The 219,446-nt window shown below is 69.4% G+C and carries 217 protein-coding genes, 4 tRNA genes and 1 pseudogene (2 of these 222 cut by a window edge); 93 read left to right on the top strand and 129 right to left on the bottom strand.

Features of this window, described 5'->3' with window-relative positions; translation table 11 throughout:
* Positions 1 to 955, bottom strand: the 5' end (the start) of a protein-coding gene (hrpB, locus tag ACXJKQ_RS01365; protein ID WP_457103963.1) for an ATP-dependent helicase HrpB. It extends 1,505 nt beyond the left edge of the window; 955 of the gene's 2,460 nt are visible here — the first part of the coding sequence; it begins with the start codon at positions 953 to 955; its stop codon lies beyond the left edge, outside the window.
* A 163-nt stretch (positions 956 to 1,118) separates the two neighbouring features.
* Here hrpB and ACXJKQ_RS01360 point away from each other — a divergent pair, with 163 nt between their 5' ends.
* From ACXJKQ_RS01360 to ACXJKQ_RS01345, 4 genes are all read left to right on the top strand, one after another.
* A complete protein-coding gene (locus ACXJKQ_RS01360; RefSeq protein ID WP_457103962.1) occupies positions 1,119 to 1,748 on the top strand; it encodes a carboxymuconolactone decarboxylase family protein in 630 nt (209 codons plus the stop codon).
* 150 nt (positions 1,749 to 1,898) lie between these two features.
* Positions 1,899 to 2,132 carry a hypothetical protein gene (locus tag ACXJKQ_RS01355; protein WP_457103961.1) on the top strand — a complete coding sequence of 78 codons (234 nt, stop codon included), beginning with the start codon at positions 1,899 to 1,901 and terminating at the stop codon, positions 2,130 to 2,132.
* Positions 2,133 to 2,239: 107 nt separating this feature from the next.
* Positions 2,240 to 2,611 carry a hypothetical protein gene (locus tag ACXJKQ_RS01350; RefSeq protein WP_457103960.1) on the top strand — a complete coding sequence of 124 codons (372 nt, stop codon included), beginning with the start codon at positions 2,240 to 2,242 and terminating at the stop codon, positions 2,609 to 2,611.
* A 99-nt stretch (positions 2,612 to 2,710) separates the two neighbouring features.
* A complete protein-coding gene (locus ACXJKQ_RS01345) occupies positions 2,711 to 3,409 on the top strand; it encodes a YoaK family protein (protein ID WP_457103959.1) in 699 nt (232 codons plus the stop codon).
* On the opposite strand, the gene ACXJKQ_RS01340 is transcribed toward ACXJKQ_RS01345, so the two are convergent.
* From ACXJKQ_RS01340 to ACXJKQ_RS01315, 6 genes are all read right to left on the bottom strand, one after another.
* Positions 3,399 to 3,647, bottom strand: a complete 249-nt coding sequence (locus tag ACXJKQ_RS01340; RefSeq protein ID WP_457103958.1) for a flagellar protein — start codon at positions 3,645 to 3,647, stop codon at positions 3,399 to 3,401. The genes ACXJKQ_RS01345 and ACXJKQ_RS01340 overlap by 11 nt on opposite strands.
* Positions 3,648 to 3,749: 102 nt before the next feature.
* Positions 3,750 to 3,914, bottom strand: coding sequence for a hypothetical protein (locus ACXJKQ_RS01335; RefSeq protein ID WP_457103957.1), 165 nt, complete (start codon positions 3,912 to 3,914; stop codon positions 3,750 to 3,752).
* A 207-nt stretch (positions 3,915 to 4,121) separates the two neighbouring features.
* Entirely contained in the window at positions 4,122 to 5,174 is a 1,053-nt protein-coding gene (locus tag ACXJKQ_RS01330; protein WP_457103956.1) for an FAD:protein FMN transferase, read from the bottom strand.
* Positions 5,171 to 7,273 carry a 4Fe-4S binding protein gene (locus tag ACXJKQ_RS01325; protein WP_457103955.1) on the bottom strand — a complete coding sequence of 701 codons (2,103 nt, stop codon included), beginning with the start codon at positions 7,271 to 7,273 and terminating at the stop codon, positions 5,171 to 5,173. Before ACXJKQ_RS01325 ends, ACXJKQ_RS01330 begins: the two co-directional genes overlap by 4 nt.
* A 284-nt stretch (positions 7,274 to 7,557) precedes the next feature.
* Complete coding sequence (locus ACXJKQ_RS01320; RefSeq protein WP_457103954.1) at positions 7,558 to 8,565, bottom strand: PQQ-dependent catabolism-associated beta-propeller protein; 1,008 nt, start codon at positions 8,563 to 8,565, stop codon at positions 7,558 to 7,560.
* On the bottom strand, positions 8,562 to 9,797 hold the full coding sequence (locus ACXJKQ_RS01315; RefSeq protein ID WP_457103953.1) for an ABC transporter substrate-binding protein: 1,236 nt from the start codon (positions 9,795 to 9,797) through the stop codon (positions 8,562 to 8,564). The genes ACXJKQ_RS01320 and ACXJKQ_RS01315 overlap by 4 nt, the downstream gene beginning before the upstream one ends.
* A 218-nt stretch (positions 9,798 to 10,015) precedes the next feature.
* Between ACXJKQ_RS01315 and pedF the strand changes: the two genes are divergently transcribed.
* The 9 genes from pedF to ACXJKQ_RS01270 all read left to right on the top strand — a co-directional run bounded on the left by pedF (position 10,016) and on the right by ACXJKQ_RS01270 (position 18,872).
* The gene (gene pedF / locus ACXJKQ_RS01310) at positions 10,016 to 10,444 is read left to right on the top strand and encodes a cytochrome c-550 PedF (protein ID WP_457103952.1); all 429 of its coding nucleotides are present in this window, start codon (positions 10,016 to 10,018) and stop codon (positions 10,442 to 10,444) included.
* Positions 10,434 to 11,297, top strand: coding sequence for a substrate-binding periplasmic protein (locus ACXJKQ_RS01305; RefSeq protein WP_457103951.1), 864 nt, complete (start codon positions 10,434 to 10,436; stop codon positions 11,295 to 11,297). The genes pedF and ACXJKQ_RS01305 overlap by 11 nt, the downstream gene beginning before the upstream one ends.
* A 347-nt stretch (positions 11,298 to 11,644) precedes the next feature.
* On the top strand, positions 11,645 to 13,414 hold the full coding sequence (locus ACXJKQ_RS01300) for a PQQ-dependent methanol/ethanol family dehydrogenase (RefSeq protein ID WP_457103950.1): 1,770 nt from the start codon (positions 11,645 to 11,647) through the stop codon (positions 13,412 to 13,414).
* 176 nt (positions 13,415 to 13,590) lie between these two features.
* Positions 13,591 to 14,250, top strand: coding sequence for a response regulator (locus tag ACXJKQ_RS01295; RefSeq protein ID WP_457103949.1), 660 nt, complete (start codon positions 13,591 to 13,593; stop codon positions 14,248 to 14,250).
* A 600-nt stretch (positions 14,251 to 14,850) separates the two neighbouring features.
* The gene (locus tag ACXJKQ_RS01290; RefSeq protein WP_457103948.1) at positions 14,851 to 15,336 is read left to right on the top strand and encodes a MarR family winged helix-turn-helix transcriptional regulator; all 486 of its coding nucleotides are present in this window, start codon (positions 14,851 to 14,853) and stop codon (positions 15,334 to 15,336) included.
* Positions 15,333 to 17,387, top strand: coding sequence for an FUSC family protein (locus tag ACXJKQ_RS01285; protein ID WP_457103947.1), 2,055 nt, complete (start codon positions 15,333 to 15,335; stop codon positions 17,385 to 17,387). Before ACXJKQ_RS01290 ends, ACXJKQ_RS01285 begins: the two co-directional genes overlap by 4 nt.
* Positions 17,384 to 17,593: a DUF1656 domain-containing protein gene (locus tag ACXJKQ_RS01280; protein WP_457103946.1), complete on the top strand. Its 210-nt coding sequence runs from the start codon at positions 17,384 to 17,386 to the stop codon at positions 17,591 to 17,593. The genes ACXJKQ_RS01285 and ACXJKQ_RS01280 overlap by 4 nt, the downstream gene beginning before the upstream one ends.
* The gene (locus ACXJKQ_RS01275) at positions 17,590 to 18,516 is read left to right on the top strand and encodes an efflux RND transporter periplasmic adaptor subunit (protein WP_457103945.1); all 927 of its coding nucleotides are present in this window, start codon (positions 17,590 to 17,592) and stop codon (positions 18,514 to 18,516) included. Before ACXJKQ_RS01280 ends, ACXJKQ_RS01275 begins: the two co-directional genes overlap by 4 nt.
* 68 nt (positions 18,517 to 18,584) lie before the next feature.
* Positions 18,585 to 18,872: a hypothetical protein gene (locus ACXJKQ_RS01270; RefSeq protein WP_457103944.1), complete on the top strand. Its 288-nt coding sequence runs from the start codon at positions 18,585 to 18,587 to the stop codon at positions 18,870 to 18,872.
* Positions 18,873 to 19,539: 667 nt separating this feature from the next.
* Here ACXJKQ_RS01270 and glmS read toward each other — a convergent pair.
* The 9 genes from glmS to ACXJKQ_RS01225 form a co-directional block, all read right to left on the bottom strand.
* Positions 19,540 to 21,366 carry a glutamine--fructose-6-phosphate transaminase (isomerizing) gene (gene glmS, locus ACXJKQ_RS01265; RefSeq protein ID WP_457103943.1) on the bottom strand — a complete coding sequence of 609 codons (1,827 nt, stop codon included), beginning with the start codon at positions 21,364 to 21,366 and terminating at the stop codon, positions 19,540 to 19,542.
* Positions 21,367 to 21,521: 155 nt separating this feature from the next.
* A complete protein-coding gene (gene glmU, locus ACXJKQ_RS01260) occupies positions 21,522 to 22,901 on the bottom strand; it encodes a bifunctional UDP-N-acetylglucosamine diphosphorylase/glucosamine-1-phosphate N-acetyltransferase GlmU (protein WP_457103942.1) in 1,380 nt (459 codons plus the stop codon).
* A gap of 73 nt (positions 22,902 to 22,974) precedes the next feature.
* Positions 22,975 to 24,552: an RNA polymerase factor sigma-54 gene (gene rpoN / locus ACXJKQ_RS01255; RefSeq protein WP_457103941.1), complete on the bottom strand. Its 1,578-nt coding sequence runs from the start codon at positions 24,550 to 24,552 to the stop codon at positions 22,975 to 22,977.
* 318 nt (positions 24,553 to 24,870) lie between these two features.
* A complete protein-coding gene (locus ACXJKQ_RS01250) occupies positions 24,871 to 25,242 on the bottom strand; it encodes a hypothetical protein (RefSeq protein ID WP_457103940.1) in 372 nt (123 codons plus the stop codon).
* A 4-nt stretch (positions 25,243 to 25,246) separates the two neighbouring features.
* On the bottom strand, positions 25,247 to 25,477 hold the full coding sequence (locus ACXJKQ_RS01245) for a hypothetical protein (RefSeq protein WP_457103939.1): 231 nt from the start codon (positions 25,475 to 25,477) through the stop codon (positions 25,247 to 25,249).
* 93 nt (positions 25,478 to 25,570) lie between these two features.
* Positions 25,571 to 27,160 (bottom strand): glucan biosynthesis protein, encoded by a 1,590-nt coding sequence (locus tag ACXJKQ_RS01240; protein WP_457103938.1) that lies wholly within the window; start codon positions 27,158 to 27,160, stop codon positions 25,571 to 25,573.
* A 90-nt stretch (positions 27,161 to 27,250) separates the two neighbouring features.
* Entirely contained in the window at positions 27,251 to 27,916 is a 666-nt protein-coding gene (locus ACXJKQ_RS01235; RefSeq protein WP_457103937.1) for an SCO family protein, read from the bottom strand.
* Between the two features lie 148 nt (positions 27,917 to 28,064).
* Positions 28,065 to 29,651, bottom strand: coding sequence for a putative bifunctional diguanylate cyclase/phosphodiesterase (locus ACXJKQ_RS01230; protein ID WP_457103936.1), 1,587 nt, complete (start codon positions 29,649 to 29,651; stop codon positions 28,065 to 28,067).
* A gap of 202 nt (positions 29,652 to 29,853) precedes the next feature.
* Positions 29,854 to 30,285 (bottom strand): helix-turn-helix domain-containing protein, encoded by a 432-nt coding sequence (locus ACXJKQ_RS01225; protein WP_457103935.1) that lies wholly within the window; start codon positions 30,283 to 30,285, stop codon positions 29,854 to 29,856.
* 555 nt (positions 30,286 to 30,840) lie between these two features.
* Here ACXJKQ_RS01225 and ACXJKQ_RS01220 point away from each other — a divergent pair.
* Entirely contained in the window at positions 30,841 to 30,987 is a 147-nt protein-coding gene (locus ACXJKQ_RS01220; RefSeq protein ID WP_457103934.1) for a hypothetical protein, read from the top strand.
* A 697-nt stretch (positions 30,988 to 31,684) separates the two neighbouring features.
* Here ACXJKQ_RS01220 and ACXJKQ_RS01215 read toward each other — a convergent pair.
* Positions 31,685 to 31,762, bottom strand: a tRNA-Pro gene (locus ACXJKQ_RS01215).
* Between the two features lie 141 nt (positions 31,763 to 31,903).
* Here ACXJKQ_RS01215 and ACXJKQ_RS01210 point away from each other — a divergent pair.
* From ACXJKQ_RS01210 to ACXJKQ_RS01170, 9 genes are all read left to right on the top strand, one after another.
* Positions 31,904 to 33,187, top strand: a complete 1,284-nt coding sequence (locus tag ACXJKQ_RS01210; protein WP_457103933.1) for a glycosyltransferase family 4 protein — start codon at positions 31,904 to 31,906, stop codon at positions 33,185 to 33,187.
* A 142-nt stretch (positions 33,188 to 33,329) separates the two neighbouring features.
* Positions 33,330 to 33,650 carry a rhodanese-like domain-containing protein gene (locus tag ACXJKQ_RS01205; protein ID WP_457103932.1) on the top strand — a complete coding sequence of 107 codons (321 nt, stop codon included), beginning with the start codon at positions 33,330 to 33,332 and terminating at the stop codon, positions 33,648 to 33,650.
* A gap of 145 nt (positions 33,651 to 33,795) precedes the next feature.
* A complete protein-coding gene (locus ACXJKQ_RS01200) occupies positions 33,796 to 34,950 on the top strand; it encodes an efflux RND transporter periplasmic adaptor subunit (RefSeq protein WP_457103931.1) in 1,155 nt (384 codons plus the stop codon).
* A gap of 107 nt (positions 34,951 to 35,057) precedes the next feature.
* On the top strand, positions 35,058 to 38,255 hold the full coding sequence (locus tag ACXJKQ_RS01195) for an efflux RND transporter permease subunit (RefSeq protein ID WP_457103930.1): 3,198 nt from the start codon (positions 35,058 to 35,060) through the stop codon (positions 38,253 to 38,255).
* A 100-nt stretch (positions 38,256 to 38,355) separates the two neighbouring features.
* Positions 38,356 to 38,874: a hypothetical protein gene (locus tag ACXJKQ_RS01190; protein ID WP_457103929.1), complete on the top strand. Its 519-nt coding sequence runs from the start codon at positions 38,356 to 38,358 to the stop codon at positions 38,872 to 38,874.
* 75 nt (positions 38,875 to 38,949) lie between these two features.
* Positions 38,950 to 39,729 carry a lysophospholipid acyltransferase family protein gene (locus tag ACXJKQ_RS01185; protein WP_457103928.1) on the top strand — a complete coding sequence of 260 codons (780 nt, stop codon included), beginning with the start codon at positions 38,950 to 38,952 and terminating at the stop codon, positions 39,727 to 39,729.
* Positions 39,730 to 39,861: 132 nt separating this feature from the next.
* Entirely contained in the window at positions 39,862 to 40,308 is a 447-nt protein-coding gene (locus ACXJKQ_RS01180; protein WP_457103927.1) for a hypothetical protein, read from the top strand.
* A 141-nt stretch (positions 40,309 to 40,449) separates the two neighbouring features.
* On the top strand, positions 40,450 to 41,556 hold the full coding sequence (locus ACXJKQ_RS01175; protein WP_457103926.1) for a DUF2125 domain-containing protein: 1,107 nt from the start codon (positions 40,450 to 40,452) through the stop codon (positions 41,554 to 41,556).
* Between the two features lie 211 nt (positions 41,557 to 41,767).
* Positions 41,768 to 42,430: a phosphoribosylanthranilate isomerase gene (locus ACXJKQ_RS01170; protein WP_457103925.1), complete on the top strand. Its 663-nt coding sequence runs from the start codon at positions 41,768 to 41,770 to the stop codon at positions 42,428 to 42,430.
* Between the two features lie 143 nt (positions 42,431 to 42,573).
* Here the strand turns inward: ACXJKQ_RS01170 and ACXJKQ_RS01165 are convergent, their stop codons facing one another.
* The 4 genes from ACXJKQ_RS01165 to rpsA all read right to left on the bottom strand — a co-directional run bounded on the left by ACXJKQ_RS01165 (position 42,574) and on the right by rpsA (position 46,340).
* Positions 42,574 to 42,942, bottom strand: coding sequence for a LapA family protein (locus tag ACXJKQ_RS01165; RefSeq protein WP_457104066.1), 369 nt, complete (start codon positions 42,940 to 42,942; stop codon positions 42,574 to 42,576).
* Between the two features lie 18 nt (positions 42,943 to 42,960).
* A complete protein-coding gene (locus tag ACXJKQ_RS01160) occupies positions 42,961 to 43,272 on the bottom strand; it encodes an integration host factor subunit beta (protein WP_457103924.1) in 312 nt (103 codons plus the stop codon).
* Positions 43,273 to 43,320: 48 nt separating this feature from the next.
* Positions 43,321 to 44,283 carry a signal peptide peptidase SppA gene (sppA, locus tag ACXJKQ_RS01155; RefSeq protein WP_457103923.1) on the bottom strand — a complete coding sequence of 321 codons (963 nt, stop codon included), beginning with the start codon at positions 44,281 to 44,283 and terminating at the stop codon, positions 43,321 to 43,323.
* A 344-nt stretch (positions 44,284 to 44,627) separates the two neighbouring features.
* Entirely contained in the window at positions 44,628 to 46,340 is a 1,713-nt protein-coding gene (gene rpsA, locus ACXJKQ_RS01150) for a 30S ribosomal protein S1 (RefSeq protein ID WP_457103922.1), read from the bottom strand.
* A gap of 515 nt (positions 46,341 to 46,855) precedes the next feature.
* On the opposite strand from rpsA, the gene ACXJKQ_RS01145 reads away from it, so the two are divergent.
* On the top strand, positions 46,856 to 47,623 hold the full coding sequence (locus ACXJKQ_RS01145) for a Crp/Fnr family transcriptional regulator (protein ID WP_457103921.1): 768 nt from the start codon (positions 46,856 to 46,858) through the stop codon (positions 47,621 to 47,623).
* A gap of 13 nt (positions 47,624 to 47,636) precedes the next feature.
* Here the strand turns inward: ACXJKQ_RS01145 and ACXJKQ_RS01140 are convergent, their stop codons facing one another.
* Entirely contained in the window at positions 47,637 to 48,479 is an 843-nt protein-coding gene (locus ACXJKQ_RS01140) for a transglutaminase-like domain-containing protein (RefSeq protein WP_457104065.1), read from the bottom strand.
* Positions 48,480 to 48,805: 326 nt separating this feature from the next.
* Here ACXJKQ_RS01140 and serA point away from each other — a divergent pair, with 326 nt between their 5' ends.
* From serA to ACXJKQ_RS01125, 3 genes are read left to right on the top strand one after another with little or no spacing between them, the layout of a single operon-like run.
* The gene (gene serA, locus ACXJKQ_RS01135; RefSeq protein WP_457103920.1) at positions 48,806 to 50,056 is read left to right on the top strand and encodes a phosphoglycerate dehydrogenase; all 1,251 of its coding nucleotides are present in this window, start codon (positions 48,806 to 48,808) and stop codon (positions 50,054 to 50,056) included.
* A gap of 2 nt (positions 50,057 to 50,058) precedes the next feature.
* Complete coding sequence (locus ACXJKQ_RS01130; RefSeq protein ID WP_457103919.1) at positions 50,059 to 50,232, top strand: hypothetical protein; 174 nt, start codon at positions 50,059 to 50,061, stop codon at positions 50,230 to 50,232.
* Positions 50,229 to 50,702 (top strand): hypothetical protein, encoded by a 474-nt coding sequence (locus ACXJKQ_RS01125; protein WP_457103918.1) that lies wholly within the window; start codon positions 50,229 to 50,231, stop codon positions 50,700 to 50,702. Before ACXJKQ_RS01130 ends, ACXJKQ_RS01125 begins: the two co-directional genes overlap by 4 nt.
* Positions 50,703 to 50,713: 11 nt before the next feature.
* Here ACXJKQ_RS01125 and ACXJKQ_RS01120 read toward each other — a convergent pair whose 3' ends face one another.
* Entirely contained in the window at positions 50,714 to 50,866 is a 153-nt protein-coding gene (locus tag ACXJKQ_RS01120) for a hypothetical protein (protein WP_457103917.1), read from the bottom strand.
* A 303-nt stretch (positions 50,867 to 51,169) separates the two neighbouring features.
* On the opposite strand from ACXJKQ_RS01120, the gene ACXJKQ_RS01115 reads away from it, so the two are divergent.
* A complete protein-coding gene (locus ACXJKQ_RS01115; protein ID WP_457103916.1) occupies positions 51,170 to 51,385 on the top strand; it encodes a hypothetical protein in 216 nt (71 codons plus the stop codon).
* A gap of 266 nt (positions 51,386 to 51,651) precedes the next feature.
* Entirely contained in the window at positions 51,652 to 52,203 is a 552-nt protein-coding gene (locus ACXJKQ_RS01110) for a hypothetical protein (protein WP_457103915.1), read from the top strand.
* 47 nt (positions 52,204 to 52,250) lie between these two features.
* Here the strand turns inward: ACXJKQ_RS01110 and ACXJKQ_RS01105 are convergent, their stop codons facing one another.
* The 4 genes from ACXJKQ_RS01105 to ACXJKQ_RS01090 all read right to left on the bottom strand — a co-directional run bounded on the left by ACXJKQ_RS01105 (position 52,251) and on the right by ACXJKQ_RS01090 (position 54,622).
* Positions 52,251 to 52,583 (bottom strand): hypothetical protein, encoded by a 333-nt coding sequence (locus tag ACXJKQ_RS01105; RefSeq protein WP_457103914.1) that lies wholly within the window; start codon positions 52,581 to 52,583, stop codon positions 52,251 to 52,253.
* 334 nt (positions 52,584 to 52,917) lie between these two features.
* Entirely contained in the window at positions 52,918 to 53,496 is a 579-nt protein-coding gene (locus ACXJKQ_RS01100) for an NADPH-dependent FMN reductase (RefSeq protein WP_457103913.1), read from the bottom strand.
* 72 nt (positions 53,497 to 53,568) lie between these two features.
* Positions 53,569 to 54,186 (bottom strand): cell wall anchor protein, encoded by a 618-nt coding sequence (locus ACXJKQ_RS01095; RefSeq protein WP_457103912.1) that lies wholly within the window; start codon positions 54,184 to 54,186, stop codon positions 53,569 to 53,571.
* A 360-nt stretch (positions 54,187 to 54,546) separates the two neighbouring features.
* Positions 54,547 to 54,622: transfer RNA gene (locus ACXJKQ_RS01090), tRNA-Asn, on the bottom strand.
* Positions 54,623 to 54,856: 234 nt separating this feature from the next.
* Here ACXJKQ_RS01090 and ACXJKQ_RS01085 point away from each other — a divergent pair.
* Both ACXJKQ_RS01085 and ACXJKQ_RS01080 read left to right on the top strand, forming a co-directional pair.
* On the top strand, positions 54,857 to 55,006 hold the full coding sequence (locus tag ACXJKQ_RS01085) for a hypothetical protein (RefSeq protein ID WP_457103911.1): 150 nt from the start codon (positions 54,857 to 54,859) through the stop codon (positions 55,004 to 55,006).
* Between the two features lie 392 nt (positions 55,007 to 55,398).
* Positions 55,399 to 57,078, top strand: coding sequence for a methyl-accepting chemotaxis protein (locus tag ACXJKQ_RS01080; RefSeq protein WP_457103910.1), 1,680 nt, complete (start codon positions 55,399 to 55,401; stop codon positions 57,076 to 57,078).
* 53 nt (positions 57,079 to 57,131) lie between these two features.
* On the opposite strand, the gene ACXJKQ_RS01075 is transcribed toward ACXJKQ_RS01080, so the two are convergent.
* The 3 genes from ACXJKQ_RS01075 to rocF all read right to left on the bottom strand — a co-directional run bounded on the left by ACXJKQ_RS01075 (position 57,132) and on the right by rocF (position 59,159).
* Positions 57,132 to 57,205, bottom strand: a tRNA-Cys gene (locus ACXJKQ_RS01075).
* 116 nt (positions 57,206 to 57,321) lie between these two features.
* Positions 57,322 to 58,191 carry an urease accessory protein UreD gene (locus tag ACXJKQ_RS01070; RefSeq protein ID WP_457103909.1) on the bottom strand — a complete coding sequence of 290 codons (870 nt, stop codon included), beginning with the start codon at positions 58,189 to 58,191 and terminating at the stop codon, positions 57,322 to 57,324.
* Positions 58,191 to 59,159 carry an arginase gene (gene rocF / locus ACXJKQ_RS01065; protein WP_457103908.1) on the bottom strand — a complete coding sequence of 323 codons (969 nt, stop codon included), beginning with the start codon at positions 59,157 to 59,159 and terminating at the stop codon, positions 58,191 to 58,193. Before rocF ends, ACXJKQ_RS01070 begins: the two co-directional genes overlap by 1 nt.
* A gap of 334 nt (positions 59,160 to 59,493) precedes the next feature.
* On the opposite strand from rocF, the gene ACXJKQ_RS01060 reads away from it, so the two are divergent.
* Positions 59,494 to 61,650: a methyl-accepting chemotaxis protein gene (locus ACXJKQ_RS01060; RefSeq protein WP_457103907.1), complete on the top strand. Its 2,157-nt coding sequence runs from the start codon at positions 59,494 to 59,496 to the stop codon at positions 61,648 to 61,650.
* A gap of 21 nt (positions 61,651 to 61,671) precedes the next feature.
* On the opposite strand, the gene ACXJKQ_RS01055 is transcribed toward ACXJKQ_RS01060, so the two are convergent.
* Both ACXJKQ_RS01055 and ACXJKQ_RS01050 read right to left on the bottom strand, forming a co-directional pair.
* Entirely contained in the window at positions 61,672 to 63,081 is a 1,410-nt protein-coding gene (locus ACXJKQ_RS01055) for an ATP-binding protein (protein ID WP_457103906.1), read from the bottom strand.
* Complete coding sequence (locus ACXJKQ_RS01050) at positions 63,078 to 63,833, bottom strand: response regulator (RefSeq protein ID WP_457103905.1); 756 nt, start codon at positions 63,831 to 63,833, stop codon at positions 63,078 to 63,080. Before ACXJKQ_RS01050 ends, ACXJKQ_RS01055 begins: the two co-directional genes overlap by 4 nt.
* A gap of 126 nt (positions 63,834 to 63,959) precedes the next feature.
* Here ACXJKQ_RS01050 and ACXJKQ_RS01045 point away from each other — a divergent pair, with 126 nt between their 5' ends.
* Complete coding sequence (locus ACXJKQ_RS01045) at positions 63,960 to 65,204, top strand: acyl-CoA dehydrogenase family protein (protein WP_457104064.1); 1,245 nt, start codon at positions 63,960 to 63,962, stop codon at positions 65,202 to 65,204.
* Positions 65,205 to 65,310: 106 nt separating this feature from the next.
* Positions 65,311 to 67,176, top strand: coding sequence for a glycoside hydrolase family 15 protein (locus tag ACXJKQ_RS01040; RefSeq protein ID WP_457103904.1), 1,866 nt, complete (start codon positions 65,311 to 65,313; stop codon positions 67,174 to 67,176).
* Positions 67,177 to 67,300: 124 nt separating this feature from the next.
* Here the strand turns inward: ACXJKQ_RS01040 and ACXJKQ_RS01035 are convergent, their stop codons facing one another.
* The 5 genes from ACXJKQ_RS01035 to ACXJKQ_RS01015 form a co-directional block, all read right to left on the bottom strand.
* Complete coding sequence (locus ACXJKQ_RS01035) at positions 67,301 to 67,822, bottom strand: cache domain-containing protein (RefSeq protein ID WP_457103903.1); 522 nt, start codon at positions 67,820 to 67,822, stop codon at positions 67,301 to 67,303.
* Positions 67,823 to 68,220: 398 nt separating this feature from the next.
* Positions 68,221 to 69,735, bottom strand: coding sequence for a DUF2336 domain-containing protein (locus tag ACXJKQ_RS01030; protein ID WP_457103902.1), 1,515 nt, complete (start codon positions 69,733 to 69,735; stop codon positions 68,221 to 68,223).
* Positions 69,732 to 70,817, bottom strand: coding sequence for a lytic transglycosylase domain-containing protein (locus ACXJKQ_RS01025; RefSeq protein WP_457103901.1), 1,086 nt, complete (start codon positions 70,815 to 70,817; stop codon positions 69,732 to 69,734). Before ACXJKQ_RS01025 ends, ACXJKQ_RS01030 begins: the two co-directional genes overlap by 4 nt.
* Before the next feature lie 89 nt (positions 70,818 to 70,906).
* Positions 70,907 to 71,536 (bottom strand): flavin reductase family protein, encoded by a 630-nt coding sequence (locus ACXJKQ_RS01020; protein ID WP_457103900.1) that lies wholly within the window; start codon positions 71,534 to 71,536, stop codon positions 70,907 to 70,909.
* Between the two features lie 11 nt (positions 71,537 to 71,547).
* On the bottom strand, positions 71,548 to 72,111 hold the full coding sequence (locus tag ACXJKQ_RS01015; protein ID WP_457103899.1) for a nitroreductase family protein: 564 nt from the start codon (positions 72,109 to 72,111) through the stop codon (positions 71,548 to 71,550).
* A 152-nt stretch (positions 72,112 to 72,263) separates the two neighbouring features.
* Here ACXJKQ_RS01015 and ACXJKQ_RS01010 point away from each other — a divergent pair, with 152 nt between their 5' ends.
* Entirely contained in the window at positions 72,264 to 73,181 is a 918-nt protein-coding gene (locus tag ACXJKQ_RS01010; RefSeq protein ID WP_457103898.1) for a hypothetical protein, read from the top strand.
* A 16-nt stretch (positions 73,182 to 73,197) separates the two neighbouring features.
* On the opposite strand, the gene ACXJKQ_RS01005 is transcribed toward ACXJKQ_RS01010, so the two are convergent.
* Positions 73,198 to 74,085 carry a DMT family transporter gene (locus ACXJKQ_RS01005; protein ID WP_457103897.1) on the bottom strand — a complete coding sequence of 296 codons (888 nt, stop codon included), beginning with the start codon at positions 74,083 to 74,085 and terminating at the stop codon, positions 73,198 to 73,200.
* Positions 74,086 to 74,368: 283 nt separating this feature from the next.
* On the opposite strand from ACXJKQ_RS01005, the gene ACXJKQ_RS01000 reads away from it, so the two are divergent.
* The gene (locus ACXJKQ_RS01000) at positions 74,369 to 74,767 is read left to right on the top strand and encodes a PRC-barrel domain-containing protein (protein WP_457103896.1); all 399 of its coding nucleotides are present in this window, start codon (positions 74,369 to 74,371) and stop codon (positions 74,765 to 74,767) included.
* Between the two features lie 244 nt (positions 74,768 to 75,011).
* On the opposite strand, the gene ACXJKQ_RS00995 is transcribed toward ACXJKQ_RS01000, so the two are convergent.
* Positions 75,012 to 75,254, bottom strand: a complete 243-nt coding sequence (locus ACXJKQ_RS00995) for a hypothetical protein (RefSeq protein WP_457103895.1) — start codon at positions 75,252 to 75,254, stop codon at positions 75,012 to 75,014.
* A gap of 289 nt (positions 75,255 to 75,543) precedes the next feature.
* Here ACXJKQ_RS00995 and ACXJKQ_RS00990 point away from each other — a divergent pair, with 289 nt between their 5' ends.
* The 3 genes from ACXJKQ_RS00990 to ACXJKQ_RS00980 all read left to right on the top strand — a co-directional run bounded on the left by ACXJKQ_RS00990 (position 75,544) and on the right by ACXJKQ_RS00980 (position 76,929).
* The gene (locus tag ACXJKQ_RS00990) at positions 75,544 to 76,038 is read left to right on the top strand and encodes an HD domain-containing protein (RefSeq protein ID WP_457103894.1); all 495 of its coding nucleotides are present in this window, start codon (positions 75,544 to 75,546) and stop codon (positions 76,036 to 76,038) included.
* Between the two features lie 259 nt (positions 76,039 to 76,297).
* Positions 76,298 to 76,555, top strand: a complete 258-nt coding sequence (locus ACXJKQ_RS00985) for a hypothetical protein (RefSeq protein ID WP_457103893.1) — start codon at positions 76,298 to 76,300, stop codon at positions 76,553 to 76,555.
* A gap of 218 nt (positions 76,556 to 76,773) precedes the next feature.
* Complete coding sequence (locus ACXJKQ_RS00980; protein ID WP_457103892.1) at positions 76,774 to 76,929, top strand: hypothetical protein; 156 nt, start codon at positions 76,774 to 76,776, stop codon at positions 76,927 to 76,929.
* Positions 76,930 to 76,982: 53 nt separating this feature from the next.
* On the opposite strand, the gene ACXJKQ_RS00975 is transcribed toward ACXJKQ_RS00980, so the two are convergent.
* The 6 genes from ACXJKQ_RS00975 to ACXJKQ_RS00950 all read right to left on the bottom strand — a co-directional run bounded on the left by ACXJKQ_RS00975 (position 76,983) and on the right by ACXJKQ_RS00950 (position 82,938).
* On the bottom strand, positions 76,983 to 77,168 hold the full coding sequence (locus ACXJKQ_RS00975; protein WP_457103891.1) for a hypothetical protein: 186 nt from the start codon (positions 77,166 to 77,168) through the stop codon (positions 76,983 to 76,985).
* Positions 77,169 to 77,595: 427 nt separating this feature from the next.
* Complete coding sequence (locus ACXJKQ_RS00970) at positions 77,596 to 79,284, bottom strand: methyl-accepting chemotaxis protein (protein ID WP_457103890.1); 1,689 nt, start codon at positions 79,282 to 79,284, stop codon at positions 77,596 to 77,598.
* Positions 79,285 to 79,534: 250 nt separating this feature from the next.
* On the bottom strand, positions 79,535 to 79,753 hold the full coding sequence (locus tag ACXJKQ_RS00965; protein ID WP_457103889.1) for a hypothetical protein: 219 nt from the start codon (positions 79,751 to 79,753) through the stop codon (positions 79,535 to 79,537).
* A gap of 342 nt (positions 79,754 to 80,095) precedes the next feature.
* Positions 80,096 to 80,171 (bottom strand) — tRNA-Lys (locus ACXJKQ_RS00960).
* Positions 80,172 to 80,271: 100 nt separating this feature from the next.
* The gene (locus ACXJKQ_RS00955; RefSeq protein WP_457103888.1) at positions 80,272 to 81,837 is read right to left on the bottom strand and encodes a 2-isopropylmalate synthase; all 1,566 of its coding nucleotides are present in this window, start codon (positions 81,835 to 81,837) and stop codon (positions 80,272 to 80,274) included.
* A 345-nt stretch (positions 81,838 to 82,182) separates the two neighbouring features.
* On the bottom strand, positions 82,183 to 82,938 hold the full coding sequence (locus ACXJKQ_RS00950) for a hypothetical protein (protein WP_457103887.1): 756 nt from the start codon (positions 82,936 to 82,938) through the stop codon (positions 82,183 to 82,185).
* Between the two features lie 319 nt (positions 82,939 to 83,257).
* On the opposite strand from ACXJKQ_RS00950, the gene ACXJKQ_RS00945 reads away from it, so the two are divergent.
* The 4 genes from ACXJKQ_RS00945 (at position 83,258) to ubiB (ending at position 87,894) form a co-directional block, all read left to right on the top strand.
* Positions 83,258 to 83,974: a carbonic anhydrase gene (locus ACXJKQ_RS00945; RefSeq protein WP_457103886.1), complete on the top strand. Its 717-nt coding sequence runs from the start codon at positions 83,258 to 83,260 to the stop codon at positions 83,972 to 83,974.
* Positions 83,975 to 84,117: 143 nt separating this feature from the next.
* Positions 84,118 to 85,227, top strand: coding sequence for a 3-isopropylmalate dehydrogenase (gene leuB / locus ACXJKQ_RS00940; protein WP_457103885.1), 1,110 nt, complete (start codon positions 84,118 to 84,120; stop codon positions 85,225 to 85,227).
* 113 nt (positions 85,228 to 85,340) lie between these two features.
* Positions 85,341 to 86,126, top strand: a complete 786-nt coding sequence (gene ubiE / locus ACXJKQ_RS00935; protein ID WP_457103884.1) for a bifunctional demethylmenaquinone methyltransferase/2-methoxy-6-polyprenyl-1,4-benzoquinol methylase UbiE — start codon at positions 85,341 to 85,343, stop codon at positions 86,124 to 86,126.
* Between the two features lie 205 nt (positions 86,127 to 86,331).
* Positions 86,332 to 87,894 carry a 2-polyprenylphenol 6-hydroxylase gene (ubiB, locus tag ACXJKQ_RS00930; protein WP_457103883.1) on the top strand — a complete coding sequence of 521 codons (1,563 nt, stop codon included), beginning with the start codon at positions 86,332 to 86,334 and terminating at the stop codon, positions 87,892 to 87,894.
* Positions 87,895 to 87,933: 39 nt separating this feature from the next.
* Here ubiB and ACXJKQ_RS00925 read toward each other — a convergent pair whose 3' ends face one another.
* Complete coding sequence (locus ACXJKQ_RS00925) at positions 87,934 to 90,888, bottom strand: response regulator (RefSeq protein ID WP_457103882.1); 2,955 nt, start codon at positions 90,886 to 90,888, stop codon at positions 87,934 to 87,936.
* Positions 90,885 to 92,117: a cell division protein ZapE gene (zapE, locus tag ACXJKQ_RS00920; protein ID WP_457103881.1), complete on the bottom strand. Its 1,233-nt coding sequence runs from the start codon at positions 92,115 to 92,117 to the stop codon at positions 90,885 to 90,887. Before zapE ends, ACXJKQ_RS00925 begins: the two co-directional genes overlap by 4 nt.
* A gap of 283 nt (positions 92,118 to 92,400) precedes the next feature.
* Here zapE and ACXJKQ_RS00915 point away from each other — a divergent pair, with 283 nt between their 5' ends.
* On the top strand, positions 92,401 to 92,994 hold the full coding sequence (locus tag ACXJKQ_RS00915; protein WP_457103880.1) for an N-acetyltransferase family protein: 594 nt from the start codon (positions 92,401 to 92,403) through the stop codon (positions 92,992 to 92,994).
* 9 nt (positions 92,995 to 93,003) lie between these two features.
* Here ACXJKQ_RS00915 and ACXJKQ_RS00910 read toward each other — a convergent pair whose 3' ends face one another.
* On the bottom strand, positions 93,004 to 93,765 hold the full coding sequence (locus ACXJKQ_RS00910; RefSeq protein WP_457103879.1) for a ComF family protein: 762 nt from the start codon (positions 93,763 to 93,765) through the stop codon (positions 93,004 to 93,006).
* Positions 93,766 to 93,796: 31 nt separating this feature from the next.
* Positions 93,797 to 94,042, bottom strand: coding sequence for a hypothetical protein (locus ACXJKQ_RS00905; protein ID WP_457103878.1), 246 nt, complete (start codon positions 94,040 to 94,042; stop codon positions 93,797 to 93,799).
* Between the two features lie 168 nt (positions 94,043 to 94,210).
* Here ACXJKQ_RS00905 and ACXJKQ_RS00900 point away from each other — a divergent pair, with 168 nt between their 5' ends.
* Entirely contained in the window at positions 94,211 to 95,101 is an 891-nt protein-coding gene (locus ACXJKQ_RS00900; protein WP_457103877.1) for a methyltransferase domain-containing protein, read from the top strand.
* Entirely contained in the window at positions 95,098 to 95,460 is a 363-nt protein-coding gene (locus tag ACXJKQ_RS00895) for a DUF427 domain-containing protein (protein WP_457103876.1), read from the top strand. Before ACXJKQ_RS00900 ends, ACXJKQ_RS00895 begins: the two co-directional genes overlap by 4 nt.
* Positions 95,461 to 95,480: 20 nt before the next feature.
* Here ACXJKQ_RS00895 and ACXJKQ_RS00890 read toward each other — a convergent pair whose 3' ends face one another.
* Together ACXJKQ_RS00890 and ACXJKQ_RS00885 are read right to left on the bottom strand one after the other, a co-directional pair.
* Positions 95,481 to 96,983: a DUF6880 family protein gene (locus ACXJKQ_RS00890; protein WP_457103875.1), complete on the bottom strand. Its 1,503-nt coding sequence runs from the start codon at positions 96,981 to 96,983 to the stop codon at positions 95,481 to 95,483.
* Positions 96,984 to 97,035: 52 nt separating this feature from the next.
* On the bottom strand, positions 97,036 to 97,275 hold the full coding sequence (locus ACXJKQ_RS00885; RefSeq protein WP_457103874.1) for a hypothetical protein: 240 nt from the start codon (positions 97,273 to 97,275) through the stop codon (positions 97,036 to 97,038).
* Between the two features lie 133 nt (positions 97,276 to 97,408).
* Here ACXJKQ_RS00885 and ACXJKQ_RS00880 point away from each other — a divergent pair, with 133 nt between their 5' ends.
* Positions 97,409 to 97,660, top strand: coding sequence for a hypothetical protein (locus ACXJKQ_RS00880; RefSeq protein WP_457103873.1), 252 nt, complete (start codon positions 97,409 to 97,411; stop codon positions 97,658 to 97,660).
* A 7-nt stretch (positions 97,661 to 97,667) separates the two neighbouring features.
* Here ACXJKQ_RS00880 and fabI read toward each other — a convergent pair whose 3' ends face one another.
* From fabI to fabA, 4 genes are all read right to left on the bottom strand, one after another.
* Positions 97,668 to 98,498, bottom strand: coding sequence for an enoyl-ACP reductase FabI (fabI, locus tag ACXJKQ_RS00875; protein WP_457103872.1), 831 nt, complete (start codon positions 98,496 to 98,498; stop codon positions 97,668 to 97,670).
* Positions 98,499 to 98,678: 180 nt separating this feature from the next.
* Positions 98,679 to 98,801 carry a hypothetical protein gene (locus ACXJKQ_RS00870; RefSeq protein WP_457103871.1) on the bottom strand — a complete coding sequence of 41 codons (123 nt, stop codon included), beginning with the start codon at positions 98,799 to 98,801 and terminating at the stop codon, positions 98,679 to 98,681.
* A gap of 57 nt (positions 98,802 to 98,858) precedes the next feature.
* Positions 98,859 to 100,085 carry a beta-ketoacyl-ACP synthase I gene (fabB, locus tag ACXJKQ_RS00865; protein WP_457103870.1) on the bottom strand — a complete coding sequence of 409 codons (1,227 nt, stop codon included), beginning with the start codon at positions 100,083 to 100,085 and terminating at the stop codon, positions 98,859 to 98,861.
* Between the two features lie 141 nt (positions 100,086 to 100,226).
* Positions 100,227 to 100,763 (bottom strand): 3-hydroxyacyl-[acyl-carrier-protein] dehydratase FabA, encoded by a 537-nt coding sequence (gene fabA / locus ACXJKQ_RS00860; protein WP_457103869.1) that lies wholly within the window; start codon positions 100,761 to 100,763, stop codon positions 100,227 to 100,229.
* Between the two features lie 221 nt (positions 100,764 to 100,984).
* Here fabA and irr point away from each other — a divergent pair, with 221 nt between their 5' ends.
* Positions 100,985 to 101,500: a Fur family transcriptional regulator Irr gene (gene irr / locus ACXJKQ_RS00855; protein WP_457103868.1), complete on the top strand. Its 516-nt coding sequence runs from the start codon at positions 100,985 to 100,987 to the stop codon at positions 101,498 to 101,500.
* 80 nt (positions 101,501 to 101,580) lie between these two features.
* Here the strand turns inward: irr and ACXJKQ_RS00850 are convergent, their stop codons facing one another.
* Positions 101,581 to 102,144 (bottom strand): SH3 domain-containing protein, encoded by a 564-nt coding sequence (locus tag ACXJKQ_RS00850; RefSeq protein WP_457103867.1) that lies wholly within the window; start codon positions 102,142 to 102,144, stop codon positions 101,581 to 101,583.
* A gap of 266 nt (positions 102,145 to 102,410) precedes the next feature.
* Here ACXJKQ_RS00850 and ACXJKQ_RS00845 point away from each other — a divergent pair, with 266 nt between their 5' ends.
* The gene (locus tag ACXJKQ_RS00845) at positions 102,411 to 103,409 is read left to right on the top strand and encodes a 2-hydroxyacid dehydrogenase (protein ID WP_457103866.1); all 999 of its coding nucleotides are present in this window, start codon (positions 102,411 to 102,413) and stop codon (positions 103,407 to 103,409) included.
* Positions 103,410 to 103,429: 20 nt separating this feature from the next.
* Here ACXJKQ_RS00845 and ACXJKQ_RS00840 read toward each other — a convergent pair whose 3' ends face one another.
* Together ACXJKQ_RS00840 and ACXJKQ_RS00835 are read right to left on the bottom strand one after the other, a co-directional pair.
* Positions 103,430 to 104,053 carry a Crp/Fnr family transcriptional regulator gene (locus tag ACXJKQ_RS00840; RefSeq protein ID WP_457103865.1) on the bottom strand — a complete coding sequence of 208 codons (624 nt, stop codon included), beginning with the start codon at positions 104,051 to 104,053 and terminating at the stop codon, positions 103,430 to 103,432.
* Positions 104,054 to 104,140: 87 nt separating this feature from the next.
* Complete coding sequence (locus tag ACXJKQ_RS00835; protein WP_457104063.1) at positions 104,141 to 105,490, bottom strand: flavin monoamine oxidase family protein; 1,350 nt, start codon at positions 105,488 to 105,490, stop codon at positions 104,141 to 104,143.
* A 139-nt stretch (positions 105,491 to 105,629) separates the two neighbouring features.
* Between ACXJKQ_RS00835 and ACXJKQ_RS00830 the strand changes: the two genes are divergently transcribed.
* A complete protein-coding gene (locus ACXJKQ_RS00830) occupies positions 105,630 to 106,331 on the top strand; it encodes a sulfate transporter family protein (RefSeq protein ID WP_457103864.1) in 702 nt (233 codons plus the stop codon).
* A 162-nt stretch (positions 106,332 to 106,493) separates the two neighbouring features.
* Positions 106,494 to 107,768: an efflux RND transporter periplasmic adaptor subunit gene (locus ACXJKQ_RS00825; protein WP_457103863.1), complete on the top strand. Its 1,275-nt coding sequence runs from the start codon at positions 106,494 to 106,496 to the stop codon at positions 107,766 to 107,768.
* A gap of 378 nt (positions 107,769 to 108,146) precedes the next feature.
* Here ACXJKQ_RS00825 and ACXJKQ_RS00820 read toward each other — a convergent pair whose 3' ends face one another.
* The 7 genes from ACXJKQ_RS00820 to ACXJKQ_RS00790 all read right to left on the bottom strand — a co-directional run bounded on the left by ACXJKQ_RS00820 (position 108,147) and on the right by ACXJKQ_RS00790 (position 114,600).
* Positions 108,147 to 109,529: a class II 3-deoxy-7-phosphoheptulonate synthase gene (locus ACXJKQ_RS00820; protein WP_457103862.1), complete on the bottom strand. Its 1,383-nt coding sequence runs from the start codon at positions 109,527 to 109,529 to the stop codon at positions 108,147 to 108,149.
* A gap of 115 nt (positions 109,530 to 109,644) precedes the next feature.
* Positions 109,645 to 109,962 carry an RNA polymerase sigma factor region1.1 domain-containing protein gene (locus tag ACXJKQ_RS00815; RefSeq protein WP_457103861.1) on the bottom strand — a complete coding sequence of 106 codons (318 nt, stop codon included), beginning with the start codon at positions 109,960 to 109,962 and terminating at the stop codon, positions 109,645 to 109,647.
* A 57-nt stretch (positions 109,963 to 110,019) separates the two neighbouring features.
* Positions 110,020 to 111,402, bottom strand: a complete 1,383-nt coding sequence (gene gor, locus ACXJKQ_RS00810) for a glutathione-disulfide reductase (protein ID WP_457103860.1) — start codon at positions 111,400 to 111,402, stop codon at positions 110,020 to 110,022.
* Entirely contained in the window at positions 111,399 to 112,571 is a 1,173-nt protein-coding gene (locus tag ACXJKQ_RS00805) for an O-antigen ligase family protein (protein WP_457104062.1), read from the bottom strand. The genes gor and ACXJKQ_RS00805 overlap by 4 nt, the downstream gene beginning before the upstream one ends.
* Positions 112,572 to 112,662: 91 nt before the next feature.
* Positions 112,663 to 113,244 carry a DUF2059 domain-containing protein gene (locus ACXJKQ_RS00800; protein ID WP_457103859.1) on the bottom strand — a complete coding sequence of 194 codons (582 nt, stop codon included), beginning with the start codon at positions 113,242 to 113,244 and terminating at the stop codon, positions 112,663 to 112,665.
* A gap of 44 nt (positions 113,245 to 113,288) precedes the next feature.
* Positions 113,289 to 114,002 carry a ribose-5-phosphate isomerase RpiA gene (gene rpiA, locus ACXJKQ_RS00795; protein ID WP_457103858.1) on the bottom strand — a complete coding sequence of 238 codons (714 nt, stop codon included), beginning with the start codon at positions 114,000 to 114,002 and terminating at the stop codon, positions 113,289 to 113,291.
* A 133-nt stretch (positions 114,003 to 114,135) separates the two neighbouring features.
* Entirely contained in the window at positions 114,136 to 114,600 is a 465-nt protein-coding gene (locus ACXJKQ_RS00790) for a hypothetical protein (RefSeq protein WP_457103857.1), read from the bottom strand.
* Between the two features lie 177 nt (positions 114,601 to 114,777).
* Here ACXJKQ_RS00790 and ACXJKQ_RS00785 point away from each other — a divergent pair, with 177 nt between their 5' ends.
* Positions 114,778 to 115,476, top strand: a complete 699-nt coding sequence (locus ACXJKQ_RS00785; RefSeq protein ID WP_457103856.1) for a phosphoglycolate phosphatase — start codon at positions 114,778 to 114,780, stop codon at positions 115,474 to 115,476.
* Positions 115,477 to 115,480: 4 nt separating this feature from the next.
* Here the strand turns inward: ACXJKQ_RS00785 and ACXJKQ_RS00780 are convergent, their stop codons facing one another.
* Complete coding sequence (locus ACXJKQ_RS00780; RefSeq protein ID WP_457103855.1) at positions 115,481 to 116,635, bottom strand: pyridoxal phosphate-dependent aminotransferase; 1,155 nt, start codon at positions 116,633 to 116,635, stop codon at positions 115,481 to 115,483.
* A 228-nt stretch (positions 116,636 to 116,863) separates the two neighbouring features.
* Here ACXJKQ_RS00780 and ACXJKQ_RS00775 point away from each other — a divergent pair, with 228 nt between their 5' ends.
* The 4 genes from ACXJKQ_RS00775 to aat all read left to right on the top strand — a co-directional run bounded on the left by ACXJKQ_RS00775 (position 116,864) and on the right by aat (position 120,495).
* Positions 116,864 to 117,646: a DsbA family protein gene (locus ACXJKQ_RS00775; protein WP_457103854.1), complete on the top strand. Its 783-nt coding sequence runs from the start codon at positions 116,864 to 116,866 to the stop codon at positions 117,644 to 117,646.
* Between the two features lie 156 nt (positions 117,647 to 117,802).
* On the top strand, positions 117,803 to 118,273 hold the full coding sequence (gene accB / locus ACXJKQ_RS00770; protein WP_457103853.1) for an acetyl-CoA carboxylase biotin carboxyl carrier protein: 471 nt from the start codon (positions 117,803 to 117,805) through the stop codon (positions 118,271 to 118,273).
* A gap of 105 nt (positions 118,274 to 118,378) precedes the next feature.
* Complete coding sequence (accC, locus tag ACXJKQ_RS00765) at positions 118,379 to 119,731, top strand: acetyl-CoA carboxylase biotin carboxylase subunit (RefSeq protein ID WP_457103852.1); 1,353 nt, start codon at positions 118,379 to 118,381, stop codon at positions 119,729 to 119,731.
* Between the two features lie 80 nt (positions 119,732 to 119,811).
* Positions 119,812 to 120,495: a leucyl/phenylalanyl-tRNA--protein transferase gene (gene aat / locus ACXJKQ_RS00760; RefSeq protein ID WP_457103851.1), complete on the top strand. Its 684-nt coding sequence runs from the start codon at positions 119,812 to 119,814 to the stop codon at positions 120,493 to 120,495.
* 36 nt (positions 120,496 to 120,531) lie between these two features.
* Here the strand turns inward: aat and ACXJKQ_RS00755 are convergent, their stop codons facing one another.
* Entirely contained in the window at positions 120,532 to 120,882 is a 351-nt protein-coding gene (locus tag ACXJKQ_RS00755; RefSeq protein ID WP_457104061.1) for a hypothetical protein, read from the bottom strand.
* A gap of 83 nt (positions 120,883 to 120,965) precedes the next feature.
* On the bottom strand, positions 120,966 to 121,172 hold the full coding sequence (locus tag ACXJKQ_RS00750) for a DUF2842 domain-containing protein (RefSeq protein WP_457103850.1): 207 nt from the start codon (positions 121,170 to 121,172) through the stop codon (positions 120,966 to 120,968).
* Positions 121,173 to 121,347: 175 nt separating this feature from the next.
* Here ACXJKQ_RS00750 and ACXJKQ_RS00745 point away from each other — a divergent pair, with 175 nt between their 5' ends.
* From ACXJKQ_RS00745 to ACXJKQ_RS00730, 4 genes are all read left to right on the top strand, one after another.
* Positions 121,348 to 122,451 (top strand): COX15/CtaA family protein, encoded by a 1,104-nt coding sequence (locus ACXJKQ_RS00745; RefSeq protein ID WP_457103849.1) that lies wholly within the window; start codon positions 121,348 to 121,350, stop codon positions 122,449 to 122,451.
* A 151-nt stretch (positions 122,452 to 122,602) separates the two neighbouring features.
* Entirely contained in the window at positions 122,603 to 123,286 is a 684-nt protein-coding gene (gene trhA, locus ACXJKQ_RS00740) for a PAQR family membrane homeostasis protein TrhA (protein WP_457103848.1), read from the top strand.
* 140 nt (positions 123,287 to 123,426) lie between these two features.
* Positions 123,427 to 124,626, top strand: coding sequence for a glycosyltransferase family 4 protein (locus ACXJKQ_RS00735; RefSeq protein ID WP_457103847.1), 1,200 nt, complete (start codon positions 123,427 to 123,429; stop codon positions 124,624 to 124,626).
* A 145-nt stretch (positions 124,627 to 124,771) separates the two neighbouring features.
* Positions 124,772 to 126,289 carry an undecaprenyl-phosphate glucose phosphotransferase gene (locus ACXJKQ_RS00730; protein WP_457103846.1) on the top strand — a complete coding sequence of 506 codons (1,518 nt, stop codon included), beginning with the start codon at positions 124,772 to 124,774 and terminating at the stop codon, positions 126,287 to 126,289.
* Between the two features lie 42 nt (positions 126,290 to 126,331).
* Here ACXJKQ_RS00730 and ACXJKQ_RS00725 read toward each other — a convergent pair whose 3' ends face one another.
* From ACXJKQ_RS00725 to ACXJKQ_RS00685, 9 genes are all read right to left on the bottom strand, one after another.
* The gene (locus ACXJKQ_RS00725) at positions 126,332 to 126,685 is read right to left on the bottom strand and encodes a hypothetical protein (RefSeq protein ID WP_457103845.1); all 354 of its coding nucleotides are present in this window, start codon (positions 126,683 to 126,685) and stop codon (positions 126,332 to 126,334) included.
* 136 nt (positions 126,686 to 126,821) lie between these two features.
* Positions 126,822 to 129,392 carry a TonB-dependent receptor gene (locus ACXJKQ_RS00720; protein ID WP_457103844.1) on the bottom strand — a complete coding sequence of 857 codons (2,571 nt, stop codon included), beginning with the start codon at positions 129,390 to 129,392 and terminating at the stop codon, positions 126,822 to 126,824.
* A 245-nt stretch (positions 129,393 to 129,637) separates the two neighbouring features.
* On the bottom strand, positions 129,638 to 130,276 hold the full coding sequence (locus ACXJKQ_RS00715; RefSeq protein ID WP_457103843.1) for a hypothetical protein: 639 nt from the start codon (positions 130,274 to 130,276) through the stop codon (positions 129,638 to 129,640).
* Between the two features lie 13 nt (positions 130,277 to 130,289).
* Positions 130,290 to 131,183 carry an ABC transporter permease gene (locus ACXJKQ_RS00710; protein WP_457103842.1) on the bottom strand — a complete coding sequence of 298 codons (894 nt, stop codon included), beginning with the start codon at positions 131,181 to 131,183 and terminating at the stop codon, positions 130,290 to 130,292.
* A complete protein-coding gene (locus tag ACXJKQ_RS00705; RefSeq protein WP_457103841.1) occupies positions 131,180 to 131,929 on the bottom strand; it encodes an ABC transporter ATP-binding protein in 750 nt (249 codons plus the stop codon). Before ACXJKQ_RS00705 ends, ACXJKQ_RS00710 begins: the two co-directional genes overlap by 4 nt.
* Complete coding sequence (locus ACXJKQ_RS00700) at positions 131,926 to 132,168, bottom strand: hypothetical protein (RefSeq protein WP_457103840.1); 243 nt, start codon at positions 132,166 to 132,168, stop codon at positions 131,926 to 131,928. Before ACXJKQ_RS00700 ends, ACXJKQ_RS00705 begins: the two co-directional genes overlap by 4 nt.
* Entirely contained in the window at positions 132,168 to 132,602 is a 435-nt protein-coding gene (locus tag ACXJKQ_RS00695) for a hypothetical protein (protein ID WP_457103839.1), read from the bottom strand. Before ACXJKQ_RS00695 ends, ACXJKQ_RS00700 begins: the two co-directional genes overlap by 1 nt.
* A gap of 68 nt (positions 132,603 to 132,670) precedes the next feature.
* A complete protein-coding gene (locus ACXJKQ_RS00690) occupies positions 132,671 to 133,654 on the bottom strand; it encodes a YVTN family beta-propeller repeat protein (protein ID WP_457103838.1) in 984 nt (327 codons plus the stop codon).
* A 121-nt stretch (positions 133,655 to 133,775) separates the two neighbouring features.
* The gene (locus ACXJKQ_RS00685; RefSeq protein WP_457103837.1) at positions 133,776 to 135,044 is read right to left on the bottom strand and encodes an ABC transporter substrate-binding protein; all 1,269 of its coding nucleotides are present in this window, start codon (positions 135,042 to 135,044) and stop codon (positions 133,776 to 133,778) included.
* A 186-nt stretch (positions 135,045 to 135,230) separates the two neighbouring features.
* On the opposite strand from ACXJKQ_RS00685, the gene ACXJKQ_RS00680 reads away from it, so the two are divergent.
* The 7 genes from ACXJKQ_RS00680 to ACXJKQ_RS00650 are packed head-to-tail and all read left to right on the top strand — an operon-like array spanning position 135,231 to position 140,721.
* Positions 135,231 to 135,758: a DUF3280 domain-containing protein gene (locus ACXJKQ_RS00680; RefSeq protein WP_457103836.1), complete on the top strand. Its 528-nt coding sequence runs from the start codon at positions 135,231 to 135,233 to the stop codon at positions 135,756 to 135,758.
* Positions 135,759 to 135,785: 27 nt separating this feature from the next.
* Positions 135,786 to 136,487 (top strand): (5-formylfuran-3-yl)methyl phosphate synthase, encoded by a 702-nt coding sequence (locus ACXJKQ_RS00675; RefSeq protein ID WP_457103835.1) that lies wholly within the window; start codon positions 135,786 to 135,788, stop codon positions 136,485 to 136,487.
* On the top strand, positions 136,484 to 137,059 hold the full coding sequence (locus tag ACXJKQ_RS00670) for an amino acid kinase family protein (RefSeq protein WP_457103834.1): 576 nt from the start codon (positions 136,484 to 136,486) through the stop codon (positions 137,057 to 137,059). The genes ACXJKQ_RS00675 and ACXJKQ_RS00670 overlap by 4 nt, the downstream gene beginning before the upstream one ends.
* Positions 137,056 to 138,618, top strand: coding sequence for a DUF6513 domain-containing protein (locus ACXJKQ_RS00665; protein ID WP_457103833.1), 1,563 nt, complete (start codon positions 137,056 to 137,058; stop codon positions 138,616 to 138,618). The genes ACXJKQ_RS00670 and ACXJKQ_RS00665 overlap by 4 nt, the downstream gene beginning before the upstream one ends.
* A 4-nt stretch (positions 138,619 to 138,622) precedes the next feature.
* Positions 138,623 to 139,213, top strand: a complete 591-nt coding sequence (locus ACXJKQ_RS00660; RefSeq protein WP_457103832.1) for a DUF447 domain-containing protein — start codon at positions 138,623 to 138,625, stop codon at positions 139,211 to 139,213.
* A 21-nt stretch (positions 139,214 to 139,234) separates the two neighbouring features.
* On the top strand, positions 139,235 to 139,768 hold the full coding sequence (locus ACXJKQ_RS00655) for an SRPBCC family protein (RefSeq protein ID WP_457103831.1): 534 nt from the start codon (positions 139,235 to 139,237) through the stop codon (positions 139,766 to 139,768).
* Positions 139,765 to 140,721, top strand: coding sequence for a beta-propeller fold lactonase family protein (locus ACXJKQ_RS00650; protein ID WP_457103830.1), 957 nt, complete (start codon positions 139,765 to 139,767; stop codon positions 140,719 to 140,721). Before ACXJKQ_RS00655 ends, ACXJKQ_RS00650 begins: the two co-directional genes overlap by 4 nt.
* Positions 140,722 to 140,724: 3 nt before the next feature.
* On the opposite strand, the gene ACXJKQ_RS00645 is transcribed toward ACXJKQ_RS00650, so the two are convergent.
* The 8 genes from ACXJKQ_RS00645 to ACXJKQ_RS00610 all read right to left on the bottom strand — a co-directional run bounded on the left by ACXJKQ_RS00645 (position 140,725) and on the right by ACXJKQ_RS00610 (position 145,878).
* Positions 140,725 to 140,925: a hypothetical protein gene (locus ACXJKQ_RS00645; RefSeq protein ID WP_457103829.1), complete on the bottom strand. Its 201-nt coding sequence runs from the start codon at positions 140,923 to 140,925 to the stop codon at positions 140,725 to 140,727.
* A gap of 74 nt (positions 140,926 to 140,999) precedes the next feature.
* Entirely contained in the window at positions 141,000 to 142,169 is a 1,170-nt protein-coding gene (locus ACXJKQ_RS00640) for an alpha/beta hydrolase (protein WP_457103828.1), read from the bottom strand.
* 114 nt (positions 142,170 to 142,283) lie between these two features.
* Positions 142,284 to 142,484, bottom strand: coding sequence for a hypothetical protein (locus tag ACXJKQ_RS00635; protein ID WP_457103827.1), 201 nt, complete (start codon positions 142,482 to 142,484; stop codon positions 142,284 to 142,286).
* A gap of 78 nt (positions 142,485 to 142,562) precedes the next feature.
* Positions 142,563 to 143,018, bottom strand: coding sequence for a response regulator (locus tag ACXJKQ_RS00630; protein WP_457103826.1), 456 nt, complete (start codon positions 143,016 to 143,018; stop codon positions 142,563 to 142,565).
* Positions 143,019 to 143,207: 189 nt separating this feature from the next.
* The gene (locus ACXJKQ_RS00625) at positions 143,208 to 144,080 is read right to left on the bottom strand and encodes a dienelactone hydrolase family protein (protein WP_457103825.1); all 873 of its coding nucleotides are present in this window, start codon (positions 144,078 to 144,080) and stop codon (positions 143,208 to 143,210) included.
* An 81-nt stretch (positions 144,081 to 144,161) separates the two neighbouring features.
* On the bottom strand, positions 144,162 to 144,569 hold the full coding sequence (locus ACXJKQ_RS00620) for a hypothetical protein (RefSeq protein ID WP_457103824.1): 408 nt from the start codon (positions 144,567 to 144,569) through the stop codon (positions 144,162 to 144,164).
* A 119-nt stretch (positions 144,570 to 144,688) separates the two neighbouring features.
* Positions 144,689 to 145,183, bottom strand: coding sequence for a DUF192 domain-containing protein (locus ACXJKQ_RS00615; protein ID WP_457103823.1), 495 nt, complete (start codon positions 145,181 to 145,183; stop codon positions 144,689 to 144,691).
* A gap of 134 nt (positions 145,184 to 145,317) precedes the next feature.
* Positions 145,318 to 145,878 carry a cold-shock protein gene (locus ACXJKQ_RS00610; RefSeq protein ID WP_457104060.1) on the bottom strand — a complete coding sequence of 187 codons (561 nt, stop codon included), beginning with the start codon at positions 145,876 to 145,878 and terminating at the stop codon, positions 145,318 to 145,320.
* A 387-nt stretch (positions 145,879 to 146,265) separates the two neighbouring features.
* Here ACXJKQ_RS00610 and ACXJKQ_RS00605 point away from each other — a divergent pair, with 387 nt between their 5' ends.
* Positions 146,266 to 147,273 carry a heparan-alpha-glucosaminide N-acetyltransferase gene (locus ACXJKQ_RS00605; protein ID WP_457103822.1) on the top strand — a complete coding sequence of 336 codons (1,008 nt, stop codon included), beginning with the start codon at positions 146,266 to 146,268 and terminating at the stop codon, positions 147,271 to 147,273.
* A gap of 45 nt (positions 147,274 to 147,318) precedes the next feature.
* Here the strand turns inward: ACXJKQ_RS00605 and efp are convergent, their stop codons facing one another.
* On the bottom strand, positions 147,319 to 147,942 hold the full coding sequence (gene efp, locus ACXJKQ_RS00600; protein ID WP_457104059.1) for an elongation factor P: 624 nt from the start codon (positions 147,940 to 147,942) through the stop codon (positions 147,319 to 147,321).
* A 120-nt stretch (positions 147,943 to 148,062) separates the two neighbouring features.
* Here efp and epmA point away from each other — a divergent pair, with 120 nt between their 5' ends.
* From epmA to ACXJKQ_RS00575, 5 genes are all read left to right on the top strand, one after another.
* Entirely contained in the window at positions 148,063 to 149,163 is a 1,101-nt protein-coding gene (epmA, locus tag ACXJKQ_RS00595; protein ID WP_457103821.1) for an EF-P lysine aminoacylase EpmA, read from the top strand.
* Complete coding sequence (locus ACXJKQ_RS00590; RefSeq protein ID WP_457103820.1) at positions 149,160 to 150,203, top strand: lysine-2,3-aminomutase-like protein; 1,044 nt, start codon at positions 149,160 to 149,162, stop codon at positions 150,201 to 150,203. Before epmA ends, ACXJKQ_RS00590 begins: the two co-directional genes overlap by 4 nt.
* A 16-nt stretch (positions 150,204 to 150,219) precedes the next feature.
* A complete protein-coding gene (locus ACXJKQ_RS00585; RefSeq protein ID WP_457103819.1) occupies positions 150,220 to 150,831 on the top strand; it encodes a glutathione S-transferase family protein in 612 nt (203 codons plus the stop codon).
* Between the two features lie 100 nt (positions 150,832 to 150,931).
* Positions 150,932 to 151,582: an RraA family protein gene (locus tag ACXJKQ_RS00580; protein ID WP_457103818.1), complete on the top strand. Its 651-nt coding sequence runs from the start codon at positions 150,932 to 150,934 to the stop codon at positions 151,580 to 151,582.
* 5 nt (positions 151,583 to 151,587) lie between these two features.
* Positions 151,588 to 152,406 carry a YdcF family protein gene (locus tag ACXJKQ_RS00575; protein WP_457103817.1) on the top strand — a complete coding sequence of 273 codons (819 nt, stop codon included), beginning with the start codon at positions 151,588 to 151,590 and terminating at the stop codon, positions 152,404 to 152,406.
* Here the strand turns inward: ACXJKQ_RS00575 and ACXJKQ_RS00570 are convergent.
* The 10 genes from ACXJKQ_RS00570 to ACXJKQ_RS00525 form a co-directional block, all read right to left on the bottom strand.
* Entirely contained in the window at positions 152,349 to 152,651 is a 303-nt protein-coding gene (locus tag ACXJKQ_RS00570) for a DUF3253 domain-containing protein (RefSeq protein WP_457103816.1), read from the bottom strand. The genes ACXJKQ_RS00575 and ACXJKQ_RS00570 overlap by 58 nt on opposite strands.
* Positions 152,648 to 153,421, bottom strand: a complete 774-nt coding sequence (locus ACXJKQ_RS00565; RefSeq protein WP_457103815.1) for a DUF599 domain-containing protein — start codon at positions 153,419 to 153,421, stop codon at positions 152,648 to 152,650. The genes ACXJKQ_RS00570 and ACXJKQ_RS00565 overlap by 4 nt, the downstream gene beginning before the upstream one ends.
* A 90-nt stretch (positions 153,422 to 153,511) precedes the next feature.
* The gene (locus ACXJKQ_RS00560) at positions 153,512 to 153,796 is read right to left on the bottom strand and encodes an acylphosphatase (RefSeq protein WP_457103814.1); all 285 of its coding nucleotides are present in this window, start codon (positions 153,794 to 153,796) and stop codon (positions 153,512 to 153,514) included.
* Positions 153,797 to 153,851: 55 nt separating this feature from the next.
* Complete coding sequence (locus ACXJKQ_RS00555) at positions 153,852 to 154,700, bottom strand: formate/nitrite transporter family protein (protein WP_457103813.1); 849 nt, start codon at positions 154,698 to 154,700, stop codon at positions 153,852 to 153,854.
* A gap of 146 nt (positions 154,701 to 154,846) precedes the next feature.
* A complete protein-coding gene (locus tag ACXJKQ_RS00550; protein ID WP_457103812.1) occupies positions 154,847 to 155,278 on the bottom strand; it encodes a gamma-glutamylcyclotransferase family protein in 432 nt (143 codons plus the stop codon).
* A 33-nt stretch (positions 155,279 to 155,311) separates the two neighbouring features.
* Positions 155,312 to 155,434 carry a hypothetical protein gene (locus ACXJKQ_RS00545; protein ID WP_457103811.1) on the bottom strand — a complete coding sequence of 41 codons (123 nt, stop codon included), beginning with the start codon at positions 155,432 to 155,434 and terminating at the stop codon, positions 155,312 to 155,314.
* A 59-nt stretch (positions 155,435 to 155,493) separates the two neighbouring features.
* Entirely contained in the window at positions 155,494 to 155,661 is a 168-nt protein-coding gene (locus ACXJKQ_RS00540) for a hypothetical protein (RefSeq protein ID WP_457103810.1), read from the bottom strand.
* A gap of 21 nt (positions 155,662 to 155,682) precedes the next feature.
* Positions 155,683 to 157,686: an acetyl-CoA carboxylase biotin carboxylase subunit gene (locus ACXJKQ_RS00535; RefSeq protein ID WP_457103809.1), complete on the bottom strand. Its 2,004-nt coding sequence runs from the start codon at positions 157,684 to 157,686 to the stop codon at positions 155,683 to 155,685.
* Between the two features lie 100 nt (positions 157,687 to 157,786).
* A complete protein-coding gene (locus ACXJKQ_RS00530; RefSeq protein ID WP_457103808.1) occupies positions 157,787 to 158,227 on the bottom strand; it encodes a hypothetical protein in 441 nt (146 codons plus the stop codon).
* Between the two features lie 162 nt (positions 158,228 to 158,389).
* Positions 158,390 to 158,968, bottom strand: coding sequence for a L,D-transpeptidase (locus ACXJKQ_RS00525; protein WP_457103807.1), 579 nt, complete (start codon positions 158,966 to 158,968; stop codon positions 158,390 to 158,392).
* 192 nt (positions 158,969 to 159,160) lie between these two features.
* On the opposite strand from ACXJKQ_RS00525, the gene ACXJKQ_RS00520 reads away from it, so the two are divergent.
* A complete protein-coding gene (locus tag ACXJKQ_RS00520) occupies positions 159,161 to 160,090 on the top strand; it encodes a histone deacetylase family protein (protein ID WP_457103806.1) in 930 nt (309 codons plus the stop codon).
* 143 nt (positions 160,091 to 160,233) lie between these two features.
* Positions 160,234 to 160,850: pseudogene (locus tag ACXJKQ_RS00515) on the top strand (LysE family translocator).
* Positions 160,851 to 160,859: 9 nt separating this feature from the next.
* Here the strand turns inward: ACXJKQ_RS00515 and ribB are convergent.
* From ribB to ACXJKQ_RS00495, 4 genes are all read right to left on the bottom strand, one after another.
* Complete coding sequence (ribB, locus tag ACXJKQ_RS00510) at positions 160,860 to 161,936, bottom strand: 3,4-dihydroxy-2-butanone-4-phosphate synthase (RefSeq protein WP_457104058.1); 1,077 nt, start codon at positions 161,934 to 161,936, stop codon at positions 160,860 to 160,862.
* Positions 161,937 to 161,970: 34 nt separating this feature from the next.
* Positions 161,971 to 163,071, bottom strand: a complete 1,101-nt coding sequence (aroC, locus tag ACXJKQ_RS00505; RefSeq protein WP_457103805.1) for a chorismate synthase — start codon at positions 163,069 to 163,071, stop codon at positions 161,971 to 161,973.
* A gap of 92 nt (positions 163,072 to 163,163) precedes the next feature.
* Positions 163,164 to 163,766 carry a DUF3578 domain-containing protein gene (locus ACXJKQ_RS00500; RefSeq protein ID WP_457103804.1) on the bottom strand — a complete coding sequence of 201 codons (603 nt, stop codon included), beginning with the start codon at positions 163,764 to 163,766 and terminating at the stop codon, positions 163,164 to 163,166.
* Entirely contained in the window at positions 163,763 to 164,896 is a 1,134-nt protein-coding gene (locus tag ACXJKQ_RS00495) for an anhydro-N-acetylmuramic acid kinase (RefSeq protein WP_457103803.1), read from the bottom strand. Before ACXJKQ_RS00495 ends, ACXJKQ_RS00500 begins: the two co-directional genes overlap by 4 nt.
* Positions 164,897 to 165,019: 123 nt before the next feature.
* Between ACXJKQ_RS00495 and tyrS the strand changes: the two genes are divergently transcribed.
* On the top strand, positions 165,020 to 166,291 hold the full coding sequence (gene tyrS / locus ACXJKQ_RS00490) for a tyrosine--tRNA ligase (RefSeq protein ID WP_457103802.1): 1,272 nt from the start codon (positions 165,020 to 165,022) through the stop codon (positions 166,289 to 166,291).
* A gap of 37 nt (positions 166,292 to 166,328) precedes the next feature.
* Positions 166,329 to 167,012, top strand: a complete 684-nt coding sequence (locus tag ACXJKQ_RS00485; RefSeq protein WP_457103801.1) for a response regulator — start codon at positions 166,329 to 166,331, stop codon at positions 167,010 to 167,012.
* 15 nt (positions 167,013 to 167,027) lie between these two features.
* On the opposite strand, the gene tatC is transcribed toward ACXJKQ_RS00485, so the two are convergent.
* The 6 genes from tatC to argS form a co-directional block, all read right to left on the bottom strand.
* The gene (gene tatC, locus ACXJKQ_RS00480) at positions 167,028 to 167,828 is read right to left on the bottom strand and encodes a twin-arginine translocase subunit TatC (protein WP_457103800.1); all 801 of its coding nucleotides are present in this window, start codon (positions 167,826 to 167,828) and stop codon (positions 167,028 to 167,030) included.
* On the bottom strand, positions 167,825 to 168,442 hold the full coding sequence (gene tatB, locus ACXJKQ_RS00475) for a Sec-independent protein translocase protein TatB (RefSeq protein WP_457103799.1): 618 nt from the start codon (positions 168,440 to 168,442) through the stop codon (positions 167,825 to 167,827). Before tatB ends, tatC begins: the two co-directional genes overlap by 4 nt.
* A 103-nt stretch (positions 168,443 to 168,545) precedes the next feature.
* Positions 168,546 to 168,818, bottom strand: a complete 273-nt coding sequence (locus tag ACXJKQ_RS00470) for a twin-arginine translocase TatA/TatE family subunit (RefSeq protein WP_457103798.1) — start codon at positions 168,816 to 168,818, stop codon at positions 168,546 to 168,548.
* Between the two features lie 134 nt (positions 168,819 to 168,952).
* Complete coding sequence (nagZ, locus tag ACXJKQ_RS00465; RefSeq protein WP_457103797.1) at positions 168,953 to 169,957, bottom strand: beta-N-acetylhexosaminidase; 1,005 nt, start codon at positions 169,955 to 169,957, stop codon at positions 168,953 to 168,955.
* A 207-nt stretch (positions 169,958 to 170,164) separates the two neighbouring features.
* Positions 170,165 to 171,532 (bottom strand): SPOR domain-containing protein, encoded by a 1,368-nt coding sequence (locus ACXJKQ_RS00460; protein ID WP_457103796.1) that lies wholly within the window; start codon positions 171,530 to 171,532, stop codon positions 170,165 to 170,167.
* Between the two features lie 48 nt (positions 171,533 to 171,580).
* On the bottom strand, positions 171,581 to 173,332 hold the full coding sequence (gene argS, locus ACXJKQ_RS00455) for an arginine--tRNA ligase (protein ID WP_457103795.1): 1,752 nt from the start codon (positions 173,330 to 173,332) through the stop codon (positions 171,581 to 171,583).
* A 263-nt stretch (positions 173,333 to 173,595) separates the two neighbouring features.
* Here argS and ACXJKQ_RS00450 point away from each other — a divergent pair, with 263 nt between their 5' ends.
* The gene (locus ACXJKQ_RS00450) at positions 173,596 to 174,018 is read left to right on the top strand and encodes a hypothetical protein (protein ID WP_457103794.1); all 423 of its coding nucleotides are present in this window, start codon (positions 173,596 to 173,598) and stop codon (positions 174,016 to 174,018) included.
* Between the two features lie 24 nt (positions 174,019 to 174,042).
* Here the strand turns inward: ACXJKQ_RS00450 and ACXJKQ_RS00445 are convergent, their stop codons facing one another.
* On the bottom strand, positions 174,043 to 175,290 hold the full coding sequence (locus ACXJKQ_RS00445; protein ID WP_457103793.1) for a deoxyguanosinetriphosphate triphosphohydrolase: 1,248 nt from the start codon (positions 175,288 to 175,290) through the stop codon (positions 174,043 to 174,045).
* A 153-nt stretch (positions 175,291 to 175,443) separates the two neighbouring features.
* Here ACXJKQ_RS00445 and ACXJKQ_RS00440 point away from each other — a divergent pair, with 153 nt between their 5' ends.
* From ACXJKQ_RS00440 to ACXJKQ_RS00430, 3 genes are all read left to right on the top strand, one after another.
* Positions 175,444 to 175,770 carry a HesB/IscA family protein gene (locus tag ACXJKQ_RS00440; RefSeq protein ID WP_457103792.1) on the top strand — a complete coding sequence of 109 codons (327 nt, stop codon included), beginning with the start codon at positions 175,444 to 175,446 and terminating at the stop codon, positions 175,768 to 175,770.
* Positions 175,771 to 175,913: 143 nt separating this feature from the next.
* Positions 175,914 to 177,827 (top strand): hypothetical protein, encoded by a 1,914-nt coding sequence (locus ACXJKQ_RS00435; RefSeq protein ID WP_457103791.1) that lies wholly within the window; start codon positions 175,914 to 175,916, stop codon positions 177,825 to 177,827.
* 348 nt (positions 177,828 to 178,175) lie between these two features.
* Positions 178,176 to 179,591: a TadE/TadG family type IV pilus assembly protein gene (locus ACXJKQ_RS00430; RefSeq protein WP_457104057.1), complete on the top strand. Its 1,416-nt coding sequence runs from the start codon at positions 178,176 to 178,178 to the stop codon at positions 179,589 to 179,591.
* A 187-nt stretch (positions 179,592 to 179,778) separates the two neighbouring features.
* Here ACXJKQ_RS00430 and ACXJKQ_RS00425 read toward each other — a convergent pair whose 3' ends face one another.
* From ACXJKQ_RS00425 to ACXJKQ_RS00415, 3 genes are read right to left on the bottom strand one after another with little or no spacing between them, the layout of a single operon-like run.
* Entirely contained in the window at positions 179,779 to 180,513 is a 735-nt protein-coding gene (locus tag ACXJKQ_RS00425) for an ABC transporter ATP-binding protein (protein WP_457103790.1), read from the bottom strand.
* Positions 180,494 to 181,231 (bottom strand): ABC transporter permease, encoded by a 738-nt coding sequence (locus tag ACXJKQ_RS00420; RefSeq protein WP_457103789.1) that lies wholly within the window; start codon positions 181,229 to 181,231, stop codon positions 180,494 to 180,496. The genes ACXJKQ_RS00425 and ACXJKQ_RS00420 overlap by 20 nt, the downstream gene beginning before the upstream one ends.
* A gap of 51 nt (positions 181,232 to 181,282) precedes the next feature.
* Positions 181,283 to 182,263, bottom strand: a complete 981-nt coding sequence (locus tag ACXJKQ_RS00415) for an ABC transporter substrate-binding protein (RefSeq protein ID WP_457103788.1) — start codon at positions 182,261 to 182,263, stop codon at positions 181,283 to 181,285.
* Positions 182,264 to 182,448: 185 nt separating this feature from the next.
* Here ACXJKQ_RS00415 and ACXJKQ_RS00410 point away from each other — a divergent pair, with 185 nt between their 5' ends.
* Positions 182,449 to 182,826: a 4a-hydroxytetrahydrobiopterin dehydratase gene (locus tag ACXJKQ_RS00410; protein ID WP_457103787.1), complete on the top strand. Its 378-nt coding sequence runs from the start codon at positions 182,449 to 182,451 to the stop codon at positions 182,824 to 182,826.
* A 16-nt stretch (positions 182,827 to 182,842) separates the two neighbouring features.
* Here the strand turns inward: ACXJKQ_RS00410 and ACXJKQ_RS00405 are convergent, their stop codons facing one another.
* The 4 genes from ACXJKQ_RS00405 to ACXJKQ_RS00390 all read right to left on the bottom strand — a co-directional run bounded on the left by ACXJKQ_RS00405 (position 182,843) and on the right by ACXJKQ_RS00390 (position 188,529).
* Positions 182,843 to 183,064, bottom strand: a complete 222-nt coding sequence (locus ACXJKQ_RS00405) for a hypothetical protein (protein WP_457103786.1) — start codon at positions 183,062 to 183,064, stop codon at positions 182,843 to 182,845.
* A 173-nt stretch (positions 183,065 to 183,237) separates the two neighbouring features.
* Positions 183,238 to 186,303: an efflux RND transporter permease subunit gene (locus ACXJKQ_RS00400; protein WP_457103785.1), complete on the bottom strand. Its 3,066-nt coding sequence runs from the start codon at positions 186,301 to 186,303 to the stop codon at positions 183,238 to 183,240.
* 22 nt (positions 186,304 to 186,325) lie between these two features.
* Positions 186,326 to 187,429, bottom strand: coding sequence for an efflux RND transporter periplasmic adaptor subunit (locus ACXJKQ_RS00395; RefSeq protein ID WP_457103784.1), 1,104 nt, complete (start codon positions 187,427 to 187,429; stop codon positions 186,326 to 186,328).
* Entirely contained in the window at positions 187,426 to 188,529 is a 1,104-nt protein-coding gene (locus tag ACXJKQ_RS00390; protein WP_457103783.1) for an efflux RND transporter periplasmic adaptor subunit, read from the bottom strand. Before ACXJKQ_RS00390 ends, ACXJKQ_RS00395 begins: the two co-directional genes overlap by 4 nt.
* A 97-nt stretch (positions 188,530 to 188,626) precedes the next feature.
* On the opposite strand from ACXJKQ_RS00390, the gene ACXJKQ_RS00385 reads away from it, so the two are divergent.
* Complete coding sequence (locus ACXJKQ_RS00385; protein ID WP_457103782.1) at positions 188,627 to 189,190, top strand: TetR/AcrR family transcriptional regulator; 564 nt, start codon at positions 188,627 to 188,629, stop codon at positions 189,188 to 189,190.
* Between the two features lie 10 nt (positions 189,191 to 189,200).
* Here ACXJKQ_RS00385 and ACXJKQ_RS00380 read toward each other — a convergent pair whose 3' ends face one another.
* From ACXJKQ_RS00380 to ACXJKQ_RS00370, 3 genes are read right to left on the bottom strand one after another with little or no spacing between them, the layout of a single operon-like run.
* Positions 189,201 to 190,265 (bottom strand): sensor histidine kinase, encoded by a 1,065-nt coding sequence (locus ACXJKQ_RS00380; RefSeq protein ID WP_457103781.1) that lies wholly within the window; start codon positions 190,263 to 190,265, stop codon positions 189,201 to 189,203.
* Positions 190,262 to 190,714 carry a response regulator gene (locus ACXJKQ_RS00375; protein ID WP_457103780.1) on the bottom strand — a complete coding sequence of 151 codons (453 nt, stop codon included), beginning with the start codon at positions 190,712 to 190,714 and terminating at the stop codon, positions 190,262 to 190,264. The genes ACXJKQ_RS00380 and ACXJKQ_RS00375 overlap by 4 nt, the downstream gene beginning before the upstream one ends.
* Positions 190,711 to 192,594, bottom strand: a complete 1,884-nt coding sequence (locus tag ACXJKQ_RS00370) for an MHYT domain-containing protein (protein WP_457103779.1) — start codon at positions 192,592 to 192,594, stop codon at positions 190,711 to 190,713. The genes ACXJKQ_RS00375 and ACXJKQ_RS00370 overlap by 4 nt, the downstream gene beginning before the upstream one ends.
* A 479-nt stretch (positions 192,595 to 193,073) precedes the next feature.
* Here ACXJKQ_RS00370 and ACXJKQ_RS00365 point away from each other — a divergent pair, with 479 nt between their 5' ends.
* A complete protein-coding gene (locus tag ACXJKQ_RS00365) occupies positions 193,074 to 193,766 on the top strand; it encodes a hypothetical protein (RefSeq protein ID WP_457103778.1) in 693 nt (230 codons plus the stop codon).
* A gap of 5 nt (positions 193,767 to 193,771) precedes the next feature.
* Here ACXJKQ_RS00365 and ACXJKQ_RS00360 read toward each other — a convergent pair whose 3' ends face one another.
* Positions 193,772 to 194,056 (bottom strand): hypothetical protein, encoded by a 285-nt coding sequence (locus ACXJKQ_RS00360; RefSeq protein ID WP_457103777.1) that lies wholly within the window; start codon positions 194,054 to 194,056, stop codon positions 193,772 to 193,774.
* A 444-nt stretch (positions 194,057 to 194,500) separates the two neighbouring features.
* Between ACXJKQ_RS00360 and frc the strand changes: the two genes are divergently transcribed.
* Both frc and ACXJKQ_RS00350 read left to right on the top strand, forming a co-directional pair.
* Positions 194,501 to 195,778 (top strand): formyl-CoA transferase, encoded by a 1,278-nt coding sequence (frc, locus tag ACXJKQ_RS00355; RefSeq protein ID WP_457103776.1) that lies wholly within the window; start codon positions 194,501 to 194,503, stop codon positions 195,776 to 195,778.
* A 105-nt stretch (positions 195,779 to 195,883) separates the two neighbouring features.
* Complete coding sequence (locus ACXJKQ_RS00350; protein WP_457103775.1) at positions 195,884 to 196,816, top strand: methionyl-tRNA formyltransferase; 933 nt, start codon at positions 195,884 to 195,886, stop codon at positions 196,814 to 196,816.
* A 94-nt stretch (positions 196,817 to 196,910) separates the two neighbouring features.
* Here the strand turns inward: ACXJKQ_RS00350 and ACXJKQ_RS00345 are convergent, their stop codons facing one another.
* Together ACXJKQ_RS00345 and oxlT are read right to left on the bottom strand one after the other, a co-directional pair.
* Positions 196,911 to 197,582 carry a class II aldolase/adducin family protein gene (locus ACXJKQ_RS00345; RefSeq protein WP_457103774.1) on the bottom strand — a complete coding sequence of 224 codons (672 nt, stop codon included), beginning with the start codon at positions 197,580 to 197,582 and terminating at the stop codon, positions 196,911 to 196,913.
* 99 nt (positions 197,583 to 197,681) lie between these two features.
* Positions 197,682 to 198,959, bottom strand: a complete 1,278-nt coding sequence (gene oxlT, locus ACXJKQ_RS00340; RefSeq protein WP_457103773.1) for an oxalate/formate MFS antiporter — start codon at positions 198,957 to 198,959, stop codon at positions 197,682 to 197,684.
* 479 nt (positions 198,960 to 199,438) lie between these two features.
* On the opposite strand from oxlT, the gene ACXJKQ_RS00335 reads away from it, so the two are divergent.
* From ACXJKQ_RS00335 to ACXJKQ_RS00320, 4 genes are all read left to right on the top strand, one after another.
* Positions 199,439 to 200,131: a GntR family transcriptional regulator gene (locus ACXJKQ_RS00335; protein ID WP_457103772.1), complete on the top strand. Its 693-nt coding sequence runs from the start codon at positions 199,439 to 199,441 to the stop codon at positions 200,129 to 200,131.
* Between the two features lie 404 nt (positions 200,132 to 200,535).
* Positions 200,536 to 200,688: a hypothetical protein gene (locus ACXJKQ_RS00330; protein WP_457103771.1), complete on the top strand. Its 153-nt coding sequence runs from the start codon at positions 200,536 to 200,538 to the stop codon at positions 200,686 to 200,688.
* A 107-nt stretch (positions 200,689 to 200,795) separates the two neighbouring features.
* Positions 200,796 to 201,869 (top strand): HD-GYP domain-containing protein, encoded by a 1,074-nt coding sequence (locus ACXJKQ_RS00325; protein ID WP_457103770.1) that lies wholly within the window; start codon positions 200,796 to 200,798, stop codon positions 201,867 to 201,869.
* 131 nt (positions 201,870 to 202,000) lie between these two features.
* Complete coding sequence (locus ACXJKQ_RS00320; RefSeq protein WP_457103769.1) at positions 202,001 to 202,495, top strand: CAP domain-containing protein; 495 nt, start codon at positions 202,001 to 202,003, stop codon at positions 202,493 to 202,495.
* Between the two features lie 14 nt (positions 202,496 to 202,509).
* On the opposite strand, the gene recJ is transcribed toward ACXJKQ_RS00320, so the two are convergent.
* The 7 genes from recJ to ACXJKQ_RS00285 all read right to left on the bottom strand — a co-directional run bounded on the left by recJ (position 202,510) and on the right by ACXJKQ_RS00285 (position 211,530).
* Complete coding sequence (recJ, locus tag ACXJKQ_RS00315; RefSeq protein ID WP_457103768.1) at positions 202,510 to 204,336, bottom strand: single-stranded-DNA-specific exonuclease RecJ; 1,827 nt, start codon at positions 204,334 to 204,336, stop codon at positions 202,510 to 202,512.
* Positions 204,337 to 204,463: 127 nt separating this feature from the next.
* The gene (locus ACXJKQ_RS00310; protein WP_457103767.1) at positions 204,464 to 205,861 is read right to left on the bottom strand and encodes an NAD(P)(+) transhydrogenase (Re/Si-specific) subunit beta; all 1,398 of its coding nucleotides are present in this window, start codon (positions 205,859 to 205,861) and stop codon (positions 204,464 to 204,466) included.
* Positions 205,862 to 205,865: 4 nt separating this feature from the next.
* Entirely contained in the window at positions 205,866 to 206,321 is a 456-nt protein-coding gene (locus ACXJKQ_RS00305) for a proton-translocating transhydrogenase family protein (protein ID WP_457103766.1), read from the bottom strand.
* Between the two features lie 24 nt (positions 206,322 to 206,345).
* Positions 206,346 to 207,563, bottom strand: a complete 1,218-nt coding sequence (locus ACXJKQ_RS00300) for a Re/Si-specific NAD(P)(+) transhydrogenase subunit alpha (RefSeq protein WP_457103765.1) — start codon at positions 207,561 to 207,563, stop codon at positions 206,346 to 206,348.
* A 205-nt stretch (positions 207,564 to 207,768) separates the two neighbouring features.
* Entirely contained in the window at positions 207,769 to 208,062 is a 294-nt protein-coding gene (locus ACXJKQ_RS00295; protein WP_457103764.1) for an aa3-type cytochrome c oxidase subunit IV, read from the bottom strand.
* Positions 208,063 to 208,184: 122 nt separating this feature from the next.
* Positions 208,185 to 209,546, bottom strand: a complete 1,362-nt coding sequence (locus tag ACXJKQ_RS00290; protein WP_457103763.1) for an ABC1 kinase family protein — start codon at positions 209,544 to 209,546, stop codon at positions 208,185 to 208,187.
* Between the two features lie 112 nt (positions 209,547 to 209,658).
* Positions 209,659 to 211,530 carry a M3 family oligoendopeptidase gene (locus ACXJKQ_RS00285; protein WP_457103762.1) on the bottom strand — a complete coding sequence of 624 codons (1,872 nt, stop codon included), beginning with the start codon at positions 211,528 to 211,530 and terminating at the stop codon, positions 209,659 to 209,661.
* Between the two features lie 248 nt (positions 211,531 to 211,778).
* Here ACXJKQ_RS00285 and ACXJKQ_RS00280 point away from each other — a divergent pair, with 248 nt between their 5' ends.
* The 3 genes from ACXJKQ_RS00280 to ACXJKQ_RS00270 all read left to right on the top strand — a co-directional run bounded on the left by ACXJKQ_RS00280 (position 211,779) and on the right by ACXJKQ_RS00270 (position 217,146).
* Positions 211,779 to 213,263 carry a sigma-54-dependent transcriptional regulator gene (locus tag ACXJKQ_RS00280; protein WP_457103761.1) on the top strand — a complete coding sequence of 495 codons (1,485 nt, stop codon included), beginning with the start codon at positions 211,779 to 211,781 and terminating at the stop codon, positions 213,261 to 213,263.
* 245 nt (positions 213,264 to 213,508) lie between these two features.
* On the top strand, positions 213,509 to 215,515 hold the full coding sequence (locus ACXJKQ_RS00275) for a L,D-transpeptidase family protein (RefSeq protein WP_457103760.1): 2,007 nt from the start codon (positions 213,509 to 213,511) through the stop codon (positions 215,513 to 215,515).
* Between the two features lie 143 nt (positions 215,516 to 215,658).
* Positions 215,659 to 217,146, top strand: a complete 1,488-nt coding sequence (locus ACXJKQ_RS00270; RefSeq protein WP_457103759.1) for a DUF882 domain-containing protein — start codon at positions 215,659 to 215,661, stop codon at positions 217,144 to 217,146.
* Between the two features lie 78 nt (positions 217,147 to 217,224).
* On the opposite strand, the gene ACXJKQ_RS00265 is transcribed toward ACXJKQ_RS00270, so the two are convergent.
* Together ACXJKQ_RS00265 and ppdK are read right to left on the bottom strand one after the other, a co-directional pair.
* On the bottom strand, positions 217,225 to 217,479 hold the full coding sequence (locus tag ACXJKQ_RS00265; RefSeq protein ID WP_457103758.1) for a hypothetical protein: 255 nt from the start codon (positions 217,477 to 217,479) through the stop codon (positions 217,225 to 217,227).
* Between the two features lie 188 nt (positions 217,480 to 217,667).
* Positions 217,668 to 219,446, bottom strand: partial view of a pyruvate, phosphate dikinase gene (ppdK, locus tag ACXJKQ_RS00260; RefSeq protein WP_457103757.1) — the 3' portion only. The gene runs 912 nt beyond the window's last position; 1,779 of the gene's 2,691 nt are visible here — the last part of the coding sequence; its start codon lies beyond the right edge, outside the window — the gene reads right to left on this strand; its stop codon occupies positions 217,668 to 217,670.

Raw genomic sequence — 219,446 nt, 5'->3', positions numbered from 1 at the left:
GGGAGGCGCGGGCCGTGACCAGCCGGGTCAGGCCGAGGCCCGGCTCGTAGACCGGGATCCGGGCGAGGCCGGAATCCACGACGATCCGAACGCCCTCGATCGTCAGGGAGGTCTCGGCGATGCTCGTGGCGAGCACGACCTTGCGGGTGCCGGCCGGCGCCGGGGAGACGGCGCGGTCCTGCTCGGCCGGCGTCAGCGCTCCGTAGAGGGGTGCCAGCTGCACCGCGGCATCGACCTTCTCGGCGAGGAGGTCGGCGGTCCTGCGGATCTCCGCCTGTCCGGGCAGAAACACCAGGACCGAGCCCGGATCCGCGCGCAGAGCCCGCAGCGTGACCTCGGCCACCGAGTCCTCGATCCGGCGGTTCGGGTCGCGATCCACGTACCGGGTCTCCACCGGGAAGGCGCGGCCCTCGGAGGTCACAACCGGGCAATCGTCCATCAGCCGCGCGACCCGGGCACCGTCGAGCGTCGCCGACATGACAAGGATCCGCAGGTCCTCGCGCAGGCCGCTTTGCGCGTCGAGCGCCAGTGCGAGGCCGAGATCGGCGTCGAGGGAGCGCTCGTGGAACTCGTCGAACAGGACCGCACCGATTCCGGCGAGTTCCGGGTCGTCCAGGATCATGCGAGTGAACACGCCCTCGGTGACCACCTCGATCCGCGTCCGCGCGGAGATCTTCGAGCCGAGCCGGACCCGCAGGCCGACCGTCCCGCCGACGGGCTCGCCCAGCGTCTGCGCCATCCGGGCGGCAGCGGCCCTGGCGGCGAGGCGACGGGGCTCCAGGAGGATGATCTTCCGCCCGTCGAGCCAGGGCGCGTCCAGCAGGTCCAGGGGCACACGCGTCGTCTTGCCGGCGCCGGGCGGCGCCACCAGCACGGCGCCGCTGCGCGCGGCGAGCGCGCGGCGCAGATCGGGAAGCGCTGCCTCGATCGGCAGCACGGGTGCGGGGCCGGCCATCGCGGCCGCTGATGGCGCGGCGCGGCCCCGAAGGCAACCGGTCCGCCCGCCCCGTGACGGCGCGCGGGTTTCGACACGTCATCGGCAACCAAGACCCTGGCGGCCGGGCGGCGCTGCCGCGATCGTGCCGCGGGACTCAAACGATCCCCTCGGGAGTGAAACGATGAACACCTTCCACCGCGCGCTGGCGCTTGCCGCCCTCGCCCTGCCGCTGGCGACGGCCGTCGCGCGGGCGCAGGACCGCCTGCCGACGATCCCGCCGCAGGACTACACCCCCGAGCAGAAGCAGGCGGCCGACGCCTTCACCCAGGCGCGGGGCAAGCCGCCGTTCGGGCCGTTCGAGCCCCTCATGCACTCGCCCGAGGTCATGACCCTCGCCCGGTCGATGGGCGACTACCTGCGCTTCAAGCCGAAGATCGGCACCACGCTGTCGGAACTGGTGATCCTGATGACCGCCCGCCGCTGGACGCAAGATTACGAGTGGTACGTCCACGCGCCGATCGCCGAGAAGGCCGGGATCGCGCCCGAGATCGTCGCCGCCATCCGCGACGGCCGCCGCCCGGCCAAGATGAGCGACGACGAGACCATCGTGTACGATTTCACGTCCGAGCTTCAGGATAACAAGCGCGTCTCGGATGCGACCTACGCGCGGGCCGAGTCCCGGTTCGGCAAGGCGGCGATCGTCGATCTCGCGGCGATCTCCGGCTACTACACCTTCCTCGCCATGGAGCTGAACGCCGCGCGCTATCCGATTCCCGCGGACGGTAAGCTGCTGCCGCGGATGCCCGAATGAGCCGGCTTATCCACAGCCGCGTCTAGGCGAAATCCGAGTTCTCCACAGGGTTCGGGCCGGGTGATGCGGGCATCCGGCCCTGTCTTGACGAAACATTAACCCTTCTGGCTTGTTCTCTTTTCGTTCCCGTACCCAACGATGGAGAACCCGATGCCGATCCAGGCCCTGGCCGCGCGCGACGAGCATGCCTGTCCCGTCGAGGCGATCAGCACCGCGTATCTCGGCTTCGCCGGCGGCGATGCCGGGATCGCGTTGCGCTGCGCGATCGCCGACGCCCTGTCGGACCTGATGGAGGCGGAGCGGCGCACCCGGGAGCGCAGCCGCCTGATCTCCCGCGGCTACATCCGGGCCGTGCCGCATCCGGAGGCCGAGCCCGCAAGCTGAACAGTGGCTGCAGGGCGGCTTCAGCGTCGGTGCAGGGCGGGGGTGGCACTGTGTCCTCCGTGATCCGGGGCGCCGCAGGCGTTCCGCACTGCTTCCGGAGACAGGTCATGACACGCATCGCTCTGCTCTCGGCCGCCGCGCTGATCGGCGCGGGCAGCCTGGCCTCCACGACCGCCGAAGCCCGCGGCGGCGGTGCCATCGCGGCCGGCATCCTCGGTGGCTTGGCGGCCGGTGCGCTGATCGGCGCCGCGACCCAGGCACACGGGGCGCCGGGCTACGGTTACGGCGAGCCCGATTATGGCTACGCTCCGGCCCCCGTGGTGGTGCGTCGGGCTCCCGCCTACCGCGTCTACGAGGAGGACGCCCCGGTCTACGCCACGCGGCGGACCGTGACCTACGAGCGCGTCCCCGTCGGCTACGGCCCCGCCCGCCGCTGGGGCCGCGACTGGGACGGGGATTACGGTTATCGCGGCTGGTGAGCGGCGGCGCGCCGCATGGGTGCCCAGCCGCCTGCGTGACTTGAAGGCGGTTGCAGGACCGGGCTGAATCCGGAACCCCGCACCTGAGACGACGATTCCATGCTGGTCCAAGAAGGAGAGACGCGCACCCCCGAGGCCGACCGGGCTCTGGCCCTGTCCCTCGCCGCCGTGGCGGGCGCATTGAACACCGCGGGCTTCTACGCGGTCGGCCTCTACGCATCGAACATGACCGGGAACGTCTCGACGATCTCCGACCGGACGGGCACCGGCGATCTCGTTCTGGCTGTGCAGGCCGGGCTTCTCGTCATCCTGTTCGTGCTCGGCGCCGCGACCGCGACGCTCCTGATCCGCCGGCGTCGGCGCGCCGCCGGTCCCGACGCCTACGCGTACAGTGTCTGCGTGGAGGCGATCCTCCTCGTCGCCGTTGGCGTGCTGGTGCTCGCGCTCCAGGAGCCGGCGCGCAGCCATGTTCTGGTCATGGGCCTGAGCTTCATCCTGGGCCTGCAGAACGCCGCCGTGACGAAGATCTCCGAGGCGCGGGTGCGGACCACGCACGTGACCGGCATGATTACCGATATCGGCATCGAACTCGCCCGCTGGTTGGATCGCGGACCGCCCGGACCCGGGCCGCTCAAGCCCCACGATCCGATGCGGCTGCGGCTCCACCTGCTGACCGTCGGCGCCTTCCTGGCGGGCGGCGTGGTGGGCGTCATGGCCTACCGGCTGACCGGCGTGGCGCTGCTGTTCGCCGCGGCCGCGATCCTCGCCGGCCTGGCGGTCCCCGCCCTCAGGCGCTGACGTCCAGGAGTTGTCCCATCATGCGGTCGGCGGTCCGCGCCACCGCGGCGTTCAGCGCGAAGGCCGATTTCGATCCGATCAGGTCGGCGGCGGCCCCCGACAGGTCCACCTGGGCGGCGGGCGGCAGGGCGGTGTCGCCGAGCGGGGCTCCGCTCGCCGCGATGGTCTGCGCGGCCGTCCCGAGCCGGTCGGTGGCCCGGGTCATGCCGGTCGTAGCGGTCCGAAGGGCGTCGATCATGCCGGAATCTCCCCGGGACGATCCTGGCAGGAAGGCGACAAGAACCGGTTGCGGCGATCGCTCGAATGCGCGGGATCCCGGGCGAAAAGCGTTTCCCGCATCTCACCCCTTGGGGGCGCACACGGTGATCGCCGAGGCCCCGCCATAGGGACGATCCGCATGGGCGATCATCTGCGCCGCGACCTCGCAGGCCGGCTTGCTGTTGAACTCGACGGATCCGACAGCGGAGCCCGAGCCGGCGAGCATGATGATGAGCACGTAGACCACGCCAGTCTCCTCCGACGCCCTGCCCCGACGGCGGCGCATGAGAGCATTTCTACCGGGCGCGATGCGGATTGCGTGGACGAACGTAGCGGCTTTCCGTGCCTGGGAAAGCGGGTCGGGGTGAAAGCCGAGACCGGACGGCCCTCTTCACGCCGCGGAGGCGGGATCCGCTCGCCTCGGAACGCTCCCCACCCTCGACTTGCCTCTCCCTCACCGTCCCGGTGCGTGCGGCTCGCCCGGCAGGTCCGCCGCGTCGACGGATAGCGTTGAGGCGTCCCGGGGCTTGTCGGTGAAGCGCACCGCGCAGCCCGGATGGGCTGCGACCAGCCGCGCACCGCACTCCCGACCGAGAACCATGCAAGCGGTCGACAGGCCGTCGGCGAGGAGTCCCGTCGGCGCGGTGACGGTCACGGACGCAAGGCCAACGGGGGAATGCCCGGTCGCGGGATCGAAGATGTGGTGATCGGCCCGATCCTCCGAGAAGCTCATGTTGTAGTCGCCCGACGTTGCGGCAAAGCCCGTGAAGGGGGCGATCACGGCGGCGAGGGAGCCGGGGTCGCGCGGATCGGCCAGGCCGAGGCGCCAGGGGGTTCCATCGGGATGGGCGCCGCGGGCACCGAACTCGCCGGTATCCACGAAGGCGTCCGCGATGCCGCGCTTCCGGAGCGCGCCCATCACCTGATCGGCGGCGTAGCCCTGGATCAGGGCGTTCAGGGTCAGGGTTGTCCCGGGCTGCAGGGCGATGCGGTCGGGTCCGACCTGCACGCGCCGCCAGCCGATCCGCGCCAGGGCGGCAGCGAGGGCGCCCGCGTCAGGCCGTGCGCCCCGGGCGGCCGCGCCGGACCAGACGGGCCAGAGCGGCTGGACGGTCGGGTCGAAGGCGCCGTCGGTCCCGGCCGCGAGGGCGAGGGCGAAACGCAGCAGCGTGACGAGGTGCGGGTCGGGCGCGTCCAGGACGCCGGCGCGGTTGAGTTCGGAGAGGGCGCTGTCGGCCCGGAACAGGCTGGCGGCGGCCTCCACCGCGCGCATGGCCGCGAAGCCGTCGCCCAGGGCGGCCTCGACGACGGATGTGTCCGGCCCCGCGGCGGTGAGGGCGACCGTGGTGCCGAAGGCGAGGCCGGCGCGCGTGCGCAGGCGCAGGCCCCGCGCCTCCGCAGATCTGCGGAATGCCGAAATTCCGGCGAGCCCGGCGGCGCCGGCCAGGCCGGCGGCCCCGACGAGGACGCGGCGGCGCGCGGGGCCGAAGCGGTTCGGCGCCCTCATCCGACGGTCGCCGGGCGGTTTGCGGCGCGCCGCCTGCGCTTGCGCGCCACCACCTGCGGCACGCATTGCGCGGGATCGTGGATGATCGTCACGCACTCCATGCACTGGAAACACTCGGCGTAGTCGATCCGGCCGGAGGGTGCGATGGCATCGTAGCGGCAGCGGACCCTGCAGAGCTGGCAGGGCGAGCCGCACTCGGAGCGACGGGGAATCCAGTCGAGGATCCGCAGGCGCCCGAGCACGGCCAAGCTCGCCCCGAGGGGGCAGAGATAGCGGCAGAACCCCTTGTAGACGAAGAGATTCAGCACGAGGAGGCCGAGCGCGTAGACGACGAACGGCCACGCGCGGACGAAATACAGCGTGATGGCGGTCTTGAACGGCTCGATCTCGGATACGGTATCGGCGAGCGGCGACCCGACGGCGGCGGCCCCGAGGATCCCGGCGAGGGCGATGTACTTCCCCTGCCGGAGCGCCCGATCCAGCGCGGCCGGGACCGTGATCTGCCGGATCCGGAGGGGCCGCGCCAGGACCGCGACGAATTCCTGCAGGGCGCCGAAGGGGCAGAGCCAGCCGCAGAAGGTCCCGCGTCCCCAGACCAGGAGGGCCGCGAGGGCGAAGGCCCAGAGCACCAGCGAGGGCGGGTCGTAGAGCAGGAAGGCGAGGTCGTGGGTCACGCAGGCGGCGCGCACGAGGCCCACGAGGGTCACGATCGACAGCTGCGCCTGTGCGGACCAGCCGAGGAACCCGAGGGTAAGGGCCAGGAAGCCGTAGCGGAACGCCGCGAAGCCGCGGGCCTGGGCCACCAGCCCGCGCTGGCGCGCCAGGACCGGGACCAGCACCGCGAGCATCAGCCCGATCAGCCCGAGTTCGCCGGCCCGCGCCCGCCACGGATCCGTCCAGCTCGGTCCGTCATCCGGATGGCTCAGGGTGAACAGGTCGGCGGGCAATGCGGATTCCACCGGGAAGGTCCGGGCGATCTTCTCCGACAGGATCTGCCCGCGCTCACGGACGATCGTCTCGGTCAGCACCCAGGGGGCGGAGGGATCGAAGCCGGCCGCCTCGTCGATCCGCAGGATGGTCCAGGACCCGGGGGGCAGGCCCTCGGCCGAGCCGGCGTCGCGGCGCTCCACCGCCATGTCGCGGGCGTTGACGATCAGGCCGCCCTGGCTGAGGGCCAGCCGGTCGGGCACGGCGCCCAGGACGAAGCGGTCGCCGATCGGATTCTCCGGTGCCTCCGGCGGCCCGGCGCTCAGCACCATCACGGCGTGATTGCCGGTGCCGCGTTCGGCCATCAGCGCCTCGTACCGCGCCTGCCCGAGCAGGTTGCGGCCGATCGACGGCACGTCGAGGCAGGCGACGTACAGGTCGGTCAGGACCGCTTCGGGCGGCCCGTCGGCCGGGTCTTCGACGCCGGTCCCCTTGAAGGCCGCGGCGGCGGCAGCGTTCGTCACCGTCAGCCGCTTCACCCAGCCCCGGGCGAGGAGCTCGGCCAGGGGCAGGGGTTCGTAGAGACCGGGCTTGGCCTCGACCCGGAGGCCGAGATTGGCGGCCCCGAAGCCGAGCTTGCGACGCGCCACCGTGAGGGCCGAGGTCAGGATCGATTGGTTGATCACCCGGGTCGAGGCGGTGGCCATCGCGATGCCGTCGACCGTGGTCTGCGGCGCCGCACCGGCGGCGCGGGCGTTCGGCCGGCCGACCCGGACTGCCTGCCGCGCCGACAGCCCGGCATATTGCTCCACGAAGGCGAAGAGCGGTTCGGAGCCGAGACCCTCCAGGAAGACCGGCTCGTGGTGGGACACGACCTTCACGTCCCGGAAGGTGCCGTCGGGCGCCAGCGCGATCAGCAGGTCGGGGGGGGTGCCGCCGAAGCCGGGGATGGGGGCGAGATCGACGGATTCGAAGGCGTAGGCGAACACCTCGTAGGCGCCGGCCTGCTGCTTGAGGATCGGCCAGACCGGAACCGCGTCGTCCTTCTCGCCGACGATGAGCGGCGGCGGGAAGTAGGTTTCGAGGGCGGCGCGGTCGAGCTGGCCGCCGACGGCGGGCCACGTCGCCAGAAGGCCCAGGAGGATGAGCGCCGCGCGCAGAAAGGCATCCAAAGCCGCGCTGCGCCTCTCGGGCGCCGAGCGGGATGCGGCCGGCCTCGGGGACTGCCTGACCGGCACACGCGGCGCGGCCGCCGTCTCCCGCGGAATGGCCAGGAGGGGGCGCGTCGCGCTCTGCCGCCAGTGCCCGTCTCCGACCCGGATGTGTGACCATCGTAACCCGTGCGGGACAGGGAGGACCCGCGCCCGGGTCCACACCGCCGTCGCCACGCCGGATGCGTCGTTCTGGAGGCCTCCGCGGAGGCCGGCGGGTGTTGCGGTCCGCGACCGGTCGAGCCTCACGGCGCCGCACCGGCGGCGCGTCCGTCCGGTGTCTTGGCCGCCGTCATGGGGCGGGCCGCCGCGCCCCAGGGGAAGCGGCCGACCTTCACGGTCTTGATAGGCCTGAACGTCGCGGCGTCGATCACCGTCACGTCGCCCGAGACACCGTTGGTGGTGTAGAGCCGGGTCCCCGCCGCGTTCAGTGCGAGCTGCCAGACCCGGCGGCCGACCAGGATGTAGCTCTCGACCGCGTGGGTCACGGTATCCACCACCGCCACCCGGTCGGACGGGCCGAGCGCCACGAAGGCGTGGCGCCCGTCCTTCGCGAACTGGATGCCCACCGGCTGGATCCGGTCGGCCGCGACCCCCTTCACGGCGAAGGCGATCGTGCCGGTCACCCTGCGGGTCGCGACGTCGATCACCGAGACGGTCCCGCCGATCTCCGAGGAGGCCCAGAGCCTGGACCCGTCCGCCGAGAAGGCCGCGAAGCGCGGCCTCTGCCCGACCGGCGTGGCGTCCACCGCCTCCAGGCTGCGCGTATCGATCCAGTGGACCATGTTGGTGGTCTCGGAGGTCGTCACGGCGGTGCGGCCGTCCGGGCTCACGGCGACGCCTTCGGGTTCGATCCCGACATCGATCTGCGCCAGGACCTTGCGCGTCTGGGCGTCGACCACGGTGGTGGTGGCGTTCTCCTCGTTGGCGATAAAGAGCGTGCGCCCGTCCGGCGCCAGGGCGAACTGCTCCGGATCCTCCCCCGAGGGCAGGTTGTGCCGGACCTCACCGGTATCCGGATCGATCACCTGCACGGCGTCGGAATCGCTAGCGCAGACGTAGAGGGACCGTCCGTCCTTCGAGAAGGTCAGCCCCCTTGGCCGCCGGCCGACGGGGAAGGTACGCAACACCTCCAGGCTGTCGCCGTCGATCACCGAGACGGTGTTGTCGCGCTCGTTCGAGACGAAGATCTCCTCGGCCCGCGCCGGCGCGGCGAGGCAGAGCACTAGGGCGAGGGCGGCGAGGCGGCTCATCCCGACATCCCCGGAAAGGCGCGGCAGGCACTCTCGGGCGCGTCGAGGCCGAGGGTGTCGAGTTCCGTCCGGTGGTGCAAGTAGCCTTCGATCGGCGCCGTCGCGGTCACGGCGCCGGGCCAGAGCAGGAAGACCGGCTGGCGCAGCTGCCCGTCCCAGGTGCGGAAGCTCAGGGGCCTCCCCTTGAACCCGCCGACCTCGAAACCGGGTGCCGTCAGGGCGGCGCGGACCGCACCGGCATCGGTGCTGCGCACCTTCACGGCCGCCTCGCCGACCGCGTGAACCGCCATCCAGCCGGCCCAGTCGACGGGCCGCATGGGCCGCCCGGCCAGCTTCCGGAACCGGCCCTGGAGCTGGACGGCCGCCCAGGCCTCGACCGATCGTCCCCAGGCCGCCGGCGACAGGCCCTGGGTCCCGACTACCGGCCGGGGCGAGGCGGTGTTGTAGTTCAGGCTCGCGCCGAACGCGCCCGCTTCATCGGCCACCGCCACGACGTCGTGCTCCGGCCCGCGGGTCGGCAGGGCGAATTCCCGCAGGGCGGTGTCGCGGACGTCGCCGCCCTGGGGATCGTAGCGCGACTCGGCGACGATCCGCGCCCCGAACTTCTTGGCGCTGCGCTTCAGCGCCTCGGCGTAGAGCGCGTCCCCCGGCGCCGGCCCGGTCAGCAGCAGGATCCGGGACCAGCGCTTGAACGCCAGGAACTGGACCAGCGCGTCGGCCAGCATGGCGCGGGAGGGCAGGACGTGGAGCAGGTTCTTCCGGCAGTCGGCGTCGCGCAGCCGCGTGTCCGGAGCGCCGATATTGAGGAGCACGCTGTCGTGCGCCTCCGGCAGATCGACGACGGCGAGCACGTCCGCGGCCGGGGCGTTGAGCACTACGATGCGGGGATCGGCGAGACCCCGGAACGCCTGGCGGATGTCGTCGCCCGGCTCGACGACCTTCGCGTCCAGGTCGAAGCGCAGCCCGAGGAACCGGCCGGTGGCGTTCGAATCCCTCAGACCGAGTTCGGCGCCCTTCGCGCCCTCGTCGTCGGGGATCGCATCCTCGTTGTTCAGGGGGACCGGGCGCTCGATCCGCCGCTCCAGGTAATGGATCCGCAGGGGCGATCCCGGCTCCGGGGTCGCGGCGGCGGCCGTCGGCATCGGCCCAAGACCGAAAAGGGCTCCGGCGAGCAGGAGGGCGGCCACGGGCCGTCCGCAGATCCAGGCCCGCTGCGCGCCGGGGGACATCATCCTCGCCCGCTTCCTCCGTCCCCGAGGACGTTATCGTTGTGCTCGACTCTAAAGGCGGACAACGGCCCGCCGATATTGGACCAAGGTGCACCAGCCAATCCTGATGCAGTGCAGCATCAGTCGTATATCTGCGGGATCAGACGAGACCGTACCAAAGCATAATGGGTCGGGCACCCGGTACTTGCTAAGCGTCGTCCAACAACGATGGGAGGCGGCGGATGCGCTTGATCAACACGGCGGCGGGCGGTGCGCTAGCGGCGCTGGGGCTGGCCCTGGCCGCCGGCAGCGCCTTCGGCCACGGCGACGTCCAGCCGCAGCCGGTGAAGACCGACGGCCTCAAGCCGCTGGGCGCCGAGTGGGTCACCGAGAATCCCTACAAGGGCGACGCGTACGCCATCTCGATCGGCGCCTCGGGCTTCAACCAGAATTGTGCCCGGTGCCACGGCCTGGAGATGATCTCCGGCGGCCTCGCCCCGGACCTGCGCTACCTGCCGCAGGGCAAGGAGGGTGACGAATACTTCGTCGAGCGCATGAAGCACGGCGCCGTGATCAACGGCGTGACCAAGATGCCGGCCTTCGACGGGGTGATCTCGCAGGAAGGTTTGTGGGCGATCCGCAGCTACATCGAGTCGAAGCATGAAGAATAGCGCGCGGCTCCTCGTCGCCTGCGGGCTCCTTCTGGCCCTCCGGTTCCAGCCGGAGCTGGCCGCCGCGCGCCCGCTCGATCAGGTCGTCGCCGACGGGACGCTGCGGGTGGCGGTCTACGGCGACAACGCGCCGTTCTCCGACACGGTCAACGGCAAGGCCCGGGGCATCGACGCGGATCTCGCGCAGGCCATCGCCGACGCGCTCAAGGTGAAGCTCGACCTGCGCGTGGTCGATGCCGGCGAGAACGTCGACGGCGACCTGCGCCTGAACCTGTGGAAGGGCGATCTCGCCGGCACGCCCCTCGCCGACCTGATGCTGCACGTCCCCACCGACCGGCAGCTCGCCCTGCGCAACGATCAGGTTGTCTTCACCGCACCGTATTTCGAGCAGGAGATCGCCTTCGCGTACCGGAAGGACGCGCTGGAGGGCTTGGACCGGCTCGACGACATCGGCGACAAGAGCGTCGCCCTGGAGGGCACGAGCGCCGCCGACCTGATGCTGCTCACCGCGCAGGGCGGCCGGTTCCGCCCGAACCTGAAGCACTACAAGAGCTTCGAGGAGGCCGCGCAGGCCTATCGCGCCGGCGAGGCCCCGATCCTGGCCGGCACCCGGGCTGCGATCGAGGCGGCCCTGGCCGCCGCCAAGGCGCCGAAGGACGACAACCCGATCGTGACGGTCCCCTCGACGGGGCTGGTCAAGACGCGCTGGGAGATCGGCGGCGCGGTGCGCACCGATTCCCGCGACCTCGCCTACGCGGTCGGGGACGCGATCACGGCGCTGAACGCGGACGGCCGCCTCAAGGCGCTCTGCGAGACCTACGGCGTCACCTACACGCCGCCGAAGGGATACTGAACGCAACCGTCTTTGCGAGCGAAGCGAAGTAATCCAGACAGCGCCGCATCTTGGTAGGATGGGGTGCCCTGGGTCGCTTCGCTGCGCTCGCCATGACGGCGTTGCCGAACATCAGATTTCCCGCCCACGGCAACCTGCAGCGCGGTGCAATTTCGAGCCACAACCATGATGAATACATGGTTTCCAGCGCCATGCCGCGCCGAGTCATTCGACCAATGGCCAATAAGACTTTCCTGAGAACCTCGATAGCCTCGGTTCCCAAGGGGGCGCCCCGCGACTCGTGCGGCCCGCGTCGAAACCCGGATGCCACGGCCATGCGGACCGGGGCCGACAACGGAGGATACGTCATGAGAATGCGGACCCGGTTCCTCGCCGCGGTGGGCGTCGCCGCCCTCGTGGCAGGGGGCGCCCTTCCGGCCATGGCCGAAGGCGTCACCGAGCAGGACATCATCAACGATGCCAAGACGCCGGGCGACGTAGTCACCTACGGCCTCGGTCCGCAGGCCCAGCGCTTCAGCCCGCTGAAGACCCTCAACCGCGACAACATCAAGGGCCTCGTCCCGGCGTGGTCGTTCTCCTTCGGCGGCGAGAAGCAGCGCGGCCAGGAGAGCCAGGCGCTGGTGAAGGACGGCATCATCTACGTCACGGGCTCGTATTCGCGCATGTACGCGATCGATTCCCGCACCGGCGACAAGAAGTGGGAATACGACGCCCGGCTGCCGGAAGGCATCCTGCCGTGCTGCGACGTGGTGAACCGCGGCGCCGCCCTCTACAAGGACAACGTCTACTTCGGCACGCTCGACGCCAAGCTCGTCGCCCTCAACACCAAGACCGGCAAGGTGGTCTGGCGCAAGGACATCGACGACTTCAAGGCCGGCTACAGCTACACGGCCGCCCCGATCATCGTGAAGGGCAAGATCATCACCGGCGTGTCCGGCGGCGAGTTCGGTGTGATCGGGCGCATCGAGGCCCGCGACGCCGAGACCGGCGAGGTCGTGTGGAAGCGCCCCGTGATCGAGGGCCACATGGGCGAGCTCAACGGCAAGCCCTCGACCATGACGGGCAAGACCAACGAGTCCTGGCCCGGCGACATGTGGAAGTTCGGCGGCGGCGCCACGTGGCTCGGCGGCACCTACGATCCCGAGACCAACCTGATCTACTTCGGCACCGGCAACCCGGGTCCGTGGAATTCCTGGCTGCGGCCGGGCGACAACAAGTGGACCTCCTCGCGCCTCGCCCTCAACCCCGACAACGGCGAGATCGTGTGGGGCTTCCAGACCACCCCGCACGACGGCTGGGACTTCGACGGCGTCAACGAGTTCGTGCCGTTCGAGCTGAACAAGGGCGGCAAGACCATCAAGGCCGGCGCCACCGCCGACCGCAACGGCTTCTTCTACGTCCTCGATCGGACCAACGGGAAGTTCATCTCGGCGACGCCGTTCGTCGAGAAGATCAACTGGGCCAAGGGCATCGATGAGAACGGCCGCCCGATCTACAACGAGGAGAACCGGCCCGGCGACCCGAGCAAGGCGACCGGCGACGACAAGAAGGGCAAGTCGGTCTTCGCGGTGCCGAGCTTCCTCGGCGGCAAGAACTGGATGCCGATCGGCTACAGCCCCGACACCAAGCTGTTCTACGTGCCCTCCAACGAGTGGGGCATGGATATCTGGAACGAGCCGGTGAACTACAAGAAGGGCGCGGCCTATCTCGGCGCCGGCTTCACCATCAAGCCGGTCTTCGACGACCATATCGGCTCGCTCAAGGCGATCGACCCGGCCTCCGGCAAGGTCGTGTGGGAGTACAAGAACAAGGCGCCGCTCTGGGCCGGCGTGCTCACCACCGCGGGCAACCTTGTCTTCACCGGCACGCCCGAGGGCTTCCTGAAGGCCTTCGACGCCAAGACCGGCGAGGAGGTCTGGAAGTTCCAGGTCGGCACCGGCGTGGTCTCGTCGCCGATCACCTGGGAGCAGGACGGCGAGCAGTGGATCGGCGTCGCGGCCGGCTGGGGCGGCGCGGTTCCGCTCTGGGGCGGCGAGGTGGCCAAGTCCACCGCCGGCATCAACCAGGGCGGCAGCTTCTGGGCGTTCAAGCTGCCGAAGACGGTCGCGTCGCGCTGAGGCGCATCACCGAAAGCGAGCCGGCCCCAACACGGGTCGGCTCGCCCAGGTCCCGTGGTGGGGCGTTCGTCTCAACACCCGCTTGCGTCCCGGGGCCGCTTCCATCACCTTTCAGGCGTTCCGCCCAGGTATTCGGCGGATCCCGTAGGGATCTCGAGCGAAGGACCGAGTTGTCCGTGCATCTCCTGATCGTCGACGATCACCCGCTGTTCCGGGACGCCCTGGCGGCCACGATCCGCCTCGCGCATCCGGACGCAGTGCTGCACGAGGCCGACGGCATCGAGGCCGCCTGCGCCGTGCTCGCGGCGAACCGCGGCATCGACCTGACGCTCCTCGACCTGTCGATGCGCGGCGTCACCGGCTTCGACGGCCTGATCACCATCCGGGCGAGCTTCCCGCGGATCCCGATCCTGATCGTCTCCGGCCACGAGGATCCCCGCATCGTCCGCGAGGCCCTGCAGCACGGGGCAGCCGGCTTCGTCCCCAAGGCCATGGACAAGGCGACGCTCACCCGGGCGATCACCGAGGTGATGAGCGGCGCGCTGTTCCTGCCGCCGGGCCTCGCCGAGGCGAGCACGCCGGCGCCGCGGTCCAAGAAGGCGCCGCTCGCCGAGCGCCTCGCCCGGCTGACCCCGCAGCAGCTGCGGGTGCTGATGATGATCCGGCAGGGCAAGCTCAACAAGCAGATCGCCCACGAGCTTCAGGTCGGCGATTCCACCGTGAAGGCCCATGTCTCCGAGATCCTGCGCAAGCTCGAGGTGATCAGCCGGACGCAGATCGTGATCGATACGGCCTCCCTCGACTTCGACCAGATCCACAACGCCCATCCGGCGTGACGAACTGAGCAGAGGCGCGAGTCCGCTGCGAACGCGCAGGCTCAGGACGCGCCGCGACGTGACTCAGGTCAGCGCGACGTCCGGAGACGTGGCGCAAATGGATTGCTTCGCTCCACTCGCAAAGACGGCCGGAGGCGTCATCACCTCTGGCATAAGCCGAACGCCTGTAACGCAGTCGAAGGTGCTCCGGGATCCAGCACTGGAAGCGCCGCGTCAGCGGCACAGGTTGGTCCGAACCTTTCCTGATCGATCAGAGCGGCGCCGCTGTCTTTGCGAGCGGAGCGAAGCAATCCAGTCGGCGCCACGCTGACACGTGTTGCGCAGCTCTGGGTCGCTTCGCTGCGCTCGCGATGACGAGGCAGGCTGCACCGACCGGAACGCTCAAGCGAAACCGGACGCTTCGCGACGTCTCGGGCCGGATTCCGGGCCGCATTCCGCCGGTGCTGCATGCGACCGGGAGAAGCGGGAGCCCATTCGTATCCCGCAACCCTGCTCCCCCCGAGAAGCCACCTTTGCAAAATAGATATGATGCTATCTATCAGCATGCGAGCTGATAGATCGGACCGACCGGCCAGATCCTCGCAGCGATGGATTAGGCCCTTGCCCGGCATCAACGATCCGAAGACGCGGGAGCGCCTGCAGCAGGCCTGCACCCACGCGCTGCTGACCACCGGCCGCCACTGGCGCCGCGCGGCCAACATGGTCGCGGAGGCGCATGGCCTGTCCGACGCCACCGCACACCCGCTGATCATCATCGGCCGCATGAACGAGGAGCCGCGCCAGAATGCCCTGGCGGAAGCCGTCGGCATCGAAGGCCCTTCGCTGGTCCGCCTCCTCGACCAGCTCGCCGCCGCCGGGCTGGTGGTCCGGCGGGAGGATCCGTCCGACCGCAGGGCCAAGGTGCTAGGCCTGACCCCGCGCGGCCGGCAGGTCTTCGAGCAGATCGAGGCCGAGCTCTCGACCCTCCGCGCACGCGTCTTCGCGGAGGTCGCCGATGCCGACCTGGAGGCGAGCCTCCGGGTTTTCGCGGCCCTTCAGAACGCCGGTCGCGCGGCCGCCGAGCCCGAGCTGGAGCCGGTCTCGTGACCCTTCCCGGATGGCGCGACTGGGCCTTCGCGCTGAAGACCTACGCGGCGGCGATGCTCGCCCTGTACCTGGCCCTCTGGATCGACCTGCCGCGGCCCTACTGGGCGCTGGGCACCGTGTACATCACCAGCCAGGTTCTCTCCGGCGCGACGCGGGCGAAGGCCGTCTACCGGGTCTGCGGCACCGTGCTCGGCGCGGCCGTGAGCGTCGTGCTGGTGCCGAACCTCGTCAACGCGCCGATCCTGCTGAGCCTCGCGGTGGCGCTCTGGGTGGCGCTCTGCCTCTACGTGTCTCTCCTCGACCGGACGCCGGCAAGCTACCTGCCGATGCTGGCCGGCTATACGGCGGCCTTGATCGGCTTCCCTGCCGTGGACGATCCCGGGGCGATCTTCGACACGGCCGTGGCGCGCGCCGAGGAGATCTCCCTGGGGATCGTCTGTGCCGGCCTCGCCGCCACGCTGGTGCTGCCGCAATCGGCCGCCCCGGTCATCGTCGCCCGGCTGAACCTGTGGCTGGCCGAGGCCCGGGCCTGGACGCAGACCGCCCTCTCGGCGGCCCGCGCACCGAACGTCGGGGGGGCGGCGCCGGGCAAGGGTGTTCGCCTGCGCCTCGCCTCGGACGCGATCGGCCTCGACGCCCTCGGGCTCGCCCTGCGCAACGAGAACACGGGCGCGGAGCGCGCCGCGGAGGCCTTCGCGCCGCTCCGCCAGCACATGCTGATGGTCCTGCCGATCGTCGCCGCCGTGTCGTCCCGCGTCGCCACCCTGGAGCGGGCGGGCGCGCTGCCGCCGCGGGTCCGGGCCTTCCTGTCGGACCTCGCAGTCTGGCTCGCCGAGGCGGACGACGACCCGGCGGGCGCCGCGCGGCTGCGCAGCCGCATCGACGGGTTCGCGCCGGTCCTCGGCCGGAACCCGGACTGGCCGACGCTGCTGCTGGCGAGCCTCGCGGAGCGCCTGCGCGACGTCGTCGACCTGCGGCAGGATCTGCGCGCGCTCCGCGATCACGTCGCCGCCGGCACGGCGCCGCGGGCGCCGCTCGCCTTCGCCTACACGGCCCGGGTCCGGTCCATCCGCCACCGGGATCACGGGCTGGCGGCGTTCTCGGCCTTCGGGGTGTTCGTCGGCCTGCTGGTCTGCTGCGCCATCTGGATCGCCACCGGCTGGCCGGACGGCTCCGCGGCACCGATGATGGGCGCGGTCGCCTGCTGCCTGTTCGCCGCGCAGGACGACCCGGTGCCGCAGATCCTGAGCTTCGCCAACTCGGCGATCGTCGGCGCCCTCGGCGCGGGATTCTACCTGTTCGCCGTGCTGCCGCTCGCCACGTCCTTCGAGATGGTGGCGCTCGCGCTCGCGCCGGCCCTGATCCTGTGCGGCCTGATGATGACGCAGCCGCGCTTCGCCGCGATGGGCATGGGTGCGGCCCTCAACGGCGCCACGCTTCTGGCGCTCCAGAACGGCTACAACGGCGAGTTCGCGCCCTTCGCCAACGGCGTGGTCGCCTCGGTGGTGGGGATGTGGAGCGCCGCCGTGGTGACCCGGCTGATCCGCTCGGTCGGCGCGGGCTGGAGTGCCCGGCGCCTGGTGCGGATCAACCGGCGCAGCCTCGCGGCGGCCGCGGACGGCCGCGGCACCGGACACGGCCTCGAACTCGCGGCGCTGATGCTCGACCGCGTCGGCCTGATCGCCCCCCGCCTCGCGACGCTGCCGGCAGAGACGTCGGCGGGCCTGGGCGACCTCCTCGCCGACGTGCGGGTGGGCATCAACCTCGTGGCGGTGCGGCGGGTGCGGCGGAGCCTGACGGGCGCGGCACGCACCGCCGTCGATCACGTCCTGGCACTGGCGGCACGCGCGTTCCGTGGACGGACCGGCCGATTGGAAGCGGGACTCCTGGTGGCGCTGGACGACGCCCTCGACGCCGTCGCCGCGGCCGTAGCCTCGCCGGAGCGTCGGGCCGCCCTGATCGGCCTCACCGGCCTGCGCCACGGGCTGTACCCCGATGCGCCGGCCTACCGGGCGGCGACCGCGCCGCATCTGCGGGAGATGGCGGCATGATGGGCGAGATCGACCTCTACGGCGTGTTCGTGCCGGGCCTCGCCCTCTGGATGGTGATCGCCTTCGCGCTCGGCCTGCCCCTGCGCCGCCTTCTCGCGGCGACCGGCTTTTACCGCCTCGTCTGGCACCGGCCGCTCTTCGACCTCGCGCTCTACGTCGTCCTGCTCGGCGGCGTCGTGTCCCTCGCCCATCGGACCCTGCCATGACCGCCCTGTTCTCCGCCCTCGGCCGCCTCTTGGTCACCGTCGGCATGGTCGCCGCAGCGCTGATCGTCGGCCTCGGCCTGTGGGACTACTACATGGACGCGCCCTGGACCCGGGACGGGCGCGTGCGCGCCGACGTGGTGGCGGTGGCCCCCGACGTGTCCGGCCTCGTCACCGAGGTGCTGGTGGAGGACAATCAGGTCGTCCGGAAGGGCGACGTCCTGTTTCGCATCGATCCGGACCGGTTCCGGCTCGGGCTGCGGCAGGCGGAGGCGACGGTCGAGGGCCGCAGGGCCACCGCCGAGCAGACGGCCGCCGATTACGCCCGCTACAGCAAGCTGTCCGACGCGGCGGTCTCGCAGCAGAAGGTCGAGGCCGCCAAGGCCGCCGACCTGTCCGCGGAGGCCGCCTACGAGCAGGCCCTGGCCGACCGCGACCTCGCCAAGCTCAACCTGGACCGCTCGGCGGTGCGGGCCTCGGTCAACGGCCGGATCACCAACATGGAGCTGCGCCCGGGCGCGTACGTCACCACGGGCCACGGGGTGATGGCGCTGATCGATCGCGACACGGTGCGGATCGAGGGCTATTTCGAGGAGACCAAGCTGCCGCGGATCCGCGTCGGGGCGCCGGTGACCGTCCAGCTGATGGGCGATGCCGGGGTGCTCGGCGGCCATGTCGCCAGCATCGCGGGCGGCATCGGCGAGAGCGGCCGGAGCGACGCCACCAACCTGCTCGCGAACGTGAATCCGACCTTCTCGTGGGTCCGCCTCGCGCAGCGCATCCCGGTGCGGATCACCCTCGACGGCAGCACGGCGGATCCCCGTCTGGTGAGCGGCCGGACCGCGACGGTCTCGATCGCCCCCGCGTCGGGCGCGGCGGCGATGCGCTGGCCCTGGACGGGGTGGCGCGAGGCGCTCGCCCGCTGAGGGCCGCAGCGAACCATCCCGGCGCCCCGGGGTTGGCCTGACACGACTCAGCCCTGTCAGGAGGCCCCATGAAGACGATCCTCGCCCTCGCCACGTCCCTCGTGCTCGCCCCCTCCGGCGCGGCACTGGCTCAGGCCCCCCAGACCGGCGGGGCCAATCAGGGCAACGTCAACAAGTCCGGCGCGGTGGGCGGCACCGGGACGGGAGCCGGGTCCATGGAGCGCACCGGCTCCACCGGAGCCGGCCTGCCGCCCGGGACCAGCGGTGGTCCGCGCGTCAGCACCCCCGGTGCGCCCGCCGGCAGCAGCTCGGGCAACGGCGCGACCGGCAGCGGCGCCGCGCCGAGCGGGCGATAGGACGCGCAGCGCCTCTTCCTCCCCCACAGAGGGGGGAAGGGAGAGGCGGGGGCGAGACGCTGTTATGGATTGCGGCGGAGTCGGCAGCCTTGCGGAGAAGCAGAGCACCGAAGGCTCCTCGGCGCGACCCGAGACCAGGCACAACACGGCGCGCAAGATTGGACGGTCAGGGGCGCCTGGGCTGCATCGCGGAGAAAATGGGACACTCCCCCAGAGTCTGTAGCTGCAACCAAACCCCCCGACTCGCAAATATAATTTTTATACTTTGTATCTAATTAGGTCGTATAAGTTCGCAATTGGCTATTGATATTTGCAACGTTACTGAAACGAAGTGTCGTATATTGCGTGATAATCAAATCGATGGCTTCAAACGGTCTCGTTTTGTCGGTCTTACGCGCATTGCCAATGTGCGCGCCCCGGATGACCTGAGCAAGGGACTGTGATCGTGGACCGGGTGGGAGTATCGATCGTGATCTGGCTAAGAGCTGACCCTCACGCTGAAAAATCGACGATGGGTTGGCATGTATAAGTAGCCATCCCCGCAGTCACGGCATTGGCGTGCGGTATCCGACAGGCGACATTGCCGGTCCCCACGGGGGCTTGCTGCTAAGATTGTGATGTCGCCTGACTTTATTGTTCGTGGAAACCGAAATCTGACCGCGCGCACCTACTCCACGGTGACCGACTTGGCGAGGTTGCGGGGCTGGTCGACGTCTTTCCCCATGAAGACTGCTGTGTGATAGGCGAGCAGCTGGATCGGGACCGCGTACACGATCGGCGCCACGGTGGCGTTGACCGCCGGCATGGTGAAGGTCGCCAGCGTGTCGAGCCCGTGCTCGGCCGCGCCCTTGGCGTCGCCGATGAGCACGATGCGCCCGCCGCGGGCGGCCACCTCCTGCATGTTCGAGACCGTCTTCTCGAACACCGCGTCGTGCGGCGCGATGACGATCACCGGCACGCTCTCGTCGATCAGGGCGATCGGGCCGTGCTTCAGCTCGCCCGCCGCGTAGCCCTCCGCGTGGATGTAGCTGATCTCCTTGAGCTTCAGCGCGCCCTCCAGCGCCATCGGGTAGCTGGTGCCGCGGCCGAGATAGAGTACGTCCCGCGCCTTCGCGACCTCCCGGGCCAGAACCTCGATCTCCGGTTCGTGGGTCAGCGCCTCCGCCATCAGGCCGGGGGCCTTGATCAGCGAGTCGACCAGCTGACGTTCGCCGGCCGCGTCGAGGGTGCCCCGCGCGCGGCCCGCCGCGATGGCCAGGCACAGCAGGACGGTGAGCTGGCAGGAGAACGCCTTGGTTGAGGCGACGCCGATCTCCGGCCCGGCCAGCGTCGGCATCACCACCGAGGATTCCCGCGCGATGGTCGAGGTCGGCACATTGACCACGCTCAGGGTGTGCTGGCCCTGGGACTTCGCGTAGCGCAGGGAGGCCAGCGTGTCGGCGGTCTCGCCCGATTGCGAGATCACCAGCGTCAGCCCGTCCTTCTCCAGGGGCGCCTCGCGGTAGCGGGCCTCGGAGGCGACGTCGATCTCCACCGGCAGGCGCGCCACCTGCTCGAACCAGTACCGGGCGACGAGGCCCGCGTAGTAGGCCGTGCCGCAGGCGGTGATGTAGACGCGGCTGAGCTTGGCGAAGTCGAAGGGCAGCGCCTCGGGCAGCATCACCCGGCCGTTGGCCATATCGACGTAATGGGCGAGCGTGCGGCCCACGACCTCGGGCTGCTCATGGATCTCCTTCGCCATGAAGTGGCGGTACTCGCCCTTGTCGATCCGGTAGGCCTGCGTGGCGATCTTTTGCCGCGGGCGCTCCACCGCGGCCCCCGAGGCGTCCCGGATCTCGGCGCCGCTCCGTGTCAGGATCGCCCAGTCGCCCTCGTCGAGATAGGTGATCGCGTCCGTGAACGGGGCGAGCGCCAGGGCGTCGGAGCCCAGATAGGTCTCCCCCTCGCCGAAGCCGACGGCCAGAGGCGCGCCGTGGCGGGCGCCGATCAGCAGGTTCTCCTCGCCGGAGAAGATGAAGCCCAGCGCGAAGGCTCCGCGCAGCCGCGGCAGGGCGGCGGCGACCGCCTCCACCGGACCCATCTTCCGGTCCATGTTGCGGCTGACGAGCTGGGCGACGACCTCGGTGTCGGTCTCGGTCTCGAAGACCACGCCGTCGGCCTCGAGCTCCTGCTTCAATTCGCGGAAATTCTCGATGATGCCGTTGTGGACGACGGCCAGCCGCGCGGTGGCGTGCGGGTGGGCGTTGGTCTCGTTGGGCCGGCCGTGGGTCGCCCAGCGGGTGTGGCCGATGCCGATCGTGCCGGTGAGCGGCTCGCGCTCCAGGCGGGCCTCGAGGTTGACGAGCTTGCCCGAGGCGCGCCGCCGCTCCAGCCGGCCGTGCTCCAGGGTGGCGATGCCGGCGGAATCGTAGCCGCGGTATTCGAGACGCCGCAGGGCCTCGATCACCTGCCCCGCCACCGCGTCGCGCCCGACGATGCCGACGATGCCGCACATGGAACTGTCTCTCGTTTCGATGGCCGGATCTTTGCGCGAACGGAGTGCGCGCCGGATCCGGGCCGCCCCGCTCAGCGCGGGCTCAGGCGTGACTTGTACCGGATCGCAGCGGCGCAGGACCAGCCCCGGCCGCGCTGGGCTTGCCAGCCCCGCGGTCAGGACCCTTTGGTGCGCCGCGCCTTCTCGGCCTGGAGGGCGGCGCGCTTCTCCCCCGCCCAGCCGGGCTTGACTGCCTGCCGGCCCCGCGCCACCGCCATGGCGTCCGCCGGAACGTCGTCGGTGATCACCGAACCCGAAGCCACGTAAGCGCCCGCCCCCACGGTGACGGGCGCCACCAGCGCCGAATTCGAGCCGATGAAGGCGCCCGCCCCGATCGTGGTCCGGTGCTTGAGCACGCCGTCGTAATTGCAGGTGATCGTTCCGGCGCCGATATTGGCCTTCGCACCGACCTCCGCGTCGCCGAGATAGGTGAGATGGGCGGCCTTCGCCCCGGCGCCCATCCGGGCATTCTTCAGCTCGACGAAGTTGCCGAGTTCGGCGCCGGCTTCCAGCACGGCATGGCCCCGCAGACGCACGAACGGGCCGATCCGGACGCCCGCCTCCAGGCTGGTCTCCGTCAGATGCGCGAAGGACCGCACGGTGCAGCCGTCCGCGATCCGRACACCCGGTCCGAACACCACGTTGGGTTCGACCACCACGTCGCGCCCGAGCAGGGTGTCGTGGCTGAGGAACACCGTCTCCGGGGCGATCAGGGTCGCGCCGCCGAGCATGGCGCTGCGACGGAGCCGCGCCTGGATCGCGGCTTCCGCGACGCTGAGCTGCACCCGGTCGTTGACGCCCTGCGCCTCGGCCTCGTCCACCGGCACGACCGTGACCGACAGGCCGTCCGCAACCGCGAGCGCCACGGCATCCGGCAGGTAGTACTCGCCGGCGGCGTTGGCGTTGCCGATGCGGGCGAGCAGCGAGAGGGCGTGGCGCCCGGAGAGCGCCATCAGCCCGGCATTGCACAGGGTCACGGCCCGCTCGGCCGCGCTCGCGTCCTTCTCCTCGCGGATCGCCAGGACGCGGTCGCCCTCGGTCAGCACCCGTCCGTAGCCGGCGGGCGTCGCCGTCTCGAAGGCCAGCACGGCCACCGCCGCGCCGTCGGCCAGGGGCGCCCGCAGGCGCAGGAAGGTTTCGGCCGAGACGAGGGGCGTGTCGCCGAAAGCGATCACGACGTCGTCATCCGCCTCGGCCAGGATCTCCCGGGCGGCGAGAACCGCGTGGGCGGTGCCCAGGCGCTCGGCCTGCGGGAAGACCCGGGCGCCGGGGGCCGCCTTGGCGATCTCGGCGGCGACGTCGTCGCGGCCGGGCTCGGCCACCACGGCGATGCGGCCTGCGCCCGCCGCCTGCACGGCGTCCAGGACGTGGCCGAGCATGCTGCGCCCGGCAATCCGATGGAGCACCTTCGGCAGGTCCGAGCGCATCCGCGTGCCCTTTCCGGCCGCGAGCACGATGGCGGTGAGGCTGCGCGGGGGCGTTCCGGTCGGGGTCATCGCAGGTCCAGGCATCGATCAGCGGCACGACGGATGGGCCGGACGGGCGCCCGGCGCAAGTCCGTCCCGGCCGTCAGCGCAGCGCCATCGCGGCGTGATGGCCCCCGCCATGGGCGAAGTGCTCCCGGCGGCGTTCGATCGAACTCGGGATCCGCAGCGATTCCCGGTACTTGGCCACCGTGCGACGGGCGATGTCGACGCCCTCCCCGCGCAGCTTCTGCACCAGCGCATCGTCGGAGAGCACGTCATTCGGCGTCTCGCCGTCGACGAGTTGCTTGATGCGATGGCGGACGGCTTCGGAGGAATGGGCCGCCATGCCGGCCGCGCCGGGGATCGCCGCGGTGAAGAAGTACTTCATCTCCAGCGTGCCGCGACTGGTGCCGATCGCCTTGTTGGAGGTGACGCGCGAGACGGTCGATTCGTGCATGCCGATCGCCTCGGCGACCGTCTTGAGGTTCAGCGGGCGCAGATGCGTGACGCCGTGGACGAAGAACCCGTCCTGCTGGCGGACGATCTCGGTGGCGACCTTGAGGATGGTGCGGGCACGCTGCTCCAGCGAACGCGTCAGCCAGTTGGCGTTCTGGAGCGCCTCCGACAGGAAAGCCTTGTCGCCCTCCGCGCAAGCATTGCGCGAGACCCGGGCATAGTAGCTCTGGTTGACCAGAACCCGCGGCAGGGCCTCGCTGTTCAGTTCGATCAGCCAGGAGCCGTCCGGCGCGGCGCGCACGAAGACGTCGGGGACCAGAACCTCGACCGCGCTCGATCCGAAGGCCCGGCCCGGCTTCGGGTCGAGGCGGCGGATCTCGCCCAGCATGTCGACGAGGTCTTCGTCGTCGACGCCGCACAGGCGGCGCAGGGCGGCGAAATCGCGCTTGGCCACCAAGTCCAGGCGCGCGACCAGCGCCTGCATCGCCGGGTCGAACCGGTCACGCTCGCGCAACTGGATCGCGAGACACTCGGCGAGATCGCGGGCGGCGATGCCCGGCGGATCGAAGGTCTGGACCAGCGCCAGCATCCTCGCGACGACGGCCGGATCGGCGCCGAGCCGTTCCGCTACGTCGTCGACGCTCTCGCGCAGATAGCCGGCCTCGTCGACCGCATCGATCAGGAAGCCGGCGATCAGCCGCTCGGCGGGATCGCGGGTCGCGAGGTCGAGCTGGCCCGCGAGGTGCTCGCGCAGCGAGGTCTCGGCCGTGAGGGTGGCCTCGAAATCCGGGGCCTCGGCATCGAAGCTGCCGCCGGTGCTGCCATAAGGCGGCGGCGTCAGCGAGAGCATGTCGCCGCCGCTGGCCTCCCGTGCCTGGATCGGCGCGTCGTCCGGGAAGACGTTGTCGAGCCGCGTGTCGAAATCGGTCTCGATCTCTCCCCGGCTCGGATTGAGCTCCGTGGCCAGCCACGATTCGGGTTCACCGGAGTCGAACCCGTCGGATCCCGCCTCGTCTTGAGCAGGGCTGCCTGATTCGGGTGCCTCGCCCGCCCCGGGGAGTTCCGGCTCGGCGCGTTCCAGCAGCGGATTCCGCTCCAGCTCGGCCTCGACATAGGCCGCGAGATCGAGCTGCGACAGTTGCAGGAGCTTGATCGCTTGCAGGAGCTGCGGCGTCATCACCAGGGCTTGGCCCTGACGCACTTCCAGCCGTTGCACCAAACTCATGCGAGGCCCCGATGCCCTTCCGGCGTGGTTCGCCAGCCGGAGCCACGCTGCTCACGGCATGGTTCTTGCTTGTTCCGTTAGGACTTCTCTAGCCCCAATGGGCGCGCGCGTCAAAGCGGGTCCCGCGACGCCGGTGTTGGCAACGTCCCTACCGACAGACGCGCGTGGCGAACGGGCCACAGCGCTCGGGTGCCGCCGGCAATCTGAGGGCCGTCCTTTAAGGAAGCTTTGCACGTCCGCCCGGGTTCGACGAGTTGGGTCCCGATCGACGCGCCACGCGCGCCCCGGCGTGCAGACCGCTCGTCGGCCCATTGCGGTCTACCAACCGCAATTCGGGACCGGCGGCTGGGATTTGGCCATCGCGGCCTTCTCGATCTTCACCATCGCCCCCCAGGCGTATTTCTGGGCGTAGGGCGTGACGTTGGTGAACAGGCACCCGAGCTGGAAGTGGGTTGCGCCCATCTCGCCCGCGAAGCTCATGCAGTCGAGGAAGGTCCAGGTCTTGGGGACCGGGGTCATGGAGCGCCAGCGCGGCATCGCCACGGGCGAGCAGACCTTGACCGCCCCGGTGCCGTCATCCGCGTTCAGCGCGTCTCCGGGATTCTGCGCCGCGCCGGCATCCGCGGCCATGCCGAGCAGGACAAGGGTCGCGAGGGCCGTGCGGCGCGCGAGCGAATCGTATCGGTTCATCGGGTCAGCGCATCGTCCACCACAGGGCCGCGAGGATCGCGAAGCCGATGAGATTGTAGAGGATCGCCCAGATCCAGACACCCAGGATGGCGCGGCTCGGCTGACGGGACCGCGGGGTACCGAGGCGCAGGCGGTTCCGGTCCTCGGGCGTCGGCCAGATGGCGGTCTTGGGAGCCCGGAGAAGGCGCGTGAGCGCGTCCGGAAGCTGTGGGCCGGGCGGTCCTTCACCGGTCATGACGGCCTCGGCTGCGACTGTGGATCGGCCGCGGGGGCGCGTCCCGAGCAGGCCCCGGTCGCGGCCGGTGCGATCCGAGCGCCAGCCGGTCGGTCACAGCACCGTGCCGGGTGCTTCCGGATAGTATTGGTAGGCCCAGGTCTCGGACAGGAGCCGGTCGCCCGATTTGAGCTGCAGGCGCATCTCGAGCGGTTCGGGTCCCTCGGCATAGACCTTGAAAAAGACCCGCCAGGGGCTCGGCTTGCCGTAGGGCGCCCAGGTCGCGGCGACCTCCTCGGCGCTGCCGCGCGCGAGGCTGAGCGCCACCGTGGTCTTCTCGGGGTCGAGTCCGGAAAGGGCGGCCCCTGCAAATTCCAGCACGAACTGCCGCACCAGATTGGCGCGGCCCGGGCGTCGATCCGCTTCCGGGAGCCACGCGGCCTTCGTGGCCCGCGTCGCCACGCAGCGAGCGAGATCCGTGGCGACGGGCTCCGCCACGGTCCAGCAGAGCCGGTAGGCGAAGCTGCGGTCGGATCCCGCCTTCGGCGGGTCGTCCGGGACCCAGAGGGCGACGATGTTGTCGTCGGTCTCCTGATGAGTCGGGATCTCGACCAGCTGGACGCTGCCCCGGCCCCAGTCGCCCTGCGGCTCCACCCAAATGTCGGGCCGGTTCTCCTCGAACCCGTCGTCGATATAGGAATCATACGCGCGGTCGCGCTGAAGCAGGCCGAAGCCCTTGGGCGAACGGTCCGCGAAGGCGCTGACGCTGAGGCGCGGCGGGTTGTTCAGGGGCCGCCAGATGAACTCGCCGGCGCCGGTCTGCATCAGCAGGCCGTCGGAATCGTGGACCTCGGGCCGCCAGTCGCTGGCGAGGAACCGGCTCATGCCCTCGGAGTACCAGAGCATCGAGGTCAGCGGCGCCATCCCGAACCGCTCGACGGACCGGCGCATGTAGAGCGTGCAGGCGACGTCGATCACGACGTGCGGCTTCTTCCGCGCGACGAACCGGTAGGCGCCGGTGAGGCTCGGGCCTTCCAGAAGCGCCAGCACGGTAACGGCGCCGTCCGACGACGGGGTGACGTAGAACCGCGTGAAGACCGGGAATTCCTCGCTCTTGCCCGGGCCGGGCGCGGTGTCGATCGCGATGCCCCGGGCCGAGGCGCCGTACTGCTCGCCGTCGCCGGCAGCGCGGAAGTAGGACGCACCCAGGAAGGCGAGCCAGTCGCCGTCGTCGCCCGGTTGGCCGGCGGGGACCTTCTGGAACCGGAACCCCGCGAAACCCGCCCCGTCCGGGACGTCCTTGGCCGGGTTGCCCGCCGGATAGGTGAACAGGTCGTGGCCGTAGAGCACCTCGCGGGCCTGCCCGCCCTCCAGGGCGTAGATCTTCACGGGGTGGCGGAAGAAGTTGCCGAGGTGGAAGAACGTCACCGGATACGGGCTGTCGGCGAACAGGGCGTGGCCTGGCGGGTAGCGGATCTCCTGAAGCGGTCCGTAGGTCAGGGCATCGAGGGCCGTCGAGGCCGGCGCCTCGGCCGGCGGCGCGTAGGGTCGGTCCCGCAGGGCGCGGGCGAGATCCTTCAGCCGGTCGAGATCCATGGGCTCCGGCGGCGCCAAGCGCGGCCCGGCGGAGGCGGCCCGGGCGAGTCCGGGAAACGGCGCGAGGGCGAGCAGCCCGATGGCGGTCAGGACGCGGCGCGTGATCAAGCTGGAACCCCCGGGGATGCGGCCGGGCCTCGCGACCCGCGCCGCCCTCTAGCCAGACCGGGCCGGGGACGCAATTTGCGGCGCCGCAGCTCAGCTCCGCGGTCCGCAGCTGCCGGTGCTGCCGTCGGTCGCCCAGAGATTGGCGGCGCCCCCGGGCGGACACTGGCCCGGCAGCGCCAGGGTGATCAGCTTGGCGAAGGCGCTGGCCTCATCCTCGCCGTAGCCGATCTCGCCGACCATGCGGCCGGTCCTGTCGAACAGCGCCACGGTGGCGGAATGCTCCATCGTGTAGTCGCCGTCCTTGGTCGGTACGCGCTTGTAGGCGACGTGATAGGCATCGGCCATGCGGGCGACCTGCCGGGGTGAGCCGACGAAGCCGCGGATCCGTGGATCGAACGAGGCCAGGTAGTCCCGCAGGGCGTCGGGCGTGTCCCGCTCCGGGTCGAGGGTGACGAAGACGACGTTGAGGCGGTCGGCGTCCCGGCCCATCCGGCCGAGGGCGGAGGCCAGTGTGGCGAGCGTCGTCGGGCAGACATCCGGGCAATGGGTGAAGCCGAAGAACAGGACGGCGGGCTTGCCCAGCAGGTCGGCCTGCGTGACCGGATGTCCGTCGAGATCCAACATCGCGAAGGCGCCGCCGACCCGGCGGGGGTGGCTGAACGAAGAGCCCTGCTGCAGGACGATCGCGCCGGTCCCGGTGACGACCACGGCGACGAGGGCTGCGGAGACGAGGAGGGCGAGGGGGCTCGGTGCCATGCTGTGACCTATGACGGCGCGTCGATGCGCCGAAACGAGGTCCGTGTCGACCGGCGTGATGCCGCGGCGGGGCGCCGAGAGCTCCCGCCACGACGCCGATCCGGTCTACGCTTTCCGAGGGCCGCCGAACGGTCCGGCATTCCCCGCCCTACGAGGCCCTGGCGAGATCCAGGGTTGCGGAACGCTGCGTGACGGTGTCCGCGGCCGCGAGGATGTCGTCCATCTCGCCCTTCGGCATGGCGCGACCGAACAGGTAGCCCTGGCCGAAATTGCAGCCCTGGTCGGACAGCCAGTCGAGGCTCGCGTTGGTCTCGATCCCCTCGGCCGTGGTGGATAGGCCGAGGCTCGTCCCGAGCTTGATGATGGCGTCGACCAGCTTGGCGCGCTCGTCGCTCATCGTGATCGCGTCGACATAGCTCCGGTCGATCTTCAGCTTGTCGAACTTGAGTTCGCGCAGGTGGTACAGGCTCGAATAGCCCGTGCCGAAATCGTCCAGCGCGATGCGCACGCCGAGTTCGCGCAGCGACAGCAGGGTGGCCCGGGTCGCCTCCAGATCCTGGATGAGGGCGGTCTCGGTGATCTCCACTTCGAGGCGCTGCGGCGGGAATCCGGTCTCGGTCAGGATCGCCAGGATCCGCTGGGCCAGCCACGCATCCTGGAACTGCTGGGGGGCGATGTTCACCGCGAGGATCAGATGCGGCGGCCAGGACCGGGCATCCAGGCAGGCGCGGCGGATCAGGGTGTAGCTGAGATCGGCGATCATCCCGGTCTCCTCGGCCACCGGGATGAACTCGGCGGGTTCGACCAGCCCGCGCGTCGGATGGCGCCAGCGCGCCAGCACCTCCACGCCGACGATCTCCTTCTCGGGCAGGGAGACCACCGGCTGGTAGAAGGGCTCGATCGCGCCCTGCTCGATGGCGGTGCGCAGCTCCGTCTCCATGCGGGCGCGGGCGCGCAGCTCCGCATCCATGGTGCTGCGGAAAAACCGGAAGTTGCCGCGTCCGTCCTTTTTGCCCTGGTACATCGCGAGATCGGCCGCGTGCAGGACCGCATCGGCGTCCGCGTGATCCGCCGACACGGCAGCGACGCCGACCGTCGCACCGACCTTGAGGTCGTTCTGGTTCCACGTCACCGGCTCGGCGATGCGAGCGATGACGGCCTGGGCGAGGCGCTTCAGGCCTTCGCTCTCGTAACGCAGCGGGACCAGCATGGCGAACTCGTCGCCGCCGAGCCGGGCCGCCATCCCGCCCGGCGGTACGAGCTGCTGGAGACGCTCGGACACCGCGCACAGGACGGCGTTGCCGGCCGCGTGACTGTAGAGATCGTTGACCGGCTTGAACCGGTCGAGATCGATCAGCAGCACGGAAGCGGTCGAGTCCTCGGCCGCCGATCCGTGCGCCCGCTCGACGGCGTCGATGAAGCGGCGGCGGTTGGCGAGTCCGGTCAGGCCGTCATGCCGCGCGATGGCCTCGGCCTGCGCGGCGGCAGCGTCGCGCTCGAGCATCAGCCGCCGGAGGATGATCGACTTGCGGACGCTGGCGCCGAACAGCGCCACCCCCATGCAGGCCGCCAGCATCAGAAGGTCGTTGAGGTTGTAGGCGGTGACGAAGTCCTTGACGAAGTCGAAGGTCCCGAGGGTGACCCCGACGAACCAGATCCCGACACCGATGATCAGCAGGCACAGGGTCTCGTAAAGCTCGCCGCGGCCCCACGCGGTCGACGTTTCACTCGGCATGCTCTGGACCCGGTCTGCGTTGCTCGTTTGAACCATGCTGTCTGCTAAAGTGTAGTAAATTCATCGATGAACGGGGTGGATCGTCTCCAGATTTCCGCAATGGTGTCGTGGTTTAATTTGCGCGCCTTGGTTTAATTTGAATGAATTCGAATTCTGTGGCGGCACGCGGCGGCAGTGGGATCCGGCCGCCTCACGTGCCTTGTCAGGCTTCGGCTCCCTGATCCGGAATCCGCACGGCCGAGCGCTTCTCGTGGTGGGCGGCCGCCGCCTCCACGATCGACAGGATGCCGCTGCGGGTCGTCTCGTCGGTGATGGCCGTGAACGCCACAACCAATTCCATGACCTTCGGATCGTCGAGAAAGCTCGTGGGTGCGATCCGTCCRCCGCTGCCCTCCGGCGGCCCGGCGAAAAAGGTGTCGACCGGAACCCGCAGCAGGTCGGCGATGGCCTGCAGCCGGCCTGCGCCGATGCGGTTGCGGCCCTTTTCGTACTTCTGGACCTGCTGAAAGCTCACGCCGATCGCCTGACCGAGATCGGTCTGGCTCAGGCCCTGTGCCACGCGCAGCGTCGCGATGCGGTTGCCGATCGTGCGATCGGCCTCGGTGGCGGACTTGGGCTTCGGAGGGGACGACATCGAAGGACAGCCTTGTAGGGGGCAGGAATGGTCGCCTTACCGGCAACCGCTCGGAAAGACGCAACCGCAAACTGCTTAGTGCACCAATAAGTTGCGCAAGCGCTAGTTGCGCCAGGCGCATGGCTCCGCGGTCGATTGTCCTTCCCGCCAAGCCGCAGCGTGCGAGCCCACCGGACGGGGTCCGTAGACTTCTCCTTCGGCCGTATGGCGCAGGGCTTGCCTGGTCTGCAATCGTCTCCGGACACCGGTCCTGCATTTCTCCGGGACGACGAAGACTACCGAGACGGGCGGATCCGTCCCGAAAGTGTTCGGAACCGCGACACTGGAGCCATGCCGGCACGCGGGCGCCGAACTGCTCTCGCGAAGGGATCCAGGATGGCAAGGAAGCGCGAAACCGATCCGACCGCGAAAGCCGCGGTATCTGATTTCGTCCAGAGACCATCCGTGCCAAGCCGGCAAAAACTGGCGTTTTTCAGTCGTCAGTATCTATGAAATGATGTATTCGCTCACTGCAACCAGCAGTAAGGTTGAAGTCCTTTCACAGTGCCGGCATCGATGACCGATTTCCTGACCGCCCTCCCGGAGACCGTCGATGCGGCGGACCCTGCCGAGCCGGTGACCGAGACATCGGCGCTGCGTGCGCATATCGAGCGGGTCCTGCGGAAACTGACCGCCATCACGTCGACGCGCCGAGACCGCTGAACCCCGCATCCGGGCCGGAGATCCGCCGCCAGCTCTCGCTGACGGCCAATCCCGTGATGTCGGCGCCTTCCGCCGGCGCCTCATCCAACGCGTCGGATCGGCCACCCCATGTCCCGACACGGGTCTAGACTATACCACCGATGCTGCCCTTGAGCGCGCTGAAGTCGTTGCCGGACCCGCGCCGTGCCGCGTCGCGGGCCTCGTAGAGCCCGGATCGAACCCGTCTTTAACCGGGCATTCACCATACCGCGCGAGGTATCCGCATGGAGTCGGAGCGTCGTGACCAGCCATGCTTGATGTCGTGTTCTGGTGGTGCGTCATCGTTGCGCTGACCGGATCGGTAGCCCTGTTCGGCATAGCCGTCTTTGCCGGACGCACGTCCCGTTCGCAGCCCCGGGGGATCCAGCTACCCCGCGACGAGCCCCTCGTGCTCCGGCATTTCGGCCGCGCGTAGGCCCCTCGGCGCGCAGCCCTGAGGGGGAAGCCTGCGTGCCGTACCCATCCGGGCACCGGTGCCGCCTGAACCCTGGCGATCCGCACCACCCCCGTAAGCCCTTATCGGAACAGCCGCGCGAGCGTCGCGGCAGGACCATCGTCACGACGCCGCACCATGGGCCGCTCTCGGCCACAGACATTCGGGTTCGTGGGCGAGCCCCTCCGGTCCAGAGGCTCAGTCATTGCGCTCACAACGGAATAATGGTCGGAGTGGCGGGATTCGAACCCACGACCCCTAGTCCCCCAGACTAGTGCGCTAACCGGGCTGCGCTACACTCCGACGCCGCTAGGGCTCGGCGCTCTTAGCCTCCGCGCCGCGCCCGCGCAACCCCTTCGGTGGCGGCCTCCGGCGCGGATGAGCTGGCTCTCGCGGGCCATGATCGCTACGGGGAGCCCCCGCCCAGTCGATTGCCAGAGGATCATGTCGGAACGACCGATCGCCTTCGATCTCACCCGCCTCGTCACGCGTCTGCGCCACGCGAGCCCGTCGGGGATCGACCGCGTCGATCTCGCCTACGCCCGCGCCTATCTCGGCCGGTCGGATACGGGCGTCGGCGTCGTCGCGACGGCGTTCGGACCGCGCATCCTCAACCGTGAACGGGCTCTGGCGATCGTCGAAGCCGTGGCGGCCGGCTGGGTCGAGGATCGGGAGGCCGCATCGGACCCGGTCTATCTCCGGCTGGCGACCCTCTGCGGAGATCCGGCCGCCGCGCCGCCCGCACCGGTTTCGTCTGCGTCGGCGCGGTCCGCGGACCGACGCCGGATCCAGATGCGGAAAGCCGCCGAGATCGCGGTCCGCGGCCGGCCGGTCGCCGCCCTGCCCAGGGACGCGCTCTACCTGCATACCTCGCATCTGCGCCTCGACGACCCGCGCCGGTTCGACTGGCTATACACGCGGCCGGACGTGCGCGCGGCCTTCTTCGTCCACGACATCATCCCGATCACCCACCCGGAATACGGCCGGTCCGGTGAGGCCGACCGCCACCGGGCGCGCCTGCGCACCATCGGGCGGCACGCCGCCGCGATCCTGGTGAATTCCGCCGATACCGGTCGGCTCACCCTGGCGCATCTCGCCGCTGAAGGGTTCGGGCGGCCGCCGCTGGCGGTGGGGCACCTCGGAGTCGAGCCCGCCTTCGGGCCGAACGGGCCGCGGTTCCGGCCGGACCGGCCGACCTTTTTGGTCTGCGGCACCATCGAGTCGCGCAAGAACCACCTGCTGCTGTTCCAGATCTGGCGGCTCCTGGCCGAGCGCCATGGTGCCGCCGCTCCGCGGCTCATCGTGGTCGGCCGCCGGGGCTGGGAGGCCGAGAGCGCGATCGATATGCTGGAGCGCTGCCCCGGTGTGCGGGACCACGTCGTCGAGGCCTCGGGGCTGTCCACGCATGGGCTCGCCGCCCTGATGCGCAGCTGCACCGCCTTGCTGATGCCGTCCTTCACCGAAGGCTACGGGATTCCCGTGGTCGAAGCGGCTGCCTCCGGGCTGCCGGTGATCGCCTCCGACATCCCCGTCCACCGGGAGATCGCCGAGACCTTCGCGTCGTTCCGCGATCCGCTGGACGGTCCGGGTTGGATCGCGGCGATCGAGGCGCTCGCACGCCCCGACGGGAGCGCGCACGCCGAACTGGCCGGACGCTTGGTCGGATACCGGCCGCCCGACTGGGAGACGCATTTTGCCGCCGTGAACCCGGTTCTCACGGCGCTCTGAGGTGTCGGCGCGGCCTCGACCGGGCCGGAGGTCGGCCGCTGCGCGCGGACGGGCTCAAGTTGCGCCGCCGGGGCCTGACGAATAAGGAAAAGCGTCAGTCAGCCAGGCTGAGCCCCAAACGGGTTGAACGGAGATCCTGCCGATGCGGGTGGTCGACCTCGATCGCGAGACAGTCAAGCGCGGGCTCAGCGATGGTTCGATGCTGGTCATCGACGTGCGGGAATCGCATGAATACGAGGCCGGGCACATCCCGGGCGCCGTCTCGCATCCGCTGTCCGATTTCGATCCGCAGGCCGTGGCGGCCCTCTTGGCCGAGGATGGCCGGCGTCCGGTCTTCTCGTGCGCCTCGGGCGTGCGGTCGGTCCACGCGCTGATGGCCGCGCAGAATGCCGGGCTCGAGATCACGGAGCACTACAAGGGCGGCTTCAAGGACTGGTACGGCGCCGGCGAAACCATCGCCTGACCCGTCGTTTCAATTTGGCTCACGAGGCCGTGATGTGCGCTCGCGCACAAGCTGCGGCGGGGTACGCGGGTTACGGCCCACTCGCGGCGGAACAATCGTCAAGCTCGGCGCGACCGGACGGTCGGCCAACGGACAGCAGGACCCGATGCGCAGCCGGCTTCCCAGCCTTCTCACCGTCTTGTCAGGCCTGATCGCGGGGCTCGCCGCAGGCCCCCTCGCGACGCCGGCCCGCGCGCAGGCGCCCGGCGGCCCGCCGCCCAAGGTCACCGTGGCCAAGCCCGTGGTGCGTGAGATCGTCGAACAGGATCAGTATACCGGCCGCTTCGACGCGATTGATTATGTCGAGGTCCGCGCCCGCGTCACCGGATACCTCGAGAAGATCAACTTCACCGACGGCCAGACCGTGAAGAAGGGCGACGTGTTGTTCGTCATCGACCGGCGCCCCTACAAGGCGGCCCTCGAGCAGGCCCAGGCGGCGCTGACCTCCGCGAAGGCGCGCCAGTCCTTCTCGCAGACGGATCTCGAGCGCGCCCAGACCCTGTCCCGGAGCGGCAACATCTCCGAGCAGGTCACCGACCAGCGCCGGCAGGCTTCGCAGACCGCCCAGGCCGACGTCGACAGCGCCCAGGCCGCCCTTAACAACGCCCAGCTGAATTACGACTTCAGTGAGGTGAAGGCGCCGATCAACGGTCGGATCAGCCGGCGGCTCGTCACCGAGGGGAACATCGTCAGCGCCGATCAGACGATGCTAACGACGATCGTCTCGTTGGATCCGATCTATTTCAGCTACACGGTCGATGAGAAGGCGTTTCTGAAATACCAGAGCAGCCTCGGCATCGGCATGGGCCAGACCCAGCAGGGCAAGGGCGTGCCGATCCTGATCGCCCTGTCCGGCGAGCCGAAGCCGACCCGCAAGGGCACCCTCGACTTCGTCGACAACCGGGTCGACAACGCCACCGGCACGATCCTGCTCCGCGCCACGGTCCCGAACGGCGACCTGTTCATCAAGCCGGGCCTGTTCGGCATCGTCTCGATGCCGGCGACCAAGCCGTTTCAGGGCATCCTGATCCCCGACGAGGCGGTCGCCGCCAATCAGGACAAGCGCATCGTCTACCTGGTCGGCCCCGACAACGTCATCCAGCAGAAGGACGTGGTGCTGGGTCCGAAGGTCGACGGCTACCGGGTGATCCAGTCCGGGCTGAAGGGCGACGAGACGGTGGTGGTCAACGGTCTCTCGCGGGTCCGGCCCGGCGCCAAGGTGACCCCCGAGACCATCGAGTTGCCTCCGAGCAAGACGTGAGCCCGGGCGGCTCACCGCAACCGCGTTCGAGCGCGCCCTGCAGCGCCCCCCGCACCGACGACGCAGGGCCCCGTCCGGGAGACCGGCGGGCCTCAGAGGTTTGACCGATGCGTTTCGCCCATTTCTTCGTCGATAGGCCGATCTTCGCGTCCGTCACGTCGATCGTGTTCCTGATCCTCGGCTTCGTGGCCTACGAGAGCCTGCCGGTCTCGCAATATCCCGAGATCGTGCCGCCGACCGTGACCGTGCGCGCCTCCTATCCGGGCGCCAATGCCGAGACCGTGGCCGCCACGATCGCGACGCCGATCGAGCAGGAGGTCAACGGCGTCGACAACATGCTGTACATGACGTCGTTGTCGACCAACGACGGCAACATGCTGCTGACCGTGACCTTCAAGGTCGGCACCAACCTCGATATCGCCAACGTGCTGGTGCAGAACCGGCTGTCGGTGGCGCAGCCGCGCCTGCCGCCGGACGTGCGCAACCTCGGCGTGACCGTGCGCAAGGCCTCGCCCGACCTGATGCTGGTCGTGCACCTGCTCTCGCCGAACAAGACCTACGACCAGAACTATCTCGCCAACTACATCTACCTGAACATCCGCGACGAGCTGCTGCGCCTCGACGGCGTCGGCGACATCACGATCTTCGGCGGCAACGAGTATGCCGAGCGGATCTGGGTCGATCCCAACAAGCTCGCCGCCTACGGTCTCTCCGTCACCGACGTCACCACCGCGCTGCAGGAGCAGAACGTGCAGGTGGCGGCCGGCCAGCTGAACGGACCGCCCGCGGCCAAGAGCGAGGCGTTCCAGCTCGTCGTGCAGTCGCAGGCGCGCTTCAAGACGCCGGAGCAATTCGCCGAGGTGATCATCAAGGCCCAGGACGGGCGCCTCGTCCGGGTGAAGGACATCGCCCGCGTCGAGATGGGCCAGAAGGACTACACGACGAACTCCTACCTCAACGACACGCCCGCGGTGGGAATCGGCGCGTTCCAGCGCCCGGGCACCAACGCCCTCGACGCAGCCGCGTCGGTCAAGAAGGTGATGGAGGTCGTCAAGAAGAACTTCCCGCCGGACGTCGAGTACCGCATCGCCTACAACCCGACGGAGTTCATCGAGGAATCCATCCACGAGGTCTACAAGACCCTGTTCGAGGCGGTCGGCCTCGTCGTCATCGTGGTGCTGGTCTTCCTGCAGAGCTGGCGGACCGCGCTGATCCCGGTGATAGCGATTCCCGTCTCGCTGATCGGCACCTTCGCGGCGATGGCGGCCTTCGGCTTCTCGCTCAACAACCTGACCCTGTTCGGGCTCGTGCTCGCCATCGGAATCGTGGTCGACGACGCGATCGTGGTGGTGGAAAACGTCGAGCGCAACATGGCCGAGGGCCTGTCCCCGGGCGACGCCGCCCACAAGACCATGGACGAGGTCGGCGGCGCGGTCATCGCCATCGCGCTGGTGCTCGCCGCGGTGTTCGTGCCCACCGCGTTCATCCCGGGCATCTCGGGCCAGTTCTACAAGCAGTTCGCGCTGACCATCGCGGCCTCGACGCTGATCTCGGCCTTCAACTCGCTGACCCTGTCGCCCGCGCTCTGCAAGCTGCTGCTGGTGCCGCATCACGCCCGCAAGGAGCCGAAGTTCTTTCTGACCCGGTTCGTGAACTGGCTGGCCAACGGCTTCAACCGCGCCTTCGACGCGACGTCGAACGCCTACGGCCGGACGATCCGCGTCCTGACCGGCGGCATCGTCGGCCTCGGCGTGATGCTGCTGGTCTATGCCGCGGTGATCGCCGGCACCCTGCACCTCGCGCAGACGACGCCCACGGGCTTCATCCCGGACCAAGACCAGGGCTACCTGATCGGCGTGGTCCAGCTGCCCTCCGGCGCCTCCCTCGACCGCACGACGGACGTGATCCTGCGCGCCGCCAAGCAGGCCCGGACGGTCGACGGCGTCGCCAACGCGGTGATCATCGCCGGCTTCGACGGCGCGACCTTCACCAACACGACGAATGCCGGCGTGATGTTCCTGACCCTCAAGGGCGCCAAGGAGCGCGCGGTGACCGGCCGGAGCGCGGCCGTGATCACAGGCGACGTGCTCAAGGCGACCTCCGACATCCAGGAGGCCCGGGTCATCGTGATCCCGCCGCCGCCCGTCCGCGGCCTCGGCAGCGGCGGCGGCTTCAAGATGCAGATCGAGAGCCGCCAATCGTCGGATATCGGCCCGCTGATGGCCGCGGCCGGCGAAGTGCTGGGTCAGGCCAATCAGAGTTCGGACGTGCAGCGGGTCTTCACGACCTTCGACAACTCGACGCCGCAGCTCTTCCTCGACATCGACCGCACCATCGCGCGGATGCTGAACGTGCCGCTGGCCAACGTGTTCTCGTCGGTCCAGGCGGATCTCGGCGGCACCTACGTGAACGACTTCAACACCCTCGGCCGCATCTACCAGGTGCGCCTGCAGGGCGATGCGGCGTTCCGCACGTCGATCCAGGACATCTCGCAGATCAAGGTGCGATCCTCCACGGGCGCGCTGGTGCCGATGGGGACGCTCGCCTCGGTGCGGGACGTGACCGGTCCGCAGATCGTCCAGCGCTTCAACCTGTACTACTCGGTGCCGGTGCAGGGCGTGGCCAAGCCCGGCGTCTCCACCGGTCAGGCGCTGACCGCCATGGAGGAGATCGCCAAGAAGGCCCTGCCCGACGGCTATTCCTACGACTGGACTGAGATCGCCTACCAGCAGAAGGCCGCGAGCGGGACGGCCGGCGCCGTCTTCGCGCTGGGCGTGCTGCTGGTCTTCCTGGTCCTGGCCGCGCAGTACGAGTCCTGGGCGCTGCCGCTGGCGATCCTGCTGGTGGTGCCCACCGGCGTGCTCGCCGCCCTCGCGGGCGTGCAGTTCCGCGGGCAGGACAACAACATCCTCACCCAGATCGGCCTGATCGTGCTCATCGGCCTCGCGGCCAAGAACGCGATCCTGATCGTCGAGTTCGCCCACGACATCGAGCAGCGGGAGCATCGCGGCCCGGTCGAGGCGGCGGTGGAAGCCTGCCGTCTCCGCCTGCGCCCGATCCTGATGACCGCCTTCGCGTTCATCCTCGGCACCCTGCCGCTGGTCATCGCGACCGGTCCCGGCGCCGAGATGCGCCAGGCCCTCGGCACCGCGGTGTTCTTCGGGATGATCGGTGCGACCTTCTTCGGCCTGTTCCTGACGCCGGTCTTCTACGTGGTGATCCGCCACTTCTCGCTCTGGCTCGGCCGGTTCCGGAAGACGCACACGCACGGCGATCCCGGCGACGCCGCCCCCGCCCACGGCTGACCCGCCGCGGGGCCGCATCATGGAAGCCGCATCCGGTCCGTGGGGATCGGGTGCGGCTTTCGCGCGACGAACCGGGGCGCCCGGTGTAGAGGCTTGCGGAATGCATGCCCTCGGCCGCCTGATCCTCGGGGCCTTCGCCCTCCTTCTCGCCGTCCCGACGGGGTTTGCCGTCCTCGTTCTGGCCCTGTTCGTCGATCCGGCCGCGCAGGCGTGGCTGACCGGCGGGGCGCTCGCCGGCCTCGACATGGCCCTGTCCGACCTGTCGGCCGGCCTGCCCCCCGAGGGCCTCGCCCTGTTCATCGTCGGCCTCGCGAAGGCCCTCTTCGTTCTGCTGTTCGTCCCCCCGGCCCTGATCGGTCTCAGCGGCGAGATCCTCGGCCGGCGCGGCCTTCTGTGGTACGGCGCCGGCGGCGGCCTTCTGACCGCCGCTCTCCCCTGGCTGACCCGTGGCGCGGTCCGGTCGGCAGGGGGCGCACGCGATCCCGGCCTCCTCGCCGCCGAGGCGCGCCTGACGCTGATCCTCTTCGTCGTCGGCGCCAGTGCCGGCTTGGTCTATTGGCTCGTTGCCGGGCGTGGCGCCGGGCTGGCCCGGGACGGCCGCATCGCCGCGGACGCCTGATCGACCCCCGCGACGTCGCCCTTGGCCGCGGGCGGGCGGGCGCGCTACAGGGAGGCCGCCACGTCACGGTTTCCGATGATCGCCCTTCGCTCCCTCACCTTCAACGTCTGCTTCTACGCGACCACGGCCATCCTGGCGGTCGCCGGCCTGCCCATGCTGATCTCCGGTCGGTCGGTGCTGCGGCTGGCCCGGATCTGGGGACGGATCACCCTGTGGCTGCTGCGCGTCGTCGCGGGGACGCGGGTCGAGTTCCACGGCCTCGAGAACATCCCGCCGGGGCCGCTGCTCGTGGCCGCCAAGCACCAGTCAGCCCTGGAGACCCTGGCCCTGTGCACCGTGCTGCCGGACTTCGCCTACATCCTGAAGCGGGAATTGCTGCTGATCCCGCTGATCGGTTGGTACCTCTCGCGCAGTGGCATGGTGGCGATCGACCGGTCCAAGGGCACCCGGGCCATGAGCCTGATGAACGGCGCCGCGGCCGAGGCGATCCGGCAGGGGCGCCAGCTCATCATCTTCCCCGAGGGGACCCGCCGCCCGGTCGGCGCGCCCCCCGCCTACAAGCAGGGCCTGTCCCACCTGTACACGGCGCTGAATGTTCCCTGCCTGCCCGTGGCCCTCAACACCGGCCTGTTCTGGTCCCGCAACAGCCTCGTGCGCAGGCCCGGCACGGCGGTCATCGCGTTCCTGCCGCCGATCCCCCCGGGGCTGACGCGGCAGGCGTTCCAGACCCTGGCGCAGGAGCGCCTCGAGACGGCCTCCAACGCCCTCGTCGACAGGGGCCTTGAAGGGCTCGCCGCCGTAGGACAGGCCGTCCCGGAAGCCGAGACTTCGGCGGCTGCAGAACCTCGCCGCTGATCGGTCGGTCGATGCCCCGGAAAGCCGCGATGCCGGCCGCTCCGGCTTGTGGATAACGGGCGCAATTCCCACATCCTCCCTCAGGAACGTCGTGCTTGACGGCTGTGGATATCGCGCGCTAGGTTGGAACAAATGGCGAACAAAAGAGCCCTGTCCTGGTCGGCCGCGCTCCGCGACCTGAAGGACGATCGCACGCGGAGACAGGATGTGCGTGAAGAACGTCTCAAGACGACGGCAGGCCTGCGCGGTTCCCCCGCGCTTCCGCTCTCGGCCTGGCGCGGCCGCTCTGGCCGGCGCTACGTGGTGGGCGTCCATCCGGCCGGTGGCTTCGACCTCGACGAGATGGCCGAGGCGGTGGTGATCGCCGTGCGCCGGGACGGCGCGGGCATCGCCGAGATGGTCTCGGTCGCCAGTTCCCGCGAGAGCCCCCGCGATCATCTGCGGCGGACCTGGCTCGACCGGGTGCGCCGTCGGGGCGCCACCGAGATGCACGTTCATCGTCTCGCCGAGAACGAGGCCGAGCGGGTGGCGATCGTCGAGGACCTGCAGGTCGACCGCGTCGAGCCGGCGCAGGTCTGATCGAGAAATCCGCACCGGATCGTCGCGCGCCTTTTCGCGCGGCGTCGACGGAGCGCGGCGCTGCCCCAGTTTCGCCCCTTGCGTGGCCTCATGCCGGGGGGCGCGATGGTCCCAAGGGACCCGGGACGGGGAGCGGAGTGCATGGTGCAGGATCGGACGCGGCCGGAAGCGGCCGCCCAGGCTCGACCGGCAGGCGTGGCGCGGCGCTCACGCCTCGGTCTGTTCCTGCCCTACATTCTGCTCGCCGTCGTGGTGGTCGGATGGTCGGCCGGCTGGTTCTGGATCCGGGGACGCGCGGCCGGTGAGATCGACGGCTGGATCGCCCGCGAGGCGGCGGCGGGTCGTACCTGGACCTGTGCGGACCGTTCCCTCGGCGGTTTCCCGTTCCGCATCGAGCTGCGGTGCAGCGCCGTGACCCTGGAGCGTGCCGACGGGCGGTTCCGGCTCGGGCCGAGCACCGCCGTGGCGCAGATCTACCAGCCCCGCCTCGTGGTTTTCGAGAGCGCCGGACCCTTCCATGTCGAGCAGGGCGCGCTGACCGGGGACGCGACCTGGAGCGGGCTCCAGGGCAGCTTCCACGGGGCCGCCGAGGGCTTTACCCGGGCCTCACTGGTGGTCGACACGCCCAACATCACCGTCAAGGGCGCCGAACCGGGGCCGATTGCGGTTGCCGGCCGGCACATGGAGCTGCATGCCCGCCCGACACCGGGCCGCTACGAATCCGACGGTGCCGTCGACATGAGCCTGCGCCTGAACCAGGCGGCCGTGCCGCAGCTCGACGCCCTCACCGGTACGCCCGACCCGGCCGATCTCGTCCTGGACGCCACCCTCACGCAGGCCGCCGTGCTGCGGACCGGAACTGTGGCCCGCGAGCTGGAGCGCTGGCGTCAGGCCGGCGGCACCCTGGATCTCGCGGCCCTGTCGCTCGCCAAGGGCGCACAGCGGGTCCAGGCCAAGGGGACGCTGGTTCTCGACGCCCTGCATCGTCCGGCGGGTCAGATCGATCTGCGGGCCGCCGGGATCGATGCGCTGGTGGGCGGCATCGTGGGCCAGCGCTTCGGCTCCGACAGGGGCGCGCTGGTGGGACAGTTGGTCGGCGGCCTCCTCGGCCTGAGCCGTCGCCCGGATGCGGAGACGCCGGGCGATGCCGCGCCCTTGAAGGCGCTGCCGCCCCTGCGCCTCGTCGACGGGAAGGTCGTCTTCAGCGGCTTTCCAATCCCGAACGTCTCGGTGCCGGCGCTGTACTAGACCCGCCGTCGATCGCGCTGCGGCGCTGTCCAGACCGATGTCCGACGTGCGGGCGATCCTGCGCCGGCCACTTCCCTGAGGCAGCGTCACGGCGCCGTGGGGCATGGTGCACAATCGGGATCGTCATGGCCGCCGCCGCCGGCCGGCGCCGGGGTGTGCAAGACCGCCACGGGGGCCTGATCCGCACGGCACCATCCGCTATAGGAGGCGCATGGCCTCGACGACCGTCCCCCCGACCCGCATCAAGATCTGCGGGCTCAGCACCGAACCGACCCTAACCGCCGCGCTGGAGGCCGGGGTCGACTGGATCGGGCTGGTGCATTTTCCCCGCAGCCCGCGCCACGTCGCGCTCGCGCGGGCCGCTGTGTTGTCGGCCCGCGCCCGCGGGCGCGCCGAGCGCGTGGTCCTGCTCGTCGATCCCGACGACGCCTTGGTCGCAGCCGTCCTGGAGGCGGTGGATCCGGATCTCATCCAGCTGCACGGGCGCGAGAGCCCGGTGCGCGTCGCGGCCATCCGCGCGCTCACCGGCCGGCCGGTCATGAAGGCGCTCGGCCTCGCCGCCCGCGAGGATCTCGCGATCCTGCCGGCCTACACCGCCGTGGCCGATCGAATCCTCCTGGACGCCAAGGCGCCGCCGGACGCGGTCCTGCCGGGCGGCAACGGTCGCGCGTTCGACTGGGGGATCCTGGCCGGATGCGATCTTCCTCCCGGCACGATGCTCTCGGGCGGCCTCGACGCGGTCAACGTCGCGGAGGCGGTCACCCGCACCGGAATCACCGCTGTCGACGTCTCATCGGGGGTCGAGTCGGCGCCCGGGGTCAAGGACCCGGACAGGATCGCGGCCTTCGTGGCGGCCGCGCGAGGAGCGCGATAGGCCCGCAGGCCTATGCCGCCCGTTCCGCCTCGTCCTGGAGATCGTGACCGGACACCCCGGTCCTGGCGCCACCGGTGCGCGCCGCCATCCTCGGTCGGGACCGCCTCTGGCCGAGCACCGGCGTCGCAGGACCGGCTGTCGCGTCAGCGCGGCGCCGGCAGGGCCGTCCGGCCCGAGTTCGGAACCGTGTAGGCGCTCGGCACCTCGGTCTCCGGTGCGTAGGCCCGCAGCCGGGTCGCCTCGCGCTCGTAGCGGACCGCCTCGCGGCGATGATAACGCGCCCGGGCGCGGGTCTTGCCTTGGCCAAGCCACGTGAAGATGCCGCCGACCACGATGCCGAGCGCCACGGCGCCGAACAGGATCGCGTAGAGCGGCAGATCAACGCTGAAGACCGGGGCGTCCACGTTGAACGGATCGAAGGACAGCCGCACCGGCGCGCGGTTGGCCACCGCCAGCAGGATCACCAAGGCCGCGATCGGCAGCAGCACGAGGCTCTTCAGGAAACGGATCATCGCGCTCACAGGTCCTTCCTACTCGGCGGCCGAGGCACTCTCGCCGATGCCGGCGGCGTTGAGGCGCTGGCGCATCTCCTTGCCGGTCTTGAACACGGGGATCGCCTTCTCGGACACGGCAACGGCGGCACCCGTGCGCGGGTTGCGTCCCCGGCGCGCGTCCCGGCGTTTCACCGAGAAGGCGCCGAAGCCGCGCAGCTCCACCCGGTCGCCACGGGCCAGCGCGTCGGAAATGGTGTCGAGGATCGCGTTGACCAGGATCTCCACGTCGCGCTGGTAGAGATGCGGGTTCTGCTCGGCGATCTTGATGACGAGCTCCGACTTGATCATGGCGTCTGGTCTTCTCGCGGGATCGGGGCGGGCTGCGCGGCGGCGCGTTCAGGGTTCCGGACGCCAGAGGGCAAGCATCCCGCCTCGGGCGGCCTGCGCTTCCGCGCCGACGGTCCGGAGCCGCGCCGCGAGGCCGTCGAGGCCCAGCAGATCGGCGCCGATGCCGGCAGCCGACCACAGGGAGAAATTGCTCTGCGACGACGGCTTCCAGTCCTTGACCGGCAGGTCCTTCGGCACGCTGCGGGCGCTCTCGAGCCAAGCCACGGCCTGTCGCTCGCTGCCGAGTTCGTCCACGAGCTTCAGCGGCACGCTCTGGCGACCGCTGAACACACGCCCGTCCGAGACCGTGTTGAGCTGGCCGGCATCCATGCCGCGCCGTTCGGCCACGAGGTTCTTGAACCACGCGTAGGTATCGCCGACGACGGCGGCCAGCGCCGCCCGCGCCTCCGGTGAGGTCGGCGTGAAGCCCGACGGCTCGGCCTTGAGCGGCGACGACTTCACCGACTCCACCTTGACCCCGACCTTGTCGAGCAGGCCCGAGAAGTCGGGATACTGGAACAGCACGCCGATGGACCCGACGAGGCTGGTCTCGCGCGCGACGATGTGGTCGGCTGCGATGGCGGTGATGTAGGCGCCGGAGGCGGCGGTGCCGTCCACGAAGGCGACGATCGGCTTCTTGGCGGCGAGCGCCCGCAGGTTGCGGAAGATCTCCTCCGATCCGGTGGTCGTGCCGCCGGGCGAATTGATCGAGACGATCACGCCCTTCACGGCGTCAGCGTCGCCGACCCGCTGCATCAGCTTGGCGGTGGCCTCGCTTCCGGCGATGAAGCCCGAGACGGAAATCCGGGCGATCTGCGGCTGCACGGCGAAACCGCCCTCCCCGCCCGCGCGGACCCGGTAGCCGACGGCGCCGACCGCCACGATCAGGCCGCCGATCCCCAGGACGCGCCAGAGGGACAACCTGCGGCGCAGGCGCCGCCGGTCGATCAGCAGTTCGGCGTCGGCTGCCATGCTGTGCCTTCCCCTGAAGCCCCCGGTCCGCCCCTCTGACGGGGTGCGGGCGCAACGTCCCGCGCCGGGCAAGTCCTTGGTTTCCTTCGGCTCGCCCGGTTCGAGCCGCGCGAGGCCGGTGTTCTAGAGCATTTACCGCGGGCGTGGATACGGCCTGCGTGAAGAAAATGACCGGCTGGCCCGTCGCTGTCGCGGCGGGGGGGGGAGAGCGCCCCGCCGACGCGACAGCGGCAACCTTGAATTGTCCGATCCCAAAAGAAAACCCGCGCCGGACCGAGGTCCTGCGCGGGTCTCTGAGCCGTGGATCCGCCGCCCGGACGGGCCGGGCGGCGGACGGCTGCGTCTTACTCGTCGTCGGTGCGCTTCTTGTTGAAGGCGGCACCCAGGATGTCGCCGAGCGAGGCACCCGAATCGGCGGAGCCGAACTGAGCCATCGCCTCCTTCTCCTCGGCCATTTCGAGGGCCTTGATCGAGACCTGCACGCGGCGGGCCTTCCGGTCGAACTGAACGACGCGGGCGTCGAACTTCTCGCCGGCGGCGAAGCGCTCGGGGCGCTGGTCGCCGCGGTCGCGGGCGAGCTCCGCCCGGCGGATGAAGGTCTGCATGTCGGTGTCGACGATCTTCGCCTCGACGCCGGCATCCTTCACCTCGATGACCTCGCAGGTGACGATCTGACCCTTCTTGATCTCGCCGGCTTCGGCGAAGGGGTCACCGCCGAGCTGCTTCACGCCCAGCGAGATCCGCTCCTTCTCGACGTCGACGTCGAGAACCTGGGCGCGGACCATGTCGCCCTTCTTGAACTCCTCGATGACCTGCTCGCCGGGACGGTTCCAGTCGAGATCCGACAGGTGGACCATGCCGTCGACGTCGCCCTCAAGGCCGATGAACAGGCCGAACTCGGTCTTGTTCTTGACCTCGCCCTCGACCTCTGAGCCGACCGGGTGCTTCTCGGCGAAGCCCTCCCAGGGGTTCTGCAAAGTCTGCTTGAGGCCCAGCGAGATGCGGCGCTTGACCGGATCGACCTCTAGGATCTGGACCTCGACCTCCTGGGAGGTGGAGACGATCTTGCCCGGATGGACGTTCTTCTTGGTCCAGCTCATCTCGGAGACGTGGATCAGGCCCTCGATCCCCGGCTCCAGCTCCACGAAGGCGCCGTAATCGGTGATGTTGGTCACGCGGCCCTTGAGCTTGGCGCCCTCCGGGTAGCGGGCGGCGATGCCCTCCCACGGATCAGCGAGCAGCTGCTTGATGCCGAGCGAGATGCGGTGCGTCTCGTGGTTGATCTTGATGATCTTGACCTTGACCGTCTGGCCGATGGTCACGACCTCGGACGGGTGGTTCACGCGGCGCCACGCCATGTCGGTGACGTGCAGCAGGCCGTCGATCCCCCCGAGATCGACGAACGCGCCGTACTCGGTGATGTTCTTGACGACGCCGTCGATGACCTGACCTTCCTCGAGGTTGGCCACCAGCTCCGAGCGCTGCTCGGCGCGGCTCTCCTCGAGCACGGTCCGGCGCGACACGACGATGTTGCCGCGACGGCGATCCATCTTGAGGATCTGGAACGGCTGCGGGGTGCCGAGCAGCGGGGTAACGTCGCGGACCGGACGGATGTCGACCTGCGAGCGCGGCAGGAACGCCACGGCGCCGTCGAGGTCGACGGTGTAGCCGCCCTTGACCTGGTTGAAGATCGTGCCGGTGACGCGGTCGTTGTTCTCGAACGACTTCTCGAGCTTGACCCAGCTCTCCTCGCGGCGCGCCTTGTCGCGCGAGATGACGGCTTCGCCGAGCGCGTTCTCGATCCGGTCGACGTAGACCTCGACCTCGTCGCCGACCTTCAGCTCGCCTTCCCGGCCGGGGCCGGTGAATTCCTTGAGCGCGACACGGCCTTCCGTCTTGGCACCGATGTCGATGACGGCCACGTCCTTCTCGATCGCGACGACGCGACCCTTGACGACGGAGCCTTCGGTGATCTCGTGTTCGAGGAAGCTCTCCTCGAGGAGGGCGGCGAAATCGTCGCGGCTCGGGCTGTGCCCCAGAGCGGTACCTGCGGTCATTCCATCTCCTGAACGGCCTCCAGCGGAGGCCCGTTGCGTCGGCGGCTCGCGTTGCAGGCGCCCCCGTTCGCCGCGGCCTCCCCGGAGTCTTTCGGGAGAGGCGACCGGTCCCGCGGGAGCCGGTTTGCCGACGCGTCGATACGGATGACGAGGGCGGTCCATCCGGCGGCCCGGCGGGCGCGCCAGAAGACGAGCGCGCGAGGGCGGATCCGGGAGGACGCGCGTCCCATACAACATCGTCCTTGCGACTTCAACCGATTGGGGTTTTAGGCTCGGTGGACCGCCAGGCGCCGTCGCGCCGTACGGTCTTGCCGATGGAAGCGGATGCGGCAACTCTGTCGGCGGTGTGGCGAACCCGGTGCGAAAGGCGCAGCGGGACCGGCGCTCGGGCGGGTCCGGCCGATCCGGAGCGGTTTTGGGGGGCAGAGGGTGCGGAACCTCGATCACGACGCACACGCTGCGGAGCCCCGGTCCGGCGCCGCCCCACCATCCATGCGATCCGGAGGGTGACGCGCATGCCGAACGGCTACAACGCCCCGATGGAGATGCTGGCGCGCAAGCTCGACAGCATCGCGCCTCTCGCGGAGTCGGACCGTGCCGCGCTCCTCGGCCTTCCCCATACGGTCCGCAACCTTCCGGCCCGCCACGACATCGTCCAGTTCGGCGACCGGCCGGGCCATAGCTGCCTCGTCCTGCAGGGCTGGATCTATCGTTACGCCGCGCTCGCGGAGGGCGGTCGCCAGATCCTGTCGTTCTACATCGCCGGCGACGTTCCTGACCTGCAGAGCCTCCACCTGCATCGGATGGACCACAACCTTGCCACGCTGAGCGCCTGCGCGGTCGCGTTCATCGCGCATGACGATTTGCGCGCGGTCCTCCTCCGGAACCCGGGCCTCGCCGGTATCCTCTGGCGCGACAGCCTGATCGATGCCGCCCATTATCGCGAGCGGATCACGAGCCTGGGGCGGCGGCAGGCCCTCGGGCGCGTCGCCCACATGTTCTGCGAGCTGTATCTCCGCCAGAGAGCCGTCGGGCTCGCCCGGGGCCTGAGCTGCCCCCTCGCCCCCAAGCAGGCGGAAATGGCCGACGCCCTCGGCCTGACCAGTGTCCACCTCAACCGCGTCCTGCGCACCCTCAGGGGGCGCGGGCTCGTGACCCTCAGCGGAGGCACGCTGACGATCGAGGACTGGGCGACGCTGGTCAAGGTGGCCGAGTTCGATCCGACCTTCCTGCATCTGGCGAACGACACGGCGATCGTCCCGGAACCCGTCGAGACCGTCTAGTCCGGGGAGCGCGTCAGGCCGCCAGGGCGTCCGGCGGCGCGACGGCCTCGTCGGTATGGACGTCGAACCGGACGAGCAGCGCGGTGCCGAAGCTCGTGGTCAGGGCGCAGTCGGTGGCGTCGCGGCCGCGGGCCATGACGATGCGGCCGATGCGGCGGCAGTTGTGCCGCGCGTCGAACGTGTACCAGCGTGGGCCGTCCGGCCCTTCGAGGAAGACCTCGAACCAGGCGGAGAAGTCCATCGGCGCCGGGTCCTGCGGCACGCCGATGTCGCCGAGATAGCCGGTGGCGTAGCGGGCCGGGATGTTCATGCACCGGCACAGGGCGATCGCCAGATGGGCGAAGTCCCGACAGACACCGACCCGTTGCGTGTACCCGTCGAAGGCGGTGCGCGTGGCGTCGGCCAACTGGTAATCGAAGCGCAAGTGATTGTGGGCGAAGTCGACGATCGCCTGGACCCGCGCCCAGCCCTCGGGCGTGCCGCCGAACAGCGACCACGCGATGCCGGACAGCTTGTCGGTGTCACAGTAGCGCGAACCGAGCAGGTACATCAGGACGTCGTCGGGCAGATCCTGGACGGCGATCTGGCGCGCGCCGGGTGCCTGATCGTCCGGCAGGCCGCTGTCGGCGACCGTGAAATCGGCCGCCATGGTGATCCGGCCGCCCGGCGCGACGATGCGCGTGCTGACGTTGCCGAAGGCATCGACATGCCGGCGGGCTGCAACCGGAGGGTCGAAGGTGATCGCCTCCGGAGTCACGAGATCCCCGTGGCGCTCCGGGCGCACGTTGAGGAGCAGGTTCATCGGCGTCGGGCCGAACGTATCGAAGGCAATCGAGAAGCCCGAGCGGATGTGCATCGTCAAAGACCGTGTAAGAATCCGCCGCCCGGGTCGGCCGGACGACGGGTCGTGACTGGACAGGGCTCTAGAAGCCGCGAGGCGAGGCGAAGTTCCTTCAGGTTGTTCGTCTATCCGCCGACGGGCTGCACGAATATTCCGGACGGACCGGGCGCGCGTGCTTCGGCGTCGCGTGCGTCGGGCACGCTTCAGGTGTCGCAGCCGAGCGGGGCTGCCCGGCGCCGCGCCATGTTGCAACGCACAGGGCGCCCTCGTATCCCTGGCCGCCCGAATCCAGGGTCGGCCGGACGCCGCCGCGTAGACCCGCTGCCAGACGATCGATGCTCATGACGCCCGACAAGTTTTCCCTGTCGAAGGACAAGATCCGGGTCCTTCTGCTCGAGGGCATCAACGACAGCGCCGTGGCGCTGATGCAGGCGGCGGGCTACGCCAACCTGACTCGGCTGCCCAAGGCGCTCGACCGGGAGGCCCTGCACGAAGCGCTCCAGGGCGTGCACATGGTGGGCATCCGCTCGCGCACGCAGCTCGACGCGGCGGCCTTCGCGGCCGCGGACCGGCTGCTGGCGGTGGGCTGCTTCTCCGTGGGCACCAACCAGGTTGACCTCGAGGCGGCGCGCCACCGGGGGATCCCGGTCTTCAACGCCCCGTTCTCGAACACGCGCTCGGTGGCGGAGCTGACGATCGGGGAGATCGTGATGCTCCTGCGCCGGATCGTGCCGCGCTCGGTGGGCGCCCATGCCGGGCGCTGGGACAAGTCGGCGGCGGGCGCGCTGGAGGTCCGCGGCAAGACCCTCGGGATCGTGGGCTATGGCAATATCGGTACGCAGCTCTCGACGCTCGCAGAGGCCATGGGCATGCGGGTGCTGTTCTACGATCACACCGACAAGTTACGGCACGGCAATACCGAGCCGACCGAGTCCCTTCGGCAACTCCTGGCGCAGAGCGACGTGGTCTCGCTGCACGTGCCCGAGACCGAAGCCACCGCCAACATGATCGGCGAGGGAGAGATTCGGGCGATGAAGCCCGGCGCGTTCCTGATCAACAATGCCCGCGGCACCGTGGTCGATCTCGACGCCCTGGCCGGGGCTCTCCGCGACGGCCATCTCAAGGGCGCGGCCGTCGACGTCTTCCCCGTGGAACCCGGCTCCAACGCCGAATCCTTCGTCAGCCCGCTCCAGGGCCTGGAGAACGTCATCCTCACCCCGCATATCGGCGGTTCCACCGAGGAGGCCCAGGAGCGCATTGGGTCCGAGGTGGCGCGCAAGCTGGTGGATTACTCCGACATCGGCTCGACGGTCGGCGCCGTGAACTTCCCGCAGGTGCAGCTCCCGGCGCGGCCGACCGGAACGCGCTTCATCCACGTCCAGCGGAACTTGCCGGGCATGCTCGGACGGCTGAACGACGTCTTCTCCCGCGGCCACGTCAACATCGCCGCCCAGTTCTACCAGACCGACGGCGAGGTCGGGTACGTGGTGCTGGAGACCGACGCCACCGACGCGGATGCGGAGGCGCTGCTCACCGAGATCCGCGCGATCCCCGGTACGATCCGCGCCCGGCTGCTGTACGAGCGCCGCTGAGCATGCGCGCCGGCGTGCGGCGCATTCCGCCGACCGGAATTTACGATGCCGGCGTGAACACCACCGCTCTTGCCGCGTTCGCCTTGCGCGGCCAAGCTGGCCGCTGTTCAAGTCTTGGACGGCACATCGACGGCGTCGACCGATCGATTGCCAGGCCGGCGGAGGAATTGCGGTGACGAAGCGTGTTGGATGCGCGTGGGCCGGACTGGTGCTCGGCATCGCCGGGTCGGTCTCGGTCGTCTCCGGCGCGTCGGCGGATTGCCTGCGCCGGGTCTACAACCGGTCGAACCTCGTCATGGTCGCGCGCCAGGACGGCGGCCCGCCCGCCACGCTTCTGCCGGGCCAGTCCCTGCCGTTGCGGCTGTCCCATCCGGGCCGGATCGATATCGCGGCGTATTGCGGCGTGCCCGCCGCGGGGGGCGCCCCGGTGACCCAGCGCACCTTCGACTACGAAGCGGTTCTCGATCGCTGCTTCGTCCGGTTCGGCGGAGATCTGTTCGTGCCGCAGCTCGGGCGCGGATTCATCGGCCTGCAGGAGACAGCGCCGTTCACCGTGAACAACCCGCGCCAGGGCGACATCGTTCTGGGACCGGCGGCCGGGGCCGCCTGCGCGATCCCAGGCGCCGTGCTCAGACGGCGGGGCTGAGCGCCAACCCGTCAGAGATAGTGGCGGAACACGACGCCCCCGTTTTCGGACGCGCCGGGCGGCGGCGGAGCCACCGGCCCGATGAGCGGGCTCGCGAGGCGCAGGGCCACCAAGCCAAGGGCGGCGAGCGCCGGAGCGATCAGGCGAAACGGGCGAGCGAGCATGGACGCCTCCGTCGCGCGGTCGGTTCCGGATACGTCCTGCATGCAGACCCGTTGCGCATGTGAAGCATCGCACCTTACGGCCGAGCTGGACGTGCCGAAGCGCACATCGGTGACGTTGGGCGTCGCCCCGGCGCGGGGCGGCGCTGCCGCAGTGACGGTCGTTCGAATGCGTCCGCCATGTCGCTGGCATGTGCGCCGATGCGCTCCTATGCTGCCCGGCGTCGGGTGTTGCCTGGGGTCGCGCTGCACGGGCCGCGATGGCGCTCTCCGGGTGGAACCGACTGCGTGAACGAGGACGCGCGTATGCTGACCCAGACAGGCAACCCGATTCTCCGAGGTGATCTCGGCGTCGAGGAGACGATCGAGTCCGACAACATCGTCCGCTGGGACGGGGAGCGGCTCTACGTGGAGCAGGACGTCTATCACAACGGGCAGCTGGTTCACCGCAAGTATCGCCGGACGGTCACCGAGCCCGTCGCCCGCGTGCTCTGGACGATCCTCAACCGCGCCAAGCAGTAAGCCTCGGGCTTCCCGAACGACCGTCCTGACGCCGGGTCGTCGACGGCGGCGCGGAATCGGCCCGACGGGGCGATGGGTGATCCGGGGGTGTGAAGCGCGCCGCCGGCGGCGCTGGGCCGTGTATTCGGCCTCGCTCGGGATGATCCGTCTCAGATTGCGGCCCCTGCGTCCCAGACGAACGCCGTCCTTGACGAGGCGAGATAGGGGCGCTTTTCCTGCTCCGGACTGGGGCTGATGACCTCGAGTCTTGCCCGAGTCCTGCGTTCATGCGCGTTCAGACTGTCGTCCGGTCGATGCTGGCAAGCCTACTTCTCAATCGCTGGTCGATCATCGTGTTCAACACGGTGATCGCTCTCCCGCTGATCCTTGCACTGGTCGAGATCACGTCGCTGCTCTGGGGCGCAGGCTTGCAGACCCACCCGACGATCCATGAGGCCGGACACCTGGTCGAGGGTATGGGTGTGATCCTGATCGGCTGGGGCGTCGTGCTGGAGGAACGACACGGCGTTAGCCATCTCCTTGGAGGCCTGCCGACCGAGGACCCCGATTACGAGGCAGCCATCGATGCGCTCTGTCACCGCGGCGGTCTCGCCCTGCTGGTGCTGGGGCTCGTCGCCGAGATCCTCGTGCAGTGCGTCGAGGTGCCCGACCACGTCATCAACACCGACCGGATCGAGCGGGTCGTCCTGAGTGGTGGGGCGATCTTCCTCGCCCTCGGCCTGACGATGCTCGTTCGCCTGTCGGCCGGTCTCGCGACATTTCGGCGGCCGGGAACCGTTTCGGCCGGCACGCCCGTGCCCGAGGCGCGGCCGCACTGAGACACCGTCGGCGGGATCGCCCGGGCACCTGTACCCCGATGCGGCCGCTACGCGGCGACGGCAGCCGTCGGTTCGACCAGGGTGAGGTGAGCCGGTTTCAGTGCGTCCAGGCGCTCATGCGCGTGATCGAAGGCCGCCCGGATCGTCGTGCTCGCATCCTCGACCGCGACCAGGACCGCCAATTTCTGAGCGCTGGCGCGATCCGCGAGGCTGCGCGCGGCCGAGACCAGTGACTGCTCCAGATTGAGGAGGTCGGCCTCGGCATCCTTCCCCGCCTCCCGCGCCACCGTCGTGAGCCGGTCCAAAACAGTTTCCAGGGCATGGCGCAGGACAAGCGTCCGCACGCGCTCCTGAAGGAGCGCCCTCTCGTCGATCTTCATCGGAATCGGTCCGGGTTCGGGAACACGATCAAGCTCTCATACTTCGGCGCAGTGTGCAGCCACCTTTTTGCAACAGCGCAATACTGTCTCGCGACCTGGGTCTTCCGCGCGTTCAACATCGTGTCGGTGCGCAGGCGCCAAGTTGCTCTGCAATCGTGTGTCGAGTATTTGCCCAATTTGGGAATCGAATGCCCTGTCTCACGAGGTGCAGGACGAAAAATTGCGCACTCCGAGGTGCGCGCAATGGGTCGAATACCGGTGGTTGCCTGGGATTCGCTGCATCACGCGCGGCGCGCCGAACGGGACCGGGAGCGGGTGGCCGCTGCGTCGTGTCTCAGTACGGCGTGCCGCGCTGGCGCCGATCCCGCAGGGCCTCGGCGTGCCATTCCAGCTCGTCGAGGAAGCGGGCGGCCGCCGGTATGAGCCAAGGCTCGGCGGGGATGCCCTGCCCGTCGATGGCCGTCTGAAGGCGCGGGATCGGCAGGAGCGAGGGGATGCTGGACATGCCCATCTCCGCGAGCATCGCCCGGAGCGGCATCGCCGCCCGGACGCCGCCGAACTGGCCGGCGGAGTAGCAGCAGATCGCCGAGGGCCGCCAGAAATACTCTTCCAGGAAATGGTCGAGGGTGTTGGACAACGCCGGTGGGACACCGTGATTGTACTCCCCCGTGACAATCATGAAGGCGTCGGATCGGCGGAAAAGATCGGCGAGACGTTGCAGGGGCTCCGGCGCGGCGCCGGCCGGGTATTCCTTGAACATCCGGTCAAGGAGGGGCAGCCTCAGCTCAGCCGGATCGACCAGCGGTGCCGCGTGGCCGCGCGCCTCGAGCTGCGCAATCAGGAAGCGTGCGGCGCGGATGCCGATGCGGTCGGTCCGGACGCTGCCAAGGATCACGGGGATGGTCAGGGGCATGGTGAGCTCCGGTTCGCCCGATTATGCCAGAGGCGGTCGCGCCGCTCCAGGCGTGGGGCGATCCCGGGGGCGTCAGGCCTTGGCGCTGCTGGTGAGCGCGGCCGCGATGCCGATCGGACCGCCGGTCGCATAGGCGGTGATCGCCTTCGTGACCTGCTGCAGGAAGGAATCCAGGTCGCTCCCGCTCGCGGTCGGCAACGCGGCGGAGGCGGTCGAGGTCGCGCCCGTCGACGTGGTCGACGCCGTGGACGCGCTTGTCGCGTCCGTCGCGGCGCCGGTCTGCCCGGTCTCCGAGGAGTCCGGCAGGGGCGGACGGGCGTGGTGGCCGTGGTGGCGGTGCACCGGCGTGGCGTCGGTCGCGGCCTGGCCCGACGCCGCGCCGGTCGTGGATGCATCCTCGGCATTGGCCGCCGCATCGGCTGGCGTCGTGACGCCGCTCTGGAGGCCCATCTGGCTGAAGTCGGATTGCAACTGCAGGAGTGACGCCATCAGGTCGCTCGACAGGGTCGGCGCCGTGGCTGCGCTGGTCCCCTGCGGCGTGGCCGCCGTTTCGGGCGCAGTGCCGGAATTCTGGCCGGCGCTCGACAGGGCGCTGGCATCGAGCTGGATGGCGCTCGCTGCGCGTGCCTGCCTCAGGGCGCTGACGAGATCCCGTTGGAGAGAACTGCCCGTAACCGCATTCACCGACATCGTACGCCCTCGCGACCGCGTTCGATGTGGGCAGGCATGGCACGTTCCAGAATTAGCGCAATGATTTCAAGCGCCCTTGCAGGACGTCCTTCGGCAGGAACGGCCGAGCGGCAGAATTTGCCGATCCGTCCCGACCGAGCGCGATCGATTGGATCGGGATGAGGCCGGTCGCTCGGGGGATGCTGAGGGCAGTGCCGTGGATCGCGGCTTCTTCTGGTTTGCTGCGCCGCGCTCGATCAGGGCCGCCGCCACGGGTGTCGTGGGACGAGGGCACGGTGCCCGGCCCGGATCCATCGTCTGCGGACCGCCGCAGGCGCGACGGACGAACGGTCAGACTGAATTGTGCTGGAGCTGGGCTTTTGGCTCCCCGAGCAGGACTCGAACCTGCGACAAGGCGATTAACAGTCGCCTGCTCTACCAACTGAGCTATCGGGGATCACGAGGGGGTCTCTACACATCGGGATCGCAGCACGCAAGGGCCTTGATGTGCGCTCCGCTCCGGGGGGCGCCGGGCGGCCGTGACGTGATCGATCGGCAACACCCGCGGACGGCACCCAGGCTGATGGCACGCCGACGACTCGCCAACGCACGCCCCGCGTCATCGGACGGTCGTGACCCGATCCTATGGCGATCACCCCGCCGCACGCGCCGGCACGTTCTCACCGCGACCATGCTGTTCCATCGTTGTCTCAACCCGCAGGACCCTTTCGCCGAGAGCGAACTGTCCGTCGCCTTCGAATGGGTGAGCGACCGGCCCCGCCTGATCGCCGCCTTGGACGAGCATCGGGCCGACATCCTCCCCGAACTGGTCGACGTCTAGCGCGATGACCTGCGCCGCGAGATCGTCGCCGCCCTCCCGAGGCAGCCCGCTTCGCGACATGCGCCAGAGGGCGGCCGGTTCGCCGCGTGCGTGGATCGATGATTGGAGCCCGGCCCGGGTCGGCGCCATGATGAAATCTGTTCCGGCCGGGCCCGTGAACCGCGGCGGCGAGGCGAACAAGTCATGACGGTGGTTCGTGCCGACATGAACTGACAGCAACGATCGGAATTGAACTTAAAACCTTGCAAGCATCAGGAAACTTCGCTGGCTATCAGCGCGAAAAACCTCAGCGTTTGATAAGTAATTTTGCCAGCTATAGTTGTCTGTTCAAATTATTGTCCTTCGGTATAGATTGAGCAATCAGGCATTCCTGCCAGGGCGGCGCTGCTCTCATGCGAATCTCACTCGGCTTCAAGCTCTCGGCGGTCGTCGGGCTGCTGGCCCTGGTGGCGATCGCCATCGCGGTGTTCGCCGTACGGCAATCCAACTGGGAGCAGGAGCGCGCCGCCGCTACGGACAGGATCTGGAACGCCGGGCTTCAGGCCGGCGCTCTGGGTCAGGCGATCGAGCACGCGGTGGTGCAGGCCATCGCCCTCTACACCGCGGAGGACACGACCGAGGCGCGTTCGCGGCTGTCGGCGCTGCACGACGCCCTGGCGACGGTGGAGCAGGTGCGGGGGCCGTTCCTCGACGCGATGCAGGATCAGCTTCCCGAGGACCGCCGCCGGCGGTTCGATCTGTTCGTCAAGGAATTCATCGCCTACCAGACCGACACGGCCGAGCTGGGGCTCACGGTCTCGCCCAAGGCCGCTCTGATCCAGGCGACCGACGAGGCGACCGTGAAGAACCGCGAGCGCATGATCGCCGAGATCGGCCTTCTCGGGCGGGAGGTGCTGACCCGTCTCAACGCCCGCCGCGCCGAGGATGCGGCCGAGCGCCGTCAGATGCGGATCACCCTCGTGGTCGTGCCGGCCCTGGCGCTGGCGCTGGGTCTGTTCGCGGCGATCTGGATCATCGTCACCCAGGTCCGGCAGCCCCTGCATCGGCTCAAGGACGGGATGACGGCCCTCGCCACCAACGATCTCGGCCGCACGATCCCGTTCACGCACCGCCGCGACGAGATCGGCGAGATGGCCTCCGCCATCGCGGCTTTTCAGACAGCCCTGATCGAGAAGCGCGACCTCGACGCGCAGGCGCAGGGGCGCCGCGACCGTGACCGCCACCGGGCCGAGACGCTGGCCGTCGCGACGCGCACCTTCGAGACGGAGACGCATCGCGCGGTCGCCGATCTCGCGGGCTCGGCGGAGGCGATGCAGGTGGCGGCCGACACCCTCTCGGGGAATGCCGGCGCGATGACGGCCGAGGCCGCCGTCGTGACCGGGGCGTCAAGCCAGAGCGCCGGCATCGTCGACAGCATCGCCAGCGCCGCCGAGGAACTCTCGGCCTCGGCCCGGGAGATCGAGGCCCGAGTCCGATACACCAGCGAGATCGCATCCTCCGCCCTCACCGATACCCGCGGCCTGGAGGAGACGGTGATGAGCCTCTCGCAGGCGGCGGAGGAGATCGGCGCCGTCGTCACCCTCATCCGTGCGGTGGCCGAGCAGACCAACCTGCTGGCGCTCAACGCCACGATCGAGGCCGCCCGCGCCGGCGCCGCCGGGCGCGGCTTCGCCGTGGTCGCCGCAGAAGTTAAGGCGTTGGCCTGCCAGACGTCCCTCGCCACCGACCGCATCACCGGGCAGGTCGGGGCGATCCAGGGGGCCGCGGATCGCACGGTCGGCGCCATCGGGACGATCGGCGAGACCATCGCCCGGATGAGCCTGATCGCTTCCGAAGTGGCCCTCGCCACCGACCAGCAGGGTCACGCCAGCCAGGACATCGCCCGGGCAATCTTCAGCGCGGCGGCGGATGCCCGGAAGATCTCGGAGAGCGTGGCCGGCGTTGAGGCCGCCGCCGCATCGAACGAGGTGCAGGCCGGGCAGGTGCGCGGCAGCGCTGCGCGGGTCAAAGCCGGAACTTACACCCTGCAGCAGGCGATCGAGACATTTCTGATGCAGGTCCACGGCGCGTGACGCCGCGCCCGCACGCCATGGCGAGACTTGCCGATCGACCGGAATGGAAAGGATGGAGGCCTCGCCCGGAATCGAACCGGGGTGCAAGGATTTGCAGTCCTCTGCGTAACCACTCCGCCACGAGGCCTTCCTGGACGACGCTGCCGTCCCGCGGAGCTTGGCGGACAGCTCCGAGAGCGCGTCTCTAGCAGAGGTCGGCCGTCCCAGGCAACGGCCCCGAGCCCACCGCGTGTGCAGAGCCTGTCAGCTCTGCCAGACCCGGGGCATCGGCAGCCCGCGATAGCCCGTTAGGAACCGGGCGACGAGGCCGCGCAGGGGGCCGACGGCGTCCCCGAGAGCGCGGACCGCCAGATGGCCGTTCCAGGCGCTCGCCGCCGCCGTGATGCCCGGCGCAGCAGTCTCGGCCAGCCGGCTGCGCGCCTCATCGAGCCGCCCCTCGGCGCCGTCGGAGACGTCCAGGACGGTGGCGAAGGCGCGTGCCCCGCCGCCGATGGCCGGGCGGGCGAGCTGGTCGCTGATCGGTCCTTCCAGCAGGAGCGTGTCGGCATAGGCGAGCCGTCCGCCGCGGCGGATCCGCCAGGAATCCGAGAACAGGCCGTCCAGGATCCGCTCGCCCCGGGCCGCGCGACCGAACGCGACGACCTCCACGACGATCAGGGCGGCGCGTTCGGCGAGGTCGGCCTCGAAGTGCCGCCGGACCCGGGCACGGTCGAACAGGATCGTCTCCTGCGGCAGCCAGGCGAGGCGGGCGCCCGCCCCCAGGGTCACGGCGTTCTCGATCCGGCTCACGGGGCCGTCCGATCGGTAGATCTTCTCGGCCGCCGTCGTGGTCAGCACCAGATCGGCCGCCGGTTCGAGGGCGAGGTCGAGGGCGAAGGTGTCGCCGCAGGCCACCCCGCCCGCGGTGTTGACGAGGACCGTCTCGAGGGCACCCGTCCCCCGTGGGAAGCGTAGCCGCGATGGCCCGGATTCCGCGAGGTCGAGGACGCGCGTCTCGGCGCCCGGACGCGCCGGTCCCGCCCGCAGCCGGACACACCCATTCGAGCGCTGACGCGAGGGCGCGCCGTGGTCCGAAGCGGGTGACGAGGGCTGGCGCGGGAGGTGGCCGTCCATCAGGCGCGTCCGGTCGGTTCGTCGGTGACGGCGCCGAACGAGAGGGTCGGCCGGTCGAGGATGCGCCGGCCGAACAGGCTCGCCACAAGTTCCACCAGAACCCGCGCGCTGCGTCCACGCTCGTCGAGGAAGGGATTGAGTTCGACGACGTCGAGGGAGCGCACCAACCCGGAATCGTGAAGCATCTCCATGATCAGATGCGCCTCCCGGAACGTCGCACCGCCCGGGACGGTGGTGCCCACACCCGGTGCGATCGACGGGTCGAGGAAATCGATGTCGAGGCTGACATGGAGATGGGCGCCTTGAGCGGCGACGCGGTCAAGCACCCGTCGGAGGGGCGCCACGACCCCGAATTCGTCGATCGTCCGCATGTCGGTGACGCCGACCCGCCGCGCCGTCACCAGGGCGCGCTCGCCGCCGTCGATCGACCGCAGGCCGAACAGATGGACGTTGCCGGGGGGCAGCGGCGGCGGAGCCGGCTCGGCGAACAGGCGCGGAAAGCCCGGCTCGCCGCAAAGGGCGGCGAGCGGCATGCCGTGCACGTTTCCGGATGGTGAGGTCTCCGGCGTGTTGAAATCGGCATGGGCGTCCAGCCAGAGCACGAAGACGGATTGGCCGCGTCGCCCGCAATGCCGCATCACCCCGTCGACGGAGCCCAGCGACAGGCTGTGGTCGCCCCCCGCCGTCAGCGGCAGCGCCCCCGTGTCGAGGGCGTCCTCGACGACCCTGGACAGGGCGCGCGTCCAGGCGGCGACCGCGTGGAGCCCCCGGTCGCGCGCGGTGCCTTCCGGGCTGACGTCGCCGCGGTCCGTCACCGCGTGTCCGAGATCGGAGAGGGTGCGGGCGAGCCCGGCGGTTCGCAGGGCCGCCGGACCCATCAGCGCGCCGGGCTCGCTGGTTCCGACCTCGATGGGTGCTCCGATCAGCGCGATGCTGCGCGTCGCGTCCAGTCTGGCTTCGCTGCTCATACCGTCTCCATCGCGGTCTCGACGCCACGGCGCTCCGCAGCCGCTCTAGCAGGGGCCGGGCCGTCATTCGATGACGCGCCGCCGATCGCCCTTGGCGGGCCAGCCGACGCCGGTGCATCCGTCGATCGATCCGGCTGGATTTTGAAAGCCGCCGGACTGTCGAAACCGGCCTGCTGATCTACCCATGACTTGAACGGAAAGATGTTCCCTCCCTCCATGGTTGTGTTCCGAAGCTGATCGGCAAGAATCTCGCTGAATTGGCGTTTACGAGTTTTTTAGTGGAATTGGTTAGTCCGACAGGCTGTTCGCATCGCTTCAATATACCAGGGCCATCATGAAAACGTTTTCGCGGCTGAGCGCGCGCCTTCCCGCGACCACTGTCGGTCTGGCGCTCCTGAGTGCCACCGCGATGGGTGGATTCAGCTGGTACTCGGCGCGTTCGGGCCTGATGACCGCCGCCCACGAACGGCTCGAACTGGCAGCGGCGGCCCGGCGGGACGGGATCGAGCTGGTGGCGGACCGGATGCAGGCCGACTTCCAGGCGGTCGCGTCCCATCCGCAGATCGTCTCGAACTTTCCCGACCTGATCGATACGCTCGATCCGGCGAAGCCCGACACCGCCGGCGTCGTCGCGGCGTTCCGCGCTCCGCAGACCGCCGAGGCCCGGATCGCCCAGGATGGCAGCGGCATGACCTCGATGTATGCGCGCCGGCACGTCAAGGTCCAGGAGGTGGCGCGCAAGCTCGTCGCTCAGCCCGGCTACGCCGACCTGTTGTTCCTCGATGACAACGGCCGGATCGTCTACACGACGACCAAGGGGGACGACTTCGCCAAGGCGGTGTCGGACGAAGGTCTGTCGGGCACAGCGCTCGCCCGGCTGGTCGAGCGCCTCAAATCCGCCGATGCGGGCGCGGTTCTGTTCGAGGATTTTTCCGTCTATCCGGTCGACGGGATGCCAGCCGCTTTCATCGGCCGCGCCATGACCAAGCGCGCGAACGTCGCCATGGGCACGGCGCAGGCGGCCGAGCGGATCGGCTTCATCGCCATGCGGGTGACACCGACCCTGTTCGATCAGACCCTGGCCAAGCGGACCGGCCTCGGCGAGACCGGACAGATCGTTGCGGCCGGCGCGGACGGCCTCCTGCGCAGCAATCCGCCGCTGAATCCCGGCGTGAAGGCCGGAACGGCGCTCTCCGGAATCGGCCTGGCCGGCGACCGGATCAAGGCCGGTGGCGCGGTCGATTTCACTGCCGCGGACGGCATACACATGGCGGCGGCCTCGCCGGTATCCGTGCTCGGTGCGCCCTGGACGGTGGTGGCGGAGCAGTCCCAGGCCGAGGCGATCAGTGCGGTCCAGGCCCTGTCGCGCACACTTGTTCTCACGGGGCTCCTCGTCCTGGCCGCGACGGCGGTCCTCGGCCTGTTGCTCGCCCGCTCCATCGTGGCGCCGCTCGGAGCCCTCACCCGCGCGCTGAAGGCCCTCGCCGATCGCCAGGCCCTCACCGACGTGCCCGGCAGCGGGCGTCGGGACGAGATCGGGGACATCGCCCGCGCGGTGGTCACCATCCGCGACATGTCCCTCGAGGATGCCGCCCAGCAGTTGCAGACGACGGAGGCCGCCCGGCTGCGCGAGGAGCAGAGCCGCCGCGCGATGCTGAAGGAACTCGCCGACGGCTTCGAACGGTCGGTCGGCGGCATCGTCGAGGGCCTGACGGGGGCCGTCATCGAGCTTCAGGGCGCTTCTGGCACCATGCGGGCCGCGGTCGCGGGGACGTCCGAACGCTCGACCAGCGTCGCCAGTGCCGCCCAGCAGACCTCCGAGAACGTCAACACCGTTGCGGCGGCGGCCGAGGAACTCGGCGCCACCGTCCAGGAGATCGGCCGCCAGGTCGAGCAGGCGGCCGGGATGTCGGCGACGGCCGTCGGCGAGGCGCGCCGGGCCGAGCAGACCATGACCGAGCTGGCCGCCGCGGCGACGCGGATCGGCGACGTCGTCGGCATGGTCTCGACGATTGCCGGTCAGACCAATCTGCTGGCCCTGAACGCCACGATCGAGGCGGCCCGGGCCGGCGAGGCCGGGCGCGGCTTCGCGGTGGTCGCCTCCGAGGTCAAGGAACTCGCCGCCCAGACCAGCCGGGCTACCGAGGAGATCAGCCGACAGGTCGCCGCGATCCAGAACGTCACGGGCGATGCGGCGGGTGCGATCCAGGGAGTCACGGCTCAGATCGAGGCGATGAACCACGTGTCGACCAGCATCGCGGCCGCCGTGGATCAGCAGGGCGCCACCACGCAGGACATCGTCCGCAGCATGGGCCAGGCCTCCGTCGGCACCGGCACGATGACCGTCGAGATCGCCGCGGTCGCCCGTGTCGCGGGCGATGCCGGTGAGGCCGCGGCTTCGGTCGCTCAGGCTTCCGATGCCCTGGCGACGCGCTCGGAGCAGCTCCGCGCCGAAGTCGCGCAGTTCCTGCGCAACGTCAGGGCGGCCTAAGGCACGACCACCGCGGTGGCCTCAGGCCGCCGCGGCCGGCAGCGGCGCGGGCTTCTGCGCGGCGCGGCCCGCGAAGGCCTGGGCCGCAAGGGGAAGCTCGATCGCGGCGCAGAGACCGCCTTCGGGACGGTTCTCCAGGCACAGCCGCCCGTTATGGGCCTCGACGATGGCCTGGACGATGGAGAGGCCGAGACCGAAGCCGCTCGCCGCGTTAAGATTGCGGGCCCGGTCGCCGCGCACGAACGGCTGGAGCATCGCCTCGCGCTCCGCGTCCGGGATCCCGGGGCCGGAATCGAGGATGCAGACCCGGACGCCGCGCTCGGAGGATTCCATCTGGACCTCCGCGCGACCCCCGTATTTCACGGCGTTGTCGACCAGATTGGTCACCGCTCGCTGCAACTCCTCGGGACGGCCCTGGACCAGCACGTGCCGACTGCGGCCGACGCTCACCGGCGCCCCGAAATCCGAGAAATCGTCGCAGACCGTCTGGATCACCGACGCGAGGTCCACGAGGCTGTGGCTGTTCGTGTCCCGAACCTGGCCGTCGCGCACGAAGGAGAGCGCCGCTTCCACGAGGCCGTTCATCTGGTCGAGATCGCGCAGGGTGGAGGCCCGCGCGTTCTCGTCCTCGATGAATTCGGCCCGCAGCCGCAGGCGGGTGATCGGCGTGCGCAGGTCGTGGCTGATCGCGGCGAGCATCTGCGTGCGGTCGTCGATCAGCCGCCGCACCCGGGACCGCATCCGGTCCAGCGCCCGGGACACGGCGAGAACCTCGCGCGGGCCTGCTTCCGGCAGCGATACGTGGTCGTCGCGGGCGCCGAAAGCCTCCGCCGCCCCGGCGAGTCGCTTCAGCGGCGCCGTGAGAGCCCGGGTCGCCCACACGCAGAGGAGCGCCAGGGTCAGCGCCAGGAACACGACGGTGAAGATCAGGGCACCCTGGCGGGGACCCCGCAGCGGATCGTTCGGCAGCGTCGCCTGGAGGCGCGCCCCTGCCGGCGTGACGATGCCGACATGCAGCTGGCCGTCCGACCGGGCCTCGTCCGGATCGTTCGCCGAGAGATCGGTGATCGTCACCGGGCGGCCTGCGCCATTGCGCAGCCGTCGGATCACCGGCAGGTCGGGCGGCGTTGCCGCCCCCGGCGGCACCGTGCCGTCCCAGGCCTCGACGCGGATCAGCGGCAGGCTTCGCGCGCTCGCCAGCAGGGCGGGCCGCGCCGCCGGATCAACCGCGTCCATCAGCCGGAGGAGCACGCCGAGGCGGCTGGCGGCCACGCCCGGCAGGGTATCAGGATTCTGAGATTCGTGCAGGAACAGGAACGCCAGGGTCGCCACCACGTGGGCCACCGCGATTCCGGCGACCACGAGCAACGCGATCTGTCCCGCGATGGTCTTCGGGCGCAGACGGGCGCGGAGCCGCCGTAGCCCGCTCATGACCGCGTGACCTCCGGTGTGAACAGGTAGCCCCCCGAGCGGATCGTGCGGATGAATTCGGGGTTGCGCGTGTCGCGCTCGATCTTCTGACGGATCCGCGAGATCAGCACGTCGATGCTGCGCTCGAACGGACCCGCCGCGCGCCCCTGGGTCAGATCGAGGAGCTGGTCCCGCGACAGAACCCGCCCCGGCCGGAGGCAGAGGGCGTGCAGGAGATCGAACTCCGCCCCGGTGATCGAGATGCGCGCCCCCTCGGGCGACAGAACCTGCCGCAGGGAGATGTCGAGCGTCCATCCCGAAAAATGCAGGCGCCGACGATCATCCGCGTCGGGCGCTTCGGCCGCGACCCGCCGCAGGATCGCGCGGATGCGGGCCAGCAGCTCCCGCGGATTGAACGGCTTGGCGAGGTAGTCGTCGGCGCCCAGCTCCAGGCCGAGGATCCGGTCTACGTCCTCGGACTTCGCCGTCAGGATCAGGATCGGGATCTGCGATCCACCGCGGAGGCGCTTGCACAGGCTGAGGCCGTCCTCGCCGGGAAGCATCAGGTCGAGGACGATCAGGTCGATGCGCGATTCCGCCAGAGCCCGGTCCATATCGGGCCCGTCGCCCGCCAGGGTCACGCGGCAGTCGTTGCCGCGCAGGTAGCGCGCGATCAGTGACGAGATCTCCCGATCATCCTCGACGACGAGGATGTGCGGTGTTGCCGGAGAACTCATCGCGAAGGAATCGGTGTGCGGGTCAGCCTGCATCATAAGGCTATTATGGCTCGATCCGCCGATTATTCGAAGGTGGGTCAGGGAACCAATTTGTAAACGCGTGTTTCTCGCACGCGTCCTGAATTGAAGCGCAACGCGACGCCGCATCTGACGGGGGGAATGATGACCGGATCCGTGGACCGGAAAGACCCGATCGCGCCGCAGCCGCCGGACCTCGTCGCGCCCTGGCGCACGGAGGCACGGGCGGCGCTTCAGGCCGAGGCCCGGGCGTTCGCCCGCGACACGGTGCTTCCGCTCGCCGACGAACTCGACCGGCAGAAGGCCGAGATGCCGCGCGCGTTGATCGACGCCATGGCCGAGAAGGGCTGGTTCGGCATTACGATCCCCGAGGCGCAGGGCGGCCTGGGGCTCGGCGTGTTCGAGTATTGCCTCGTCTCCGAGGAGCTGGCCTGGGCGTGGCTTTCGGTGGGCAGCATCCTGGCGCGCGGCCAGGGGCTCGGCACCCAGACCCTCGATCCCGAGCGCCGGGCGGATCTCCTCCGGCGCTCGGCCCGGGGACAGTGGATCGGCTCGATCTCCCTGTCGGAACCCAATGCCGGGTCCGACCTCGCCGGCGTGCAGACCCGGGCGGTGCGCGACGGCGACCGGTGGCGGCTCACCGGCACCAAGCGCTGGGCGGGCTTCGCCAAGGGGGCCGACTTCATCGAGGTCCTGGCGCGCACCCGCGATCCGGAACCGGGCGAATCGCGCTCGGCCGGCTTGGAGCCGTTCCTGGTGCTCAAGGAGCGCGACAGCTTCCCGCCGGGCGTGACAGGCCGCGTGATCGACAAGATCGGCTACCATGGCTTCCAGACCTTCGAACTCATCCTGGAGGACGTCGTGGTGCCCGAGAGCGACCGGCTCACCGGGCTCTACGGCGACCAGGGCGCGGATGGCGATTCCGGCGGCTTCGCGTCCGTGCAGCGCGGCCTCAACATCGCCCGGGTCCACACGGCTGCCCGGGCTGTCGGCGTCGCGCGGGCCGCGGTCGAGGATTGCCAGTCCTACCTCCAGGAGCGGGTCCAGTTCGGGCATCCGATCGGCGACTTCCAGGCGCTGCGCTTCGCCCTGGCCGACATGGCCGCCGAGGTCGCTCAGGCGCGGGCCTATTGGCATCAGGTCGCCCACCTCCTCGACCAGGGGGAGCCCGCCGAGAGCGAGTCGGCGATGGTGAAGCTCCTGGCCACCGAGATGGCGGTGCGGGTCACCAACCAGGCGATGCAACTGCATGGCGGCAACGGCTACACCACCGAGCGCCGGGTCGAGCGCTACTGGCGCGACGCGCGGCTGACCACGATCTTCGAGGGCACCAGCGAGATCCAGCGGCGGATCATCAGCGACCGGATGCTGCCCCGACCGAGAGCCTGACCGGCCGTGCGGCGAATCGTCGAGCGGGACTCCCCGCCCGGCGCCACCCGGCTACCTCAGGATTTCGTCCTGCCCGGCGGACCGGGTGCCGCCAGCCGGAAGACCCGTGTCGAAACCCATCAGCGATTACGCTCTCATCGGGGACACCCATTCCTGCGCCCTGATCGCCCGCGACGGCTCGATCGACTGGCTGTGCTGGCCCCGCCACGATTCGCCGGCCCTGTTCCTGAAGCTTCTCGACGATTCCGCGGGCGGCGCGTGCAGCGTCGCCTTCGACGATTCGACCGGCCATGCACGCCGTTACGTCCCGGACACCAACGTCCTCGAGACGACCTTCACGACGCGGGCGGGGCGGGCGCGCCTCGTCGACCTGATGCCGGTGAATCCGCCGAGCCCCGAGCCCGACGAGGGGCCGGACGGCGAGAGCGAGAGCCGTCTGATCCGCTTGCTGACCTGCGAGCAGGGACACGTCTCGGGTTCGTTTCGCGTGCGTCCAACCTTCGACTACGCCCGCCGCCCCTGCACGCCCCTGGTGGAGGGCGGGTCCGTCCTGTTCGAGGCCGGAGACTGGCGCGTGCGGGTCAACGCGCATCCCAGGCCCTGTCTTACCGGAGACGCGGCCGAGGTGCGTTTCAGCCTCTCGGCGGGTGAGACGGCTTACCTGGTCCTCACCCACGGCGAGGATCAGGAAGACGCCTGCATCGATGATTTCGCGGGCGCGCGGCATCGCCTGGAGACGACCACGGAGTACTGGCGCCGCTGGAGCGCGCGCAGCACCTATCGCGGCGCCTACCGCGACGCGGTGATGCGGTCGGCCCTGTGCCTGAAGCTGCTGACCTACTCGCCCTCCGGCGCCATCGTGGCCGCGGCCACGGCCGGTCTCCCGGAAGCGGTGCCGGGCGACCGCAACTACGATTACCGCTTCACGTGGATGCGGGACGCCGCCTTCACGGTGACGGCTTTCGTGATGCTCGGCTATGTCCGCGAGGCGTCGGAGTTCCTGCGCTTCCTGCGGGAGCGGGACGGCACCTACGGGCGGGAGACCCGGCTGCTGTACGGCATCGCCGAAAACATGCCGCCCGAAGAGACACTCGATCACCTCGCCGGATGGAACGGCGTGAAGCCGGTGGTGATCGGCAATCTCGCCGCCGATCAGGACCAGCACGACATCTACGGCGAGTTGCTGCGGGCCTTGTGCATCTTCCTGGAGGCGGTGGATTACGATCCGCCGGAGAAGGTCAACGATCGCCTGCCGGAGGTCCTCGACAACCTCACCGCCCGGGCCATCCGCCACCGGCACGATCCGGACCACGGCATCTGGGAGCTGCGCACCGGACCGCGCCAGCAGCTCCACACCAAGGCGATGATCTGGGTGGCGCTGACGGATGCGGCCCGGATCGCCCGCAACATCGCGGGGGTGCCCGAGGAGAAGATCGCCCTCTGGGAACGGATCGCCGCCGAGGTCCGCGCCGAGTATTGCGAGCGCGCCTGGAACGCCGAGAAGCAGTCCTATGTCGGGGCCTACGGATCGCACCACCTCGATGCCGCCGTGCTGCGCGCCGCCCTGTTCGGCGCCCTCGATCCGCGGGAGCCGCGCATGCGCGCGACCCTCGCGGCCATCGAGCGCGAGTTGGGGGTCGGCGACCTGATCTACCGCTACCGCATGGATGACGGCCTCGCCGGCGACGAGGGTACGTTCACGGCCTGCGCGTTCTGGCGGGTCGGTTGCCTCGCCCTCGACGGGCGGACCACCGAGGCGAGGGCCGCCTTCGAGGGCCTGATCGCCCGGAGCAACGATGTCGGCCTGTTCGCCGAGGAGATCGACCCGGTCACCGACGCCCAGCGCGGAAATACCCCGCAGGGCTTCTCCCACATGGCGCTGATCAACGCCGCCCTGCGGCTGGAGGCCAGCATCGCCCGCTTCGGCATGGACGCGCCGGCGGATGCGGTGATGCGGCGGGCGGCCGAGTGATCGGGCTCGGCCGGACGCGTGGCGGCGCCCGCCCGGACGTCGCGGCGATCCCGGTCATGGGCGCACCGCCGCAGCCGCCAGGAGCGACCGTCATGGACCGTCGCCCCACGCGGGCCGGACGGGCTCAGTCGACGTAGACCCCCGCTCCGACCAGCGCCGGAACCTCATCGACGCGGGTTTCGCTGACGTAGCCCCATTTCACGACCGGAACGGTTTGGCCGGGTCGGGGAAACATGTAGTCGACCCAGCCCGATCCGGAGCCGCGGACGACCGCGACGAAGTCCTTGCGGAACTGTTTTCCGTCCGCATCCCGCTCGTCGAGCAGATTACGACCCTCATGGTCCGGATGTTCGGCGTTGAAGAGGATGACGCCGCGCATGTCGGTCACGAACAGGTAGACATCCGCGTGTCTCCAGTGACTGTTTTTCATCCTGAAGCCGGCGAAGGCGCGGTGACCCTGTCGTTTCAGAATGTCGCTCGCCTCCTGGACGAGCGCCTCGATCTCGGCGGCTTGATGGACGCCGTCCTCATCGTCGCCGGGATCGGGTTCGCACGGCGTCATCGTCAGGCTCAGAAGGAGCATTCCCAAGAGCGGCGCTTTAAGCATTGCCCAGCTCCCTGCACGCGGCCATGCGGCGACCTGCATCTCTGTCTGGGTACGCCGAGTCCCGCCCGGAGGGTGCTGACGACGGGCGAATGGCCGGGGTCGTGTGCTTCTGGCCGCAGGCAGAAGCTCGACGATGTCACGTTACCCGAGAACGGAAGCCCCAATCCCACATTCTAGGCCGATGGACCGGCACGGAATTGATGTAGCGCAATGCGCGACGCAGCGCCTTGCGCCGCCGTGCTCCGTCGAGTGCCAGACGCTGTCCGGGTTCCCCCGAGTCCACGCGGTCATCACGCGGAGAGGCGGAGCGTTGCCGTTCCCGCCGCGGATCGGCGACCGCCAGGGAATCGTATCGGGTCCGCCGGCGTTCGCGTCGCTGCGCGCGCGCCTCTCGGCTGCGCACGCGGATAGTGCGTGACGCCGGTCGGCCCCTTCGATCAGGCGGCGATCCGCGAGGGCTTGTCGAGGGCCTCGGGGGCGGCCTCCGGCTCGGCCAGGCCGTGGCTGGCGCGAAAATGGCCGAGGAGACTGTCGCCGAGGCCGTCGAGCACCGCATCGGTGGCGGCCTGCGCCTCGGGATCGAGCGCCGGCTCTTCCGGCCGGTACCAGGCCAGGATCTGCTCCGGCAGCGCGTCGAGGATCGCCCCCACCGGATTGATCGGACCGACCGCGTCCGGCTCCGGTTCCGCGGCAGCGACCAGCAGTGGCTCCGTGGCGTCGGCTGCGATCGCGAAGGTGGTCTTGCGCTGGCTCTCCAGGGCCGCCCGCCATGCGGCGTCGGCAGCATCAGCCTCGCGGCGCGCGGCTTCCCGGGCCAGTGCCCGCGCGGCGATGGCGCGCGCCGCCTCCCGGGCCTCGTCCCGGGCGGCCTCGGCCTCGTAGCGATTCAGCAGTGTGATGACCGGATGCATGTCCGGATCCGACGGGTCGCCGCAGGCCTCGATGGCGCACTCGATGATCCGCCGCGAGAGGCCGGTTTCCCGGACGGGGATCGCCCGCCGGGCGAGATCCTGCCACGCGGCGAACGCCGCCTGCATCGCCGGCAGGAGCGCGTCGGGAAGGCCGGCCCGGGCGTGCAGGTCCGCGAACAGGCGGGGATCGCGCAGGGCTCGGGCGATTGCGGCGTGGTCCTGACCCGACAGGTCGGCCAGGGCGGCGAGGGCGAAGTCGGTCCGCCCGGAGAGCGCGGCGCGCAGGATCAGGCCCGCGGTCAGCTGACGGGTCGTGCGCAGATGTGTCACCAGCCGCGACACCGCGGCCGCGCCCAGCCCGTCGCAGGCTTCGAGCGCCACCCGCTCGCCGGCCTCCCGGCTCATACGGTCGCAGCGTTCGGCGCCGAGCCAGCCGCGGCGCGTGACGAATCCCGACAGCGCCTGCGCCACCGCGATCGCCACGGCGTGGCGGACCTCCGGTGGCAGATCGGCCCGGGCGAGGAGCGCCTCGCGCAGGCAGGCCTCGTCCCCCCGGCGTTCGATCATGCGCAGCATCCGGCCCGCGGTGATCTTCGCCGTGGGATTGGCGGCCAGCACCACCAGGGTGTCGGTTTCGCCGATCTCGGCCAGGGCGCCCGAGACCGCGTGCGAGAGGTGATGACGGGCGGCGATCACCGCGCGGGTCGCCTCGTCGACGAGGGCGGCGGCATCCACGAGGTCGGCATCGGTGAGAACCGGCGAGCGCGCGAGGATCGGCCGCGCCACCTCCGGGACGTCACAGGAGAGCGCGACCACCAACGGGCGCGGCGTCCGAGCCGAGGCGGCGCAGGTCTCGGCGAGCGCCCGTCGGACCAGGGGCGACGGATCGTCGAGCAGCGCGAGCAGCGCGGTCTTGGCTTCCCAGGCCGCGTCGGCGTCGAGATCGCCGTACAGGTAGGCGCGGGCCAGGGCCGAGGTGGCCTCGGCCCGCCCTTCGGCCGAGGCGTTCTGCGTCCAGGCCAGGAACTCGCGGATGATCATCGACCGCTCCGGGGGGCGAACAGGCTGGTCCTGCCGCCGGACATGGGTGCCGCGACCGTGAGTTCCGCGGGGCGGCGGGGCGGTATCGGCGGGTTGAGGAGGGCGGCACCCGGCGGCGTCGCCGCCGGCTCGGGTAGGGCGCCCGTGACCAGAGGCTCCGGGACGGCCGCATGCGGTTGCGGCTCCGAATCGGAGCGCGGGAAGTAGGTCGGTGCCGCGTGCTGGGCCGGGGCCGCGGCGTTGCGCGCCTGCCAGAGCCGCGCCGCGGCGTCCGAAACCGCGCCGCGCTGGTCGGTCTGGAACAGGCTGCGCAGGTCGGAGGTGCCCCCGAACGCCGTCGCCGTGCTGGCATAGGCCGAGACCGCCTGCGGTGGGGCGGCGCCGCCCTGGCGCAGCCCCGTGATGTCGGTGGCGGTGGCACCCTGCGCCGCCGCGGCGAGGCTCGCGTAGAGTTCGGCGGCGCTGCGCGGCCGGCCGGTCCGGTCGTAGAACAGGGCGCGGTTGGCGGCGGCCGCCTCAGGCAGGTCGAGGGCGGCGGCGCGCTCCGGGAAGGTGCGGGCCGTCCCGATCAGGGCCGCCGCGCCCTTGGCACCGAGGACGTGTGCCGCGTAGAGGTCGCCGGCGGTCGGCTCGCGGCCGAGCGCCCCCGTGAGGGCATCGGCGTTCTGCTGGGTCAGGGCGCCGGCCAGCGTCGCGGCGATCTTGGGATCGCGGCGCAGGTCGAGGATCGCCTGCCGCTGACTCGCGTCGGGGACCGTGTAGCTGCCGTCGGACTGCCGGGTGATGGCGTCGGCCTGCGCCTGGAGACCGAGCCGCGGTCCGGCATTCTTCATGACGCCGAGCCAGGTCTGCTCGATGAACTGGAAGAGCCCGGTGGCCGAGGATGTCCCTGCCTTGGCGGTGGGATCGAGGGCGGATTCGCGACGCGCCGTGGCGAGAAGGTAGTCGAAGCCGGCGCCACTCGCCATCGCGCCATCGCGGATGGCCTGCACCACCGGCCCGGAGGCGGCCGTGCCCGGCAGCGGCCGCGCCTGGGGCGGCGGGCTCTCCGGTGGGCTCGACGGCGTGGTGAACAGGAACATCCGGGCGCGCACGGGGCTTGAGACGGCCCGAACCTGCGCCCGCTATGGTAAACAAGTCCTCAATCCGCCCCGTCGGCGAGGTTCCTGATTCAGGACCCGGTGAACTCCCCGGCGCCCTTTGGTCTGCGCATCTGGAAGCGGGTTTCGGCGGTGGCATGGAAGTAGTCGAAGTAGCCGCCGCGCATGATCGGATGCATCGCCGCGGTGTCGACCATTCCGTCGGTCACGTAGCGGGGGTCGACGTAGATCGACACCACCTGCCCGATGACCAGGAAGTTCTCCGCCTCCCCGCCCCCGAGGGGCACCAGCGGCACGGTCTGCAGCCAGCGGCATTCCAGGGCGGCCGGCGAGGCCGCCACACGGGGCGGACGGACCTTGTGAGAGGGCGCCGTCTCCAAGTTGGCGAAGGTGAATTCGCTCTCGCCGCGCGGCAGAGGGGCCGAGGAATCGTTCATCCCGTCGCGCAGGTCCCAGGTCGCGAGGCTGCAGACGAATTCCTGCCCCTCCTCCGCGAAGGTCATCGCGTCCTTGCGGCCCGACGACGAGAACGCGACCATGTTGTCGGCCACGGCGTTGAAGAACGAATAGGGCGCGAGGTTGAGCTGGCCCGCACGATTCACGGCGCTGATCCAGCCGATCGGCCGGGGGGCGACGATCGCCTTCAGGGGGTTGTGCGGGAGAACGCGCGCCTCGCGCGGCAGGTCGAGATCGTAATGCACGGCGGGCTCCCTCAGAGGTAGGTGACGATCGCGTCGAGCGCGGGCCGCGGTCGGTCGGAGGGCACCTCCCGCGCCCGGCCGATATGGACGAAGCCCGCGAGCTTCTCGGCGGGGGCGAGGCCCAGCGCGTCGAGGATGCGGCGATCGTAGGCGAACCACTCCGTCAGCCAGGAGGTCGCGAAGCCCGCGGCGTTCGCGGCGACGACGAGGTTCATGGCGGCGGCGCCCGCGGAGAGCACCTGCTCCCATTCCGGGATCTTCACGTGCGGACCGGCTCGCGACACCACGGCGATGACGACCGGCGCGTGCGTCAGCCGGGCCTGCTCCTGCGCCAGCCGTTCGGGACTCGCGTCGGGGTTGTCGGCCGCGAAGGCGGCGGCGATTAGAGCGCCGACCCGGACCCGCGCTTCGCCGGCGATGACGATGAAGCGCCAGGGCGCGAGCTTGCCGTGATCGGGCACGCGGGAGGCGACGGTGAGGAGGGTCTCCAGCTGCGCCCGGTCCGGACCGGGTTCGTCGAGCAGCACCGGCGGCACCGAGCGTCGGGTCTTCAGGAGATCGAGGGTGGCGGTCATGCGCTCAGTCCCGGTGTCGCGTCCCGGCGGGATGTGGCATGCGCGGGCCGCCGGTGGAAGTGCGGCCTTGCCGCCGCCATGGTCCCGGGTCAGAGGCTTGCCCGGACGATCCGGCGTCCGAACCGGAGCGAAAGGTTGAGAAAGGCCGACCGATGCGCATGAGGCTTGCCGCGACGGCGCTGGCGGTTCTCGCCGCCGTCCCGCCGCCCGCGTCCGCGCAGCAGGACCTGTTCCAGAACCGGCTCGGCGGCCCCCTCCCCTCGCCGTCGATCACCAGCCCGACCCTGCCGCCCTCCCTGCCGCCGGCCGAGCCGGAGGCGCAGCTGACCCTGTCGGCGCTCCTGTCGGGCCCGGGCGTGTCCCTGCGCGAGGGTCTGGCGTGGCGGATCTACGAGGATCGCGGCGACGGTACGCGCCCATCGATCGTCGCCCGCTCGACCGAGGCGGAGCCGCATTTCACCCTGGCCCCGGGCACATACGTGGCGACCGTGACCTACGGCTTCGCCAGCGCCTCGAAGCGCATCGTGATGGGGGGCCAGCCGACCACCGACACGCTGCGGGTCGCGGCCGGCGCCCTGAAGCTGGCGGGCGCCGTCGGCGACCAGAAGATCCCGCCCGGCCAGGTGGTGTTCTCGGTCTTCGTGCCGGTGGGGACGAATTCCGAGGGGCGGCTCGTGCGCTCCGGGATCAAGACCGGCGAGCTGCTGCGCCTGCCGGAGGGCACCTACCACGTGGTCTCGACCTACGGGGAATCGAACGCGATCCAGCGCGCCGACCTCCGGGTGGAGAACGGCAAGGTGACCGAGGCGACCCTCAACCATCGCGCCGCCACCGTGACGCTCAAGCTCGTGGCCGCACCCGGTGCCGAGGCCTTCGCCGGCACCGCCTTCTCGGTCCTGACGCCCGGCGGCGACACGATCCGCGAGGCGATCGGGGCGTTCCCGCAGGTCACCCTCGCCGAGGGGGATTACGTGCTGATCGCCCGCCACGACGGGCAGGTCTACACCCGGGAGTTCAAGGTCGAGAGCGGCCTCGACCGCGACGTCGAGGTCGTGGCCAAGGCCGGTTGAGCCCCGGGCCGCGTCGTCAGGCGAAGCGCCGCGCCAGGGCCACGCAGGCCGCCACCGCCAGGGCGGCGCCGATCATCGCGGGTTCGATCCGTTCGCCCAGCACCAGGGCGGCGACGCCGAGTCCGAGGAACGGCTGCAGCAGCTGGAGTTGCCCGATCGCGGCGATGCCGCCACGCGCCAGCGCCCGGTACCAGAACACGAACCCGATCAGCATGCTGAACAGCGCCACGTAGCCGAGACCCGCCCAGGCCGGCAGCGGGATCCCGGCGAGCTCCGCCGGCCGGAGCGTCAAGGCGAGCGGCAGGCTCACCGGGAGCGACAGGACGGTTGCCCAGGCGATCACCTGCCATCCACCGAGCCGGCGGGCCAGGACGCCGCCCTCGGCGTAGCCGAGCCCGCAGAGCAGGATCGCCGCCAGCATGAACGCGTCGCCGGGACCGGGTGGTCCATCGAGCCCACGCGCGGCGAACCCGACGGTGACCAGCGCGCCGGTGAGCGAGAGCAGCCAGAAGACGGGGGACGGCCGCTCGCCCGAACGGAGCGCGCCGAAGAGCGCGGTGGCGAGCGGCAGTAGGCCGAGGAAGACCGTCCCGTGCGCGGCGCCGACCGTTCGCAACGCGAGCGCGGTGAGCAGCGGAAAGCCGACAACGACACCCGCGGCCACGATGGCGAGCGCCGGGAGATCGGCACGGCGCGGCCGGGTCTGCCGCAACACCATCAGGGCAGCCGCGCCCACGAGGCCCGCGAGCGCCGCGCGCGCGGCGCTGAGGAACAGCGCGTCCATGCCGGTCAGGGCGAGGCGCGTCGCCACCAGGGACGCGCTGAAGATCGTGATGCCGACGAGACCGTCGACCCAGGCGCCCGCCGCGCCTGCGCGCACCGCGTCCCGCACTCCCCCCGCCACGCACGCCTCCCGAGAACCACTGCCGCACGCGGCTTGCCGCGCCACGATGCGCGTGGCCAGGAACGCTTGCGGGCTCGTCGACGGATCTGTCCTGCCGGACCATCAGTACAGTTGCCACTCACGTGGGCGGTCGGAACGGGATGCTCGTCCCGGCCCGGGACGGATTGCTCGCGCGGCGCGCAATGGTTCCATGTTCTGGGCGTTAACATTTCCGTGGGGGGCCGGAACGATACGACGGAGCCATCCATTCCAAGCCACCCGTTCCGGGCCTCTGGAGATCGATATGCGCCGTCTCGTCCTTGCCGCCGTCGCTGCCGCTGCCCTGGCCGGCCCCGCCTTCGCCGCCAACGAAGCCACGCCGACCGCGGCACCGAAATTCGAGACCGTCCCGCAGGACGCGGTGCTCAGCTACAATCTGATCGGGCTCAATGTGACCGACTCGCAGAACAATACGGTCGGCGAGATCAAAGATCTCGTGATCGATCAGGGTAAGCTCGCCGGATACATCGTCTCGGTCGGTGGCTTCCTCGGCATGGGTGAGCACTACGTGGCGGTCTCGCCCGCTTCCATCGCCATCAGCTACGACGCCAATGCCAAGAAGTGGAAGGCAGTCATCGGCGCGAGCAAGGATCAGCTCAAGTCGGCCCCCGAGTTCAAGTACGACGGCAAGTTCAAGCGCTGAGCCCCATCGCTCGATGCCGGCAGGGCGCTGAGCCCGGCCATGCGCAGTGTCGCGCGGCGGCAGCGCCGCGAGACCTCGTCCAACGGCGCCCGGGCCGCAGGGAAATGTGATCCCATCGCGACCCGGCGCCCGGACAGACCTGGGCTTTCCGGTTCAGGCGCTGCGGCGCGCGACCTTCCGTGCGGCAGGCCGAACAGGTGCCGCGATCGGCGCCGCCCCGGCCGCGAGGAATTCGAAAACCATTTCAGACCGACGCATCAAACGCCCTGTGCGCCAGGCGGGCGACGACGGCATCCCGCTTGGCTTGGCGCAGGACGATCCGGGCCGCGGCCCGCGCATTGGCCGCGCGCATTTCAGCCTGCGGACCGCCGTCACGAAGTGCCCGCCACGCGAGGGCGCGGAACCATCGGATATTTGCGAGGGCGGCGGCCCGCCGGCTGAGCGGCCCCCCGACATCCAGCGGCTTCTCGAGTGCGACCGACCCCATTGGCTCAATCCTGCAGTGCGATTCGCCGCCTGTTCGAAAATGACACACGACATGGCGATTCATCGAGACCTGGGCAATAGTGCTGCCAGCCGTAACTTTCGGACATAGCGCGAGGACTGCGCATCCACGAAATGCGGTAGATCGCGGCGGTCACGACGTCAGTGTCTCCGGGTGGCTTAAGATGAGGCAAGCCCGCCGAGCGGGAACGACACCGCGGGCGGACGGCTTCCCGGATTGAGACGGTGGATCGGCGCCGATCCGCGCCGATCGATCCCGCCTGGGGGTGAGCGTGCCGACGATCTTCGATGCCCATACCTTCGCCCTCACCGCGCATGCGGGCCAGCTCGACAAGGGCGGCCAGCCCTGCATGCGGCACCTGGAACGCGTGGCGAACGCCGCCCTGGGGCGCGCCGGCCATGCACGGCTCATCGACGGGCTCGACCTCGACCCGATGCACGTGATGCAGGCGGCCCTCCTGCACGATATCCTGGAGGACACGACGCGCACCACGGCGGACCTGCACGCGGCGGGTTTCACGGCGGACGTCATCGGGACGGTCACGCATCTCACGAAGCCGGTTAACCGGATGGCCTATTCGGAGCGGATCACGGCTCTGATCGCATCTGGCGACCTTGCGGCCCTGCTGATCAAGATGTCCGATACGGAGGACAATCTCTGCCCGACCCGCATTCCACCGAACGCCACGTTCCTGCGCGAGCGCTATGCCACGGCCTTCACCCGCCTGAAGGAAGCCGCGGCGGCCCGGGGCTACTCGGGGCGCTGACGCGGGCCGGACGTCACGGCGGTGTGGACGCGGTTGCCCTGTCGGGCGCTCCGGCCGCCGACGAGGCGGTGCAGGGACGTGGGGCCTCATGGACGTCACCGCGGTGACCGCTGTGACGATACGGTTCCCTGCGCCGGCCTGCGGGGACAGCGCGGGCCGTCGAGCCGGATCGCAGGAACAGTCGCAGCGACGTGGGGTTGCCCACAGGACCGGCAACAGACTTTCGAACGCGATTGCCGGACCGATCGGGAGATACGCCATGAAATTCATGACCCTCGCCGTCGCAGGCCTCGTCCTGTCCGCCGCTCCTGCGCTGGCAGTCGACAATTCAGCCGGTGCCACCAGCCGGTCGGGCACCGCCAACAGCACCGGTCCGAACGATGCGGGTTCGGGTTCCACGCCAGGGGCCGCCGGCAGCGGTCCGTCGACCGGCTCCATGAGCCGCTCCGGGACGACGAACAGCACAGGCCCGAACGATGCCGGATCCGGCTCGAAGCCGGCAGCCGGGAGCCGTTGACGGCAAGCACCGTCCTGCGGATGCGGCGCGGTCGCCCGGCGATCCGGGCAGAGGCGCATCGGCCGGTCCGCTCTGCATGCGTTCCGGTTTGCGATCGGTTGCAGATCCGGGTCGCAGAACGGCGTCCGTAGAACCTCTTGCCTCGTATCGACGGCGCCACCGGCGTCAGGCCGGTCGAGGTCGATGCCCTCCCCGCTTACCGGCATCACGGAAGTCCCATGCCGACCCGAACCATCGCGCTCGCTCTGCTCCTGCTGACTGGGCTCACAGCGTGCGACGACAAGCAGGCGCAGAACTCCACGCCCACGAAGCCCGACTCCACCAAGATGGAGCCGCAGACCGACCAATCCGCTCCGAATCCCCAGAAGCGGTAATGCCGCACGTTCGTTTCCGCACCTGTCGCCGCGCGTCCGATATGGAGGAGACGTCAGGACCGGGCCGCCAGCACGCCGGCCCGGTCCTGACCGCAGGCAGAAGCTGAAAGATCAGGGCACGGGTCACCGATCATCGGGGCGGCGGCGGCGAACCCGCGGGCGGCTTCGACCAGGAGGTCGTCAACGGTATCGGCGACCCAGAACGCGCCGTCGAGCACGGTCGTCAGAATGCTGGTCATCGGCCCTCTCCCACCTGCATCCCGGGGCGCCGTCGCGGATAAGCGGCGGCGTCCCGGGATGCGGCACCCAGTCGGCGCGCATCCGTCCGCTCAGACGAAATGCATCGGCAGGGCGCGGTCCAGAACCTCGACATAAGTGCCGGCCAGGACCGCGACGGTGGCGACGGCAACGGCGGCGGCGAGGGCGAGACGAGCAGTGAGAGTCATCGGAAGTCTCCATCAGGTCCGCGACTGTCTTCGCGGTGTGACCCCGATGTAAGCCGAAGCTTTCCGCGCCGGCGTGCTCCGGCACACTTCGGCGCAGATCAGTGGTGGCGCGCGCCGGTGCACACCGATGCGGCAGGCGTGAGCAGCGGACGGCGGCCACGCCCCCGGCCGCGAATCTCTCCGAGGCGCCGTTGCGGCCGCGTGAGCCCGGTCCGTCGAGTCAGGCCGCGCGCACGGTTGCCAGGAACCGGCCGACCTCGGCGGTGAGGTGTTCGGACTGGCGGGACAGTTCCGATGCCGCGCCTAGGACCTGGCTCGCCGCCGCGCCGGTCTCCTCCGCGGCGCCGGCCACGCCGGTGATGTTGCTCGTCACCTCGCCTGTGCCCTGCGCGGCCTGGGTGACGTTGCGGACGATCTCTTGGGTTGCCGCGCCCTGTTCCTCGACGGCTGCCGCGATCGAGGTCGCGACGCCGTTGATCTCGCGGATGCGGTTCGTGATCGAGCCGATGGCCGTCACCGCCTGCCCGGTCACTCCCTGGATCCGGCCGATCTGCGCCGAGATTTCCCCGGTCGCGCGGGCGGTCTGCTCGGCTAGCGCCTTCACCTCGGAGGCCACCACGGCGAAGCCGCGCCCCGCCGTACCGGCCCGGGCCGCCTCGATGGTGGCGTTGAGCGCCAGCAGGTTGGTCTGGCCGGCGATCGAGGCGATCAGTCCGACGACGTCGCCGATCTTCGCGACGGCGTTACTCAGTTCCTGCACGAGAATCCCGGTCTCGTCCGCCTCGCCGGCGGCCGAGCGGGCCAGTTCGGCGGACCCGTGGACCTGCCGTCCGATCTCCTGAACCGAGGCGCCGAGTTCCTCCGCCGCCGCGGCCACGGTGCTGACATTCGAGGCCGCTTCCTCGGCGGCGGCTGCGACCGCCCCCGATTGGGCCGAGGTCTGACCGGCCATGGCCGACATGGAACCGGCGGTGGCCTGAAGTTCCGTTGCCGAGGCGGAGACCTGCCCGACGATGCCGCCGATGGCGGCCTCGAAGCGGTCCGCCATCTGGCGCATGCCGATCCGGCGCTGCTCCTCGGCGTCGAGCCGGGCCTGCGCGGTCTCCGCCTCCAGGGCCTTCATCTGGATGAGACCCTCCTTGAACACCTGCACGGCACGGGCGATGGTCCCGATCTCGGTCTTGTGTCCCTGGTGGGGAATGTCCACCGACAGGTCGCCGGCGATCAGCGCCTGCATCGGCTGCACCACCGAGGCGATGCCCCGGGTGACGCCCAGGACGATGACCGCGGCCGAGAGCACCGACACCCCGACGGCGAGCGCGATGGCGATCAGGCCCACCGTCCTGGTCTCATCGAAGATCGCGCTGCTCTGCGCCTGGGCCGCCGCGGCGCCGTCATTGTTGATGGCGATGAGCGTCTCCAGAGCCTTCGAGGCGGCGCGGCGCGGAATCAGGCCCTTCGTCTCGTAGAGCTGATAGGCCTCCGTCTTCTTCCCGGCTCGCGAGAGATCGACGACGTCGTTGCGAACCGTCTTGAAGGTCTCCGATTCCCGGCTGAACGTCTCGAACTGAGCGCGCTCCTCCGGCGAGCTCACCAGCGCTTTGTAGGCCGTCGTCTTGTCGGCGAGCTTCCGATCGAAGCTCGCCATATCGGTCTCGATCCGGCCGAGCAGATCGGGGTCCGTCGCCTGCGTGTGGCGGAGGAGAAGTCCGCTGCTGCGCGCCGTCAGCGTGTCGATCTCGCCCAGCGTTCTGATGCTCGGCAGCCAGTTCGTGTCGATCTCGACCGTCTGTTCGCGCAGCTTGCGGGTGCTCATCAGCCCGAGGACGCCGAGCCCGATGACGAAGACCGTCAGAAGCGAGAAGGCGATCACGAGCTTGGTGCGGATCGAGACAGTTTGGAGCGACACGGCGACCTCGCGACAGCCGAATCCTGCAAATCTGCGACTGCGAGGTCGATCATTAGTGAAATGTATTTAATATCCGCTAATTCCGATCTTTCGGAGCCCGCGTTGAGCCGGACGGGCTTACAGGGCTCGAGTCTGCTTCGCGGACCGGTGCGATTGTTCCGTCGGGTTTGGGGAGCCGTCGGGCAGGGCCGATGTTTGGCTCCGTACGCCGCGTTGGGTGTTTTGATCCTTGCGTTCGCGTCCCGTGCCCCTACGCCCGCGCGGCATCGGGTCTCGCGCCCCGGCCGAGGGCGGGCCACCAGGATCTGCGGGGCAGCGTCGGCTCCGCGAGGGCATGGGGCCGCGGCGTGGCCGCCAGGCGGCGGCGATGGCCCTCGATCAGGCGCTCCAGCCGCTGGATCGCGACGAGCGCTTGGTTCGCCATCAGCCGATGGCCTTCGCAGGCGCCCTTGTCGGTCAAGGTCTGCACGACGTCTTCGGCACGTCGGACGATGTCCCTGGCCTCGACACAGTACCGATCCAAATCGGCAAGACGTGTCATCTGCCTCTCCCTGGTGGTCTACGGCCCATCGGCTCGTTCCGAGGCGGTGGACGCCGTGTCCGGATCTCTCCGGCAAGAGGCACTGAAAGAATGTTCGCGCGACCCCGCATCACCCGAGTGGAGGAGATCGGCCGCCTCCGGCGGCCGATCGGACGTCACGGCGACCCAATGCAAGAACATCGCCTACGCAGAACGCTCAGGCGCGGCCGAGGATGATGTGAGGAAAAATTTTGCCGCAGACCGGGATGGTCGATGCGAAGCAGAGTGTCTTGGTGGGCGCACTAGGGTTCGAACCTAGGACCCGCTGATTAAGAGTCAGCTGCTCTACCAACTGAGCTATGCGCCCGATCGCATCTGCGATCGCCCGGCGGCCACCAAGTCCGTCCGGGGTGGCGGGCTGATACCAACGCGGCCGGGGACTGTCCACCCCCGATCGCAGCTTTTTCTCATTCTGCCGCCGCATGCTGTGCATGCACCCGCACCGCATGGGCCGAGAGCTTGTTCAGCGCCGAGAGATACGCCTTTGCCGACGCCACCAGCGTGTCCGGATCGGCGCCGCGGGCGGTGACGCTGCGCTCGCCGTCCCGCAGGCGCACCGACACCTCCGCCTGCGCATCCGTGCCGCCGGTCACGGCATGGACCTGATAGAGCTCCAGCTGCGCCTGATGCGGCACCAGGGCGGTGATGGCGTTGAACACGGCGTCCACCGGCCCGTTGCCGTCCGCCTCCTCGATCCGCGTGCCGGTCTCGTCGGTGATGCGCAGGGTCGCGCGCTGCGGTCCCCGGGTGCCGGCGATCACCGACAGGGAGACCAGCCGGATCCGGTCGTGGGCCGTGGCGAGGTTCTCGTCGACCAGCGCCTCGATATCCTCGTCGTAGACGTGCTTCTTGCGGTCGGCCAGTTCCTTGAACCGCTCGAACGCGTCCTGGAACTGGTTGTCGGACAGGTGCAGGCCGAGATCCTCCAGCTTGGAGCGGAACGCCGCCCGGCCGGAATGCTTGCCCATCACCAGGGAGGTCTTGGTCAGGCCCACCGAGGCCGGGGTCATGATCTCGTAGGTCTCGGCGTTCTTGAGCATGCCGTCCTGGTGGATGCCGCTCTCATGCGCGAAGGCGTTGCGGCCGACGATCGCCTTGTTGAACTGCACCGGGAAGTTCGTGGCGTGGCTCACGAGCTTCGAGGCGCGGGTCAGCATCGTCGATTCGACGCCGGTCTCGTAGGGCAGCACGTCGGCGCGGGTGCGCAGCGCCATCACGATCTCCTCGAGCGCGGCGTTGCCGGCCCGCTCGCCGATGCCGTTGATGGTGCACTCGACCTGCCGGGCACCCCCCTCGATGCCCGCCAGGGAGTTGGCGATGGCGAGGCCCAGGTCGTTGTGGCAGTGGACCGAGAACACGGCCTTGTCGGCATTCGGCACGCGCTCGCGGACGTTCGCGAACATCTCGCGATACTCGGATGGCGTGGCGTAGCCGACCGTGTCGGGGAGATTGATCGTCGTGGCGCCGGCCTTGATGGCGGCCTCGACGCAGCGGCACAGGTAGTCGAGGGGCGTGCGCGTCGCATCCATGGCCGACCATTCCACGTCCTCGACGAGGTCGCGGGCCTGGGCCACGGTCTTCAGGATGATCTCGATGACCTCGTCCTGGCTCTTGCGCATCTGGTGCGCGAGGTGGATCGGCGAGGTCGACACGAAGGTGTGGATCCGCGCGCGCTTGGCGTGGCGCACGGCCTCGCCGGCCCGGGCGATGTCGGCGGGAATCGCGCGGGCGAGGCCCGCGATGGTGGCGCGCTTGGTGCGACGGGCGATCTCAGACACCGCCTCGAAATCGCCGTTGGAGGCGATCGGGAAGCCGGCCTCGATGATGTCGACGCCCATCGTGTCGAGCAGCTCCGCGACCGCGAGCTTCTCGTCGAAGGTCATGGTGGCGCCGGGGCACTGCTCGCCGTCACGGAGCGTGGTGTCGAAGATCAGGATCCGGTCGCGGGCGGAGGCGGTGTTGGTCGTGGTCATGGCATTACCCTGTCGCGGGCCGCCCGGCTCGTGATGGCGCGGCGCGGCGTGATGCCCTCGCGGGCGGATTCGCGAATGAAAGAACTCCCCTGAAGGCCCAGGCGCGCGCCCGGACGGCCCTCAGGGGCGGGTAAGCAGAAGCGGAAGAGCAAGCCCGACGCGGCGCGCGCGCGACCGCGGCGCCGTCATGGCGGCGCGGGCGATCTCGGGCGCTGAGCCGGCTCTGGCCAAGGCTCGTCTCTCCTGTCGGCGACCCGCGCGGAGTGGTCTCACGGCGCGGTGCTGCCCGTAGGTAGCCCCGGAGCGGTCGGAACACAAGCGAGACCCGCGCCTCCGGCCGCACCGTCAGGCGCAGGCGAAGTCGGGAACGGCGGCGTCCGGCGGATCGGCGAGGACCGCCGCCGCGAGATCGTCGTAGAACAGCATCTGACCGGCGGCCCAGCGCTCGAATTCCAGCAGCAGCGTCGGGTCGAAGGCGGTCAGGCGGCCGTCGGCGATCCGGATCCATCCGGCGGCGTCCGCCTCGCCGAGCAGATTTCCGACATGCGCCCGCGATACGTCCAGCCGCTCGGCGAGGCCGCGCAGGCTCAGCGGTGCCGCCGTCGGCGCCCGCGGTATCGTGGCGGCGTAGTGGGCACCGACCAGGGCAACGAGCAGGGGGTAGCCGCAGTCCCGGCGGGCGAAATGGAGGATCCGCGGGAACGGTGCGATGAGCGCCCCGTGCCGCAGCACATGGGCCGCCGCCCGGCGGACAAGTTCGCCGAGCCGGTCGGGAGCGGCGAACCCCGCGGCGCGGCCCGGATCGCGCTGCGCGACGGCGTCCATGGCGGCGACGAAGAGGCGCCCGGATCGTCCGATCTCGGTCACCAGGGCCGGCGAGGCCCGCAGGCACTTCACGCGCCCATCGCACCGATCCGCGAACGCGGTGACGAACCGCCCGGCCTTCAGGGCCGACACGAAGCCGGCCGTCTGCCGGGGGCTCAGTCCGACCATCGCCTGGAGGGCCGTCAGTGTCGGGCGTGGGCCTCCCTGGTGGCGCCACGCATAGTCGTTGTGGATCAGCATGAACGAGACCAGGTAGCGTTCGAACTGATTGAGCAATTTGTGACTGGGCCAAACGATCTGCGATGGATCGATCATGGCCTGACAGTAACCGGCGAGCGCCTCGCGGAAATCTCGCTCGGATCGAAGGAGATCGATCCGCTCCCGGAAATGATCATCCAACATTCGTGCCCCGCAGCCGCCGGACCCATGACCCCGGGATGCCCCGCGCACGGGATTCGGTCCAGTCTTTCCTGCAAAGTTTGGACTCGATGATGAAGAACCGTCCGGATTACGACTGGGTCTGCTCGGCCTATCCCCGCCGGGACGAGCGGTCCGCCGGGCCATGCCGGCATGGAATGCGAAGGGATCATCGATCGTGTGCGCGCGGCATCGAGCCTTCCTCTCACGGCGCGGCCTGCTCACGGCCGTCGCGGCCGGCACATTGGCGGCCGCTTCCGCCCGGATCCGGTGCGCCGAAGCGGCCCCCGGCGGGGCGGGGTCTCGCGCCATCACGCCCGAGGAGGCCCTGGCACGGCTGCGAGACGGCAACGGCCGCTACGCCGCCAACGCGCCCGCCAACCGGGACTTCTCGGCCGGTCGCGCCGCCCGGGCCGGCGCGCAGCATCCGATCGCCTGCATCCTCGGCTGTGCCGATGCCCGGGTCGCCCCGGACTTCATCTTCGACCAGGGACCGGGCGATCTCTTCGTCGTCCGTGTCGCCGGCAACTTCGTGAACACCGACGGCCTCGCCAGCCTCGAATACGGCGTGTCGGTTCTGGGCGCCCCGCTGATCCTCGTCCTCGGCCATTCCGATTGCGGGGCCGTGAAGGCCACGATCGACGCCATGAAGACCAACGCCGTGCTTCCCGGCCATCTGCCGGCGCTGATCGATGCGATCCGCCCGGCGGTCGATCTGGCCGAGAAGGCGCGGGCGCCGGATCCCCTCGCCGAGGCCATCGCCCAGAACGTCCGTCACACCGTCAGGCGGCTGGAGCAGGCGGGGCCGATCCTCGCGGAGGCCGTCGCCGCTGGGCGGGTGAAGGTCGTGGGCGGCTACTACGAGATCGCCACCGGCAAGGTCGCGTTCCTCTGATCCGGGGCGCGGCCCGCCCCGACGGGCTCGCGGGCGCCTTGCCCAAGCGCCTCGCCAGAAGCCTCTTGCCCGAGCGCCTTGCCAATGACGGTCTGCCCTCGATAAAGCCCGCCGGCACGTCGAGACAAACCCGCGAGACCGTCATGGCCAGCTACAAGCTCCTGCTCCTCCCCGGCGACGGGATCGGCCCGGAAGTCGCCGGCGGCATGCAGGTCGTGCTCGATACGCTCAAGGATACCGGCCTCGCCACCTTCGAGATCGAGACCGACCTCGTCGGCGGCTGCGCGATCGACGCCCACGGCCGCCCCCTCGCGGACGAGACGCTGGCGCGCGCCAAGGCTGCCGACGCGATCCTGCTCGGCGCCGTCGGCGGTCCGAAATGGGCGAGCGTCGCCTACGAGAACCGCCCCGAGGCCGGCCTGCTGCGCCTGCGCAAGGAACTCGACCTGTTCGCCAACCTGCGCCCGGCGATCTGCTACCCGGCGCTCGCCGAGGCCTCGGCGCTGAAGCGCGAGCTGGTCGAGGGCCTCGACATCATGATCGTCCGGGAACTCACCGGCGGCGTCTATTTCGGCGAGCCGAAGGAGATCACCACCCTGGAGGACGGCTCCAAGCGCGCGGTCGACACCCAGGTCTACACGACGGCCGAGATCGAGCGGATCGCCCACGTGGCCTTTGACCTCGCCGGCAAGCGCTCGGGCCGGGTCGCCTCGGCCGAGAAGCACAACGTGATGAAGTCCGGCGTCCTCTGGAAGGAGGTCGTCACCAAGGTCCACGCCGAGCACTATGCGCAGATCGAGCTGGAGCACATCCTGGCCGACAACTGCGCCATGCAGCTGGTGCGCCGGCCGAAGCAGTTCGACGTGCTGGTGACCGACAACCTGTTCGGCGACGTCCTGTCCGACATCGCCGCCATGCTGACCGGCTCCCTCGGAATGCTGCCCTCGGCGTCCCTCGGCGCGGTCGACGCGAGCGGCCTGCGCCGCGCGCTCTATGAGCCGGTTCACGGCTCGGCCCCCGACATCGCCGGCCAGGACAAGGCCAACCCGATCGCCATGATCGGCTCGCTTGCCATGTGCCTGCGCTACTCCTTCGGGCTCGGCGACGCCGCCGACGCCCTGGACGGCGCCATCACGGACGCCCTCGCGGGCGGCGCGCGCACCGCCGACATCGCCGCCGCGGGCGCGAACCCGATGGGAACCCGCGCCATGGCGTCGGCGGTCTCCGACGCCCTCCGCGCACGGGTCGGCTGAGGCACGACTTCGGCGCGTCGCAGCATCGGGGCCGATCCCCAGCCGCGTGTTTCGACGCATGGCGGTCGGGCTCGACCTTCGCTATGACGCGCCCATCGAGGATTGGGAGCGTCATGAAGGCCGGAGACGGGGCGTCTGAGCGCGCGAGCGCGGATTTCGGCTTCGAGCGCGTGGCGCTCGACGAGAAGCAGGGGCGCGTGGACAGCGTCTTCCACTCGGTCGCCCGCCGCTACGACATCATGAACGACCTGATGTCGGCGGGCCTGCATCGGGCCTGGAAGGCGCAGCTCGTCTCGATGCTGCGGCCGCCACGGAACCGGCCCTTCGCGCATCTCGACGTGGCCGGTGGCACCGGCGACGTCGCCTTCCGGGTGCTGGCCGCGGGCGGCCCGCGGACCCGGGTGACGGTCCTCGACATCAACGAATCGATGCTGCGGGTCGGCGCCGAGCGGGCTCGGGAGCGGGAGGTCGACGAGGCCGGTGACCGGATCGCCTTCGTCACCGCGAACGCCGAGACGCTGCCGCTTCCCGACGCCTCGTTCGACGCCTACACGATCGCCTTCGGCATCCGGAACGTGCCGCGGATCGACGTAGCGCTCGCCGAGGCGCGGCGGGTGCTGAAGCCCGGTGGGCGGTTCCTCTGCCTCGAATTCTCCGCCGTCGACATCCCGCTGCTCGACCGGATCTACGACGCCTATTCCTTCAATGTGATCCCGCGCATCGGCGCCCGGGTGGCCGGTGATGCGGAATCCTACCGATACCTCGTGGAATCCATCCGGAAGTTCCCGACTCGCGGCGCATTCGCGGGAATGATCGAGCGCGCCGGCTTCCGCCACGTCACCGATCGGCCGCTCTCGGGCGGGATCGTGGCGATCCATTCGGGTTGGAAAGTCTCCTGATCTTGCCCCACGCGCGCGACCTCCCTCCCCCCTTCGCGGGGGACGATATCCTGTGCATCGGGGTGGGAGGAGGTAGCACCGCCGCGTCCGCGGTCGCGCGGGGCGGGAAGGCCGCTGCCTCCTCCGCCACCGTCGCCCGCTTCTCCCGAGTCCTGCCGACGCAGGGGCTTCCCTTTCCCGCAGAGGCGGGCGGGACAACGCGCTCATGATCGGCGCCGCGATCAACCTGTTTCGCGGGGCGCGGGTCGGCTTCGTGCTGGCTCGCGAGGGCGCGCTCGCCTTCGCGGACCCATCGGAACTGCCGCCGCACCTGCGCCTTGCACTCAGGATCGGCCGCACCCTGGAGCGGCCGGGTCTCGACGACGGGGCCGCCCGGCTCTCGGCGGCGATGACCCGCCTCGGACCGTCCTACGTGAAGTTCGGGCAGTTCCTGGCGACCCGACCGGACATCGTCGGCGTGCGGGCAGCCTTCGATCTGGAGAAGCTGCAGGATCGAGTGCCGCCCTTCCCGCAGGCGGTCGCGGTTCGGACCGTCGAGGCCGCGCTTGGCAAGCCAGTGAGCGCGCTGTTCGTGTCGTTCAGCGAGCCGATCGCGGCCGCCTCCATCGCGCAGGTCCACAAGGCGATCGTGCAGGATCCTGACGGCACGCAGCGCGCCCTTGCCGTCAAGGTGATGCGGCCGGGCGTGCGCGAGCGGTTCATGCGCGATCTCGAGGTCATGCGCTTCATGGCCCGGGTGGTGCACGCCCTGTCCCCACAGGCCGAGCGGTTGCGCCCCCGCGAAGTGGTCGAGATCCTCGCCCGCTCCGTGCTGATGGAGATGGATTTCCGCCTGGAGGCGGCGGCGGCATCGGAACTCGCCGAAAACACCCGGGACGATGCCGACTTCCGCGTCCCGAGACCCGAATGGGAGCTGACCGCCCGCGAGGTGCTGTCGGCGGAATGGATCGACGGGACCCGCCTCCACAGTGCGGCCGAACTCGCCGCCGCGGGGCACGATCCGCAGACGATCGGGCGGACCGTCATCCAGAGCTTCCTGCGGCACGCGATCCGCGACGGCTTCTTCCACGCCGACATGCACCAGGGCAACCTGATGGTCGATGCCGAAGGCCGGCTGGTGGCGGTGGATTTCGGCATCATGGGCCGGCTCGGCCAGAACGAGCGCCGGTTCCTCGCCGAGATCCTGCTCGGATTCATCCTGCGTGACTATCGCCGCGTGGCGAAGGTGCATTTCGAGGCGGGCTACGTGCCGGCCCACCATTCCGTGGAGGATTTCGCTCAGGCGATCCGCGCGATCGGCGAGCCGATCCACCAGCGCCGGGCCGACGAGATCTCGATGGCCAAGGTGCTGACGCTCCTGTTCGACGTCACGGCCCTGTTCGACATGAGCACCCGGACGGAACTGGTGATGCTCCAGAAGACCATGGTGGTGGTAGAGGGTGTCGCCCGTTCCCTCGATCCCCGGCTCGACATGTGGACCACCGCCGAGCCGGTCGTGCGCACCTGGATCGCCCGCAACATGGGTCCGGTGGGCCGGGCGCAGAGCGGCCTGGAGGCTCTGCGGGTCGTCTCCGATGTGGTCAGCGACATTCCCGACCTCGCCCAGCGGCTCAAGCGCGTGCTGGTCCGCCTCGACGAGGCCGGCACCGGCGACGCCCGCCGTCTGGAGCGTTTCGCCAGGAACGAGCGTCTGCGGGCGATCTGGTCGACGCTCGCCCTGTGGGGCATCGCGATCGGAGCCCTGGTGCTGGCATTCCGGGGCCTGTGAGGCCGGGTCGGCCGCCGACCCGGGAGCGACGCGTCTCGATCAGTCGGGCTGATCCGCCGCCGGGATCAGCGCCCGAAGCGCCTGGGCGAGTTCGCCGAGGCCGGTCGCCCCCTTGGCGAGGACCCGGTCGGCCTGCCCGGCCAAACGCCGCCGATCCTCGGCCGTGATGTCCTTGGCGGTGAGAACCACCACGGGCACGTCCCGCCACTCCTCCCGCGCCCGGAGCGCCCGCAGGAAGGCGAAGCCGTCCATCTCGGGCATCATCAGATCGAGGAGGATGAGGCACGGCCGCTCCGCCTCGACGAAAGCGAGGGCGTGCAGCCCGTTCTCGGCCTCGCGCACGGGAAAGCCCTCGCGCGCGAGATAGGCGCAGAGATGTCCCCGCACGTCGGCTTCGTCCTCGACGACGAGGATCGACCCGTCCCCCGCGACCGGCCGGAAGCGATCGACGATCTGCCGCAGGCTGCCCCAATCGATCGGCTTCTGCAGGTAATCGGTGGCGCCGAGGGAAAACGCGAGGTTCTGCTCGTCGAGCACCGTGACCATCACGATCGGCGTCGCGCCGATCTCCGGATCGGCGCGCAACGCGCGCAGGACCGCCCAGCCGTCCATCTGCGGCATGGTGACGTCGAGGAGCACGGCCCGCGGTCGCAGGCTGCGGGCGAGTTCGAGGCCCCGCCGCCCGTCCTCCGCGACCGCGACCGGGAAGCCCTCCCGCTCCAGGAATCGGGCGAGCAGATCCCGGGTGGCCGCGTCGTCGTCGACCACCAGGATCGGCCTGCGGTCCCCAGCTGGCGCGACGGTCGCATCCGCCTCGTCCGATCTGTCCCCCGCGAAACGGTCCGGGAGCGTCAGCGTGAAGGTGGTGCCCGCCCCCTCGCGGCTCTCCACGGCGATCGCGCCGCCCAGCATCTCCGCGAAGGCCCGGGTGATCGCGAGCCCGAGCCCGGTCCCGCCGAAGCGCCGCGTGGTCGACGCGTCGGCCTGGGTGAACCGCTCGAACAGCCGGCCCACCTGCTCCTGCGTCATGCCGATGCCGGTATCGGAGACGGAGAACCGCAACGCCCCGCCGATGCGGACGACCGACAGGGTGATCCGGCCGTCCTTGGTGAATTTCGCGGCGTTACTCAGGAGGTTGATCAGGCACTGGCGCAGCTTCGTGACGTCGGTGTGGGCGGTGCCCAGATCGTCCTCGAGCGCCAGCTCCAGGGCGTTGCCCTTCTTGGCGATCAGCCCCTCGACCGTGACGGCGACCTCCCGCACCACGGTGGCGACGTCGAAATCCTCCGCGTAGACCTCGACCCGGTCGGCCTCGATCTTGGAGATGTCGAGCACGTCGTTGATCAGGCCGAGGAGGTGGCGGGCATTGGTCTCGATCTTCCGCATATCGGCGACGAGGTCGGCCTCGCCGAGATCCTCGAGCTCTTCCTGCACCATCTCGGCGTAGCCGATGACCGCGGAGAGCGGGGTGCGCAGCTCGTGGCTCATGTTAGCGAGGAACTGGCTCTTGGCCGCGTTGGCGGCTTCGGCGGCCGCGCGCGCCGCCTCGATCGCAGCCTCCGCTTCCTTGCGCTCGGTGATGTCGGTGTGGGTCCCGACCCATTCCCGCAGGGTCCCGTCGGTTTCGAGGATCGGGACGGCGCGCACGCTCATGTGCCGGTACGCCCCGGAGGCCGCCCGAATCCGGTGCTCCGTGGCGTAGGGCTCGCGGCTGGTCAGCGCGCGGGACCATGCGTCCAGGGTGTGCTGGCGGTCCTCGGGATGGACCGCGTCCAGGAAGCCGAGTCCCGCATAGGCGGCCTCATCCTGTCCGGTGAAGCGGCTCCAGGCGACCTGACGGCGGTGCAGGCTTCCCTCCGGATTGGCGGTCCAGACGATCGCCGCACTGGCCTCGATCAGCGATCGGAAGCGCTCCTCGCTCCGGCGCAGCCGGGCCTCCGCGAGATGGCGAATGGTCTCGTCGACCACGACGAGGCCCACGCCTTCCACGCTGTCGTCGGCTTCGCCGGCGTCGTCGCCCCGGAGCGGATAGAAGCTCATCGAGAAATGTCGCACGCCCCCCGGGGCCGAGGGGGTCGGCACGGCCACCGGGACGTCCGGGGAGACCAGGCCTTCCCGGAGCGCCGCGGCGAGCTTCGTGCTGAGTTCCTCCCGCAGGGTCGGGAGCATCGCCCAGATCGGCGCGCCCAGATCGGCCCCGAAGCCGCGCTCGCTCATGGTGGCGAGCGCCCGGTTCATGTGCCGGATGTTCAACGCGCGGTCGAGGAAGCCGAGGCCCACCGGCGCGTTGGCGAGGACGCCGTCGAGGAGCCGCGACATGCGCAAGGATTCCTGGCGCCGCACCAGGGCCAGCCGGGCGAGCAGGACGATCGCCCCGAGGGCCGCCGCTCCGGAGAGCAGGAACAGCAGGAGCCCGCGCCAATGCTCGCGCGCCTGCAGAACCCCAAGCTGATCCGTGGTCGCGGTCTGACGGGCGGCGGCTTCCGTTCGGATCGCGTCCATGAGGCGCTTGCCCTCGCCGGTGCGGACGAGGTCGATGGCGGGATCGAAGCCCTCGTTGCGCCGCGCCGCCACGACCCGGGCCGCGAAGTCCCGCTTCTGCGCGATCAGACCGGCGAGAGACGGACCGCCGGCGCGCACAGGCTCCTGCGCAGCCGCGCCGAGGCCCGCGAGGTCGGTCTCGATCCTGTTGAGCGCGGTCGTGTACGGGGTCAGGTAATCCTCGCTGCCGACCAGCACGAAGCCGCGCTCGCCCGTCTCCAGGTCCTTGACCTCGGAAATCAGCCGCTCGACCCCCGCGACAGTGGCGTTTGCCCGGGCGGTCGCCGTCCGGTCGGCCTCGCCCGCGACGTAGTTCGCCGTCCCGGCACCCAGGGCGACGACCAGCAGGACGAAGGCGGCGGGGGAGCCCAGGAGCCAGCTCAGCGGCCCGGCGCCGCGCCAATTGCGCCGACGCAGGCCGAAGATCGACCCGGTGCGTGCCTGGGCGCTCACGTTTCCACCAGCCCGGTGCTGGCGCCCGAGGCCTCGGAATCGGGCCGGCCGTGCGGCTGGGCGAGATAGTCCCGCGACCGCATCTCGATGAGACGCGAGACAGTCCGGTCGAACTCGAAGGCCTCGCGACCGGTCTCGGCGGTGTAGAGATCCGGCGCTTCGGCGGCCGCGGAGGCGACGAGCTTCACGTGCCGGTCGTAGAGGGTGTCGATCAGCGTGATGAAGCGCTTGGCCTCGTTCCGGTCCGCCTCCCCCATCACTGGGATCCCGTCCAGGATCACCGTGTGGTAGGCCCGAGCCAGCGCCATGTAGTCCGAGGCGCCCAGGGGCTTTCGGCAGAGATCGTCGAAATCGAAACGGGCGACACCGTTGGACTGCTCCGGGACCTCTACCGCCCGGCCGTGAACCGTGACCGTCGTCGGGAGGCCCCGCGCCTTGCCGGTTAGTCCCTTGAAGGCTGCATCGAGTGCCGCGCGCGCCGCCGCATCGGCCGGGACGTGATAGACCGCTGCGCCTCCGAGCTTCTCGAGCCGGAAGTCGGTCCGGGAGTCGAGCCGCACGACATCCACCCTGTCCGTCAGGGTCGCCACGAAGGGCAGGAACAGCGCCCGGTTCAGGCCGCCTTCGTAGAGCCGGTCAGGTTCGACGTTCGAGGTCGCCACCACGGTGACGCCCCGCCGGAACAGGTGACCGAACAGGCGGCCCAGGATCATCGCGTCGGCGATGTCGGTGACGGTGAATTCGTCGAAGCACAACAGGGTCGCCTCGTCGGCGAGCTGGTCGGCCACGGGGCCGATCGGGTCGTCGCCCTTCACGGTCCCGGCCTTGAGGGCCTGACGGTAGGCGTGGATGCGCTCGTGGGCGTCCGCCAGGAAGCCATGGAAATGTACTCGCCGCTTCGGCTCCGGGGCCGATTCATGGAAAAGGTCCATGAGCATGGTCTTCCCGCGCCCGACCGAGCCCCAGATGTACAGGCCCTTGATCGTCTCGGCTTCGTCCTTGCGCCGGAACAGCCAGCCCAGGGCGCTGGACTTGCTGGCGCGCTTTCGGCGCTGCAGGTCCATCACGAGCCGGTCGAGGGCGCGCACGAGGTGGCCCTGAGCCGGGTCGCGCTCGATGGCGCCCGTGGCGATGAGCGACTCGTAGCGCTCGTGGACCGGGCCGGGCGAGATCGCGCCGGCCCGCGCCGCCGGCGACGGGGCCACATGCTTGCCGGATCTGTCGTTCACGCCGCCGGTCCCTCGCTGCTCGTCGCGGCACCCCCGCGCCCGCGTCGGCGGTCAACGACCCGGAGCCGGTTCCAGTGCCGCGCAAGCTCGGCCTGAATCAAGTCCGGGGGCAAACAGCCGCGTTGAAGCGTCCCATAGCCCGCTCACAAGGTGGCTTCACAGAGGGGCACCCGTGCATCGCGCTGCATTGCACAACGTCTGGCGCAGTGCGACATCGTCCTCGTCCTGGGGAGGAGCGTCCGGACCAATCCGCGCGGCAGCGCGCACGAACCGGAGCTTCATCATGGCGAGACAAGCCCCCGATGTGCCCGCCCACAGCATCCGGCGCCTGTGGCAGGCGGATCGCGACGCGGTGCTGGACTACTTCCTGCGGCTGGATCCGGAGACCCGGGCAAGCCGCTTCATGGGCAATGTCAGCGAGGCCGGTGTCAGGGCCTATGCCGCGCGCGCTTTGATCGCTGAGGGCGTGATGTACGGCGCCTTCGCGGATGGCGTGATACGTGGGCTCGGCGAATTGCGGCCGATGGGTCCGAGCGTATCGCGGTGCGTCCTCGGTCCGCATGCCGAGGCTGCGTTCGCGGTGGAGCGCCCGTTCCGCAGGCGCGGGCTCGGCGCCGACCTGTTCGCCCGGATCGCCCGCGCGGCGCGCCATCGCGGCGTGATCGACCTGCACGTCCGCTGCCTGTCGGGCAATGGTCCGATGCTGCGGCTCGCCGCCCGTCACGGGGCCGCGCTCCAGCACACGGGCGGCGAGGTCGAAGGCGCCGTGCATCTCGCGCACCCGACGCCGTTCTCGCTGTGGTACGAGGGGATCGCGGAAGCCTTCGACTTCTCCCTGGCGGCGCGCTTTTCCAACCGGAACCCAGCGCCCAGCTGACGGCGCGGCTCACCCCGTGGCGTCGCCGACCAGCGCGAAGGTGAGCAGATCGACCGACGCGGCGCCGCCGCGCAGCAGCGCCCGGGCGGCCGCATTGCCGGTTGCGCCCGTGGTGACGACGTCATCGACCAGCAGAACCCGCCGCCCGCGGATCCGATGCTGCTCGGCAGCTGCCACCCGGAAGGCGCCGCTGAGGTTCTCGGCCCGCGCCGCGCGGCTCAACCCGACCTGCGACCGCGTCGCTCGTACGCGTATCAGTGCCGTCGGAACGATGGGTAAGCCCGCCGAAGCGGCGATCGCTCGGGCCAGCAGGGCCGATTGGTTGAACCGACGGCGCCACAGACGTCCCCGGTGGAGCGGCACCGGGACCATACATTCGGCGTCTGCGATCAGTGTCCGCCCGCTCGCGGCCATCATCCGCGCCATCCCCTGGGCCAGATCGAGCCGATCCTCGTATTTCAGACGGTGGACGAGGCGGCGCGCCCCGGCATCATAGAGGGCGACGGCCCGGGCACGCCCGAAGACCGGAGGTTCGGCGATCGCCCGCGGTGACAGCAGCGGGCCGACGCCGAGATCGACGGCGAACGGCGTGCCATAGCGCTGGCAGACCGGCTCGTCGATCAGGCGCAGGCCTGACCAGCAGGCCGGGCACAGGGCGCCAGGATCGGCGGTGGCGCTGCCGCAGCCCGCGCAAGTGGGCGGGTAGATCAGCGACAGAACCCCGCGCGGCAGACCGCGCAGGGCCGTTGCGACGGCGTGCAAGGCCGTCATGCGGGGAACGGGATCCCAGTGACCGGCGCGCTCAGCGCGCGGAGACGGGACGTGCCTGCGGCGCCATCTGCTGCTGTTCCACCTGGCGGTCACGGGAATTTGCGCGGTGGCGGCCGATGGCGCAGCCGGCGGCGGCACCCATAAGGCCGTGATGACCGGCATAGTGGCCGGCGATGCCGCCTACGATGGCGCCCTTGATGCAGCCCTTCGCCTCGGCGCCGCCCGCGGCAGCCAGGGTGGTGAGGGCCACGGCTGCCCCGACGAGCATGCGCTTCATGATGTGTGCTCCATGAGGAATCTCGGCCGTAAGGCCGGTTGCAGCAGGAACAGCGACGCTGCCGAGTCGTTCCATCACCATAGCGCAGCTCACGGTTCCGTGCGCGCGGACCATGCGGGCGGGCGCGAGAGGTGGCGCGACGCGTCCCCAGATGCCATCTCAGCCACGATGGATTCTCCCGCCGCCCTGTTCGACACGAGCCTCGCCCGGCGCCGCCTCGCCCGCGCCGGGCGGATTGGCTATCCGGGCTTCCTCCTCGATCGCCTCGCCGAGGACCTGGACGACCGCCTGGGGGCGGTCCTGCGCAGCTTCACGGCGGTCCTGGACCTCGCCACGCCGGCACCGGTGGCCGCCCGGATGCTCGCCGCCCGATATCCGGAGGCGCGGCATCTCCGCCTCGCGGCACTTCCGGAGCCGGGCGGCGCCGTGATCGTCGGCGACCCGGAGGTGCTTCCGCTCGCGCCGGGAAGCCTGGATCTCGCCGTCTCGCTCCTGGCCTTGCAGGCCGTGAACGACCTGCCGGGCTCGCTTATCCAGCTGCGCCGTGCCCTGCGGGCGGATGGGTTGTTCCTGGGCTGCCTGCTGGGTGGTGCGACGCTCACCGAGCTGCGTCAGAGCTTCGCCCAGGCCGAGAGCGAGGTCGAAGGCGGGATCAGCCCCCGGGTGGCTCCATTCGCCGCCGTCCGCGAGGCCGGCGCCCTGCTGCAACGGGCGGGTTTCGCGCTGCCGGTGGCCGACACCGACACGCTGACGGTGCGCTACGCGGACCCGTTCGGTCTCCTGCGCGATCTGCGCGCGATGGGCATGACCAACGTGCTCGTCGAGCGTCGGCGGACGCCGCTGCGGCGGGCGACCCTCCTGCGGACGGCCGAAATCTACGCCGAACGGTTCTCGGATCCGGATGGACGGGTGCGGGCGACCTTCGAGGTGCTATGGCTTTCGGGTTGGGTCCCGCACGAGACTCAGCAGAAGCCGCTCAGGCCCGGTACGGCGCAGACGCGGCTCGCGGATGCACTCGGAACCATCGAACTGAGGCCCGGTGAGGGGGGAGTGTCATGAAGGTGCCTGGACCGGATCATCCGATCACGATCGCGCCGGAGGCGCGCCGCGTCCGCGTCGTCGTCTCAGGCGTGCCGGTCGCCGATACCCGCAACGCGCTGCGCCTTCAGGAAGCGGACTATCCACCCGTCTTCTACGTCCCGAGGAGCGACATCCGATCCAGCTGCTTCGTCGCCTCACAGCGGTCAAGCCATTGCCCGTACAAGGGTGATGCCCACTATTTCGACCTCGTCGTCGATGGGACCCGGCGGCCGGACGCGGTCTGGAGCTACGGGGACCCCTTCCCCGCCGTCGCGGCGATCCGGGAGCATGTGGCGTTCTATCCGGATCGCGTTGACGCCATCGTGGTCGAAGACTGACCTGATCGCGCCTAGCCGCTTCAGTCCCTGACCGATCCCCAGAACGCATGCTTGCGTCCGTGCATGCGCCGCAGATCGTGGCGATAGGTCTGCGGATCGGGGGTGACGTCGCCCGCGGCGAGGCGGCCCGCCAGGCCATCGAGTTCCGCGAGGTAGCGTGCCCCGTGCGGATAGGCGGCGCTGCGACCGGATTCCAGGATGTCGTCCAGCAGGCGCCGGTACAGGATCGTGGCGGCGACCGGGTGGTCCTGGCTCAGCGCCTCGGCGGCCGGCGCCAGCACGGCGTACTGGTCGCCCTGCCAGATCTGCGGGCGCGCGGTCACGAGCCCTGCGGCGCGGTTCAGGTCCGGCCACCCGACCAGGAAGGCGAGCGCCCGGTGCGGTTGCGGGAACGCGTCGGCCCAGTCGAGGGCGCGCTGGAGCGCCTCCTCGTCCTCGAAATCCGGAAGCTTGGCCAGGTAGGTCCGCAGCATCGGCGCGTCGAGATCGCGCTCGAATCGCGCCCAGCGCAGGGCCTGCGCCTCATCGGCCCGTCCGAGGGTGTCGAGGATCTCGATCTCCAGCGCTTGCCGCGCCCGATCGGGTCCGCGGGGGTCGAACCCCGCGATCAGGTCGGCCCGGGTGGCGATGCGCGATCCCGGTTCCTGCGGGCGCCGGATCCAGTCCAGCGCCTCGCCTGGCCGCCCGGCGTCGAGTAGCCGCCGGGCGATCTCCGCACGGCTCTCGCGGCCGGGTAGCAGCGCGCCTTCGAGGGCGATGTACGCGTCCACATCGCCACGCCGGTCGGCGATGGCTTGCCGCAGACGCAGGATCTGGACGAGGCCCGCCCGACGGTGATGGGTCGCCCCCCGGTCGAGATCGCAGTCCGTCGCCTGCGCGGCGTCCGTTGCGGCGAGCCGCTGGTCAACCGCGCCGAGCGCCTCTTCGGGCAGGGACGGGATCATGTCTCCAAGCACGGCCGCATGCGGACCGAGCGGTTCCGACGCGCAGCGTGCGACGAGGCTCGCCGCGACCCGTACGGCATCGTCTGGCGGCAACGAGCCCGTCATCGCCACGACGGCGTCGGAGGCGCGCTCGAACACCCCCTGGACTGCGCCGGTGCTGTCGTCCACGCGATTGAGCACCGCGTCGGCCGCGTCGAGGAAGCGCAGGAGCCGGTCGAGGGCCGCCCCCGGGTCGAGGGGTCGCAACTCGTCGAGGATCACCGTGACGGTAGCGTTGAGATCGGCCGCGAACGATCGACGCTTCTGCCAGTCGATGAAGCCCTGAGCCCCCTCCAGGGCCGTGAGACGCCGGTCGACGATCGCCGCGACGGCATCCGGTCCCTGTAGAGCGGCAAGGGCCGCGCTGACCAGCTTCTTGAACGTGGGATTGCGTGCCGTCTCACCAAGGATCAGCCCGATGAGACGGTCGGGACCGAGTGCCGCGAGCGTCTCGGGCGACGGGGTCGTGCGGCGCGCGCCCTTTGGCCGGATCGGCGCCTCGGCGGGCGCAGCCGGCGTCACCCGCCGAGGGCGTGCCATCGCCGTCCCCGTCGATGCGCCGGACCACCCATGCCCATGACGTCCGGGCCGACTACTCCACGACCCGGGCGCGGGGCCGATCGCTGCCCTGCGCGGTCTCGTCGTGCCAGCCGCCGGCCTTGTCCTGGTAGCGGATGCCCTCGGTCGAGCCGGGCACCTGCTGCTCGGCCGCCGCGGCCTGGGCCGCCTGCAGCGCCGCCTCGCGGCTCGGGTAGGTCTCGGAGAACACGTCGCCGACCTTGTAGGCGAAGCCGCCGTCGTGTTCGACGATGCGATAGGTAACCTCGGACATCACGCCTCCTGTACGCGCCCTCTTCGATGACCGCGAACCCGCCGGAGGCCCCGCGGTTCCAGGTGACCTGCCCGCCGGCCTCCAATCTGCCGGAAAGTGAGTCTAGCGGCAAGATCCCGGTACGCAGACGACGATGCAGCTTCGCCCGATCCTCGCCATCGCCCTCCTTATGGCCGCGCAGCCTGCCCGTGCCGAGCAGGGCTTCTTCGACCGGCTCCTCGGCGGATCCGGGCGCGGCGCGCCGCCCAATCCGTTCGCCTCCAACTATCCCTCGGCCCCACCCTCCCCCGAGGCGGTGCGCGCCGAGCGTCAGCGCCGGTCGGTCCGCGGCGAGCACGGCGGTCCGGCCGGTCCCCTCCCCCCGGGGCGGATCCCGGAGGAGTGAGGCACGGTCAGGCATCTCCGACCACGCCGGCCTCATCCTGGGCCTGGAGCACGTCCGGGCGCGGCATCGAGATGATGTTGTACCCGGCATCCACGAAGTGGACCTCGCCGGTGACACCGCCCGAGAGCGGCGACAGCAGGTAGAGGGCCGAGCCCCCGACATCGTCCAGGCTCACCGTGCGCCGCAGCGGCGCATGGGCGCGCTGGTGGTTGAACATCAGCCGCGCGTCGGCGATTCCCGCACCCGCCAGCGTCCGCATCGGTCCCGCAGAGAGCGCGTTGACGCGAATCCCATCCGGGCCAAGATCGCTCGCCAGGTAGCGGACGGACGCCTCCAGGGCCGCCTTGGCGACACCCATGACGTTGTAATTCGGCATGACCCGCGTGGCGCCACCGTAGGTCAGCGTCAGCAGGGCGCCGCCCGGCGTCATGCGCTTGGCCGCGCGCTGCGCGATCTCGGTGAACGAGAAGCACGAGATCGTCATCGTGCGCACGAAATTCTCACGGGTCGTCACATCGACGTAGCGCCCCTTCAGTTGCGCCTTGTCGGAGAAGCCGATCGCATGGACGACGAAATCGAGGCCGCCGTCGAATCGTGCGTCGAGGGCCTCGAAGGTCGCGTCGACGGAGGCGATGTCCTCGACGTCGCAGGGCAGCACGATGTCGGAATCGACCTTGGCGGCTAGTGGTGCCACGCGTCGGCCGAGCGCCTCGCCCTGATAGGTGAAGGCCAGCCGCGCACCCTGGCCGTGCAGCGCCTTGGCGATGCCCCAGGCAATCGAGTGATCGTTCGCGACGCCCATGATCAGGCCGCGCTTGCCTGCCATCAAACCCGTCATGCCGACTCACATCCTGACCGATTAGGCCGTCCCCGTGAGGCGGGGGCGGCAGACCGCCGTCCCGATACGGAACGCGTCAGGCTGCCTTAACGCGCCTCGCCCCGCGTTCCAAACGCGGTCAGTGGCGGGCAAAAAAAAGCCCCGCCGCGAGGCGGGGCTACTCCGGCATTACGGACTGGCTTAGAAGTGCCCGTCCGTATGGGTGTGCGCATCCTCGATCACCGCCTGCTTCGCGTAGATGGCGGCGCAACCGGCGATCAGCAGGCCGCCAAGCGTTCCAAAGATGAAAGTGCTCATCGCCATCACCGAATCCCAACATCGGGTAAACGCCGACCGCGCAAATCCAGTTCCGCGGCGCGGTCAGGCGTCGACGTGTTTCAGGACCAGGGTCGCGTTGGTGCCGCCGAAGCCGAAGGAATTCGTCAGCACGTGCCCGAGTTGGGCATTGTCCCGGCGCGCACGCAGGATCGGCATGTCGGCGAAGGCCGGATCGAGGGTCTCGATATGCGCGCTCTCGCAGATGAATCCGTTGTTCATCATCAGCAGGCTGTAGATCGCTTCCTGAACGCCGGTGGCGCCCAGGGAATGGCCGGTCAGCGACTTGGTGGCCGAGATGGGCGGGCAATCGTCTCCACGGCCGAACACCTCGCGGATCGCCTCGATCTCCTTGTCGTCGCCCACGGGCGTCGAGGTGGCGTGCGGGTTGATGTAGTCGATTCGCGCGCCCTTGAGTCCCTCGATCGCCTGGCGCATGCAACGCACGGCGCCCTCGCCGGAGGGGGCCACCATGTCGTGACCGTCCGAGGTGGCGCCGTAGCCGGCGACCTCGCCATAAATCCGGGCGCCCCGCGCCTTGGCGTGCTCCAATTCCTCGAGGACCAGAACGCCAGCACCGCCCGCGATGACGAAGCCGTCACGGTTGGCGTCGTAGGCCCGGGAGGCCCGCGACGGCGTGTCGTTGAACTTGGACGACATCGCGCCCATGGCGTCGAACAGCACCGACAGGGTCCAGTCGAGATCCTCGCAGCCGCCCGCGAAGATGATGTCCTGCCGGCCGCCCTGGATGATCTCGGTGGCGTTGCCGATGCAGTGGTTCGACGTCGCGCAGGCCGACGATATGGAGTAGTTCACGCCCCGGATCTTGAACCAGGTCGCCAGGGTCGCCGAGGCGGTCGACGACATCGCCTTCGGCACGGCGAACGGGCCGATCCGCTTCGGTCCCTTCTCGCGGGCAATGGCTGCGGCCTCGACGATCACCCGCGTCGAGGGTCCGCCCGAACCCATGATGATGCCGGTGCGCTCGTTGGAAATGTCGCCGGGCGCGAGCCCGGCATCCTGGATCGCCTGATCCATGGCCACGTGATTCCACGCGGTGCCGCCGCCGTGGAAGCGCATCGCGCGCCGATCCACGACACCCTCCGGATCGAGGGTCGGCGCCCCCGAGACTTGGCTGCGGAAGCCGTGCTCGGCGTAGCTGGCGTCGCGCGAAATGCCCGAACGGGCTTCGCGCAGGGAGGCGAGCACCTCCTGCGTGTTGTTGCCGATGGACGAGACGATACCCATCCCGGTGATGACGACGCGGCGCATGATGGTGACACTACCTCCGTCGCGGCCTCGGTCGCCCGGGCCGCGTCCCGGTCAGCTAAGGTGACGCGGACACAATCTCAACCGCCGAGACCGTCCGACGTTGCGGCCTCGCCGCGAACCGGACGTTCGACTGGCGCGATTTCAGCTCTGGAACAGGCCGACCCGCATGTCCTGAACTTGATAGACGCGCTCGCCGTCGGCCTCGAGCCAGCCGTCGCCGATGCCGAGAACCAGCTTGCCCTGGCGGACACGCTTCACGTCGACATTGTAGACGACCTTCTTCATCGACGGCAGAACCTGGCCGGCGAGCTTCACCTCGCCGACGCCGAGGGCGCGGCCGCGGCCCGGCGCGCCGAGCCAGCCCAGATGGAAGCCCAGCATCTGCCAGAGGGCGTCCAGGCCGAGGCAGCCCGGCATCACCGGATCACCCTGGAAATGGCAGGGGAAGAACCACAGGTCAGGCCGGATATCGAGCTCGGCCGTCACGTGCCCCTTGCCGTGGGCGCCGCCCTCCGCGGCGATGGACGTGATGCGGTCGAACATCAGCATCGGCGGCAGGGGCAGCTGCGCGTTGCCCGGTCCGAAGAGTTCGCCGCGCCCGCAGGCCAGAAGATCTTCGTAGGAATAGTGTGACCGGCGGTTCGCGCCCTGCGCGGGTGTGTCGGCGTCTGGCGGCATTGCGGTGGCTGTTTCCTCGGATGTGCGCGATCTTCGCGTCGCGGACGACAATACTCGCCCCGTCGGCTGGCGCGCGGGTTAGCATGAGGCGTCGCGCCTTCAAAGCCTTCAACCGCGGTCCAGGCGGTCGGGCAAGGCTCGGGTTGCGACCGCCCGACCACTTCAATATACTCAGGAGACGTCCGTTCCTTCAGGCCCCTCGTCGAGCGTTCAGTCCAGCGATGTCCGAACCGGTGCCATTCCAGGCCGCCTTCAACGGCCGGGTCCCCGCCCCCCAGCTGGAGGCCAACGGGACTCCGCGCCGCGGCTGCCCGCTGTCCGATCTGCGCGACCGCCTGCGTCGGGCGGGCCTGCGGCCGACCCGGCAGCGCCTGTCCCTGGGCTGGCTGCTCTTCGGCCGTGGCGACCGCCACCTCACCGCCGAAATGCTCTACGACGAGGCGATGCGCGCCAAGGTGCCGGTCTCCCTGGCGACGGTGTACAATACGCTTCACCAGTTCACCGAGGCCGGGCTGCTGCGCCAACTCGCTCTCGACGGGTCGAAGGCATATTTCGACACGAACCCGACCGAGCACCACCACTTCTACCTGGAGGACGAGAGCCAGGTGATCGACATGCCCGATTGCGGGATCACGGTCGATTCGCTCCCGGAGGCCCCCGAGGGCATGGAGATCGCCGGCGTCGAGGTGATCGTCCGCCTGCGGCGCAGTCGCCCGGCCGGCCGCCGCCAGAGCTGATCCGGCGCCGGCGCAGTCCAGCTGACACTGACGGTGAGGCCCGGTTTCGTCCGGGCCTTTCTCGTTCGTGGGTCCGGCTCCTATTCCACGACTTCGTTGGGGTAGACGCCCCAGAGGCGATTCTGCCGGATGTAGCCGTCGACGTCGCGCTTGTTCGGGAGTGCGACGATCAGGCGGCACCATGTTCCGGTGCAGCTCTTGACGCTGCCGATCACCCCCGTCTGGAGCTTGGCCTCGTCCTCGGAGCCGTCGTCGGCCTTGGCGCGGAGCGACACAGCCGCCTTCTCGGCCCCTTTGTCCGGACCGGCATTGACTATGGCAGTGCGGCGACCGGATAGGAGCGAGTGCAGCACCCAGCCTTCGGTGCCTTCCGAATCGCGGATCCGGCGCCAGGTCTCGAACTCGCCCACGATCTCGACCGGCAGGCCGGCGCGCTGGAACACCCAGAGAGTGCGATGATCCTTGGACGGCCCCTCGCGGAGGTTGACGCGATCGGTCTTCAGGCTCGCGTAGCGTGGCAGCGGCAGCTTGGTCACCGGCCCGACGCCCGCCTCGGGTCCTGCGGGCGCCGCCGCCCGGACGCCGGTCGTGAGGCTGAAGGCCAGCAGCGCCGCGACGGCGAAGCTGTGGCGTGACACGCGCATGGTCCTCTCCCTATCCGGACGTGGCTCTGGTGGGTGCCGGGCCTGTCGAAAGTCGGCCGGGTTCGGTAAGCGAGCCCGCTTCCGATTGTGTTCCGGCCCACCTCTGGTAGAGAGGCCGAAGGGTCGGAACAGGCTCCGCAACCGGTGCCCCGTGACCGATCCTGTCTGGCCGAGTTCGGTTAACGGACGCTTGCGGGAAGCGGTCCGGACGAGAGCCGCCGGGCGTAAGCCGCAAACAGGGCCGCAGGGCTGACGGGGAGAGACACGTGTCGAAGCGCAAGCCGCTGGTGGTCGTGACGCGGCGCCTGCCGGATGCCGTCGAGACGCGGATGCGCGAGCTGTTCGACGTCCGGCTCAATTCGGAAGACGCGCCCCTCGCGCCGGACGCCCTGGCGGCGGCCCTGCGGGAGGCCGACGTCCTGGTTCCTACCGTCACGGACGAGATCGATGCCGGACTGATCGCCCAGGTCGGCCCGAACCTGCGGCTGATCGCCAATTTCGGCAACGGCGTCGACCATATCGACGTGGCCGCGGCCCTCGAGCGCGGCATCACGGTCACCAACACGCCCGGCGTGCTGACCGAGGACACGGCCGACATGACCATGGCGCTGATCCTCGCGGTGGCGCGCCGGGTCACCGAGGGCGCGCGCATCATCCCGGACGACGAGTGGACCACCGGCTGGTCGCCGACCTGGATGCTCGGCCGGCGGATCACCGGCAAGCGCCTCGGCATCGTCGGCATGGGCCGGATCGGCCAGGCGCTCGCCAAGCGCGCCCGCGCCTTCGGCCTGCAGGTCCACTACCACAACCGTCGGCGGGTGCCGGCGGCGATCGAGAGCGCGCTGGACGCGACCTACTGGGAATCCCTCGACCAGATGCTGGCGCGGGTCGATATCGTCTCGGTGAACTGCCCGCACACGCCCGCGACCTATCACCTGCTGTCGGCGCGGCGCCTGAAGCTGCTCAAGCCCGAAGCCATCGTGGTGAACACCGCCCGCGGCGAGGTGATCGACGAGAACGCCCTGGCGCGTCTCATCGAGGGCGGCGAGGTCTCTGCGGCCGGCCTCGACGTGTTCGAGCAGGAGCCCGCCGTCAGCCCGCGGCTCGTGAAGCTCGCCCGCCAGGGCAAGGTCGTCCTGCTGCCCCATATGGGCTCGGCGACTTACGAGAGCCGCATCGACATGGGCGAGAAGGTGATCATCAACATCAAGACCTTCATGGACGGCCACCGGCCGCCGGACCGCATCCTGCCCAGCATGCTCTGACCCGGAGGCGTCCTGCTCTGCTACAGGGCGTCGCCCGCGGTGACCGGCTGCTTGGCGCCCTGCCCGCTCTGGAACAGGCGCTCGCTGGTGAGCTTCAGGAAGTAGAAGCCGAATTCCGGGTTCTGGTAATAGAGCTGCTTGACGTCGGAATATGACACGCACAGGGCATGGCCCGCCTCAACGCAGACAAGTGAGGCGGTGCGGGCGTTGCCGGGCGACAGCAGGCCCAGCTCCCCAACGATCCCGCCCTTGCGCACCTCAATCCCGACTTCCGGGATCCGGAACAGCCCACTCTCGATGTAGTACATCTCGTTGGCGAGATCGCCTTTGCGGAACACCACCTCGCCGATACCGAACGGGCGCCGCGAGCCGAAGGGCCGCAACCACTCCAGCGACAGGTCGCCGTCGGCAGCGGTCTCCACGTCGCGGACGAGGCGCATCATCTGCCAGAGCCGGTAGGCGTTGAACGGCATCTGGATCAGCTCGGTCAACACGACCGGCATGCTGCCGATCAGGGTGCCGTAGGTGATCACCGCGCAGCTCGCGCAGAGCGAGATGATCCGCAACGGGATCATCGTGCTCATGGCGGTCGCCGAAATGGTCAGCGCCGTCCCGAGGTAGCCGATCCCCTCGACCCAATCCATCGCCGCCCCCTGACGCGTGTCGCCCGGGGGATGCCTGTCTTGGTCCGATCGGGCAAGCACGCCAGGCCTGTCCGCGCTGCGCGCGCATCAGCCTGTGCCCGGGCGGATACGCTGCGCGGCCTTGTCCCCAACGACCGCAGCCACGGCTTCGGCGGCGCGGACGCCCTCCGCGTAGGCGCCGCCGACGGTGCCCCATTGCTCGCGGGACAGCGCCTCGCCGGCGAACCAGACCGTATCGGCGACCGACGCGCGGAGGGCCTGCCGTGCCGGCGCATGGCCGGGCGGCACCACCGCCCAGGAGCCGCGCGACCACCGGTCGTGACGCCACAGGCTGACCGCCGGAATCGTGAGGTCGCGCAGCCGCCCCACCCCGAAATGCTCGGTCAGGACCGCCCGGACATGGCGGCGCACGCCGTCCGCGCCCGAGCCTGCGGCATCGATCGCGGCGGCCTCGTGGAGATCGAGCTCGTAGTAGTGAAACGGCGTGCCGTCGATGCGTGTGAGCAGCCCGGGCGGCGCGCGCCGGCCGCCGTGGATCGCGGCCAGCCTGTCGCGGCCCCGAAACGGGCTCGACGGCCAGTGCAGCACCGCGTGCTCGTAGATCCCGGTGGTGAAGCCGTCGATGGCGGCGCGGACCGCGTTCGGGAGCGGCGGCGTGAAGACCGGCCCGTCCCGCAGGACCATCATCGGCACCGTCACGATCACGGCGCGGGCGACGTGGTCCACGCCGGTCGCGGTGGTCGCGCGGATCCGGCCGCCGGACCAGTCGATCCGTTCTACCGGGGTCGCCAAAGCCACCGGCAATCCGTCGGCCAGCCGGGCGAGATAGCTGCCGTAGCCATCGGCCAGGAAATAATTGTCGCCGTATTCGAGGCTCGGGAAATCCTGAAGCGAAACCTCACCCAGCGGCCGGCCCGAGACGAKGCCGTGGACCTGCGCCACCCGCGCGCCCCAGGGGCCGAGCCCGGGCGGCAGGGCGCTGCCGGCCGGCCGATCGGGGCCGGGCTGCGCGGCGCCGCGGGTCATGGCGCGGTCCGCGCGGTCGAAGGCGCGGCCGTTGGCCCGGATCTCGTCGCCGCGGCCGGGCCTGCGCCCGACCCAGACATGGCTTTCCTGGGCAGCGCGGCGTAGCCGTTCGCCCCGTGTCCGACCCAATGCCACCAACGGATTGATCGGCCCGGCATGCAGCCAGTGGGCTCCGAGGTCGAGGGCGTGACCGCGCAGGGTCACGGTCAGGGCGCGGCCGCCGACGCGATCCCGGGCCTCCAGCACGGCGACTGGCACACCCCGTGCCGCGAGGGTCCGGGCGGCGCCGATCCCGGCGGCTCCGGCTCCGACGATCAGCACCTCCGGCGCCGAGGGCAGCGGCGCGAGGCGCGGCCGGAAAGCGGGGCGGACCGGCGGATCGACCCATCGGGAGTCGGGCGTCCGCGGCATCGAGACCTGACCTGTCGTGTCCTGCACGCGTGCTCCCCGCAGCCTGTTTCCCTGCGACGGATCCCGGCCTTGCACCGGTCGTCGCCCCGCTCCACAACGCGCCTGCGCCGCTTTCGGCGCGGGCCGGAACCGTTGCCCGATGCTCGTCGAGTCCGCCGCGGCGGCGTTGCGCCAGACCTTCTCGCCGCCACTCCGGGCGATCCTCTGGAAGTCCCTCGGGCTGACGCTCGGGCTCCTGCTCCTCGTCTGGCTTGGTCTCACCCGGCTGATCCAGGCGTTCCAAGCGAGCCATCACATCTCCGCCCAGTACCCGATCCTCGACAGCCTCGCCTACTACCTCGCCGGGTTCGGCCTCGTGGTGGTGCTCGCCTACCTGATGCCGGCCGTTTCGATCGTCGTCGCGGGGTTCTTCCTCGACGATGCCGCCGAGATCGTGGAGCGCACCGATTTTCCGAACGATCCCCCCGGACGCGCCATGCCGTTTGGGACCGCCATGCTCTACGCGGTCCGTTTCGCCGGTCTGACCCTGCTGGTAAATCTCGCGGCCTTGGTCATCTTCTTCGTCCCGGTGATCGGAATCGCGGCGTTCTTCGCCGCCAACGCCTATCTGCTGGCGCGGGAATATTTCGAGATGGCGGCATCACGGTTCCGGCCGCTCCCCGAGGCCGCCGCGATGCGCCGGACCTTCCCGGTCCGGACGCTCGGCGCCGGCTGCCTGCTGGCGGCGTTGATGGTGGTTCCGATCCTCAATCTGCTGACGCCGCTCTTCGGGATCGCCTTGATGGTCCACCTGCACAAGCGGCTCAGCGGCCGTCCGCTGGTGACCGGCCCGCAGCGCTAGGCGCGTGGTCCGATCCGGGTTTCCCTGGCTTGAGAGCACCGCAGATCGGCCATGGGGCAGCCACAGGGTGGTGATGCGTCCAATCCCCGCTCTGGCCGGCACGGAGTTCGGCCGCTACGTTCGCGGCGACCCGGCCGAGCTTCCGGGGCGGAGAGCCGATCGATGAAGGCGCACGACGCGGCCGCGGACGTTCCTCCGCCGCCCGGCAAGGCTCCGTTTTTGCTGGTCGGGCTCGTCGGAGCCGGCCTGCTGGTCTGGGGCGCCTACGGCCATTGGCAGCGCGACGCGGCGGCGACCGCGACCCTGGAGCGGGTGAAGACCCTCGTGCCGCAAGTGCACACCGTCGCGGCCGCGCGGGCGGAGGGGCCGCTGGATCTCACGCTGCCGGGGGAGATGCAGGCCTTCACCACGGCGGCGATCGCCGCCCGCGCCACCGGCTACATTGCCGAGCGCCGGGTCGATATCGGATCGCGGGTGAAGGCGGGGGATCTGCTTCTGCGCATCGCAGCCCCGGATCTGGACCAGCAACTCGCCCAGGCCGAGGCGCAAGTCGGTCAGCTGAGGGCGCAGCTGCTCCAAGCGCAGGCGCAGGTCGAGCAGGCCCGCGCCAACGTGAACCTCGCCAACCTGACGAACAACCGGACCACGACCCTCGCGGTCCAGGGCTGGGCCTCGCGGCAGAACGCCGACAACACCCAGGCCGGTGTTCTCGCCCAGGCCGCGACCCTCGCCGCCGCGGAGGCCGGCGTGAAGGTCGCCACGGCCAACATCAAGGCCCAGGAGGCCGTGGTCGATCGCCTCAAGGCGCTGACGGCGTTCGAGCGGGTCGTGGCGCCCTTCGACGGCGTGGTCACGGTCCGCAACGTTGACACCGGTGACCTCGTCCGGGCCGACAACGGCGGCACACCGCTCCTGAGTCTGGATCAGGACAGCACCCTGCGCATTACCGTGAACGTGCCGCAGAACGATGCCGCCGGCATCAAGCCAGGCGTTCAGGCGTCGATCACCGTTCCGCAGATCCCGGGGCGGAGCTTCGAGGGATTCGTGGAACGCAGCTCGATTGCGCTGAATGCCGCGTCGCGGACGCTGACCACGCAGGTGGACGTGCCCAATCCCGACCGCGCGCTGCGGGCTGGGCTCTACGCCTACGTCACCCTCAAGATCCCCCGCACAGAGCCGGGCGTGACGATCCCCGCCGAGGCGACGGTGTTCAACGGCAACGGCCTGCAGGTCGCGACCCTGGGCGACGACGACCGGGTTACCTGGCGGACCATCCGGGTAAGGCGCGATCTCGGGCGGACCCTAGAGCTGGATTCCGACCTGCCCGCTGACAGCCGCATCATCTACAGCCCGGCTCCGGACCTGCGCGACGGCCAGTCGGTCGAGCCCCTGAAGCCGCCGCAGACGGACGCGCCGCTCCGTTCGGCGCAGCGGTAAGCGCACCGGAAACGCTCCGGTCATCCGCAGTGCGGGCGTCATCCCCAGCGTCGTCCCGCCGAGCGTGATCCCGGCGGCGGCGTTTGAACCGCCGGCGGTCGGGCGTGCATCCGGACGTGGCGGCCAGACCCCGCCTCACCGACCGACTGCCGGGGCCGAGCGGGGCATCGTGGTGCGGCTGCGCTGCCCTTGGACCGATCCGGTCCGATCCGCGGTCCGATCGTGGTGGTGTTTCCGGGCGCGACCGCGCTGCTGAGCGCGCTCGGGCTCTCCGCGCCGGTAGCGATCGAGCGAGGCGGACGATCAACGGCCGACGCGGTGCGCGGTCCCGGCTGAGGGGCGGCGCACCACGTCGACGTGTCGGTGCCTGGACCGAGGCTACTCCGCGGCGTCGAGGCGCGGGCGCTCCACGTGGTTGCGCTCGGCCTTGACCAGCTCGGCGGTGCGGAACGCCACTTCCAGGGCCTGCTCCGCATTGAGGCGCGGATCGCAGTAGGTGTGGTAGCGGTCCTGCAGGTCGTCGGCCGTCAGCGCCCGGGCGCCGCCGGTGCATTCGGTGACGTCCTTGCCGGTCATCTCCAGGTGGATGCCGCCCGCGATGGTGCCTTCGGCCCGGTGCACGCCGAAGAACCCCTCGATCTCCTGCATCACCCGCTCGAATGGCCGGGTCTTGTAGCGGCCCGCCGCGACGGTGTTGCCGTGCATCGGATCGCAGATCCACACGACCTTGCGTCCCTCGCGCTCGACGGCCCGGATCAGAGCCGGCAGGTGCTCGCCGACCTTCTCGGCCCCGAAGCGGCAGATCAGGCTGAGGCGCCCTGGCTCGTTTTCCGGGTTCAGCAGGTCGATCAGGCGGATCAGGCCCTCCGCCTTCATGGACGGGCCGCACTTGAGGCCGATCGGGTTCTTGATGCCGCGGGCGTATTCCACGTGTGCGTGGTCGGGCTGCCGGGTCCGGTCGCCGATCCACAGCATGTGGCCGGAGGTCGCGTACCAGTCTCCGGTGGTCGAATCGACGCGGGTCAGGGCCTCCTCGTAGCCGAGCAGCAGGGCCTCGTGGCTGGTGTAAAAGTCCGTGGTCCGCACCTCTGGATGGGTCTCCGGGTTGATGCCGATCGCGCGCATGAAGTCGAGCGCGTCGGTCATGCGGCCGGCGACGTCCTGGTACCGGGAGGATTGCGGCGAATCCTTCACGAAGCCCAGCATCCAGCGATGGGCGTTCTCCAGGTTGGCGTAGCCGCCGGTCGCGAAAGCGCGCAGCAGGTTCAGCGTCGCGGCCGATTGCCGGTAGGCCTCGAGCTGCCGGCGCGGGTCCGGGATCCGCGATTCCTCGGTGAAGCCGATGCCGTTGATGATGTCGCCTCGGTAGCTCGGCAGGCTCACGCCCTCGAGGGTCTCGGTCGGCGAGGAGCGCGGCTTGGCGAACTGCCCGGCGATGCGCCCGACCTTCACCACCGGCGACCCGCCCGCGAAGGTCAGCACCATCGCCATCTGCAGGAACACCCGGAAGAAGTCGCGGATGTTGTCGGCGGAATGCTCGTCGAAGCTCTCGGCGCAGTCGCCACCCTGAAGCAGGAAGGCTTCGCCCGCCGCGACGCGCCCGAGCGCCGCCTTCAGCTTGCGGGCCTCACCGGCAAAAACCAGCGGCGGAAAGCTCGCGATCTGCGACTCGACGGCACCCAGGGCGGCTGAGTCCGGATAGGTGGGAACCTGCTCGATCGGCAGATGTCTCCAGCTCTTCGGTGTCCAACGCTCGCCCATGGTCCCTCTCCGCGCACCTCTTCGTGCGATCGCGCCTCGTGCGCGAAGCGCGGCTTATAGAGAGGTTCCCGCGGACTTGCGAGTGTCCGAAACCGAGGGCAGGCAGGCCCCGAGCTCAGGCCTCGCCGTCCTCCACCTCGATCCCGTGCTCGGCGAGAATCCAGAAGATCGCCTCCAGATCCTCCGCGGAGACGTCCCGGGGCGGCAGGGCCTCCTCCAGATCGTCGTAGGTCAGACAGCGGCTGCGCTGCGCCTCCGCCTTGGCGAGCAGGCGGTCGATGGCTTGGCGGATGTCGGGCGGGAGGGCCTCGTGGCTCGGCGGCCGGTGGAAGGCCGGCCGCAGGGCGTCGGCCAGAAGGCCGTCGATAACCGCCTGCCGCCGCGCGTGCGCGTCGTCCTCGCGTCGTCCCTTGCCTGCGCCCTGCTTGCCCATGCCCCTGATATGGCTCGGTCCGGCACCGCGTCGAGGCCCCCGCCCTCCGGGGAGTCGCTAGCCGACGCCGACCGGATGCTTGGTGACCTCCGGAACGCGCATCGTCACGAGTTCCTCCGCGGCGGTGGGATGGACCGCGATGGTGCGGTCGAAATCGGCCTTCGTGGCGCCCATGGTCACCGCGATCCCCACCGCCTGAATCACCTCACCGGCATCGTGGCCGACGATGTGGACGCCCACGACCCGATCGCTGGCGCAGTCGACCAGCACCTTCATGAGGATGCGCTCGTCGCGCCCGGAGAGGGTCGCCTTCATTGGCCGGAAGCGCGCCTTGTAGACGTCGATCTTGCCGAAGATCGTGCGGGCGGACGCCTCGTTGTGGCCGACGACGCCGATCTCGGGGGTCGAGAAGACCGCTGTGGGGATCAGTCGATGGTCGACGCAGGAGGGCTTTCCACCGAAGACCGTGTCGGCGAAGGCGTGGCCCTCGCGGATCGCCACGGGCGTCAGGTTGGCTCGGTTGGTGACGTCCCCCACCGCGTAGATCGACGGGACCTTGGTCTGGGAGTAGGCGTCCACCGGGATCGCTCCGGCGGAATCTGTCTCGATGCCGACCCGGTCGAGGCCGAGCCCGTCGACGTTCGGCCGCCGGCCGGTGGCGACGAGCACTCGGTCCACCAGAATGTCGCTGCCGTCGTCGAGCCGCGCGCAGAGGCCGCCATCCCGCTGCTCGATGCGGGTCAGGGTGCGTCCGAGCCGCAGGTCCATCCGATGGCCGTAGGCCTCCGCGAGGGCGTCCCGAACCTCGTCGTCGAATCCGCGCAGCAGCCTGTCGCCCCGGTGCAGCAGGGTCGTCCGGCTGCCCAGCGCCGCGAACACGCCGGCGAACTCCACCGCGATGTAGCCGCCGCCGATCACCAGGATGCGCTCGGGCAGGCTCTCCAGCTCGAACACCTCGTTGGACGTGATCGCCAGCGCGATTCCCGGCACGGCCGGCTCCTTCACCGGATGCGCGCCCACCGCCACCAGGATCCGCTCGGCCCGAATCGTGCGCCCGGATGACGCCAGGCGCACGGTATGGGGATCCTCGATCACGGCCCGCTCGGGGAGGATCTCCACGCCGGCGCGGATCAGGTTGGCGTCGTAGATGCCCTCGAGCCGCGTCACCTCGGCGTCGCGGCGGCGTTTGAGGGTGGCCCAGTCGAAGCGGGGCTTGTCCACCGTCCAGCCGAAGCCGGCGGCGTCCTCGAACTCGTCGGCGAAGCGGCCGGCATAGACCATCAGCTTCTTCGGAACGCAGCCGCGGATCACGCAGGTTCCACCGACCCGGTACTCCTCGGCCAGCATCACCCGCGCGCCGTATCCGGCCGCGATCCGCGCAGCACGCACGCCACCGGAGCCGCCGCCGATGACGAAGAGGTCGACGTCAAACGCGCTCATGCGGGACCGTCCATCTCGGATCTCTCGATCGCGCCGGCCCGTGACGCCGCGCGCATCCAGGTGATGGCAGCGCCCAGCCCCGCCGTCCACCATGCGGCCCAGCCGTTGTGCTCGACGAAGGCGATCGCCGCCGCACAGGCGACGAGGCCGAGTGCCGTGGCGCGGTCCGGTGCCGGCAGGCCGGCGATCCGGGCGAGCGTCAGCATCAGGGCAAGCGCGGCGAGGATCGCACCGGGCAGGCCCAGCTCGGCCCAGACCTGCAGGAAGCTGTTGTGCGGGTGTCCGACGCCCAGGAGGACCCGCATCTCGGCTGGTACCGCCTGCGCGACCGGGGTCTCGGCGAAGCGCGCGCTGGTGCCGTAGCCGGCGCCCCGCCAGGGGTCGGCCGCGACCGTTGCCCCGAAACTGCGGGCAATGGCGACCCGGGCACGGGAAGAGGACTGGACGAGGCGGTCGTGGGCGGCCTCCGGCATGGCGCGGGCGAGGAGATCGCCCTCCACGGGGGCGAGGGCCACGGCGAGGCCGAGACCGAGTCCGGCGAGGCCGAGGCCGGCCCGAACCGGAAGCAATCGTGCTGCGGCGGCCATCGCGGCGCCGGCGAGGAGGCCGAGCTGGGCGGCGCCACTGATCGAGCGCATCACGCCGAGGGCCGCGGCGGCGAGGGTCGCGGCAGCCGAGCCCCGGGCGCGGCGGCGCCAGAGAAGCAGCGCCAGCGGGCCGGCCACGAGATCGAGCGTCAGGGCGGGGCGGTTATGGACGAAGGCCGCGGCGCGGTGGCCCAGCGCCCGCGACAGGGCGAGGTCCGAGGCGAGATCCGCCGCGATCAGAAGCCCTGCGAGGCCGACCGCGACGGCTCCGAGCCGGGGCGCGAAGGCGGGGATCCGGCCGGGCGCGAGGCACGCCAGGAGGTAGGCGGCGACCAAAGTCGGCAGGAATTCGGCGAGCGCCCGGAGCGACGCGGCCGGGAACGGGCTCCAGGTCAGAGAGACGAGAGCCCAGGCCAGGAAGGCGAGGGCCGCGCCCGCGAGCGGCGTCGCGAGGGGTGCCAGGAGGCGACGACGCAGCGCCCTGGCATCCGCCTCGGCCCATCGCCCGGCCAGGAAGGCGAGCGCTGCCAGCCCGACGACCAGCGGGCTCGACCGGTTGGCGAGGACCATGGCGGCCGGCATCACGGCCAGGAGGGCGCCCCCCGCCGCGTAGAGGCGGCCGGCGGCGGTCGGGGGCAGGCTCACGGCGATCCGCTCCGGCGAGCGGCGGCGCTCACTGCATCTGGTGCCCGCGCTTGCCCATCTCGGCGCGGACCCGGACCATGACGTATTCCGACACGTCCTGCGTCCAGTCCTGCATCTCCTGCACCATCTCGTCGAGCAGCTGCGGCTGCGCCTCGACGTAGTGCTTGCCAGCCGGCGAGCGGAAGAAGGTGGCGATCTCCTTCAGCTCGGCCTCCGAGAATTTCGACGCGTAGGTGCGCGCCGCAATGTCGATCATGCGCTGCTTCTGGAGTTCCATCTCCGGCTGCAGCGTGGTCAGGACCTCCTCGAGATCCTTGGAGAGTTCCGGCCGGGTAACCGTCTGCTTGCGGATCTGGTCGGCGAAGGCGGGCAGCACGGAATCGAACGATCGGGCGATACCGGAGCTCAGCATCACCTCCCGGGCCAGGGCGAGGTGGCTCGGCGAGTAGGTCGGTGCCGCCGGGGTATTGGCCGCCGGCGTGTTCGCGGCCGGTGTGCCGCTCGGCTGGGCCGCCGGCTTGGCCTGCGCGGTCTTGTGAGGCTGCGCGACGGCGGCGTGGGGGAGCGCCAGGAGTGCGAGGCCGAGCGCGGCGGTGAGGCGTCGGGACATGCGGGACCTTCTTGCGAGGATGACCTGCGGTTTCGGGCGGCGTGTCAGGCGAGACTGCCGAGAACGGTGACTTCGGCCTGCCCGTCCCGCGCCGCGGCCAGGATCGCGGCATCGGCGATGCCGAGGAACAGGCCGTGCTCGACGACCCCCGGAACGGACCAGAGCGCGGCGCCGAGGGCTTCCGGATCCGGTATCGCGCCGAGATGGGCGTCGAGGATGTAATGGCCGCCGTCGGTGACCAGAGGCTTGCCATCCGGCAGCCCGCGCAGCCGGACCGCCCCGGTACAGCCCGCGTCGGCGATCGCCGCCTCGACGGCACGCTGCGTGGCCTTGAGGCCGAACGGGTTCACCTCGATCGGCAGCGGGAAGGCGCCGAGCCGCGTCACGTGCTTGGCCGCGTCGGCGATCACCACCATGCGGCGGCTCGCGCAGGCGACGATCTTCTCCCGCAGGAGCGCCGCGCCACCGCCCTTGATCAGCCGCAGCCGGTCGTCGACCTCGTCGGCTCCATCGATCGTCAGGTCGAGTTCGGGCTGCGTGTCGAGGGTCGCGAGGCGGATGCCCAGGGTTTCCGCCTGCACGCGCGTCGCCTCGGACGTCGGCACGCCGATGATGTCGAGTCCCGCCCGCACCCGCGCCCCGAGGAGTTCCACGAAGGCGGCTGCCGTCGAGCCGGTGCCGAGGCCCAGGCGCATGCCCGGCTCGACGAGATCGAGGGCGCGGGCGGCCGCCGCCCGCCGCAGATCCGGCCCGCTCACCGAGAGTGCGCCCGATCGGCGGGATGGAGCGAGGGGTCGCGCGTCATGGTCAGTCGGTCTTTCAGTGAGTTCGGTCGGCCCCTAGCACGGGACCGGCCCGATCGGAACGCCCGCCCGCACCGACGAGGCTGCGTCACGGGCGGCTGCCCTGCGTCGGCGTGGCGCTGGCGCCGGCTCGGCCGGGGGCCGGTCCGGTGAGCGGCGCGTCGGACGTGCTGTCGGCGCCAGGCTTGCCCTGCTGGGTGCAGACCACCTGCTCCTTCTTCACCAGCACGAAGCAGATGCTCATCTCGCCGGTCCGGTAGTTCACCCGGAAGACGCCGGCCTCGCGGGTGTGGCGGCTGGCCACCAGCCCGTATTCCGACGGCGTCTGCGGCCCGGCGCCCTCGCCGGCCCCGAAACAGACCGTCTGGCCGATGCCCCCCGCGGATTCCTGAAGCCCGTACTGGCAGGAGGTCACCTCGCCGGTCACCTTGTCGACCCGGTACATCCGGTTCAGGTCGGTCTGCGGAGCGGGCACGAACTCGAAGGAGGTCGCGGCCGCCGGCAGGGCTTGGAGCGCGGCGCTGACGGCCAGGAGGGGCAGAGACGGTTTCATCGCGGGTCCCGGGGCTGGTACGCGCTGCGTTTCGCTGCGCTTTCAGGCGAGTCTGGGGCGTCCGGTGAGACGATCCGCCCATCCGCGGCCGCCCGACCGCCGCCTTGCTCTCACAAAGCCGTCCCGCTAGCGAGGCGTCGCTCGGCCGATCCCGGCCAGCACGGAGCCCTTCGCCCCATGTTCACCGAACCGACGTCCCGGCCGCCGATCGCCGTGTTCGACCTCGACGGTACGCTCGCGGAGACCGCGGGCGACCTCATCGGTACGCTCAACGCGCTGATGCGGCAGGAGGGTCTTGCCGAACTGCCCCTCTCCAGGGCGCGCGGCCTGATCGGCGCAGGCGCCCGGGCGCTGATCCGAAGGGGGTTCGAGGCCGAGGGCCGGCCGCTGTCCCCGGCCGACCACGACCGCCTGTTCGACGCCTTCATCGCCCATTACGGCGAGCACCTCGCCGACACGTCCCACCTCTTCCCGGGGGTGGTCGACGCCCTCGACACCCTCGAGGCGGCGGGGTTCATGCTCGCGGTCTGCACCAACAAGTTCGAGGGGCAGTCGGTGGAGCTGCTGCGCCTCCTCGGGATCGGTCACCGCTTCGCGGCGATCTGCGGCCGTGACACCTTCCCTCAGTTCAAGCCGGACCCGCGCCACCTCACCGGCACGATTGCACTTGCGGGCGGCGATCCGGCCCGCGCCGTCATGGTCGGCGATTCGCGGACCGATATCGACACTGCCAAGGCCGCCGGCATCCCGGTGGTGGCCGTGACCTTCGGCTACACCGATCTACCGGTCGTCGAACTCGGACCCGACCGGGTGATCGAACACTTCTCGCAGCTCGCCGACGCCGTGGGTGCGCTGATCCCGGTCGCGGTGGGCTGACCGGTCAGCGCAGCCAGGTCCGCAGGCGCGCCACCGCCTCCTGGCACTCGGTCTCCGAGCCTGCGAACGAGAACCGGACGTGGTGGTGGCCGACGTCCGGGTCGAAATCGAGGCCCGGCGTCGCCGCGACGTGCGCCTCGTCGAGCATCCGCCGGCAGAAATCCGAGGCGTCGTTGGTCAGGTTCGACACGTCGGCGTAGAGATAGAAGGCGCCGTCGGCCGGGTGGACGCGGCCGAGGCCGAGCGCCGGCAGGGCGTCGAGCAGGATCGCGCGGTTGCGCGCGTAGCCGTCGCGGACGGCGTCGAGTTCGTCCGTGGCGTCGAACGCCGCCAAGGCGCCGACCTGCGAGAGGTAGGGCGCCGAGATGTAGAGGTTCTGCGCCAGCCGCTCGATCGGCCGGACGAGCACCTCCGGCACGACCATCCAGCCGACGCGCCAGCCGGTCATGCAATGGTACTTCGAGAACGAGTTGATCACCACGGCGTTGGGGTCGAAGCGCAGGGCCGTGACGGTGGGCGCGCCGTAGCTGAGGCCGTGATAGATCTCGTCCGAGATCAGCGGCAGGCCGAGGCCGCGGGCCGCCAAGCAGAGGTCCCGGAGGGCCCCCTCGGTGATGACCGTGCCGGAGGGATTGGCCGGGCTCATCACCAGGGCTCCCGCGACCGCGTCGCGCGCGTGGGTCTCGCGCAGCAGCGCGGCGGTCGGTGCGAACCGGTCCTCGGCGCGCAGCACCATGGGCGCCGGCACGAGGTCGAGGGCGGCCAGGATGCTGCGATAGGCCGGGTAGCCGGGCTGCGGCACAGCGACCCGGGCGCCGGCATCGAACAGGCTCATGAAGGCGAGGACGAAGCCGGCCGAGGATCCGGTGGTGATCACCACCCGCTCCGGACTCACCGCGACGCCGTGCCGCTCCGCGTAGTCCCGGGCGATGCGGGCTCGGAGCGACGGCAGCCCGAGGGCCTCGGTGTAGGGGACCCGCCCGGTGGCGAGCGCCGCCTGTGCGGCCGCGATCACGGCCCGGGGCGCCGGCGCCGAGGGCTGTCCGACCTCCATCCGCACCACGTCGTCGCCGGCCCGCGCCTTGGCGGCGGCGGCCGCCATCACGTCCATGGCGAGGAACGGCTGGACGGCGGCGGCCCGCCGGGAGATCGGGGTCATGGGATCCTTCTCAGCGCTGTGCGCGGCGCGGCGGCCGTCGCCCGACGCGCCGGGGTAGCCCCTCGCGGCCTGCGCCTCAACCGGACGCCGGGGGCGCAGTCGCAGAACCGGCGCGCGAACCGATTTGCCTGCGGCGCCGAGGATTTGACCGGACGCCGCGAAAACGCCTAACCCAACTCCTAACGCTCGCGCCAAGCGCGGGCCGGCCTGCCGCGCAAGCGAGGATCCATGCCCTTCATCCGCCCCCTGCCCGCGCTGGTCCTGGCGCTCGGCCTCGTCGCAATCCCTGCGCTGGCGCAGAACGCCGCGCCGCCCGCAGCGCCGTTCACGGACGCCCAGCGTGCCGGCATCGAGGCGATCGTCAAGGACTACCTCGTCAAGCATCCCGAGGTGCTTCAGGAGGCGCTGGCCGAGGCCGAGAAGCAGCAGGCGGAGACGCAGCGACTCGCCCAGTCTGCCGCCCTCAAGGAGTCGCGGGAGGCGCTTCTCAACGGACCGCATGATGTCGTGGCCGGTAATCCCTCGGGCGACGTCACGATGGTCGAGTTCTTCGATTACAACTGCGGCTACTGCCGGAAGGCGCTCGGCGACGTCCAGGCGCTGATCAAGTCCGACCCGAAGCTGCGCGTGGTGATCAAGGATTTCCCGGTGCTGGGTCCGGAGTCGTTGGAGGCCAGCCAGGTCGCGGTCGCGGTGCGCCAGCAGCTCAAGGGCGACAAGCTGTTCGAATTCCACCAGAAGCTCCTTGAGACCAAGGGCCGTGTGAACGGCGCCCGGGCCATCCAGGTCGCCAAGGATCTCGGCGTCGACACCGCCAAGCTGCAGAAGGACATGGCCTCCCCCGAGGTGAAGGCCGCCCTGAGCGAGAACCGGGGTCTCGGCGACCGGCTCGGCCTGTCGGGCACCCCGGCCTTCATCATCGGCGACGAGGTGATCCCCGGCGCGGTCGGCGTCGAGCCAATGCGCAAGACCATCGCCGACGTGCGCCAGTGCGGCCACGCCTCCTGCTGAGCTGACGGATCGCGCCGTTGGACCTCGAAGGCGCCTGCGCAGCCTTGTCGCGCCGGGCCGCCTTCGTCTAAGAGCCGCCAGCCGCAGGGCCGCGGTCGAGGTCCAGGGCCAGAGCCGGATGGACGCACCGATGCGCCGCGAGACGAAGTAGGCCGGATGCCAAAGAACGACGCCATCGATCCCGAACTCGTCCGGGAACTCGCCAACCTCGTGACCGAGACCGGCCTGTCCGAGATCGAGGTCGAGAAGGGTGACCTGCGCATCCGCGTCGCGCGGCGGCTCGAACCCGTGAGCGTCCAGGTTGCGGCGCCCGCGCCGCTCGCCGTCGCGGCCCCGCCTCCCGCACCGGCGGCGCCCGCGGCCCTCGCCCCGGCGGAGCCGCCCCGCGTGCAGCCCGGGACCGTCCCTTCGCCGATGGTCGGGACCGCCTATCTCCGGCCGTCGCCCGATGCCAAGGCCTTCGTGGATGTCGGTTCGCGAGTCGAGGTCGGCGACAAGCTCCTCCTCATCGAGGCGATGAAGACCTTCAACGAGATCGTCGCGCCCCGCGCCGGCACGATCAGCGCCATCTTCGTCGAGGACGGTCAGCCGGTCGAGTTCGGCGAGGCTCTCCTCGTCATCACCTAGGACGTCCGCCGGGCCGCTCGCCGCTCCCTCCTGGACGACACCGCAACACAAGAGGATAGAGCATCCTGCGCGGTCCTGGATCGCCAGGACGCCCTAACGGGTCCGATGTTCGACAAGATCCTGATCGCGAACCGCGGCGAGATCGCCCTGCGCATCCTGCGGGCGGCGAAGGAACTCGGGATCGCCACGGTGGCGGTCCATTCCACCGCCGACGCGGATGCCATGCATGTGCGGCTCGCCGACGAGAGCGTCTGCATCGGGCCGCCGGCCGCCCGCGACAGCTACCTCAACATCCCGTCGATCATCGCGGCCTGCGAGATCACAGGGGCGGATGCGGTCCATCCCGGCTACGGCTTCCTGTCGGAGAATGCCCGCTTCGCCGAGGTGCTGGCGCATCACCAGATCGGGTTCATCGGCCCGAAGGCGCAACACATCCGCACCATGGGCGACAAGATCGAGGCGAAGCGCACGGCGCTGAAGCTCGGCATCCCCTGCGTGCCGGGCTCCGAGGGCGGGGTCGAGGATCCCCACGAGGCCAAGCGCATTGCCGCCGAGATCGGCTATCCGGTCCTGGTCAAGGCCGCGGCGGGCGGCGGCGGTCGCGGTATGAAGGTCGCGCGGAGCGAGGCCGAGCTGGAGCAGGCGATCGGCATGGCCCGCTCCGAGGCCAAGGCCGCCTTCGGCGACGACGCGGTCTATCTGGAGAAATATCTGGAGAAGCCGCGCCACATCGAGGTGCAGGTGCTGGGCGACGGGCGCGGCGGCGCTGTGCACCTCGCCGAGCGCGACTGCTCGCTCCAGCGCCGCCACCAGAAGGTCTGGGAGGAAGGCGGCTCGCCGGCGCTCAACGAATCGATGCGCGCCGAGATCGGCGGCATCTGCGCCAACGCCATGAAGGAACTGGGCTATCTCGGTGCAGGCACCGTCGAGTTCCTCTACGAGGACGGGCGCTTCTACTTCATCGAGATGAACACCCGCATCCAGGTCGAGCATCCGGTGACCGAGATGATCACCGGGATCGACCTCGTCATCGAGCAGATCCAGGTCGCCTCGGGTGGCCCGCTCTCGGTGAGCCAGGCGGACATCAAGGTCGAGGGCCACGCCATCGAGTGCCGGATCAACGCCGAGCATCCGGAGACATTCCGGCCGTCGCCCGGTGAGATCACCCATTACCACACGCCCGGCGGCCTTGGCGTCCGGGTCGATTCGGCAGCTTTCCAGGGCTACCGGATTCCGCCGCACTACGATTCGCTGATCGGAAAACTGATCGTGCACGGCCGCACCCGCAACGAGTGCCTCATGCGCCTAAGGCGCGCCTTGGACGAATTCGTCATCGACGGCATCGATACGACGCTGCCGCTGTTCCGCACGCTGGTCCGCAACCCGGACGTGCAGAACGGTCTTTACGACATCCACTGGCTAGAGCATTTCCTGGAAGACGGCGGCATGAAGCCCTGACCGGGACCGGGCAAGCCCGCGGCGAGCGGCGGCAGGGGCGGGATCTGGTCTTCGCGCCGGCCGCGCGCGACACTCACGGCATGGACGATTCCGCCCGCGTGGATATCACCCCCGAGATCCTGCTGAAGGCCTACGCGGCGGGGATCTTCCCGATGGCGGAGGACGCCCACGACCCGACTCTCTACTGGGTAGAGCCCAAGGCGCGTGGCGTCCTGCCGCTCGATTCCTTCCGCGTGCCCCGGCGCCTCGCTCGGACGGTGCGGTCCGATCAGTTCACGGTCCGCTGCGATACGGATTTCGACGGCGTGATCAACGGTTGCGCCGCACCGCGCCGGGACAGCGAGCGCACCTGGATCAACGGGCGCATTCGCGAACTCTACGGTGCTCTGTTCGACCTCGGCCATGTCCATACCGTGGAGGTCTTCGCAGGTCCCGACGGTCGGCTCGTCGGTGGGCTGTACGGCGTTTCCCTGGGGGCGGTTTTTTTCGGCGAGAGCATGTTCCACGAGGTGCGGGACGCCTCGAAGGTCGCCCTCGTTCACCTGATGGGTCGTCTGCGCGCGGGGCGGTATCGCCTCGCCGATACGCAGTTCGTGACCGAGCACTTGGCGCAGTTCGGTGCCGAGGAGTTGCCGCGGCACGTTTACAAGCGGCGGCTCGCCGAGGCCCTCGATCAGGCCGCCGACTGGAACGTCTGGCCCGGCGACGGGTCGGTGCCGGGCGCGCTGGTCCTTGAGGCTCTGGGACTCGAAGAGCCCGCTTAGGGCTCCGACGCAGTCCCTTCGTCGAGGCCGGTCCGCTCAGCGCCGCCGGCGGTGGCGGTATCCGGTGGAGAAGGACGCGTATTGCCGGCCGCGCGCCGACCGGTAGCGACGGCGGCGGCTGCCGGTGGCCTCGGCCGTTTCCTCCACCTGCGGGATCGGCTCGGCCATGGCGGCGGCCGGGGTGGCCGCAGCACTCACGGAGGTGTCGGCCGACGCGTAGCCGCCCGCCACGTTCTTGGCCGCGGGGCCGAACATCGCGAGGCACTGATTGTAGGCGAGATCGTTCTTCAGGCGCTCGCATTCGCCGATGGAGCGTGGCGTGCCCTGCGCCAGGGCCGGCAGGGGCGCGAGCAGCACGACGAGGGCAGCCAGAGGCTTGAGGCGCATGGACGGGGGGTGCACGGAGCGGGATCTCGAACGGGGACCGGCAGGCTTGTGACCACCGAGTGCGGCAAAATCGAGGGTCGGCCTCAGCGATCCGGCCGCTCCATCCATCGGATCAGCGGCATCAGCGGGAAGATCCAGGCGATCCCGAGGATCGAGTAGATCACCGCCTGCACCGCCGCCGGGGTCTCGGCGATCCGGCTATCGGCCAGGGCCATCGCCAGGGGGCCGTACAGGCAGACGAAGGCCAGGATTGCAAGGGTGCCGATCAGGGTTCGGGTGCGGCGGCGCATAGCGGTTTCCCTGGCCAAGCGGCTGGCGCCGCGGGCGCCGACTACCGTCCCGGGATCCCGTTTGCAACGCGCCCGCTGACGCGGGCTGCGGCGCCGGCGCCGTTGATGGGCCGGCGCACATCCCCTAACCCAGGCACGGCGCCGGCGCTTGCCGGCATCCGCGGAAGGGACGGGCATGGACAGGGGCGTCGCGGGAGACCGGCGGTCGGGGGCAGTGCGGACTTGGCTCTACGTGGTCGCGGCTCTGGTGGTCGCCATGGTGGCGGTCGGCGGCGCGACCCGGCTGACCGGGTCGGGCCTGTCGATCACCGAGTGGCGCCCCGTCACGGGAGCGATCCCGCCGCTCTCCGAAGCCGACTGGGCAGCCGAGTTCGCCAAGTACAAGGACACGCCGCAATACAGCATTCTCAATCAGGGGATGGGCCTGTCCGCCTTCAAGGTGCTGTACGGATGGGAATGGGGGCATCGCTTGCTCGGCCGGCTGATCGGCCTCGTGTTCTTCCTGCCGCTGATCGTGTTCTGGTGGCAGGGCCGGATCAGCCGCCGGCTCGGTTTCGGTCTGCTCGGCCTCGGCGTGCTCGGCGGCCTCCAGGGCGCCATCGGCTGGATCATGGTTGCTTCGGGTCTCCAACCTGGCATGACTGCGGTGGCGCCGCTCAAGCTCGCCCTACACCTCACCACCGCGAGCCTGATCCTGGCCGGCCTCGTCTGGCTGGCCGCGGGCGAGCGACGCGGAGAGCCGGCGCCCGTCACGCCGCGCCTGCGCGCGACCGCCATGGTCCTTCCGATCCTGGTGCTGGTCCAGATCTTCCTCGGCGGCCTCGTCGCCGGCTCCCATGCCGGCCTCGTCTACAACACGTGGCCGACCATGGACGGCACTTTCGTCCCGCCACTCGACAGCCTGTTCGCCATCCAGCCCTGGATCGAGAACTTCGTCGACAATCACGCCCTGGTTCAGTTCGACCACCGGGTCACGGCTTATCTCGTGATCGGCGTGGCGATCCTGCACGCCGTCGACGCGCGCCTGACCGGACCGTCGAGCGCGGCCGGACGGGCCGCCGGTATCCTGACACTGGCCTTCGCCCAGGTGGCACTCGGCATCGCGACGCTGCTCCTCGCCGTTCCCCTCTGGGCGGCGTTGGCACATCAGGTGCTTGCGATGGGCGTGCTGACGATGGCGACGGTGCACGCCCGGCTGAGCCGTGGATCACGGCTCATGCAGCCGGTCGCGACGGGAGTACCTGTCGGATTCGAAGGGCTGGCGGGCGGTTCGATATAGCCAATCGTGCAGTGCGGCTGTTTCGCTGCACCGCACGAGATCTTCACCGCGTCGACAGGAACTTTGGGATAACTCCCCCTCCGCAATTTGCACAGGGAACGACAAAGACTTCTCAAGCTTTAAGCTGCACGCACTTGCAGGAGGCTTCAAGATGTCTCTCGCGGAAGATGGTAGGCCGCTCTCCCTGACTTGGCACTATACGCCACGGGAGATCATGGCGGACGGCGTGGTCCATGGCCTCGGCGTGGTGTTCGGCCTCGCCGGTGCGGTTGCCCTGGTGGCGACCGCCGTGACGGCGCATCTCGGTTTCGGCGAGCGGGCTGCGGTCGTCGTGTACGCCACGGCCCTGGTCCTGATGCTCGGGGTGTCCGCGCTCTACAACCTCTATCCGGTCAGTCCGCGCAAGTGGCTGCTCCGCCGCGCCGATCATGCGCTGATCTACCTGATGATCGCCGGCACCTACACGCCTCTGGTGGCCCTCGTCGGCTCGGGACCAAAGGCCTACGCCCTCCTGGCGATGATCTGGTTGGTGGCGCTGGTCGGAATCGCCGTGAAGCTGTTCCTTCCGGGTCGGTTCGATCGCCTTTCCATTGGCCTGTATCTGATGCTCGGCTGGAGCGGACTGTTCGCCTACGAATCGGTCATCGCCGCGCTCCAACCGACCGCGCTGTGGCTGCTGGCGATCGGAGGTGCGCTCTATTCCGTCGGCGTAGTGTTCCATATCTGGCGGACCTTGCCGTTCCAGAACGCGATCTGGCACGGCTTCGTCCTGGCGGCGACGGCCTGTCACTATGGGACCATCTGGGCGAGCCTGAACGGTTCGCCCATGACGTAGCTTCGCCTCGATTGACATGGGTAGCGTAAAACTCCGCTTACCGTGCCGATAGAAAGATCTAACGCTGCTGCCGGGCCTTAAGTCTCCCGCGACCATGGATGCACCACAACCCGAGGACTGATAGTCCCGGGAGCTGAACCATGGTCCCCAAGACAAACGATCCTGGAAGCGCTCCTCGTTACCGAATCCTCCACGTCTTCCGGGCGCCCGTGGGCGGTTTGTTCCGGCACGTGATGGACCTCGCCCGGCTCCAGGCGTCGGCCGGCCACTGCGTCGGGATCGTCTGCGATTCCAGCACCGGAGGCGAACGCGCCGCGCGCGCGCTGGCGGACCTCGCACCGGACCTCGCCCTCGGACTCGTTCGGATCCCGATGCAGCGCAATCCGCACGTGTCGGACTGGTCCTGTCTTCGGGCCGTCGGAGGCCGTGCGGCGGAGGTCGGGGCGACGGTCATTCACGGGCATGGCGCGAAAGGCGGCGTCTACGCCCGGCTCGCCGCGGCCGGGCCGGCAATCCGGGCCTACACGCCGCACGGCGGCAGCTACAATTACCGCCCCGGAAGCCCGCTCCACCGCCTCTACATGGGGGCCGAGGCGGTTCTCGCCCGCCGCACCGATGCGTTCCTGTTCGAGAGCGAGTACGTCGCCGGCCGCCACCGGAGCTTCGTGGGCGGCCCGGAGCGCGTGACGCGGATCGTGCACAACGGCATCGCGGAGGCCGAGTTCGCGCCCCTCGAACGTGCGACGGAGCCCTTCGATCTCCTCTACGTCGGCGAACTCCGCGAGGCCAAGGGCCTCCCCTTCCTGCTCGAGGCTCTCGTCCGGCTGCGCGCCGAGGGGCGCCCCCTGCGTCTGCTGATGGTCGGATCCGGTCCGGATGCCGCGATCTTGCGCGAGACGGTCATGCGCCTCGGCCTTGCCGACGCGGTGGCGTTCGAGCCGCCGCAAGCGATCCGTTGCGTCCTCGCCCGCGGCCGGATTCTGGTGGTCCCGTCCTTGGCGGAATCCTTGCCCTACGTGGTGCTGGAAGCCGCCGCGGCGGCGCAGCCCCTGGTCGCGACCCGGGTCGGCGGCATCCCGGAGATCTTCGGTGCGGCCGCGGACGACCTCGTTCAGGCCGGTGATCCGGCAGCCCTTGCCGCGGGAATCCGGCGCGTCCTCGACACCGCACCCGAAATGCTGACCGCCCGGACGCACAACCTCAGCGCCTCGATCCGGCAACGCTTCTCCTTGGAGCGCATGGGCAGCGAGGTCATCTCCGGCTACGGCGCGGCTTTCGAGGGCCGCGCGCAGCAGCGGCAGCCCGTACCGCGACAGATCACCGGCCCCCGGACCGCCTGATCGGGGATGACGGGTCCGTGATCGACGTGGCCCTGTGCGCCGTAGTGGAAAAGGCGCGCACGGCTTCGTCCTTAAGTATTCGAACAGCGCCCCGTGCCAAGGTCCGGTGGGGATAGCTGCGACAAGGCTCGGARGGAGCCGATCGATGAGCGCGTTCGATATTCGCGACCTTCTCGACGCGACCGCCCCCATGGAGGGGCCGTCACCCTCGGCCGGCAGCCGCGTGCCCCTTGCCGAGACCGCCGTCGTGGGGCCGACAGCGATTTCGCCGGTGGTGGTGGCGGGGCTGGTCCGCGCGCTGGAATGCGTCCTGATCTTCGCCCTCGGCGCAATCCTGCACGTCTTGATGCTGCGCGGCCGCGTGCCGTTCGGCCTCACCTACGCGGGTGCGATCGGCTTGATCGCGGTGATCAGCGTCACCCTGGTCCAGGCGTCGGGCGCGTACCGCATCGCCGCCTTCCGGAGCTTCTTCAAGACCGCGCTCCGGCTGATCGCAGCTTGGTCGATGACCTTTCTGATGGTCGCCGCCGGCCTCGTACTGGCCAAGGTGGCCGACCACTATTCGCGCCTCTGGCTCGCGGCCTTCTACGGCACCGGTCTCGCGGCGCTGCTCATCGGACGCTGCGTCCTGTTCCGGATCATCGACGCGCAGACCCGGGCCGGACGCTTCGACCGGCGCACCGCGATCGTGGGTGGCGGTCAACCTGCTGAGGACCTGATCGCCGCGCTGGAAACGCAGAGCGAGAGCGGCATCCGCATCGTCGGCGTGTTCGACGACCGCAACGCCGACCGCTCGTCGGACGTGGTGGCGGGGCATCCCAAGCTCGGCAACGTCGACGACCTCGTGGCCTACGCGCGGCATGCCCGCCTCGACCTGATCGTCTTCACGATCCCGATCACCGCGGAAGCGCGCATCCTCCAGATGCTCGCCAAGCTCTGGGTCCTGCCGATCGACATTCGACTCTCCGCCCACGCCGCCAAGCTGCGCCTGCGTCCGCGAAGCTATTCCTATCTCGGTTCGGTGCCGGTTCTCGACGTCTTCGACCGGCCGATCGCCGATTGGGACGTGGTGGTGAAGGCGCTGTTCGACCGCTGCGTCGGGCTGATGATGCTGCTGGCACTCTCGCCGATCATGCTGGTGATCGCCCTCGCGGTGGGCCTGACCTCCCGTGGACCCGTGCTGTTCCGCCAGAAGCGCCACGGCTTCAACAACGAGCTGATCGAGGTCTACAAGTTCCGGTCGATGTACGTGGACCAGTGCGACGCCGGCGCGGCCAAGATGGTCACCCGGGGCGATCCGCGGGTGACCCCGGTGGGCCGCTTCATCCGGAAGACGTCGCTGGACGAGTTGCCGCAGCTGTTCAACGTGCTGAAGGGCGATTTGTCGCTGGTGGGGCCGCGTCCGCACGCCCTCCAGGCCAAGGCGGCCAACACCCTGTATGACCAAGTGGTCGACGGTTATTTCGCCCGCCACAAGGTGAAGCCCGGAATCACCGGATGGGCGCAGGTGAACGGCTGGCGCGGCGAGACGGACACGTCGGAGAAATTGCAGAGGCGCGTCGAGCACGACCTCTACTACATTGAGAACTGGTCAGTTCTGCTCGATCTCCAGATCCTGCTGACTACACCGTTCGCGCTGCTCAAGACCGAGAACGCCTACTGATCGGATCGAGCCAGCGCCGTTGCGGCGCCGGCTCGAACGCGGCTACGGCAGAGCGCCGGCCTTTTCCTTGGCCTTCATGATCGTGTCGCGGCATCCCTGGGCATCGCCAGCCTTGTCCTGCTGAGCGGCCTTGGCGACGAGCGTCTTGGCTTCCTCGACCCCCGCGGCAGTCGGCTTCACCGCCGCATCCGACTTGGTGAGGGCGGGCGGCTTGTCGAGCGCCTTCGGGGAGTTCGACGAGGTCGTGCCGCCTGGCGATGTCGAGCCGGTCACCGCGGCGGCACCGGCGCTGTCGAGCCGCCGCTGCAGGGTGGCGACCTCGTCGGCGCACGGGGTCGCCAGGGCCGGCGTGGCGGCCGCGAGGGCCAGGGCTGCGACGGCGAATCGGATCATCATCAGGATTTGTCTCCACGAAGTCGGAAGCGTGTCGGCATGGGCGGTGCGCTGAAGCGGGACCCACAATGCCGGATCGGCTACCGGGGAGACTCCGGTCTCGGCCGCGGACGACGCCCGCGCGCCGATACCCTTGAGATCAATACTTCCGGATGATCGGCTCGGGCGACATCGGCACGGGATCGGCCCCGAAGGCGTAGCGGATGCCGGCGTAGACCGAGAACGGCTGAGCCAGCGTCGTGGTCCGCGGATCGCTGATCCGCAGGTTGCCGGCCACCGCGCCGGGTTCGGCGAAGGTGCCGAAGGTGGCGTAGCGGTTGTTGGTCAGGTTGGTGATGAGGCCGAAGACCTCGAGGTTCTTCGTCACCTGATACTTCGTCTGGAAGTTCAGGACATAGTAAGGTGGCAGCTTGCGGTTCAGGTTGGACTCGTCGCCGCGGAAATACGACGACGAGAAAGCCTGGAGGTAGAGACCGAACTGCCAGTCGGGCGTCACGAAGTAGTCGAACCCGGCCTTGATCTGGTGGGTCGGCACCAGCGGCACGACGTTGCCCTTGCGGACCTGGATCGCGCCATCGTCGGCGAGGGGATTGTTGGGCGACGACAGGGTGCCGTTGAACTGGAAGGTGGCGTCGACCAGCGCGTAGTTGGCGTAGACCCGCAGGTAATCGGCCGTGTACTCGCCGCCGACCTCGATGCCCTGCCGCTGTGTCGACGGCACGTTGACGAAGTAGGCGCGGGCGGTGTTGCCGGGGGTGGCCAGCGACAGGATGTCGTTGGTCAGATCCGTGCGGAAGGCGCCGATCTTGTAGGTGATGATGCCGCCGTCATAGGTGTTCGGCAGCTGGCCGCGCAAACCGACCTCGTAGGTCCGACCGGTCACCTGCTTCAGCGGCGGATCCGCAACCAGCGAGTTCGGCAGCAGGCACGGCCGGTCCGGATTGGCGCAGGCCAGTTCCAGCGGCGTCGGCGCGCGGTTCGATTCCGAGTAGCTGCCGTAGAGGTTCAGCGCGTCGAAGAACCGGTAGGTCAGGCCCGCCACCGGGTTGATCTTGTTGTAGTAATGCGTCCCGGTCACGTCCGGCGAGAAGCCGGTGAGGTCCTCGCTCTGGATGCGGGCGAAGTTGAGCCGGGCACCGGCGGTCAGCGACAAGCGATCGGTGACGTCCAGGGTGTCGAGAGTGTAGAGGCCCATGTAGACATTGGAGCCGTTGACCGAACTCGGCGCGATCCCGAGCGCGCCGGCAGTCCTGAGCATCGGCGTACCGAGGCCCGGGATCGTGCCGTAATACGGGTTGCTCGGATCGGTGGTGATCGACAGGTTCGGGTTGATCACGCCCAGGGTGCTGGACGACTTGAACGAGTAATTGGCCGCATCGATGCTGCCGCCGACCACGAAGGCGTTGGGCAGACCGAACACGCGGTCGCGGTTCGACGCCTGAAGTGAACCGCCGAAGCCGGTCGCCTGGGTCTGGGTCGTGTCGAGGGTGCCGTAGGGAATGTTGGCGCGGAACGGGACGCGTTGGTTCTGCTGGCCCAGGATCAGGAACTGGTTGCGGAAGGCATTCTGCGACTGGCCCGCCGCGGGGCTGAAGCCGTCATCCTCGTAGCAGAGGAAGCCGCGGTAGCTCGAACGGGAGCTGCAATTCTCGAAATTGCCGTCGTTGCCGTCGACGTAGGTCTGGCTGAAGCGGCGGAAATAGGCGTTGCCGGCAAGATCCCAGGTCGGCGAGAGGTCGACCCGGCCGGTGAGCTGGAGCGTGCCGACTTCGGTCGTGGTGGTCTGCGGATAGGTGAAGATCGACCGGGGGTCGCGGTGGGTGAAATCCACCGGGGTCGCCGCGGCGGCGCCGAAGAAGCTGCGCGCGGCCAGCCCGATCAGGTGGAACTCCGAATCCTGCGAGCGGTAGCCGATATCGCCATAGAGCCGCCCGATCGTGCTCGGGCTCTCGTAACGCCAGCCGCGGTCGTTCAAGCCGTCGCCGGTAAAGTAGACGCTCCACGGTCCGGAGACCTTGCCGTACTGGAGGTAGCCGGCCGTGCGCGCGTCCGAGCCGCCCCAGGCCGAGATCTCGGTGCCCTGCCAGGTGAAGCCGTTCTTCATCTGGATGTTGACCGCGCCGCCCAGCGCGTTGAGGCCGAAGACCGGGTTGCCGGTGACCACGTCGATGCGCTGGATCGCCTGCGGCGGGATCAGGTCAAAGTTGACCACATCGCCGAACGCCTCGTTGATGCGCACGCCATTCTGGTAGACCGCCAGTCCCTGCGGCACACCCTGGACCGGGGAGGCCGTGAAGCCGCGATAGGTGACGTCGACGCGGTTGTTGTTGCCCTGGGAGTCGGAGACGTTGAAGCCGGGCGTGCGCCGGGCCAGCGTCGTCACTAGGTTGTTGCTGGCCTGATCGATCGTGAGATCGCTCGCCGTGACCGACTCCACCGTGCTGGGGATCTTGTTGAGGGGCTGCTCGCTGCCGCGCAGGCGTGTGCCGGCGCTCGGCCCGACCGAGCCGGCCGGCGGCACGGGACCGGGACCGTTGAAGGCCTGTGCCGAGCTCGAGTTACCGCCGCCCGATCCCACCGGCGTGGTCGAAACCACGCTGATCTCGCCCAGCGTCACCGATTGTTGAGCCTGCACCGCGCCGGGAACCATCGAACCCGCGAGAACCGATGCAGACGCAACCAGGCTGCTCCGAAGCGCCCGTAGTGACATCCCAACCCCCAAACCGTTCGATCCATGCCCGTTACAGTCGAGCTTGGGTCACTCTTGGCGGGGGCCGAGACGGCGCACAATCCGTTCAAGAAGCCGTGAGGCGCGTTTCCGCGCTATTTCCGACCGGAATCCGGAGATGCCGACGGCGAGTGCTGAAACGGCAACAGTTTCGATAGCAATTTCAGAGACTTAAGGATATTTCGGCAAGACGCGCGGGACGATTCGGCAAGCCCCACGCGGTCCTGTCAGAGGTGAGCCTGGATGAGACGGGCGATCTCGCCGAGGCGTTGCTCCAGGAGCTGCGGGACCTCGCAGACATAGGTCAGCGACTGGCTCCGCTCCTGGAAGATCCGGCGATCCCAGGCGAACTTCGTCTCCAGCTCGGACTGGTCCTTCGGCAGTTCTGTCGCATCGGAGGCGCTCGGCGCGTCCTTGACCTGGCTGATCGTGTCCGCCTCGTCCCGGATGCGCTCGGCCATCCGGCGCTGCCCCTGCGCATAGCGGGCGATTCCACCGACCACCTTGTTGCGCTCGCCGTTCAGCACTTCGAACACGCCGGCGTAGACGCGGGTCAGGGCCTTGTCCTTCGCGTCCTTGTCGGAGCCGAACTTCTCGGCGAACGTGTCGAGGAGCGGGCCGACCTGGGAGAGATCCGTCCGACGGGACGCGATCTTTTGCGCCAGGACCGCGGCATCGTTGTCGCTGCCCCAATCGCCGGCCGCCTCGATGTCCGGCCCGGTCCAGAACTGGCCGGGGCTGAGCGTCGCCACCTTGCGCTGGACGCAGGGCCAGCTCGGATCCGTCTTCGGCTGGGCCAGGGCGGGACCGGCGAGGATGGCGAGCCCGATTGTCGAGCCGAGGATGCGGGTCAGGAGGAAATTCATCGCGCGGGCTCCATCAGGTGTTGTCGCCGGCCGGGCCGCCGCGCCGGGCCATGATGCCCCGGCCCGGATCATAGGCGACCACCGCCATGCCGAAGAAGGCGAGCCCCACGCCCACCACAACGGCGCAGGCGACCGGCTCGAACTGGACGTAGAGGGCGAAGCGGACCAGCTGGACCGCGTGGCTGAACGGGTTCAGCTCGCAGATCCAGTACAGGGTTTCCGAGGATTCCCGGATCCGCCACAGGGGGTAGAGGGCCGACGAGGCGAAGAACATCGGGAAGATGACGAAGTTCATCACGCTTGCGAAGTTCTCGAGCTGGCGCACCAGCGACGACAGGAACAGCCCGATCGCTCCGAGCATCAGCCCGGTGGCCAGGAAGGCCGGAAGGGCCGTGAGGTAGCCGAGCGCCGGGATGTCGCTCTCCCAGAAATACGCTACGGCCAGGAACGCGTAGGCCTGTACGATCGACACGGCGACGCCCGCGATCAGCTTGGCGAGCAGCAGCAGCCAGCGCGGATAGGGCGAGGTGAGCAGCACCTTCATCGAGCCGACCTCGCGGTCGTAGACCATCGACAGGGACGACTGCATGCCGTTGAACAGCTGGATCATCACGGCGAGGCCCGGCACCACGTAGACCTCGTAGAGCACGTAGGTCTGGTAGGGCGGCTCGATCGAGACGCCGAGGGTGTTGCGGAATCCCGCCGCGAAGATGAACAGCCAGACCAGCGGCCGGACCAGGGCCGAAAAAAACCGCTCCTTCTGATTGAAGAAACGCAGCAACTCCCGCCGGACGATGCCGCCGAGGCAGATCAGGTAGCCGACCGTGTCGAGGCGGCCGATCCGGTCGGCCTGGCTGCGCGGGGGGACGGCGCCGATCCGCGTGGCGAGGGGTGTCGGATCCGTCATGCCGCCGCCCTCCCCGGCTCGGCGACCAAGCGGCGGAACGCGTCGGCCAGGGCCTCGCCGGGCAAGCCGATCCCGCCAGCACGACCCCGGGCGACGATCCGGCCCCGGTGCAGGACCACCGCCTCGTCGTCGTCCGCGATCTCCTCGAAGATGTGGGTTGCCCAGAGCACCGACAGACCCTCCTCGCGCACCAGGGCGCGCACGATCGCCACGATATCGGCCCGGGATTCGAGGTCGAGGCCGACGGTGGGCTCGTCGAGGAGCAGCAGGTCCGGGCGGTGGATCAGCGAGCGGGCGATCTCGATGCGGCGCGACTGGCCGCCCGAGAGCGTCCGCACCTTGTCGTGGCGTCGGTCGGCCAGGCCGACGCGGTCGAGCATGACGCCGACCCGTTCCTTGGCGGCGGCACGGGCGATGCCGTGGAGGCTCGCGTGGTACAGAAGGTTCTGCTCGACGGTGAGGTCGGTGTCGAGCGTCCGGGCCTGGAACACGACGCCGAGCCGCGCCAGCGCCCGGGACGGCTCACGGTCGAGGGCGTGGCCGAAGATCGAGACCCGGCCGGTCTGGTTGGTGTAGAGCCGCGTGATCACCGAAAACAACGTCGTCTTGCCGGCGCCGTTCGGCCCGAGAAGGGCAGCGAAACGCCCGCGTTCCACCGTGATCGAGACGTCGTCCAGGGCGGCGCGGGTTCCGAACCGGTGGCCGACATGCTCGACGAGGAGGGCGGCGGTCTCCCCCGCGCTCATCGTCCCAGAACCTTGCGGGCATCGGCCACGGCGTCGAGGCACTCGTCGAACTCGCCTTCCTTCTGCTCCCGCTCGGCCACGCGCAGGGCCTTCCTGAGCTTCGGCACGGACGCCTCGGGCGGGTTCAGCGCGAGCGCGTCGCGGATCATCGTGATGCCCTCGGCGCAGGCGGAGGCGTCGTCGGCCGCGATAGCCGGACCGGCGGCGAGGAGGCAGGCGGCGAGCAGGAGGATGCGCATCACTTCACCGTCAACGTGCCGGTCATGCCCTTGGCCTCCAGGCCGCGCGCCGCCCAGGGATAGGTGCCCGGCTTGATCGCCACGAACTCGATGGCGATCTCGCCGGGATCGTCGAATTCCAGGTGATCGGGCGGTCCGCCGCCGTGGATCTCCTTATGCTCGATCACGATCTGGTTGAACCAGATGTAACGGAAGAACTCGGGCGCATAGAATTTGTATTCCTGACGCCCCTTGGCGACGATCCGCAGCCGGTAGGCCTTGCCGGATTCCAGCGTGATGTCCTTGTTCTCGACGGCGAAATCGTTGCCCTGGTCGTCGCCGAGGACGAGGTCGGGCAGGTTCTCCCGTTTCTTGGTCAGGTCGAGGGCGCTGGCCGGAGCGGCCGCGAGCAGCCCTGCCAGACCGAGGGCCGCCGTTCGAAACATGCGCGTCATGTCGTGTTCCACCCTGGAGGGCCGCCTCGGGATGCGGCCGACTTCGCTTGTCGCCCGGCGGGCGCGGATCAGTTCGGCGAGAGCGCCACGCCCCAGGGTAGGAGCCCGACCGGGATGCTCTTCACCACCTTCTGGGCGGCTACGTCGATCACCGAGACATCGTTGGAAGTGCCGTTCGTGGTGAACAGCATCTTCTGGTCCGGCGTGAAGGCGAGCTGCCAGACGCGCTGGCCCACCGGAAGATACTTCTCGACCTCGTAGGTCTTGGCATCGATCACGGCGACGCGGTTGGCCGGCCCGAGGGCGACGAAGGCCTTGCTGCCGTCCTGGGTGATCCGGATGCCCACCGGCTGGATCGCCTCGTCGTTCACGCTCGGGATCTTGAAGGTGATCTTCTTGATCACCCGGCGCTGCGCCACGTCGATGACGCTCACCGTGCCGCCGACCTCCGCCGACACCCACAGGAACTTGCCGTCGGCGGAGAACTCCGCGAAGCGCGGCCGCGCATCCACGAGCACGTTGTCGATCACCTGGAAGGTCTTCGTATCGATGAAGTGGGCCATGTTGGTGGTTTCGGAGGTGTTGACCAAAACCTTCCCGTCCGGCGACAGCCCCATTCCTTCCGGCTCGACTCCGACCGGCACCTCGGCGAGCACCTTGTTCTTCTCGATGTCGATGATCGTGACCTGGCTGTCATCCTCGTTGGCGACGTAGAGGGGGTTGCCGGAGGCATCGAGGATGAACTGCTCCGGATCGGGGCCGGAGCGCAGGGACCGCACCACCTTGCCGGAACTCGTGTCGAGCACGTCGATCCGGTCGTCGTCGCTGGCGCAGACGAACAGCTCCTTGCCGTCCTTGGAGACGGTGACACCCCGCGGGCGACGCCCGACCTTCCAGGTCGCCGTGACCGCCATCGTGTTGGTGTCGATGACGCTGACCGAGTTGCCCTTCTCGTTGGTGACGTAGGCCGTGAAGGCGGAGGCCGGCCCGCCAAGGGCGAACCAGGCACCGAGGGCAATTACACTCAGACAAGCCTCGACGCGGCGGCGCATGCCAGTTCCTTCCCTTGTGACGTCCCGGCGTCCTCGGCGGACGTTCTCGTGGGACGTTTGTAGTGCGATTCCCGCGCGTTGCGAGGGTTTTGACGGCTCGCCATCGCCGCAGGCCGCGGGCTCACTTGAACTTGCAGGTGGTCTCCGGCAGGTCGACGCCCAGCGTGTCGAGGGGCGTGCGCTGATGCAGGAAGCCCTGCTCGGGCGCCACGGAGACCAGCGCCTTCGGCTGCACCACGATGATCGCTTGGCGCAGCTGGTGATCCCAGGGCCGGAAGCTCAAGGGTACGCCCTTGTAGGCCGGCAGGGTGAAGGCCGGATCGACGAGGAAGGGCGCGATCACCGCCGGATCGTTCGTCTTCTTCGCCGTGACGGCCTCGCCGACCGTCCGCACCGCCGCCCAAACCTGGTAATCCAGCGGGCGCATCAGCCGCGAAGCCAGCCGGCGGAAGCGGTTCTGGGCCTGCGCAGCCCCCCAGGTCTCCAGGACGGGCGACCAGGTCGTGGGCGTCAGCGCCTGCGTGCCGCCCACGGGCCTCGGGTCCACCGTGCGATAGGGGACGTAATCGCCCCAGTCGCCCTCCTCGTCGGCGACGACGGCCATGTCGTAATCGAGGCTTCGGGTGAAGACCATCGCCTCGGCCCGCGTGGGGGTGTCGCCGCGCGCCTTGGCCAGGGGGCCGAAGGTCCAGGGTTTCTCGGCGGTGATCTTCAGGGCGAACTTCCGCGCCGAGTTGCGGACCGCATCCGCGTAGGCCTTGTCGGCATCGGTCGGGCCGACGATCAGGAAGATCTTCCGCCAGCGCATCACCGTCAGGTACTGCGCCAGGGCGTCGGTCAGCATCGCGCGGGACGGCAGGATGTGGAAGACGTTGGCGCGGCAATCGGCCCCGCGCAGGCTGTCATCGGCGGCGCCCGCGTTAAGGACCACCGCGCCCGTATCCTTCACCGCGTCCGCCACCGCGATCACGGCGTCGGCGGGCAGCGCCAGCACGAGATAGCGGACGCCCTTGCCGACCAGGTCCTTCGCGGCGGCCACGGCGTCGGGCTTGTCGTCGGTCAGCGCCACATCGTCCAGCACGAAGGACTGCTTGGTGAAGCGGCCCGTGGTGTTGCTGTCGGCGACGCCCATCCTGGCCCCGGCCAGCCCCTCGTCTTCGGGCGCCGCTTCGGCGTCGTAGGAAGAGGGCGCGGGCTGCGGCCGGTAGATCAGGCCGATATGCGTCTCCAGCGCCTGCGGGGCTGCGGCGGCAGCCGTGTCCTGGGCCGGCGCGGCCGTGCCCTGGGGCTGCGCGGCCGCAGGGATTGGGGCCAGCGCGAGGACGGCCGCGCACAGCCAGGCCGGGCGCGCCGGGAACCGGAAAACCGTCTCGGGTGCAGGATCGTGCATGTGGGCGGCCTCTATCAGCATCCGCGCGGACCGCTCAACCGCGGCGTGTCGTCCCGACGTTCACGTTACCGTCGTGGGGGAGGCGGCAGCCGAAGTACATTGCCAAATTGTCCCTTCGCCCGACCTATGCCGACAACAAGGCCGCCGAATGGGGCGGCCGCATGCCTTGAGAGGAAGCTCCTGCCGATGCGCCATACGATCCTTCGCGCGACGGCCGCGTGCGGTCTCGTCACCCTGAGCGCCGCCTTGCCCAGCGCCGCCCGCGCCGCCGAGAAGGCGGCCGTGTTCCCGGTCGAACTGTTCGACCCCGGTGCGTCCTACGGAACCCGGATGCGGCCGGTCGATGCCCGGAAGCTCACGCTGGTCACCGACGAGCTCCGTAACGCCCTTCGCGACAAGGCGGGACTGGAGATCGTCGATACGGCGCCCAAGGCCGATGTCGTGGCCAAGGAGGGGCCGCTCTACAAGTGCAACGGCTGCGCGGCGGATATCGGCAAGAGCCTGGGTGCGGACCTCGTCGTGACCGGCTATGTGGAGAAGGGGTCCGGCCAGATCTTCAACCTGAGCGTCGCGATCGCCGAGGCCGATACCGGCAAGGTGGTGCGCGGCGGTCAGGTGACGATCCGGGCCGACACCGATGAGACCTGGGCACACGCCATGCGGTGGGTGGTGAAGAACCGCCTGCTCGCCGAGCCGCTGCCCGGGAAGTCCTGAGACGGTCCGTCCAAGTCCGAGTGTTTCGTGTCCACGTCTTCCGTCCAGCCAGCCCGACCGCCCCGCCTCCTCGTCAGCGTCCGTGATCCGGCCGAGGCCGAAGCTGCGCGGTTCGCGGGTGCCGACCTGATCGACGCCAAGGATCCCGAGCGCGGAGCCCTGGGCGCCCTCGAGGTAGGTGTCGTCCACGAGATCGTCGCGCGGGTATCCGGGGGTGCCGTGACGAGCGCCGTGGCCGATCCTGCGCCCGCCTCCGTCGCCGCCCTGGCGCGGACCGGCGTCGACTGGGTCAAGACCGGCGTCGATCAGGCCCGCCGGCGCGACGCGGCGGCCCTTTCCGCTCTCGCCGCGGCGGCGCCCGGACGGCTGATCGCGGTTCTCTTCGCGGAGGACGGCCCGGCCGCCGCCCTCGTGCCGGATCTAGCGGCGGCCGGCTTCGCGGGCGCGATGATCGACACCGCCGGCAAGCAGGGCGCGCGCCTGCCCGACCTCGCGGCGCCCGCCGACCTCTCGGCCTTCACCGCTGCCTGCCGAGCGCACGGCCTGATGAGCGGCTTGGCAGGGTCGCTTCGGATCATCGACATCTCCGGTCTCGGCGCGCACCGGCCGGATTATCTGGGTTTCCGCGGCGGCCTGTGCCGCGACTTCGATCGCCGCAACGGCATCGATCCGCTCCGCGTCGTCGAGGCGCTCCGCGCCCTGCGCCCGAACCGGCAGGACGCGGCGTGACGGCCGTCATCAAGATTGGGGGCAGCCTCGAAGCGGATCCGCACCGCCGCCGGACGCTGCTTGCAGCCATCGCCGACGGCGCGCACGGGCGCTGCATCGTCGTGCCGGGTGGCGGGGCCTTCGCGGACGGCGTCCGGGCCGCGCAGGCGGTCGAGCGTTTCGGCGATGACGAGGCGCATCGCCGCGCCCTCGACGCCATGAGCGACGCGGCCGGCATCTTCCGCGGGATCGAACCGCGGCTCGTCCAAAGCCTAGAGCCGTGGGCCGAGACCGCGCCCGCACGGATCCGAGTGTGGAATCCCCGTGTCCTGCGCGCCGGACACCCGGACATCGCCGAGACCTGGGACGTCACCTCCGACAGTCTGGCCCTGTGGCTCGCGGCGCGGATCGGGGCGACGCGCTGCGTCCTGGTGAAGTCCCGCGACGCGCCGCCGGGCCAGGACGCCGCCGCCCTCGCCCGAACCGGGCTTGTGGATGCCGCCTTCCCGGGATTTGCAGCCCGCTTCGGCGGTCCGATCGAGATCCGGGGGCCGAACGACAGGATCGCGGTCGTGCCGCGGGTCGCCGCGTGAGCGCGCCCGAGCACATCGTCTTCGTCACCGGCCGCCTCGCCCGGGCGCGCCTGGAGAAGGTCGCGGCGGGACTGCCGACGACCCTGCATTGGAGCATCGCGGATGCCGGCGTGAAGGTCGCCGCCCTGATGACCGAGGAGATCATCCGGCGGCGGGTCACCTTGCCGGAGGGGGCCACCCGGGTTCTCCTACCGGGTCGGTGCCGCGCGAATCCGGAGCATCTCGCCGCGCATTTCGGCATGCCCGTGGAGCGGGGACCCGACGAGGTGGTCGACCTGCCGGCTTGGCTCGGCTTGGCCGGTCGCAAGGTCGACCTGTCGCGGCACGACCTGCGGATCTTCTCCGAGATCGTCGACGCTTCGAAAATGACCGTCGCGCAGATCCGGGCCAAGGGCCTCGACCTCGCCGGGCGCGGCGCGGACGTCATCGACCTCGGCGGGCTGCCCGACACCCCGTTTCCGCATCTGGAGGAGTCCGTGAAGGCCCTCAAGGAGGCGGGTCTAAAGGTCAGCGTCGATTCCTTCTCCCGCGAGGAACTGGTCCGGGGCGCCGCCGCAGGCGCCGATTTCCTCCTGAGCCTGAACGAGGAGACCCTCGACCTCGCCTTCGAGACCGGGGCGGTGCCGATCCTCGTGCCGACGCGCCCGGACGACCTGCCCTCGCTCGACCGGGCGATCGCGCGCATGCTGGAGGCCGGACGACCCTTCCTCGCCGACCCGATCCTGGAGCCGATCCACCACGGCTTCGTCGATTCGATCGCCCGCTACCGCGAGACCCGCGCCCGCTGGCCCGAGATCGAGATGATGATGGGCACCGGTAATCTCACGGAGCTCACCGAGGCCGATTCCCTCGGCGTCACCGCACTGCTCGTCGGCATGTGCTCCGAATTGTCGATCCGCAACGTGCTGATCGTGCAGGTCTCCAACCACACCCGCCGCACCGTCGAGGAGCACGACGCCGCCCGGCGGGTGATGTACGCGGCCAAGGCCGATTCCGCGCTGCCCAAAGGTTACGGCCGGGCGCTGCTCGCTCTTCACGACAAGCGCCCGTTCGTGCAGACGGCGGACGAGATCGCCCAGGCCGCCGCAGAGGTGCGCGATCCGAATTACCGGATCGCGGTCGCTGAAGACGGCATCCACGTCTACAACCGCGACGTCCACAGGGTCGGCACCGACGCGATGGCCTTCTTCCCGGATCTGGATGTCGCGAGCGACGGCGCGCACGCGTACTATCTCGGCGCCGAACTCGCCAAGGCCGAGACCGCGTGGCGGCTTGGCAAGCGCTACGTGCAGGACGAGCCCCTCGACTGGGGCTGCGCGGCCGATGCCGAGGTGGAGGATGCCACCGCCTTCAAGAAGGCCGGCCACACCCGCCATTCCGGACCGGACGCGCCGCCGCCGGGCACCCGGGATGCCCGTTCGGTCGGACCGGAGGCCGACGCGCAGCGGCCCGCAACGATTCCGGATGCGGAGGCTCGGGCCGAGTCCGCTCCGGAACGCCCGCAGGACCCGCCCGCGAAGCTGGTCTGCGGGCGGCTCGTGCCAGCCGACAGAGCGTGAGCCGATGCCGCTGATCCTCGAAACCATCGTCACGACAGTCTCTCCCGCGGGCGAACTGCACCTCGTTCCGTTCGGGCTGATCGGCGAGGCGGAGGGCTACGTGCTCGCGCCGTTCCGGCCGTCGCCGACCATCACGAACCTGGAGGCGACTCCCTGCTTCGCGGCGTCCAGCCCGCGCGACATCCGGGTCATCGCCGGCGCGGTGACGGGCCGACGCGAATGGCCGACGCTGCCCTGCACGGCGATCCCGGGCCGCCGCCTCGCCGACAGTTTCGGCCACGCGGAGTTCGAGGTCGCAGCGGTCGAGGCCCACGAGACCCGGCCTCGCTTCCGCGGCCGCATGGTGCACAGCGCCGCGCACGCGCCCTTCATCGGCTACAACCGTGCGCAGGCCGCCGTTCTGGAGGCCGCGATTCTTTCGACCCGGCTCCACATGCTGGAGCCCGACAAGGTGTTGACGGAGATGGCCTACCTCGCCATCGCCATCGGCAAGACCGCGGGACCGCGCGAGCGCGAGGCTTGGGGTTGGATCGAGGACAAGGTCGAGGCGGCGCTCGGCTCCGAGGCGCGCGTCCTCGATCGCGACGACCGTTGAGGTCGGGAGGAGAAGGACAAGATGAAGAAAATCACCCTGGCCCTGGCAGCCACCGCGGCTCTGGTTGCGGCGACCGCACAGGCTCACGGCCCGACCCGGCGCAAGATCAACGAATCCATCGAGATCAACGCCCCAGCCGACAAGGTATGGGCCGTGATCGGCGACGTGAAGAACGCCGACTGGCTGCAGAACGTCACGAAGACGGAACTCACCGGCGACCCGGCGGGCAAGTTCAAGCGGGTGCTGACGCTGAAGAACGGCGACCAGATCCAGGAAACGAGCAACAAGCTTAAGCCGGAGGACAAGCTGTTCTCCTATTACATCGACAAGGTTGATGTGAAGGATCTTCCCGCGAACGATTACTCAGCCACCATCACGGTCGAGCCCGCGGGCAACGACAAGGCGAAGGTCGAGTGGAAGGCTGCGTTCTATCGCGGCTACATGAACAACGATCCGCCGCCCGAGCTGAACGACGAAGCCTCCGAGAAGGGCGTCGGCGATTGGATCAAGGCGAGCCTCGCTAACCTGAAGGCCAAGGTCGAGAAGGGCTCGTGACCTTGCGCTGGGGCCGGGCGGCTTGCGCCGCCGGCCTCATCGTCCTGGCGACCGCCGCCCGTGCCGAACCGGCTCGGGAGGCGGTGGTCACCGCCCAGCTCGGCGGTGCGGTCGAGATCGTCGATCTGGCCGCCGGAACGGTGGTGCGACGGATCCCGGTCGACGGGGCGCCGGCCGGGATCGCCCTGTCGCCCGATCGCAGGCGCGCCTATGTCACGCGTCCGGAAGGGCACGGCTTGGCCGTCATCGATCTCGACGCCGGCCGCGTCCTCGCCGAGGTGCCGCTGCCCGGCGGACCGCTCGGCGTCGCGGCCGACCCGCGCGGCGGAACCGTCTACGTGGCCGACTGGTACGGACACCGTCTGTTCGTTCTCACGGAGCGCGCCGGTAGCCTGGTGCCGGACGGTGAGATCGCGGTCGGGGCGTCGCCCTCCGGGATCGCCGTCTCGCCCGACGGCGCGACGCTCTACGTTGCCAACCGCGAGGCCGATACCGTCTCGGTGGTTGACGCCGCGGCGCGGCGGGAGACCGCAGTCATTCCGGTCGGACAGCATCCGTTCGGCATCACGCTGGATCCGGCCGCAGGACGTGCCTACACGGCCAACGTCACGAGCGACGATGTCTCCGTCCTCGATCTGAAGACGAGGCGCGAGATCGGCCGCGTGCCGACCGGCCGGCGGCCCTACGTCATCGCCCTCGCGCGGGGGCGGGGCTTCGTCACCGATCAATACGCCGGCAGCGTCACGGCCTTCGACCTCGCGACGCTCAAGCCGATCGCCGATATCGATGTCGGCGATCATCCCGAGGGCATAGCCGCCGACCCGGATGGGCGCCTCTACGTAGCGAACTGGGGCGACAATACCTTGAGCGTCCTTGATTCCGGCACGCTCAAGGTGCTGGCGACCATTCCCACGGGCAACGGGCCGCGCTCGTTCGGCATCTTCCTGCGCTGAGGGTCAGAACGTGCGGCGGTGCGGAGCCCTGCGATAGGCGGCCCGGGCAACAACGAGCGCGCCGCCGATCTGCAGCAAGCCGGTTTCGCCCAGGTCGACCGGGGCGACATGCGCCTGGATCAGGAGCCGGGTTAGCGCGTTCAGGGCCAGCAATGTCAGGCAGAAGGCAGCCGCGGCGAGCAGGCTGGCGACGAACTCGGGCATGATCTCGCTCCCGTCTCGGACGGGAGGAGATTAGCAAGCCTTACGCCAGGGCCAAGCTATCAAAGAGGCGGATCTCAGCGCTTGCGGGCCGCCGGCGCCGGTGTGCCCGCCTGCGCGGCCGGCGTGGGTCGGGGGGTCTCGACGGCGAGTCGCTTCACGGGCCAGCCGTCGCTCCAGCGCTCCATATCGGCTAGGCGGGGATTGTTCTTGAGGGCCGTCGCGTCCGACCCCGCGAACGCCGCCGCGGCGGCGAGATCGAACGTCTTCCAGAACCCGAGGTAGTCCAGGGCGTCTACGCGGGCGAGATTGATCTGCGAGACCAGGGTCTGTTGCTCGCCGGTCAGAGCCATGTCGGCGGACCAGCGGAACGGCGGCGGCTTCGCCGCATCCTTTGCGGCCTCCTTCGGCTCCGGACCGGGCTTGATGGCCCCGCCATCGTAGGCCGTGTCGAGGCCCGCGGGAGCCGCCAGGGTCGCCGTCAGGGCCGGAAAGCCGTGATCGTCCGAGAGCGCGCGCACGAACAGCTTGCGCTCAAGGGGGACGGCGCTGGCCTCACGCAGCAGGCGCTTGGCGGCCAGATCGGCCGCACGGGTATCCTTGTCGCCGACCATCGCCACGAGCATCGTGGCCGGGTCCACCGTCGAGAGGTCGGCGAGGGCGATGCCGCGGGACTTCGCCCCGCTGGCGATGCCCCCTGGCGTCGCCGCGAGGATCAGCTTCGGCACGGGGAGGCCCCGCGCCTTGGAACCGGCGGCCATATCCAGGGCGAGGGGCGCGCCGGCCAAGTGGCCGATCAGCGCGACCCGGCCGAGATCGGGTCGCGCCTCGCTGTCGGACGCGAGATCCGCGAGCGCTGATTTCACGAGGTTCTCGGCGATGGCAGGGGCGTCTGCCGGTCGCGTCCGATTGACCTCCTGAAAACGCGGGAAGAGCACGAGCCAGCCCTGACGGGCAAGGTGATCAATCCATCCGCCGTAACTCTGCGGATTGACCACGCCCCAGCCGTGCAGAAAGATCGCCACGGGGCGTCCGGCTTCCGGCGCGGCACCGGCGGCGTAGAACGCATAGGTGGTGGCACTGCCGCGGCCGAGCAGGCGCTTGGTCACCGTCGCCTTGCGATCCCCGATACCCCCTGCCCCGTCGGCCGGCTGGGCCGGGGGCGTCGCCGCCTCGACGGTCGAGAGCCCGGCCAGGGTCATGATCGCGGCGGCGATCAGCGATCCGCGAAGAAGATTGAGACGCATCAAGGGCTCGACTGAGAGACGCACTGCGTCGGCAGGTCAGAGTGCGCTGAATAGCAGATTCTCTGCTCTTGGCGACCCGCGGCCCGGTCCCGAAGCCCGGTTCATCGAACGAGCCTAGGCGGTCGCGCCGCGGGCTGTGTCCGCCCCGTCCAGTCGACGCGCCAACGCGGTCAGTTCCTCGGGCACGTCGTGATCGGCGGATCCGTAGAAGGCGAGCAGTTCCACGCGCACGCTTTCGACGACACCAGCTTCAACCGTATCCCGCCCGTCGGATCGGCGAAGGGAATCGGCGTAATTGGCAGCGACGATCTTCATGGCGGTATCACGGTTCAACTGTACTGTGCGAAACCGGGGGCACCGCGCTCCGGAGTAGCGTACAACTGCGCCACCGCCTCAGGTTTCCAGTCCCGAGGGGATTATTTTACCACCCGGTCCGATCACGGTAGGCCCGGATCCGGTGGATGGACGGCCCGCGGCCTGTTCCACCCAGGCCAGGATATCCTCGGCACGCCAGGGTTTCGGGATGAAGGTCGCCGAGACACGCAGGTCGCTCGGCTGGTCGCCGGCATCACCGGACGTCAGAAGGACGCGCACACGCGGCCAAGTCACGCCGATGATCCGCGCGAGTTCGAAGCCACCGATCGGGCCGGGCGTGCGGACGTCGGAGAAGACAACGCTGACTTCGTCTGCGCGGTCGTTGAGGATCGCCAGGGCTCGGTCGGCGGTCTCGGCCTCGATCACCGTGAAGCCCGTATCCTCCAGCAGCGTGGCCGCGAGGAAGCGCTCGTCGGGCTGGTCTTCCACGACGAGGATCACGGGCTTCTGGCCGGGCTGTACCGAATCGCTCATAAGCCAGGACACTCTACAGAGGCTGAACGGCGGTCGCTTCGATCGGTTCAACGCCCGAACGCCGCGAGGGGCCAGACCCGCGCGGGCACAGATCCTCCTTTGATCCTTGCATAATCGGGAAGTTGTGGCCGTGTCTTAGGCAACACAGCCACGGACGAACGCCTCGGGTCGACGCCCCGAAGCGGCTATTCAGCCGACGCCGTGCGACTTCAGAAAGGCCAGGGCGCGATCCCAGCCGTCCTGGGCCGCCTCTCGGCGGTAGCTCGGACGATAATCCGCGTGGAAGCCGTGCGGGGCGTCCGGATAGATCACGAGTTCGACGGTCTTGCCCGCGGCCTTGGCCCGGTCGCGTGCCGCCTCCACGGCGGCCACCGGAATACCGGTATCGGCGGCCCCGTAAAGACCGAGCAGCGGCGCGTTGATCTCCGCCGCCACGTCGGTGGCGGTGCGCGGCTGGATGTCGGTACGCTCGCCTCCGACCGGCCCGTACCAGGCGACCGCCGCCTTCAGGTCGCGACGATGCGCCGCGTACAGCCAGACGTCGCGACCGCCGCGGCACCAGCCCATGACGCCGAGGCGGTTCGGATCACCCTTCGCTGCGGACGCTGCCCAGGCGGCGGCCGCGTCGAGATCGCCGATCCATTGCGCATCCGGCGTTTTGGCGATGACGTCCCGGATGATCTGCTGGGCATCGGTCATGGTCGAGAGGTCGCCCTGGCGGGCGTAGAGTTCAGGCGCCACCGCGCAGTATCCCGCCTTGGCGAGCCGACGGCAGATATCCTTGATGTACTCGTGGACGCCGAAGATCTCCTCGATCACCAGCACGATCGGGAAAGGACCCTCGCCCGCGGGAACTGCCCGGTAGCCCGGCATCGGCCCATCGGCGGCCGGGATCTTCACCTCGCCGGCCTCGATTCCAGTCTGGTCGGTGTGGATCACCTGCGCTTCGACGCGGGTTGTCGCGAGCGTCAGGCCGCTCATCAGGCTCGTCATGACGAAGCCGCGCCGCGAAAGCGGGGGCGTGATCAGCCCGTCCAGCCCAGTCCGGTCGTGGTCCGCCATGATGCCCTCTCTCTCGTTACAAGAACGAGGGCTATCCGGGTGTGACGGCCCCGGTCAAATCACCCCTGCGCCGCCGGTTCGTCAGGCACCGGCGGCGGCGAGCGCCCGGGCCGCCGGCCGCTGTGCCGCCGACCGCACCGTCTCGGCCCGCCCGCGCGGCTGCAGGACGTCGCCCAGGGTGACGAAGGTCTCGGCCGCCGGCGACACGACCGCGCGAATGCCGTAGCCTAAGGCGAAGGATCGGAGCAGCTCGGCGTCGCGCGCGATCCCGAAGCGGTCGAGGGCAGCGAGAAAGGCTTCCCGAAACAGGCTCGGCCGGCACCAGCGCTTCTCGGCCATCTGCAGCGGCCAATCCCAGAGCCCCTCGGCCCGGCGCAGGGCCAGAGCACCGCGCGCGATGAAGTATCCGGTCTCGCGGTGCTCGATCCCGTCCGTCTGCACCGACCAGTCGTCGTTGCCGAACAGTTCGACTTCGGCCGCGTTGCCCATCGGGTCCTCCGCCCTGAACCAGCCTTCCGGCGAACCGGAACATTGCCGGAACACTGGCGCGGAACGCACACCGGGTCAAGGGACTTGTTCCCGGTGCGTTCGCGGGCCGGCCCCGCTCGTCAGCGGGCCTTGAACATCCCGTGCTCGATGCGATCGCCCGGGGCGACCCCGAGTTTCGCGGCGGTCCCGGCATTGAGTTCCAGGACCGCGAGAACCGGGCCTCCCGAGGCGATGATCGCGGTGGACAGCGGCTCGGTCTCGGCGGCGATCCGGCTGATCGTGCCATCGGCCCGGATGAACACCATGTCGAGCGGCAGATAGGTGTTTTTCATCCACATGGTCACGGGTTGGTCCCGCTCGAAATCGAACAGCATGCCGTGATCGGCTGCCATGTGCCGGCGGAACATGAGGCCGCGGGAACGGGCCGCATCATCGCGCATGACCTCGACCTCGAAGCGCTTCGGGCCGGACTTCGTGACGATGGTCAGCGGCTCCGATTTGGCGGTGGCGGTGCGCGCGGCAGCCTGCGCCAGGGCGGGCGGGGTCGCAGCCACGGCTGTCAGCGTGAGGCAGGCGATGGCGACCGCCAGGGCGGCGCGGGATAGTGATCTCACAGGCTCATGCCTCTCGTGGGATGATGCGCGGACCGTACGATCCGCCGCCCGGACATAGACCAGGCTGCGCGAAAGGGGAATCGACGCGCGATTCCTGAGGCGCGGCAAGGGCATAGCGCCGGAGGCGCACGGCCTCAATGCGACGCCGGCATGGCCCCGTCGATCAACCGGACTTCGGCCGCCATGACGCCCTTGGATCCATCACCATAGCGGACCAGAACGGACTCACCGGGCTTCAGTTCGGCGATCCCGTAGCGCCGCAACGTTTCCATGTGCACGAAGATGTCGGGCGTCCCATCGCCCCGGGTCAAGAAACCGAACCCGCGAAGGCGGTTGAACCACTTCACGACGGCGGTTTCCAACCCGCTGGTGGGCGTCACGCTGACGTGGGTGCGCGGCAGCGGCATCTCGGACGGGTGCAGGGCGGTCGCCTGATCGAGAGAGATGACCCGGAACGCCTGCCAACCCCGCGGCCGCTCCACCGCCTCCACGACGATGCGCGCGCCCTCGCTCGCGGCCTGGAAACCGTCGCGCCGCAGGCAGGTGACGTGCAGCAGGACGTCGGGCGAACCGTCGTCGGGCACGATGAAGCCGAAACCCTTCGAGACGTCGAACCACTTGATGTGACCGGCCACTTCGACGAGGTCGAGAAATGCATCCTCGTGCTGATCCGCCTCGCCGGGTCGAGCGACCATCGGCCGATCGGCGTTCTCGGGCTCGGATCCGCGTTCGTCAGACATGGCCGAGCAACCTACACCGAATCACGCCGCGCGCTCTCCCGGGAAGATTAACGAAGTCCTGATGCCCGGGAAGCCCATTTGTCTGGCAGAAGAGCCCGGCCAAGTTGCAATCTTGGCCATGGGAGGCGATGCCGCAACAGTCGATCGGTCGCAGCTTGCGACGAATGCGGTGTTTAAGCGTCGGGACCAGCGAGGGGATTTTTCGACCGTCCCGCCCTGCGGGCTGACCAGTGATCGTGCGGCGGCGACCTTCACGTTTTCGAGAGTCGTCGCGTTCCCCGCGCAGTGCCCGAGCGGCTCCCGATAGCACGGGCCGCCGCGACGTGGTTTGGGATCGCCCTCATGTTCGTAGACCTGACCCGCGATCGCCACGCCACCGCGTCCTCGGCTCCGCAGCGCCGCCTGCCGATCGTCGACGCCGCCCGGGCTGTCGCCCTGCTGGCGATGGCGAGCTATCACACGCTCTGGGACCTCGGCCATCTCCGGCTGACCGCCGAGAACTACGCGCTGACGCCGACGGGGCGTCTGGCTGCCGAACTGATCGCTGGCAGCTTCCTTGTCTTGGTCGGCTTCGGCCTCGTGCTGATGAACGGACGTGGCGTCAGGCTCCGGCCGACCCTGCTGCGGCTCCTGCGGATCGGCGGGGCGGCGCTGCTCGTCACTCTCGGCACCTGGGCCGTTTTCCCGGACGCCTTCGTGTTCTTCGGCGTGCTGCACTGCATCGCCTTCTCCAGCCTGCTCGGGCTGCCCTTCCTGTTCCTGCCGGCGCCGGTCACCGCCTTCGCCGCCGCGGTCGTCCTCGCCGCGCCGCATCTCGGGCACGCTTCCGTTCTCGATGCGCCGGCCCTGTCCTTCCTCGGCCTAGGCTCGGTCGTACCGCGGACGAACGATTACGTGCCGCTCTTCCCCTGGTTCGGGATGGTGCTGGTCGGGATCGTCCTGGGGCGTGTGGCGCTGCCGCCGCTCGCCCGCTCGCCCCTGGGGGCCTGGGCTCCGCGCACGCGGATCGGCCGCGCCGCGACGTTCGCGGGCCGCCACAGCCTCGCAATCTACCTCATCCACCAGCCGGTGCTGCTCGCGCTGCTGACCGGACTCGTGACGGTGGCGGGCGCCAATCCGCGCGCCGGACTCCGGGCGTTCCGCGCCGACTACGTGACGATCTGCACGCGCACCGGCGGCGAGCCGCCGCTCTGCCGCATCGCCGCCCGCTGCACGTCGGACGCCCTGCTGCGCGAGGACCTTTTCCGGGAGGACGGCCGTCCCTTCAGCGGGACCGAGCGCCTGCGCGCGCAGGCGATCTCGCAGGGCTGCTACGCGACGCTGGAGGCCGCCGCCCGGGCACCGCACTGACGCCCGCCCCGGATCCACCGGGGCCGGGCACCGGCCAGGCTTGGCTCAGTCCTTGGCGCGCTCGACATACGCCCCGTCGGCCGTCATCACGACGACGCGGGTGCCGGCGGCGATGTGGGGCGGCACGGTCGTCCGCACCCCGTTCGAGAGGGTCGCGGGCTTGTAGGACGACGAGGCGGTCTGGCCCTTCAGGACCGGCTCGGTCTCGGCGACTTCGAGGGTCACGCGCTGCGGCAACTCGATCGTCAGCGGCACGGCGTTGTAGACCGACAGCATCACCGCCATGCCCTCTTGGAGATACGGGGCGGCATCGCCGACCACGTCCGCCGGCACGGCGATCTGCTCGTAGTTCTCGGGGTTCATGAAGTGGAACCCCTCCCCGTCGCTGTACAGGAACGTGTGCTCCCGATCTTCCACGAAGGCGCGCTCGACCTGCTCGGTCGTCCGATAGCGCTCGGACACCTTCACGCCGTCCGTGATCCGGCGCATGTCGAGCTGGGTCACCGGGGTGCCCTTGCCGGGATGGATGTTCTCGGCGAACAGGATCACGTAAAGCTTACCGTCCTTCTCGACGACGTTGCCCTTACGGAGCGTTGAGGCGATCACCTTCACGGAATTGCGTCCTGCATTGACATGGGGGCTGGCACGCGCCAAGCGCGGGCGCTGCATATCGGACCCCGCCACTATCGCATCTGCGTCGCGGTTGCCAGCGGGCGAACGCGGGCCGTCGATGGCGGACAGGGCCGGCCGGGGAGCCCCTCCGGGGTCGAGGGCCGGACAGGGCCGAGGATGAGAGTGCTCGAAAACGCGACGCCGCCCGGGGCCGGTCCGGCCGTGACAGGCCCCGTCTCGCCGTGGTGGTCCCCGGATCGCCATGCCGACCGGCGCCCGGCCCTGCTCCTGCGCAATCGCATCCTCGCGGCGTTCCGCGCGTGGTTTGCCGCACGCGACTTCGTCGAGGCGGAGGCGGCCTGCCTCCAAGTGTCACCGGGTAACGAGGCCCATCTGTCGGCTTTCGCGACGGAAGCCGTGGGAGCCAGCGGCGCGCGTACGCCCCTCTACCTGCACACCTCGCCGGAATTCGCGTGCAAGAAGCTGCTTGCAGCTGGGGAGACGCGGCTCGTCAGCGTCGCCCGCGTGTTCCGCAACCGCGAGCGCGGACCGCTGCATCACCCCGAATTCACGATGCTCGAATGGTATCGGGCCGGGGCGTCCTACACGGCATTGATGGCGGATTGTACCGAACTGCTGCGGTGCGCGGCCGAGACGGCCGGCATCCGCCGCTTCGTCCACCGGGATCGGGAGACGGATCCGTTCGCCGACCCGGAACGCCTGACCCTGGCCGAGGCCTTCGACCGGTTCGCCGGGATCGACCTCTTGGCCGGCGTTTCGCGGACCGGCGAAACCGACCGGGACGGCTTGGCCGCCGCCGTCGCCGCCGCAGGCTTGCGGGTCGCAGAGGACGATACCTGGGCCGACCTGTTCTCCCGCGTCCTCGTGGCGCGGATCGAGCCGCATCTCGGTCTCGGGCGCACGACAATCCTCTGCGAGTATCCCGTCAGCGAGGCCGCCCTCGCCCGGCCGGCGCCGCACGATCCGCGGGTGGCCGAGCGCTTCGAACTCTATGCCTGCGGTGTCGAACTCGCCAATGCCTTCGGCGAGCTGACCGACCCGCACGAGCAGCGCCGCCGGTTCGAGGCCGAGATGACGGAGAAGGTCCGCGTCTATGGCGAGCGCTACCCGATCGACGAGGACTTCCTCGCGGCCCTCGCCCTCATGCCGGAGGCGTCCGGGATCGCCCTCGGCTTCGATCGTTTGGCGATGCTGGCCTGCGGTGCGGGACGGATCGAGGACGTGATCTGGACGCCCGTCGCGGAGACGCGGCCATGAACCGGGTGCTGCGCAGCGTCGACGACCTCATGGCGGCCGGCCTCGTCTCGGGCGAGGAGGCCGATGGCGTGAGCGCCGTGCTCGCGCGCTACGCGGTCTCGGTGACGCCCGACATGGCCGAGCTGATCGATCCCGACGATCCCGACGATCCGATCGCCCGCCAGTTCGTCCCCCGGGCGGAGGAATGCACCGCGGCGCCGGAAGAGCGTGTCGACCCGATCGGCGATACCGCACACGCCCCGGTCACCGGCATCGTGCATCGCTACCCCGATCGCGTGCTTCTGAAGCCGTTGCATGTCTGCCCGGTCTACTGCCGCTTCTGCTTTCGCCGGGAGATGGTCGGCCCGGACGGGCTCGGAACCCTCACCGACGCGGAATTAGACACCGCCCTCGCCTACATCGCGCAGGATCCGCGCATCTGGGAGGTGGTGCTCACGGGCGGCGACCCGTTCGCTCTCTCGCCGCGCCGGCTCGGCGACATCGCCGACCGCCTCGCGTCCGTCGCGCACGTGCGGGTCATGAGGCTCCACACCCGCGTGCCGGTGGTGAAGCCCGATCTCGTCTCCGAGGCGATGATCCGGGCGCTCGGACGCTTCGGCCGTGCGGTGTTCGTCGCCCTCCACGCCAACCATCCGCGGGAATTCACGCCGGCCGCCCGCGCGGCCTGCGCCCGTCTGGTCGAGGCCGGGATCCCCATGGTCAGCCAGTCGGTGCTGCTGCGCGGCGTCAACGACGATTCCGCAACTCTCGAGGCGCTGATGCGGACCTTCGTGGAGAACCGGATCAAGCCCTACTACCTGCATCACGGGGATCTGGCGCCCGGCACCTCGCATCTGCGCACCGGCCTGCACGAGGGGCGGGATCTGATGCGCGACCTGCGCGGTCGACTCTCGGGGCTCGCACAGCCGACCTTCGTGCTCGACATTCCCGGCGGGCACGGCAAGGTGCCGGTTGGACCCGGTTATCTGCGCAACACTGCGGACGGGCTGCGGGTGACTGACCCGAACGGTCGGGACCATGCCTACCCGCCGAAAGCGTGACGGAGGAACTGGGACCATGCGCAGGCTTTGGGGCCGCCTCACCTCGGTGAACGTGCAGAAAGCGGTGTGGGCGCTCGACGAGGCGGGACTGCCGTACGAGCGGGTCGAGGCCGGCGGAAGCCACGGGGTCGTCGACGATGCCGGCTACCGCGCGATGAACCCGAACGGCCTCGTGCCCACTCTCGAGGAGGAGGGTTTCGTCGTCTGGGAATCGAACGCGATCCTTCGCTACATCGCGGCGACCAGCCCGGCCCTGGCCCTTCCCACGGATCCCCGTGCGCGTGCCCAGGTGGAGCAATGGGTCGACTGGCAGGCCACCAGCTTCACCCCCGCCATGCGCGATGCATTCTGGCAGCTCTACCGCTCGGCCGATCCCGACCGCGCCCTGATCGCCGCCTCCCTGAAGAAAAGCGAGGCCATGGCGGCGATCCTCGACCGCCATCTCGCGGACAGGGACTACGTGGCCGGTTCGGGCTTCGGCATCGCCGACATCGCCCTCGGCTGCGCGGCGCATCGCTGGCTGAACCTGCCGGCGGAGCGGGTCGAGCGCCCGGCGCTGCGCCGCTGGTACGATCGCCTCGCCGCCCGGCCGGGCGCGACCCGCGCCCTCGGCGAACCCATCGCCTGACGGACGTCGTGGGATTGCCGACGCCTTGCCGGCATGCCGGCGCGATCCACTTGCTCTTTCGCGCCGCCCGGACCGGTGACGGCCTTCCACGGAGCCCCTGATGGCGATCGACCCGACCCTGCGCGACGCACTCTCCGCCGTGACACCGGCGAGCCTCGCCCGGGCGCTGTCGCGGGCCGGAGTAAAGGCCTTCAGCCCGCATGGCCTCTCGCCGCGCGGCAGCCAGACCGTGATCGGGCCGGTCTACACGTTGCGGATGATCCCGGCCCGGGACGACGCTGCGGGCGACCTCGCCGCCGCCATCGACGCCGTTCCCGAGGGGGCGGTCGTGGTGATCGATGCCGCGGGCTCTGCCCTCCCCCTGCCGTTCGGCGCCATCCTCGCGGCGCGCCTCGCCCAGCGCGGCGCCGCGGGTCTCATCACCGACGCGGCCCTCCCCGACGAGATCGGCGTCCCGGCCTGGTGCCGGCCGGCGGCGGCCAGCGGCACCCTGGCCCTGGTCGGTACGCAGGAACGTGTCGCCTGCGGCGGCGCGGCGATCCATCCCGGCGACATCCTCGTCGGCGATTCCACCGGACTGGTCGCGGTGCCGGCGGCCCTCGCCGAGCGGGTGGCCCTCGAAGCCGTGGAACAGCAGCGTCTCGATCTCTGGATTCAGCGCGAGATCGAGCGCGGCGCGAGTCTCGCGAGCCTGCTGCCGCCGGACGCCGCCGCCCTGGCGCGCTTCGAGGCCGAAACGAAGCCGGTCTGAACACCGTGTTCTTTCAGGCCTCGAAGGTGATCTATTTCCTGATCACCCCGTCGAACCTCTGCATCTTCGCGATCCTGTTCGGGATCGCCGTGGCGTCGACGCGGCGGCGGCGGACCGGCCTGGGGATCGCGCTCCTGGGCGTGGCCCTGCTCGGTGCCGCCGGGCTGGGGCCGCTGTCGGACATGGTTCTGCTCCCCCTCGAGCAACGGTTTCCCCCCTACCCGGCCGACGGCCCGGCACCGGTCGGAATCATCGTGCTCGGCGGCGGAATCGAGGCGGGACTCTCGGAAGCGCGCGACCAGGTCGTTGTCAACGATGCCGGCGAGCGGCCGATCTACCTCGCCGATCTCGCCCGCCGCTTCCCGGCGGCACGCCTCGTCTTCTCCGGCGGAAGCGGCTTCATCGGGGGCGGGATCGCGGAGGCCGATATCGTCAGCCGGCAGGCCGACGTGATCGGCGTGCCGCGGACGCGCCTCGTCCTTGAGAACCGCTCGCGGAATACCCACGAGAATGCTGCCTTCTCGGCATCCCTGGTGCAGCCGAAGCCCGGCGAACGCTGGCTGCTGGTGACCTCGGCCGGGCACATGCCCCGGGCGGTCGGCTGCTTCCGGCAGGCCGGATTTACGGTGGACGCCTTCCCGTTAGACTACAAGACCCGCGGCTGGAGCGACGTGACCCGGGTCCACGGTTTCGCGTCGGAGGGGCTGCTGCAGTTCGATTTGGCCGTGAAGGAATGGATCGGCCTCGCCGTCTACCGGCTGTCCGGCTACACTTCGGACTGGCTGCCCGGTCCCGCCCCTGAGCCCGGCAGCGAGAGCCGGTAGATGCCGCGGAAGTCGTCCGGATCCACCGGCTTTCCCTTGCGCAGGATCGCGATTCGGCCCGCATGGGCGAGCCGGACGGCGGTCCGGCGGACCGGCTGCATCAGGGGACCCCAGCCGTCCGGATGGGGGCCGCCCAGCGCGCGGGCGACCTCCGACGGGCAGATGGTCTTGTCGGCACCGCGTTCGGCGACGAGGCGCAGCATCGTCGCCTCGATGGCGAGATCGTCCGGCTTCGCGTCGGTCATGTGCGTGCTTCCTCGGCGGCCGACAGGACGGGGACCTCGAGCGGCCCTTCGTGGGGACCCTCCCCCGCCTCCAAGAGCGCTTTGCGGATCTCCGAGGCGAATTGGCGGCGCCACATGATGATCACGACGGCGGTCGTCGAGGCGAACAGGACGTAGGGACTGATGAACCAGCCGAGATAGGCGAGCGCGAAGAAGAAGGCCCGCTGGCCGCGCGCGAAGTGACGCCCGGCGCTGACGTTCATCGTGGCAAGACGACGCACCGCCCGAAGCATCTCGGTGTCGCTCGCACCGGACCCTTTCGATGGCACGGCGCCGAGGAGGATCGCCGTGTAATTGAACAATCGATAGGCCCAGGCGAACTTGAAGAAGGCGTACACGAAAACTACCGCGAGCCCGGCGACCTTCAATTCCCAGGTCAGGCGGTTTGCCACCGTGCCGAAGGGCAGCGTGGCGAACAGGTTCAGGACGTCATCCCCGGAGCGGGACAGGGTGAGGACCGAGCCCAGGGCGATCAACGAGGTCGATGCGAAGAAGGCCGTGCCGTTCTGCAAGGAGGCGTTGATCTGCGTGTCGACGACCCGGTTGTCGCGGCCGATGACTTGGCGCGCCCAATTGGCCCGGTGGCCGTTCATGATCTGGCTGAGGGAGACCATTCGGCCACGGAGCCGTCCGACCGAGAGACCGTAGGCGATCCAGGCGACGATGAAGTACAGCAGCGCCCCGAGATCGAGGGGCGAGAAGGCGGCGCTGCCGGCGGACAGTTCTGTCATGATCTCCGGATGGCGGATTCGCGATGGGGCGACCCGCATACCAGCCCGAGCGCCCGCGCTGAACCCACACGAGGGCGACGGCGGTCGTCCTCAGCCGTGCAGGATCCTGAAGCCGCCATCGGCGGGCAGGTCGCCGCCGACTCGCACGCGCAGATCGGAGACGCGTGCGCCGGGTGGACCCGACCGGCACAGCGCCTCCATTTCGGCCACCGCGGCCGGTGCGCCGCTGAAGACCGCTTCCACCGAACCGTCGTCGCGGTTGCGCACGGAGCCCGACAGGCCCCGCGCGCGAGCTTCCGACTGCGTCCACGCCCGGTAGGAGACGCCCTGGACCCGCCCTGTGACGATGACGGAGATCGTCCTGGTCTCGCTCATGGCGACGTCGTCTCGCTGCAGAGGCCCGCGCCTGTCGGCGCGGGTCCGGATGGTCCTACTCGGCCGCGATCGGGCGGCGGAGATCCGCGTTCATTGCTTGGCTCCGCGTCGCGCCGGTGCGGACATGCGTGGAGTAGAGCATCAGGCCCGTGAAGGCGATGCCGCCCACGATGTTACCGATCAACGTCGGGATCTCGTTCCAGAGCAGATAGTCCATGACCGTCAGATGGCCGCCCATGAGGATCGCCGACGGGAACAGGAACATGTTCACCACCGAGTGCTCGAAGGTCATGAAGAAGAACACCGTGATCGGCATCCACATGGCGATCACCTTGCCGGGCACCGAGGTCGACAGCATCGCGCCGATGACGCCCGTCGACACCATCCAGTTGCACAGCATGGCCCGGACGAAGAGCGTCAACATCCCGGACGCGCCGTACTTCTCGTAGCCGAGGGTGCGGGCCTCGCCGATGCCGGCGATCAGCTTGCCGACGGCGTTCGGCTCGGTGGCGAAGCCGAAGGTGAAGACGATCGACATCATCACCGCGGTGGTCAGGGCGCCCGCGAAGTTGCCGAAGAAGACCAGCACCCAGTTGCGGGCGACGCCGGCCACGGTGACGCCGGGGCGCTTGTCGATGAGGGCAAGGGGTGTCAGCACGCAGACGCCGGTGAACAGGTCGTAGCCGAGCAGGTACAGCATCGAGAAGCCGACCGGGAACAGCAGCGCCGCGACCAGAGGCTGGCCCGTGGTCTGGTTGATGGTCACCGCGAAGGCGGCGGCGAGGGCCAGGATCGCTCCGGCCATGTAGGCACGGATGAAGGTGTCCTTGGTGGCCATGAAGACCTTCGCCTCACCGGCATCGACGGCCTTCTTCACGAAATCGGCGGGCGCCAAATACGACATGCAGAACTCTCCCTCGCAGGCGCACGCCGATCGTCGTTGGCCGACGGGCGCGCTGCGCAATCACGGATGGCTGGTGCGACGCGAGGCTATCCGTCACCCTCCAGCTCGATCGTGGGCAAGCATGTCGCGTACCAGTTGCGCGCTGCTCAGGAGGGGCAGCCCCGGGTCCAAGTGCTGAGTTCCCGGAGATAGGCTGCCGGAAGCTGCGCGGCGAACGCCGCCGCCACGACAGCCTCGAGGTATCCCGGCCGCGGCCGGCCGGGTGCCGTCGAGCATCCGCGATAGATCAGGGCGCGCTTGACGCCATCCGTCGTGCGGATCGCAATGGCGGCCTTCGTATAGAGCCCCCCGGCGACGCCTTCGTAGCGATCGAGTGCCGGGATGTCGTCGGAGGCGAGTTCCCACAGCACCCCCCAAACGTTTCGCCGGGGATCGCGCACCACGGAGGCATAGCCCTCGCGCATGATGATGAAGCGGTGGTTCGGCAGATGTCCGCCGCCGATCAGCCGCGAATCCGGGCAGCGCAGCGCCATCGCGGCGGCATCCATGTTGGCGCCGTAGGCGAAATAAAGGGGCATCTTACCTGAGGTGAGGAAGCCGAGCGCACCTGCTCACTCGCCCGGTGGATGGTCCAGCCGGCGCACGGCGCGCTCGTTGAGAATCACAGCCGTGTAGGCGACGGCCAGGACGACCGCCGGGATGACGAAAGTCACGAAAATCTGGCCTGAGCTCATGGCATCAGACTCCGAAGCGCGCGTCTCGCCAATGCATGTAAACCGATGCCGGCAGATAGCTAGATGATGGCGAACAGCGCCGTACCGGGCTTGAGCGGCGGCGCGTTCGGGATCTCGAAGCTTATGGCCGTGATCGGCGTCACAACCCCGATCACGACGAGCGCCACCGCGATGTTATTCAGCGCGGTGGCGAGCAATTTTGTCTGTTCGGTTTGAACGACAGACATGCGGCGGGTCGTCGACGCGCTTCAGGCGAATTCCAGGATCACCGCGTCGACGGCGAGGCTGTCGCCTTCCTTGGCGTGGATCTTCGCCACCGTGGCGTCGCGCTCGGCACGAAGCATGTTTTCCATCTTCATCGCCTCGACGACCGCGATCGGCTCGCCGTTCTTCACTTCCTGACCCTCGGTGACGAGGATCTGCTTCACGAGGCCGGGCATCGGGCAGAGGACCTGCTTGCCGGAGCCGGCCTGTTCCTTCACCGGCATCAGAGCGGCGAGTTCTGCCTCGCGGCGGGTGTAGACGCGGGCCTCCGCGGCCGCGCCGGCATGCTGCAGGAATGCGCCGTTGAGCAGGGCGCGCACCTGGATCGCCACGCGCTCCGAACCGATCGTGCCGATCCAGACCGGCTCGCCCGGCCGCCACGCGCTGGCCACCGTGAGCGCCGTCCCATTCTCCTGGGTGACCAGAAGGTCCTCGCCTTCCGGCTCCACGGTCACGGGGTATGACTGGCCCGCGAGGATGACGACGCGCTCGCGCTCGAAGGCGAACAGCCCCGGCGCGCGCATCTGACCGGAAATGCCCCGCTTCCGCTGGTTGAGCTTGTGGTCGATCGCCGCCGCCGCGGCCATCATGCGGATGGCCACCGGACCGGCCGGCTCAGGCGCCGTAAATCCCTCGGGGAATTCCTCGGCGATGAAGCCTGTGGACAGCCGACCTTCCTGCCAGCGCGGATGGGCCATCAGAGCGGAGAGGAACGGAATGTTGTGGCGGATGCCGTCGATCGCGAAGGCGTCGAGGGCTTCGCCCTGGGCGGCGATCGCCTCGGCCCGGGTCGGCGCCCAGGTGACGAGCTTGGCGATCATCGGATCGTAGTGGATGGCGATCTCGCCGCCCTCCTCGACGCCGGTGTCGTTGCGCACGATCGCGGCGCCCTGACGGCCCTCTTCCGGCGGGCGGTAGGTCGTGAGCCGGCCGATCGAGGGAAGGAAGTTGCGGGTCGGATCCTCGGCGTAGACGCGGCTCTCCACCGCCCAGCCGTTCAGCTTCACGTCGTCCTGGGTGATCGGCAGCTTCTCGCCGGCCGCGACCCGGATCATCAGCTCGACGAGGTCGAGGCCGGTGATCATCTCGGTGACCGGATGCTCGACCTGGAGACGCGTGTTCATCTCCAGGAAGTAGAAGGACTTGTCCTGCCCGGCGACGAACTCGACCGTCCCGGCCGAGTCGTAGTTCACCGCCTTGGCGAGGGCGACGGCCTGCTCGCCCATCTTGCGGCGGGTCTTCTTGTCGAGGAGCGGCGACGGTGCCTCCTCGATCACCTTCTGGTTCCGGCGCTGGATCGAGCACTCGCGCTCGCCGAGGTAGACCACGTTGCCGTGCTTGTCGCCGATCAGCTGGATCTCGATGTGGCGCGGGTCGGTGATGAACTTCTCGATGAAGACGCGGTCGTCGCCGAACGAGGAGGCCGCCTCGGACTTGGCGCGGGCGAAGCCCTCCGCCACCTCGGCGCCCGAGTGGGCGATGCGCATGCCCTTGCCGCCGCCGCCCGCGGAGGCCTTGATCATCACCGGGTAGCCGATCTCGTCGGCGATCGTCTTGGCGTGCTCGGGCGATTCGATCACCCCGAGGAAGCCCGGAACGGTCGAGACCTCGGCGGCGGCCGCCGCCTTCTTCGACTCGATCTTGTCGCCCATGGCGGCGATGGCCCCCGGGTTGGGGCCGATGAAGACGATGCCGGCGGCCTCGAGCGCCTTCGGGAACGCCTCGCGCTCGGAGAGGAAGCCGTAGCCGGGATGGACGGCCTGGGCGCCGGTCTTCTTGCAGGCCTCGACGATCTTCTCGATCACGAGGTACGATTCGGATGCGGCAGCGGGTCCGATATGGACCGCCTCGTCTGCCATGGCGACGTGCACGGCGTCGCGATCGGCATCCGAGTAGACCGCTACGGTCTTGATGCCCATTCGACGGGCCGTCTTGATCACCCGGCAGGCGATCTCGCCCCGGTTGGCAATCAGGATCTTTTCGAACATCGCTGGCGCACTGCTTTCGAGATCGCCGGATTGCGCACCGGCTTGATTGTCCCGATAGATCAGTTGCGCCGCGGACGGAAGCTGCGCCTTGGTCTGAGGCTCACGCCGCCAGGGCAAAGGTCATGTGCGGGGCCTGAACCGTGTCACGGACGCGACGGTTGGCTTCCAGGGCGAAGGCGACCAGCGATTCGGCGCTGCTCTCGGCCTCGCGGACGACTTCCATGGCGATCCGAGCGCCCACCGCGCTCGGGCCGTCGCGGCCGCTGAGCGAGGCTGCGAGCCAGGCCGCGACGTCGCGGTCGATGTAGCCGGTCGGGCGCGACCCCCACACGGCGAAGTCGACGACCGAGGCCACCAGGAAGTCGGCGAACGCGTCGGAACCGATCACGGCCCGCTCGAGGGCGATCAGCAGGTCGGCGTCCTCGCGGCTCATGAGGCCGTCCGGGAGAACCTCGCGCTTCAGGACCAGCAGGTCCTCGTCGCTGATGGTGCCGGCCGAAACCGCATGGTTGCAGAACTGTTGAACGGTAATGCTGGTCATGATCGCCTGCCTCCCCGACCTTTGCTGCGGTCGGCGCTAGTCCCTGTGTGTCTTCAACTTACGGGACCGCTTCCCTTCCAGAGGTTAATGGCGAGATCTGAACGGAAGTTCAGGTAAACACCTCCCGATTAAGCAGGCTTATTGGGACGTTGACCGGTTGCGTTACCGGACGATGACCGAGGCCCCGACGGGGACCCGGTTGTATAGGTCCACCACGTCGATGTTGCGCATCCGGATGCACCCGGAGGAGACCGCCTGCCCGATCTTCTCGGGCTCGTTGGTGCCGTGGATCCGGTAAAGCGTGTCCTTGCCGTGGTCCGACAGGTACAGGGCGCGGGCGCCGAGGGGGTTCATCGGTCCACCCTGCATGGCGTGGACGTGAGGCCAGCGCCTGATCATCTCGGCCGGCGGGTTCCAGGCTGGCCACTCGGCCTTTCGGTCGATCCGGGCTGCGCCGGTCCAGCCATAGGCCTCGTCGCCCACCGAGACGCCGTAGCGCATCGCCCGGCCGTTCGGCAGGACGAGGTAGAGCTGCCGCTCCTTGGTCTCGACCACGATCGTGCCGGGCGGCTCCCGGGTCGGGTCGGCGATCTCGTAGCGGGCGAAGTGGGGATCGAACTCCGCCTCCGGGACGAGGGCCATGTATTCCGCGTCGCGCGCAGACAGAGTCGGGTCGGGCACGCCCTTGAAGGTACAGCCTGCCAGCAGCAGGGCTGAGCCGATGACCGATAGGATGCGCATGTTCCTGCCCCGACGATCTTCGCGGCATTGGACGGACCGCACGACGCGTGATGGTGCGGAGCTGTCCCGCGGACGAATCGCTCGACCATAAAGGGCCAACGGCACCCCGCCGTAGTCCGCGCGTTGGGCTCGTGGCACATTGCCGGCTCCTGTTGCAGGTGCGCGACAGGCGAGCATCCGGGAGCGACCCTCGTGACCACCCTCTACGTGAGCCATCCCGCCAGCTTCGATCACGAGGTCCCGGAGGGACATCCGGAGCGGCCGGCCCGGATGCGCGCGGTGGAGCGGGCCCTGGAGGATGAGCGCTTCGCCGGTCTCGTGCGGGCCTCGGCGCCCAGGGCCGAGATCGAGGCCGTCACGCTCGCCCATCCGCGCGAGTACGTGGACGCCCTGGTGGCGGCGGTGCCAGAGCACGGCATGGTCGGCATCGATTCCGACACGATCCTGTCGGCGGGAAGCCTGGAGGCGACGCTGCGGGCCGTGGGTGGCGGGATGCACGCCGTCGACGCCGTCGTCGGCGGCGAGTGCCGCACCGCCTTCGTGGCCATGCGCCCGCCGGGCCACCATGCCGAGCGGACCCGGGCGATGGGATTCTGCCTGTTCAACCACGCCGCCATCGCGGCCCGCCATGCCCAGAAGAAGCACGGCGCCGAGCGGGTGGCCTTGGTGGACTGGGACGTGCACCACGGCAACGGCAGCCAGGACATCTTCTGGGACGACGGTTCGGTGCTCTACTGTTCCACGCACCAGATGCCGCTCTACCCGGGAACCGGCGCGGCCTCCGAGCGCGGCGACAAGGATACGATCGTCAATGTGCCACTCCGGCCCAACGACGATGGCGAAGTGTTCCGGGAAGCGTTCGAGACCGGCATCCTGTCACGGCTGGAAGCCTTCCGGCCGGATGTGATCGTGATCTCGGCGGGCTTCGATGCGCACCGCCTCGATCCCCTGGCCAATCTCCGTCTGGAGGCGGAGGATTTCGGCTGGGCGACGCGCCGGCTGATGGACGTGGCCGAGCGTTGCGCGGGGGGGCGGATCGTCTCGATCCTCGAGGGCGGCTACAGTCTCGAAGGCCTCGGAAAGTCGGTGGCCGCCCATGTCGACGCGCTGATGGGACGCTGACGGCTGCGCCGTTACAGCCGCCCGCCGAAACGCCATGATCGGCCGCCGGGAGGGGACGCCGCCATGCCGCATGCGAATCGACCGATGCCATCCGCCCGAGAGCGCGTCCCAGCCGCCCGCGCCGCCCGTCGGGACGTCGGCCGGTGACGATTGCGGGCTTCCTGACCTATGCGCTGGCCCTCGGCGTCGCCGCCGCCGTGCCCGGACCCGGCGTCGTCGCGCTCGTCGCCCGTGCCCTGGGCTCAGGATTCGGCGCCGCGATGGCGTTCTCGGGGGGCTGATCCTCGGCGATCTGGCCTATCTGGCCGCCGCAACCTTCGGGCTGACCCTGATCGCGGAGGCGCTCGGGACGGTGTTCGTCCTCGTCCGCTATGGCGCCGGCCTCTATCTCGCCTATCTGGCGTACCGGCTCTGGCGGGCGGCCGATAGCGCGGGGCAGGTCGGGGCGGAGGCCCGCGACCGGCCGCTTTCGAGCTTCGTCGCCGGGCTGACCATCACCCTGGGCAACCCCAAGACGATCGTCTTCTACCTCGCGATCCTGCCCACGCTGGTCGATCTGCGCAGCGTGACGGGCGCCGATTTCGTCACCCTGGTCGCCGTCACGGCCGCGACCCTGCTGATCGTGATGACCCCCTACGCGGCCCTCGCGTCGCGGGCACGGGATTCCCTGCGCCGGCCCGGCTTCCGGGCACGGCTGAACCGGAGTGCGGCGGCCATCATGGCCGGCGCGGCGGTCTGGACCGTCCTGCGCCGGGCCTGACCGGACGCCTCAGCCCTCCAGGGGCTCGTCGCCCAGGAGTTCGATGCCGAACCCCGAGAGGCCGACATAGGACCGCGACGAGGTCGCGAGGTTGCGGATCGAGACCACCCCGAGATCGCGCAGGATCTGGGCGCCGAGCCCGATCTCGCGCCATTGCCGCGCCCGCAGGGCTTCCGTGCCCTCCTCGGTGACGCTCTTCACCGGCACGCCCGCGGTACCGTCTCGGAGATAGACAAGCACGCCGCGCCCGACGGCCGCGAAGCGCTTCAGGACGGCATCGATCTGCCGGCCGCCGCCGATCACGTCGGCGGCGACGTTGGAACGGTGCAGGCGCACCAGAACGTCCCGGCCGTCGCCGATCTCGCCCATCACGAAGGCGAATTGCTGGATCGACTCGAAGGGCGTCGAGAACACGTAGGCGTTCACGTCCCCGTGGTTCGAGCGGACCGTGAAATGGCCGACCCGCTCCACCAGCCGGTCGCGCGCCTGCCGGTAGGCGATGAGGTCGGCCACAGAGACCTGCTTGAGACCATGCGTCTCGGCGAAGGCCTCGATCTGCGGCCCCTTCATTACGGTGCCGTCGTCGTTGGCGAGTTCGCAGATCACGCCGACCGGCGGCAGCTCAGCGAGCTTGCACAGGTCGACCGCGGCCTCGGTATGGCCCGAGCGCATCAGCACGCCGCCGTCTCGGGCGATCAGCGGGAAGACGTGGCCGGGCCGCACGAAATCGCCCGCCCCCATGTTGCCGTTGGCCAGCGCCCGCACCGTGTTGCAGCGCTGCTCCGCGGAGATGCCGGTCGTCAGGCCGTGCTTCACGTCCACCGTGACGGTGAAGGCCGTGCCGAGCGGCGCGTCGTTCGAGGCGACCATCGGGGCGAGGTGCAGGCGCCGCGCCTCGCTCTGGGTGATCGGCGCGCAGACGATGCCGCAGGTGTTGCGGATGATGAACGCCATCTTCTCCGGCGTGCAGAGGGAGGCGGCGACGACGAGGTCGCCCTCGTTCTCTCGGTCGTCGTCGTCGGTGACGACCACGATCTCGCCGCGGGCGAAGGCCGCGATGGCCTCGGTGACGGTGCAGTGGGGCACGGGCATTCTCGGGTCGTTGGGGCGAGGACCGGGGTCAGGGCTGCTGCCCGACCTGCCCTCGATGGCGCAGATAGTGATCGGCGAGCACGCAGGCCATCATGGCCTCCGCCACCGGTACGGCGCGGATGCCGACGCAGGGGTCATGACGGCCCTTGGTGACGAGGTCGACATCCGTGCCGTCGCGGGTGACCGAGCGGCGGGGCGTCAGGATCGAGGAGGTCGGCTTCACGGCGAAGCGCACCACCACCGGCTCTCCGTTGGAGATGCCGCCAAGGATCCCGCCCGCGTGGTTGGCGAGAAAGCGCGGACGGCCGCCGTTGCCCGCGCGCATCTCATCGGCATTGTCCTCTCCCCGTAGGGCCGCAGCCGCGAAGCCGTCGCCGATCTCGACGCCCTTCACGGCGTTGATCGACATCATCGCGGCGGCGAGATCGGCGTCGAGCTTGCCGTAGACCGGCGCGCCCAGGCCCGGGGGCACGCCCTCGGCCACCACCTCGATGACGGCGCCCACCGACGAGCCGTCCTTCCGGATCGCGTCGAGATAGGTCTCGTAGAAGGCTGCCGTCTCCGCGTCGGGGCAGAAGAACGGGTTGTTGCCGACCTCAGCCCAGTCCCAGCGCGACCGGTCGATGGCGTGCGGCCCCATCTGGACGAGGGCGGCCCGTATGGTGACGCCCGGCACGACCTTGCGCGCCACGGCGCCGGCCGCGACCCGCGCCGCCGTCTCGCGCGCGGAGGAGCGGCCGCCGCCGCGATAATCGCGGAGGCCGTACTTGGCGTCGTAGGTGTAGTCGGCGTGGCCCGGCCGGTAGCTGTCGCGGATCTCGGAATAGTCCTTGGAGCGCTGATCGGTGTTCTCGATCACCAGCGCGATCGGCGTGCCGGTGGTGAGCTGGCGGCCCTCCGTCCGGTCATCGGAGAACACGCCCGACAGGATCTTCACCTGATCGGGCTCGCGGCGCTGCGTCGTGAACCGCGACTGGCCCGGCTTCCGACGGTCGAGCTCGGCCTGGATCTCCTCGGCTTCGAGCGGCAGGCCGGGGGGACAGCCGTCGACGACGCAGCCGAGCGCGACTCCGTGGCTCTCGCCGAAGGTCGTGACGCGGAACAGATGGCCGAAGGTGTTGTGCGACATGGCGCGGCTGCCTTAGCGCGGGAGCGCCGGGGGCACAAACACCGACGGCCGGACGGACGCAACGCAGCGGCCTGCGTCCCTGTGGGCGTGCGCTAAGAAGGAGCGAGGTCGAGGCCGCCCCGCGCCTTCAGCGCGCGATACGCTGCGACAGCCGTGGCGAGATCCCGGTGCAGTCGGCGCTCATCGCCGAGACCGTCGAGATCGTAGGTCAGGCCGAGGATATGAGCGGCCTCGTAACCCTCCGGCAGCTCGCCCGCGCTCCCTAGGGTGATCGATGCGTTCGGGAGCCTCTCGGCGAAATCGGCCAGCCGGGCGCGGAGGCGGGCGCCGCTGACCTGCAGATGGGCGCCCGCCGCCGTACCGTGCTCCCGGATCGCAGCAACGGTGCCCTGCGCCAGCGACAGGTGCACCATCTCCCGGTGCGCCGCGAACAGGTAGACGAGATAGTAGCCCCGGGTGGCGCTGGTGGTGATCGCGGGATCGAACATCGCGAGCCACGGCACGGCAGCCCAGTGGCTCCCACGCCCCGGGCTGCCCTTCACCAGGAACGGCCCGTCGATCGGTGCCAGGGCGGCGCGCAGCTCCTCCGGCGCGCCTTTGCGGATCACGGCGGCCAGCGGGTGTCCGGCCGGCGGATCGAGGCGGGCGAGCGGATATTCCTCGACGATTCGCCGCAAGGCGTAGCCGAGGCTCACGGCCGCGCCAGGACCCCGCCGGTGATCGCTTCGCGCACACCCGTCGTCGACGGCAAGGTGATCGGCAGGCCCTTGAGCGAGCGCACGGCGAGATACGCGAAGGCCTGCGCCTCCAGGTAGGCGGAGGACCAGCCGATGGCGTCCGCGGTCGTGATCTCGGCGCGCAGGTGGTAGTTCAGCAGACGTACCAGCTCGCCGTTGCGGGCGCCGCCGCCAGCAACGATCCAGCGGGTCGGAATCTCGGGGGCGTGGTCGAGGGCGCGGGCCACGGCGCGCGCCGTGAAGGCCGTCAACGTCGCGGCGCCGTCCTCCGTGGAGAGCTGGCCGGCGAGCTTGTGGGAGAACCAGTTCCGGTCGAGCGATTTCGGCGGCCGGCGGAAAAAGAACGGATGGGTCAGCAGCCAAGCGAGCAGCTGCTCGTCCGGCCGGCCCCGGGCCGCGGTCCGACCGCCGTCGTCGAGGTTCTTGCCCTCGCGCTCCTGCATCCACTCATCGATCAGGGCGTTGCCGGGACCGGTGTCGAAGGCGATGACGCCGCCCTTCGAGTCGATCAGGGTCGCGTTGGCCACGCCGCCGATATTCAGGATGCCGAAGGGTCCGTCGAAGCCCGACGCTTCGGCCAGCGCCTTGTGGAAGACCGGCACCAGCGGCGCCCCCTGCCCACCCGCTTCGATATCGGCGCGGCGCAGGTCCGAGACGACCGGGATGCCGAGCCGGCTCGCCAGCGCCTGCCCGTCGCCGATCTGGATCGAGATCCGCTGGTCCGGCCGATGGATCACGGTCTGTCCGTGGAAGCCGATGACGTCGATTTCGGATGCAACGAGGCCGTGCTCATCCAGGAAACGCTCCACGGCCTCGGCATGGGCGAGCGTAACGAAGACCTCGGACTCCGGCAGACGCCCCGGCCTGTCGCCGGGATGCGTGACGGATTCGGCGTCCTTGGTGGCCGCGCGCAGCAGCGCCTTCTCGTCGTCCGAATAGCCGCGGTAGCCGGTGGGACCCAGCGGCTCCAGGAAGTTGTTGTGGCCCTTGACCACGTGGACCCGCTCGCCATCGGTCTCGATCAGCGCGATGTCGACGCCGTCCAGCGAGGTGCCGCTCATCAGTCCGATCGCGCGCATCATCGCCATGCCGCCCTGCCCCGTGCCTTTCGGCCAACGCCCTGCTAAGAGCGCGCCGTATCCTGAACCCAGCGCGAGCTAGCATGCGGGGCCTCGGCCTGTCGCGCCAGCGCGCGACCCGAGATGGCATCCATGACCGCCGAGAGCTTCGCGCCGAAATCCGACTTCCTGCGGATCCTGACCGAGCGCGGCTATATCCACCAGACCTCGGACCTCGCCGGAATCGATGCCGCGGCGCTGGAAGGGCGTCTGACGACCTACGTCGGCTACGACTGCACGGCGCCGTCGCTGCATGTCGGGCACCTCCTGTCGATCATGATGCTGCACTGGCTGCAGGCCACCGGGGCTAAGCCCATCGCCCTGATGGGCGGCGGCACCACCCGGGTCGGCGACCCGTCCGGCCGCGACGAAACGCGAAAGATCCTCACCGTCGAGCAGATCGACGCCAACAAGGCCGAGATCCGCAAGACCTTCGACCGGTTCCTCCGCTTCGGCGAAGCGGCCGGCGATGCCGTGATGGTCGACAATGCCGAGTGGCTGACCAAGCTCAACTACATCGAGATGCTGCGCGATGTCGGCCGGCATTTCTCGGTGAACCGCATGCTGTCGATGGACAGCGTGCGCCTACGCCTGGAGCGCGACCAGGAACTCTCGTTCCTGGAATTCAACTACATGATCCTCCAGTCCTATGACTTCGTGGAGCTGAACCGCCGCTACGGCTGCGTCATGCAGATGGGCGGGTCGGACCAGTGGGGGAACATCGTCAACGGCATCGACCTCGGACGCCGCATGGGCGCGCCGCAGCTTTACGCTCTCACCTGCCCGCTGCTGACCACGTCGTCGGGCGCCAAGATGGGCAAGACCGCGGCCGGCGCGGTCTGGCTCAATCCGGAGATGCTGAAGCCGTACGATTACTGGCAGTTCTGGCGGAACACCGAGGATGCGGACGTCGCCCGCTTCCTGAAGCTGTTCACCCTGCTTCCCATGGCGGAGATCGCGCGTCTGGCGGCCCTCGCCGGTTCCGAGATCAACGCGGCCAAGACGGTGCTGGCCACGGAAGCCACGGCGCTGATGCATGGCCGCGAGGCCGCGGAGGCCGCCGCCGAGACCGCGCGCAAGACCTTCGTGGAGGGCACGCTGGCCGCCGACCTCCCGAGCGTCACGGTGTCCGCGGCGACCTTGGAGGCTGGGCTCGGCGTGCTCACGGCCTTCGGGCCGGATGTGGCCAAGCTCGTGCCCTCGACCAGCGAGGCGCGGCGGCAGATCAAGAGCGGAGGTCTGCGCGTGAACGACGTGCCGGTCGCCGACGAGAAGGCGACGCTTGGCCCTGATGACGTCACTCCGGAGGGCGTCATCAAGCTGTCCTTCGGCAAGAAGCGGCACGTGCTTCTCCGCCCCGAATGAGCGTCGCATTAGCAGAGGACGCGAACGCGGCGGCCGCATGACGACCGCCCGCATCCTCGTGATCGATGACGAGCCGCCGATCCGTCGCCTGCTTCGGACCGGTCTCGGGACGCAGGACTACGCCGTGGTCGAGGCGGCCGACGCTGCCGCCGCGCTGGCCGCTCTGGAGGCCGGCGGCGTGGACCTCGCGATCCTCGACCTCGGCCTGCCCGACATGTCCGGCCACGCCCTCCTCGCGTCGATCCGGGAGCGCTGGCCCGATCTGCCGGTCGTGATCCTGTCCAGCCGCGACGACGAGCGCGGCAAGGTCGAGGCCCTCGATCTGGGCGCGGACGACTACGTCACCAAGCCCTTCGGCATGAACGAGCTTCTCGCGCGCATCCGGACGGCCCTGCGCCATCGCCTGGCCATGCAGGGGGAGCGGCCGGTCTTCCGGGTGGACGACCTCTCGGTCGACCTCGTCCGCCGCATCGTGCGGGTCGGCGAACGCGAGGTGAAGCTGTCGCCGCGGGAATACGAGTTCCTGCGCGCGCTGGTGCAGCATGCCGGCAAGGTGCTGACCCACGCGCAGCTCATGCGCCACGCCCCGTCCTCGTCCGATCCGCAATATCTGCGCGTCTACGTGCGCCAGCTGCGCCAGAAGCTCGAGCCGGATCCGGAGCGTCCGCGCTATCTCCTCACCGAGACCGGTGTCGGCTACAGGCTGCGCGCGCCGGACTGAGACGGGCGCGCCGCATCACGGCTCCAGGCCCTCGGCGGCGCGGCGCGCCGCCCGTAGCTTCTCGACCCGCGCCACGGAGAAGACCGAGGCCTCGTAGAGGAGCAGCATCGGGATCGCGAGGGAGAGCTGGGAGATCACGTCGGGCGGCGTCAGGACCGCGGCTGCCACGAAGACCAGCACGATCGCGTAGCGCCGCTTCTCCCGCAGGAAGGCCGCGTCGATGATCCCGATCTGTCCCAGCAGCGTCAGGATCACCGGCAGCTGGAACGCGATCCCGAACGCGAAGATCAGCGTCATGATCAGCGACAGGTACTCATCGACCTTCGGCAGCAGCTTGATCGTCGGCTCACCGGCCACGCCCACCTGCTGGAGCGATACCGAGAACTTGATCAGCAGTGGCATCGCCAGGAAGAAGACAACCAGCGCGCCCAGGAGGAAGAAGATCGGCGTGGCTACAAGGTAGGGCAGGAACGCCTTGCGCTCGTTGCGGTAGAGTCCGGGCGCCACGAAGGCGTAGATCTGCGTCGCGATCACCGGGAAGGCCAGGAAGGCCGCGCCGAAGACGCTCAGTTTGATGTTGGTGAAGACCTGCTCGAGAAAGTGCGTGGCAATCAACTCGGCGTTCTGCGCACCCACGATCGAGACGTATGGGTAGACCAGAACGTTGTAGATGTCGCGCGAGAAAAAGAAGCAGGCGAAGAACATCAGCACGAAGGCGATGAGCGACTTGATCAGTCGCGCCCGCAATTCAACCAGATGTTCGAGCAACGGTGCCCGGGAGGCTTCGATCTCAGCCTCGTCCGTGTCGGTGATCATCGGACAGCGGCGCCGTTCTTCGGGTCGACGGAAGCGTCATGTGCGGCGGGCGGTTCGGGCGCGGGGCCGAACGGATCGTCCACCGATCCGGGTACGGGAAGGGGCGCCTCCGGCGCGCCAGCCTGGGCGACGGGATGGGGCGCGGACTCCGGCACGGCCGCCGGGATGTGCGCCGGCGGTGGAGCATCGTGAACCGAAGGCGCAGCCGCCTCAGCCGGCGTCGCGGCCTCCTGCTCGGCCTTCAACTGTGCCGTCGCATCAGCCAGGGATCGGGTCTTCGCTCCAGGCAGCTCAGGCCCGAGCTTCTCCGGACCCACCTTGGCCCGTCCCTCGACGGCGCCCTTCAGCTCATCGCGGATGGTCTGCACAGGATTGAAGGTCGAGCCCGCCGTGCGGACCGTGTTGCGGATCCCGTCGACCTCGCGCCGGACATCGTCGAGTTCCGCCTCACGGATCGCCTCGTTGAACTGCATCTGAAACTCGCCGGCCATGCGACGCAGTTTCGACGTGATCTGCCCGACGGTGCGCAGCGCCTTCGGCAGATCCTTCGGTCCGATGACGATGAGGGCGACGCCGCCGATCAGCATCACCTCGCCCCAGCTCATATCCAGCATGTCGTCGACGGTCCTGCTGCCTCGAGGCCCAGCGCGATGGCCGGACCCCGTCAGGCTCTACACGATGGCGTGCGCCCTGACGGTCCTTGCGTCCGGTGCGCCGTCAGACCGGCTTGCGTTCGCCGCCGGGCAGATGGCTCGCCGGAATCGCCGTGCCGGGGCTGGTCTCGGTGGCGTGCGGGATGGTCCGGACCGGCTCGGCCGGCGGCGCCGCGTTCTGGCTGACTGGCGGGGACTCGTCCTCGGCCATGCCCTTCTTGAAAGCTTTGATGCCCTTCGCGACGTCGCCCATCAGGTCCGAGACCTTGCCGCGTCCGAAGAGCAGCATCACGATGACCGCGACGATGACCCAGTGCCAGATACTCATGCTGCCCATGGCAACCTCCTGCGGGCGCCCCGATGAAGCGGGAGCGTGACGCCACGTCCGGTTGAGGATTTCGGGGCGAACCTAGGGATCGCGCAGCCCGAACACAAGCAGAGCCGATGCCACGGCCGGTGGAAGGCGGTGGGTCAGGCGGCGGCGAGGGCGGCGGCGAACCGTGCCCGTGCCTCCGGGACATCGAGCCCGTCGCCCGCCGGATCGAGGCGCGCCAGCGCGGCCACGGCCCGCCGTGCGGCCGCACCGGCGAGTTCGGGCGCCGCCTCCGCCACGGCGCGCATCTCGTCCATCGCGCCGTTGCAGTGCAGGCCGATATCGATCCCGGCGGCGAAGGCGCGCTCCGTCCGGTCCCTGAACGTGCCCGTCAGGGCGTGCATCGAGAGGTCGTCGGTCATCAACAGGCCGTCGAAGCCGATCGCGCCGCGGATGATGTCGCGGATGACGGCGGTGGATTGCGTGGCCGGCCTCTCGGGGTCGATGGCGGTGAAGACCACGTGCGCGCTCATGGCCATGGGCAGATCGGCCAGCGCCCGGAACGTTCGGAAATCCTGCGCCGCGAGGTCTTCGCGCGTCGCTTCCACGACGGGCAGGCCGTGGTGGCTGTCGCAGGCGGCACGCCCGTGACCGGGAATGTGCTTCATCACCGGCAGGACGCCGCCGGCCATCAGGCCTTCGGCCACGGCGCGGCCGATCTCGGCCACGGCATCCGCACTGGTCCCGTAGGCCCGGTCTCCGATGATGTCATGCGAGCCGGGCGCGGGGACGTCGAGAACCGGAGCGCAATCGACGTTGATCCCGACTTCGGCGAGGTCGTGTGCCATCAGGCGTGCGCCGAGACGGGCAATCGTCGTGGCGCTGCCGTTGAGGCGGCCGTAGCGGCCCCCGGCCGGGTAGGCCGGCCAGTGCGGCGGACCCATCCGCTGGACGCGACCGCCCTCCTGGTCGATCAGGATCGGCGCCTTGTCGGAACCGAGGCACGCACGCAGATCGCCCGTCAGAGCCCTGACTGCATCGGGGGCCCCGATGTTGCGCTTGAACAGGATGAAGCCCCAAGGTCGCAGATCCCGGAAGAAGGCCTTCTCCTCCGCGGAGAGCGACGTTCCGGCGCAGCCGAGGATCAGGGCACGGGAGGTCATCAGGAGCTACTCGGGACCTGTTCGGTGGCGGCACGAAGACGGCGACAGTGCCGCGGGACACGTGAATCGGTGCCGGCAGACTCGGGCGGGAACGGGGAGCCGGCAAGACCAAACCGCGGCTCCGGGTCGCTGCGGGGCGGAACGTGCCGCCCCTGTTGCCGTCAGGACTCGGTCGGACGGTGACCGGCGCGGCACTCCGTGAGGGCGTCAGTTCTTGGCCACGAAACACTGGCCGCCCGCGCCCTGCAGGGCGCTGCACAGACCCGAGGCCTCGGCTTTCTCCAACGGGCCGACCCGGACGCGGAAGATCGTCTTGCCGTTGACCTCGGCCTGCCGGATCAGCTCCGGCTTGCCGGCGAGCTGCGTGTACTTGGCCTGCATCTGCCGCAATGCGGCCTTTGCCTCGGCGGCGGAGCCGCGCACGCCGAGCTGGACTGAGAAGCCGCCCACAGGGCCTGACTTCAGGGCGGTATCGTCCGCGGTCGACGTGCTGGCTGTCGTGTCGGGCGCGGTTGCCGGCGTAACGGCGGCGATCCGCTGGGCGGCCTTCGGCGGCTTCGCGGCCACCGGTTTGGGCGCCGACGGCTCGACCGCAACATCCGGCTGGGCCTCGACGGGCATGGCTGTCGCGACCGGCATGGATGCGGCCGCCTGACGGACCGGCTTCGCCTTGGAGGGCGCCGGCGGAGCCGGCTCGTCGCCGGGGAGGACCATTGTGGGGATCGGTGCCGGACCGGCCTCGACCGGCGTCTCCCGCGCGGGCGCCGCCGGGGGGGCCTCGGGCTTCACCGCCACGGTCCGAACGCGACGGGGCTCCCCGAACGCCTCGAACGGCCCGTTGCCCGGCGTCGTGCCGCCCTGGGCGCCGGACGGCTGCGACGGGCCTTGTGCCGCGCGGGCGGCCTCGGCCACGTCGAGGGGCTGCTCCTCGCGGTTGACGATCTTGATCTGGCCGTCCTTCTTGCCCTTCGGATCGTAGATCTGGCGGTTCTGATCCGGGATCTCGACACCGTCGGCAACCTTCGGGGCGACCTTGAGGGGCGTCGAATCGGCCTGCACGACGGGGACACCGCCGTGGCCGGCATTGCTCATGCCCTTGTAGGTCAGCGCGCCCGTGACGGCGACCGCCACGACCGCAATCCCGGCACCGACCGAGAGCAGACGCCGCCGCGGATTCGCGCGGCGCAGCGAGGGACCGTCCGGGTAGGACTCATCGACGCCGTCCTGCACGGCATCGGCATTCGCGGTGTACGCGTTGGCCTCATGGTGCGTGTCCTGCTCCACCGAGGCGAGGTATTGGTCGAACGCGTCGGCCGGCGTCGCCTTCGCGGCTTCCGGCGCGAAGCTCGGCTCGACCCGTGCATTCCAGCCGGATTGGGCCTGGGCGGCGGGGGTGGCCCGAATCTCGTCGCGCGCGGCCAGCAGGGCGCGGAACGGGTCGTCCTGACCGACGATGCGGGCGAGTTCCGCGAGCGGATCTGCCTTACCCGGTCCCTGCGGCGCCTGTGCCTTCTCGTGACGCAAATCGCGCGCGAGGGCGTCCAGATCGACCTGAGCGCGCGAAGCGTTCGTCATGGCAGCATCCTCACATCAACGCCGGCGACCGGCCCGATGCGTCCGGGCCTATCGCATCTCGTCCGGCGCGGTCACACCGAGAATCGCAAGGCCGGCGGCAAGCGTGCTCCGCAGAGCCTCGATGAGCGCCAGCCGCGCCCAGGTCGACTTTCGGTCGGTTGCATTAACAAACCGTAATTGCGGCAAGTCTTTGCCCTTGTTCCAGAAACTATGCAACGCCGACGCCAGTTCATAGAGATGGAACGCGATCCGGTGCGGCTCGTGCGCGAGGGCCGCGGACTCGAGGACCCGCGGGTATTGCGCGATCAGCCGCATCATCTCGATCTCGCCCGGATCGCTGAGAACGCCGAGGTCCGCCTCGTCCAGCAGCGCCGCTGCCGACAGGTCGGCATCCGGGAACGCCTCGCGCGCCTGCCGCTGCACCGAGCGGACGCGGGCGTGGGCGTACTGGACGTAGAAGACCGGGTTGTCCTTCGACTGCTCCACCACCTTGGCGAGGTCGAAATCCAGCGTCGCGTCGTTCTTGCGGAACAGCATCATGAACCGGATGGCGTCGCGGCCGACCTCGTCGATCACGTCCCGGAGGGTCACGAACTCGCCGGCCCGCTTCGACATCTTGACGGGTTCACCTGCGCGCAACAGCCGCACCAGCTGACAGAGCTTGACGTCGAGCGTCGCCTCGCCGGCGCTCACCGCCTTCACGGCGGCCTGCATGCGCTTCACGTAGCCGCCGTGATCGGCTCCGAGGACGTCGATCAGCTCGGTGGCGCCCGCGAGGTATTTTGCCCGATGGTAGGCGATGTCGGAGGCGAAATACGTGTAGGAACCGTCCGATTTCAGCAGCGGCCGGTCACTGTCGTCGCCGAATTCCTTGGTCCGGAACAGCGTCTGCTCGCGATCCTCCCAATCCTCCGGCAACTGCCCCTTGGGCGGCGGCAGGCGACCTTCGTAGACGAGCCCCTTCTCACGCAGCTCTGCGAGCAGCGATTTGACCGCCCCGCTCTCCTGGAGCGTGCGCTCGGAGAAGAACACGTCATGCCGGATCCCGATCGCCTCGAGATCGGCCCGGATCATGCCCATCATCATGCCGAGGGCGGTGTCGCGGACGAGCGGCAGCCAGTCCGCCTCCGGCTGGTCGAGGAGCGCGCGGCCGTGGGCTTCGGCCAGGGCGGCGCCGACCGGCTTCAGATAGTCGCCCGGGTACAGCCCCTCCGCGATGGCGAAGGGCTCACCCAGGGCCTCCCGGTAGCGCTGGAAGGCGGACCGGGCGAGCACGTCGACCTGAACGCCCGCATCGTTGATGTAGTATTCCCGGGTCACCTGCCGTCCGGCGGCGACGAGGAGGTTGCAGAGGGCGTCGCCGAACACGGCGCCGCGGCCGTGGCCGACATGCATCGGTCCGGTCGGGTTCGCCGAGACGTACTCGACGTTGATCGGGCCGCCGGGCAGCCGCGCGCGGCCGAACGTCTCGGGCGAGGCCAGCGCATCGCGCACGACCGCGTGGAAGATGACGGGATCGAGCCGAAGGTTGATGAAGCCGGGCCCGGCGACGCTCGCCTCGACGATCCGCGGGTCATTGCGCAGCTCCGCCGCCAGGGATTCGCCCAGGACCTTCGGGTTCGTCCGCGCTTCCTTGGCCAGAACCAGGGCGGCATTCGTGGCGAGATCGCCATGAGACGCATCGCGCGGGGGTTCGACCACCACGCGGCCGAGGTCGAGGCCTTCCGGCAGCTGGCCGGCGCGGGTCAGCGCTTCCACGGCCTCGCGCACGCGCGCCTCGAACAGGGCGAAGATGTTCATCGGTCTCGGTCTCGCTTGCGCGGGGATCTCGTCGTGTGGCCCGCCCGCGCCGTCTAGCAAGGGGGCGGAGGGGTGTCACGGCACCATGCGGTGCGCCAAGGCCGGGATCGCGCCGTTCCGGGCACCGATCCGGTAACCAAGCCCACCCGGCGCGCGCGTTATCCCGTGCGACGAATACGGATCGCGCACGGCCAGCCTTGTCCTGCCCGAGATGACGCTGTGTCATCACCAGCGATCGTGGCGTCCCGATCGCGGAGTTACTGATGAAGACCTTGACGATTGCAGGTGCGGCGGTGTGCGCCCTGATCCTGGCCTCTCCCGGCGCGGAAGCCGGCGGCTTCCGCGGCGGCGGCTTCCACGGAGGCGGGTTCCACGGCGGTTTCCGTGGGGGCTACGGTTACCGGGGCGGTTTCGCGGGCCGTGGCTATTACGGAGGCGGATACGGCTACCGTCGCGGGTATGGCCGCGCCCTGGGCTACGGGTTGGCCGGTGCGGGGATCGGGCTCGGCCTCGGGTTGGCCGCCGGCAGCCTCTATGGCGGCTACGGGTACGGCGGCGGATACGGCTATGGCGGCTATGGCTACCCGGCCACCTATGGCGGGTACGGCTACGGCTATCCCGCGGCCTACGGCGGCTACGGGTATGGCGGTTGCTACGGCAGCTATACCTGCGGTTGCGGCTGCTGAAGCGCGCGGCGGCCTCGCCGGGTCTCAGGGCTCGGCGAGGGGTAACCCGCGGCTCGGCAATTCCCAGTGGAGGTCAGGAGTCGTGGCGTGATGCTTTCGGTGCGCCAGGACGGCGTAGGTGTCGGTCATGCCGGCGATGTAGTCAGCGACCCGGCGGGCGATCCGCGCCGCCGGGGCACCGTCCAGGCCGACACTCCATTCCTCGGGCATCCGCGACGGGGCCGCCGTGAAGGCGGCGAACAGATCGTGGACGATGGCGTCGGCCTTCCGCCGCACCGCCACGACGCCGGGATGGCGGTACATGCGCTCCCACAGGAAGCGCATGATCTCGGCATCGGCTGCCGCGATCTCCGGTGAGAAGACGATGACGGCCTGATCCGCCCCGCGGATGTCCTCGACACGTCGCGGGCCGAGGGTGGCAATGCGGCGCCCCCCCTCGCGGATCACGTCCTCGACGAACCGCGTGATCACGCGGCGCGCGAGTTCGTGGATCATCCGCGACGGCTCCAAGCCCGGATGGAGACGGTCGATCTCGTCGAGCAGTCCGGCGAGGAAGGGGACGGCGCGCAATTCCTGGATCTCGAACAGGCCGGCTCTCAGGCCGTCGTCGAGATCGTGGGCCGCGTAGGCGATGTCGTCGGCGAGCGAGGCCGCCTGCGCCTCGGGACCCGCCTGGCTCCACAGGTCCAGCGGATTGAGCGCGTCGTATTCCAGGATCGCGGCCGGGATGCCGCGCGCCGCGTAGCGGGGCGTCGGCTGTCCGTCCGCAGTCAGCAACGGACCGTTGTGCTTGACGAGGCCCTCCAGCGTCTCCCAGGCCAAATTCAGCCCGTCGAAGCCCGCGTAGCGCCGCTCCAGCCGCGTGACGATCCGCAGCGCCTGGGCGTTGTGATCGAACCCACCGTAGGCAGCCATGCAGACGTCGAGCGCGTCCTCCCCGGTGTGGCCGAAGCAGGTGTGGCCGAGGTCGTGACTGAGAGCCAGCGCCTCCGCGAGATCCTCGTCGAGCCCCAGGGCACGGGCAATGGCCCGCCCGATCTGGCTGACCTCCAGCGTGTGGGTCAGGCGCGTGCGATAGTGATCGCCCTCGTGATGCACGAAGACCTGTGTCTTGTGCTTCAGCCGCCGGAATGCCGTCGAGTGGATGATCCGGTCCCGGTCGCGCTGGAAGTCGCTGCGGGTCGGCGAGCCGACCTCCGGGATCAGGCGTCCCCGGGTGCGCGCCGGATCGGTGGCGTAAGGCGCACGCCAGCGCTCACCGCTGGATCGCACGGCATCCGCTCGCAAACGCACGCACCCTGCACATGACCACTCTCCAACCGGCGCGTTGCGGCGCGGGCTCGCGCCCCATATCTTGTGGGCCTCGGCGTCCCCGGCAACGGGCGGGGCGCGCCGTCCACCGAATGAATGCGTGGCCATAGACCGATGTCTGAGATCACCCTGACCGCCCGCGCGGCCAAGCGCATCAACGAGATCATGGGTTCGGAGCCGGCCGGCTCGTCGCTGCGGATCAGCGTCAACGGCGGGGGCTGTTCGGGTTTCTCCTACGCGTTCGACATATCCCGAACCCGCGAGGCGCAGGATGTGACGATCGAGCGCGACGGCGCCACGGTGATCGTCGATCCGGTCTCGCTCGAATACATGAGCGGCTCCACCATCGATTTCGTGAACGACCTGATCGGCCAGTCCTTCAAGATCGAAAATCCGCTGGCCACGGCGTCCTGCGGCTGCGGCACCTCCTTCTCGTTGTAGCGCCGACCTGGCGCATCCGCGCCGTTGCCTTCGTACGACACCGATCCCGGCTCGGTCGCCCGATCCGATGCGCGCGATTGCCTCGACCGGCAAAACGCGGCACGGCTAAGCGATCCTCTGATAGCCCCGATCCGGACGCAGCCATGATCCACCCGAAGGCCCGCTTCCGCCTCCGGTCGACCTTGGCGGCGACCGGCGCCCTGGTCCTGCTCGGGCTTGCAGGCGTCCCGGTGCCGGTCTCCGCGCAGGAGGGTGCTGCCGCCGTTCAGGACGTGACGGTGACCGATGTGGTCGTCCCGCTCGGCGGCACGCTGCTCAAGGCCCCCAAGCTGACGGCGAGCGGAACGCGCCTGTCGAAGGAGGATCTGGCGGCGATCCTGCGGCCCGATTCCCCGGTGCCATGGGAACAGCGTCTGGCCAAGCTCGATGCCGGCAGCCTGACGGTCCCGGTCCTGACTTCCGAGAATGCCGGTCCCGGTGACGACCGTCAGACGGTCACCTATCGCGACGTCGTCGCCCGCGACATCAGAGCCGGTCGCGTCGGAGAGCTGACGGCAGCCGGGGCCACGGTCAGTTCCGTTGCCGGCCCGAACCGGGGTTCGGGCACCTACGGGCAGGTGCGCGCCACCGACCTCGATCTCGCGGCACTCAGCCGGCTCTATACGGTCCCCGGTGACGGCAAAGGGCCGATCCAGCGGGTCTACGGGACGATCCAGGTCTCGGACGTCACCTATTCCGACGCCCGGGGAACGACCGTTAAGATCGCACGCCTCGATGGGCGCGACCTCGGCGGCCGGCAGGTACCGGACGGCTGGAGCGGGGCCTTCGCGATCGTAGGCGGCGGTTTCGACGGTTCCAGCGACCGGCGTCCGCTGGCCGGCGCGGCGGCCGACCTGATCGATGCGACGGCCGTCGGCAGCCTGGAGATGCGCGGCCTGAGCGTGAGTGACGCCGATCCCAAGGGACCGGTACTGTTCGAGATCGGACGCGCCGCCTACACATCCGCGGGACCCGATGCCGGCACCGTTCTCGACGACCTCTCGCTATCGCGCGGCAGCCTGCGCGCCCATGTCGGGCGTCTCGCGCTCCTCGGCACCTCCCTGGCCCCGACCGTCGCGGCGCTGAAGGGAATCGCCGCCGAGCCCGCAACGGGACCGGGCTTCTCCGATGCCGAGATGCGGCGCCTGACACCGAAGCTCGGCAATCTCACCCTGACCGACCTGTCGATGGACCTGCCGTCGGAGCCCGAGGCCGACCATGGGCCGCTCCGCGACGGGCGCAGCCCGGTCCTTGAGCCGGGCCGCGCCGTCACAGGCAAGGCGACCGCTCCCAAGCCGGCCGAGCCGGCAAATCCCCTGGCCGTCACGGTGTCGCCGCAGCCGGGCCGCCGGATCGCCCTGCGGGAGGCGACCCTCGCCTTCGGACCGCCGAGCGACGGCGTTCCCAGCACGAGCCGCTTCAGCCTCTCGGGCCTGAGCCTTCCCGCGAACCTCCTGGCCGGCGCGCCGATCGTCGGCATGCTGCCGGCCTATGGCTACCGGGACCTCGATCTCGACCTCGTGGCCGATGCGACGCTGGACGAGAAGGCGCGCGACCTCGCGTTGCGGGAAGTCACGGTGTCGGGACGCGACATCGGCACCGTCCGCCTGTCCGGCACCCTGGGCGGTATCGGCCCCGAGCTGTTCTCCGGCACCCTTCCGGCCGCCACCATGGTGATGTTCTCGGGCAGCGCCAAGAGCCTCGACGTGACGGTGGAGAATGCCGGCCTGTTCGAGCGCTTCCTGACCGCGCAATCGAAGGATCTCAGCCTCAAGCCGGACGAACTGCGCAAGGAATACGTCACCGCCAGCCTGCTGGGCGTGCCGATCATCCTCGGCAACAGCGCCGCCGCGAAGGGTATCGGCGCCGCCATGGGCCAGTTCGTGATGAAGCCCGGCAAGCTCGTGCTTCACGCCCGGTCGAAGGAGCCGGCCGGCATCGGCTTCATCGACCTCGGCGCTGCGCGCTCGCCGGCGGCCGTGCTCGATCGTCTCGAAGTCGACGCGAAGGCGAACTGAGCCGGCGCGCTCTGCATCACGCACCTCACGACGGCGCGCGCCGACGCCGGCTGCCCCGCGGATGATTCCGAGCTGATCGGTGCCGGGACTGCGTCGTCTCGGTGCGCGATCCAGCATGCCCGAGAACGGATCGACCTGTTCGTTACCGCCCTGGCGTTGGTCTTGTCGCGGCAGAGTCCCGCTCGGCCCTGTGTCCTTCGCGATAGACATCCGTCGCGTTGGCGCATGCGTTAAGCATGCTTCCAGAGACCTTGCTGAGCAGCGATGGCACGGCGGGGAGTTAACCGCGGCGCTATCCCCACCTGTGTAGGAACGAGCAGGCGTTTATTGGCTCAAGGCCCTCGCGGTATGTTGGAGTTCGGGACGGCGCGCGACCGATTGAGGGCCGTTCTGCACGGGATCTCCACGCGTAACCGTCTGTTCGGTGGTGATCGCCGCGGCGGCGTCGCACTCACCTTCGCGCTCAGTTCCACGGTCCTGCTCGGCCTGGTCGGCGGCGGTATCGACTACGCCCGCATCGCCTCCCGCCGTGCGCAGCTGCAGAACGCCGTAGATGTCGGCGTGCTCTCCGGCGGGAACACCATGAAGCTCGCGGCCTCCAGCATTCCCGCAGTGGAAGGCGTGACCGAGCAGGCGATCCGAAGCAGCGCGCCACCCTCGCCTGACCAGCCCTTCGCGGTGACCGTGCAGGTGGCGAGCGATAAGTCCAGCGTGTCGGCGCGGGTTCAGGATACGGTGAAGCTCGCCTTCGGCCCCTTCGTCGGCATGCGTGCCGCGACTGTGTCGGTGCAGGCCAAGGCCAGCGTCGTCGGCAAGATGCGGCTGTGCATGCTCACCCTCGACCCCGCGGCACCGGGGGCGTTCAACCTGCAGAAGAACGCTCAGGTCACCGCCAACGGCTGCTCACTCTATTCCGATTCGACAAGTCCGATGGGGATGGTGGGCGGCGACAGCTCGATCGCGCGGGCCGATACGATCTGCTCGGCCGGCGGCTATATCGGCGTACGCGCGAACTTCGCGCCTCCGCCGCAGACCGGATGCCCGGTGATCGCGGATCCGCTGAAGGGGCGTGCCAACCCGCCCATCGGAACCTGTACCACCCTGCCTTTCCCGTTCAACTTATTGCCGATCGGCAAAACGGCGACGATCGATAAGGACCTGACGCTGGATCCTGGAACTTATTGTGGCGGGCTGCAGATCAAAAAGAACGCAGTCGTCGTCATGAATCCCGGCATCTACATCTTCAAGGACGGGCCGCTGATCGTGAAGGACAAGGCCACGCTGACGGCGTCCGGCGTGGGTTTCTACTTCAGCGGAGACAAGGGCGGCCTGCTCTTCGACAAGGATACGACGATCAGCCTCACGGCGCCGACGTCGGGAGAGATGGCAGGCCTGCTGATGGCCGAGCAGACGACGGTCTCCAATCCGCTCGATCCGGCGCTGATCGCCAATGCCCTGGATCTTGGCGTGAGCATCCCGCCGACGCCCCTGCCCCTCGGGCAGACGAAGCCGATGCGGACTTACCGGATCATCAGCAACAACGCGCGCACCATGCTCGGCACGATCTACCTGCCTTCGGGCCGGCTCGTCATCGATGCCAATCAGCCCGTGGCCGATCAGTCGGCCTATACTGTCGTGGTGGCTCAGCAGGTGAACCTCTACGAGGGGCCGAACCTGTACCTGAACGCGAATTACGACGCCACGAGCGTCCCGGTGCCCAAAGGCGTTGGGCCGCTGGGCGGCAAGCTGCTGATCACGCAGTAGGACGCTTCAGGTCTCACCCCCTGAAGCGCCGGGACTGAAATCGACACGGGCCGCGTAACACGTCAGACAACCCCGTCTGAGAGCAGGACCCGACGCGCAGTCTCGTACCCGCTGAAGAACGGGGTCGGGTCTAGCGCCTACGGCCGAGAAGGGTCGCAAGCGCCGGCTTGGTCGGAAAACGAAGAGATCAGAGCGCGATGATCCCCGGATACCGTTCGGCGAGGGTCGCCCGGGTCGTCTCGGCCCAGGCGCGGTCGCGGCCTTGGCGCGGGCGGTCGAGGGGGACGTCTGCAATGAGGGTCGCCGGGCGCCGGGAGACGAGCAGCAGCCGGTCCGCGATCCCGATCGCTTCGGCGACGTTGTGGGTCACCATCAGGACGCTCATGCCGGTCTCGTCCACCGTATCCACGACGAGGGCGCGCAGCTCCGCCGCCGCGGCATCGTCGAGGGAAACGAACGGCTCGTCGAGCACCAGGATGCGCGGCCCGTCCGCCAGGGCGCGGGCGAGCGCCACCCGCCGCTGCATGCCCAGCGACAGCGCCTTCGGATAGCTGGACCGCCACGCCGTCAGGCCGAGCCGCGCGAACAATCCGTCGAGGTCGCGCCCGCGCCGCGCCCGGGGCAGACCGAGGCGCACGTTGTGCTCGACGCTGCGCCAGGGCAGCAGCCGCGGCTCCTGAAACACGATGCCGGCTTGGTCCGCACCGGAGACGCGGCCGTCGAACGCGGCGTCCAGCCCGAGCAGGATCCGCAGCGCGGTGGTCTTCCCGGCGCCGGAGGGTCCGATCAGGCAGACGACCTCGCCGCGGGCCACGCCGAAGGCGAGGTCGCGGACGGCCTCGACCGGCTCGGCGCCCCGCGGCCGGTACCATTTCGACGCGATCGCGACCTGGAGGACGGGTTCAGCGCCAGCGGCGGACATGGGCTTCGAGCCGCTGGAGCAGGAGGACGTCGATGCCGATCATCACGGCCATGAACACGAGGCTGTAGCCGATGATGGCCGCCACGTCGGTGCTCTGCACGAAATAGTAGTTGATCGCGAAGCCGACCCCGTCAGGGCGTCCGAGCAGTTCGACCACCAGCACGATCTTCCAGGCGAGGGAGAGACCGGACCGCGCCGCCGTGACCATGTAGGGCTGGAGCTGCGGGATCAGGATATCGCGCGCCCAGCTGCGCCGGTCGAGCCGATAGGCGCGGGCCATCTCGTCGAGCCCGGGATCGAGATTCCGGGCGCCCTCCCGGACGATCACCGCGACGTTCGGGAGCTTGTTGAGGACCACCGCCAGAATGGCTGCGGTCTCGGTCAGCCCGACCCAGACATAGGCCAGGACGGTGATCACCAGGGCCGGGGTGTTGAGCAGGACGAGGAGCGGCGTGTCGAGGGCGAGGTCGGCAGCCTTCGAGCGTCCGAGGGCAACCCCGAGGGCGACGCCGAGGACCATCGCGACCGTGAACGAGATCGCCACCCGCAGGAGCGTCATGCCGATATTGTGGGCGAGGTCGCCGCGCTCGGCTTCCTGAACGACGAAGCGCAGCACGGCCAGCGGGGCCGGCAGCAGGCGCGATCCCGCCTCGACCGCGGCCATCTGCCAGGCGGCGACCAGCACGACCAGGGACGCGATGCGGGTCAACGCGCCCATGCGGTCCCGGCTGCCCGGATCGCCAGGACGGAGGCCCGCCGGGGGGCCGTCTCAACCATTGCGGCCGGTAAAGTAGAGGTCGGGAGGAAGCGCGTCGCCCTTGCCGACAAGGCGCGAGCCACCGAGGCGCGCCATCACGGCGTAGAGCTTCTCGGCATCGGCACGCTCCTCCGCCACCGGACGGCGCGGGATGCCGGCCAGGAAATCGCGCTTGAGCGCCTCGAAGGTCGCATCATCCTCGGCAGCCATCAGCGGCCGCACGATCTGCCACGTGCTCGGATCCGCCGCCAGCATGTCCTTCGCCGCCCGCGAAGCCCGGGCGAAGGCCGCCACGGCGGCGGGCTTCTCCTTCACGGTGGTGTCCTGGAACAGGTAGCCGATCAGGGCCACGTCGCCGGGGACGCCGAGGGCGTGCATGATGTCCTCCGCACCGACCAGCCGGCGGTAGCCCTTGGCTTCCAGGCGGGCGCAGTAGGTCCAATAGGTCAGTGCCGCGTCGAGGGCGCCCTGTTCGAGCTTGAGCGTGATCAGCGGCGGTGCGCCGTAGGCGATCTCGGCGGCGCGTTCGAGGTCGATGCCGGCTGCGTCCTTGGCCTGTGCCCGCAACAGCAGCCAGTTCTTGTCGAGGGGGCCGCCGGCGACGCCGAGGCGCTTGCCGTCGAGATCCTTGAGGCTCTTCACCGCACTCCCGGCGGGCACCATCACGGCACCCTCGGACGTCGAGTACGGGATGAAGCGTACCGCCTGTCCGTCATTGCCGAGTCGGGCGGCCCAGAGCAGGTCCCCGATGATCGTGTCGACCTGATTGCCGATGAAGCTGATACGGGCGGCGTCGTTCCCGGCGAGTTTCACGGCGTCGAGCTGAAAGCCGTTGTCGGTGTCGAGGCCGCGGGCCTTGATCACCGCCGCCTCCCAGGTCGAAGTCCCGAAGGGCAGGCTCCCGAGGCGGATCGTGGGCATGTCCGCGCGCGCCGCGCGCAGGCCGAGGCCGCCGAGCAGGCCACCGGCGAGCATCGCGCGCCGTGACAGCATCACGCCTTCTCCCATCGTATTGCGCAGTCTTCCGCAGCGGCAGATTGGAGTGCGGACCGGGCCGGACGCCATTGGAGAAAGGTCATAGGGCTCACACCGGTTTCCGTCCACCGTGTCACACACGCTTGCGCGCAACCGGAAGCGGCGGCACCCTCTGTCGCGGATATCTTGGGAGACAGGCGATCATGACCGAGCGACGCGAGGCTACTCTGGACGACGCGACCGTGGAGGCACGACTGAAGGCCGAGCTCCCTACATGGCGTCTCGAGGACGGATGGATCCGCCGTACCTACAAGACGGCCGGCTGGAAGGGTACGCTCATGGTGATCAACGCGGTGGGGCACCTCGCCGAGGCGGCGTGGCACCATCCGGACATCACGGCGTCCTACGCCTGGGTCGAGGTGCGGTTGATGAACCACGCGGCCAAGGGCATCACCGACAAGGATTTCGCCCTCGCCCGGAAGATCGAGGAGGTCGTCGCCTGGCAACCGGCCCTGGAGGGACAGGGCCTCGAAGGCACGCCGACCGATCCGCGCTTCGCCTATATCAAGTACGACAAGTAGCGGTGCCGCGCCGGCTTCACTCCGCCGCCTTCACCCGGCGGCACTCGGTCTTGAGGTAGGCGCTCTTGCCGATCTCGTCGCGTCGCTCGGTGCGGGCGATGATCTCCTGCCAGCCCATCGCGCATCCGAGTTCGTTGGCGACCCGGACCTTGCGCACCTCCATGGCCTGGGCGTCCGTGCAGGCATCCTGGGCAAGACCGTTGGCGCAGACCAGGACGACGGCGATGAAGGCGTTCATGGGCGGGGCGATCCTCGTTCCCGCACCTTACGCGCAAAGCGGCCGCAAGGTTTCGCGGCCGAGGCGCCGCAGGCGTCGGTATCGTCACGGTCGACCCGCCCTGAGGGGGCGGAGGGGCGGGTCGACCGTTTCTCGCAGCGCCCGCGGGCGCTGCGATCGCGTGCGCCGGACGATCAGCCGGCGTGAACCTGGGGCCGACCGCCCGAATCCGGGCGGATCCGGTAGCAGCCGATGTAGAGGGCCGGCAGGAACAGGAGCGTCAGGAATGTCGCCGCCAGGATGCCGCCGATCATCGCGAAGGCCATGGGACCCCAGAATACCTCCCGGGCGATCGGGATCAGGCCCAGGCTCGCCGCCGCTGCGGTCAGGAGGATCGGCCGCATGCGGTGATCCGTCGCTTCGAACACCGCTTCCCACGGTGCCATCCCCTCGGCGCGGAATTCCTCGATCTGGCTGACCAGGATCACCGCGTTGCGGATGATGATGCCGATGAGCGCCAGGATGCCCAGGATGGCGACGAAGCCCATCGGCTTGTCGAACAGCAGCAGCGCCGGAACCACGCCGATCAGGCCGAGGGGCGCGACGGCGAAGACGAGCAGCATCCGTCCGAAGCTCTGAAGCTGCATCATCAGCAACAGCGCCATGGCCAGCAGCATGACCGGGACCACGGCGGCGATCGGACCCTGACCCTTGGCGGATTCCTCGACGGCGCCCCCCGTCTGGAGGGTGTATCCCTCCGGCAGCGCCTTGACGAAGGCGTCGATTCCGGGTTGCAGGGCGGTCACGATGGTGGCGGGCTGGGTCGCGTCGTGGATCGTCGCGCGTACCGTGACAGTGGGCAGGCGGTCGCGGCGCCAGACGATCGGCTGCTCGAGATCGTAGCCGATCCGCGCGAAGGCGAGGACCGGGACCACCGATCCGTTGGCGAGGCCGACCTGCAGGGATTGCAGCGTGTCCAATGAGGATCGCTCGGCCGCGCGGGCTCGGCCGACCACGTTGACGAGGTAGATCGAGTCGCGCACCTGCGTGATCGCCTGCCCGCCCTCGATCCCGTTCAGGATGCCGGCGACGTCCTGGCTGGTGACGCCGAGCTGGCGGGCCTTGTCCTGGAGGATCTCGACCCGCAGGACCTTGCCGGGCTCGTTCCAATCGAAGGTCGGCACGTCGAGGCGCTTGTCGCCGGCCACCACGTTGGCGAGGTCGAGCGAGAGGCGCCGCACGGTTTCCATGTTCGGACCGCTGAGGCGGTACTGAACCGGCCGGCCTACGGGAGGGCCGAGGCTCAAGGGTTGAACCAGCACGTCGGTGCCGACGAAATCCCGCAGGCCGATGGTCTGGAGCCGCGCCATCACGCGGTCGCGGATCTCCAGGGATTTCGTGACGATGACGATCTGTCCGAAGAACGCGTTGGAGAGCTGCTGGTCGAGGGGCAGGTAGAAGCGCACGGCGCCCTGGCCGACATAGGACGACCATCCCGACACGTCCGGATCGTCCTTCAGGTTGGCTTCGAACCGGTCCATCTGCGCCCGGGTCTCGGCGATGGTGGCGTTCTGGGGCAGCGACAGGTCGACCAGCAGTTCCGAGCGGTCCGACGACGGGAAGAACTGCTGCTGCACGTGGCCCATCCCCACGATGGCGACGGCCATCAGTCCCAGGCAGGCCACGACGGTCGTCCAGTGCCAGCGCATGGCGATCTTCAGCGCCATCCGGAACAGGCGCGTGAAGATCCCGCGCTTCTCGGTGTGATGCTTCATGGTCTTCGGCAGGAGGGTGACGCCGACGAGGGGCGCGAACAGCACCGCCACGACCCACGAGACCAGAAGCGCCGCGGCGATCACGACGAACAGCGAGTAGGTGTACTCGCCGGCGCCGGAGCCGTTGAATCCGATCGGCAGGAAGCCCGCCACGGTGACCAGGGTGCCGGTCAGCATGGGGAAGGCCGTCGACGTGTACGCGAAGGTGGCCGCCCTGCGGAGCGTGTCACCCCGCTCCAGGCGGGCCACCATCATCTCGACGGTGATCATGGCGTCGTCGACCAGGAGGCCGAGGGCGATGATCAGGGCGCCGAGGGAGATGCGCTGCAGCGTCACGTCCATGACCTGCATGACAACGAACACGATCGCCAGCACGAGCGGGATCGACACGGAGACCACGAGGCCCGCCCGGACGCCGAGGCTCACGAAGCTCACGGCCAGCACGATGATCACGGCCTCGACCAGCGCTTCGGTGAAGCCGCCGACCGCGTGCTCGACCTGGCGGGGCTGATCCGACACGAGATGGACGCCGACGCCCACCGGCAGCGTCGCCTCGATCCGCCGCATGCGCGCCTTCAGCGCTTCGCCGAAATGCAGCAGGTTGGCGCCCGGCCGCATGGCGATGGCGAGGCCGATCGCCGGCTTGCCGTCCACCCGGAAGAGCGGTGCGGGCGGATCCTCGTAGCCACGGCTGATCTCGGCGATGTCCGCGAGGCGGAAGAATCGGTCGTTCACCCGCAGATTGAAGTCCTGGAGCGAGGCCTCGGACGCGAAGGATCCGCTGACACGCAGGGAGATGCGCTCCGGACCGGCCTGGACGACCCCGGACGCCGAGACCGCGTTCTGCGCCTGCAGCGCCTTGATCAGGGCCTGGAAATCGATCCCGTAACCGGCGAGCTTCCGGGTGGAGAAGTCGAGGTAGATGGTTTCGTTCTGGGTGCCGATCAGCTGGGTCTTGCCGATATCGGGCACCCGTAGCACCTCGGTTCGGACGGCCTCCACGTAGTCGCGCAGTTGCCGATGGGTCAGGCCGTCGGCCGTGAACGCGTAGATGTTGCCGTAGACGTCGCCGAACTCGTCGTTGAAGAACGGACCCTGGACGCCGTCCGGGAACTGCCCCTTGATGTCGCCGAGGCGCTTCCGAACCTGGTAGAAGGCAGGCTGCACCTCGTTCTTCTTCAGGGTGTCGCGAAATTGCACGAACACCGTGGACGAGCCCGGCGTCGTGTAGCTGCGGACGAAGTCGAGGCCGTTGAGCTGCTGAAGCTCCTTCTCGACCCGGTCGGTGACCTGATCGAGGGTATCCTTGATGGTCGCGCCCGGCCACGTCGTCTGCACGACCATGGTCTTGATCGTGAACGGCGGATCCTCCTCGCGGCCGAGGCGGGTGTAGGCCATCACGCCCGCCACCAGCGACACCAGCATCAGGAACCAGACGAACGAGCGATGCTCGAGCGCCCAGTCGGAAAGGTTGAAGTCCTTCACGCGAAAACCCCGTGCGGCCGAGTTAGACGGCGCCGTCGGCGAGGCGCACGGCCTGGCCTTCCTTGAGGGCATGGACACCCGCGACCACGATGCGATCGCCGGCCTTCAGCCCGTCGACGACCGCGACGCGGCCGTCCTCCACGTTGTCCCGCACCGTCGCCACCGTCACGTCGCGGCGGGTGACCGACGTCCCGTTGGCGGAGACGACCCAGACCGAGCGGTGGCCGTCCTGATCGAGGAGCGCCGAGGCGGGCAGGAGAACCTGGGGCGGGACCTTGCGCGTCAGGGACACGTTGATGGTCGCGCCGAGGCGGAAGGCCGGCCCCGGATCGTCCAGGGTGATGCGGATGCGCTTGGACCGTGTCCCCGATTCGGCCAGCGGCGCGATCTCGCGGATGCGTCCGCGCGCCGTGAGGTCCGGCTCGCTCTGCAGCGCGACCGTGAACACCCCGTCCGGCGGAAGTGCGCCGACATGGGCCTCGGGAACGTCGACCACGGCCTCGCGCACGTCAGGCCGCGCTACCGTCACCACGCCCTGGCCGGCGCTCAAGACCTGACCGACCTCGGCGAGGCGCTGGGTCACCACCCCGTCGAACTCGGCCTTCAGCTCCGTGTAGCCCATCTGATCCCGGGCCTTCTGGAGGCTCGCCATAGCTTGATCCACCCGCGCGCGGGCCGTCTCACGCTTGGCGATCGCCTGATCCATGGTCGCCTGGGCGACGCTGTTCCCCGACATCAGGCGGCGGGTCCGCGCTTCCGCGGATTCGGCATTCTCGGCCTGTGCCTTGGCATCGGTGAGATCCGCCTCGGCGCGGGTCAGGTCGAACCGCGTCACGATCGTGTCGAGCGCCGCGAGGCGTTGGCCCCGGGTGACGAGGTCGCCGACTGTTACGTCCCGTTCCACCATGCGGCCGGGAATCTGGAAGCCGAGCTGCGCCTGATAGCGCGGCTCGATCGTGCCCGCGAACGGCCCGAACGTGATGGTGTCGCTCGGTGCGACAACCTGCGTGAGCACGGGTCGCACGGGAGCGGCTGAGGCGGCATCGCCCGCCTCTTCGCCGTGACCGTTGCAGCCGGCCAGCGTGGCGGCGACGAAAACCAGGACGAGGAACGTGCGCGCCTTCACGGACGGCCTCCGATCTCGATAGCGGCGACATTCTGGCCGGGGCGCAGGAATTGAATACCTGCGACGACCACGCGCTCGCCCGGTTCGACGCCGCGCTTCAGCGCGATGATATCCGGCCCGAACCGGTCGATCTCAACGGCGCGCACCGACACGATCCGCCGGTCCGGATCGTAGATCCACACGGATGGCCGCCCGTCGTAGCGGTAGAGCGCCGACCAGGGCAGGATCACCGACTCGTGCGGCGCGAAGCGCCCCCGGCCGATCACGACGGCACCCAGCCCCATGGCGGCCGGCGTCGATCTGAGGCCGATCTTCACCCGCACCGTGCCGCTCGCGGAGTCCACAGTCGGTGAGATCTCGCGCACGGTCCCCACCGCGGTGATCGACGGGTCTGCCTGGAGGGCGACCGCGATGGTGTCGCCGGTTGGCGCCTGGGCCAACAGGGATTCATAGACGTTGAACACCGCGTCGCGGGGGCCGTCCTGAGCGATCACCAGAACCGTCTGGCCCGACTGCACCACCTGGCCGACCTCGAAGCTGCGGCTGGTCACGACCCCGGCCACACCGGCGCGCAGCTCCGTGTAGGAGAACTGCTCCTGCGCCGTCCCGAGGGCGGCCCGAGCCGAGTCGACCGCCGCCTGGGTCGTGCGCAACTCCTGCTCGGCGTTGTCGTAGGTCGAACGGGTGGTGAAACCGCCGGCGAGGAGCTGCTTCTGCCGCTCGAAGGACATCTTGGCCTGCGTCAGCAACGCCTCGGCCGAGTTCAGGGCTGCCCTCGCGTTGTCCAGGTTGGCCTGCTGGGTCAAAGGCTCGAGGACGGCGAGGACCTGATTGGCGGTCACGTGGTCGCCGACCTCGACGCGCCGCTCCGCGACCTTGCCGTTCGTGCGGAACGAGACGTTGACCTGGGCCTGTGCCTGGATGTCCCCGGTGACCACCACGTCGAGCGACTGCGGCGTGCGGCGGGCCTCCACGACGCGCACGCGTGCCACGGCGGGGTCGATCGCGGTTTCCGGCTCGGCCTCGGCGCACCGGATTGACCCGAGTGCGGTTAGGACCAGCAGGAAGGCTGCGCAAGGTACGAAGGTGAAGCGACTCATGCGATCGACCTTATCGGCCGGCCTCGTGCAAATGACGTGGCGCGGTCCTACTCCATCATTTACATACCGTCCAGACGGTTTTTAGTGCAGGTCAGCAATGCAGACGAAGCGACAGCGGCTGGCGGAGCGGCCCGAGATCATCCTCGAAGCGGCCGCCTCCGTTCTCCTCAAGGCGGGCGTGCGGGGGCTGACGATCGACGCGGTCGCCGCAGAGGCTGGCCTGAGTAAGGGCGGCGTGCTGCACCACTACGCTTCGAAGGAGGCGCTGGTGGTGGCCCTCGTGGCTCGAAAACTCGTCGAATTGCGCGAAGAGATCGCCGCCTGCGCGGCCGAGATTCCCCCCGGTCCGTCTCAGCTGGCCCTGGCGATGGTGTCCCACGTTCGTCAGCACTATTGCGACGACGATGAATCGTCGCGCGCTCTGCTCCTGGCCTCGACGGAATCCCCTGAGGCGCAGAAGGGTTTCCAGGCGTTCGTGGCGGAGCAGCTAATCCAGCTCGGGCGGATCGACGGTGCCGGCCCGGGCGAAGGTTCCGTCCTCTTCTTCGCCATCCTGGGCCTGATCATGAGCCGAGCCCTGGGCTTTCACCAGCTCCGCGACGACGCGCTGGCACCGATGCTTGATGCCCTCGACCGCATGGCCGGTCGGGCCGCTGGCTGAAGCGGGACGCTCAGGCCTGGAATGCGAGGACCGCCCGGGTGCCAGGGGATCCGGGGGCGTAGGACAACGCCGAGCGCAGGTTCGACGCCATCGCGCGGACGATCCGCGAGCCGAGGCCTGTGCCGCGGATCTCGCCCTCCCCGGTCCAACCGATGCCGTCATCCTCGACAGCGAGCAGGACGGTGTCCGACGAGTCCTTCTCGACCGCCACGCGGATCTCGCCCGAGGTGCCTAGGGGATAGGCATATTTGTAGGCGTTGGTGACGAGTTCGGTCACGACGACTCCGACCGAGACGGCCTTGTCGGTGGAGAGGCGCACCGGCGCCGCCCTGAGACGGATGGCGTGATCGCGTCCGCTGGCCCGCATGGCCGCCTGCAATTCCTCGACGAGGCTCGACAGGTAGGCGTCCAGCTCGACGGATTCGACGTCGTCCGAGGTGTAGAGTCGCCGATGAATACCCGCGATCGCCGAGATCCGAGCCTGCATCTCGTCGAGGGCCGCCTTGGCGGCCGCATCCGTGACGGCATTGCGCTGCATGTGCGCCAGCGCCGCGACCAGGGCCAGGGAATTGGCTACGCGATGATTGACCTCGCGCAGGAGAAGCTCGGCCCGGTCGCGCGCCTCGCGCATTTCGGCTTCGGCGCGTTCCTTGTCGCGCCTCAGGGATTCCTGTCGGAGCGCGGTGGCGACGGCTTCCCCGAGCAATTCACGGAACTGGCCCTGAACGTCCTTCCAGACGTAGTCGACCGCGCCCGCCTTCAGGGCCGCTACGGCGACGCGGCTATCTTCCGAACCGGTCACGTAGATGACAGGCGGCGCTTGGGGGAGGCCGCGGATTTCCGGAAGTAAGTCGAGGCCGGTCTGGCCGGGCATGTGATGGTCGAGGGCGACGGCGTCGATCCCGCCCTGCGCGAGCCGCGTCAGCCCCGCGGCGCCGTCGGCGCACAGTTCCACCGCATAGCCCCGCGCCTCCAGGGCACGTTTGACCAAGCGGCCGAGGCCGGGATCGTCGTCGATGTAGAGGATGCGCGCCGCCGCAGCGGTACCGTCCCCGCTGGCGCGCGCGGCGTTCATGGGTTCTGCGGAACCTGCATGACGGAGAAGAACAGACCGAGCTGGCGGATCGCGTTGGCGAACCCGTCGTAGCTCACCGGCTTGGTGATGTAGACGTTGGCTCCGAGATCGTAGCAGCGCTGGATCTCGCGGCTGTCGTCCGTGGTGGTCAACACCACGACCGGGGAGCGCCGCGTATGCGGGTTCGCCTTGACCTTCTCGAGAATGTCGAGGCCCGTCATGTCGGGCAGGTTGAGATCGAGGAGGATGAGCAGGTGGCGACGGGCGCTCGCCTCGCCGGAGCCGTCCGGTCCGAGTAGGTATTCGAGCGCCGACGTACCATCCCGAAACGGTACGATGTCGTTGTTGACCCCGGCCCGGCGAATATTGCGCTCGATCAGGCGCGCATGCCCCTCGTCATCCTCGACCATAACGATGCTGACAGGGTGCACGGGTTGCTCCACGCTCATTCGGCGGCCAGGGGTGCCGGTTCCGGGTCGAGCAGAACCGCTGTAACTGGCCCGCGCGGCAACGTCACGTCGAACGTCGTGCCGATGCCGAGTTCCGAACGGATCTCGATTCGGCCGCCGAAGGAACGCACCAAGGCTTTGACGTGGGCGAGGCCGATCCCCTCCCCCGGACAATCCTGTGGCCCCGAGCGTCGGAACAACTCGAAGATCCGCGCATGGTCCCGCGCGGCGACCCCGCGACCGTTGTCAGTGACCGAGAAGCAGATTCCGCGGGTGCCCGCAGACTTGGCGGTGATAGTGATGCGACCCGGCCGGTTCGGATCGAGGTACTTCACCGCGTTGTCCAGGAGATTGCCGAACACTTGCTCGACGGCGAGCCGATCGGCGACGATCGAGGGCAGGCCGGGATCGATCGTGACAGTGGCTCCGGCGGCCTCCGCCTGATGCCTCTGGGCGTCCGCCACACCGCGGAGCAGGGCCGCCATATCGAGGGCCTCGGGGGAGAATTGGCGGCGGCCTTCCCGGGAGAGCTTCAGGATCGCGGCGATCAGCCCTTCCATCCGGTTCACCGCAGCCTTGATGAAGCCGAGAGCCTCGCCGAGATCCGCGTCGAGCCGCGCCGCCTGCGGATGACCGGCGAGGGCGGCGCGAATCTCTTCTCGGGTGGCCTCAAGCTCGCTCGTGAAACCCATGACGTTGACCAGCGGTGCGCGCAGATCGTGGCTGACGATGTAGGCGTAGCGCTGGATCTCTTCGTTGGATTCGCGCAGGTCCGCTTCGGCCTGCCGCTGCTCCGTGATGTCCGTATGGACGCCGACCCACTCGCGGATCGCGCCCCGCGCGTCGAGCACCGGGACCGCGCGAATCGCGAAGTGACGCCACGTCCCGTCCCGCACCCGGACCCGGTGCTCATGAATGTAGGTACGCCGTGCGCGGACGGTGTCGTTCCAAGTGTCGACAGAGGCCTGCACATCGTCCGGGTGAACCGCGTCAGCCCAGCCGTGGCCTTGGTACTCGTCTCGCGTCTGCCCGGTGATCGCGCTCCACCCGGGTTGGTCACCGAGCATCCGACCCTCGGCATCGTTGGTCCAGAGCACCCCGCGCACGGCCTGGATGGCCGCGCGAAACCGGGCTTCGCTCGCCTGGAGATCCCGCTGAACGCTCTGCTGTTCCAGTGACGAGGCCAGCATCGCCAGGAACAGGATGAGGAACGTCGCGCCGGCGACGTAGAGCGCGAGATTTTGCTGGAGCGGCGTGCTGGCGAGCGCATGCGCGGCGTGCGCGGCAGGTTCCTCCGCGGTGATCGTTGCCGCTGCCATGCCGGTGTAGTGCATGCCCGCCACCGCGATGCCCATGATGCAGGCTGCAACGAGCTTCTGCCCGACCGAGTGCTGACGAAGGGAAAGCCATAGGGCCGCGGTCGCCGCGATCACGGCGATCGCCACCGAGAGTGCGACCAGAGCCGGGTCGTAGACGAGGCCACCGGGAATCCGGAGCGCCGCCATGCCGGTGTAGTGCATGGCGGCGACGCCCAACCCCATCATCGTGCCCGCAACGAAGATACCGGTCAGTCCGACATCGGCCCGCGCCACCCACAGGAAGGCGGCCCCGGTGACACCGATGGCGATCGCGAGCGACAGGAGAGTCAGGCCGAGATCGTAGGCGGCGGGCATCCCCATCTCGAAGGCCAGCATGCCGACGAAGTGCATCGACCAGATGCCGCTTCCCATGGCGAGCGCGCCGCCGGCAATCCACGGCCAGCGCGGACCCGAGGCGGGCCGACGGGTGCGCGCGCCGAGGTCCAGCGCCGTGTAGGACGCGAAGATCGCGAGCCCGATCGACAGAGCGACGAGCGCCGGATTATAGCCTGTATGCACCATCGACTTGGATCGACGCGTAATTGACGCAGGGTGCGATGTATCCCGTGTGATTGGCCGGCGCTATCGCAATTCCGGGCCGAACAAGCTCCTCGAATACCGAGGCCCGACGCCCGCCCATAGCGCGCAGAGACGGTGGAGGATGGATCGTGCGCTCCCGGAGCGCCGCCCTCGCGTTGTGCCGGCTGATCCATCGTCGCCGCGGCCCCAGCGCCAGCTTGCGGCAAGCCGTGGCGGCGATCATCCCCCTCGATGTCCGTGCATCGGAGGGTAGCCGGTGCGGTCCGTGTCCGCGGATGGGAAACAGCCAAGCCGTCCGCGCTACCAGGGATTGCCGGGAGCCGAGCGATACGCGCGAGTGGAGACTGCCCCCGCGCCGGCGGACCGTGCAGGAAGATTCGGGTTTGTCACATCCGGACGGTCTCTGCAGCCGAGCGCGCGCGTTGTAGGTTCCGTCGATCGCCCTTCGCGAATGCAGGTTCATGAACGGATACGCTGCGGCACGATTCCCGGACGATTTGCGCGACGCCCTGGCGCGGGCTCTTTACGATCATGAGCAGGGCGCGGGGGACGATGCCCCCGGATGGGACGGCCCGGATCTGGAAGACCGGTGCCCCGGCCTTCGCGAGCGCTACCTGCAATCCGCCGACGCCCTCGCGGCCGGGCCACTCGCCGCGTTGATGGCAGACCGCTCGGTCGACGAGGAGGAATTGCGCGTCCTGCGCCGTCAGCGGATGGCGCCCGAGCGCGAGCGCGAACTCCTGGAGGCCAACAACCGGCTTCTCGCCCGTGCCGAAGCAGCCGAGACAGCACGGGCCGCCGCCGAGGCGGATTACGCCACGTTGCGGCGTGAGCGGGATGTCGCCCGGGAAGCGGAGGCCTTCTGGCAGCACTTCGCCTTCGATGCCGACGATCTGGCGACCCGGCGCCTGATCGAAGCGACGGAAGCCCGGGCAGAAGCCGAGCGGCAGGCAATCCAGGAGAGGTGCCGGAGGGAGCGAGCCGAGGCGGCCCTACGCCTGTTCGCCGACCGGTCCGATGTGATGCCTAAGGAGGGCTGGGCGTCGGAACTGACCAAGGCCAACCGCGACATTCCACTCTGGTGGTTCCACGCGGCGCGCGTGGCGCTCGAACCGCCGAACCTGTCCGGCGGGACCGGAGACGAACAGGCCTAAGCGGCTCAGGCGGCCGCCGGCTGTTTTGCAGTTGCCGGCGGTTCCCTGAACAGGGCCGTGCAGCCAGAGCCGCGGTGCATGCTCAGGATCGAAGCGCGGTCAATCTCCGGATGCGTCTTGAGAACCCTCTGAACGCAGGCCAGGACCCGCTCGTACTGCGCGGCATCGTAATTCGGTTCCAGCGGGCTGACCGCGATGTAGGTCTCGACGACAAGGACCCGCTCGGCACGGTCATGACCGACATCGACGGCAATCCAAGAGGACTTGATCAAACTGGTGCTGGCGAGCATGGGCGTCCCTCGTTCAGCTGTGCATCGTCTATCCCGCGTCCGCGGGCAATTTTGGCGAAATCATGGACCGCGCGCCGGCGAATGCCAAGGGGGCGACCCATGACGGTAACAGGAAGCGTTCGGCGTGTTGAGCGCTGCAGGTTGACAGCTTAGGGTTAGCCCGCGACGCAGCAGGCATGGCCTTCACTCGGCACTCGCGCCGGATAGATGGCATGTGGTATACAAATCGGCGGACTCGTCACCCTGAGTCCGAATGACGGTGTCGCGACACGACGAGACCGCGCGATGGGAGGGAGAGCAGTCATGATCCGTTCGAGGTTGGAAGGCCAGGCTCCCGGCATCGCGTCCCGCGCATCACGGGCTCCGGTACGACCGCGCCGCTAATCCGCGCGGCCTGAGCCGCTGACCAAGCTTCCTAGACCGACTCCAGCTCCGAGACCGATCATGACCAAGGCCCTCGAAGGCGTCCGCATCCTGGACTTCACCCACGTTCAATCCGGCCCGACCTGTACGCAGCTCCTGGCTTGGTTCGGTGCCGACGTCATCAAGGTCGAGCGGCCTGGCGTCGGCGACGCGACACGCCAGCAGTTGCAGGACATTCCGGACGTGGACAGCCTCTATTTCACGATGCTGAACCACAACAAGCGCTCGATCACGCTGGATTCGAAGAACCCAAAGGGCAAGGAGGTTCTCTGGCGGCTGATCAAGGAATGCGATGTCCTCGTCGAGAATTTCGCGCCCGGCGCCCTCGCCCGCATGGGTCTGACCTGGGAGAAGATCCACGAGGCCAACCCGCGGATGATTCTGGCCTCCGTGAAAGGCTTCGGTCCCGGCCGCTACGAGGATTGCAAGGTCTACGAGAACGTCGCGCAGTGCGCCGGCGGCTCCGCTTCGACGACGGGCTTCCGCGACGGCATCCCGATGGTGACGGGTGCGCAGATCGGCGATTCCGGCACGGGCCTGCACCTCGCGCTCGGCATCGTCACGGCCCTCTATCACCGGACCCAGAGCGGCCTCGGTCAGAAGGTCGACTGCGCCATGCAGGACGGCGTTCTCAACCTTTGCCGGGTGAAGCTGCGCGACCAGCAGCGGCTCGAGCACGGGCCGCTCCGGGAATACAGCCAGTTCGGCGAGGGCATCCCGTTCGGCGAGGCGACCCCGCGCGCGGGCAACGATTCCGGTGGCGGGCAGCCGGGCCGCATCCTACGCTGCAAGGGCTGGGAGCAGGATCCGAACGCCTACATCTACGTGATCACCCAGGCCGCCGTCTGGGAGCCGATCTGCGACATCATCGGTGAGCCCGACTGGAAGACCGACCCGAACTACGCCACCCCGAAGGCCCGCCTGCCGCATCTCAACGAGATCTTCACGCGGATCGAGGCCTGGACGATGAAGGTGTCGAAGTTCGAGGTGATGGACACCCTGAACAAGTACGACATCCCCTGCGGCCCGATCCTGTCGATGAAGGAGATCGCCGAGGACGAGTCGCTGCGGAAGACCGGCACCATCGTCGAGGTCGATCACCCGACCCGCGGCAAGTATCTGACCGTCGGCAACCCCATCAAGCTGTCGGCGAGCCCGAGCGAGGTGACGCGGTCGCCCCTGCTCGGGGAGCACACCGAGGAGATCCTGCGCGCCGTGCTGGGATATACGGAGGCCGAGGTCGGCGAGATCTCCGAATCCGGCGCGATCGGCGCGGTCCAGAAGATCGCCGCGGAGTAAGCGACGGGCGGCGATCCCGGGCGACGGACCGGGTCGCCGCCTTCCAATCCCCGATCGTCATCTCTTCGATCCCGCGTCGGGGTCGGACGAAGCCTAGGAGATCGCATGCGCATCGCCTTCATCGGTCAACAGGATTTCGGGAAGGCCGTTCTCGAGGCGTTCCTGGAGCGGGGCGATGAGGTCGCCGGTGTGTTCTGCGCGCCCGAGAAGCCGGGCGCCAAGCCTGACGTCCTCAAGACGGCGGCCGTCGACAAGGGCCTGACGGTGTTCCAATTCCCGAGCCTGAAGAGTCCCGAGGCCGAGGCGGCCATGCGCGGCCTCGAGGCCGAGATCGGCATCATGGCCTACGTCCTGCAATTCGCGCCGCAGAGCTTCGTCAACATCCCAAAGCACGGCACGATCCAGTACCACCCGAGCCTGCTGCCGCGTTATCGCGGCCCGTCGTCGATCAACTGGCCGATCGCCAAGGGCGAGTTGCAGACCGGTCTCACGATCTTCCGCCCCACCGACGGTCTCGATGAGGGGCCGGTCATCCTTCAGAAAACCTGCCCGATCGGCGCGGACGCGACGCTGGGCGAGGTCTACTTCGATTCCCTATTCCCGCTGGGCGTCGAGGCGATGCTGGAAGCGGCCGATCTCGTCGTCGCCGGCCGGCACGTCGAGATCGACCAGGATGAGGATGCTGCCGGCTACGAGGGCTGGTTCCGCGCGGCCGAGGCGGAGATCCGCTGGTCGGCTCATGCCGAGCAGATCTACAACCTGATCCGCGCGGCCAACCCGGCGCCCGGAGCCTGGACGACGCTGGACGGCAAGAAGCTCCAGATCTTCGATTCGACCTTGCATCGGATCCGCCGGCTCGCCGACGTAACGGGCAAGCCCGGCGAAGTGATCGCCGTCGACGAGGCGGGGTTCAGCGTGTGCGCGCAGGGCGGCCGCATCGAGATCCGCAAGGTCAAGGCCGAGGGCGGCAAGAAGGTGTCGGCCGGCGAATTCGCCCGGGACATCGGGCTGGCGGTCGGTCAGGTGCTCGGCCGCTAGGACGCCGCTGGGGTGCCTCTTACCGAACCGCGATGTCTTTCCGTTCCACGTGACCGTGTTCGTCGGCTGGCGACGAAGCGGTCGCGCGCGGCGGTCACGTCGCCTTTAGGGCAGCCGACCCCGTCGCATTCAAACCGTAGCCGCGGAAACGCTCGACTGTCGTACCGATCTCGTGGTCGGACAGGATGAGCGGCGTGCCGATCTGCCGCGCGACGGCGTATTGCTGGCAGAGCGTCTCCAGTTCGACGGCGAGCCAGAGGGCCTTCTCCAGGCTCGCGCCGGCGGCGATCATTCCATGGTTGGCCAGCAGGCACACATTGCGATCGACGAGGGCCTCCAGCGCCAGCTCCGAGAGGTCCGCTGTCCCGTACGGGGCATAAGGCGCGCAGCGCACGGTCGGGCCGCCGAAGGCCGCAACCATGTAGTGGATCGCTGGGATCGCCTCTCCGCAGATGGCGAAGGCGGTGCAGTAGACCGGATGCGCGTGGACCACCGCTCCGAATTCCGGGCGTGACGCCAGGATGTCGCGGTGGAAGCGCCATTCCGAGGATGGCTTCTGTCCCGACGGGTGCGTGCCGTCGAACGCCAACCGGACGATGTCCTCCGGCCCGGTGCGATCCGTGGGCATGCCGGAGGGCGTGATGAGGAGTGAATCGCCGAAGCGCAGCGACACGTTGCCGGAGGTTCCGCGATTCAGGCCCTGGGCGTCGAGTGCCCGCGCCGCCGCCACGACTTGCTCCCGCGCGATCCGCTCGTCCCTGTCCATGCCCGATCTCCGGAAGGCCCGGTTCCCGGTATGCAGGAAGCCCGGCGCCGTAAAGACGGCGCCGGGCTCATTCTTGTCCGTTCGATGCGACGGGCCGAGCTACTGAGCCAGGACCGGCGCGAGGCTCGCCTCGGGCTTCTTGGTGTAAGCGGCGCGCATCGGCTTCAGGACGAACAGCGCCAGCAGGGCCGCGATGATGTTGAGGGCTGCCGCCGCCAGGAACACCGTGTGCCAGCTTCCCGTCATGGTCGTCAGCACACTGGTATAGGGGACGATGAGGGCCGCCGTGCCTTTGGCCGTATACAGGAGCCCGGCATTGGTGGCGGCGTATTTCGAGCCGAATGTGTCACCGCAGGTCGCCGGGAACAGCGAGTAGATCTCGCCCCATGCGAAGAACACGAGGCCGGTCAGCAGCACGAAGGCGATCGGGTTCTGCCCGAACTGGCTCAGCGCGTAGATGCCGAGGCCCTCGATGGCGAACGACAGGAACATCGTATTCTCGCGGCCGATATGGTCGGAGACCCAGCCGAAGAACGGCCGCGTGACGCCGTTGAGCACCCGGTCGAGTGTCGCCGCGAAGGTCAGTGCCGGCAGCGTGATGCCCAGCAGCGAGACCGGAACATCGGCGATCTTGAAGTCCTTGGCGATCGGTCCGAGCTGCGCGGTGGCCATCAGACCGCCGGCCGCCATCATGACGAACATCGCGTACATGACCCAGAAGATCGGCGTCCGGACCATCTCGGAGGGCTTGAAGTCGCGCTTCGACTGGCTGACGCGGGCGACTTCGGGAACCTGCCCCTTCGCCGGCGACCGCAGGAACAGGGCGATGAGCATCACGATGACGCCCTGCCCGATGCCGAAGTAGAAGAACGCCGCCTCGTAACCCTGCGACTTGATCATCGCCTGGATCGGCACGACCGTGAGTGCCGAGCCGGCGCCGAAGCCCATCGCGGTGATGCCCGCGGCCAAGCCGCGGCGGTCGGGAAACCACTTCAGGGAGTTTCCGACGCACGTCCCATAGACCGCACCCGCACCGGTGCCGCCGATCGCAGCCGCGATGTACAGGACGGTGAGTGAATCAGCGTAGGAATTGATCACCCAGGCGATCGCGCACAGCAGGCCGCCGAACAAGGTGACGATCCGAGGGCCGTATTTGTCGACGAACCAGCCCTCGATCGGAACGAGCCACGTCTCGGTGACGACGAACAGCGTGAACGCGACCTGGATCGCCGCCCGATCCCAGCCGTGACGCTCCTGCATCGGACTGACGAAGAAGGTCCAGCCGTACTGCATGTTGGCGATCATGCACATGCACACGACGCCGAAGGCAAGTTGCAGCCAGCGGCCGCGGCCCGCCGGTTTGACGATGTCGGACATACCGTTCCCTCCTTGGCAGTATTATCGTTGGCATCTTGGCGCGAACCGGACTTATGCCCTGCGGCGGGGGAGCTTGGCAGGGTAAGTTGATCGCGCGTCTTCGAAAAATTCTTGGCCCGCAGGCAAATAAAGTCTCATGTGTTACGGCATTCGCGTCGCCATCAGCAGCGCAAGACTGATGGTCGACGGTATGCCAGCAGGATGGTGCTGATCCTGCGCGACACTGTCAATCGAACCTGCAGAAAAATACACGTTTCCCGCGTGGGATTAAAGCCGCCGACACGAACGTGGGACCGGAGGCGGCGGTCGACGGTTGCCGCTGCACAACTTCCGGAGAGCGAGGGCCGGCAATCGTCACAGGTCTGTGGGACCGGTCCGCAATCGACTAGGATCTTGCCAAGGTTTGCGTTAGTCCCCTTGGGAGCGCACGACAGAAAATGCGTGCGATACATCATGCATATGAGCTGACTGGACGAGGGATGTCGAATTCCGTACCGCTGAGCGTGAAGCCCATCGTCGCCAGCTCCAGTCTCCGGACCTTGGCCTATGAGGCGCTCAAGACGGCCATCACCAACATGGACATCTATGGGCGTCCGGACGAGGTGCGCCTCGACGAGCGGAAGCTGTCACAGGATCTCGGAGTCAGCCGCACACCGGTGCGCGAGGCGCTGACGGTTCTGGAGCAGGAAGGTTTCGTCCGGTCCGAGGCACGGCGCGGCGTCTTCGTGATCAAGAAGAACAAGCGTGAGATCGTCAGTATGATCCACGCCTGGACGGCTCTGGAGAGCATGGCCGCCCGCCTTGCCTGCACCCGCGCCACCGACCCACAGTTGAGGTCGCTCCGCGACGCCTTCCCCGAATTCTTCGAGGGGCAGCCCGCCGAGCACATTGACGAGTACTCGGATGCGAACATCCGTTTCCATCAGCGGATCATCGCGCTGGGTCACTGCGACGCGATCGCCGAACTGACCAGTAATCTCCTGATGCATGTGCGCGGCATTCGCAGCACCGCACTCCGCCAGGGCGACCGGGCGGAGCGGTCGATCCGTGAGCACGTGGCCATCATCTCCGCCCTTGAGGCGCGGGACGCAGACCTGGCCGAGCGCCTCGTGCGCGAGCACGGCCTCGGCTTGGCGCACCACGTCGATACCTACGGCGACTACCTCGACTGATCGACGTCGCCGGACCCGCCATGAAGGGGCGTGTACGGGTCGCCAGATCGTGGTGTGTCGGGACCTCATTTCCCGGGGACGGATCGTCTTATTCCGACCTCTAAAAGGCCGAGGATGACACCGCCGGCCTGCGAGCATGACGGGCCGGCTGCCTCAAATTCAATCGCCCACAAGGGTTGCGGCACCGCACCAATTGAATTTCCGATCTAGGCAGACGCCATGGCACTGGCCTGCCTTCGCACGCATGCAAACCGGCGATTGACGGACCTTCAAGCCCCTTGCCCGCATTCCATGCATGCTTCGCATGGACGGTATTCGTTATCTGGCATACCAGTTTGCAGAGCGATATGACATCTATCGCATCGCAACATAGAGCGGTGGCCGACACCGCGCCGGAGTGCCCGATGATCGCCAGCTTCCTCTTCATCTTCGTCGCCTTCGCAGCCTGCCAGGCCCTCCTGACCGTGAAGTTCGCCGACTTCCTCAGTGCGGCTCCCAAAGCCGGTCGCGCCTCGGTCGCCCAGACCCGCGACGTCGGGTCCGCCAAGCTCGCCTGAGGGTGGCCGTCGTGCGGATGCCGGAGACTGCGTAGGGTTAACGCTTTCCTCAAATTTTACCCGTATGGTCCACGGATCGTTGACCATGCGGCGAGGGAGCAACCGCGTTGGCCCTCGGCATCGCGTCGCGATTCTCGGACGGTCCCTTCGTCCTTCTCGTCTCGGACCGGCCGTCCGAACGGTCGGCGCTGGAACGAGCCATAGGCCTGGTCATGAATTGCCGGGCGCTGGCGCCCGGTGCGCCGCTCCCGGCCGAGCGCCCGCATGTCCTGATCCTGGACCTGCCGCCGACCCACACCGCAAGGCTCCAGGCGTCGCTCGACCATCAGGGTTCCCCGGTTCCCCGCCTCGTTCTCGTGCGCGGAGAGCCTGCGCCGGTCGCACCCCACTTGCGTCAGCTGCCGGCAGCGGCACCGAGGCAGGTCGTCCTGGCGACCGTTTTCGCCATGATCGAGGAGGCGACCCGCTCCGCCGAGATGCGCCAGCGGCGGCTCCTGGAGCGTGTGACCGGTGCCACCGCGATCGTGGCCGACCTGTTCGACAGCGTCGCCCTCGGCGCCAAGCTGCAGCGCGCCGATTTGGATCGCGGCACCGAGCTGGTTCTCGCAGCCGTGTCGGAGGTCGGCATCGGGGCGTGGCTCGCAGAAGTCTGGCGCCACGAGATCGGCGTCTATCAACACACCCTCGGTGTCGCCGGTCACGCCGCGACCTTCGGCGCGCAGATCGGGCTGGGTCGGACCGACCTGACGCGGCTGGTGCGCTCCTCGCTGCTGCACGACATCGGCAAGTCGCGCATCCCCGTCGAGATCCTGAACAAGCCGGGGCCGCTCAATCCCGAGGAGCTGCGGCTGATGCAGCGCCACCCCGACATCGGTGCCGACCTCCTTCGTGCCCAGGGTGACTTCGAGGAGGCGGTGGTCGACGTTGTGCGTCACCACCACGAGCGCCTCGATGGCAAAGGCTATCCCGACAGGCTGGCCGGGCCGGCGATCTCGGACCTAGTGCGGATCGTGACCATCTGCGACGTCTTCTCGGCCCTCACCGAGCGGCGCACGTATCGCCAACCCGCGAGCCCAGCGGAAGCCCTGGCGATCATGGTCGACAGCACGGGCCATCTGGACCTGGATCTCCTACGCGCCTTCGCCCCCTCGATGCTCGGCGGCGAAGCCATGGCCGCCTAACCACGGCCGGCGTGGCGCGGACGCCACGCCGGAGCCGCCGTTGTGTCGATGGAGCCCGTCCGCCGCGCTTTCGCCGCAACCGAGCCGGAGGGAGGCGGCCGCTTCTCCACCGACTCCCGTGCGGACCGACCGTGCCGAAACTCAGCCTCGCCCTCGCCGCCATCCTCCTGATGGCCCTGACCGGATGCGGCGGCCTTTCGGTCACGCCCGACGCCACCGTCGAGACCGCCACCCATACTGCCGTGCTCGACGAAGTCGCGGCCGCGGCGGCGATCTCGGCCTACCGGGTCCAGCACGGCCTGAGTCCCGTCGTGGTCGACCCCACCCTGGTCAAGGCCGCGGCATTCCAGGCCGGCAACAACGCGCGTCACGGCCAGCTCAGCCACGAGATCGGCGGTAGCTTCACGTCGCGCATGGCCTCGGTCGGGCTGGCGAAGTCCTGGGCGGCCGAGAACCTCAGCGCCGGCTCCGAAACTCTTGAACAGGTACTCGACCGCTGGAAGGCGAGCCCCGAGCACAATAAGAACATGCTGCTTCCGCAGATCCGCAGGATCGGCATCGCCCGCGTCGACGCCCCGACAACCCGCTACAAGCGGTTCTGGGCACTCGTGATGGCGGGAACCTGACGATCCCGAATCCATCAGGGGTCCGCGGGCGCCAGATCGACGATCCGCAGCTGTGCCCGCTCCGCGCCGCGCCAGCGGTCGCAGGACAGTGTTCCCGCCACGTGCATCTCTCGCCCGATCCCGTTCAGCAAAGCCAGCCCGAGCGGGCGCTCGGCGGCCCGGAAGCAGATCGCGCCCACGGCCTGCCCATCGCGGCTGCGCAGGCGCGCCCTGACATGCCCCGATCCGACGATGCCGGCATCGACCAGCCGATGGCGGCCCAGGGCAAAGAGCGGCTCGGGCGCCCCCTGCCCATACGGGCCTGCCCGCTGCAGTAGGCGCACCGTCTCCGCCGTGGCACCGCCTGCACTGAGGCTTCCATCGATCAGCAAGGCATCGGCCGCCCGGGACACGGCGACGCTCGCCGCAAGCAGTGTCGCCAATCGGTCCTCGAAGCGCGGGATGTCGTCGGCCCGCAGGGTCACGCCCGCCGCCATGGCGTGGCCGCCGCCCTTGGTGGCGAGCCCGGCCTCGACGCAGGCCCGCACCGCGAGCCCCAGATCGGCCCCCGGGATCGAGCGCCCCGAGCCGGTGGCGCTGCCGTCAGGCCGGATGGCGAAGGCGAAGGCCGGCCGGTGGAAGCGCTCCTTGAGGCGTGAGGCGATCAGCCCGACGACGCCCGGATGCCACTCTTCATTGGCGGTCACCAGCACCGGGCGACCCGGATCGATGGTCAGGATACGGTCCATCTCGGCCTCGGCTTCCACGACCGCCTGCGCCTCGATCGCCTGACGTTCCCGATTGAGCCGATCGAGATCGGCGGCGATCCGGGCCGCCTCGACCGGATCCGACGTGGTGAGCAACCGGGCGCCGAGGGCCGAATCGCCGATGCGACCACCGGCATTGATCCGCGGTCCGAGCACGAAGCCAAGGTGCCACGCCTCCGGAGGTTCACCCAGCGATGCGGCATCCAGCAGGGCCGACAGACCCATACGTCCACGATGGCGCATGACCGTCAGGCCCTGTGTCACGAAGGCCCGGTTGAGGCCGGTCAGCGGCACGACGTCGGCGATGGTCGCGAGCGCCACGAGGTCAAGGGCGTCGGTGAGCTGAGGTTCGGGACGTTCGGGTCCGAAGAAGCCTTCGAGGCGAAGGGTCCGGCTCAACGCCACCAGGGTCAGGAACACGATCCCGGCGGCACAGAGGTGGCCCAGCCCCGAGAGGTCGTCGAGGCGATTGGGATTGACCACGGCGCGGGCCGGCGGCAGCACCTCGGAAGCGGCATGGTGATCGAGGACGATCACGTCGAGCCCGGACTTCTCGGCGTCTTCGAGGGGGCCGTGGCCGCTCGTGCCGCAATCGACGCAGACCAGCAGCGTCGCGCCTTCCGCCGCCAGCGCGGTGATGGCCGCGCTGTTCGGCCCGTAACCTTCAGTGATGCGGTCGGGGATGTGGATCGGCGCCCTCAGGCCCAGCCCGCGGAGGTACCCGGCGAGAAGCGCCGCGCTCGCGGCTCCGTCGACGTCGTAGTCGCCGAACACCGCCACGGTCTCGCCCCGGCGCACCGCTCGGACCAGCCGGCGGACAGCCGCCTCCATGTCGAGGAGCGTGTTCGGATCCGGCATCAGATCCCGCAGCCGCGGCGCCAAGTGGCGGGGCGCGGCCTCCGGAACGATCCCGCGCCCCGCGAGCACGCGGGCGAGCAGTTCCGGCAGACCGTGGGCCTGGACCATCTTGGCGATGTGGTTCTGGACGCTCGCGCCGCCGCAGCGCTCCTGCCAGCGTCGGCCGGTCACGGAGGCGGCGACGCCGAGGAAGGGCGGCGGATCGATCGGGAGCGGGGCGGACGACACGGAGGACATCTTACACCGGGTCAGCGGCGGAATCTTGCGCGCGTCCGTAACAGTGCCGGGGAGCGCGCGCGGGCGCCACAACGAGAAAGGGCGGGCATCGCTGCCCGCCCTCGTACGCGCGACTCGAGCCTGCGGTTCAGAGCGATTTGAGAATGCTGTCGACGACCTTCTTGGCATCGCCGAACAACATCATGGTGTTATCGCGGAAGAATACCTCGTTCTCGACACCCGCGTAGCCGGAGCCCATGCCGCGCTTGATGAACAACACGGTCTTGGCCTTCTCCACGTCGAGGATCGGCATGCCGTAGATCGGCGAGGCCTTGTCGGTCTTGGCGGCCGGGTTGGTGACGTCGTTGGCGCCGATCACGAAGGCGACATCCGCCTGCGGGAACTCGCCGTTGATGTCCTCCAACTCGAACACCTCGTCGTAGGGCACGTTCGCCTCCGCGAGGAGCACGTTCATGTGCCCAGGCATGCGGCCCGCTACCGGATGGATGGCGTACTTCACGTCGACGCCTTCCTTCTTCAGCATGTCCGCCATCTCGCGCAGTGAGTGCTGGGCCTGGGCGACCGCCATGCCGTAGCCGGGGACGATGATCACCCGCTCGGCATTCTTCATGATGTAAGCCGCGTCGTCGGCCGAACCCTGCTTCACCGGACGCGTCTCGACCTGCCCGGAGCCGGCCGCGGCCGTGTCGCCGCCGAAGCCGCCGAGGATCACCGAGATGAACGACCGGTTCATCGCGTGGCACATGATGTAGGACAGGATCGCGCCCGACGAGCCCACCAGCGAGCCGGTGATGATGAGCGCGAGATTGCCCAGGGTGAAGCCGATGCCGGCCGCCGCCCAGCCCGAATAGGAGTTGAGCATCGACACGACCACCGGCATGTCGGCGCCACCGATCGGGATGATGATCAGGCCGCCGAGCACCAGCGAGGCGATGACGATCAGCCAGAACACGGCCTTCGACTCGGTGCCGATGAACAGCGCGAGCAGCAGGACAAGGCCGGCGGCCAGCAGCGCGTTGATCAGGTGGCGCTGCGGCAGCATGATCGGCTTGCCGGACATCCGACCGTCGAGCTTCGCAAAGGCAATCACCGAACCCGTGAAGGTAATGGCGCCGATGGCGACGCCCAGGCCCATCTCGAACAGCGACTGCTTGTGATAGTGGCCGTTCTCGATGATGCCGAAGGCCTGCGGCGCGTAGAGGGCGCCCGCTGCCACGAACACCGCCGCGAGGCCGACCAGCGAGTGGAAGGCCGCCACGAGCTGCGGCATCGCGGTCATCGACACGCGCTTGGCGATCACCGCGCCGGCGCCGCCGCCGATACCGAGGCCGAGCAGCACCAGGATCCAGGCGCCGAACCCGGCCGGCGGATGCCCGACCAGGGTGGTCAGGATCGCGAGCCCCATGCCGACCATGCCGTACAGGTTGCCCTGACGGGAGGTGGTGGGGTGCGAGAGCCCCCGCAGCGCCATGATGAACAGGACGCCGGAGACGATATAGAGAAGGGAGGAGACGTTCTCTGACACGAGCTCAGCCCTTCTTCTTGTACATGCTGAGCATGCGCTGCGTGACGAGGAAGCCCCCGAAGATATTCACGCTGGCAAGCACGATGCCGATGAAGCCGAAAAACCGGGCGAGGCCGGTGCCCTTCTCGATCAGCGGGACGCCGACCGCGAGGATCGCGCCGACGATGATCACCGACGAGATCGCGTTGGTGACCGACATCAGCGGCGTATGGAGCGCCGGGGTCACCGACCAGACGACGTAATAGCCGACGAAGATCGCCAGAACGAAGATCGCCAGACGGAAGACCGTCGGATCCACGGCGCCGCCGGTTGCTGCGCTCAATCCGTGACCCATGCCGTCGGCGATGACCTGGGCCTGATCGGCGGCGTTGCGCGCCACCGCGGCCGCCGCGCGGGCGGCATCGGCGAGCACGCGGGCCTGATCGGCCGCCTGATCGGGAGGGACGATGACGGTTGCCATTCTGCTACTCCTCTCGACCGGACTTCACTGCGTGCCGGCCGGAGCGGCCTTGCCGGCCTCCGGCTTGGCAAGGCCGACGGACGCGGCTTCCGAGGCCGGACCCTCGCTCTTGGGCTGGAAGGATGCGTGCACGACCGATCCATCACGGGTGAGGTTGGTGGCCTTCACCAGTTCGTCGTCCCACTTGACGGCCAGCGCCTTCGTCTCCTTGTCGATCAAGGTCTCGACGAAGGCGTAGAGGTTGCGGGCGTAGAGGCTCGATGCCGTCGCGGCGAGGCGCCCCGGCACGTTGACGTGACCGACGATCTTCACGCCACGGTCGTTGACCACGACCTCGCCGGCCTTCGCGCCGGCGACGTTGCCGCCGCGCTCGACAGCCAGATCCACCAGCACCGAGCCCGGCTTCATCGAGGCCACCATCTCCTCTGAGACGAGCTTCGGCGCCGGGCGCCCCGGGATCAGCGCCGTGGTGATCACGATATCCTGCTTGGCGATGTGGCCCTTGACCAGCTCCGCCTGCTTGGCCTGATAGCCCGCCGACATCTCCTTGGCGTAGCCGCCCGCGGTCTCGGCCTGCTTGAACTCGTCGTCTTCGACCGCGACGAACTTCGCGCCGAGGGACTCCACCTGCTCCTTGGTGGCGGGGCGGACGTCGGTCGCAGTGACGACGGCGCCGAGGCGACGGGCCGTGGCGATAGCCTGGAGGCCGGCGACGCCGACGCCCATGACGAACACCCGCGCTGCCGGCACCGTGCCGGCAGCGGTCATCATCATCGGCATGGCCCGGCCGTATTCGGCGGCGCCGTCGACAACGGCGCGATAGCCCGCGAGATTCGCCTGGGACGAGAGGACGTCCATCACTTGCGCGCGAGTGATGCGCGGCATCAGCTCCATCGCGAAGCCGTCGATCCCCGCATCGGCCATCGCCTTCAGCGCGCTCTCGTTGCCGTAGGGATCCATGATCGCGATCACGGAGGTGCCGCGCTTGAAATGCGGAAGTTCCTCGGCGCTCGGCCGGCGCACCTTGAGGACTAGATCGGCATCGCGCGCCGCGTCGGCCGCGCTTCCGGCAACGCTGGCACCGGCGGCTTCGTACTCAGCGTCCAGGAAACCGGCCTTCTGGCCCGCCCCGGATTGCACGATGACGTCGGCGCCGAGCGACTTGAACTTCTTGACGGTCTCGGGAACCGCGGCCACGCGCGGTTCCGCGGAGTCCGTCTCGGACAGCACAGCAATGCGCATGCGAGGTTTCCCCTGGATAAGCTCGGCCCTCCGAATGCGCGAAACGGCGACGCTTTTCGAGGGGCGGATCTACGATACAGCGAAGGAACCGGTGGGAATGTAACTTGCGCCCAATTTAATTGACGGCCACGAATATCCTATCCGCTCGCGTGCCTGCGAGCGGAGCCGTCACCTCTGGGCGGTCAGCTGCGTCCGTCCCGTCGGCTCACGCGAAGAAGAGATAGAGGACCAGGAGAATGCCGACGACCAGCGGCCCCCGCCAGCCAACGGCAGGCGCCAGAGCGCCGACGGCACCGGCCGCTCCGGAGGCGATCACGCCCACGATCGCCAGCAGCCACGCTTCGCGGATGCCGCCGATAGCCAGGGCCAACACCCAGCAGATCACGACGCCGGTGGCGATTTCGACGAACCGGACGAAGCCGCGGTAGGTCTGCTCGTGAGTCCTCGCATCCATCGCCGGGCTGTAGGTGTGCCCGGCCACCGTGTCACTCTCGGCCATCGTGCGCTCGTTTCCCTAAGACGCGACTTCTTGCGGTCCCGTCGGGATGTAGCTCAAGCTCTTACCTGCCGCAATCGGACGCACGCAAGTTGATCGCTCTCCCGGTGGATGCCCGGGCCGGGTCACGCCGGCTGCGGCAGTCCGGCCTCGGCGAGCGCGCGACCCTGCCGCTCGGCGAGTTTGTCCAGGGAAAAGTGCTCGATCTCAGCCTCGAACAACCGGTGGTAGTTCAGTTCGGACTTCAGGTGGAGAAACACGGCGCCGAGACCCACGGCCGCCCGATCCATGAACACGAATTCCTGCGGAACGGTCACGGGTCCGCGCTCTTTGAGCGCCTGATGCACCTGGAAGGCCTGCCGGCGGCCGTATTCGCCCGGCTTGACACCGTCCGCCACGGTTCGGGTGCGATCCTCGAGCAGTGGCCCGTAAATGAAACGCGCCCAGATGTTCAGGATCTCGATCTTCTCATTGTCGAGATTCTTGAACCCCCAGACTTCGTAGGCATGGACGATGCGGGCATTGTCGTTCTCGAGAAGGCCGCGATAGAGGTCGACGACGCCGCCGACGAAACGCGGATGGAAGATCCGCACGCAGCCATAGTCGAGGAGATTGATCCCGGCAGCTTCGCCCGCCTCCGAGAAGACGGTGTAGTTTCCGAGATGGGGATCGCCGTGAATCACCGCGGCGCGGCTGAACGGATGCCACCACGCCTTGAACATCGCTTGGGCGATGCGGTTGCGGATCTCGACCGGCTCCTCGGCGAACCCGAGGATCCGGTCACCGTCCAGCCAGCCCAGCGTGAGCAGGCGCTTGGTTGACAGATCGGGGTGAACGCGCGGCACCCGCACCGCCGCGATGTCCTTCAGCACGGCGCCGTAAAGGGCCGCGTGCTTGGCCTCGCGCTCGTAGTCGAGCTCCTCGCGCACACGGGCGCCGATCTCCTTGGCGATCTCGCGGGTGTCGAGCCAGCTGTTCATGCGCCTGTGGAGCGCGAAGGCGACCTCCAGCTGCTTCAGATCGGCTTCCACCGCCGATTGCATGTCCGGATACTGGAGCTTGCAGGCAAGCCGATCACCGCCCTTCGAGGTGGCGCGATGAACCTGCCCCAGGGAGGCGGCGGCGGCGGGCTTGAGGTCGAAGCTTCCGAACCGCGCCTGCCAGCCCGCGCCCAGCTCGGATTGCATCCGCCGCCGGACGAAGGCCGCGCCCATCGGCGGTGCGTCCGCCTGGAGCTTCTGCAGTTCGGCCGCGTATTCGGGCGGCAGCAGGTCCGGCACGGTGGCCAGCAACTGGGCCACCTTCATGATCGGACCCTTCAGGCCGCCCAGCGCTTGTGCGAGGGCGGCCGCGTTGGTGGTGCCTTCCTTCCCGAACAAGCGGGACATGGCCATCCGGGCGGCGACGCCGCCGACATTGGCGCCCACGCTGGCGTAGCGCCCGGCACGGGCGGAGAAGCGGTTGGCTTCGCGATCGGTCTCGGCCATCTCTCGATCTGCTTGTCTGCTGTCGAAACGCAGATAAGCCGCGCTCCGGTCCGAACCAGGGGCGTGGGTCCCTGCGCCGCGGGGCGCAGGGCCGCGAAGCGCACGCGTCCGGTCAGGCCTGTCCTTCCATGCCCTCCAGCTCGGCGATCATCCCCTCGATCATCCCGAGCCCGATCTGCCAGAAGCCCGGGTCCTTGGCGTCGAGGCCGAAGGGGGCGAGCAGCTCGCCATACGGCTTCGAGCCGCCGGCCGAGAGCAGCGCGAAATACCGCTCCACGAAGCCCCCCTCGGCCCGGGCATAGACACCGTAGAGCGAGTTCACGAGGCAGTCGCCGAACGCATACGCGTAGACGTAGAACGGCGAGTGGATGAAGTGCGGGATGTAGGCCCAGAACGGCTCGTAACCGGAATCGAGCGTGATGGCCGGGCCGAGGGATTCCGCCTGCACCGACAGCCACAGGGCATTGATCTGATCGGTGGTCAGCTCGCCCTTTGCGCGGGCGAGGTGGACCTTCCGCTCGAACGAGTAGAAGGCGATCTGGCGTACCACCGTGTTGATCATGTCCTCGACCTTGGCGGCGAGCATGGCCCGGCGCTGGGTCGTGTCGGTGGTGGCGGCGAGCAACTTGCGGAAGGTCAGCATCTCGCCGAACACGCTTGCCGTCTCAGCGAGCGTCAGGGGGGTCGGCGCCATCAGCGCGCCGTTCGGGCCAGCCAGAACCTGGTGGACGCCGTGGCCGAGCTCATGGGCGAGCGTCATCACGTCCCGCGGCTTGCCCTGATAATTGACCAGCACGTAGGGGTGTACCGACGGCACGGTCGGGTGCGCGAAGGCGCCCGGGGCCTTGCCGGGGCGGGTGGGCGCATCGATCCAGCGCTCATCAAAGAAGCGCCGCGCGATTCCCGCCATCTTCGGCGAGAACGCGTCGTAGGCCGACAGCACCGTGTCGCGGGCCTCGGTCCAGGGAATCGTCCGCTGCTCGACCTTCGGCAGCGGCGCATTGCGATCCCAGTAAGGCAGCGAAGCCTGCCCGAACCACTTGGCTTTCAACGCGTAGTAGCGGTGAGACAGGCGCGGATAGGCCGCCCTCACGGCGTCGACCAGGGCCTCCACCACCTCCGGCTCGACTCGGTTCGACAGGTGACGGGCTTCGGCCACATCCTTGAAGCCGCGCCAGCGGTCGGAGATCTCCTTGTCCTTGGCCAGGGTGTTGGTGATCAGCGTGAACACGCGCAGCTGACTACGAAGCACCCCGCTGATCGCCCCGGCGGCCTCCCTGCGGATGGCTCCGTCCGGATCCTGGAGCTTGTTGAGGGTCGGCTCCAGGGGCATCTCCTCGCCCTGGACTATAAATCGCAGGGAGGCGATCGTCTCGTTGAACAGCCGGTCCCAGGCGGCATTCGACGTCACCGACTTCTCGAGGAACAGCTTCTCGGTGCGATCGTCGAGCTGATGCGGCTTCTCCCGGCGCAGGTCCTCGATCCAGGGCGCGAAGCCGGCGAGCGGCCCGTCCGCCATCACGCCGTTCATCGTCGCATCGTCGACCCGATTCAGCTCTAGGGCGAAGAACAGGAGATCCGCGGAGGCGCTGGTCAGGCGCTCGCGGGTGTCGCCATAGAACTTGGCCCGCGCCTCGTCCGTGGTGTCGCCGGAATAGACGAGACCCGCGAAGGACATCAGCTTGCCCAGCAGATCCTCGATCCCCTCGTAGGTGCGCACCGCCTCGGCCAGCCGCGCGGAGGCGTCCGGTCCCGCGGCGAGGTCGGCGATGCGGCCGGCATAGGCCTCAGAGAACCGGCGGCACTCCTCCTCGGCGCGTGTCATGTCGCCGGAGAATTTCGGGTCATCGAGGCCGGAATAGAGGTCCGAGAGATCCCATTCCGGAAGATGGCCGAGGTCGGCGGCCTTCGCGGCGGCGCGCGCGGCGCTGACGCCCTCCGGCAGACGGACGTTCACCGGCGAGGCGGTGTGGCTCGGCATCATGTCGTGCAATCCTTTCAGCGGCTCTGCCCCCTAGCCTGATATCGAGCGTGCCGCCACGCGTTCAACGCGGCCGCGTCGCCCGTTTGCCGGGCAACGGACGACGAGCCGACGCAAACGTCGTTAAGCGGCACTTTACGTCTGTGGGTCACGCTCCGGCTCGAAACGAAACAGTCGCCGAATCGGAGCCCGCGGGCGGGGATGACCCCATGTGGCGCGTCCGGCCTTCGCGCGGCGTTCAGGGAGCCGTCATGTCCGCCACCGTGCTCATCGTGGATGACGATCCGGTCCAGCGGCGCCTCGCCGAGGCGGCGGTGCGCCGTTTCGGCTACGAGCCGCGGGTCGCCGAAACAGGGGCGGACGCGCTGACCCTGCTGAAAACCGAGGGCGCGGACGTCGTGCTCCTCGACCTCGTCATGCCGGGCCTCGACGGACTTGGGGTCCTGGCCGAGATGCGCAAAGGCGGCCTCGCCACCCCGGTCATCGTCCAGACCTCCAACGGTTCCATCGACACGGTGGTCAGCGCCATGCGCGCCGGCGCTGTCGACTTCGTGGTCAAGCCCGCCGGTGCGGAGCGGCTGCAGGTGTCGATCAAGAACGCCCTGCGGGTCGATACGCTGGAGGAAGAGGTGCGCCGTATGCGCCGCCGCGCTTCCGGAGTGCTGACCTTCAAGGATCTCACCTCCAAGAGCCCCGACATGGAGCGGGTGATCCGTCTGGCCGAGCGGGCCGCGAAGTCGAACATCCCGGTCCTGATCGAGGGCGAGTCCGGCGTTGGCAAGGAGGTGCTGGCCCGGGCGATCCAGGGTTCCGGCGATCGGCGCGGAAAGCCGTTCGTGACGGTCAATTGCGGGGCGATCCCCGAGAACCTCGTGGAATCGACCCTGTTCGGCCACGAGAAGGGGGCGTTCACGGGCGCCACCGAGAAGCATGCCGGCAAGTTCGTCGAGGCCTCCGGCGGCACGCTGTTCCTCGACGAGATCGGCGAGCTGCCGCTGGACGCACAGGTCAAGCTGCTCCGCGCCCTTCAGGAAGGCGAGGTCGATCCCGTCGGCGGCAAGCGCTCCGTCCGGGTGGATATCCGCCTCGTCTCGGCGACCAACCGGTCGCTCCTCGACCTCGTCAAGCAAGGCAAGTTTCGCGAGGATCTCTATTATCGCCTGAACGTGTTCCCCATGACTCTGCCACCCCTGCGGGCGCGGCGCGAGGACATTCCCGATCTGGTGCGCTCGTTCTGCGCGCGGTTCTCTGCCGAGGAGGGCAAGCGGGTGCGGGCCATCACCCCGGAGGCGATGGCGCTGCTCACGCGCTATCCATGGCCGGGCAACGTCCGCCAGCTGGAAAATGCCCTGTTCCGGGCCGTCGTGCTCGCGGACGGCGACGAGCTGACGGTTGCTGAGTTTCCGCAGATCGCCGCGCAGGTCGAGGGATTCGACGTCCGGATTCCGCCGGCCCCGGTTCAGCCTCAGATGCCGGCCTATGCGCCCGAGCCGGTCCGCGAGATCGTGCGCGTCGAGGTGCGCGATCCGCACGCCATGTCTCTCGTCACGGAGGAGACGGGCGAGATGAAGCCGATGGACGTGCTGGAGGCGGAGATCATTCGCTACGCGCTCCAGTTCTATCGCCAACGGATGTCGGAGGTCTCGCGCCGCCTCGGCATCGGACGGTCGACGCTCTATCGCAAGCTCAAGGATCTGGGCCTGGAAGGCGACGAAAAGACTGAGGATGCCGCCTGATCGACAGGCGCGTGCGCTAACGCACCGGCCGACTTAAGCCGCTGCGATGTCGACGATCATTCGGCATTTCTGTTCGCTGCCGACGGAAGATTAGCTAGAACAATCCGTATGCAGCATTGAAAATGACACATTCATCTGCATGACCGGCATTCTATTCGCGACGACTGCGGTTGCTGATCGCCACGCTTGCGCGGATAATCACAATCTGAGCGTGCGGTCCTGCCGCCGCCCCCCGGGAGATCACGATGCGCGTCCCGCGCTCCAGCCTTATCGCGCTGGCCGCACTCCTCACCGGCACGCTGGCCTCGGCCGGTGCTCCCCGCGCCGAGACGGTCTCCCTGGACCAGCCGCCGGCTGATGCACCCGCGTCGCAGCCGCTGATGCCGGCCGCGCCGGCAGGCCCTCCGGACTCGGTCTCGACGGCGCTTCCCGATTACAAGCCGGAGACGTCACCCGCGGAGCCCGCGACGGCCCCTGCGGCAGCTGCCCCGGTCGCTCCGACAGATCCCCTCGGCGCCGCGATCTTCGCGCGCGTCTCGGATTCCGCGCCGCTTCTGCTGCGCCTGACCGGCAAGGAACGCGATGCGATCCGGGCGTTCTACGAGGCCCGAGCCTACAAGCCGCTCTGGATCGCTGGCGGTACCTGGAGCGAAACCGCGAAGGCCGTTTCGGCGCGGCTGGCAGCTGCGGCCGATGACGGTCTCGACGGCCGCGCCTACCCGACCCCGACCCTCGCCGACAAGCCGGACGAGAAGGCGGTGGCCGATGCCGATCTCCGTCTGTCCGCGGCGGCCGTGCTCTATGCTCGGGATGCGCGCGGCGGCCGGATCAATCTGGCGTCGATCTCCCGGTTGATCACGCCGCATCTCGACCTGCCCGCCGGGAACGAGGTGCTGGCCAAACTCGGTGAATCCGGGGCGAAGGCCGGCGACGTCCTCCAGGCCTACAATCCCGCGACGCCGGGCTATCGGGCTCTGAAGGCGCGGCTCGCGGCCCTGCGCGGCCCGGCGCCCACGGCCGTCAAGCCGCTGCGCCTGCCAGCTGGTCCGGCCCTGCGCGTCGGCATGCGCGACGCGCGCGTGGCGCTGCTGCGGGCGCATTTCGATCTCGAAAGCCGCCCGTCCGGGACCTTCGATCGGGGGCCGGGCGAGCCGGAGGAATACGATAGCGTCGTCGCCGATGCGGTCGCCAAGTTCCAGCGCGGCCGCGGCCTGCCGGGCAACGGTGTCCTGAATGTCCAGACCGTGCTCGCCCTCGCCGATGCCGGACGCGCGGCGCGTCCGACCGGCGGGGAGTCCGAACTGATCGTCAACATGGAGCGCTGGCGCTGGCTGCCGGGCGAACTGGGATCGGATTACATCCTGGTCAACGTTCCGGAATACCGCCTGCGCGCCTACCGGGGCGGTGTCCTGCGGGACGAGGCCCGGGTCATTGTGGGCAAGCCGGAATCGCGCACGCCTCTGTTCTCGGGGCTGATGGAATACGCGGTCGTCAACCCGTCTTGGTATGTTCCGCCTTCGATCCTGAAGACGATGGCGCCGAAGCTCGCCGGCTACGGCGGCAAGACCTGGGGCGGCTACGAGGTCGTGCGCCGCGGCGGCCACGTCTCGCTGCGCCAGCCTCCGGGTGAGCGGAATGCGCTGGGCTTCATCAAGTTCATGTTTCCGAACCAGCACGCCGTCTACCTGCACGATACGCCGAATCGCTCGCTGTTCTCCGCATCGAAGCGGGACTTCAGCCACGGCTGTGTGCGCGTCGACGATCCGTTCCGCCTCGCCGACGTGGTGCTCCCGGATTGGTCCGAGGACCGGCTGAAGAAGCTGATCGGCAAGGGGGAGCGCACGATCCGTCTTCCGGAGAAGCTGCCGGTCCACCTCGCTTACTTCACCGCCTACGTGGACGATGGCGGCACCTACCGCACGCTTCCGGACCTCTACGGCTACGATGCGCCGATGCGCGCAGCTCTCGGGCTGCCCGGCGGCGGCGGCCCGGCCATCGCCCGGCTGCCGGACGAGCCGAGCCGGCGGAAGGCCGAGCGCGCGCCCGTGCAACCGGCGCGGACGGTCCAGCGCCGGGCGCCCCATCGGCCCGTCGCCGGCGCCGAGCCATGGCCGTCGGGCCGTTACGAGCAGGCGGAGACGCCGCGGCGTCCCGTGCGCCGCGCCGCGCGGGCCGACAGCGCGCCGGAATACGGTGAGCCCGGTCTCTGGACGCCCGCGCCGCAGCAGCCGGCGCCGCGCGGCTGGTGGTAGACGGCGCCAGCGATCCGCAACTTTCAGGTGCGCAATCGCACGGCCGGGCACGATTTCGCCACGGTCGAGCTTTAGCCGTAACGCCCGTAAGACCGGGCCGCAGACCGCCCGATCAAGGTCGTCGGGAGAGGATCAGGACCGTCGTGCCCAGTCTCCCGCGCGCCGTCAGGCACCTCGCCCTCGCCCTGTCGGGCCTCGTCCTCGGTCTGGTCGCCGGCACGGCCGAAACCGAGAACGCGGTCGCCAATGGCGACACCCGCTCCCTGACGATCTACCACACGCACACGCAGGAAAGCGCGACGATCACCTTCAGGCGCGACGGCCGCTACGATCGGGCGGCCCTCGATCAGCTGAACTGGCTCCTGCGCGACTGGCGGGTGAACGAGCCCATCAAGATGGATCCCCGGCTGTTCGATACGGTCTGGGAAGCCTACCGTCAGGTCGGCTCGAGCCAGCCCATCCATATCGTGTCGGCGTATCGGTCCCCGGGGACCAACGCGATGCTGCGCCGCCGCTCCAAGATGGTCGCCGAGTACAGCCAGCACATGCTCGGCAAGGCGATGGATTTCTTCATTCCGGACGTGTCGATCGACCGGATCCGCGAAGTCGGTCTGCAGATGCAACGGGGCGGCGTCGGTTGGTATCCCCATGCCGGCACGCCCTTCGTGCATCTCGATGTCGGCTCCGTACGGATGTGGCCGCGCATGACCCACGATCAGCTGGCCCGGCTGTTCCCCGACGGAAAGACGGTCCTCCTGCCAAGCGACAACCGGCCCTTCCCCCGCTACGAAGAGGCCAAGGCCGAGATCCTCGCCCGCGGCGGCACCGTGGCGGGCATCACGACCCAGATGGCCGGCGGCGAGGAAGAGGATGGCCCCGGCCTGTTCGGTTTCCTGGCCAGCCTCTTCGGCGGCGGCCGCTCAGCGCCCGAACCGGCGACGGCGCAGCCACAGGTCGCCCAGGCGAAGAAGCCGGCGCGCGTTCCCGTCGTCGCCGTGGCGAGTGCGGACCCGCAGGACCCGGTGGGGACCCGGGCCGCCCTCGCCTACGCGGCGCCCGCCGCCGACGACGCCTTGCGCGGCGCGGCGCTGATCAAGTCCGCCGGCACCAAGCCGCTCGATGCGCAGTCTCTCCTGACCACCGGTCGGCCGGCGGCTGCCGAGGACGCCATTCCCGCCGTGACGGCACCGCTTCCGCCGCGGCGCCCCTCGGATCTGGCCGCCGTGGTGGCGAGCCTGACCATGCCGCTGCCGCCGCCGCGCCCGGTCCAGCTCGCGGCCCTCGATGGCGGCATGGCCAATCTGCCCTCCGCCGTCGACATCCGCGCCCTGACCAAGCCGGTGGTGCCCGGCCCGGCCCAGGCCCGCGCCCTCGTGGCTCCGGATGCGGACGCCAAGGCGCAGTTGCGGGCTTTGTTCGATTCCGTGGCGGCGGGTCCCGTGGCGGCTCCCGCGAGCCGCACCGTTCCCGTCCATGTCGCCGTGACGCGGCTTCGAGACGCCGCCCCCGATGCCGTCGTGGCCGCCGCTCCCGATCGCGTCACGACGCGGTTCAGCCGGCGCAGCCCTGGCGACGACCTCACCGCCCGCTTCACAGGCTCGTCGGCGCGCGCGCTCACCGGGTCGCGCTGATCCACGTCGATCCCGCCCGCGTCGTAGAGCGCAGCGGTGCGATCGCCGGCGGATTGCCGCCGATAGCGGCCGTTCGGATCAGCGCAGCGGCTTGGAGAGATTGATCGCCAGGGCACCCATCAGGGTCGCTGCGTAGCTGTCGTCCTGCGTTCCGGCGATGCGTTCCGCCTCGCCGCCGCTATTGGCCGCCACCGACATCATCAGCATCACGGCCGTAACCACGGCGCCGAGCCCCGAGACGAGGGCGAGATAGGCGCGGACGGCGGCGCGCGGGACAGCCGCGACAGGCTCGATCTCGGCGAGGGACAGCGGCGATGAGCCGTGAGTGATCATGACGGCCGTTCCCGGCGGGCGACGATGAATTTGCGCGTGGACCAATCAGGGTGCCGCACGCGCTGACCGTTCGGATCTTAAACGCGCGATGACGAGCCGCGTTCGCGCGGAGGACGCGGATTTCCACCGCGCATCCTCTTTATGGTGAAGAACCGTCCGGGGGCGCCCGAGGCGCCCCCGGTCCAGCCTCACCCTTCCTTGCCGGAGACCTTGCCGAGGGCAGCCTGCGCCGCCGCGAGGCGGGCGATCGGCACCCGGTACGGCGAACAGGACACGTAATCGAGGCCGACCTCCTGGCAGAAGCCGATCGAGGCCGGATCGCCGCCATGCTCGCCGCAGATGCCGAGCTTGATATCGGGGCGGGTCTTGCGGCCACGCTCCACGCCGATGCGCACCAGTTCGCCCACGCCCTCCTGATCGATGGTGATGAACGGGTCGGCGGCCAGGATGCCCTTCTGGGTATAGGGACCCAGGAAGGTCGCGGCGTCGTCGCGGGAGATCCCGAGCGCCGTCTGCGTTAGGTCGTTCGTGCCGAAGGAGAAGAACTCCGCTGTCTCGGCGATCTCGCCGGCTTTGAGCGCCGCACGGGGAAGCTCGATCATCGTGCCCACCTGATAGTCGAGGGTCGCGCCCTTCTCCTCGGCGACGGCCTTCGCCATCGCGTCGATGCGCGCCTTCACGATGTCGAACTCGGCCCGCGTGAACACCAGCGGCACCATCACCTCGGGCGTGACCGGGCTGCCGGTATCGGCGGCGGCCTGGACAGCCGCCTCGAAGATGGCCCGGGCCTGCATCTCGGCGATCTCGGGGAACGCGATGGCGAGACGGCAGCCGCGGAAGCCGAGCATCGGGTTGTGCTCTGACAGCTCGCGCGTCCGGTGCCGGATCTTCTCCTCGGAGACACCGGTCGCCTTCACGACCTCGGCGACCTCGGCATCGGTGTGCGGCAGGAACTCATGGAGCGGCGGATCGAGGAGACGGATCGTCACCGGCAGCCCGGACATGATCGTGAACAGCTCGAGGAAGTCCTGACGCTGGTAGGGAAGGATCTTCGCCAGCGCCGTCCGCCGGCCCTCGGCGTCGTCCGCCAGGATCATTTCGCGGACCGCGATGATTCGGTCTCCCTCGAAGAACATGTGCTCGGTCCGGCAGAGACCGATACCCTCCGCACCGAAGTTGCGCGCCGTGCGGGCATCCGTCGGCGTGTCGGCGTTGGCGCGCACCTTCATGCCGCGGATCGCGTCGGCCCATTCCATCAGGGTCGCGAAGTCGCCCGACAGCTCGGGCTCCAGCATCTTCACCTCACCCTGAATGATTTGACCCGTCGAGCCGTCGATGGTGATCCGGTCGCCGGCCTTGAGCGTCGCGCCGCCGACCGTCAGGGTTTGCGCCTTGTAGTCGATCCGGATCGATCCGACGCCCGACACGCAGGGCTTGCCCATGCCGCGGGCGACCACGGCGGCGTGGCTGGTCATGCCACCGCGGGTGGTCAGGATACCCTCGGCGGCGTGCATGCCGTGGATGTCCTCGGGCGAGGTCTCGATGCGGACCAGGATGCATTTGCGCTCGGCCTTGCGATGCGCCTCTGCGTCCTCGGAATTGAACACGATCTCACCGGTCGCCGCGCCCGGCGAGGCCGGCAGGCCCGAGGCGATGACCTTCCGGTCCGCCTTCGGGTCAATGGTCGGGTGCAGGAGCTGGTCGAGGGCGCCAGGCTCGACCCGGCCGATCGCCTCCTCGCGGGAGATCAGCCCCTCGCCCGCAAGATCAACGGCGATGCGCAGGGCCGCCTTGGCCGTGCGCTTGCCGTTGCGGGTCTGGAGCATCCAGAGCTTACCCTTCTCGATGGTGAACTCCATGTCCTGCATGTCGCGGTAATGGCTCTCCAGGATCCCGTAGATCCGGGTCAGCTCCGCGTAGCTCTCGGGCATGGCCTTCTCCATGGAAGGCTTGTCGCTCTCAGCCTC

It is taken from the genome of Methylobacterium sp. P5_C11 (genome assembly GCF_054049775.1).
This window is presented reverse-complemented; position numbering and strand designations above follow the sequence as displayed.

What these genes read in the sequence shown, in the direction of transcription:
- ACXJKQ_RS01050 (WP_457103905.1), bottom strand. Translation starts at nt 63,833, where the DNA reads ATGATGCAGGCTGACCCGCACACCGATTCCTTCGCGATGAGTTCTCCG.
- ACXJKQ_RS01030 (WP_457103902.1), bottom strand. Translation starts at nt 69,735, where the DNA reads ATGATCATCCGCGAGTTCCTGGCCTGGACGCAGAACGCCTCGGCCGAA.
- nagZ (WP_457103797.1), bottom strand. Translation starts at nt 169,957, where the DNA reads ATGACCTCCCGTGCCCTGATCCTCGGCTGCGCCGGAACGTCGCTCTCC.
- ACXJKQ_RS00850 (WP_457103867.1), bottom strand. Translation starts at nt 102,144, where the DNA reads ATGCGCGTGTCACGCCACAGCTTCGCCGTCGCGGCGCTGCTGGCCTTC.
- glmS (WP_457103943.1), bottom strand. Translation starts at nt 21,366, where the DNA reads ATGTGCGGCATCGTCGGCATCGTCGGGCGCGACGCGGTGGCGGGGCAG.
- ACXJKQ_RS00800 (WP_457103859.1), bottom strand. Translation starts at nt 113,244, where the DNA reads ATGTCCCGACGCCTCACCGCCGCGCTCGGCCTCGCACTCCTGGCGCTC.
- ACXJKQ_RS01085 (WP_457103911.1), top strand. Translation starts at nt 54,857, where the DNA reads ATGCTGTTCCATCGTTGTCTCAACCCGCAGGACCCTTTCGCCGAGAGC.
- ACXJKQ_RS00695 (WP_457103839.1), bottom strand. Translation starts at nt 132,602, where the DNA reads ATGACGCGCATGTTTCGAACGGCGGCCCTCGGTCTGGCAGGGCTGCTC.
- ACXJKQ_RS00570 (WP_457103816.1), bottom strand. Translation starts at nt 152,651, where the DNA reads ATGACCGACGCGAAGCCGGACGATCTCGCCATCGAGGCGACGATGCTG.
- ACXJKQ_RS00745 (WP_457103849.1), top strand. Translation starts at nt 121,348, where the DNA reads ATGGACAGGGGCGTCGCGGGAGACCGGCGGTCGGGGGCAGTGCGGACT.
- ACXJKQ_RS00530 (WP_457103808.1), bottom strand. Translation starts at nt 158,227, where the DNA reads ATGACCAGCATTACCGTTCAACAGTTCTGCAACCATGCGGTTTCGGCC.
- fabB (WP_457103870.1), bottom strand. Translation starts at nt 100,085, where the DNA reads ATGCGCCGCGTCGTCATCACCGGGATGGGTATCGTCTCGTCCATCGGC.
- fabI (WP_457103872.1), bottom strand. Translation starts at nt 98,498, where the DNA reads ATGACGGGTTTGATGGCAGGCAAGCGCGGCCTGATCATGGGCGTCGCG.
- aat (WP_457103851.1), top strand. Translation starts at nt 119,812, where the DNA reads ATGGACGATTCCGCCCGCGTGGATATCACCCCCGAGATCCTGCTGAAG.
- ACXJKQ_RS00485 (WP_457103801.1), top strand. Translation starts at nt 166,329, where the DNA reads ATGACGACCGCCCGCATCCTCGTGATCGATGACGAGCCGCCGATCCGT.
- frc (WP_457103776.1), top strand. Translation starts at nt 194,501, where the DNA reads ATGACCAAGGCCCTCGAAGGCGTCCGCATCCTGGACTTCACCCACGTT.
- ACXJKQ_RS00495 (WP_457103803.1), bottom strand. Translation starts at nt 164,896, where the DNA reads ATGGCGATGATGCGCGCGATCGGACTGATGAGCGGCACCTCGCTGGAC.
- ACXJKQ_RS00980 (WP_457103892.1), top strand. Translation starts at nt 76,774, where the DNA reads ATGCCGACCCGAACCATCGCGCTCGCTCTGCTCCTGCTGACTGGGCTC.
- ACXJKQ_RS00815 (WP_457103861.1), bottom strand. Translation starts at nt 109,962, where the DNA reads ATGGGCAAGCAGGGCGCAGGCAAGGGACGACGCGAGGACGACGCGCAC.
- ACXJKQ_RS00425 (WP_457103790.1), bottom strand. Translation starts at nt 180,513, where the DNA reads ATGTCCGCCGCTGGCGCTGAACCCGTCCTCCAGGTCGCGATCGCGTCG.
- ACXJKQ_RS00535 (WP_457103809.1), bottom strand. Translation starts at nt 157,686, where the DNA reads ATGTTCGAAAAGATCCTGATTGCCAACCGGGGCGAGATCGCCTGCCGG.
- ACXJKQ_RS01165 (WP_457104066.1), bottom strand. Translation starts at nt 42,942, where the DNA reads ATGATCCGTTTCCTGAAGAGCCTCGTGCTGCTGCCGATCGCGGCCTTG.
- rocF (WP_457103908.1), bottom strand. Translation starts at nt 59,159, where the DNA reads ATGAGCAGCGAAGCCAGACTGGACGCGACGCGCAGCATCGCGCTGATC.
- ACXJKQ_RS00730 (WP_457103846.1), top strand. Translation starts at nt 124,772, where the DNA reads ATGAGCGCGTTCGATATTCGCGACCTTCTCGACGCGACCGCCCCCATG.
- ACXJKQ_RS00785 (WP_457103856.1), top strand. Translation starts at nt 114,778, where the DNA reads ATGTTCACCGAACCGACGTCCCGGCCGCCGATCGCCGTGTTCGACCTC.
- ACXJKQ_RS00910 (WP_457103879.1), bottom strand. Translation starts at nt 93,765, where the DNA reads ATGACGGCCTTGCACGCCGTCGCAACGGCCCTGCGCGGTCTGCCGCGC.
- ACXJKQ_RS01175 (WP_457103926.1), top strand. Translation starts at nt 40,450, where the DNA reads ATGGTGCAGGATCGGACGCGGCCGGAAGCGGCCGCCCAGGCTCGACCG.
- ACXJKQ_RS01355 (WP_457103961.1), top strand. Translation starts at nt 1,899, where the DNA reads ATGCCGATCCAGGCCCTGGCCGCGCGCGACGAGCATGCCTGTCCCGTC.
- ACXJKQ_RS00305 (WP_457103766.1), bottom strand. Translation starts at nt 206,321, where the DNA reads ATGGCAACCGTCATCGTCCCTCCCGATCAGGCGGCCGATCAGGCCCGC.
- ACXJKQ_RS01270 (WP_457103944.1), top strand. Translation starts at nt 18,585, where the DNA reads ATGAAGACGATCCTCGCCCTCGCCACGTCCCTCGTGCTCGCCCCCTCC.
- ACXJKQ_RS01115 (WP_457103916.1), top strand. Translation starts at nt 51,170, where the DNA reads ATGCTGACCCAGACAGGCAACCCGATTCTCCGAGGTGATCTCGGCGTC.
- ACXJKQ_RS00580 (WP_457103818.1), top strand. Translation starts at nt 150,932, where the DNA reads ATGGCGATCGACCCGACCCTGCGCGACGCACTCTCCGCCGTGACACCG.
- ACXJKQ_RS00820 (WP_457103862.1), bottom strand. Translation starts at nt 109,529, where the DNA reads ATGGGCGAGCGTTGGACACCGAAGAGCTGGAGACATCTGCCGATCGAG.
- ACXJKQ_RS00635 (WP_457103827.1), bottom strand. Translation starts at nt 142,484, where the DNA reads ATGAAGATCGTCGCTGCCAATTACGCCGATTCCCTTCGCCGATCCGAC.
- ACXJKQ_RS01250 (WP_457103940.1), bottom strand. Translation starts at nt 25,242, where the DNA reads ATGAACCGATACGATTCGCTCGCGCGCCGCACGGCCCTCGCGACCCTT.
- ACXJKQ_RS00300 (WP_457103765.1), bottom strand. Translation starts at nt 207,563, where the DNA reads ATGCGCATTGCTGTGCTGTCCGAGACGGACTCCGCGGAACCGCGCGTG.
- ACXJKQ_RS01000 (WP_457103896.1), top strand. Translation starts at nt 74,369, where the DNA reads ATGCGCCGTCTCGTCCTTGCCGCCGTCGCTGCCGCTGCCCTGGCCGGC.
- ACXJKQ_RS01060 (WP_457103907.1), top strand. Translation starts at nt 59,494, where the DNA reads ATGAAAACGTTTTCGCGGCTGAGCGCGCGCCTTCCCGCGACCACTGTC.
- ACXJKQ_RS00285 (WP_457103762.1), bottom strand. Translation starts at nt 211,530, where the DNA reads ATGATGCCGAGCCACACCGCCTCGCCGGTGAACGTCCGTCTGCCGGAG.
- ACXJKQ_RS00870 (WP_457103871.1), bottom strand. Translation starts at nt 98,801, where the DNA reads ATGGCGATGAGCACTTTCATCTTTGGAACGCTTGGCGGCCTGCTGATC.
- ACXJKQ_RS00830 (WP_457103864.1), top strand. Translation starts at nt 105,630, where the DNA reads ATGCTCGTCGAGTCCGCCGCGGCGGCGTTGCGCCAGACCTTCTCGCCG.
- ACXJKQ_RS01305 (WP_457103951.1), top strand. Translation starts at nt 10,434, where the DNA reads ATGAAGAATAGCGCGCGGCTCCTCGTCGCCTGCGGGCTCCTTCTGGCC.
- ACXJKQ_RS01330 (WP_457103956.1), bottom strand. Translation starts at nt 5,174, where the DNA reads ATGAGGGCGCCGAACCGCTTCGGCCCCGCGCGCCGCCGCGTCCTCGTC.
- ACXJKQ_RS01205 (WP_457103932.1), top strand. Translation starts at nt 33,330, where the DNA reads ATGCGGGTGGTCGACCTCGATCGCGAGACAGTCAAGCGCGGGCTCAGC.
- ACXJKQ_RS00545 (WP_457103811.1), bottom strand. Translation starts at nt 155,434, where the DNA reads ATGAGCTCAGGCCAGATTTTCGTGACTTTCGTCATCCCGGCGGTCGTC.
- ACXJKQ_RS00540 (WP_457103810.1), bottom strand. Translation starts at nt 155,661, where the DNA reads ATGTCTGTCGTTCAAACCGAACAGACAAAATTGCTCGCCACCGCGCTG.
- tyrS (WP_457103802.1), top strand. Translation starts at nt 165,020, where the DNA reads ATGACCGCCGAGAGCTTCGCGCCGAAATCCGACTTCCTGCGGATCCTG.
- ubiB (WP_457103883.1), top strand. Translation starts at nt 86,332, where the DNA reads ATGATCGGCGCCGCGATCAACCTGTTTCGCGGGGCGCGGGTCGGCTTC.
- accC (WP_457103852.1), top strand. Translation starts at nt 118,379, where the DNA reads ATGTTCGACAAGATCCTGATCGCGAACCGCGGCGAGATCGCCCTGCGC.
- ACXJKQ_RS01035 (WP_457103903.1), bottom strand. Translation starts at nt 67,822, where the DNA reads ATGCAGGTCGCCGCATGGCCGCGTGCAGGGAGCTGGGCAATGCTTAAA.
- accB (WP_457103853.1), top strand. Translation starts at nt 117,803, where the DNA reads ATGCCAAAGAACGACGCCATCGATCCCGAACTCGTCCGGGAACTCGCC.
- tatC (WP_457103800.1), bottom strand. Translation starts at nt 167,828, where the DNA reads ATGATCACCGACACGGACGAGGCTGAGATCGAAGCCTCCCGGGCACCG.
- ACXJKQ_RS00375 (WP_457103780.1), bottom strand. Translation starts at nt 190,714, where the DNA reads ATGAGCGTGGAGCAACCCGTGCACCCTGTCAGCATCGTTATGGTCGAG.
- ACXJKQ_RS01095 (WP_457103912.1), bottom strand. Translation starts at nt 54,186, where the DNA reads ATGTCGGTGAATGCGGTTACGGGCAGTTCTCTCCAACGGGATCTCGTC.
- gor (WP_457103860.1), bottom strand. Translation starts at nt 111,402, where the DNA reads ATGAGCGCGTTTGACGTCGACCTCTTCGTCATCGGCGGCGGCTCCGGT.
- ACXJKQ_RS00680 (WP_457103836.1), top strand. Translation starts at nt 135,231, where the DNA reads ATGCGCCATACGATCCTTCGCGCGACGGCCGCGTGCGGTCTCGTCACC.
- ACXJKQ_RS00710 (WP_457103842.1), bottom strand. Translation starts at nt 131,183, where the DNA reads ATGACGGATCCGACACCCCTCGCCACGCGGATCGGCGCCGTCCCCCCG.
- ACXJKQ_RS00440 (WP_457103792.1), top strand. Translation starts at nt 175,444, where the DNA reads ATGTCTGAGATCACCCTGACCGCCCGCGCGGCCAAGCGCATCAACGAG.
- leuB (WP_457103885.1), top strand. Translation starts at nt 84,118, where the DNA reads ATGGCCAGCTACAAGCTCCTGCTCCTCCCCGGCGACGGGATCGGCCCG.
- ACXJKQ_RS00735 (WP_457103847.1), top strand. Translation starts at nt 123,427, where the DNA reads ATGGTCCCCAAGACAAACGATCCTGGAAGCGCTCCTCGTTACCGAATC.
- sppA (WP_457103923.1), bottom strand. Translation starts at nt 44,283, where the DNA reads ATGGCAGCCGACGCCGAACTGCTGATCGACCGGCGGCGCCTGCGCCGC.
- ACXJKQ_RS00295 (WP_457103764.1), bottom strand. Translation starts at nt 208,062, where the DNA reads ATGGCCGAGAGTGACACGGTGGCCGGGCACACCTACAGCCCGGCGATG.
- ACXJKQ_RS01220 (WP_457103934.1), top strand. Translation starts at nt 30,841, where the DNA reads ATGACCGATTTCCTGACCGCCCTCCCGGAGACCGTCGATGCGGCGGAC.
- irr (WP_457103868.1), top strand. Translation starts at nt 100,985, where the DNA reads ATGTCCGAACCGGTGCCATTCCAGGCCGCCTTCAACGGCCGGGTCCCC.
- ACXJKQ_RS00435 (WP_457103791.1), top strand. Translation starts at nt 175,914, where the DNA reads ATGATCCACCCGAAGGCCCGCTTCCGCCTCCGGTCGACCTTGGCGGCG.
- ACXJKQ_RS00725 (WP_457103845.1), bottom strand. Translation starts at nt 126,685, where the DNA reads ATGATGATCCGATTCGCCGTCGCAGCCCTGGCCCTCGCGGCCGCCACG.
- ACXJKQ_RS00565 (WP_457103815.1), bottom strand. Translation starts at nt 153,421, where the DNA reads ATGACAGAACTGTCCGCCGGCAGCGCCGCCTTCTCGCCCCTCGATCTC.
- ACXJKQ_RS01360 (WP_457103962.1), top strand. Translation starts at nt 1,119, where the DNA reads ATGAACACCTTCCACCGCGCGCTGGCGCTTGCCGCCCTCGCCCTGCCG.
- fabA (WP_457103869.1), bottom strand. Translation starts at nt 100,763, where the DNA reads ATGCCGCCAGACGCCGACACACCCGCGCAGGGCGCGAACCGCCGGTCA.
- ACXJKQ_RS00555 (WP_457103813.1), bottom strand. Translation starts at nt 154,700, where the DNA reads ATGTCGTATTTGGCGCCCGCCGATTTCGTGAAGAAGGCCGTCGATGCC.
- ACXJKQ_RS00365 (WP_457103778.1), top strand. Translation starts at nt 193,074, where the DNA reads ATGAACGGATACGCTGCGGCACGATTCCCGGACGATTTGCGCGACGCC.
- ACXJKQ_RS01230 (WP_457103936.1), bottom strand. Translation starts at nt 29,651, where the DNA reads ATGCCGAGTGAAACGTCGACCGCGTGGGGCCGCGGCGAGCTTTACGAG.
- oxlT (WP_457103773.1), bottom strand. Translation starts at nt 198,959, where the DNA reads ATGTCCGACATCGTCAAACCGGCGGGCCGCGGCCGCTGGCTGCAACTT.
- efp (WP_457104059.1), bottom strand. Translation starts at nt 147,942, where the DNA reads ATGCAGCGCCCGCGCTTGGCGCGTGCCAGCCCCCATGTCAATGCAGGA.
- ACXJKQ_RS00585 (WP_457103819.1), top strand. Translation starts at nt 150,220, where the DNA reads ATGCGCAGGCTTTGGGGCCGCCTCACCTCGGTGAACGTGCAGAAAGCG.
- ACXJKQ_RS00430 (WP_457104057.1), top strand. Translation starts at nt 178,176, where the DNA reads ATGTTGGAGTTCGGGACGGCGCGCGACCGATTGAGGGCCGTTCTGCAC.
- serA (WP_457103920.1), top strand. Translation starts at nt 48,806, where the DNA reads ATGACGCCCGACAAGTTTTCCCTGTCGAAGGACAAGATCCGGGTCCTT.
- ACXJKQ_RS00720 (WP_457103844.1), bottom strand. Translation starts at nt 129,392, where the DNA reads ATGTCACTACGGGCGCTTCGGAGCAGCCTGGTTGCGTCTGCATCGGTT.
- ACXJKQ_RS00605 (WP_457103822.1), top strand. Translation starts at nt 146,266, where the DNA reads ATGTTCGTAGACCTGACCCGCGATCGCCACGCCACCGCGTCCTCGGCT.
- pedF (WP_457103952.1), top strand. Translation starts at nt 10,016, where the DNA reads ATGCGCTTGATCAACACGGCGGCGGGCGGTGCGCTAGCGGCGCTGGGG.
- ACXJKQ_RS00470 (WP_457103798.1), bottom strand. Translation starts at nt 168,818, where the DNA reads ATGGGCAGCATGAGTATCTGGCACTGGGTCATCGTCGCGGTCATCGTG.
- recJ (WP_457103768.1), bottom strand. Translation starts at nt 204,336, where the DNA reads ATGTCCTCCGTGTCGTCCGCCCCGCTCCCGATCGATCCGCCGCCCTTC.
- ACXJKQ_RS01350 (WP_457103960.1), top strand. Translation starts at nt 2,240, where the DNA reads ATGACACGCATCGCTCTGCTCTCGGCCGCCGCGCTGATCGGCGCGGGC.
- ACXJKQ_RS01245 (WP_457103939.1), bottom strand. Translation starts at nt 25,477, where the DNA reads ATGACCGGTGAAGGACCGCCCGGCCCACAGCTTCCGGACGCGCTCACG.
- ACXJKQ_RS00525 (WP_457103807.1), bottom strand. Translation starts at nt 158,968, where the DNA reads ATGCGCATCCTATCGGTCATCGGCTCAGCCCTGCTGCTGGCAGGCTGT.
- ACXJKQ_RS01105 (WP_457103914.1), bottom strand. Translation starts at nt 52,583, where the DNA reads ATGAAGATCGACGAGAGGGCGCTCCTTCAGGAGCGCGTGCGGACGCTT.
- ACXJKQ_RS00825 (WP_457103863.1), top strand. Translation starts at nt 106,494, where the DNA reads ATGAAGGCGCACGACGCGGCCGCGGACGTTCCTCCGCCGCCCGGCAAG.
- ACXJKQ_RS00610 (WP_457104060.1), bottom strand. Translation starts at nt 145,878, where the DNA reads ATGGTCGCTCGACCCGGCGAGGCGGATCAGCACGAGGATGCATTTCTC.
- ACXJKQ_RS01140 (WP_457104065.1), bottom strand. Translation starts at nt 48,479, where the DNA reads ATGCACATCCGCTCGGGCTTCTCGATTGCCTTCGATACGTTCGGCCCG.
- ACXJKQ_RS01100 (WP_457103913.1), bottom strand. Translation starts at nt 53,496, where the DNA reads ATGCCCCTGACCATCCCCGTGATCCTTGGCAGCGTCCGGACCGACCGC.
- ACXJKQ_RS01180 (WP_457103927.1), top strand. Translation starts at nt 39,862, where the DNA reads ATGGCGAACAAAAGAGCCCTGTCCTGGTCGGCCGCGCTCCGCGACCTG.
- ACXJKQ_RS01130 (WP_457103919.1), top strand. Translation starts at nt 50,059, where the DNA reads ATGCGCGCCGGCGTGCGGCGCATTCCGCCGACCGGAATTTACGATGCC.
- ACXJKQ_RS00385 (WP_457103782.1), top strand. Translation starts at nt 188,627, where the DNA reads ATGCAGACGAAGCGACAGCGGCTGGCGGAGCGGCCCGAGATCATCCTC.
- ACXJKQ_RS01080 (WP_457103910.1), top strand. Translation starts at nt 55,399, where the DNA reads ATGCGAATCTCACTCGGCTTCAAGCTCTCGGCGGTCGTCGGGCTGCTG.
- ACXJKQ_RS00780 (WP_457103855.1), bottom strand. Translation starts at nt 116,635, where the DNA reads ATGACCCCGATCTCCCGGCGGGCCGCCGCCGTCCAGCCGTTCCTCGCC.
- argS (WP_457103795.1), bottom strand. Translation starts at nt 173,332, where the DNA reads ATGAACATCTTCGCCCTGTTCGAGGCGCGCGTGCGCGAGGCCGTGGAA.
- ACXJKQ_RS00660 (WP_457103832.1), top strand. Translation starts at nt 138,623, where the DNA reads ATGCCGCTGATCCTCGAAACCATCGTCACGACAGTCTCTCCCGCGGGC.
- ACXJKQ_RS00380 (WP_457103781.1), bottom strand. Translation starts at nt 190,265, where the DNA reads ATGAACGCCGCGCGCGCCAGCGGGGACGGTACCGCTGCGGCGGCGCGC.
- trhA (WP_457103848.1), top strand. Translation starts at nt 122,603, where the DNA reads ATGTCTCTCGCGGAAGATGGTAGGCCGCTCTCCCTGACTTGGCACTAT.
- ACXJKQ_RS00345 (WP_457103774.1), bottom strand. Translation starts at nt 197,582, where the DNA reads ATGGACAGGGACGAGCGGATCGCGCGGGAGCAAGTCGTGGCGGCGGCG.
- ACXJKQ_RS00645 (WP_457103829.1), bottom strand. Translation starts at nt 140,925, where the DNA reads ATGCCCGAGTTCGTCGCCAGCCTGCTCGCCGCGGCTGCCTTCTGCCTG.
- ACXJKQ_RS00275 (WP_457103760.1), top strand. Translation starts at nt 213,509, where the DNA reads ATGCGCGTCCCGCGCTCCAGCCTTATCGCGCTGGCCGCACTCCTCACC.
- ACXJKQ_RS00685 (WP_457103837.1), bottom strand. Translation starts at nt 135,044, where the DNA reads ATGCACGATCCTGCACCCGAGACGGTTTTCCGGTTCCCGGCGCGCCCG.
- ACXJKQ_RS00775 (WP_457103854.1), top strand. Translation starts at nt 116,864, where the DNA reads ATGCCCTTCATCCGCCCCCTGCCCGCGCTGGTCCTGGCGCTCGGCCTC.
- ACXJKQ_RS00335 (WP_457103772.1), top strand. Translation starts at nt 199,439, where the DNA reads ATGTCGAATTCCGTACCGCTGAGCGTGAAGCCCATCGTCGCCAGCTCC.
- rpoN (WP_457103941.1), bottom strand. Translation starts at nt 24,552, where the DNA reads ATGAGTTTGGTGCAACGGCTGGAAGTGCGTCAGGGCCAAGCCCTGGTG.
- ACXJKQ_RS00750 (WP_457103850.1), bottom strand. Translation starts at nt 121,172, where the DNA reads ATGCGCCGCCGCACCCGAACCCTGATCGGCACCCTTGCAATCCTGGCC.
- ACXJKQ_RS01010 (WP_457103898.1), top strand. Translation starts at nt 72,264, where the DNA reads ATGCGCATGAGGCTTGCCGCGACGGCGCTGGCGGTTCTCGCCGCCGTC.
- ACXJKQ_RS00265 (WP_457103758.1), bottom strand. Translation starts at nt 217,479, where the DNA reads ATGATCACTCACGGCTCATCGCCGCTGTCCCTCGCCGAGATCGAGCCT.
- ACXJKQ_RS00895 (WP_457103876.1), top strand. Translation starts at nt 95,098, where the DNA reads ATGAAGGTGCCTGGACCGGATCATCCGATCACGATCGCGCCGGAGGCG.
- ACXJKQ_RS01320 (WP_457103954.1), bottom strand. Translation starts at nt 8,565, where the DNA reads ATGAGCCGCCTCGCCGCCCTCGCCCTAGTGCTCTGCCTCGCCGCGCCG.
- ACXJKQ_RS00955 (WP_457103888.1), bottom strand. Translation starts at nt 81,837, where the DNA reads ATGACCACGACCAACACCGCCTCCGCCCGCGACCGGATCCTGATCTTC.
- ACXJKQ_RS01275 (WP_457103945.1), top strand. Translation starts at nt 17,590, where the DNA reads ATGACCGCCCTGTTCTCCGCCCTCGGCCGCCTCTTGGTCACCGTCGGC.
- ACXJKQ_RS01025 (WP_457103901.1), bottom strand. Translation starts at nt 70,817, where the DNA reads ATGTTCCTGTTCACCACGCCGTCGAGCCCACCGGAGAGCCCGCCGCCC.
- ACXJKQ_RS00755 (WP_457104061.1), bottom strand. Translation starts at nt 120,882, where the DNA reads ATGCGCCTCAAGCCTCTGGCTGCCCTCGTCGTGCTGCTCGCGCCCCTG.
- ACXJKQ_RS01315 (WP_457103953.1), bottom strand. Translation starts at nt 9,797, where the DNA reads ATGATGTCCCCCGGCGCGCAGCGGGCCTGGATCTGCGGACGGCCCGTG.
- ACXJKQ_RS01145 (WP_457103921.1), top strand. Translation starts at nt 46,856, where the DNA reads ATGCCGAACGGCTACAACGCCCCGATGGAGATGCTGGCGCGCAAGCTC.
- ACXJKQ_RS00900 (WP_457103877.1), top strand. Translation starts at nt 94,211, where the DNA reads ATGGATTCTCCCGCCGCCCTGTTCGACACGAGCCTCGCCCGGCGCCGC.
- ACXJKQ_RS01070 (WP_457103909.1), bottom strand. Translation starts at nt 58,191, where the DNA reads ATGGACGGCCACCTCCCGCGCCAGCCCTCGTCACCCGCTTCGGACCAC.
- ACXJKQ_RS01200 (WP_457103931.1), top strand. Translation starts at nt 33,796, where the DNA reads ATGCGCAGCCGGCTTCCCAGCCTTCTCACCGTCTTGTCAGGCCTGATC.
- ACXJKQ_RS01280 (WP_457103946.1), top strand. Translation starts at nt 17,384, where the DNA reads ATGATGGGCGAGATCGACCTCTACGGCGTGTTCGTGCCGGGCCTCGCC.
- ACXJKQ_RS00350 (WP_457103775.1), top strand. Translation starts at nt 195,884, where the DNA reads ATGCGCATCGCCTTCATCGGTCAACAGGATTTCGGGAAGGCCGTTCTC.
- ACXJKQ_RS00715 (WP_457103843.1), bottom strand. Translation starts at nt 130,276, where the DNA reads ATGAATTTCCTCCTGACCCGCATCCTCGGCTCGACAATCGGGCTCGCC.
- ACXJKQ_RS00915 (WP_457103880.1), top strand. Translation starts at nt 92,401, where the DNA reads ATGGCGAGACAAGCCCCCGATGTGCCCGCCCACAGCATCCGGCGCCTG.
- ACXJKQ_RS00885 (WP_457103874.1), bottom strand. Translation starts at nt 97,275, where the DNA reads ATGTCCGAGGTTACCTATCGCATCGTCGAACACGACGGCGGCTTCGCC.
- ACXJKQ_RS00890 (WP_457103875.1), bottom strand. Translation starts at nt 96,983, where the DNA reads ATGGCACGCCCTCGGCGGGTGACGCCGGCTGCGCCCGCCGAGGCGCCG.
- ACXJKQ_RS00705 (WP_457103841.1), bottom strand. Translation starts at nt 131,929, where the DNA reads ATGAGCGCGGGGGAGACCGCCGCCCTCCTCGTCGAGCATGTCGGCCAC.
- ACXJKQ_RS01300 (WP_457103950.1), top strand. Translation starts at nt 11,645, where the DNA reads ATGAGAATGCGGACCCGGTTCCTCGCCGCGGTGGGCGTCGCCGCCCTC.
- ACXJKQ_RS01015 (WP_457103899.1), bottom strand. Translation starts at nt 72,111, where the DNA reads ATGACCGCCACCCTCGATCTCCTGAAGACCCGACGCTCGGTGCCGCCG.
- ACXJKQ_RS01120 (WP_457103917.1), bottom strand. Translation starts at nt 50,866, where the DNA reads ATGCTCGCTCGCCCGTTTCGCCTGATCGCTCCGGCGCTCGCCGCCCTT.
- ACXJKQ_RS00450 (WP_457103794.1), top strand. Translation starts at nt 173,596, where the DNA reads ATGAAGACCTTGACGATTGCAGGTGCGGCGGTGTGCGCCCTGATCCTG.
- ACXJKQ_RS00370 (WP_457103779.1), bottom strand. Translation starts at nt 192,594, where the DNA reads ATGGTGCATACAGGCTATAATCCGGCGCTCGTCGCTCTGTCGATCGGG.
- ACXJKQ_RS01195 (WP_457103930.1), top strand. Translation starts at nt 35,058, where the DNA reads ATGCGTTTCGCCCATTTCTTCGTCGATAGGCCGATCTTCGCGTCCGTC.
- epmA (WP_457103821.1), top strand. Translation starts at nt 148,063, where the DNA reads ATGAGAGTGCTCGAAAACGCGACGCCGCCCGGGGCCGGTCCGGCCGTG.
- ACXJKQ_RS01185 (WP_457103928.1), top strand. Translation starts at nt 38,950, where the DNA reads ATGATCGCCCTTCGCTCCCTCACCTTCAACGTCTGCTTCTACGCGACC.
- ACXJKQ_RS00655 (WP_457103831.1), top strand. Translation starts at nt 139,235, where the DNA reads ATGAAGAAAATCACCCTGGCCCTGGCAGCCACCGCGGCTCTGGTTGCG.
- ACXJKQ_RS01235 (WP_457103937.1), bottom strand. Translation starts at nt 27,916, where the DNA reads ATGGCACCGAGCCCCCTCGCCCTCCTCGTCTCCGCAGCCCTCGTCGCC.
- ACXJKQ_RS01345 (WP_457103959.1), top strand. Translation starts at nt 2,711, where the DNA reads ATGCTGGTCCAAGAAGGAGAGACGCGCACCCCCGAGGCCGACCGGGCT.
- ACXJKQ_RS00415 (WP_457103788.1), bottom strand. Translation starts at nt 182,263, where the DNA reads ATGCTGTCACGGCGCGCGATGCTCGCCGGTGGCCTGCTCGGCGGCCTC.
- ACXJKQ_RS01110 (WP_457103915.1), top strand. Translation starts at nt 51,652, where the DNA reads ATGCGCGTTCAGACTGTCGTCCGGTCGATGCTGGCAAGCCTACTTCTC.
- ACXJKQ_RS00975 (WP_457103891.1), bottom strand. Translation starts at nt 77,168, where the DNA reads ATGACCAGCATTCTGACGACCGTGCTCGACGGCGCGTTCTGGGTCGCC.
- ACXJKQ_RS01160 (WP_457103924.1), bottom strand. Translation starts at nt 43,272, where the DNA reads ATGATCAAGTCGGAGCTCGTCATCAAGATCGCCGAGCAGAACCCGCAT.
- tatB (WP_457103799.1), bottom strand. Translation starts at nt 168,442, where the DNA reads ATGCTGGATATGAGCTGGGGCGAGGTGATGCTGATCGGCGGCGTCGCC.
- ACXJKQ_RS00280 (WP_457103761.1), top strand. Translation starts at nt 211,779, where the DNA reads ATGTCCGCCACCGTGCTCATCGTGGATGACGATCCGGTCCAGCGGCGC.
- ACXJKQ_RS00290 (WP_457103763.1), bottom strand. Translation starts at nt 209,546, where the DNA reads ATGGCCGAGACCGATCGCGAAGCCAACCGCTTCTCCGCCCGTGCCGGG.
- ACXJKQ_RS00790 (WP_457103857.1), bottom strand. Translation starts at nt 114,600, where the DNA reads ATGAAACCGTCTCTGCCCCTCCTGGCCGTCAGCGCCGCGCTCCAAGCC.
- ACXJKQ_RS00405 (WP_457103786.1), bottom strand. Translation starts at nt 183,064, where the DNA reads ATGAACGCCTTCATCGCCGTCGTCCTGGTCTGCGCCAACGGTCTTGCC.
- ACXJKQ_RS00560 (WP_457103814.1), bottom strand. Translation starts at nt 153,796, where the DNA reads ATGAGCGAGACCAGGACGATCTCCGTCATCGTCACAGGGCGGGTCCAG.
- ACXJKQ_RS01045 (WP_457104064.1), top strand. Translation starts at nt 63,960, where the DNA reads ATGACCGGATCCGTGGACCGGAAAGACCCGATCGCGCCGCAGCCGCCG.
- ACXJKQ_RS00995 (WP_457103895.1), bottom strand. Translation starts at nt 75,254, where the DNA reads ATGGGGTCGGTCGCACTCGAGAAGCCGCTGGATGTCGGGGGGCCGCTC.
- ACXJKQ_RS00640 (WP_457103828.1), bottom strand. Translation starts at nt 142,169, where the DNA reads ATGCGTCTCAATCTTCTTCGCGGATCGCTGATCGCCGCCGCGATCATG.
- ACXJKQ_RS00620 (WP_457103824.1), bottom strand. Translation starts at nt 144,569, where the DNA reads ATGGGCAACGCGGCCGAAGTCGAACTGTTCGGCAACGACGACTGGTCG.
- ACXJKQ_RS00880 (WP_457103873.1), top strand. Translation starts at nt 97,409, where the DNA reads ATGCAGCTTCGCCCGATCCTCGCCATCGCCCTCCTTATGGCCGCGCAG.
- ACXJKQ_RS00410 (WP_457103787.1), top strand. Translation starts at nt 182,449, where the DNA reads ATGACCGAGCGACGCGAGGCTACTCTGGACGACGCGACCGTGGAGGCA.
- ACXJKQ_RS00590 (WP_457103820.1), top strand. Translation starts at nt 149,160, where the DNA reads ATGAACCGGGTGCTGCGCAGCGTCGACGACCTCATGGCGGCCGGCCTC.
- ACXJKQ_RS00700 (WP_457103840.1), bottom strand. Translation starts at nt 132,168, where the DNA reads ATGCGCATCCTCCTGCTCGCCGCCTGCCTCCTCGCCGCCGGTCCGGCT.
- ACXJKQ_RS00460 (WP_457103796.1), bottom strand. Translation starts at nt 171,532, where the DNA reads ATGACGAACGCTTCGCGCGCTCAGGTCGATCTGGACGCCCTCGCGCGC.
- ACXJKQ_RS00690 (WP_457103838.1), bottom strand. Translation starts at nt 133,654, where the DNA reads ATGCGCCGCCGCGTCGAGGCTTGTCTGAGTGTAATTGCCCTCGGTGCC.
- ACXJKQ_RS00625 (WP_457103825.1), bottom strand. Translation starts at nt 144,080, where the DNA reads ATGGCGGACCACGACCGGACTGGGCTGGACGGGCTGATCACGCCCCCG.
- ACXJKQ_RS01190 (WP_457103929.1), top strand. Translation starts at nt 38,356, where the DNA reads ATGCATGCCCTCGGCCGCCTGATCCTCGGGGCCTTCGCCCTCCTTCTC.
- ACXJKQ_RS01340 (WP_457103958.1), bottom strand. Translation starts at nt 3,647, where the DNA reads ATGATCGACGCCCTTCGGACCGCTACGACCGGCATGACCCGGGCCACC.
- ACXJKQ_RS00840 (WP_457103865.1), bottom strand. Translation starts at nt 104,053, where the DNA reads ATGGATTGGGTCGAGGGGATCGGCTACCTCGGGACGGCGCTGACCATT.
- ACXJKQ_RS00805 (WP_457104062.1), bottom strand. Translation starts at nt 112,571, where the DNA reads ATGCCGGCCGCCATGGTCCTCGCCAACCGGTCGAGCCCGCTGGTCGTC.
- ACXJKQ_RS01170 (WP_457103925.1), top strand. Translation starts at nt 41,768, where the DNA reads ATGGCCTCGACGACCGTCCCCCCGACCCGCATCAAGATCTGCGGGCTC.
- ACXJKQ_RS00630 (WP_457103826.1), bottom strand. Translation starts at nt 143,018, where the DNA reads ATGAGCGATTCGGTACAGCCCGGCCAGAAGCCCGTGATCCTCGTCGTG.
- ACXJKQ_RS00985 (WP_457103893.1), top strand. Translation starts at nt 76,298, where the DNA reads ATGAAATTCATGACCCTCGCCGTCGCAGGCCTCGTCCTGTCCGCCGCT.
- ACXJKQ_RS00905 (WP_457103878.1), bottom strand. Translation starts at nt 94,042, where the DNA reads ATGAAGCGCATGCTCGTCGGGGCAGCCGTGGCCCTCACCACCCTGGCT.
- ACXJKQ_RS00360 (WP_457103777.1), bottom strand. Translation starts at nt 194,056, where the DNA reads ATGCTCGCCAGCACCAGTTTGATCAAGTCCTCTTGGATTGCCGTCGAT.
- aroC (WP_457103805.1), bottom strand. Translation starts at nt 163,071, where the DNA reads ATGTCGCACAACACCTTCGGCCATCTGTTCCGCGTCACGACCTTCGGC.
- rpsA (WP_457103922.1), bottom strand. Translation starts at nt 46,340, where the DNA reads ATGACCGCAGGTACCGCTCTGGGGCACAGCCCGAGCCGCGACGATTTC.
- ACXJKQ_RS01210 (WP_457103933.1), top strand. Translation starts at nt 31,904, where the DNA reads ATGTCGGAACGACCGATCGCCTTCGATCTCACCCGCCTCGTCACGCGT.
- ACXJKQ_RS00420 (WP_457103789.1), bottom strand. Translation starts at nt 181,231, where the DNA reads ATGGGCGCGTTGACCCGCATCGCGTCCCTGGTCGTGCTGGTCGCCGCC.
- ACXJKQ_RS00330 (WP_457103771.1), top strand. Translation starts at nt 200,536, where the DNA reads ATGATCGCCAGCTTCCTCTTCATCTTCGTCGCCTTCGCAGCCTGCCAG.
- ACXJKQ_RS01055 (WP_457103906.1), bottom strand. Translation starts at nt 63,081, where the DNA reads ATGAGCGGGCTACGGCGGCTCCGCGCCCGTCTGCGCCCGAAGACCATC.
- ubiE (WP_457103884.1), top strand. Translation starts at nt 85,341, where the DNA reads ATGAAGGCCGGAGACGGGGCGTCTGAGCGCGCGAGCGCGGATTTCGGC.
- ACXJKQ_RS00390 (WP_457103783.1), bottom strand. Translation starts at nt 188,529, where the DNA reads ATGAGTCGCTTCACCTTCGTACCTTGCGCAGCCTTCCTGCTGGTCCTA.
- ACXJKQ_RS00550 (WP_457103812.1), bottom strand. Translation starts at nt 155,278, where the DNA reads ATGCCCCTTTATTTCGCCTACGGCGCCAACATGGATGCCGCCGCGATG.